201 protein-coding genes, 4 tRNA genes, 1 rRNA gene and 1 other RNA gene (1 of these 207 cut by a window edge) are annotated in these 230,686 nt (G+C 71.5%); 136 read left to right on the plus strand and 71 right to left on the minus strand.

Going from position 1 to position 230,686, the window contains the following annotated elements; genetic code table 11:
* From rrf to EDF42_RS04480, 10 genes are all read left to right on the plus strand, one after another.
* A 5S ribosomal RNA gene (gene rrf, locus EDF42_RS04440) occupies positions 1 to 87 on the plus strand; the annotation flags it as partial.
* A gap of 100 nt (positions 88 to 187) precedes the next feature.
* Positions 188 to 1,675 carry a glutamate--tRNA ligase gene (gene gltX / locus EDF42_RS04445; RefSeq protein ID WP_123671592.1) on the plus strand — a complete coding sequence of 496 codons (1,488 nt, stop codon included), beginning with the start codon at positions 188 to 190 and terminating at the stop codon, positions 1,673 to 1,675.
* A gap of 10 nt (positions 1,676 to 1,685) precedes the next feature.
* Positions 1,686 to 2,684, plus strand: a complete 999-nt coding sequence (locus tag EDF42_RS04450; protein WP_123671593.1) for an NAD(P)/FAD-dependent oxidoreductase — start codon at positions 1,686 to 1,688, stop codon at positions 2,682 to 2,684.
* 45 nt (positions 2,685 to 2,729) lie between these two features.
* Positions 2,730 to 2,801, plus strand: a tRNA-Gln gene (locus EDF42_RS04455).
* A 339-nt stretch (positions 2,802 to 3,140) separates the two neighbouring features.
* A complete protein-coding gene (locus EDF42_RS18825; RefSeq protein ID WP_185040770.1) occupies positions 3,141 to 5,942 on the plus strand; it encodes an alpha/beta fold hydrolase in 2,802 nt (933 codons plus the stop codon).
* Positions 5,943 to 6,424: 482 nt separating this feature from the next.
* Entirely contained in the window at positions 6,425 to 7,333 is a 909-nt protein-coding gene (locus EDF42_RS18830) for a glycosyltransferase family 2 protein (RefSeq protein ID WP_185040772.1), read from the plus strand.
* Positions 7,330 to 8,292, plus strand: coding sequence for a glycosyltransferase family 2 protein (locus tag EDF42_RS18835; RefSeq protein WP_185040774.1), 963 nt, complete (start codon positions 7,330 to 7,332; stop codon positions 8,290 to 8,292). The genes EDF42_RS18830 and EDF42_RS18835 overlap by 4 nt, the downstream gene beginning before the upstream one ends.
* On the plus strand, positions 8,289 to 11,840 hold the full coding sequence (locus EDF42_RS04470) for a glycosyltransferase (protein ID WP_123671595.1): 3,552 nt from the start codon (positions 8,289 to 8,291) through the stop codon (positions 11,838 to 11,840). Before EDF42_RS18835 ends, EDF42_RS04470 begins: the two co-directional genes overlap by 4 nt.
* Positions 11,827 to 13,791 (plus strand): PIG-L family deacetylase, encoded by a 1,965-nt coding sequence (locus EDF42_RS19340; RefSeq protein ID WP_123671596.1) that lies wholly within the window; start codon positions 11,827 to 11,829, stop codon positions 13,789 to 13,791. The genes EDF42_RS04470 and EDF42_RS19340 overlap by 14 nt, the downstream gene beginning before the upstream one ends.
* A complete protein-coding gene (locus EDF42_RS04480; protein ID WP_123671597.1) occupies positions 13,776 to 14,795 on the plus strand; it encodes a glycoside hydrolase family 16 protein in 1,020 nt (339 codons plus the stop codon). The genes EDF42_RS19340 and EDF42_RS04480 overlap by 16 nt, the downstream gene beginning before the upstream one ends.
* A gap of 59 nt (positions 14,796 to 14,854) precedes the next feature.
* Here the strand turns inward: EDF42_RS04480 and EDF42_RS04485 are convergent, their stop codons facing one another.
* The 4 genes from EDF42_RS04485 to EDF42_RS18840 form a co-directional block, all read right to left on the minus strand.
* Entirely contained in the window at positions 14,855 to 16,036 is a 1,182-nt protein-coding gene (locus EDF42_RS04485) for a glycosyltransferase family 4 protein (protein WP_123671598.1), read from the minus strand.
* Positions 16,033 to 17,577, minus strand: coding sequence for a lipopolysaccharide biosynthesis protein (locus EDF42_RS04490; protein ID WP_123671599.1), 1,545 nt, complete (start codon positions 17,575 to 17,577; stop codon positions 16,033 to 16,035). The genes EDF42_RS04485 and EDF42_RS04490 overlap by 4 nt, the downstream gene beginning before the upstream one ends.
* Positions 17,574 to 18,488, minus strand: coding sequence for a beta-1,6-N-acetylglucosaminyltransferase (locus tag EDF42_RS04495; RefSeq protein ID WP_185040776.1), 915 nt, complete (start codon positions 18,486 to 18,488; stop codon positions 17,574 to 17,576). Before EDF42_RS04495 ends, EDF42_RS04490 begins: the two co-directional genes overlap by 4 nt.
* 130 nt (positions 18,489 to 18,618) lie before the next feature.
* Positions 18,619 to 18,843: a hypothetical protein gene (locus tag EDF42_RS18840; protein WP_146249787.1), complete on the minus strand. Its 225-nt coding sequence runs from the start codon at positions 18,841 to 18,843 to the stop codon at positions 18,619 to 18,621.
* A gap of 182 nt (positions 18,844 to 19,025) precedes the next feature.
* Between EDF42_RS18840 and EDF42_RS04500 the strand changes: the two genes are divergently transcribed.
* Positions 19,026 to 20,318, plus strand: coding sequence for a glycosyltransferase family 2 protein (locus EDF42_RS04500; protein ID WP_123339859.1), 1,293 nt, complete (start codon positions 19,026 to 19,028; stop codon positions 20,316 to 20,318).
* 190 nt (positions 20,319 to 20,508) lie between these two features.
* Here EDF42_RS04500 and EDF42_RS04505 read toward each other — a convergent pair whose 3' ends face one another.
* Entirely contained in the window at positions 20,509 to 21,828 is a 1,320-nt protein-coding gene (locus EDF42_RS04505) for a glycosyltransferase family 2 protein (protein WP_123671601.1), read from the minus strand.
* A gap of 295 nt (positions 21,829 to 22,123) precedes the next feature.
* On the opposite strand from EDF42_RS04505, the gene EDF42_RS04510 reads away from it, so the two are divergent.
* From EDF42_RS04510 to EDF42_RS04565, 12 genes are all read left to right on the plus strand, one after another.
* Positions 22,124 to 23,407 (plus strand): ABC transporter substrate-binding protein, encoded by a 1,284-nt coding sequence (locus EDF42_RS04510; protein WP_123339857.1) that lies wholly within the window; start codon positions 22,124 to 22,126, stop codon positions 23,405 to 23,407.
* A gap of 156 nt (positions 23,408 to 23,563) precedes the next feature.
* A complete protein-coding gene (locus EDF42_RS04515; RefSeq protein WP_123339856.1) occupies positions 23,564 to 24,541 on the plus strand; it encodes a carbohydrate ABC transporter permease in 978 nt (325 codons plus the stop codon).
* Positions 24,538 to 25,449 carry a carbohydrate ABC transporter permease gene (locus EDF42_RS04520; RefSeq protein ID WP_123339855.1) on the plus strand — a complete coding sequence of 304 codons (912 nt, stop codon included), beginning with the start codon at positions 24,538 to 24,540 and terminating at the stop codon, positions 25,447 to 25,449. Before EDF42_RS04515 ends, EDF42_RS04520 begins: the two co-directional genes overlap by 4 nt.
* 5 nt (positions 25,450 to 25,454) lie before the next feature.
* A complete protein-coding gene (locus tag EDF42_RS04525) occupies positions 25,455 to 25,925 on the plus strand; it encodes a hypothetical protein (RefSeq protein WP_123671602.1) in 471 nt (156 codons plus the stop codon).
* Positions 25,926 to 25,946: 21 nt separating this feature from the next.
* Positions 25,947 to 26,987 carry a LacI family DNA-binding transcriptional regulator gene (locus EDF42_RS04530; RefSeq protein ID WP_123671603.1) on the plus strand — a complete coding sequence of 347 codons (1,041 nt, stop codon included), beginning with the start codon at positions 25,947 to 25,949 and terminating at the stop codon, positions 26,985 to 26,987.
* Positions 26,988 to 27,119: 132 nt separating this feature from the next.
* Complete coding sequence (locus EDF42_RS04535) at positions 27,120 to 27,755, plus strand: MBL fold metallo-hydrolase (protein ID WP_123339927.1); 636 nt, start codon at positions 27,120 to 27,122, stop codon at positions 27,753 to 27,755.
* A gap of 351 nt (positions 27,756 to 28,106) precedes the next feature.
* A tRNA-Glu gene (locus EDF42_RS04540) sits at positions 28,107 to 28,182 on the plus strand.
* A 33-nt stretch (positions 28,183 to 28,215) separates the two neighbouring features.
* Positions 28,216 to 28,291: transfer RNA gene (locus EDF42_RS04545), tRNA-Glu, on the plus strand.
* A 67-nt stretch (positions 28,292 to 28,358) separates the two neighbouring features.
* The gene (locus EDF42_RS04550) at positions 28,359 to 28,766 is read left to right on the plus strand and encodes a RidA family protein (protein ID WP_123339926.1); all 408 of its coding nucleotides are present in this window, start codon (positions 28,359 to 28,361) and stop codon (positions 28,764 to 28,766) included.
* A gap of 136 nt (positions 28,767 to 28,902) precedes the next feature.
* On the plus strand, positions 28,903 to 29,346 hold the full coding sequence (locus tag EDF42_RS04555) for a CrcB family protein (RefSeq protein WP_123671604.1): 444 nt from the start codon (positions 28,903 to 28,905) through the stop codon (positions 29,344 to 29,346).
* Positions 29,343 to 29,732: a fluoride efflux transporter CrcB gene (crcB, locus tag EDF42_RS04560; protein WP_123671605.1), complete on the plus strand. Its 390-nt coding sequence runs from the start codon at positions 29,343 to 29,345 to the stop codon at positions 29,730 to 29,732. Before EDF42_RS04555 ends, crcB begins: the two co-directional genes overlap by 4 nt.
* Positions 29,729 to 30,334: a histidine phosphatase family protein gene (locus tag EDF42_RS04565; RefSeq protein ID WP_123339850.1), complete on the plus strand. Its 606-nt coding sequence runs from the start codon at positions 29,729 to 29,731 to the stop codon at positions 30,332 to 30,334. Before crcB ends, EDF42_RS04565 begins: the two co-directional genes overlap by 4 nt.
* Positions 30,335 to 30,430: 96 nt before the next feature.
* Here EDF42_RS04565 and EDF42_RS04570 read toward each other — a convergent pair whose 3' ends face one another.
* Positions 30,431 to 31,498, minus strand: coding sequence for an FUSC family protein (locus EDF42_RS04570; protein ID WP_123339849.1), 1,068 nt, complete (start codon positions 31,496 to 31,498; stop codon positions 30,431 to 30,433).
* Between the two features lie 166 nt (positions 31,499 to 31,664).
* Here EDF42_RS04570 and leuC point away from each other — a divergent pair, with 166 nt between their 5' ends.
* The 6 genes from leuC to EDF42_RS04600 all read left to right on the plus strand — a co-directional run bounded on the left by leuC (position 31,665) and on the right by EDF42_RS04600 (position 38,174).
* Positions 31,665 to 33,104: a 3-isopropylmalate dehydratase large subunit gene (gene leuC, locus EDF42_RS04575; RefSeq protein ID WP_123671607.1), complete on the plus strand. Its 1,440-nt coding sequence runs from the start codon at positions 31,665 to 31,667 to the stop codon at positions 33,102 to 33,104.
* The gene (gene leuD, locus EDF42_RS04580; protein ID WP_123671608.1) at positions 33,104 to 33,700 is read left to right on the plus strand and encodes a 3-isopropylmalate dehydratase small subunit; all 597 of its coding nucleotides are present in this window, start codon (positions 33,104 to 33,106) and stop codon (positions 33,698 to 33,700) included. Before leuC ends, leuD begins: the two co-directional genes overlap by 1 nt.
* Positions 33,700 to 35,067 (plus strand): UDP-N-acetylglucosamine 1-carboxyvinyltransferase, encoded by a 1,368-nt coding sequence (gene murA, locus EDF42_RS04585; protein ID WP_123294811.1) that lies wholly within the window; start codon positions 33,700 to 33,702, stop codon positions 35,065 to 35,067. Before leuD ends, murA begins: the two co-directional genes overlap by 1 nt.
* Before the next feature lie 98 nt (positions 35,068 to 35,165).
* Entirely contained in the window at positions 35,166 to 35,939 is a 774-nt protein-coding gene (locus tag EDF42_RS04590; RefSeq protein ID WP_123294848.1) for a 1-acyl-sn-glycerol-3-phosphate acyltransferase, read from the plus strand.
* Between the two features lie 79 nt (positions 35,940 to 36,018).
* Positions 36,019 to 37,032, plus strand: coding sequence for an NAD(P)H-dependent glycerol-3-phosphate dehydrogenase (locus tag EDF42_RS04595; protein WP_123339924.1), 1,014 nt, complete (start codon positions 36,019 to 36,021; stop codon positions 37,030 to 37,032).
* Positions 37,033 to 37,064: 32 nt separating this feature from the next.
* Complete coding sequence (locus tag EDF42_RS04600; RefSeq protein WP_311316777.1) at positions 37,065 to 38,174, plus strand: D-alanine--D-alanine ligase family protein; 1,110 nt, start codon at positions 37,065 to 37,067, stop codon at positions 38,172 to 38,174.
* An 84-nt stretch (positions 38,175 to 38,258) separates the two neighbouring features.
* On the opposite strand, the gene EDF42_RS04605 is transcribed toward EDF42_RS04600, so the two are convergent.
* A complete protein-coding gene (locus EDF42_RS04605) occupies positions 38,259 to 38,744 on the minus strand; it encodes a DUF3515 family protein (protein WP_123671609.1) in 486 nt (161 codons plus the stop codon).
* 24 nt (positions 38,745 to 38,768) lie between these two features.
* Here EDF42_RS04605 and thiL point away from each other — a divergent pair, with 24 nt between their 5' ends.
* A complete protein-coding gene (gene thiL, locus EDF42_RS04610) occupies positions 38,769 to 39,764 on the plus strand; it encodes a thiamine-phosphate kinase (RefSeq protein ID WP_123671610.1) in 996 nt (331 codons plus the stop codon).
* Positions 39,765 to 39,981: 217 nt separating this feature from the next.
* On the opposite strand, the gene EDF42_RS04615 is transcribed toward thiL, so the two are convergent.
* A complete protein-coding gene (locus EDF42_RS04615; protein ID WP_123671611.1) occupies positions 39,982 to 40,545 on the minus strand; it encodes an RsmD family RNA methyltransferase in 564 nt (187 codons plus the stop codon).
* Positions 40,546 to 40,631: 86 nt separating this feature from the next.
* Between EDF42_RS04615 and EDF42_RS04620 the strand changes: the two genes are divergently transcribed.
* From EDF42_RS04620 to EDF42_RS04650, 7 genes are all read left to right on the plus strand, one after another.
* Complete coding sequence (locus EDF42_RS04620; RefSeq protein WP_123671851.1) at positions 40,632 to 42,860, plus strand: ATP-dependent DNA helicase RecG; 2,229 nt, start codon at positions 40,632 to 40,634, stop codon at positions 42,858 to 42,860.
* A 43-nt stretch (positions 42,861 to 42,903) separates the two neighbouring features.
* Positions 42,904 to 43,389 carry a pantetheine-phosphate adenylyltransferase gene (gene coaD / locus EDF42_RS04625; RefSeq protein WP_111086053.1) on the plus strand — a complete coding sequence of 162 codons (486 nt, stop codon included), beginning with the start codon at positions 42,904 to 42,906 and terminating at the stop codon, positions 43,387 to 43,389.
* 118 nt (positions 43,390 to 43,507) lie between these two features.
* Positions 43,508 to 44,089 (plus strand): DUF177 domain-containing protein, encoded by a 582-nt coding sequence (locus EDF42_RS04630; protein WP_111086054.1) that lies wholly within the window; start codon positions 43,508 to 43,510, stop codon positions 44,087 to 44,089.
* A 55-nt stretch (positions 44,090 to 44,144) separates the two neighbouring features.
* Positions 44,145 to 44,348: a 50S ribosomal protein L32 gene (rpmF, locus tag EDF42_RS04635; protein ID WP_017888273.1), complete on the plus strand. Its 204-nt coding sequence runs from the start codon at positions 44,145 to 44,147 to the stop codon at positions 44,346 to 44,348.
* A 13-nt stretch (positions 44,349 to 44,361) separates the two neighbouring features.
* Positions 44,362 to 45,087: a ribonuclease III gene (gene rnc / locus EDF42_RS04640; protein WP_228506018.1), complete on the plus strand. Its 726-nt coding sequence runs from the start codon at positions 44,362 to 44,364 to the stop codon at positions 45,085 to 45,087.
* A 4-nt stretch (positions 45,088 to 45,091) separates the two neighbouring features.
* Entirely contained in the window at positions 45,092 to 46,063 is a 972-nt protein-coding gene (gene mutM, locus EDF42_RS04645; RefSeq protein WP_123671612.1) for a bifunctional DNA-formamidopyrimidine glycosylase/DNA-(apurinic or apyrimidinic site) lyase, read from the plus strand.
* A 68-nt stretch (positions 46,064 to 46,131) separates the two neighbouring features.
* Positions 46,132 to 49,992, plus strand: a complete 3,861-nt coding sequence (locus tag EDF42_RS04650) for an AAA family ATPase (RefSeq protein WP_123671613.1) — start codon at positions 46,132 to 46,134, stop codon at positions 49,990 to 49,992.
* Between the two features lie 208 nt (positions 49,993 to 50,200).
* Here EDF42_RS04650 and EDF42_RS04655 read toward each other — a convergent pair whose 3' ends face one another.
* Positions 50,201 to 51,229, minus strand: a complete 1,029-nt coding sequence (locus EDF42_RS04655; RefSeq protein ID WP_111086101.1) for a TerC family protein — start codon at positions 51,227 to 51,229, stop codon at positions 50,201 to 50,203.
* Positions 51,230 to 51,446: 217 nt separating this feature from the next.
* On the opposite strand from EDF42_RS04655, the gene ftsY reads away from it, so the two are divergent.
* On the plus strand, positions 51,447 to 52,316 hold the full coding sequence (ftsY, locus tag EDF42_RS04660; protein WP_111086057.1) for a signal recognition particle-docking protein FtsY: 870 nt from the start codon (positions 51,447 to 51,449) through the stop codon (positions 52,314 to 52,316).
* 59 nt (positions 52,317 to 52,375) lie between these two features.
* The gene (locus EDF42_RS18635) at positions 52,376 to 52,534 is read left to right on the plus strand and encodes a DUF4175 domain-containing protein (protein ID WP_139199230.1); all 159 of its coding nucleotides are present in this window, start codon (positions 52,376 to 52,378) and stop codon (positions 52,532 to 52,534) included.
* Positions 52,535 to 52,696: 162 nt separating this feature from the next.
* On the opposite strand, the gene lipA is transcribed toward EDF42_RS18635, so the two are convergent.
* Both lipA and lipB read right to left on the minus strand, forming a co-directional pair.
* On the minus strand, positions 52,697 to 53,680 hold the full coding sequence (lipA, locus tag EDF42_RS04665; protein WP_123671614.1) for a lipoyl synthase: 984 nt from the start codon (positions 53,678 to 53,680) through the stop codon (positions 52,697 to 52,699).
* A complete protein-coding gene (gene lipB / locus EDF42_RS04670; RefSeq protein WP_123671615.1) occupies positions 53,677 to 54,447 on the minus strand; it encodes a lipoyl(octanoyl) transferase LipB in 771 nt (256 codons plus the stop codon). Before lipB ends, lipA begins: the two co-directional genes overlap by 4 nt.
* An 89-nt stretch (positions 54,448 to 54,536) precedes the next feature.
* Here lipB and EDF42_RS04675 point away from each other — a divergent pair, with 89 nt between their 5' ends.
* Both EDF42_RS04675 and ffh read left to right on the plus strand, forming a co-directional pair.
* Positions 54,537 to 55,220 carry a hypothetical protein gene (locus EDF42_RS04675; RefSeq protein ID WP_123671616.1) on the plus strand — a complete coding sequence of 228 codons (684 nt, stop codon included), beginning with the start codon at positions 54,537 to 54,539 and terminating at the stop codon, positions 55,218 to 55,220.
* Between the two features lie 43 nt (positions 55,221 to 55,263).
* Positions 55,264 to 56,817 (plus strand): signal recognition particle protein, encoded by a 1,554-nt coding sequence (gene ffh, locus EDF42_RS04680; RefSeq protein WP_123339840.1) that lies wholly within the window; start codon positions 55,264 to 55,266, stop codon positions 56,815 to 56,817.
* 365 nt (positions 56,818 to 57,182) lie between these two features.
* Here ffh and EDF42_RS04685 read toward each other — a convergent pair whose 3' ends face one another.
* Positions 57,183 to 58,322 (minus strand): glutamate--cysteine ligase, encoded by a 1,140-nt coding sequence (locus tag EDF42_RS04685; RefSeq protein ID WP_185003039.1) that lies wholly within the window; start codon positions 58,320 to 58,322, stop codon positions 57,183 to 57,185.
* 119 nt (positions 58,323 to 58,441) lie between these two features.
* Here EDF42_RS04685 and aroA (EDF42_RS04690) point away from each other — a divergent pair, with 119 nt between their 5' ends.
* The 8 genes from aroA (EDF42_RS04690) (at position 58,442) to trmD (ending at position 67,998) form a co-directional block, all read left to right on the plus strand.
* The gene (aroA, locus tag EDF42_RS04690; protein WP_123671617.1) at positions 58,442 to 61,717 is read left to right on the plus strand and encodes a 3-phosphoshikimate 1-carboxyvinyltransferase; all 3,276 of its coding nucleotides are present in this window, start codon (positions 58,442 to 58,444) and stop codon (positions 61,715 to 61,717) included.
* The gene (locus tag EDF42_RS04695) at positions 61,714 to 62,883 is read left to right on the plus strand and encodes an acyl-CoA dehydrogenase family protein (RefSeq protein ID WP_123671618.1); all 1,170 of its coding nucleotides are present in this window, start codon (positions 61,714 to 61,716) and stop codon (positions 62,881 to 62,883) included. Before aroA (EDF42_RS04690) ends, EDF42_RS04695 begins: the two co-directional genes overlap by 4 nt.
* Before the next feature lie 84 nt (positions 62,884 to 62,967).
* Complete coding sequence (locus tag EDF42_RS04700; RefSeq protein WP_123671619.1) at positions 62,968 to 63,792, plus strand: SDR family oxidoreductase; 825 nt, start codon at positions 62,968 to 62,970, stop codon at positions 63,790 to 63,792.
* A gap of 4 nt (positions 63,793 to 63,796) precedes the next feature.
* On the plus strand, positions 63,797 to 65,917 hold the full coding sequence (locus tag EDF42_RS04705) for an FAD-dependent oxidoreductase (protein WP_123671620.1): 2,121 nt from the start codon (positions 63,797 to 63,799) through the stop codon (positions 65,915 to 65,917).
* 164 nt (positions 65,918 to 66,081) lie between these two features.
* Positions 66,082 to 66,495 (plus strand): 30S ribosomal protein S16, encoded by a 414-nt coding sequence (rpsP, locus tag EDF42_RS04710; RefSeq protein ID WP_111086066.1) that lies wholly within the window; start codon positions 66,082 to 66,084, stop codon positions 66,493 to 66,495.
* 3 nt (positions 66,496 to 66,498) lie between these two features.
* Positions 66,499 to 66,735: an RNA-binding protein gene (locus tag EDF42_RS04715; RefSeq protein WP_111086067.1), complete on the plus strand. Its 237-nt coding sequence runs from the start codon at positions 66,499 to 66,501 to the stop codon at positions 66,733 to 66,735.
* A 19-nt stretch (positions 66,736 to 66,754) separates the two neighbouring features.
* On the plus strand, positions 66,755 to 67,300 hold the full coding sequence (gene rimM, locus EDF42_RS04720; protein WP_123294799.1) for a ribosome maturation factor RimM: 546 nt from the start codon (positions 66,755 to 66,757) through the stop codon (positions 67,298 to 67,300).
* A gap of 5 nt (positions 67,301 to 67,305) precedes the next feature.
* The gene (gene trmD, locus EDF42_RS04725; RefSeq protein WP_123671621.1) at positions 67,306 to 67,998 is read left to right on the plus strand and encodes a tRNA (guanosine(37)-N1)-methyltransferase TrmD; all 693 of its coding nucleotides are present in this window, start codon (positions 67,306 to 67,308) and stop codon (positions 67,996 to 67,998) included.
* Positions 67,999 to 68,192: 194 nt separating this feature from the next.
* Here trmD and map (EDF42_RS04730) read toward each other — a convergent pair whose 3' ends face one another.
* Entirely contained in the window at positions 68,193 to 68,984 is a 792-nt protein-coding gene (gene map / locus EDF42_RS04730) for a type I methionyl aminopeptidase (protein ID WP_123671622.1), read from the minus strand.
* Between the two features lie 167 nt (positions 68,985 to 69,151).
* Between map (EDF42_RS04730) and rplS the strand changes: the two genes are divergently transcribed.
* From rplS to EDF42_RS04775, 9 genes are all read left to right on the plus strand, one after another.
* Positions 69,152 to 69,508, plus strand: a complete 357-nt coding sequence (gene rplS, locus EDF42_RS04735; protein ID WP_123339832.1) for a 50S ribosomal protein L19 — start codon at positions 69,152 to 69,154, stop codon at positions 69,506 to 69,508.
* A 133-nt stretch (positions 69,509 to 69,641) separates the two neighbouring features.
* The gene (gene lepB / locus EDF42_RS04740) at positions 69,642 to 70,385 is read left to right on the plus strand and encodes a signal peptidase I (RefSeq protein WP_111086070.1); all 744 of its coding nucleotides are present in this window, start codon (positions 69,642 to 69,644) and stop codon (positions 70,383 to 70,385) included.
* Positions 70,382 to 71,080: a ribonuclease HII gene (locus EDF42_RS04745; protein ID WP_123671623.1), complete on the plus strand. Its 699-nt coding sequence runs from the start codon at positions 70,382 to 70,384 to the stop codon at positions 71,078 to 71,080. The genes lepB and EDF42_RS04745 overlap by 4 nt, the downstream gene beginning before the upstream one ends.
* 273 nt (positions 71,081 to 71,353) lie before the next feature.
* Positions 71,354 to 71,677, plus strand: a complete 324-nt coding sequence (locus tag EDF42_RS04750; protein WP_111086072.1) for a DUF2469 family protein — start codon at positions 71,354 to 71,356, stop codon at positions 71,675 to 71,677.
* Positions 71,678 to 71,782: 105 nt separating this feature from the next.
* Entirely contained in the window at positions 71,783 to 72,130 is a 348-nt protein-coding gene (locus tag EDF42_RS04755) for an Lsr2 family protein (RefSeq protein WP_111086073.1), read from the plus strand.
* A 153-nt stretch (positions 72,131 to 72,283) separates the two neighbouring features.
* Entirely contained in the window at positions 72,284 to 72,673 is a 390-nt protein-coding gene (locus EDF42_RS04760; protein WP_123294793.1) for a YraN family protein, read from the plus strand.
* Positions 72,670 to 74,193: a YifB family Mg chelatase-like AAA ATPase gene (locus tag EDF42_RS04765; protein ID WP_123339829.1), complete on the plus strand. Its 1,524-nt coding sequence runs from the start codon at positions 72,670 to 72,672 to the stop codon at positions 74,191 to 74,193. The genes EDF42_RS04760 and EDF42_RS04765 overlap by 4 nt, the downstream gene beginning before the upstream one ends.
* Positions 74,190 to 75,437, plus strand: coding sequence for a DNA-processing protein DprA (gene dprA / locus EDF42_RS04770; RefSeq protein ID WP_123671624.1), 1,248 nt, complete (start codon positions 74,190 to 74,192; stop codon positions 75,435 to 75,437). Before EDF42_RS04765 ends, dprA begins: the two co-directional genes overlap by 4 nt.
* Positions 75,438 to 75,462: 25 nt before the next feature.
* Positions 75,463 to 76,401 carry a tyrosine recombinase XerC gene (locus EDF42_RS04775; RefSeq protein ID WP_123671625.1) on the plus strand — a complete coding sequence of 313 codons (939 nt, stop codon included), beginning with the start codon at positions 75,463 to 75,465 and terminating at the stop codon, positions 76,399 to 76,401.
* Positions 76,402 to 76,620: 219 nt separating this feature from the next.
* On the opposite strand, the gene EDF42_RS18845 is transcribed toward EDF42_RS04775, so the two are convergent.
* Positions 76,621 to 77,211: a M23 family metallopeptidase gene (locus tag EDF42_RS18845; protein WP_185040780.1), complete on the minus strand. Its 591-nt coding sequence runs from the start codon at positions 77,209 to 77,211 to the stop codon at positions 76,621 to 76,623.
* Positions 77,212 to 77,593: 382 nt separating this feature from the next.
* Between EDF42_RS18845 and EDF42_RS04785 the strand changes: the two genes are divergently transcribed.
* The 10 genes from EDF42_RS04785 to EDF42_RS04830 all read left to right on the plus strand — a co-directional run bounded on the left by EDF42_RS04785 (position 77,594) and on the right by EDF42_RS04830 (position 86,390).
* On the plus strand, positions 77,594 to 79,036 hold the full coding sequence (locus tag EDF42_RS04785; protein WP_123671626.1) for a sugar porter family MFS transporter: 1,443 nt from the start codon (positions 77,594 to 77,596) through the stop codon (positions 79,034 to 79,036).
* A 312-nt stretch (positions 79,037 to 79,348) separates the two neighbouring features.
* Positions 79,349 to 80,275 carry a 30S ribosomal protein S2 gene (rpsB, locus tag EDF42_RS04790; protein WP_123671627.1) on the plus strand — a complete coding sequence of 309 codons (927 nt, stop codon included), beginning with the start codon at positions 79,349 to 79,351 and terminating at the stop codon, positions 80,273 to 80,275.
* Positions 80,276 to 80,357: 82 nt separating this feature from the next.
* Positions 80,358 to 81,185: a translation elongation factor Ts gene (gene tsf / locus EDF42_RS04795; protein WP_111086087.1), complete on the plus strand. Its 828-nt coding sequence runs from the start codon at positions 80,358 to 80,360 to the stop codon at positions 81,183 to 81,185.
* Positions 81,186 to 81,311: 126 nt separating this feature from the next.
* Positions 81,312 to 82,031: a UMP kinase gene (gene pyrH, locus EDF42_RS04800; RefSeq protein WP_123671628.1), complete on the plus strand. Its 720-nt coding sequence runs from the start codon at positions 81,312 to 81,314 to the stop codon at positions 82,029 to 82,031.
* Positions 82,032 to 82,078: 47 nt separating this feature from the next.
* Positions 82,079 to 82,633, plus strand: coding sequence for a ribosome recycling factor (gene frr / locus EDF42_RS04805; protein ID WP_111086089.1), 555 nt, complete (start codon positions 82,079 to 82,081; stop codon positions 82,631 to 82,633).
* Between the two features lie 65 nt (positions 82,634 to 82,698).
* Complete coding sequence (locus EDF42_RS04810; RefSeq protein ID WP_123671853.1) at positions 82,699 to 83,643, plus strand: phosphatidate cytidylyltransferase; 945 nt, start codon at positions 82,699 to 82,701, stop codon at positions 83,641 to 83,643.
* Positions 83,644 to 83,733: 90 nt separating this feature from the next.
* Positions 83,734 to 84,282, plus strand: coding sequence for a DivIVA domain-containing protein (locus tag EDF42_RS04815; protein WP_123671629.1), 549 nt, complete (start codon positions 83,734 to 83,736; stop codon positions 84,280 to 84,282).
* Between the two features lie 60 nt (positions 84,283 to 84,342).
* Positions 84,343 to 85,341, plus strand: coding sequence for a lytic transglycosylase domain-containing protein (locus tag EDF42_RS19195; protein WP_260235100.1), 999 nt, complete (start codon positions 84,343 to 84,345; stop codon positions 85,339 to 85,341).
* Between the two features lie 12 nt (positions 85,342 to 85,353).
* Positions 85,354 to 85,656 carry a hypothetical protein gene (locus tag EDF42_RS04825; protein ID WP_260235101.1) on the plus strand — a complete coding sequence of 101 codons (303 nt, stop codon included), beginning with the start codon at positions 85,354 to 85,356 and terminating at the stop codon, positions 85,654 to 85,656.
* A complete protein-coding gene (locus EDF42_RS04830; protein WP_123671630.1) occupies positions 85,653 to 86,390 on the plus strand; it encodes an alpha/beta hydrolase in 738 nt (245 codons plus the stop codon). The genes EDF42_RS04825 and EDF42_RS04830 overlap by 4 nt, the downstream gene beginning before the upstream one ends.
* Before the next feature lie 91 nt (positions 86,391 to 86,481).
* Here EDF42_RS04830 and EDF42_RS04835 read toward each other — a convergent pair whose 3' ends face one another.
* The gene (locus EDF42_RS04835; RefSeq protein ID WP_123671631.1) at positions 86,482 to 88,320 is read right to left on the minus strand and encodes a hypothetical protein; all 1,839 of its coding nucleotides are present in this window, start codon (positions 88,318 to 88,320) and stop codon (positions 86,482 to 86,484) included.
* Positions 88,321 to 88,504: 184 nt separating this feature from the next.
* On the opposite strand from EDF42_RS04835, the gene EDF42_RS04840 reads away from it, so the two are divergent.
* A complete protein-coding gene (locus EDF42_RS04840; RefSeq protein ID WP_148067617.1) occupies positions 88,505 to 90,247 on the plus strand; it encodes a hypothetical protein in 1,743 nt (580 codons plus the stop codon).
* A complete protein-coding gene (locus tag EDF42_RS04845; RefSeq protein ID WP_123671633.1) occupies positions 90,244 to 91,251 on the plus strand; it encodes a tetratricopeptide repeat protein in 1,008 nt (335 codons plus the stop codon). The genes EDF42_RS04840 and EDF42_RS04845 overlap by 4 nt, the downstream gene beginning before the upstream one ends.
* A gap of 208 nt (positions 91,252 to 91,459) precedes the next feature.
* On the opposite strand, the gene glgB is transcribed toward EDF42_RS04845, so the two are convergent.
* The 3 genes from glgB to EDF42_RS04860 form a co-directional block, all read right to left on the minus strand.
* On the minus strand, positions 91,460 to 94,015 hold the full coding sequence (gene glgB / locus EDF42_RS04850) for a 1,4-alpha-glucan branching protein GlgB (RefSeq protein WP_221181002.1): 2,556 nt from the start codon (positions 94,013 to 94,015) through the stop codon (positions 91,460 to 91,462).
* A complete protein-coding gene (locus EDF42_RS04855; RefSeq protein ID WP_185040781.1) occupies positions 94,012 to 96,012 on the minus strand; it encodes an alpha-1,4-glucan--maltose-1-phosphate maltosyltransferase in 2,001 nt (666 codons plus the stop codon). The genes glgB and EDF42_RS04855 overlap by 4 nt, the downstream gene beginning before the upstream one ends.
* 250 nt (positions 96,013 to 96,262) lie before the next feature.
* Positions 96,263 to 98,407, minus strand: coding sequence for a glycogen-debranching protein (locus EDF42_RS04860; protein WP_123671634.1), 2,145 nt, complete (start codon positions 98,405 to 98,407; stop codon positions 96,263 to 96,265).
* A 59-nt stretch (positions 98,408 to 98,466) separates the two neighbouring features.
* On the opposite strand from EDF42_RS04860, the gene EDF42_RS04865 reads away from it, so the two are divergent.
* The 8 genes from EDF42_RS04865 (at position 98,467) to EDF42_RS04900 (ending at position 106,353) form a co-directional block, all read left to right on the plus strand.
* A complete protein-coding gene (locus tag EDF42_RS04865; RefSeq protein WP_123671857.1) occupies positions 98,467 to 99,648 on the plus strand; it encodes a cysteine desulfurase family protein in 1,182 nt (393 codons plus the stop codon).
* Positions 99,649 to 99,708: 60 nt separating this feature from the next.
* A complete protein-coding gene (prfB, locus tag EDF42_RS04870; RefSeq protein ID WP_111086442.1) occupies positions 99,709 to 100,818 on the plus strand; it encodes a peptide chain release factor 2 in 1,110 nt (369 codons plus the stop codon).
* Positions 100,819 to 100,879: 61 nt separating this feature from the next.
* Complete coding sequence (gene ftsE / locus EDF42_RS04875; protein ID WP_111086441.1) at positions 100,880 to 101,635, plus strand: cell division ATP-binding protein FtsE; 756 nt, start codon at positions 100,880 to 100,882, stop codon at positions 101,633 to 101,635.
* Positions 101,632 to 102,546 (plus strand): permease-like cell division protein FtsX, encoded by a 915-nt coding sequence (ftsX, locus tag EDF42_RS04880; RefSeq protein ID WP_111086440.1) that lies wholly within the window; start codon positions 101,632 to 101,634, stop codon positions 102,544 to 102,546. The genes ftsE and ftsX overlap by 4 nt, the downstream gene beginning before the upstream one ends.
* An 89-nt stretch (positions 102,547 to 102,635) precedes the next feature.
* Entirely contained in the window at positions 102,636 to 103,112 is a 477-nt protein-coding gene (gene smpB, locus EDF42_RS04885) for an SsrA-binding protein SmpB (RefSeq protein ID WP_123294782.1), read from the plus strand.
* Between the two features lie 101 nt (positions 103,113 to 103,213).
* Positions 103,214 to 103,590, plus strand: a transfer-messenger RNA (tmRNA) gene (gene ssrA, locus EDF42_RS04890).
* A 156-nt stretch (positions 103,591 to 103,746) separates the two neighbouring features.
* Positions 103,747 to 104,556, plus strand: coding sequence for a hypothetical protein (locus tag EDF42_RS04895; protein ID WP_123671635.1), 810 nt, complete (start codon positions 103,747 to 103,749; stop codon positions 104,554 to 104,556).
* A 129-nt stretch (positions 104,557 to 104,685) separates the two neighbouring features.
* On the plus strand, positions 104,686 to 106,353 hold the full coding sequence (locus EDF42_RS04900) for an APC family permease (protein WP_221181003.1): 1,668 nt from the start codon (positions 104,686 to 104,688) through the stop codon (positions 106,351 to 106,353).
* Between the two features lie 19 nt (positions 106,354 to 106,372).
* Here EDF42_RS04900 and EDF42_RS04905 read toward each other — a convergent pair whose 3' ends face one another.
* Positions 106,373 to 107,680 (minus strand): LLM class flavin-dependent oxidoreductase, encoded by a 1,308-nt coding sequence (locus EDF42_RS04905; RefSeq protein WP_123671636.1) that lies wholly within the window; start codon positions 107,678 to 107,680, stop codon positions 106,373 to 106,375.
* A 3-nt stretch (positions 107,681 to 107,683) separates the two neighbouring features.
* Positions 107,684 to 109,081, minus strand: a complete 1,398-nt coding sequence (locus EDF42_RS04910) for an O-acetylhomoserine aminocarboxypropyltransferase/cysteine synthase family protein (RefSeq protein ID WP_123671637.1) — start codon at positions 109,079 to 109,081, stop codon at positions 107,684 to 107,686.
* A 135-nt stretch (positions 109,082 to 109,216) separates the two neighbouring features.
* Here EDF42_RS04910 and EDF42_RS04915 point away from each other — a divergent pair, with 135 nt between their 5' ends.
* Positions 109,217 to 110,485, plus strand: coding sequence for an amidohydrolase family protein (locus EDF42_RS04915; RefSeq protein WP_123671638.1), 1,269 nt, complete (start codon positions 109,217 to 109,219; stop codon positions 110,483 to 110,485).
* A gap of 91 nt (positions 110,486 to 110,576) precedes the next feature.
* Here the strand turns inward: EDF42_RS04915 and EDF42_RS04920 are convergent, their stop codons facing one another.
* The 5 genes from EDF42_RS04920 to EDF42_RS04935 form a co-directional block, all read right to left on the minus strand.
* Positions 110,577 to 111,110, minus strand: coding sequence for an NUDIX hydrolase (locus EDF42_RS04920; RefSeq protein WP_123339915.1), 534 nt, complete (start codon positions 111,108 to 111,110; stop codon positions 110,577 to 110,579).
* 114 nt (positions 111,111 to 111,224) lie between these two features.
* The gene (locus EDF42_RS04925; RefSeq protein ID WP_123671639.1) at positions 111,225 to 111,938 is read right to left on the minus strand and encodes a M50 family metallopeptidase; all 714 of its coding nucleotides are present in this window, start codon (positions 111,936 to 111,938) and stop codon (positions 111,225 to 111,227) included.
* A gap of 138 nt (positions 111,939 to 112,076) precedes the next feature.
* Complete coding sequence (locus EDF42_RS19200) at positions 112,077 to 112,190, minus strand: Rax2 family protein (RefSeq protein WP_240347339.1); 114 nt, start codon at positions 112,188 to 112,190, stop codon at positions 112,077 to 112,079.
* Positions 112,190 to 114,004 (minus strand): glutamine--fructose-6-phosphate transaminase (isomerizing), encoded by a 1,815-nt coding sequence (gene glmS, locus EDF42_RS04930; protein WP_123294776.1) that lies wholly within the window; start codon positions 114,002 to 114,004, stop codon positions 112,190 to 112,192. Before glmS ends, EDF42_RS19200 begins: the two co-directional genes overlap by 1 nt.
* A 426-nt stretch (positions 114,005 to 114,430) precedes the next feature.
* Entirely contained in the window at positions 114,431 to 117,127 is a 2,697-nt protein-coding gene (locus EDF42_RS04935; RefSeq protein WP_123671640.1) for a LuxR family transcriptional regulator, read from the minus strand.
* A 487-nt stretch (positions 117,128 to 117,614) separates the two neighbouring features.
* Here EDF42_RS04935 and EDF42_RS04940 point away from each other — a divergent pair, with 487 nt between their 5' ends.
* Positions 117,615 to 119,105, plus strand: a complete 1,491-nt coding sequence (locus tag EDF42_RS04940; RefSeq protein ID WP_123671641.1) for an MFS transporter — start codon at positions 117,615 to 117,617, stop codon at positions 119,103 to 119,105.
* A 59-nt stretch (positions 119,106 to 119,164) separates the two neighbouring features.
* On the opposite strand, the gene hisN is transcribed toward EDF42_RS04940, so the two are convergent.
* The 4 genes from hisN to aroA (EDF42_RS04960) all read right to left on the minus strand — a co-directional run bounded on the left by hisN (position 119,165) and on the right by aroA (EDF42_RS04960) (position 123,938).
* Positions 119,165 to 119,947 (minus strand): histidinol-phosphatase, encoded by a 783-nt coding sequence (gene hisN, locus EDF42_RS04945; RefSeq protein ID WP_123294773.1) that lies wholly within the window; start codon positions 119,945 to 119,947, stop codon positions 119,165 to 119,167.
* Positions 119,948 to 119,965: 18 nt separating this feature from the next.
* Positions 119,966 to 121,138, minus strand: a complete 1,173-nt coding sequence (locus EDF42_RS04950; protein ID WP_148053832.1) for a hypothetical protein — start codon at positions 121,136 to 121,138, stop codon at positions 119,966 to 119,968.
* A gap of 331 nt (positions 121,139 to 121,469) precedes the next feature.
* Positions 121,470 to 122,555 carry a ribosome small subunit-dependent GTPase A gene (rsgA, locus tag EDF42_RS04955; RefSeq protein WP_123671642.1) on the minus strand — a complete coding sequence of 362 codons (1,086 nt, stop codon included), beginning with the start codon at positions 122,553 to 122,555 and terminating at the stop codon, positions 121,470 to 121,472.
* A gap of 3 nt (positions 122,556 to 122,558) precedes the next feature.
* Positions 122,559 to 123,938 (minus strand): 3-phosphoshikimate 1-carboxyvinyltransferase, encoded by a 1,380-nt coding sequence (gene aroA, locus EDF42_RS04960; RefSeq protein ID WP_123671643.1) that lies wholly within the window; start codon positions 123,936 to 123,938, stop codon positions 122,559 to 122,561.
* Between the two features lie 111 nt (positions 123,939 to 124,049).
* Here aroA (EDF42_RS04960) and EDF42_RS04965 point away from each other — a divergent pair, with 111 nt between their 5' ends.
* The 3 genes from EDF42_RS04965 to EDF42_RS04975 are packed head-to-tail and all read left to right on the plus strand — an operon-like array spanning position 124,050 to position 125,542.
* The gene (locus EDF42_RS04965) at positions 124,050 to 124,811 is read left to right on the plus strand and encodes a sigma-70 family RNA polymerase sigma factor (RefSeq protein WP_111086427.1); all 762 of its coding nucleotides are present in this window, start codon (positions 124,050 to 124,052) and stop codon (positions 124,809 to 124,811) included.
* Positions 124,808 to 125,050, plus strand: a complete 243-nt coding sequence (locus EDF42_RS04970) for a zf-HC2 domain-containing protein (protein ID WP_111086426.1) — start codon at positions 124,808 to 124,810, stop codon at positions 125,048 to 125,050. Before EDF42_RS04965 ends, EDF42_RS04970 begins: the two co-directional genes overlap by 4 nt.
* A gap of 51 nt (positions 125,051 to 125,101) precedes the next feature.
* Complete coding sequence (locus tag EDF42_RS04975) at positions 125,102 to 125,542, plus strand: GNAT family N-acetyltransferase (protein WP_111086422.1); 441 nt, start codon at positions 125,102 to 125,104, stop codon at positions 125,540 to 125,542.
* A gap of 33 nt (positions 125,543 to 125,575) precedes the next feature.
* Here the strand turns inward: EDF42_RS04975 and EDF42_RS04980 are convergent, their stop codons facing one another.
* Positions 125,576 to 129,316: a multifunctional oxoglutarate decarboxylase/oxoglutarate dehydrogenase thiamine pyrophosphate-binding subunit/dihydrolipoyllysine-residue succinyltransferase subunit gene (locus EDF42_RS04980; protein ID WP_185040782.1), complete on the minus strand. Its 3,741-nt coding sequence runs from the start codon at positions 129,314 to 129,316 to the stop codon at positions 125,576 to 125,578.
* Positions 129,317 to 129,482: 166 nt separating this feature from the next.
* Here EDF42_RS04980 and EDF42_RS04985 point away from each other — a divergent pair, with 166 nt between their 5' ends.
* Positions 129,483 to 130,922: a GuaB1 family IMP dehydrogenase-related protein gene (locus EDF42_RS04985; protein WP_123671644.1), complete on the plus strand. Its 1,440-nt coding sequence runs from the start codon at positions 129,483 to 129,485 to the stop codon at positions 130,920 to 130,922.
* Positions 130,923 to 131,076: 154 nt separating this feature from the next.
* Here the strand turns inward: EDF42_RS04985 and EDF42_RS04990 are convergent, their stop codons facing one another.
* The 4 genes from EDF42_RS04990 to EDF42_RS05005 all read right to left on the minus strand — a co-directional run bounded on the left by EDF42_RS04990 (position 131,077) and on the right by EDF42_RS05005 (position 135,376).
* Entirely contained in the window at positions 131,077 to 132,114 is a 1,038-nt protein-coding gene (locus EDF42_RS04990; RefSeq protein ID WP_123294216.1) for a hemolysin family protein, read from the minus strand.
* Positions 132,111 to 133,493 (minus strand): hemolysin family protein, encoded by a 1,383-nt coding sequence (locus EDF42_RS04995; protein WP_123671645.1) that lies wholly within the window; start codon positions 133,491 to 133,493, stop codon positions 132,111 to 132,113. Before EDF42_RS04995 ends, EDF42_RS04990 begins: the two co-directional genes overlap by 4 nt.
* Before the next feature lie 157 nt (positions 133,494 to 133,650).
* The gene (locus EDF42_RS05000) at positions 133,651 to 134,733 is read right to left on the minus strand and encodes an NADH:flavin oxidoreductase/NADH oxidase (RefSeq protein WP_123671646.1); all 1,083 of its coding nucleotides are present in this window, start codon (positions 134,731 to 134,733) and stop codon (positions 133,651 to 133,653) included.
* A gap of 10 nt (positions 134,734 to 134,743) precedes the next feature.
* Positions 134,744 to 135,376 (minus strand): HAD family phosphatase, encoded by a 633-nt coding sequence (locus EDF42_RS05005; RefSeq protein WP_123671647.1) that lies wholly within the window; start codon positions 135,374 to 135,376, stop codon positions 134,744 to 134,746.
* Positions 135,377 to 135,400: 24 nt separating this feature from the next.
* Between EDF42_RS05005 and EDF42_RS05010 the strand changes: the two genes are divergently transcribed.
* A complete protein-coding gene (locus EDF42_RS05010; protein WP_123671648.1) occupies positions 135,401 to 136,261 on the plus strand; it encodes an ADP/ATP-dependent (S)-NAD(P)H-hydrate dehydratase in 861 nt (286 codons plus the stop codon).
* 442 nt (positions 136,262 to 136,703) lie between these two features.
* Here the strand turns inward: EDF42_RS05010 and EDF42_RS05015 are convergent, their stop codons facing one another.
* Positions 136,704 to 137,414 (minus strand): YceI family protein, encoded by a 711-nt coding sequence (locus EDF42_RS05015; protein WP_260235108.1) that lies wholly within the window; start codon positions 137,412 to 137,414, stop codon positions 136,704 to 136,706.
* Between the two features lie 125 nt (positions 137,415 to 137,539).
* Between EDF42_RS05015 and EDF42_RS05020 the strand changes: the two genes are divergently transcribed.
* Both EDF42_RS05020 and EDF42_RS05025 read left to right on the plus strand, forming a co-directional pair.
* Complete coding sequence (locus tag EDF42_RS05020) at positions 137,540 to 138,805, plus strand: glycosyltransferase 87 family protein (RefSeq protein ID WP_185040783.1); 1,266 nt, start codon at positions 137,540 to 137,542, stop codon at positions 138,803 to 138,805.
* Positions 138,802 to 139,110 (plus strand): thiamine-binding protein, encoded by a 309-nt coding sequence (locus tag EDF42_RS05025; RefSeq protein ID WP_123312342.1) that lies wholly within the window; start codon positions 138,802 to 138,804, stop codon positions 139,108 to 139,110. Before EDF42_RS05020 ends, EDF42_RS05025 begins: the two co-directional genes overlap by 4 nt.
* A 75-nt stretch (positions 139,111 to 139,185) precedes the next feature.
* On the opposite strand, the gene EDF42_RS05030 is transcribed toward EDF42_RS05025, so the two are convergent.
* A complete protein-coding gene (locus EDF42_RS05030) occupies positions 139,186 to 139,380 on the minus strand; it encodes a hypothetical protein (protein ID WP_123339802.1) in 195 nt (64 codons plus the stop codon).
* A 124-nt stretch (positions 139,381 to 139,504) separates the two neighbouring features.
* Here EDF42_RS05030 and EDF42_RS05035 point away from each other — a divergent pair, with 124 nt between their 5' ends.
* Both EDF42_RS05035 and EDF42_RS05040 read left to right on the plus strand, forming a co-directional pair.
* Entirely contained in the window at positions 139,505 to 139,690 is a 186-nt protein-coding gene (locus EDF42_RS05035) for a hypothetical protein (RefSeq protein ID WP_123671650.1), read from the plus strand.
* Positions 139,691 to 139,996: 306 nt separating this feature from the next.
* Entirely contained in the window at positions 139,997 to 141,262 is a 1,266-nt protein-coding gene (locus EDF42_RS05040; protein WP_123312344.1) for an MFS transporter, read from the plus strand.
* A 333-nt stretch (positions 141,263 to 141,595) separates the two neighbouring features.
* On the opposite strand, the gene EDF42_RS05045 is transcribed toward EDF42_RS05040, so the two are convergent.
* From EDF42_RS05045 to EDF42_RS05075, 6 genes are all read right to left on the minus strand, one after another.
* Positions 141,596 to 142,267 carry a response regulator transcription factor gene (locus EDF42_RS05045; protein WP_111086410.1) on the minus strand — a complete coding sequence of 224 codons (672 nt, stop codon included), beginning with the start codon at positions 142,265 to 142,267 and terminating at the stop codon, positions 141,596 to 141,598.
* Positions 142,268 to 142,354: 87 nt separating this feature from the next.
* Positions 142,355 to 143,680: a hypothetical protein gene (locus EDF42_RS05050; protein ID WP_123339799.1), complete on the minus strand. Its 1,326-nt coding sequence runs from the start codon at positions 143,678 to 143,680 to the stop codon at positions 142,355 to 142,357.
* Positions 143,677 to 144,834: a sensor histidine kinase gene (locus EDF42_RS05055; RefSeq protein ID WP_123671651.1), complete on the minus strand. Its 1,158-nt coding sequence runs from the start codon at positions 144,832 to 144,834 to the stop codon at positions 143,677 to 143,679. Before EDF42_RS05055 ends, EDF42_RS05050 begins: the two co-directional genes overlap by 4 nt.
* Positions 144,835 to 145,076: 242 nt before the next feature.
* A complete protein-coding gene (locus tag EDF42_RS05065; RefSeq protein WP_123671652.1) occupies positions 145,077 to 146,279 on the minus strand; it encodes a homoserine O-acetyltransferase in 1,203 nt (400 codons plus the stop codon).
* Positions 146,280 to 146,577: 298 nt separating this feature from the next.
* A complete protein-coding gene (locus tag EDF42_RS05070; protein WP_111086406.1) occupies positions 146,578 to 147,909 on the minus strand; it encodes a bifunctional o-acetylhomoserine/o-acetylserine sulfhydrylase in 1,332 nt (443 codons plus the stop codon).
* A gap of 347 nt (positions 147,910 to 148,256) precedes the next feature.
* Positions 148,257 to 149,348, minus strand: a complete 1,092-nt coding sequence (locus EDF42_RS05075; RefSeq protein WP_123671653.1) for an acyltransferase family protein — start codon at positions 149,346 to 149,348, stop codon at positions 148,257 to 148,259.
* Positions 149,349 to 149,468: 120 nt separating this feature from the next.
* Here EDF42_RS05075 and EDF42_RS05080 point away from each other — a divergent pair, with 120 nt between their 5' ends.
* The 5 genes from EDF42_RS05080 to EDF42_RS05100 all read left to right on the plus strand — a co-directional run bounded on the left by EDF42_RS05080 (position 149,469) and on the right by EDF42_RS05100 (position 152,862).
* Positions 149,469 to 150,242 carry an SDR family oxidoreductase gene (locus EDF42_RS05080; protein WP_111086404.1) on the plus strand — a complete coding sequence of 258 codons (774 nt, stop codon included), beginning with the start codon at positions 149,469 to 149,471 and terminating at the stop codon, positions 150,240 to 150,242.
* 69 nt (positions 150,243 to 150,311) lie between these two features.
* Positions 150,312 to 150,845, plus strand: coding sequence for a phosphoribosyltransferase (locus tag EDF42_RS05085; protein WP_173168683.1), 534 nt, complete (start codon positions 150,312 to 150,314; stop codon positions 150,843 to 150,845).
* Entirely contained in the window at positions 150,842 to 151,561 is a 720-nt protein-coding gene (locus tag EDF42_RS05090) for a Type 1 glutamine amidotransferase-like domain-containing protein (RefSeq protein ID WP_123671654.1), read from the plus strand. Before EDF42_RS05085 ends, EDF42_RS05090 begins: the two co-directional genes overlap by 4 nt.
* A 5-nt stretch (positions 151,562 to 151,566) precedes the next feature.
* Positions 151,567 to 152,250 (plus strand): uracil-DNA glycosylase, encoded by a 684-nt coding sequence (locus tag EDF42_RS05095; protein WP_123339794.1) that lies wholly within the window; start codon positions 151,567 to 151,569, stop codon positions 152,248 to 152,250.
* Positions 152,251 to 152,259: 9 nt separating this feature from the next.
* Positions 152,260 to 152,862 (plus strand): GNAT family N-acetyltransferase, encoded by a 603-nt coding sequence (locus EDF42_RS05100; protein WP_123294233.1) that lies wholly within the window; start codon positions 152,260 to 152,262, stop codon positions 152,860 to 152,862.
* A gap of 349 nt (positions 152,863 to 153,211) precedes the next feature.
* Here the strand turns inward: EDF42_RS05100 and EDF42_RS05105 are convergent, their stop codons facing one another.
* A complete protein-coding gene (locus EDF42_RS05105) occupies positions 153,212 to 153,910 on the minus strand; it encodes a FadR/GntR family transcriptional regulator (RefSeq protein WP_123339793.1) in 699 nt (232 codons plus the stop codon).
* A gap of 206 nt (positions 153,911 to 154,116) precedes the next feature.
* Here EDF42_RS05105 and EDF42_RS05110 point away from each other — a divergent pair, with 206 nt between their 5' ends.
* Entirely contained in the window at positions 154,117 to 155,667 is a 1,551-nt protein-coding gene (locus EDF42_RS05110) for a GntP family permease (RefSeq protein ID WP_123339792.1), read from the plus strand.
* Entirely contained in the window at positions 155,664 to 156,191 is a 528-nt protein-coding gene (locus tag EDF42_RS05115; protein WP_123339791.1) for a gluconokinase, read from the plus strand. The genes EDF42_RS05110 and EDF42_RS05115 overlap by 4 nt, the downstream gene beginning before the upstream one ends.
* On the opposite strand, the gene EDF42_RS05120 is transcribed toward EDF42_RS05115, so the two are convergent.
* From EDF42_RS05120 to EDF42_RS05130, 3 genes are read right to left on the minus strand one after another with little or no spacing between them, the layout of a single operon-like run.
* Positions 156,188 to 156,946 carry a 3-keto-5-aminohexanoate cleavage protein gene (locus EDF42_RS05120; RefSeq protein ID WP_123339790.1) on the minus strand — a complete coding sequence of 253 codons (759 nt, stop codon included), beginning with the start codon at positions 156,944 to 156,946 and terminating at the stop codon, positions 156,188 to 156,190. The genes EDF42_RS05115 and EDF42_RS05120 overlap by 4 nt on opposite strands.
* An 11-nt stretch (positions 156,947 to 156,957) precedes the next feature.
* Positions 156,958 to 157,866, minus strand: a complete 909-nt coding sequence (locus tag EDF42_RS05125) for a L,D-transpeptidase (protein ID WP_148053831.1) — start codon at positions 157,864 to 157,866, stop codon at positions 156,958 to 156,960.
* Positions 157,867 to 157,912: 46 nt separating this feature from the next.
* The gene (locus EDF42_RS05130; RefSeq protein WP_123339788.1) at positions 157,913 to 159,577 is read right to left on the minus strand and encodes an ABC-F family ATP-binding cassette domain-containing protein; all 1,665 of its coding nucleotides are present in this window, start codon (positions 159,575 to 159,577) and stop codon (positions 157,913 to 157,915) included.
* Between the two features lie 81 nt (positions 159,578 to 159,658).
* Between EDF42_RS05130 and EDF42_RS05135 the strand changes: the two genes are divergently transcribed.
* Both EDF42_RS05135 and EDF42_RS05140 read left to right on the plus strand, forming a co-directional pair.
* Complete coding sequence (locus tag EDF42_RS05135) at positions 159,659 to 160,075, plus strand: HIT domain-containing protein (RefSeq protein ID WP_123294238.1); 417 nt, start codon at positions 159,659 to 159,661, stop codon at positions 160,073 to 160,075.
* 85 nt (positions 160,076 to 160,160) lie between these two features.
* A complete protein-coding gene (locus EDF42_RS05140; protein ID WP_123671655.1) occupies positions 160,161 to 160,466 on the plus strand; it encodes an EthD family reductase in 306 nt (101 codons plus the stop codon).
* Between the two features lie 127 nt (positions 160,467 to 160,593).
* On the opposite strand, the gene EDF42_RS05145 is transcribed toward EDF42_RS05140, so the two are convergent.
* Positions 160,594 to 160,935 (minus strand): hypothetical protein, encoded by a 342-nt coding sequence (locus EDF42_RS05145; protein WP_123671656.1) that lies wholly within the window; start codon positions 160,933 to 160,935, stop codon positions 160,594 to 160,596.
* A 65-nt stretch (positions 160,936 to 161,000) separates the two neighbouring features.
* Here EDF42_RS05145 and EDF42_RS05150 point away from each other — a divergent pair, with 65 nt between their 5' ends.
* On the plus strand, positions 161,001 to 161,900 hold the full coding sequence (locus EDF42_RS05150; RefSeq protein ID WP_123671657.1) for an NmrA family NAD(P)-binding protein: 900 nt from the start codon (positions 161,001 to 161,003) through the stop codon (positions 161,898 to 161,900).
* A gap of 99 nt (positions 161,901 to 161,999) precedes the next feature.
* Here EDF42_RS05150 and EDF42_RS05155 read toward each other — a convergent pair whose 3' ends face one another.
* From EDF42_RS05155 to EDF42_RS05165, 3 genes are read right to left on the minus strand one after another with little or no spacing between them, the layout of a single operon-like run.
* The gene (locus EDF42_RS05155) at positions 162,000 to 162,887 is read right to left on the minus strand and encodes an alpha/beta hydrolase (protein WP_123671658.1); all 888 of its coding nucleotides are present in this window, start codon (positions 162,885 to 162,887) and stop codon (positions 162,000 to 162,002) included.
* Positions 162,884 to 163,567 carry a TetR/AcrR family transcriptional regulator gene (locus tag EDF42_RS19205; protein ID WP_123671659.1) on the minus strand — a complete coding sequence of 228 codons (684 nt, stop codon included), beginning with the start codon at positions 163,565 to 163,567 and terminating at the stop codon, positions 162,884 to 162,886. The genes EDF42_RS05155 and EDF42_RS19205 overlap by 4 nt, the downstream gene beginning before the upstream one ends.
* 9 nt (positions 163,568 to 163,576) lie before the next feature.
* Positions 163,577 to 164,341 (minus strand): acetoacetate decarboxylase, encoded by a 765-nt coding sequence (locus EDF42_RS05165; protein ID WP_123339782.1) that lies wholly within the window; start codon positions 164,339 to 164,341, stop codon positions 163,577 to 163,579.
* Positions 164,342 to 164,421: 80 nt separating this feature from the next.
* Between EDF42_RS05165 and EDF42_RS05170 the strand changes: the two genes are divergently transcribed.
* Both EDF42_RS05170 and EDF42_RS05175 read left to right on the plus strand, forming a co-directional pair.
* Positions 164,422 to 165,288 (plus strand): 3-hydroxyacyl-CoA dehydrogenase family protein, encoded by an 867-nt coding sequence (locus tag EDF42_RS05170; RefSeq protein ID WP_123339781.1) that lies wholly within the window; start codon positions 164,422 to 164,424, stop codon positions 165,286 to 165,288.
* Between the two features lie 55 nt (positions 165,289 to 165,343).
* Positions 165,344 to 166,789, plus strand: coding sequence for an amidase (locus tag EDF42_RS05175; RefSeq protein WP_123671660.1), 1,446 nt, complete (start codon positions 165,344 to 165,346; stop codon positions 166,787 to 166,789).
* 92 nt (positions 166,790 to 166,881) lie between these two features.
* On the opposite strand, the gene EDF42_RS18850 is transcribed toward EDF42_RS05175, so the two are convergent.
* From EDF42_RS18850 to EDF42_RS05190, 3 genes are read right to left on the minus strand one after another with little or no spacing between them, the layout of a single operon-like run.
* The gene (locus EDF42_RS18850; RefSeq protein ID WP_185040784.1) at positions 166,882 to 168,537 is read right to left on the minus strand and encodes an extracellular solute-binding protein; all 1,656 of its coding nucleotides are present in this window, start codon (positions 168,535 to 168,537) and stop codon (positions 166,882 to 166,884) included.
* A gap of 47 nt (positions 168,538 to 168,584) precedes the next feature.
* Positions 168,585 to 169,478 (minus strand): carbohydrate ABC transporter permease, encoded by an 894-nt coding sequence (locus EDF42_RS05185; RefSeq protein ID WP_123294247.1) that lies wholly within the window; start codon positions 169,476 to 169,478, stop codon positions 168,585 to 168,587.
* Positions 169,475 to 170,458: a sugar ABC transporter permease gene (locus EDF42_RS05190; protein WP_123671661.1), complete on the minus strand. Its 984-nt coding sequence runs from the start codon at positions 170,456 to 170,458 to the stop codon at positions 169,475 to 169,477. Before EDF42_RS05190 ends, EDF42_RS05185 begins: the two co-directional genes overlap by 4 nt.
* Positions 170,459 to 170,567: 109 nt before the next feature.
* Between EDF42_RS05190 and EDF42_RS05195 the strand changes: the two genes are divergently transcribed.
* The 4 genes from EDF42_RS05195 to EDF42_RS05210 all read left to right on the plus strand — a co-directional run bounded on the left by EDF42_RS05195 (position 170,568) and on the right by EDF42_RS05210 (position 175,549).
* Entirely contained in the window at positions 170,568 to 171,671 is a 1,104-nt protein-coding gene (locus EDF42_RS05195) for a substrate-binding domain-containing protein (RefSeq protein ID WP_123671662.1), read from the plus strand.
* 137 nt (positions 171,672 to 171,808) lie between these two features.
* Positions 171,809 to 172,909: a hydroxyacid dehydrogenase gene (locus EDF42_RS05200; protein ID WP_148067619.1), complete on the plus strand. Its 1,101-nt coding sequence runs from the start codon at positions 171,809 to 171,811 to the stop codon at positions 172,907 to 172,909.
* An 85-nt stretch (positions 172,910 to 172,994) separates the two neighbouring features.
* Positions 172,995 to 174,893 (plus strand): heparinase II/III family protein, encoded by a 1,899-nt coding sequence (locus EDF42_RS05205; RefSeq protein ID WP_123671664.1) that lies wholly within the window; start codon positions 172,995 to 172,997, stop codon positions 174,891 to 174,893.
* Positions 174,890 to 175,549 (plus strand): ThuA domain-containing protein, encoded by a 660-nt coding sequence (locus EDF42_RS05210; RefSeq protein WP_185040786.1) that lies wholly within the window; start codon positions 174,890 to 174,892, stop codon positions 175,547 to 175,549. Before EDF42_RS05205 ends, EDF42_RS05210 begins: the two co-directional genes overlap by 4 nt.
* Before the next feature lie 113 nt (positions 175,550 to 175,662).
* Here the strand turns inward: EDF42_RS05210 and EDF42_RS05215 are convergent, their stop codons facing one another.
* From EDF42_RS05215 to EDF42_RS05245, 7 genes are all read right to left on the minus strand, one after another.
* Positions 175,663 to 177,267, minus strand: coding sequence for a DUF4832 domain-containing protein (locus EDF42_RS05215; RefSeq protein ID WP_123671666.1), 1,605 nt, complete (start codon positions 177,265 to 177,267; stop codon positions 175,663 to 175,665).
* A 261-nt stretch (positions 177,268 to 177,528) separates the two neighbouring features.
* Positions 177,529 to 178,311 (minus strand): ABC transporter ATP-binding protein, encoded by a 783-nt coding sequence (locus EDF42_RS05220; protein ID WP_123671667.1) that lies wholly within the window; start codon positions 178,309 to 178,311, stop codon positions 177,529 to 177,531.
* Positions 178,308 to 179,150 (minus strand): ABC transporter ATP-binding protein, encoded by an 843-nt coding sequence (locus EDF42_RS05225; protein ID WP_260235112.1) that lies wholly within the window; start codon positions 179,148 to 179,150, stop codon positions 178,308 to 178,310. The genes EDF42_RS05220 and EDF42_RS05225 overlap by 4 nt, the downstream gene beginning before the upstream one ends.
* Positions 179,147 to 180,034 (minus strand): ABC transporter permease, encoded by an 888-nt coding sequence (locus EDF42_RS05230; protein ID WP_123671668.1) that lies wholly within the window; start codon positions 180,032 to 180,034, stop codon positions 179,147 to 179,149. The genes EDF42_RS05225 and EDF42_RS05230 overlap by 4 nt, the downstream gene beginning before the upstream one ends.
* Complete coding sequence (locus EDF42_RS05235; RefSeq protein ID WP_123671669.1) at positions 180,031 to 180,984, minus strand: ABC transporter permease; 954 nt, start codon at positions 180,982 to 180,984, stop codon at positions 180,031 to 180,033. Before EDF42_RS05235 ends, EDF42_RS05230 begins: the two co-directional genes overlap by 4 nt.
* A gap of 28 nt (positions 180,985 to 181,012) precedes the next feature.
* Positions 181,013 to 182,566 (minus strand): ABC transporter substrate-binding protein, encoded by a 1,554-nt coding sequence (locus EDF42_RS05240; RefSeq protein ID WP_123671670.1) that lies wholly within the window; start codon positions 182,564 to 182,566, stop codon positions 181,013 to 181,015.
* Between the two features lie 58 nt (positions 182,567 to 182,624).
* Positions 182,625 to 183,566, minus strand: a complete 942-nt coding sequence (locus tag EDF42_RS05245; RefSeq protein ID WP_185040788.1) for an alpha/beta fold hydrolase — start codon at positions 183,564 to 183,566, stop codon at positions 182,625 to 182,627.
* 65 nt (positions 183,567 to 183,631) lie between these two features.
* On the opposite strand from EDF42_RS05245, the gene EDF42_RS05250 reads away from it, so the two are divergent.
* Complete coding sequence (locus tag EDF42_RS05250; RefSeq protein ID WP_260235113.1) at positions 183,632 to 184,567, plus strand: siderophore-interacting protein; 936 nt, start codon at positions 183,632 to 183,634, stop codon at positions 184,565 to 184,567.
* Positions 184,568 to 184,593: 26 nt separating this feature from the next.
* On the plus strand, positions 184,594 to 185,391 hold the full coding sequence (locus EDF42_RS05255) for an ABC transporter ATP-binding protein (RefSeq protein WP_243650039.1): 798 nt from the start codon (positions 184,594 to 184,596) through the stop codon (positions 185,389 to 185,391).
* A 206-nt stretch (positions 185,392 to 185,597) separates the two neighbouring features.
* On the opposite strand, the gene EDF42_RS05260 is transcribed toward EDF42_RS05255, so the two are convergent.
* The 5 genes from EDF42_RS05260 to EDF42_RS19345 all read right to left on the minus strand — a co-directional run bounded on the left by EDF42_RS05260 (position 185,598) and on the right by EDF42_RS19345 (position 191,002).
* Positions 185,598 to 185,966 carry a Fe-S oxidoreductase gene (locus EDF42_RS05260; RefSeq protein ID WP_123294261.1) on the minus strand — a complete coding sequence of 123 codons (369 nt, stop codon included), beginning with the start codon at positions 185,964 to 185,966 and terminating at the stop codon, positions 185,598 to 185,600.
* A 2-nt stretch (positions 185,967 to 185,968) separates the two neighbouring features.
* Positions 185,969 to 187,372, minus strand: a complete 1,404-nt coding sequence (locus EDF42_RS05265) for an NAD(P)/FAD-dependent oxidoreductase (protein WP_123671673.1) — start codon at positions 187,370 to 187,372, stop codon at positions 185,969 to 185,971.
* A gap of 55 nt (positions 187,373 to 187,427) precedes the next feature.
* Complete coding sequence (locus tag EDF42_RS05270; protein WP_123671674.1) at positions 187,428 to 188,249, minus strand: arginase family protein; 822 nt, start codon at positions 188,247 to 188,249, stop codon at positions 187,428 to 187,430.
* Between the two features lie 42 nt (positions 188,250 to 188,291).
* Positions 188,292 to 189,017, minus strand: a complete 726-nt coding sequence (locus EDF42_RS05275; protein ID WP_123294264.1) for a PspA/IM30 family protein — start codon at positions 189,015 to 189,017, stop codon at positions 188,292 to 188,294.
* An 80-nt stretch (positions 189,018 to 189,097) separates the two neighbouring features.
* The gene (locus EDF42_RS19345) at positions 189,098 to 191,002 is read right to left on the minus strand and encodes a YgcG family protein (protein ID WP_311316778.1); all 1,905 of its coding nucleotides are present in this window, start codon (positions 191,000 to 191,002) and stop codon (positions 189,098 to 189,100) included.
* Between the two features lie 302 nt (positions 191,003 to 191,304).
* Between EDF42_RS19345 and EDF42_RS05285 the strand changes: the two genes are divergently transcribed.
* Positions 191,305 to 191,508: a hypothetical protein gene (locus EDF42_RS05285; RefSeq protein ID WP_071255966.1), complete on the plus strand. Its 204-nt coding sequence runs from the start codon at positions 191,305 to 191,307 to the stop codon at positions 191,506 to 191,508.
* A 46-nt stretch (positions 191,509 to 191,554) separates the two neighbouring features.
* Positions 191,555 to 192,139: a 4'-phosphopantetheinyl transferase superfamily protein gene (locus tag EDF42_RS05290; RefSeq protein WP_123671676.1), complete on the plus strand. Its 585-nt coding sequence runs from the start codon at positions 191,555 to 191,557 to the stop codon at positions 192,137 to 192,139.
* Here the strand turns inward: EDF42_RS05290 and map (EDF42_RS05295) are convergent.
* Positions 192,123 to 192,890, minus strand: a complete 768-nt coding sequence (gene map / locus EDF42_RS05295) for a type I methionyl aminopeptidase (RefSeq protein WP_123671862.1) — start codon at positions 192,888 to 192,890, stop codon at positions 192,123 to 192,125. The two genes, EDF42_RS05290 and map (EDF42_RS05295), sit on opposite strands and share 17 nt — an antisense overlap.
* A gap of 32 nt (positions 192,891 to 192,922) precedes the next feature.
* On the opposite strand from map (EDF42_RS05295), the gene EDF42_RS05300 reads away from it, so the two are divergent.
* Positions 192,923 to 193,192: a helix-turn-helix domain-containing protein gene (locus EDF42_RS05300; RefSeq protein WP_123671677.1), complete on the plus strand. Its 270-nt coding sequence runs from the start codon at positions 192,923 to 192,925 to the stop codon at positions 193,190 to 193,192.
* Here the strand turns inward: EDF42_RS05300 and EDF42_RS05305 are convergent.
* The 4 genes from EDF42_RS05305 to EDF42_RS05320 form a co-directional block, all read right to left on the minus strand.
* A complete protein-coding gene (locus tag EDF42_RS05305) occupies positions 193,189 to 194,517 on the minus strand; it encodes a M1 family metallopeptidase (RefSeq protein ID WP_260235116.1) in 1,329 nt (442 codons plus the stop codon). The genes EDF42_RS05300 and EDF42_RS05305 overlap by 4 nt on opposite strands.
* Before the next feature lie 26 nt (positions 194,518 to 194,543).
* The gene (locus tag EDF42_RS05310) at positions 194,544 to 198,428 is read right to left on the minus strand and encodes a Pls/PosA family non-ribosomal peptide synthetase (protein WP_123671678.1); all 3,885 of its coding nucleotides are present in this window, start codon (positions 198,426 to 198,428) and stop codon (positions 194,544 to 194,546) included.
* Between the two features lie 308 nt (positions 198,429 to 198,736).
* Positions 198,737 to 198,808: transfer RNA gene (locus tag EDF42_RS05315), tRNA-Arg, on the minus strand.
* 423 nt (positions 198,809 to 199,231) lie between these two features.
* On the minus strand, positions 199,232 to 199,807 hold the full coding sequence (locus tag EDF42_RS05320) for a hypothetical protein (RefSeq protein ID WP_123671679.1): 576 nt from the start codon (positions 199,805 to 199,807) through the stop codon (positions 199,232 to 199,234).
* 59 nt (positions 199,808 to 199,866) lie between these two features.
* Here EDF42_RS05320 and argS point away from each other — a divergent pair, with 59 nt between their 5' ends.
* The 9 genes from argS (at position 199,867) to prmC (ending at position 211,912) form a co-directional block, all read left to right on the plus strand.
* Entirely contained in the window at positions 199,867 to 201,537 is a 1,671-nt protein-coding gene (argS, locus tag EDF42_RS05325; RefSeq protein ID WP_123671680.1) for an arginine--tRNA ligase, read from the plus strand.
* Positions 201,538 to 201,727: 190 nt separating this feature from the next.
* Complete coding sequence (locus EDF42_RS05330; protein ID WP_123671681.1) at positions 201,728 to 202,483, plus strand: DUF2993 domain-containing protein; 756 nt, start codon at positions 201,728 to 201,730, stop codon at positions 202,481 to 202,483.
* Positions 202,484 to 202,541: 58 nt separating this feature from the next.
* Positions 202,542 to 203,969, plus strand: coding sequence for a diaminopimelate decarboxylase (gene lysA, locus EDF42_RS05335; RefSeq protein ID WP_123339755.1), 1,428 nt, complete (start codon positions 202,542 to 202,544; stop codon positions 203,967 to 203,969).
* 25 nt (positions 203,970 to 203,994) lie between these two features.
* A complete protein-coding gene (locus EDF42_RS05340; protein ID WP_123339754.1) occupies positions 203,995 to 205,302 on the plus strand; it encodes a homoserine dehydrogenase in 1,308 nt (435 codons plus the stop codon).
* A 70-nt stretch (positions 205,303 to 205,372) separates the two neighbouring features.
* On the plus strand, positions 205,373 to 206,452 hold the full coding sequence (thrC, locus tag EDF42_RS05345) for a threonine synthase (protein ID WP_123671682.1): 1,080 nt from the start codon (positions 205,373 to 205,375) through the stop codon (positions 206,450 to 206,452).
* Between the two features lie 77 nt (positions 206,453 to 206,529).
* Positions 206,530 to 207,468, plus strand: coding sequence for a homoserine kinase (gene thrB, locus EDF42_RS05350; protein ID WP_123339753.1), 939 nt, complete (start codon positions 206,530 to 206,532; stop codon positions 207,466 to 207,468).
* 182 nt (positions 207,469 to 207,650) lie between these two features.
* A complete protein-coding gene (gene rho, locus EDF42_RS05355) occupies positions 207,651 to 209,936 on the plus strand; it encodes a transcription termination factor Rho (protein ID WP_123671683.1) in 2,286 nt (761 codons plus the stop codon).
* A 3-nt stretch (positions 209,937 to 209,939) separates the two neighbouring features.
* A complete protein-coding gene (gene prfA / locus EDF42_RS05360) occupies positions 209,940 to 211,022 on the plus strand; it encodes a peptide chain release factor 1 (RefSeq protein ID WP_123339751.1) in 1,083 nt (360 codons plus the stop codon).
* 14 nt (positions 211,023 to 211,036) lie between these two features.
* Complete coding sequence (gene prmC / locus EDF42_RS05365; RefSeq protein ID WP_123671684.1) at positions 211,037 to 211,912, plus strand: peptide chain release factor N(5)-glutamine methyltransferase; 876 nt, start codon at positions 211,037 to 211,039, stop codon at positions 211,910 to 211,912.
* 325 nt (positions 211,913 to 212,237) lie between these two features.
* Here the strand turns inward: prmC and EDF42_RS05370 are convergent, their stop codons facing one another.
* On the minus strand, positions 212,238 to 212,888 hold the full coding sequence (locus EDF42_RS05370) for an HAD family phosphatase (protein ID WP_148067621.1): 651 nt from the start codon (positions 212,886 to 212,888) through the stop codon (positions 212,238 to 212,240).
* 37 nt (positions 212,889 to 212,925) lie between these two features.
* Here EDF42_RS05370 and EDF42_RS05375 point away from each other — a divergent pair, with 37 nt between their 5' ends.
* From EDF42_RS05375 to EDF42_RS05450, 17 genes are all read left to right on the plus strand, one after another.
* Positions 212,926 to 213,600 (plus strand): L-threonylcarbamoyladenylate synthase, encoded by a 675-nt coding sequence (locus EDF42_RS05375; protein ID WP_123294277.1) that lies wholly within the window; start codon positions 212,926 to 212,928, stop codon positions 213,598 to 213,600.
* Positions 213,597 to 214,823 carry an MraY family glycosyltransferase gene (locus EDF42_RS05380; protein ID WP_111083866.1) on the plus strand — a complete coding sequence of 409 codons (1,227 nt, stop codon included), beginning with the start codon at positions 213,597 to 213,599 and terminating at the stop codon, positions 214,821 to 214,823. Before EDF42_RS05375 ends, EDF42_RS05380 begins: the two co-directional genes overlap by 4 nt.
* Positions 214,820 to 215,311, plus strand: coding sequence for a hypothetical protein (locus EDF42_RS05385; protein WP_123294279.1), 492 nt, complete (start codon positions 214,820 to 214,822; stop codon positions 215,309 to 215,311). Before EDF42_RS05380 ends, EDF42_RS05385 begins: the two co-directional genes overlap by 4 nt.
* Before the next feature lie 107 nt (positions 215,312 to 215,418).
* Positions 215,419 to 216,279 (plus strand): F0F1 ATP synthase subunit A, encoded by an 861-nt coding sequence (gene atpB, locus EDF42_RS05390; protein ID WP_260235122.1) that lies wholly within the window; start codon positions 215,419 to 215,421, stop codon positions 216,277 to 216,279.
* Between the two features lie 61 nt (positions 216,280 to 216,340).
* Positions 216,341 to 216,577, plus strand: a complete 237-nt coding sequence (atpE, locus tag EDF42_RS05395; protein ID WP_027465781.1) for an ATP synthase F0 subunit C — start codon at positions 216,341 to 216,343, stop codon at positions 216,575 to 216,577.
* A 9-nt stretch (positions 216,578 to 216,586) separates the two neighbouring features.
* Positions 216,587 to 217,141, plus strand: a complete 555-nt coding sequence (locus EDF42_RS05400) for a F0F1 ATP synthase subunit B (RefSeq protein ID WP_123339747.1) — start codon at positions 216,587 to 216,589, stop codon at positions 217,139 to 217,141.
* 2 nt (positions 217,142 to 217,143) lie between these two features.
* The gene (locus tag EDF42_RS05405) at positions 217,144 to 217,938 is read left to right on the plus strand and encodes a F0F1 ATP synthase subunit delta (RefSeq protein WP_123339746.1); all 795 of its coding nucleotides are present in this window, start codon (positions 217,144 to 217,146) and stop codon (positions 217,936 to 217,938) included.
* A gap of 107 nt (positions 217,939 to 218,045) precedes the next feature.
* Complete coding sequence (gene atpA / locus EDF42_RS05410; protein WP_123339745.1) at positions 218,046 to 219,674, plus strand: F0F1 ATP synthase subunit alpha; 1,629 nt, start codon at positions 218,046 to 218,048, stop codon at positions 219,672 to 219,674.
* Entirely contained in the window at positions 219,675 to 220,577 is a 903-nt protein-coding gene (locus EDF42_RS05415; RefSeq protein ID WP_123339744.1) for a F0F1 ATP synthase subunit gamma, read from the plus strand.
* Between the two features lie 47 nt (positions 220,578 to 220,624).
* On the plus strand, positions 220,625 to 222,079 hold the full coding sequence (atpD, locus tag EDF42_RS05420; protein ID WP_065959250.1) for a F0F1 ATP synthase subunit beta: 1,455 nt from the start codon (positions 220,625 to 220,627) through the stop codon (positions 222,077 to 222,079).
* Between the two features lies 1 nt (position 222,080).
* Positions 222,081 to 222,344: a F0F1 ATP synthase subunit epsilon gene (locus tag EDF42_RS05425; protein ID WP_017885743.1), complete on the plus strand. Its 264-nt coding sequence runs from the start codon at positions 222,081 to 222,083 to the stop codon at positions 222,342 to 222,344.
* Positions 222,345 to 222,349: 5 nt separating this feature from the next.
* Positions 222,350 to 223,111: a YaaA family protein gene (locus tag EDF42_RS05430; protein WP_123339743.1), complete on the plus strand. Its 762-nt coding sequence runs from the start codon at positions 222,350 to 222,352 to the stop codon at positions 223,109 to 223,111.
* A 104-nt stretch (positions 223,112 to 223,215) separates the two neighbouring features.
* Positions 223,216 to 223,794 (plus strand): hypothetical protein, encoded by a 579-nt coding sequence (locus EDF42_RS19215; RefSeq protein WP_260235124.1) that lies wholly within the window; start codon positions 223,216 to 223,218, stop codon positions 223,792 to 223,794.
* Positions 223,795 to 223,846: 52 nt separating this feature from the next.
* The gene (locus EDF42_RS19220) at positions 223,847 to 224,596 is read left to right on the plus strand and encodes an FHA domain-containing protein (RefSeq protein ID WP_260235125.1); all 750 of its coding nucleotides are present in this window, start codon (positions 223,847 to 223,849) and stop codon (positions 224,594 to 224,596) included.
* A gap of 3 nt (positions 224,597 to 224,599) precedes the next feature.
* Positions 224,600 to 225,421 carry a PP2C family serine/threonine-protein phosphatase gene (locus EDF42_RS05440; RefSeq protein ID WP_123339741.1) on the plus strand — a complete coding sequence of 274 codons (822 nt, stop codon included), beginning with the start codon at positions 224,600 to 224,602 and terminating at the stop codon, positions 225,419 to 225,421.
* Positions 225,422 to 225,561: 140 nt separating this feature from the next.
* Positions 225,562 to 226,974 carry a serine/threonine-protein kinase gene (locus EDF42_RS05445; RefSeq protein ID WP_123671865.1) on the plus strand — a complete coding sequence of 471 codons (1,413 nt, stop codon included), beginning with the start codon at positions 225,562 to 225,564 and terminating at the stop codon, positions 226,972 to 226,974.
* Positions 226,947 to 230,686, plus strand: the 5' portion of a protein-coding gene (locus EDF42_RS05450) for an Ig-like domain-containing protein (RefSeq protein WP_123671687.1). The gene runs 2,086 nt beyond the window's last position; the window shows 3,740 of its 5,826 coding nt (coding positions 1–3,740); the start codon lies at positions 226,947 to 226,949; the stop codon falls past the right edge of the window. Before EDF42_RS05445 ends, EDF42_RS05450 begins: the two co-directional genes overlap by 28 nt.

The following is a 230,686-nucleotide window of genomic DNA, read 5'->3' on the forward strand; positions in this document are numbered from 1 at the left end:
GGTCACATTCCGAACCCGGAAGCTAAGCCTCTCAGCGCCGATGGTACTGCAAGGGGGACCTTGTGGGAGAGTAGGACGCCGCCGGACTTAACGTAGTAACACCAGGGAACCCCTGACCAGCACTGGTCAGGGGTTTTCTGCGTTCACGGGTCTGCCGAGCAGGGCGTGACGGTAGCATTGGCGGGTCATGACTGCGCCATTCACCACTGCTTCCGGATCCGAGATCCGCGTCCGTTTCTGCCCGAGCCCGACGGGGACCCCGCACGTGGGGCTCATCCGCACGGCGCTCTTCAACTGGGCGTACGCACGCCACACCGGCGGCAAGCTCGTGTTCCGCATCGAGGACACCGACGCCGCGCGGGACAGCGAAGAGTCCTACGCGCAGATCCTCGACGGGCTGCGCTGGCTCCGGCTGGACTGGGACGAGGGCGTCGACGCTGGGGGCGAGCACGGACCGTACCGGCAGTCGGAGCGCACCGCGATCTACGACGACGTCATCGCGAAGCTCAAGGCGTCCGGGCACATCTACGAGTCCTTCGTCACCCCCGAGGAGATGGAGGCGCGCAACAAGGCCGCCGGGCGCGATCCGAAGCAGGGCTACGACAACCACGAGCGGGACCTGTCCGACGACGAGCGCCAGGCGTTCCGCGACCAGGGCCGCGAGCCGGCGCTGCGACTCCGGGTCCCGGACCGTGACCTGAGCTTCGACGACCTCGTCCGTGGCGAGATCACCTTCAAGCAGGGGACGTTCCCGGACTTCGTGGTCGTCCGGCCGAACGGCAAGCCGCTGTACACGTTCACGAACCCGGTGGACGACGCCCTGATGGGCATCACGCACGTCCTCCGTGGCGAGGACCTGCTGTCGTCGACCCCGCGGCAGATCGCCCTGTACGAGGCGCTGTACGAGATCGGGCTGGCTCCGGCGATCCCGGTGTTCGGCCACCTGCCGTACGTCATGGGCGAGGGCAACAAGAAGCTCTCGAAGCGCGACCCCGAGGCGAACCTGTTCCACCACCGCGACGCCGGCATGATCCCCGAGGGGCTCGTCAACTACCTGGCCCTGCTCGGCTGGTCGATCGGTGCCGACCGAGACGTCTTCTCGATCGACGAGATGGTGGCGGCGTTCGACGTCACCGACGTCAACCCGAACCCGGCACGGTTCGACCACAAGAAGGCCGAGGCGATCAACGGCGACCACATCCGGCTGCTCGAGCCGTCGGACTTCCGCTCCCGGCTGCTGCCGTACCTGACCGACCTCGTGGCCGACCCACCGACCGCGGAGCAGACCGAGGTCCTGACGAAGGCGGCGCCGCTCGTCCAGGAGCGCATGCAGCTGCTCGGTGAGGCCCCGGCGATGCTCGGGTTCCTGTTCACCGCCGATGCCGACCTGGTGGTCGAGGACGACGCACTGGCATCGCTCAAGGGCGACACCGGCGCCGTGCTCACGGCCGGCATCGCGGCGCTCGAGCAGCTCGACGACTGGCGCACCGAGGCGATCGAGGGTGCCCTCCGCACGGCGCTCATCGACGACCTCGGGCTGAAGCCCCGTGTCGCCTTCGGTCCGCTGCGCGTGGCGGTCTCCGGGCGCCGGATCAGCCCGCCGCTCTTCGAGTCGATGGAGATCCTCGGCAAGGAGTCCACCCTGACGCGGCTCCGCGCCCTCGCGGTCCGCTGAACGGCGAACGATGAGCACCGCGGGAAGCGCTGCAGGACCCACGGACGCGCCGAGTACCCCGGTCGTCCACGACGTCGCGGTCATCGGTGCCGGACCGGCCGGCTTGAGCGCTGCGCTCAACCTGGTGCGGGCGAAGCGCACGGTGCTCCTCGTCGACGCCAACCGGCCACGCAACGCCGCGACCCTGCGGTCGCACGGCTTCCTGACGCGTGACGGGATCTCCCCGCTCGAGCTCCGGAAGCTCGGTCGCGCCGAGGTCGAGCAGTACCCCGAGGCGACGATCGTGCAGGCCGTGGTCGACCTGGTGACCCCCGACGCCGACGGCTGGCGGCTGCACGGGACCTGGCGCGGTGCCGAGGTGGACGCGCGGGCGCGGACCGTCGTCGTCGCCACGGGGCTGCGCGAGGAGTTCCCGGCACTGCCGATGCTCCGTGCGTTCTACGGCACCGCGGTGCACAGCTGCGTCGAGTGCGATGCGTACGAGAAGGCGGGGGAGCCCCTCGCGTTCATCTGCGAGACCGACGACGTCGTGGACCGGGCACTGCTCATCGCGGCCTGGGCCGACGACCTCATCGTGTACACGAACGGTGTCGCCCCGCTCGACGACGCGGGGCGAGCCCGGCTGGCACGTGCCGGCGTCGTGGTCGACGAACGGGTGATCGAGGACCTCGAGGGCGACCGGACCGGCATGACCGGGGTCCGGTTGGTCGACGGCCACGTGGAGCCGCGGACGGGCGGGTTCGTCCGACCGACGTGGCACGCCGACCTCGACTGGCTGCGCACCGACACGCCCGGCGCGCCGACGGCCCCGGAGCGCGATGCCCACGGACTCCTCGTCGTCGACCGGGTCGGCCGGACCACGGTTCCCGGGCTGTACGCCGTGGGGGACGTGACCCCTCCCGGGCCGGAGCAGCTCATCGTCGCCGCCGGGCACGGTGCCACGACGGCAGCGGCGGTGCACCGAGACCTCGTGGGTGGTCTCGTGGACCTCCGGGATGCTGTACAGTAGTTGATCGTGCCCCGGACAACGGGGACAGAAGGCCAGCAGGCCTTTTGGGGTATGGTGTAATTGGCAACACAGCGGTTTCTGGTACCGTCGTTCTTGGTTCGAGTCCAGGTACCCCAGCACTCGAAGAACAGCCCCCGGGATCCCCGGGGGCTGTTCTCGTTCCCGGACTCGTGCGCCTCCATCGCCTCGATCGGAGATCCACAGGCTCCGGACTGCGCATCCCGAGGTTGCGCGGAACCGCACGATGCTCCGCGCCCACCCGGGCCGCCCCCGGCCCTGGACCGTCCCCGTCCGGGGGCCGGGCACGCTGGCGGAGGTGCGCCGGGCCTCCCGGTCGGGTTGCGTGACCCCGCACCCCGCGCGACACGGCTCGTGGGCCGTACCGCGTCGGACGTACCGTCGCAGGACCGGCGCGAGACCCGCGGCGGCCCGCCGACGAGCATCCGAGGTGTCATCGTGACCTCCGCCGACCCGCTGACGACGACCGAGCACTGGACTCACCGCGCCGCGATCCCGCTGGCCGACGACCACTCCGTACTGGACCGCTGGGACCGTGTGGTCGCGCTCCACGGTGACGCCGCTGCGCTCGCCGGGGACGGCCGCCCCTACACGTTCACCGAGGCGGACCGGGCGGCGCGCGACCTCGCGTCGGTGCTCGGGGCCGAGCTCCGACCCGACGACCACAGTGGTGCCGGCGTCGGCGCCGTGGCCGGTGGCGCGTCGAAGCCGGTCGGCGTCATGGCCGGCCAGACCACCGAGGCCGTCGTCGCGATCCTGGCGCTCGTCCGCGCGGGGCGAACCGTGGTGGTGCTCGACGAGCACCTGCCAGCGGTCCGCCTCGGGCACGTCGCGCAGCTCGCCGGGGTCGACGAGATCGTGGCGGACGCCGCGCGCGCCGACCTGGCGGCGACCGTCGTCGCCGACCGTGACGGCCGGGTGCACGCACTCGACGAGCTGATCGAACGACGCGGCGAGACAGCGGGCAGCGAGACCGCGGGCAGCGAGACAGCGGGCAGCGAGACAACCGGCGGCGAGACCGCGGGCAGCGAAACAGAGACGGACACCGCGGCCGGCACCCGCCCGGGCGGCCACGACGCGTTCGCGATCGTGTTCACCTCCGGCTCGACGGGCATGCCGAAGGGCGTCGTCCTGACGCACCGGCAGCAGCTCGCGAACGCCGAGCAGGACGCCGTCGCCCTCGGCACCGGACCCGGCGACCGCCTCGGCGTGGTCCTGCCGCTGTCGTTCGCCGCCGGTCTGCTGTTCTCCTTCGACACGCTGCTGAGCGGTGGCAGCGTCGTGCTCCTCGAACCCCGCGAGCTCGGCGTCGAACGCCTGCTCGCACGGTTCGCCGACGGGGGCGTGAACGTCCTCGTCTGCACCCCGCACCTGCTGCGGTCGATCGTCGGCTCGCAGACGGCTCCCGGGGCGAAGGCGTCCGGGGCGGGTCCTGCGCTCGGCGGCCTCCGCTTCCTGATGACCACCGGCGAGGCGGTGACCGGCGCCGACATCGCCGCCGCCCGACCGCACCTCGACCCGACGACCCTGCTGCTGAACGCCTTCGGGTCGAGCGAGACCGGCTGCGTGGCGTACTGCCCCGTGGAGCCCGGTGCCCCGGTGCCCGAGGGCGTGGTGCCCGCTGGGTGGCCGCTGCCCGGCAAGCAGGTGCTCGTGCTGCGCGAGGACGGCAGCCCCGCCGACCCGGGGGAGACCGGCGAACTCGTCATCGTCTCCCAGGGCCTGACCGCCGGGTACTGGGGCGCCCCGGAGAAGACCGCCGAGCGCGCCGGACGCACCGACGACGGCACGCCGACCTGGCGCCAGGGCGACCTCGCCCGGATCGAGCCGGACGGCCGGCTCGTGCTGCTCGGACGCTCCGACGACGCCGTCAAGGTCCGCGGGTACCTCGTGGAACCGAGCGAGGTCGAGGCGGCGCTCCGCGCGATCCCCGAGGTGCACGACGCCGTCGTCACCGCGCAGGTCGACCCGCCCGCCGTCACCCGCCTGGTCGCGTACGTCGTCGGCCGTCCGGGCCAGCGCACGCCCGCGCCCGCGGCCCTGCGCCTGGCCCTGCGCGACCGCCTGCCGGAGTACATGGTGCCGGCGTCGATCGTGCCGATGACCGAGCTGCCGCGGAACGAACGCGGCAAGGTCGACCGGGCCGAGCTGCCTGGTGCGCCGAGCATCGAGACCGAGATGGTCGAGGGCGAGTACGACCAGTGGGAGCTCGTGGTCGGGCAGATCTGGGCCGAGGTGCTGGGCCTTCGAGGCGTCCACCTCGACGAGGACTTCTCGGCCCTCGGCGGCGACTCGTTGTCGGCGGAGGAGATGCTCGCGCTCGTGCACACCCGGCTCGGCATCGACCTGCGCTCGTCGGACGTCCTGCAGCACCCGACGCTCCGGGCGTTCGCCCGACGGGTGCGGAGCGGCACGACGGCGCTGCCGAGCCACCCCGACGTGGTCAAGGTGTCCGGCGCGCGCGAGTCCGGCCGCCCGCCGGTGTTCTGCTTCGCCGGCGGTGGTGCGCTCGCCCTGACGTTCCTGCCGTTGTCCCGCTACCTGCCCGAGCACGACGTGTACGCGTTCCAGCAGCACGGCCTCGAGCGTCGGGGCATGCCGGACTGGAGCATCCAGGCCAGCGCCCGCCGGTACGTCGCCCTGATGCGCATCGTGCAGCCGCGCGGACCGTACCTGCTGGTCGGCCACTCGCTCGGCGGGCTGATCGCGCTCGAGATCGCCCGGCTGCTCACCGAGAGCGGCGAGCAGGTCGAGCACGTCGCGCTGCTGGACACCTACCTGCCGCGGACCGGGGCCGAGGGGGTTCGGAAGCACTTCGGACGGCTCGAGCCCCGGGAACACCGCAACCCCGCCGTCCGTGCCGTCGGTCAGCGCCTCGCCGGGGCCGTCCGGCGGGTCATGCCGTCCGGCATGTCGTGGGGCGAGCACGTCGCGAAGCGCGCGCGGGCCTACAGCGCTGGTGTGCTGCGGCACGGCGGGCAGAAGGACTTCGACGCCTTCTTCGACCAGGCCGAGCTCGTCACCCGGCGGCACCACCCGACGCCGTTCCACGGACGGGCGACGTACGTGCTCGCCGATGCGAACCCGGACGCGACCGGCTGGTCTGCGCTGCTGCGCGGGCGGACCGAGACCGTGCGGATCGCGGCCGAGCACAGCTCGCTGCTGCGGGAACCGCACGTGGCCGACCTCGCGACGGCGCTGCGTGCGGCGTTCGCGACGGAGGGCGCGGCCCGGGACTGAGCCGGGTGCGCATCGAGTGAGCAGAAGACGTCGCCTCCGCGGTCCGGAGGCGACGTCTTCTGCTCACCGGGTGCGGTGGTCGCGACCAGGAAGCGGACGGGAGGCGCGGGGCCAGCTGGCACACCTCCCTCGCAGGCTCGGTCGGCGCGCCCCGCGCAACGCTTCGCGTTGCCGCTCTGCGGGGCGCGCCCGTCCGCCTGTCGGTGCGTCCACGGCACGTGGCCGCGCGGTGTTGCGGGTTTCCGTATCCGCGGCCGAGTGTCCGCAATGGACCGCACCGCGCATTGACCGCCTGCCAGCCCGCGACGATGGTTGGACACGCGGGGGAGAGTACCCACTCACCTGCGAAGCCGGCGGCGTCGTACCCGCGTCCCGCTGCTCGACCGACGACGGTCACCGTCGTCGATGCGTCATCCGAGGACGCGCCGCTCGTCACACGAGCCACAACCCGACAGCAACCCTGACCCGACAGGACCGCGCCCATGCCCGCACGTACCGTTCGCCCTGCAGACCCGAGGGTCTCCGTCGTCATCCCGGCGCGGAACGAGGCCCGAAACCTCGAGATCATCCTGCCGAAGCTCCCGCCGGTGTACGAGGTGATCCTGGTCGACGGCAACTCCGTCGACGACACCATCGCCACCGCGCAGCGCGTGATGCCCGACATCCGCGTCGTGCACCAGACCCGCAAGGGCAAGGGCAACGCCCTCGCCTGCGGGTTCGAGGCCGTCACCGGCGACGTCGTCGTCATGTTCGACGCCGACTGCTCCGCCGACCCGGACGAGATCCCGCGCTTCGTGCAGGCGCTCGTCGAGGGCGCCGACGTCGCGAAGGGCACCCGCTACTCGCTCGGCGGCGGCAGCGACGACATCACGATCGTCCGCAACCTGGGCAACCGTGGCCTGAACATGCTCTGCAACATCATCCTCGGCACCCGCTACAGCGACCTCTGCTACGGCTACAACGCCTTCTGGGCCGACGTCCTGCCGGAGATCGGCCTGCTGTCCTCCGAGCTGCCGAAGCCGTCCGACGGCTCGATGCTCTGGGGCGACGGGTTCGAGATCGAGACCGTGCTCACCTGCCGCTGGTCGGCCGCCGAGCTCGCGATCACCGAGGTCCCCAGCCACGAGAAGCTCCGCGTGCACGGCTCGAGCAACCTGAACGCCGTGACCGACGGCATCCGGGTGCTGAAGTCGATCATGCACGAGCGTCGTCGCGCAGCGATCGGCCGCTCCGAGGTCCGTCGCGCCGCGATGAGCGTCGTGCCGCCGGCCGAGCAGCTGGCCGCCGTACCGCACGCCGCCGCACCGCACGCTCCGGTCCACGCGGCCGGGCACGCCCCGCACGGCGCCCCCGTCGCCGCCGTGGCCAGCCTCGAGGAGGAAGTCGCGTGACGACCGTCGCGGTCGTCATCTGCGCCTACACCCAGCAGCGCTGGGGCGACCTGCAGGACAGCGTCGAGTCCGCCAAGCGCCAGCCCGAGGCCCCCGAGGTCGTCGTCGTGATCGACCACGAACCCGAGCTCCTCGTCCGCGCCGCGGCGCGCTGGCCCGAGCTCCGCGTCGTCCCGAACACCGAGGACCGCGGCCTGTCCGGCGCCCGCAACACGGGGGTCGCCCTCACCGACGCCGACGTCGTCGCGTTCCTGGACGACGACGCGACCGCCGACCCGGACTGGCTCGGCCACATGCTCACCGCCCTCGAGGACCCGGACGTCGTCGGCGTCGGCGGCCGGGCCACACCGTCCTGGCCCACCGCGACCGGTGCCGGCCCGTACGCCGACGAACTCCTCTGGATCGTCGGCTGCTCCTACCGTGGCCTGCCCGAGACCCCCGGCGACGTGCGCAACGTCATCGGCTCGAGCATGGCGTTCCGCCGTGACGCGATCATGCTCGCCGGCGGGTTCCGCTCCGGCATCGGCCGCGTCGGCAACCAGCCGCTCGGCTGCGAGGAGACCGAACTCTGCATCCGCATCGCCCAGGCCCGTCCGGGTGCGCGCATCCGGCACGAACCGCGCTCGAACGTCTCGCACCGGGTCTCCCCGGACCGCGTGACGATGCGCTACCTGCGCCGTCGCAGCTACTACGAGGGCATCTCGAAGGCCGTCCTGAGCCGTCGCGTCGGCACGGGTGACTCGCTCGCCAGCGAGTCGACGTACCTGACGAAGGTCATCCCCGGAGCGGTGCTGCGCGAACTGCGCCACATCGGTCGCGGCGGTGCCCTGCGTGCCTTCGCGATCGTGCTCTCCGTCGCGTCGACCGTCACGGGCTACGCCGTCGGTCGTGTCCTCGGCGGCGTCGTCGTCCGCACCCCGGCGGCCGCCCCCGTCCCCCAGCCGGTGGGGACGCGGTGACCCGCGCGACCCTGGCGATGGTCATCTCGCCGATCGTGACCGGGCCGCTGTCCCCGACGTGGGACGGCGCCCTGTGGGTCGGCGAGGTCGACCGCGCCGACGTGCACGCGTCCAGCCACCGTGACGTGGTCGCACTCGAGGGCGCCGCGGGCTACGGGCGCGCCCGACTGCTCGTCCGCGACCACGGCGAGCCGCTCGGCTTCGTCGAGGCGGACATCACCGAGCGTCGCCGCATCGGCGGGACCATCGACGTCCGCACCCTCCAGCGCGCGATCCGGCCGATGCCGGTGCCCGAGCGTCGGCCGGCAGCAGGTCTGGTGCTGCCGTCCGTCACCGTGGTGCTCTGCACGGACGGGGCCGCTGGCACCACCATGCGGTCGGTGCTCGCCAACGAGTACCCCGACTTCGACGTCGTCGTCGTCTCGCACGGCGCCGACGACAGCGGCACCGCGACGGTCGAGATCGGCGGTCGGCGCGTCACCACGATCGCCGCGCCGACCGGTGGCCTCGCCGCCGCCCGCAACGCCGGACTCCTCGCCGCGAGCGGCAAGGTCGTCGCGTTCGTCGCCGAGGGCGCCGTCGTCGACGGCGACTGGGTCGCCGCGTTGGCCACCGCCTTCGCCGCGGACCCCGACGTCGCCTGCGTCACCGGGCTCGTCCCCAGCGCCGAACTGCGCACCCCCGCGCAGCGCTGGCACGACGACCGCACCGCGGCCGGCCGCACCGTCCGCCGTCGGGTGTTCCGCCTCGACGACACCGACGACGCGCCCCCGCACCACCCCTTCGCCGCCGCTGCCTACGGCACCGGTGACAACCTCGCCGTGCACCGCGCGACCGCGCTCCGGATCGGCGGCTTCGACACCGCCTTCGGACCGGGCACCCGCGTCGGTGCCGGCGACGACCTCGACCTCTTCACACGACTGCTGTTCGCCGGATCCGCGATCGCCGTCGAACCGGCCGCCATCGCGTGGCAGCGATCGGCGGACGACGTCGCGTCGCTCCGCGCCGCTGCAGCCGCGCACGGCCACGGACTCGGAGCCTGGATGACCAAGAACGCCATCGACCGCGAGTCGCTCACCGCATCGGTGGACGCAGCGCCCGAGGCGCTCAGCGCCTTCGCACGACTCGGCCTCGAGCAGGGCGACCGTGCGACGGACATCGCCGGCGACCAGCCCGGTGACGCGGACCGCGTGCCCGACGCGGTCGACGCCGAGTTCGCCGCCACCCAGCGGCGGCTGCGCGGGGTCGAGCAGCGCTCGGTCCTGACGGCGCCGTTCCTGGCGCTCGTCGAACGCCTGCGTGGCGGCGGCACGATCGACCGGAACGCCCGTGGTCGCCACGAGCTCCGGCACGGCCTGGCCTCGGCCGGTCCCGCCCGCCCGCTCGCGGTGGACGCGATGAGCCCGATCGCACGACTCACCGCAGCGGCGATCGTCGTCCTGACGCTCCTCGTCGCCGGGGTCGCCGCGATCGCCGGACTCCCGGTACTGCGGGGGAGCGCGATCGGTGTGTACCTGTTCGCGCTGCTCGGCGTCGCACCCCTCCTGCTCGTCCGCCCGATGCCGCTGGCACGCTTCAGCGTCTTCGCGGTCACGGCGTCGCTCGTCGGCACGATCGGCATCGGCTACACGATGGCGACGTTCCAGCTCTGGAACCCGACGGCACCGTTCGTCGGGGTCGTCGTCCTCACCGCCGTCGCCCTCGCGATCGCCGTGCCGCGTGACGTCGCCGAACTGCAGCGCGCCCGCCTCGAGCCGGCCGCCGAGGGCGCCACGGCCCGTCGCTGGACCACCACCAACACCGTCACCGCCGGCTCGGTCCTCGGGCTGCTCGTCATCGTCGTCGCCGCGCTCACGCACATCGGCGACCCGGTGCCGGACGGGCTGTTCGGGTCGCTCGGTCCGGGCCTGGTCATCGGACTGGCGCTCGTCGTCGCCGCTGCCGTCGTCGCCCTGGTGCGCGGTCGCGGACTCGCGATCCCGGTCGTCGTGCTCGGCGGCTCGATCCAGCTCGCCCAGGCCATCACCTACGGCATGCCCACCGTGATGGCGGCCGCCCGCCACATCGGCGTGCTCGAGTACATCCGCCGCTGGGGCTCGACGAACCCGACCGCCGACATCTTCCAGACGTGGTCCGGCCTGTTCGCCGGCGGCGCCTGGGTCGCGGACGTCGGCGGGATCGACAACGCGATGACCATCGCCGCGTGGGTCCCCGTCCTGCTGGCCTTCAGCACGACGATCGCCGTCGGGGTCCTGGCCGCCAACTGGCTGCCGGGCAACCGTCGCCCCTGGATCGCCGCGTTCCTGACCGCGATGACCGGCTCGCTCAACACGACGTACTTCTCGCCGCAGTCGGTGGGCATCCTGATGTCCCTGGTGATCCTCGTGCTGGCCGTCGGCCCGCTGCGACGCACCGCGGCGACCGCCGCCGACGGCGTCCGCTCGACGATCCTGCGGGCCCGCCGCGTCGGCCTGTCGCGGATCATCGCGATCACCCTGATCGGCATCGTGCTGGTCGTCACCCACCAGATCTCGCCGTACCTGACGGTCGCCGCACTCGTGACGCTCATCGTGTTCCGACTGCTCCGCCCCTGGTGGCTCCCCGTCGTGGTGCTCGTCCCCGCTGTCGGCTTCGCCCTGCTGAACGACGACATCCTGGGCAAGTTCCTGTCCCTGGGGGCCGTCGGCAAGGTGCTCGACAACGTGCAGCCGCCGTCGCACGACATGACGGTCCTGCCGAAGCCGCTCGTCACACGGCTCGCGTTCGACATCCCCGCGGCGGCCCTCGTGGTCCTCGGCCTCGTCGCCGTGATCACCGTGCTGATGCGCCGCGACCGCGTGCACTGGGGACTGCTGGCCACGGCGGCGAGCCCGATCTCGCTGCTCGTCGCGACGAACTACGGCCAGGAGGGCATCTTCCGCGTCGTGCTGTTCGCGACACCGTGGATCGCGATCCTGGCGGCGGGGCTCCCGATGCCCAGCGGCCGGCTGGCTCCCGTCGGTCGACTCGTCACCCGTATGGTGCGACCCACGGCGGTCAAGGTCGTCATCGCTGCGGCCGCGGTCGCCGCGATGGTCGGGATCGGCGCGTTCGGCCAGACCGCCCTCGACTGGAACCGCGTCCCGACGCGCAGCCAGTCGGCGGCGACGCAGTTCTACGACGCGACCGCGCCGAAGGGCTCCATGATGCTGCTGACCGGTTCGGCGAACGCCGTCCCGAGCAACACCGGTGCACGCTACTTCGACGTCGGGGCGCTGTCGCGCGAGGCCCTCGGGGCGTACCCGGAGCCGGAGGGCTACGACGCCGAGGCCGACGTGTCCACGATGACCCGCCAGCTCGTCCTGGACTGGTCGGCGACGAAGTACTACGCACTGGTCGCCGAGCCCTTCGGCGCCTACGACGAGCGGTACGGGTACCAGACCGACGCCGACTACCAGGAGCTCGCGGCCGCGATGGCCGACTCGCCCTACTGGAAGCGCGTCTTCGGCTCCGGCACCACCGCCGTCTACGAACTGACCCCGGCTGGGCTGGCGCATGCGACGAACTGAGGAACGCACGGCCCGGGCCTCCCGGCGGACGTGGCGCACGCGCGCCGCGTCCGCCGCGGCGGTCCTGGGGGTCCTGGCGGTCGTCGTCGCCGTCATCGCCGGACCCGGCGGTGCGATGTCCGCCGACGCACGAGGCCGGAAGACACCGCCGCCGAGCACGCCGACCAGCACGCCGACGCCCAGCAGCACACCGACGGGTGGCACGGCCGCCGCGAACGCCGACTGCAGCGCCGGCCGGGTCCTCACGATGGTGGCGCACGCCGATGACGACCTGCTGTTCTCCGGAACCGAGCTCCGCGCGGACATCGACGCCGGCAAGTGCGTCCGTTCGGTCATCGTCACCGCCGGTGACGCCGGCAAGCCCGCCTGGTACTGGCAGTCCCGCGAGAACGGGTTGATGGCGTCGTACGCGTCGATCGCCGGCGTCTCCTCGACCTGGACCGCCGGGCAGCTCTCGGTCGCCGGCCACACGCTCCGTGCCGCGACCCTGGCGACGGCGCCACGGCTCAGCCTGGTGTTCCTCGAGCTGCCGGACGGCAACATCGACGGCTCCGGCTTCGCGGCCACGGGCAGCGAGAGCCTGGAGAAGCTCTACACGGGTCAGATCTCCACGATCCACACCGTCGCCGGGGCAGCCCAACCGACCTCCTTCTCGCTGACCGACCTGCGCGCGACGTTCTCCGGGCTCGTCACCGGGTACGCGCCGACCGAGATCCACACGCTCGACCACGGCGGCACGTACGGCGACGGCGACCACAGCGATCACCACACCGTCGCGTACCTCGCCGACCAGGCGCAGTCCGCCTACACGGCGGCGCACACGTTCACGGGCTACCTCGGGTACCCGATCGCGGACCGCCCGTCGAACCTGAGTTCCGCGCAGACGGCCGCGAAGGCCGCCGCCTTCTTCGCGTACGCCGCGTACGACGGTGAGACCTGCGGGTCCACCTCCGCCTGCGCGTCGCGCCCGGAGGGCTCCTGGCTGAGCCGGCAGTACGCCGTCGGCTCGTCGGCCCAGCCCCCGACGGACCCGCCGACCTCGCAGGGCACCGACGTCACCGCCGGCGCGACCGTCACCGCGAGCGCCGAGAACCCGGCCGACGGCCAGACCGCCGTGAAGGCCGTCGACGGCGTCGTGAGCGGCTACCCGGACGCCCCGACGGCCGAGTGGGCGGCGCCCGGTGGCCGCGCGGGCACGTGGATCCAGCTGAACTGGTCCGCCGACACGACCCTGCACGAGATCGACCTGGCCGACCGGCCGAACAGCGACGACCAGGTGACCGGCGGCACGCTGACGTTCTCCGACGGCACCAGCGTCGCCGTCCCGTCGCTCGACAACGGGGGAGCCGTGCAGCGCGTCGCGTTCAGCGCCCGCCAGGCCACCTGGGTGCGGTTCACGGTCGGTTCCGTGAGCAGCACGACCCGGAACGTCGGCCTCGCCGAGATCCGGGCGTTCCGGCCGGCGGACACCACGCCGACGCCGACCCCGACGCCCACACCCACGCCGACGCCGAACCCGACGCCGACGCTGTCGGACGTCACCGGTTCCGCCACCCCGACCGCCGCGTGGGACGACCAGTCCACCGGGCAGACCGTCGCGAAGGCCGTCGACGGCGTCGTGTCGGGCTACCCCGACAACCCGACGGCCGAGTGGGTCGCCCCGTGGGGCCGGACCGGGGTGTGGATCCAGCTGGACTGGGCCGCCTCGCAGCACCTCGGTCGGATCGTCCTGCACGACCGCCCGAACAGCGCGGACCAGGTCACCAGCGGCACCCTGACGTTCTCGGACGGCAGCCAGGTCGCGGTGGGCACCCTGCCGAACAGCGGCGACGCCCTGACGGTCGACTTCACCCCGCGTGACGTCACCTGGGTGCGGTTCACGGTGACGGGCGTCTCGAACAGCACGGGCAACGTGGGACTCTCCGAGATCCGCGCGTGGACGACCGGGTGACCGACGAGCAGGGTGACGGCCAGGAGGCCCGCCCCACCTGGTCGGAACACGTCGCCGACGACGCGGCGTCGGCCCACGGCGCCCCACCGGCACACGGTCGCGGCCTGCCCCGGCACCGACCGCCACGGCGCCCCGGCACCCGCCGGACCGCGTTCGCGGCCGGCGCCCTGCTCGTGGCTGCCGGCATCGTCGCCGGCACCACGACCGCGACCACGACGGCGAACGGTGACGACGTGACCCTCGACGACCCGAGCGGCGTCTCGATGCCGAGCTCCGAGCCCGAGGGGTGGACCCGGGTGTTCGGCGAGGACTTCGCCGACGCCGCCACGAACCGGACTTTCGAGTCCCGGTACTCGGACCGGTTCGTCGCCTACCACGGGTTCGCGGACACCGCGGGGACGGGGCGCTACCAGGCGTCGACCCTGTCGACGCACGACGGCGTGCTCGACGTGCGCCTGCGCACCACGCGCGCCGGGGTGCCGCTGGCCGGCGGTGTCGTGCCGCTCGTCGACGGCGAGTGGGGTGGGCAGACCGCCGGCCGGTACAGCATCCGGATGCGCAGCGACGAGGTCGACGGCTACGGCGTCGCCGTGCTGCTGTGGAGCGACGAGAACCTGTGGTCGGACGGAGAGATCGACTTCCCCGAGGGAGCGCTCGGCGCGCCCGCCTGGCTCAACGTGCACTGCTTGGCCGACCCCGCCGAGAAGTGCATCCACCAGCAGACCGAGGCGTCGCTGAAGGACTGGCACACGTACACGATCGAGTGGACCGCCGACCGGATGTCCTTCCTGGTCGACGACGAGGTCGTCGGCACCACGACGGAGAACATCCCGACCGCCCGGATGCACCTGGTGGTGCAGGCCGGGTCGAACGACGGGAACCCACCGGCGGACGCCGCCGGGTCGCTCCTCATCGACTGGATGACGATCGACGTGCCGGCGGACGGTGCCGAGCCGAGCGCGTCGCTGCCGGACGACACCGCGACGACGGTCCCGAACGACTGAACGGTGCCGACGTCGTCGTCGGCACCGCTCAGGTCGTCGTCGTTCGACGGTGTTCGTCTTCAGTGCTTCGCGTGCGCCTCGAGCGCCCGGAGCAGCGCCGCGACGTGGCGCTCCCGGCCGTACCGGTCCCGCACCCAGGCGCGGCACCGGTCCGCCAGACCGGGTTCCGTACCGGCCGCGTGCAGCGCCTCGAGGACCTTGTCGGCCAGCGCGGCGGTCTCGGTGGGGTCGACGGTGAACCGCGCCCACTCGCCGCTGAGGATCTCGGCGGTGCCGCCCGACGCCGCCGCGACGACGGGGCGTCCGGTGGACATCGCCTCGACGACCACGCGGCCGAACCCCTCGGGCTCGATGGAGGGAGCCACCACGACGTCGGCGGCGTGCAGCAGGGGGACGACGTCGTCGCGCTCGGGCACCACGACCACGGACCCCTCGGGCAACGCGGCGATCGCGCGGTGCACGGCGGGCGCGTCCTGCGGGTACAGCGCACCCGCCAGGACGAGCACCGGAGCCGGGGCGGGCGGTGTGCCGGGCCCGACGAGGACGCGGGCCGACGCGTGGACGCGACCCCACGCCTCCAGGAGGGCCAGGACGCCCTTCGACCGCGTGAGCCGTCCGTAGTAGAGCACCACGGGGCGGTCCTGGTCGAGGCCGAGCACAGCACGTGCTCGGCGCGTGCTCGCCGGCGTGGCAGCGGGGAACGCCGCGGTGTCGACGCCGTTCGGGACCACGTCGACGCGGTCCGGCGGCGCACCGACGGCGGTCCAGGCACGGGCCATCGCCGCCGAGACCGCGAGGTACCGGGTCCGGCCGCCGGCGAACGGGCCGAGCCGACGGTAGTTCGGGGCGTGGTGCAGGTGCACGGCCAGGGGGACGCCGGACACGAAGGACACGACGCGGCCCCACGGCAGGAACTCCGGACGGTTCAGCCACAGGACGTCCGGGCGCGAGCGGCGGAGGCGCAGGCCCTCACGGACGAAGCGGAACACGTCCGTCGGGGCGGTCCGGATGCCGAAGCGGTAGTCGCGGGCGTAGCGAAGTCGGACACCGAGCCGGTCGAACACCGCGCGGCCCTCGTCCGGGTCGCCGTCCGGACCGGCGCGGTGCCACACCTCGACGTCGTGGCCGGCCGCGACGAGCTCGCCGACGTCCTCGACGACGCAGCGTTCGACACCGCCGGTGATGGCGAGTCCGTTGGTGGCGACGACGACACGCAGCGGACGGGGGGTGGGACGGGTCATGCGGATCCTCCGCGAGCGAGTTTCAGGCGGCGGAAGAACCAGGGCAGGCACGCGGCGACGCCGACGACGCGCACGATGTTCCAGGCGAGGTCCTGCGGGGGCAGGAGCGAGGCCGCGGCGACGACGATCGCGATCGCGATGGCGAGCAGCACCCGGCGTCGAGGGCCGCGCCACTCGCGGCGGTCCGGCAGCGAGGCCTGCTGCAGTGCGGCGAGGATGCCGTAGGCGATGACCGTGGCGATGCCCGCGCCGACGATGCCGGTCAGGGGCACCAGCACCAGGTTCGCCGCGATGTTCACGACACCGGCGACGGCACCGATGACGCCGACCGTCACCCCGCGGCGCTCGACCAGCAGGAGCCGACCGGTCGCACCGCTCGCGACCACCGGGAACGCGGTCAGGGCGACCACGAAGACGACGACGGTGAGGGACTCGACCCGGTACGACGCCGGGGCCAGGATCGGCAGCGCCACCGGCGACACGAGCGTCACGGCGACGAGCACGGGGGCGAGCAGCATGTAGAGCTCGTCCCGGGCGTGCATGGCGAGCCGGCGGCGGGCCACGGCGTCGCGGAGGGCGGCGAAGTGCGGCGCCCAGGCCTGGTTCGTGAAGGTCAGCAGCAGGATCACCGCGGAGCCGACGACGTAGGCGATCTGGTAGCGGGCCACCTCGTCGGCACCGAGCAGGCGCTGCACGACGAGTCGGTCACCGGCGTTCAGGACGAAGTACGACAGGCTGCCGAGCGCGATCGGGACACCGAGCTTGAACGCCCGGATCGTGGTGCGGTGGTCGAACAGACCGCGGACGCGAGGCTTCGTGGCGATGATGCCGATGACCATCGCGGCACCCTGCGCCACGACCCCGCCCCACGCGTACGTGGTCGCGTCGGCGTGCACGGCGGCGAGGAGCCCGAGGCCGATGATCGACCCGCCGACGGACGACAGCAGGCTCGTCACGGCGAACACGCGGATGCGGTCCTGGGCGACGAGCAACGCGAGGGACAGCTGCACGATCGCGGCGGGCCCGGTCCAGAGCACGGCGACCAGCAGCAGGGGGTGCTGGTCGACGAAGCCCGCGGCGTCGCCCCAGAGCGGGATCGACACCAGGGCGAACACGGTGACGGTGACCGCGGTGACCATGCCGACGAACATCAGGCCGCGGGCACGCCGGTCGTCGCCGTCCTCGGCGCGCTGCAGCACCGACGCCTGGTCGATGCCGCAGACGGCCACGACCACCAGGGCCTGGTACAGCGCGATCGCCGAGGCCAGCACGCCGAACTCGGCCGGTGGCATCAGGTGCGCGAGCACGGGGGAGATCAGCGAGCTCACGACGAGCTGCATCGACCAGACGACCACGTAGAGCAGGCCGCGGCCGAACAGGACGGACGAGCCGCGTGCGACGGCGATCGAGTCCGTGTCGGTGGACAGCGCGCCGGGGGCCGCCGGCTGCACGGACGCCTCGAGCTCGTCGTCGTCCGGCTGTGCCGCCAGCGCAGCCGCCTCGGCCGCACGCGCCTCGCGTCGGGTCTGGGGGACGGTCACTGTGCCACCACCACCGGCTGGTCGTCGGCGGACGTGCGGAGCCCGAAGGTCGCGTCGACCACGTCGAGCAGGTCAGTGCTCCGGGACGTCGAGAACTTCCGGGCGAACACGTACGGGGTCGACTGGTCAGCCGCGGTACGACGCTCCAGCACCCGGCCGGCGTCCTCGATCCCGAGCCACGGCGGGCTCTTCTGCTTCGTGCCGTCCCACCCGATCCACCAGAGCGGCTGCACCGCGTGGGCGTCTGCGAAGTCCGGGGTGAACGCCGGGGTCAGCAGGACCGACGGCACGAAGGTCTCGTCGCCGATCCACACCCGCTCCCAGAACGCCACCAGGTCGGGGCGCCCGTCGAACACGTCGACGACCCCCTGCGCGTGGTGGCGGGCAAGGACCTTGAGCTGCGAGCCGCCGCCGAACACGACGTCCCGCGGGACCCGACGGGGGACCGGCAGGCGCAGCATGTGCTTCCGCCACGCCCAGTGCCGGAACCGCACGCGCGACCGACCGCCGTCGCGACCCCACGCGGGGTGCGGGAGCGGCTTCGCCTCGACGAACGACCGCCCGGGGTTCGCCGTCAGGAGCGCCGAGATCTCGTCGGCGTCGGCCAACGGGTAGTCGCTGCCGGTCAGCAGCGCCACGTGCGTGGCGTCGGTCTGCGCCAGGGCAGCACGGTAGCCGGCGACCTCGGCCGCGACGTTCTCCCACTTCGCCCACCCGGTGCGGATCCGCGGCAGCACGTGCACCCGTTCGGGCAGGCCGGCGGTCATCGCGTCGAAGACGTCGTCGTCGGTGCTCGCGTCGCAGTGGAGGAACACCGGGAACGGGTCGAGCGCCGCCACGAGCCGACGGACGTGCGTCGGGTCCTCGTGGGCGAGGACGATGCACGCGAGTGGCGTGGGAGTGATGGCCATGTCCGCGACGCTAAGCGGGCCCGGCAGCACCGACAAGGGAGGTCGGGACCACCTGCGGGGGAACGGCGGTTTCCCGCAGGCGCCCCCCGATCGAGGGGGGAGCGAGGGGGATCGCGCGAGGGGGATCGCGTCAGTGGGCGCGGCGGAACTTCGGGCAGTCGCAGAGCGCGCAGTCCGTGCCCGGACGGTAGTGCTCGTGCGCCGCCTGGGCGTGCCCGCACGTACCGCACGCGGCGTCGTCGGCATCGAGGTGCACCACGACGAGGTCGGACGCGTCGGGGTCCGGAACCAGGTGCAACGTCGGGCGTGGACGCCTGGTCAGGCCGAGCCGGTCCATCGTTCGGGCCAGCGGCATGCGTCCTCCTCGTGTCCGGCGGGGACCGGCGTCGCACCGGCGGGTCGACCGGCGTCTCCCGCGAGTCTAGTGGCGGCAAACCGCAGCCTCCCCGCATCCTCCGAGCATCGCGGTTGACCCCCTGTCGACGCGCGCGGAGCATTGCCACGTCCACCCGACCAGACCGGCCCGACGGGACGAACATGACCGACCACACCACCACCGCGGAACGAGCCCTCATGCTCGACCCCGCGATGCCCTCGCCCGACGCCCCCACCTGGGTCGGAGCTGCCTGGGTCGGCGCCGTCGACCGGTCCGCGGCGCTCGCCGCCGACACCGTGCACCTCGCCGGCGCCGACGGCTTCCGCCGCGCCCGCCTCATGGTGCGCGACGGCCGCGACGTCGCCGGGTTCGTCGACGTGCGCGTCGACGACCGCGGGGCGGTGGACCCGGCCGAGCTGGGACCGGCCCTGCGTCGGTTGCCGGCCCCGGGCCTCCCGGTCGACGCCCCCGCGGACGGCGCACGCGTCTCCGTCGTCATCGGCACCCGCGAGCGGCCCGTGGCGCTCGCCCGCGCCGTGCGTTCCGTCCTCGACTCCGCGTACGACGACTTCGAGCTGTTCGTCGTCGACAACGCCCCCGTCACCAGCGGCACCCGCGACGTCGTGGCCGCCGTCGACGACCCGCGCGTGCACTACGTCCTCGAGGCACGTGCCGGCGTCTCCCGGGCCCGCAACGCCGGACTCGCACTGGCCACCGGCGGCATCGTCGCGTTCATCGACGACGACGTCGTCGTCGACCGCCACTGGATGGCCGCCATCGCCGCCGCCTACGAGCGCGACGCAGACGTCTGGTGCGTCACCGGACTCGTCCCCAGCGGCGAGCTCCGCACCCCCACGCAGCGCTTCTTCGACGAGCGGGTGACCTGGGCGCGGAACCTCGAGCGCCGGGTGTACCGCACGTCCGCCCCGCCCGTCGACGAGCCCCTGTTCCCCTTCACCGTCGGCGCGTTCGGCACCGGCGCGAACATGTCCGTGCGCCGCGACGCCGTCCGCCAGCTCGGCGGCTTCGACGTCGCCCTCGGCCCCGGCACCCGTGCTCGAGCCGGTGAGGACCCGGACCTGTTCACCCGCGTCCTGCTCGCCGGTGGGGCGCTCGCCGTGGAACCCTCGGCCGTCGTCTGGCACGAGCACCGCAAGGACCGTGCCGCGTTGCGCTCGCAGGCGATCGGCTACGGCACCGGGCTCGGCGCCTGGGTGACGAAGCTCGTGCTGCGGCCTTCGACGGCGTTCGCGGTGCTCCGGCGTGCGGCCGGCGCGCTCCGGCGGCTCGGTGCGCTCGGGCAGGGTGCCGACGAGCGCCCCGTCGACGCGAGCGGCGGCTGGCCCGTCGACGCCGAGTTCACCGAGGCGACGCGCGGGCTCAAGCGCGCCGAGCTGACGGCCGCGCTGGGCGGGCCGTGGCGGTACGTGGCCGGGCGGCTGACCGCGCGCTGACGGGGTGGGGCGGTGGTCCGCCGGCTCTGTCGCTCGTTGTGTACGCAACGGTTGCGTGCGCGTGGGGGCGACATCCTCGACGTCGTACGACAACGCGAGTGTCGTACCGCGTCGTGCGGACGCGGCAACAGAACAGACGGGAGGCCCGTGGCGACACTGCCACGGGCCTCCCGTCCGTCGTGCTGCGCGACTACGGCCGGAAGCGGCCGGCCTCGACGTCGCGCCAGCGGCGTCGGCTGCGGAACCAGGCGGCCGGGCCGGCGGGGAACCCGCGCAGCTCGTGGTACGCCAGGGTCTTCGGGATGCGCGTGGTCGAGGCGTCGTTGGTGACCTCGGTCGCGGCGTCCCGGTGTCCGGCCAGGCGGGAGAGCATCTGCTTCGACTTGACCTTCGCGGCGAGCGGCATCAGGCGGGCGAGGACGGCGACGTGCCGCTTGTCCTTCGCGGCGAGCGCGAACATCAGCGCGGTGAAGCCGACGCCGTTGCCGTGCAGCTGCTTGTGCAGGTCCTCGATGGTCTGGCGGTGCCGGTGATGCACGACCGCGCGGGGCTCGAAGCCGATCTTCCCACCGCGCCACAGCGTCTCGATGAACATCGCCAGGTCCTCGCCACCACGGGCCGGGGAGCCGGCGCCGAGGGTGTGGTCGAAGCCGCCGACGGCCTCGATCAGGGTGCGACGGTAGGCCATGTTCGCGCCGGCGCCGTACGCGCCGATGCCGTAGACGGCGAAGTGCTTGAGGACCTCGCCGGACGGGGTGACCGCCGAGACGCGGGCGTGCCGCATGGTGCCCTGGACGTCGTCCGGGACGATCGTCACGGGCGAGAACGTGCGCTCGGCGCTGAACCCGCCGTAGTACGCCTCGTACCAGATCTGCGCCGGGGTGGTGAGCTCGCTCGGCAGGATGACGCCGGTGACGGCGTCCAGGCCGGGCTCGCTGACGAACCGGGACCCGATGGCGCGCAGCCACTGCGGGTCGACGCGGACGTCGTCGTCGGTGAAGGCGATGACGTCGCCGGTCGCGGCAGCGACACCGGCGTTCCGTCCGGCGGACAGACCGGGGCGGCGTTCCTCGACCAAGCGGACGTTCCGCCCGGCGAGCATCGCGGGCAGCGCGTCGCCGGCGGGGACGCGGACGCGGTTGTCGACGAGGATGACCTCGTGCCGCGGGTAGTCGAGGTGCTCGAGGACGTCGAGCAGCTTGCCGAGGTCCTCGACGCGGTCGACGACGGTGGACACGACGACCGAGATGGTCGGCAGGTCGTCGTCGGAAACCGCGGGGACGTCGGCCAGGACGGTCTCCTGCAGCGCCTCGAGGGCGCGGGCCGCGTCGGCGGGGTCGTCGGTGAGCAGCACGTCGAGGGTGCCGGTGGGGTGGCCGCCGCGGTAGCCGATCACCATGGCGGACTCGCCGGTCTCGTCGGCGACGAGACGGGGGAGCGGGGCGTCGAGGTCGACGCCGATGACACGGCGCGGTGCGGGCACGGTGTCGGCGGTGTGGAGGGTGGCCATGTCGTGGACGCTACGTGGGGCCGTGGGTGCGGACAACGGCGCGGGACCCCAGTGGCGGTGTTCATGCGGAGTTCCGCAGTGGCGCGCAGGGGTCCCTCGAACGAGGGTGAGCGCTCACCCAGGAAGTCTCCGGGACTTCCAAGGTCACGCTCAGGTCACGGAACCGATGCAACCGGTTGCGGAACCCCTGCGGCGGGCGTAGCTTCCTCCACCAGCAGGCAGCGGCGCCTGCTCCAGGGCAGTGTCGTCGAACCCGATCGATGCCCCCTGGTGATCTCAATGAGGAGACAACGCTGTGAAGACAACACGCTCCAGGGTGCGGTTCGCATCCGTTGCCGGGGTCGCCGTCATCGGCCTCGTGCTCACCGGCTGCTCGAGCGGGAGCTCCGGCGCCGGTTCGGACGACGCCAAGAGCGGCCAGGACAGCCGCGGGCCCATCACGTACGTGCAGGGCAAGGACAACTCGAACGTCGTCCGCCCGCTGATCGCGAAGTGGAACAAGGCCCACCCCGACGAGAAGGTCACCTTCAAGGAGCAGTCCGACCAGGCCGACCAGCAGCACGACGACCTCGTGCAGCACTTCCAAGCCAAGGACGCCAACTACGACGTCGTCGACGTCGACGTCGTCTGGACCGCCGAGTTCGCCGCGAAGAGCTGGCTGACGCCGCTGACCGGTGACATGAAGATCGACACCTCGAAGCTGCTGCCGGCCACGGTGAAGACCGCGACGTACAACGACACCCTCTACGCCGCCCCGCAGACGTCGGACGGCGCGCTGCTCTACTACCGCAAGGACCTCGTCAAGACGCCTCCGACCACGTGGAAGGAGATGATGGCCGACTGCCAGATCGCGAAGGACAAGGGCATCGGCTGCTACGCCGGGCAGTTCGCGAAGTACGAGGGCCTGACGGTGAACGCCTCCGAGGCGATCAACGGCTCCGGTGGTTCGGTGCTCAGCAAGAGCGGAGACCCGGACGTCGACACCTCGGACGCCAAGGCCGGCCTGCAGAACCTGGTCGACGCGTTCAAGGACGGGAACATCCCGGCCGAGGCGATCACGTACCAGGAGGAGCAGGGCCGCACCGCGTTCGAAGCCGGCAAGCTGCTGTTCCTGCGCAACTGGCCGTACGTCTACAACCTGGCGAAGACCGACGGTTCGAGCACGGTCAAGGACACGTTCGGCATCGCGCCCATCCCGGGTGCGGACGGCACCGGCGCCTCGACGCTCGGCGGCCACAACGCCGCGATCAGCGTGTACTCGAAGCACAAGGCGACGGCGCACGACTTCCTCGAGTTCCTCATCTCGAACGACACGCAGAAGTTCTTCGCGACGCAGGGGTCGCTCGCCCCGGTCGTCGGTGACCTCTACACCGACTCCGAGCTGACGGCGAAGCTGCCCTACCTGCCGACGCTGCTCAAGTCGATCGAGTCAGCGGAGCCACGCCCGGTCACGCCGTTCTACCCGGCGGTGACGAAGGCGATCCAGGACAACACCTACGCGGCGCTCAAGGGATCGAAGTCGGTCGACGAAGCCATGAAGGACATGCAGGACGCCCTCAAGTCGGCGACCAGCAGCTAGCGACACGCGGCTCACGCCGCATCGGACTGGAGGCACGGTGCCATCCCGGCACCTGCCTCCAGTCCGCCCCTACTTGCGTTCCGACACCCCCGGCAAGGAGGCCGACACGTGTCAGCAGCAACCGAGATCCCCGCAGCCATCCCCAACCCGACGGGCATGGAACCGAAGCGCCAACGGCGCAAGGGCGGACTCAACGCCGAGCACGGCCGGTGGGCCGTGTACCTCATCGGCCCGACGATCCTGCTCCTCGCGATCGTCATCGGCTACCCGGTCGTCAGCGCGATCATCCAGTCGTTCCAGCTCGACCAGGGCCTCGACAAGGCCACCGGTCTGTTCGTCCAGGGCGGGTTCGCCGGCATCACGAACTACGCGCACTGGCTCGGCCAGCAGTGCGGCAACGTCACGTGCCCGCCCGGCAGCCTCGGCTCCCAGTTCTGGGTGTCGATGGGCAACACGTTCTTCTTCACGGTCGTCACCGTGGCGTTCGAGACGGCCATCGGCGTGTGGATGGCGATCATCATGAACCGCAACTTCAAGGGCCGCGCGCTCGTCCGTGCCGCGATCCTGGTGCCGTGGGCGATCCCGACGGCCGTCACCGCGAAGCTCTGGTACTTCATCTTCGACGCGAACGGCGTCCTGAACCACGTCCTCGGGCAGCAGATCCTCTGGACGAGCGGCGAGTGGGCGTCCCGGTGGGCGGTCATCATCGCCGACACCTGGAAGACCACGCCGTTCATGGCGCTGCTCATCCTGGCGGGGCTCCAGCTGATCCCGGAGGAGGTCTACGAGGCCGGCAAGATGGACGGCGCGTCGACGTTCCAGCGCTTCGTGCTCATCACCCTGCCGCTCATCAAGCCCGCGCTGATGGTCGCGATCCTGTTCCGCGTGCTCGACGCGCTGCGCATGTACGACCTGCCCGCGATCCTCACCGGCGGTGGCGGTGGTTCCGGCAACGCCACCACGACCCTGTCGATCCTGGTCGTCGAACAGATCCGGCAGGGCTTCAACTCCGCGTCGGCCCTGTCGACCATCACCTTCCTGGTGATCTTCATCGTGGCGTTCGTCTTCGTCCGGTTCCTCGGCGCCAACGTCGTGCAGACGCAGGCCGCCCAGCAGAAGGGTGAACTCAAGTGACCCTCGCAGCAGACCGCCCCCGGTCCACCGCAGCAGCACGCGACCGCGCCGTCGACCGCGCCGACGTCCGGGTCCGCCGCGACACCGGCCCCCGCATCCGCACGGCCGTGCAGGCGATCGTCATCGCCGTGTGGTGCCTCCTGCCGTTCTACTGGATGGTGGTGACGAGCTTCCGCGACGTCGGGTTCACGTTCGACGCCACACCGTGGCCGACGCACGTCACGCTCGACAACTACGCGACCGCGTTCTCCACGTCGCTCGGCAACCACCTCGGGCGGGCGCTCGCCAACAGCCTGCTCATCGGCGGCGTCGTGACGATCATCGCCCTGCTCGTCGGCACGACGGCGGCGTACGCCCTCGCCCGCCTCGAGTTCGGCGGCAAGTCACTCATCGCCGGCGCGATCCTGGCGGCGTCGATGTTCCCGGGGGTCGCGCTCATCTCCCCGCTGTTCCAGCTCTTCACGGACATCGGGTGGATGGGGACCTACCAGGCGCTCATCCTGCCGAGCATCTCGTTCGTGCTGCCACTGACGGTCTACACGCTCGCGTCGTTCTTCCGCGAGATGCCGTGGGACCTCGAGGAAGCAGCGCGCATCGACGGCTGCACCCGCGTGCAGGCGTTCCGGCGGATCATCCTGCCGCTCGCCGCCCCCGCGGTGTTCACGACGGCGATCCTGGCGTTCATCTCCAGCTGGAACGAGTACCTGATCTCCTCGCAGCTCTCGAGTGACGCGACGCAGCCGGTGACCGTGGCGATCGCCTCGTTCGCCGGGTCGCAGCCGCACCAGGAGCCGTACACGGCGGTCATGGCCGCGGGCACGATCGTCACGATCCCGCTCGTGATCCTGGTCCTCATCTTCCAGCGACGCATCGTGGCCGGCCTCACCGCCGGTGGCGTGAAGGGCTGACGACCATGGCACAGCGCGGACCCACCCGGCCCACGGCCCGGATCGAAGAGGCGATCGGCTTCGTCGGCATGTTCGGCATCTTGTTCCTCGGCGCCACGGTGTTCTGCGAGGTCACCGGTCGCCCGGCACTCGGCTGGGCGCTCACCCTGCTGGTGTGCGTGCTCGGGGTCGTGGCGCTCGACCGGTGGCGGGTCGCGGTCCTCCGCCGCCACGCGGTCGTCGACCGGGCCACCGACGGCATCGGTGCCGCTCCTGCCGTCGCCCCCGTCCGCACCGCTCGCGGCGACGACACCCGTCGTCAGCCACGGCCCTCGGCGGACGGGCGGGTGCACCAGCACAGCGGGTGGGACGAGCTCGCACCAGCGGGTCGTCGTGCACCGCACCGAGCGCGCCGGACCGCAGCGGCCGTCGCGCAAGCCGGCCCCGGCACTGCAGCCGACTGTCCGGCGGGCGTGACGCACAGTACGGACGGCTGACGGGCCTCCCGGGTCGCATCGATGGGGATCCAGGAGATCGCGACCGTCACGGGACTGTCGAAGTCCACGGTGTCGCGAGCGCTGCGCGGCATGGAGAACGTGGCGGAGACCACGATCGACGAGGTCCGTCGGGTCGCCGACGAGCTCGGGTACGTCCCGAGCTCGGCGGCGGCCGGCCTCGCCACCGGCCGGCAGCGCGCCGTGGGCGTCGTCGTCCCGGTGATCGACCGGTGGTTCTACGTCAAGGCACTCGGCGGCGTCGACGCGGAACTCCGTCGGGCCGGGTACGACCTCGTGCTCTACAACCTGGGCGGGCCGGGCGGCGACCGCGACCGGGCGTTCCGACGCTCGATGCTGCGGCACCGTGTCGACGCCCTCGTCCTGCTGTCCCTGGTGCTCGACGCGACCGAGCGTGCCGAGCTCGAACTCACCCGGCACCCGATGATCGTCATCGGCGGACCCGCACCGGGCCTGCGGAACATCGGGGTCGACGACCGAGCCGTCACCCGGATCGCGGTCGACCACCTGTGCGGACTCGGGCACCGACGGGTTGCCTACGTCGGCGGGCAGGACGAGGCCGGCATGAACGTGGCGGTGCCGCACCTGCGGCGGGACGGGTTCGTCGACGCGATGCGGGCCGCCGGACACGCGGTGCCGGACCGGTGGCTGCTCGACGGGCGGTTCTCGTTCGCCGGCGGGCTGGCGGCGGGGAACGCGCTGTTCGGCGGGGGCGCCGGTGCCGGTGCCGGTGCTGATGCCGGCGCCGGGCCCGATCGCCCGACTGCCGTCTTGTGCGCCTCGGACGAGATGGCGCTCGGGGTGCTCCTCGCCGCCGGGCAGGCCGGGCTGTCGGTGCCGGGGGACGTCTCCGTGATCGGGATCGACGGCCACGAGTACGGCGCCACCGTGGGCCTGACGACCGTGGCGCAGGACCCGGAGGCGCAGGGCCGGGCAGCGGCGCGGGCAGTGCTCGCCGAGGTCGACGGCGGCGCTGCCGGAACGATCGTCGCGGCGCCGGCGCACCTGGTGGTGCGGGGGACGACGGGGCCGCCGCCGGGGTGAAGGTGTGTGGTGGTGCGTGGGCGGGACCGACTCGGAACGACGATCCCGATGTCGTACGACAACGAGAACGTCGTTCCGAGTCGGCGCAGCCCGAGTCGCCCCATCGCGCCCGCCGCGGGTAGCGTCGCCCGCATGGAGGTCACGAAGCTCGAACACGCCTGCCAGATCCTGTCGGACGGCGACGCCCGCCTGGTGCTCGACCCGGGCAACTTCACCCGCCCCGTCGACGCGACCGGGGTCGTCGCGGTCGTCGTCACCCACGAGCACCCCGACCACGTCACGCCCGAGCAGCTGCACCGGATCCTCGCCGCCAACCCCGACGCCTTCGTGTTCGGCCCCGAGGGCGTCCGTGCGGCGCTCGCCGAATCCGGCATCGCGGTCGAGGTCGTCACCGACGGCGACCACCGCACCGTCGGCCCGTTCGAGCTCGACTTCCACGGCAGGCGGCACCAGCTCATCCACTCTTCGGTGCCTGTCGTCGACAACACCGGCGTGCTCGTGAACCGCAGGCTCTTCCACCCCGGCGACTCGTACACCGACCCGGGCGTCCCCGTCGAGGTCCTCGCCGCACCGGTCGGTGCCCCGTGGCTCAAGGTCGCCGAGATGATGGACTACGTCGCCGCGCTCGCCCCGGCCCGCGCCTACCCGATCCACGAGGCCACGCTCTCCGACATCGGCTACGGCATGCACACCGGTCGGCTCCGCGAGGCGCTCGCGCCGAGCGGCGTGCTCGAGATCCTGCGGCCGGGGGAGTCGCTCACGATCTGACCGCGCGGGACCGCGCCGTGGGCGCTTCGTGAGCAGAAATGGTCGGGTGGACCCGACCGACGCGACCCTTCCTGCTCACGAAGCGCGGCTCCGGACGTGCGCGCGGTCGGACGGGAGGCCCGTGGCGGGCCCGCCACGCGCCTCCCGTCCGAGGGGCGGTCGCGTCCACGGCCGCGCGACCGATGCGTGTGCATGTTGCGACAGAGCGCGCGTCGTTCAACCGGTGTTCTGTCGGAATCTGCACGCGCAGCGAGCGCCGTATGCCGGGCGCGGCATGGCGGCACACCCGGGCGACACGCCTCGTTTTGGCGCGATGCGCGGCTTGTGCAATACTTGTCGAGTTGTCGGAACGGCCCCATCGTATAGCGGCCTAGTACGCTGCCCTCTCACGGCGGTAACGCGGGTTCGAATCCCGCTGGGGTCACCACAGGTGACATGCTCCGAGTCCGACAACAGCCGCGGCCCCATCGTATAGCGGCCTAGTACGCTGCCCTCTCACGGCGGTAACGCGGGTTCGAATCCCGCTGGGGTCACCAATACCACGAAACCCCCGACGAGCTCCGGCTCGCCGGGGGTTTCGTCGTCGTGTGCCAGGCTGACTCCGTGTCCAGTGCCGTCCAGCTCATCCGGTCCACAGCGCTCAGCGACGTCGCGGAGTACGCCGACGCGTCCACCGTGGCGGCCGGCACCCGGTTGGTGTTCCTGGCGGGAGCCTGTCCGCTCGACGAGCACGGCGCGACGGTCGCCGTCGGTGACGTGGCCGGGCAGGCCGCGCAGTGCATCGCGAACCTGCGGACGGCGCTCGCAGCCGCCGGCGCGGGTGTCCACGACCTCGTCCAGACGCGGGTGCTCGTCGCGACGACCGAGCAGCAGGACCTCGTCGCCGCCTGGGACGTCGTCCGCGCCGCGATGGGGGACCACGACGTGCCCAGCACACTGCTCGGCGTGACCGTCCTCGGCTACGACGACCAGCTCGTCGAGGTCGAGGCGATCGCCGCCGTCGCCGACTGAGCAGTACGCTGGACGGGTCGTCAGACCCGGCAGTGGGGCCTGCCGGACCCAACCGCGCACGAGGCGCCAACGGTCCCTATCCCGAGAACACCGCACGCGCGGAGACGATCCGGCGTGCTCGGCGATAGGAGTACCGATGACCGAAGCGCGACCGCCGCACCTCCGCTGGCGCTTCCTCACCCTCGTCGCGCTCGGAGGCGCGATCGGGACCGCGATCCGCGCACTGCTCGCCGAGGCGTTCCCCAGCCACGACGGCATCAGCTGGGTGATCCTCGCGATCAACGTCGTCGGGGCCTTCTGTCTCGGACTCCTGCTCGAGGCGCTCGCGATGCGTGGGCCCGACGTCGGAGGCCGCCGCACGATCCGCTTGCTCGTGGGCACCGGCGTGCTCGGCGGCTTCACGACGTACAGCACGCTCGCCGACGACACCGCGCAGCTGCTCGACGTCGGCCGGTGGGGTGCGGGCAGCGGGTACGCACTGCTGTCCTCGGCCCTCGGACTCGCCGCTGCCGCCCTCGGGATCTGGCTTGCCGGGCGGCTCCGACCACCGTCGACCGGCCCGGACGGAGGCGCGTCGTGAACCCGCTCGAACTGCTGCTCGTCACCGTCGGCGGGGGAGTCGGAGCTGCGCTCCGGTTCCTGCTCGACGGACTCGTCAAGACGCGCACGTCCGGCTCGCGGACTGCCGGGGTCCCGCTCGGGACCGTGCTCATCAACGTGTCCGGATCGCTCGTGCTCGGCCTGCTCACCGGCCTCGGGCAGGCCGGCACGATCCCACTCCCGGCGGTCGCGGTGCTCGGGACGGGCATGATGGGTGGGTACACGACGTTCTCGACGGCGAGCGTCGAGACCGTCCAGCTCCTCCGATCCGGCAAGCCCCGGCTCGCCGTCCTGCACGGCCTCGGGATGCTCGTCGTCTCGGTCGGCGCAGCTGCGCTCGGCCTCTGGATCGGAAGGAACTCATGACCTCGGAACGCCCCGGCGAACTCGTCCTCGTCCGTCACGGAGAGACGGAGTGGTCGAAGAGCGGGCAGCACACCGGCCGCACCGACATTCCGCTGACGGACAACGGTGTCGAGCAGGCGAAGCGCGCCGGCCGGTACCTGGCCGACCGCTCGTTCGCGCTGGCCCTGTCGAGTCCGCTGCAGCGTGCCCGCGACACCGCGCACCTGATCGGCGTCGACCCCGAGCTCGACGAGGACCTGTACGAGTGGGACTACGGCGCGTACGAGGGGCTCACCACCCCGCAGATCAAGGTGCTGCGCCACGGGCCGTGGGACCTCTGGACCGACGGAGTACCCGCCGGTGACACCCCCGGTGAGAACGCCGCCGAGGTCCGGGTCCGCGTCGAGCGGATACTGAACCGCGCTCGTCCGGTGCTCGCCGAGGGCCAGGACGCCGTGTTCATCGCGCACGGCCACGTGCTGCGTGCCCTCGGCGCCGCGTGGATCCGGCTCGCGCCGCAGGACGGTGCCGTGCTGAAGCTCGGCACCGCATCGGTCAGCGTCCTCGGGTACGAGCACGGCCGCCCGGTCATCGACGCCTGGAACATCCAGCCCCGCGACTGAGGCGCCCGTTCCTTCCCCGAACGCGCGCGATGGTGGGTGGAATCGGGCACACCTGGTCAGAAGAAACGACCAGGTGTGCCCGGAGCGACCAGGTACTCAAACGGTACGGATCGCGCTCGTGGCGCCGAGGGCACGGCCGCGCCGCCGCTCGATCGCGCGCCCCACGAACAGCAGCCCGACGCTGACGAGCGCACCGAGGGTGGTCTGCGCGACCCGGTCGAGCGCGAGGAGCTCCGGGGCCTCGGGCAGGCTCAGCCACGACACGGCGAGGGCGAGCGGCGTCAGGAACAGCAGGCAGACGGCGTAGTTCCGGGCGACGAAGATCTCCGCGAAGAACTGCCCCACGACGGCGATGACGACGATCCACCACGCCGACGGCTCGAGCAGCAGGATCCCGACGGCGATCACGGTGCCGCCGATCGTGCCGATGAAGCGCTGGAACGCCCGGATCACGGTGTGCCGCTGGCGGAGGGCCGGAAGGGTCGACACCACCGCGATGACGGCCCAGTACGGGTGCCCGAGCCAGGGGATGGTCGACGCCACCGCGCCGGCGACGAGGGACCCCACGACGTTGAGCGCCACGGTCTCCCACAGCGCGGCCGTGCGGAGGATGCCGAAGCCGCGCTCCTTGAGCGGCGCCAGCGGCCGGAACCGGTGCGGGGCGCGCGGGTGCCACACGTGCCGGATGACGAACCCGGACATCGCGACGAGCCACGCCCAGACGACCGAGCAGACGATGATCGTCGCGACGAGCGGGACGTCCGCGGGCCTGAGCGGCACGAGGGCGGAGACCACGAACGCGAACACGGGGAAGATCGGCTGCGCGGGGATCGTCCGCAGGGTCGACAGGGTGCAGACCGCGATGACGAGCACCACGACGAGTCCGGCCGCCTGCAGCCAGAGCGGGGAGCCGAGCAGGGCGACACCGATGCCCGCGAACATGCACAGGGTCTGCAGCCCACCCGCGACGCCGGTGGTGACGGCGCGCTGCCGGTAGGGCTCGGTCGCCCCGAAGATCGCGGTGAAGCCGGCGAACATCGCGAACGCGGCGTAGCCCGGCATCCCGAGGGCGATGAGCAGCGCCAGTGGTGCACCACCCGCGATCGCTGCGCGTGCCGCGCCCTCGAGGTTGATCGTCCGGGTCGAGTGCGCAGGTGTCGTCATGTCCCGACCATCTTCCCACCGCGACGGGTGTCGTCGAGTCGCCACGGGCCTCCCGGTCGACCGCCGCACCACGCGGCGAACGCGACGACGCGTTGGTATACCAATGGTAGAGTCGCTGATCGTGCCGCGGTCGCGGCGCAACGACGAGAACGAGGGAGTCGAGCTCATGGGTAGGACGCTCGCCGAGAAGGTGTGGGACGACCACGTCGTGGTCAAGGGTGAGGACGGCAACCCGGACCTCCTCTACATCGACCTCCACCTCGTGCACGAGGTCACGAGCCCGCAGGCGTTCGACGGCCTGCGCCAGGCCGGCCGCCCCGTGCGCCGGCTGGACCTGACGATCGCGACCGAGGACCACAACACCCCGACGCTCGCCATCGACCGCCCCATCGCGGACCCGACGAGTCGGATCCAGATCGAGACCCTGCGCCGCAACTGCGAGGAGTTCGGGGTCCGCCTGCACTCCCTCGGCGACAAGGAGCAGGGGATCGTGCACGTCGTCGGCCCGCAGCTCGGCCTGACGATGCCCGGCATCACCGTCGTCTGCGGCGACTCGCACACCAGCACCCACGGGGCGTTCGGCGCGATGGCGTTCGGCATCGGCACCTCCGAGGTCGAGCACGTGCTGGCGACGCAGACCCTGCCGCTGAAGCCCTTCAAGACGATGGCGATCACGGTCGAGGGCACGCTGCGTCCGGGCGTGACCGCGAAGGACATCATCCTGGCGGTCATCGCGAAGATCGGCACCGGCGGCGGACAGGGCTACGTGCTCGAGTACCGCGGTTCCGCGATCCGTGCGCTCTCGATGGAGGGCCGGATGACGATCTGCAACATGTCGATCGAGGCCGGAGCCCGCGCCGGGATGGTCGCCCCCGACCAGATCACCTACGACTACGTCCAGGGCCGCGACCACGCCCCGACCGGTTCCGACTGGGACGACGCCGTCGCGTACTGGGACACCCTGGCGACCGACGACGACGCCGTGTTCGACGCCGAGGTCTTCATCGACGCCGACGAGCTCGAGCCCTTCGTCACCTGGGGCACCAACCCCGGCCAGGGCGTCTCGCTGTCCGAGAGCGTGCCTTCGCCTCTTGACTTCGAAGACCCGAACGACCAGGCCGCTGCGCAGCGGGCCCTCGACTACATGGACATCGCCGCCGGCACCCCGATGAAGGACATCGCCGTCGACGCGGTCTTCATGGGCTCGTGCACGAACTCCCGGATCGAGGACCTGCGGGCCTTCGCGTCGATCATCCAGGGCCGCAAGAAGGCCGACGGCGTCCGGGTCATGGTCGTGCCGGGGTCCGCCCGCGTCCGGCTCGAGGCCGAGGCCGAGGGGCTCGACGTCGTCATCAAGGAGTTCGGCGCCGAGTGGCGGTTCGCCGGCTGCTCGATGTGCCTCGGCATGAACCCCGACCAGCTCGCACCGGGGGAGCGCTGCGCGAGCACCTCGAACCGCAACTTCGAGGGGCGCCAGGGCAAGGGTGGGCGCACCCACCTGGTGTCGCCGCTGGTCGCCGCCGCCACCGCGATCCGCGGCACGCTGTCCAGCCCGTGGGACCTGGAGAACTCCGAAGCGAACACCGTCCTGGAAGGGGCAGTCTGATGGACAAGATCACCACCGTCACCGGCATCGCCGCCCCGCTCAAGCGGTCGAACGTCGACACCGACCAGATCATCCCCGCGGTCTACCTCAAGCGCGTCACGAAGACCGGCTTCGAGGACGCCCTGTTCTCCGGCTGGCGCCAGGACCCGTCGTTCGTGCTGAACCAGCCCGAGTACCAGGGCGCGAAGGTGCTCGTTGCCGGTCCCGACTTCGGTACCGGTTCGTCGCGCGAGCACGCGGTGTGGGCGCTCCGCGACTTCGGCTTCGCGGTCGTGATCTCGCCCCGGTTCGCGGACATCTTCAAGGGCAACGCGGGCAAGCAGGGCCTGGTCACCGCGATCGTGACCGAATCGGAAGTCGAGCGGCTCTGGGCCGAGATCGAGCGGAACCCGGGGGTGTCGGCGACCGTGGACCTGGTGGCGCAGCGCGTGTCGCTCGGGGATGTGGACGTCCTCTTCGAGATCGACGCTTACACTCGTTGGCGGTTGATGGAAGGGCTCGACGACATCGGGCTCACCCTCCGTGACGAGACCTCGATCACGGAGTTCGAATCCCGCCGCTCCAGTTGGCGGCCGAAGACATTGCCGGTGAAGTAGTGAACTCTCTCGTACAGGACGCAGCGGCCGCAGGGGCGCGCGTGGGCCTCAAGTCGGACGAGATCGTCATCCGCGGGGGCAAGCCGCTCGTGGGGCGCATCGAGGTCCGCGGGGCGAAGAACCTCGCGACCAAGGCCATGGTGGCGTCGCTGCTCGGTGACACCCCGTCGATCCTCAAGGACGTCCCGGACATCTCCGACGTCAAGGTCGTCCGTGGGCTGCTCGAGGTGCACGGCGTGCGCATCACCGATCCTGCACGAGGCGAGCTCATCCTCGACCCGGCCAACGTCGAGTCGGCGCACTTCGCCGAGATCGACGCCCACGCCGGCTCGAGCCGCATCCCGATCCTGTTCTGCGGCCCGCTGCTGCACAAGCTCGGTGAGGCGTTCATCCCCGACCTCGGTGGCTGCCGCATCGGCGACCGCCCGATCGACTTCCACCTCGACGCGCTCCGCGCCATGGGTGCCGTCGTAGACAAGCAGGTCAACGGCATCCACCTGACGGCTCCGAACGGGCTGAAGGGCGCGTCCATCGAGCTGCCGTACCCGAGCGTCGGCGCGACCGAGCAGGTCCTGCTGTCGTCCGTCCTGGCGACCGGCGTCACGGAGCTGCGGAACGCGGCGATCGAACCCGAGATCATGGACCTCATCGCGATCCTGCAGAAGATGGGCGCGATCGTGTCCGTCGAGCCGAACCGCGTGATCTTCATCGAGGGCGTCGAGTCGCTGCGCGGCTACACGCACCGTGCGATCAACGACCGCAACGAGGCAGCCAGCTGGGCCTCCGCCGCGCTCGCCACCGACGGCGACATCTTCGTCGAGGGGGCGAACCAGCAGGAGCTCATGACGTTCCTCAACGTCTTCCGCAAGGTCGGCGGCGGCTTCGACGTGCAAGAGGACGGCATCCGCTTCTACCGCGAGCGCGACACCCTCAAGCCCGTCGTCATCGAGACCGACGTGCACCCCGGCTTCATGACCGACTGGCAGCAGCCGCTCGTCGTGGCGCTGACCCAGGCCGAGGGGCAGAGCATCGTGCACGAGACCGTGTACGAGAACCGCTTCGGCTTCACCGACGCGCTGAACGAGATGGGCGCCGACATCGTCGTCCACAAGGAAGGGCTGCCCGGGCACGACCGCCGTGTCGCCCGTCGCCCGTTCGAGCAGGCCGCGGTCATCACCGGTCCGACGACGCTGCACGCGGCGAACGTCCGGGTCCCCGACCTCCGCGGTGGCTTCAGCCACCTCATCGCGGCGCTGACCGCCGACGGCGAGTCCCACATCACCAACGTCGGCATCATCAGCCGCGGCTACGAGCACTTCATCCCGAAGCTGCGGAAGCTGGGCGCCGACTTCGACTTCGCGGGTTAGTCGCGGTGTCGGTTCCGCAGCCGGGTGACGGTCCGTCGCGTCCGGGTGACGGCCCGTCGCGCCAGGGCGATGGCCGGGAGGCCCGTGGTGCGTCCGCCGTGCAGGTCGCGACCGGCCTGCCGGTGCGTGGACGGCGTTGGAAGCGCGGGGAGCTCAACCCCGCGTTCCGCATCGTGGCGTCGATCGTCATCCCGACGTTCCGGTTCTCGTCGAACTACCACTGGTACGGCCCGAACCGCCTGCCGGCGGACGGTGCCTTCGTGCTCGCGCCGAACCACTTCACGAACATCGACCCGCTGGTCGTCGGCACCGCCGTCTACATCAGTCGGCGGGCCCCGCGGTTCCTGGCCAAGGCCTCGCTGTTCAAGGTGCCCGTCTTCGGCAAGCTCATGTCCGGCATGGGCCAGATCCCGGTCGAGCGCTCCGGCCGAACCCGGTTGAGCGACCCGCTCGGTGGCGGGCGATCGCTCATCGAGCAGGGCGGGGCGATCATCGTCTACCCCGAGGGCACGCTCACCCGCGACCCCGACCTGTGGCCGATGCGCGGCAAGACCGGAGCCGTCCGCATCGCGCTCGAGAACGACGTGCCGCTGATCCCGATGGCCCACTGGGGTACGCAGGGCATCATGGCGCGCTACTCGAACAAGCTCCGCCTGTTCCCGCGGTCGCGCGTGGACGTCATCGTCGGCGACCCCGTCGACCTGTCCGCCTACCGTGGCCGGCCGATCGACCAGCAGATGCTGACCGAGGCCACCGAGCTGCTCATGCAGCGCATCACGGAGCTGCTCGAGCAGCTCCGTGGCGAGCAGGCCCCGAAGACCCGCTGGGACCCGGCGGCGAACAACCAGAAGGAGACCGGCCGGTTTGAGTGACCTCCGCCCGCACGACGATCGTCCCGACCCCGTCGCAGCAGCGCCGGGTGCCTTCGACACCGCCGCGATCCGGGTGGTGATGCAGTCGACCGACAAGCCCCGCGTGGCGGTCATCGGTGCCGGCAGCTGGGGCACCACGTTCGCGAAGGTGCTCGCCGAGGGCGGTGCCTCCACGGTCGTGTGGGCCCGTCGTCCCGAGGTCGCCCGCGAGATCACCGAGACGAAGCGGAACTCCGACTACCTGCCCGGCATCAACCTGCCCCGCACCCTCACGGCGTCGACGTCGCTCGAGCAGGTGCTCGACGGCGCCACCCAGGTGTACGTGTCGGTACCGTCGCAGACCCTGCGCTCGAACCTCGACGCGATCCGCGAGCTCCTGCCCGCCGGTGTACCGGTCGTCAGCCTGATGAAGGGCGTCGAGAAGAGCACCGGCCTGCGGATGAGCGAGGTCCTGCTCCAAGGGCTGGGCATCGACCAGGACCGCATCGCCGTCGCCAGCGGGCCGAACCTGGCTCTCGAGATCGCGCGCCGGCAGCCGACCGCCGCCGTCGTGTCGTCGTCCTCGCTGGAGACTGCCACCGCCGTCGCCGCCGTCGCCACGAACCCGTACTTCAGGTCGTTCATCAACACCGACGTCATCGGCACCGAGTTCGGCGGCGTGCTGAAGAACCTCATCGCCGTCGCGATCGGCATCGTCGACGGCGTCGGTTACGGCGAGAACACCAAAGCGTCGATCATCACGCGCGGGCTCGCCGAGATGACCGAGTTCGCGGTGTCCCTCGGCGCGCAGCCGTCGACCCTGTCGGGGCTCGCGGGCCTCGGCGACCTCATCGCGACCTGCCAGTCGCCGCTGTCCCGGAACAACACGGCCGGGCGCCTGCTCGGGCAGGGCTACCGGTTCGACGAGGTCGTGCGGCAGATGAACCAGACCGCCGAGGGCCTGGCGTCCGTCGCACCGATCCTCGAGCTCGCCGCCGCGAACGGCGTCGACATGCCCATCGTCAGCCAGGTCGGCGAGGTCCTCGCCGGTAGGCTCGATCCGCGCAACATCGCGCCGCACCTCACCGAGACCGACGAGCCCCAGGGCGAGTGACCGGTCCCGCACCGAGTCACGAAGGGACTCCCGTGCCCACGATCCCCGAGGGAACCGACGTTCCCACGACCACCGTCGCCGTCCTGTTCGGCGGGCGCTCGAGCGAGCACGAGATCAGCTGCGTGACCGCCGGCGGCATCATGGACGTCGTCGACCGCACCGAGTACGAGATCGTCCCGATCGGCATCACGAAGGACGGCGGGTTCACGCTGCAGTCCGACGACCCCTCGCAGTGGGCGATCCGCGACGGCTCCCTGCCGACCGTGCCCGACAACGGCACGCGTGTGGCGTTCCCGACCTCGCCGGCGACGAACGAACTCGTCGTCTCGCACCCGGACGGCTCGGTCACGACCGTCGCCGTCGACGTCGTGTTCCCGATCCTGCACGGTCCGTTCGGCGAGGACGGCACGATCCAGGGCCTGCTCGAGATCGCCGGTCTGCCGTACGTCGGTGACGGCGTGCTCGCGAGTGCCCTGGCGATGGACAAGCACGTCGCGAAGGCCGTCCTCGAGCACGCCGGTCTGCGGGTCGCTCCCTGGACGACCGTGCTCCGCCGCGAGTGGGCGGCCGACCCGGTCGACGTCGCCGAGACGATCGCGGCGCACGGCTGGCCGCTGTTCGTGAAGCCGGCACGCGCCGGGTCGAGCATGGGCGTCTCGCGCGTCGACGGGCCCGACGAGCTCGGCGCCGCGATGGACCTGGCGTTCGAACACGACTCCAAGGTGATCGTCGAACCCCGCGTCGTCGGCCGCGAGGTCGAGGTCGCCGTGCTCGAGGGCCGTGACGGTGCGCCGCGCACGAGCCTGCCCGGCGAGATCGTCGTGGCCGAGGACGGTTTCTACGACTTCGCGTCGAAGTACCTCGGTGGCGACGAGTCGCTGCTGTGCCCGGCGCCGCTCACCGAGGCGCAGACCGACGAGATCCGGTCGATCGGTGCACGCGCGTTCGAGGCCATCGGTGGCTCGGGGCTGGCCCGGGTCGACTGCTTCCTGACCGACGACGGCTTCGTCGTGAACGAGGTCAACACGATGCCCGGGTTCACCCCGCTGTCGATGTACCCGCGCTGCTGGGCGGCATCCGGTGTGTCCTACGGCGAGCTGGTCACCGAGCTCATCGAGCTGGGGCGCGCCGCCGTCCGCTGACGCTGGTCGGGGTCGGGGTGTGTCAGCCCTGCACGTCAGACGGTTCCAGGCACTGCGTTGGTCGGTGCTGCTCCGTCCTTCGGCTCAGCCCTGCACGTCAGACGGTTCCAGGCACTTGTGGCCGTCCTTCGGCAGGGTCGACACCGCCGTCGCGATGTCCTGCAGCACCGCGTTGCCGGTCTTCGACGTGTCGACGACGACCTGCACCGCCGGGGACCGTCCGAACGTCGTGTAGACGATCTGCTTGCCGCGGTCGTCGCGGATCCAGTCGACCGACCCGAGCGTGAAGCACGGCAGGTCGGACACGGTCGGCACGGCCACGCCGCAGTGGTACAGCGCGGCCTCGGGGTCGCCCCAGGCCGCGGTGGACTGCGCGTTGGTGTTCCGCAGGTCGTACGTCGAGTCGACGGTCGCGGGCAACCGCACCTGTGCGGCCGCGCACGCCGCTGCGTTCGCGGAGGGTGCCGCGCTCATGCCGACGGAGTTCGTGCACCCGGTCAGCCCTGCCGCGAGGGCGATCACGACCCCCGCGATCGCGAGGGTGCGAGGGGTGCGGCGCGCGGTGTCCATCGCGGTCCAGGCTACCGTTCTCGTGTGGACGCGACGTACGACGCCTGGGCCGGACCGACCGTGGGGGAGCTCGGTGAGCTGGTCGTCCTCGACCGGATCACGAGCCGGCTGCCGGCGGGCTCACCGCTCGTGGGGCCCGGGGACGACTGCGCCGTCGTCGCCGCTCCCGACGGCCGGTTCGTCGTGACGACGGACATGATGGTGCACGGCCCGGACTTCCGGTGGGCGTGGTCATCGCCCGAGGACGTCGGCTGGAAGGCCGCCGCGACGAACCTGTCGGACGTCGCGGCGATGGGCGCGGTGCCGAGTGGCCTCGTCATTGCTCTCGCCGCACCGCAGGACACCCCCGTGGCGGTGCTCGAGGGCATCGCGAACGGGTTCCGCCTCGCCGTCGACGCCCTCGCGCCCGGATGCGGTGTGGTCGGCGGCGACCTCTCCACCTCGGCGACCTTCACGGTGGCGGTGACGGCGTTCGGCGACCTCGGTGGCCTGGCCCCGGTGCTCCGGTCAGGGGCTCGTGTGGGCGACGTCGTGGCGGTCTCCGGCGAACTCGGCCGTGCTGCCCGCGGGCTCGCACGGCTCTTCCGTGACGGCGTGGACGCGCAGGGCGAGCCGGACCGTGCAGCGACGGTGGCGAGCGGTGCGGACGCCGATCTCGACGTCGACCGCCAGCGCCGCCCCGTGCCGCCGATCACCGACGGGCCCCTCGCTGCTGTGGCCGGGGCGACGGCGATGCTCGACCTGTCCGACGGCCTGGCGATCGACGCCGGGCGGCTGGCCCGTGCGAGCCGGGTGGCGCTCGACCTCGATGCCGACGCCCCGCTCGACGAGGTCGCGCTGCACGGCGGCGAGGACCACGGCCTGCTCGCGACCTTCCCCGCCGAGGCCCCGCTGCCGGGTGGCTTCCGCCGCATCGGAGTCGTGCGCGACCGCGGCGACGCGGACCTGCTGCGCGCCGGAGCCCCGGTGCCGACGACCGGCTGGGACCCCTACGCCGACTGGGACGGCGCCGCCGGCTGACCCGCCCGGCCCGACTCCGGACGGAGGCGACGTGGCGGAGCCGAGCCGGGCCTCCCGGTCAGTGCGCGCGCATCTGTCGACGGAACACGCGTCGATCACCTGGTGTCCTGTCGGAAGTTGCGCACGCATCCGATGCATGCGCATCTTGCGACACGGCACGCGTCGATCAACTCGTGGATCGTCGCGAAACGCGCCCACCCACCGAGACCCGCGCGGCTCAGCCCTCGGCGGCCACGGCCTCCCACGCCACGGTCTCGCCGTAGCTGCGCTTGCTGAACGGCTCGAGCCCAGCGGGCCACGTCGGTTCGGCGGAGCGCTTGCTCCGCTCGACGACCACCACGGCACCGGCGGTCAACCGCGGCACCAGCGTCTCGAGCACCTCGGCGATCTCGTGCTCCGTCACGTCGTACGGCGGGTCGATGAAGACCAGGTCGAACGTGCGCACCGTCCCGCGCAGGTACCCGAGCACCGGCTGCGGCTGCACGTCGATCCGCACCCCGGGGATCCGCTGCTGCACGGCCTTCGCGTTCGCCCGGCACGCCTGCGCCGCGGCCGACGCGCGGTCGACCAACACGACCTCGACCGCACCGCGCGACGCCGCTTCGAGCCCGAGGGCACCGGTGCCGGCGTAGAGGTCCGCGACGGAGGTGTCGTCGACGAGCCCACGGGCCTCGAGCGACGAGAACAGCGCTTCGCGCACCCGGTCGCTCGTCGGCCGGGTGCCGGACTTCGGCACACGGAGCGTCGTGTTGCCGGCGGCGCCGGCGATGATGCGGGTCATACAGCCACCGTATCGGCCGGCGGCGTCGTCCACAGGCCGGACGGGAGGCACGTGGCACGTCGGTCGTGCCCGGTACCGTGGTGTCCGTGGTCACCACCGGAACCCCCGCTGCGCCGGCCGCGCCCGACCTCGGTCCGGCGCCCCTCGACGCGCGGCTCGCGAACGTGCTCGGTGGTCGGACCGCGTCCGCGATCGAGAAGGCGTTCGGCCACCGCACGGTGGGGGAGTTCCTCGAGCACGCACCCCGGCGCTACGCCGAGCGCGGTGCCCTGACGGCGCTCGACTCCCTGGCGATCGGTGAGCCGGTCACCATCGTGGCCGAGGTGGTCGACGTCCGCGAGCGCACGATGCGTGCCCGTCGCGGATCGATCCTCGAAGCGAAGATCGGCGACGGCAAGGGGCTGCTCACCCTGACGTTCTTCAACCAGGGCTGGCGCACCAAGGACCTGGTGCCCGGTGCCCGTGGCATCTTCTCCGGCAAGGTCAGCGACTACCGCGGTGCCCGCCAGCTCGCCCACCCGGACTACGAGCTCTTCGACCCCGACGACCCTCGCGCCACGGCCGACCCGGGTTCGGACGAAGCGATCCGGTGGTCGCGGCAGCCGATCCCGATCTACCCGGCGACGGCGTCGCTCACCTCGTGGCAGATCGCGAAGTCGATGGGCATCGTGCTCGACACCCTGCCGGACCTGCCCGACCCGGTACCGGCCTCGGCGCGCAGCCGGCTCGACCTCGTCCCGTTCCGTCGGGCGCTCGAGCTCCTCCACCGCCCCGAGAAGGTCGCGGACTTCAAGCGCGCACAGGACGCCCTGCGCTACCGCGAGGCATTCGTGCTGCAGACCGCCCTGGTGCAGCGCCGGATCCGCGCGCGACGCACCGCGGCGACCCCGCGGGTGGCTGCTCCCGGTGGCATCCTCGAGCGCTTCGACGCCACCCTGCCGTTCACCCTGACCGACGACCAGCGTGCCGTCGGTGCCGAGATCGACACCGACATCGCCCGCACCTGGCCGATGCACCGGCTGGTGCAGGGCGAGGTCGGCTCGGGCAAGACCCTCGTGGCCATCCGCGCCATGCTCACGGTGGCCGAGTCCGGTGGGCAGTCCGCCCTCATCGCCCCGACCGAGGTGCTGGCCGCGCAGCACCTGCGGTCCATCGTGAAGTTCCTCGGACCGGACCTCGCGGCCGAGCTCCGTCCGGTGATCCTGACCGGGTCGCAGTCCACCGACGAACGCCGACGGGCGCTGCTCGCCGCGGCGTCGGGCAGCTCGCGGCTCGTGGTCGGCACCCACGCCCTGCTCGGCGACCGCGTCGACTTCGCGGAGCTCGGGCTCGTGGTCGTCGACGAACAGCACCGCTTCGGCGTCGAGCAGCGTGAAGCGCTCCGGACCAAGGGCGCGACCCCGCCGCACGTCCTGGTGCTCACCGCCACCCCGATCCCGCGCACCGTCGCGATGACGGTGTTCGGTGACCTCGACGTCTCGACGATCACCGGGCTGCCCTCCGGTCGTGCCGGCGTCGAGACCTTCACGGTCCCGCTGGCGGAGCACCCCGGGTGGGAGTCCCGCATCTGGTCCCGGATGGCGGAGGAGCTCGACAAGGGGCGTCAGGCCTTCGTGGTCTGCCCCGCGATCGACGACGCCCACGCCGAGGACGACGGCGAACCCGCGCCCGCCGAGTCCGAGGACGACGCCCCCAAGCGCGCGCCGGCGACCGTGCTCGCCACCGCCGAGCGGATGCGCACGATGCCCGTGCTCGATGGCCGGCGGATCGCGGTGCTGCACGGCCGGATGACGGCGGAGGAGAAGGACCGCGTGATGACGTCCTTCGCCGCCGGCGACCTGGACGTCCTCGTCGCCACGACCGTGATCGAGGTCGGTGTCGACGTGCCGAACGCCGCGATGATGGCCGTGCTCGACGCCGATCGCTTCGGCGTCTCCCAGCTGCACCAGCTGCGCGGCCGCATCGGCCGTGGGCAGTGGGCGGGCGTCTGCCTGCTCGTCACCACCGCCGAGCTCGAGACCACCTCGCGGGAGCGCGTCGACGCGGTGTCGGCCTCGGACGACGGCTTCGAGCTCGCCCGGGTCGACCTCGAACTCCGGCGCGAGGGCGACGTGCTCGGCGAGCGGCAGTCGGGCGGCCGGTCGTCACTGAACCTGCTGCGCGTGGTCGAGCACGCCGACCTCATCGTGGACGCCCGTGGCGAAGCCGAGCGGGTCCTCGAACCCGATCCCGAGCTCGACGGGTCCCCGGCCCTGCGTGAGGCACTGGCACGCCGCCTCGACGAGTCCGACGCGGCGTTCCTCGGCAAGAACTGACCCGGAACCGGACGCCCCGGCACGGACCGGTATCGTCGCTGCCATGGCGCAGATCGCGGTGGTCCCCGGTTCCTTCGACCCCGTCACGCTCGGGCACCTCGACGTCATCGGTCGAGCCGCCGGGCTGTTCGACGAGGTGCATGTGCTCGTGGTGCACAACCCGGACAAGAAGCCCGCGATGTTCGAGGCGGTCGACCGCGTCCGGCTCATCGAGGAGTCCCTGGCCGAGGTCGGCACGCCGGGAACGGTCCGGGTCGGGGAGTGGACCTCCGGGCTCCTCGTCGACTACTGCCGGCAGGTCGGGGCGAAGGTGCTCGTCAAGGGCGTGCGATCGGGCGAGGACGTCGCCTACGAGACCCCGATGGCGATCATGAACCGGCACCTCGCCGACGTCGAGACCGTGTTCCTGCTGCCCGACGCCTCGCGCTCCCACGTGTCGAGCTCGCTCATCCGCCAGGTGTCGACGCTCGGCGGCGACGTCACCCCCTACGTGCCGAAGGCCGTGGCAGCAGCCCTCGCCGCACGCTGAGCCGTACGCCGAGCCGCGCGCCGAGCCGGAAGCCCGGCCGGCCGACGCGCGGACACACCCCCGCCTGCCTCGACTCTCGGCTGCGTTCACGCTAGGGTTGACGATCGTGTCTTCCCACGTGAACAGCCCCTACGCCCTGCGCGTGCGCGACCTGGCGCACCGTCCGGGCGAGATGCGCGAGCACTCGCTCGACATCGTGGTGCCGGACGCGCTGGGAGCCGGTGTGATCGCGGTGCGCGAAGGTGCTCCGCTGCGCATCGACCTGCGGCTCGAGGGCCTGCACGAGGGTGTCCTCGTGTCCGGTCACGCCTCGGCCGACGCGACGGGGGAGTGCTCGCGCTGCCTCATCGACATCAGCGAACCCGTCGAGGTCGATTTCGCCGAGCTGTTCGCGTATGATGCCTCGGAGGATTTCGACTTCTTCGTTCGCGATGACCACGTGGACTGCGAACAGGTCGTTCGAGATGCGGTGGTGCTGGCGCTGCCGTTCCAGCCGGTCTGCCGACCGGACTGCCCAGGCCTCGACCCGGTGACGGGCGAGCGACTGGCCGACCTCGATGAGCAGCCCGTTCACGAGACCCTGGACCCGCGCTGGGCAGCCCTGACCGGCATCCAGCTCGAAGCAGCCGAGCGTGCCGCCCACGGCGACACCACCGACACGAAGACCACCGAGGGCGAGGAGCGGGCCGAGGCCGAGTAGGCCCCGACACCGCCAGCCCCCGTACCGACCACCGACCAACCGAAAGAGATTCACCATGGCCGTTCCCAAGCGCAAGCAGTCCCGTGCGAACACGCACGCCCGTCGTTCGCAGTGGAAGGCCACGCCGATCCAGCTCGTCAAGACGATCGAGAACGGTCAGGTCACCTACAGCCTCCCGCACCGCGCGAAGGTCGTCGAGGACTCGGCCGGCACCCCCCTGTACATGGAGTACAAGGGCCGCAAGGTCGCCGACGTCTGATCGGACCGAACGCATGACGACGACGTCCGGCGCCACGGGGTCCCGCCCCGTGGGGCCGGACGTCGTTCGTCTGCAGGGCCAGCTCGGGGTCGACATCGACCTCGAGCTGCTCCAGCTCGCCCTGACACACCGCTCCTACGCCTACGAGCACGGGGGCATCAAGCACAACGAGCGCCTCGAGTTCCTCGGCGACTCGATCCTCGGCCAGGCCGTGACCGTGAAGCTCTACCGGTCCTTCCCAGACCTCGACGAGGGTGACCTCGCGAAGCGTCGCGCCAGCCTGGTGTCGACGGTCGCGCTGGCCGAGATCGCCCGGATGATCGGGCTCGGCCAGTACCTGCGCCTCGGCAAGGGCGAGGAACAGACCGGCGGCCGCGACAAGTCGTCGATCCTCGCCGACACCGTCGAAGCCGTCATCGGTGCCACCTACCTGTCAGCTGGCCCCGACCCCGCGACCGACCTGGTGCTCCGCCTGGTCGAACCGCTGATGATCGACCCCGACCGCTTCGGCGCCGCGATGGACCCGAAGACGAGCCTGCAGGAGCTCGCGGCGAGCCTGTCGCTCGGCAACCCGGCCTACCGCGTCACCGAGACCGGCCCGGACCACGACAAGACCTTCAGCGCGACCGTCGTCCTGCAGGGCGAGGACATCGCCGTCGGCACCGGCTCGAGCAAGAAGGCCGCCGAGATGTCCGCGGCGCTCGACGCCTGGACCCGGCTCTCCGGCCGAGCGGCCTGACCGCGTGCCCGAACTCCCCGAGGTCGAGGTCGTCCGCGCCGGCCTCGAACCCGCGGTCAGCGGCGCTCGGGTGCTGCACGTCGACGTCGTGGACGAGCGCGCGCTCACCCGGCACGACGGCCCGGCCGAGGACTTCGCCGACCGCCTGACCGGTCGCACCATCGCCGCAGCGGTCCGTCGGGGCAAGTTCCTCTGGATGCCGTTGCAGCCCGAGCACGAGGGTGACCGGCCCGAAGCGCTCGTCGCTCACCTCGGCATGAGCGGCCAGATCCTGCTCGGCCGCGATCGACCGGCGGCGAAGCACCGCCGCATCCGCATCGACGTGCAACCCGCCGGCACCGACCGCGACGGCACCGCCGAACCCGCGGTCGAGCTCGAGTTCGTCGACCAGCGCACCTTCGGCTCGATGGCGATCGACGCGATGGTGCCGACGGTCGACGGCGCCCCCGCCGGGTTCGCCGGGCACGTCGACGCATCGGACCCCGACGCCGTGTGGCGCCGGAGCGTGCCGCAGCAGGTGTCGCACATCGCCCGCGACCCGCTCGACCCCGCGTTCGACGACGACCGCTTCACCGCCATCGCCCGGAAGCGTTCGAGCGGCATCAAGCGGATCCTGCTCGACCAGGGCGTCGTGAGCGGCATCGGCAACATCTACGCCGACGAGTCCCTCTGGGCTGCGAAGCTGCACTACGACCGACCGGCCGAGCGGCTGACCCGTGCCGACCTCGCACGCCTGCTGCACGAGGTGCGCAGTGTCCTCCGGCGTGCGCTCGAGGACGGCGGGACGAGCTTCGACGCCCAGTACGTCAACGTCAACGGGCAGTCCGGGTACTTCTCGCAGCGTCTGAACGTCTACGGCCAGCAGGGGAAGCCCTGCCCCCGCTGCGGCACGACGATCGTGCGCGAGGCCTTCATGAACCGGTCCAGCCACATCTGCCCCGTGTGCCAACCGCGTCCACGCGCCCGTACGCGTTAGCCTGGCGCCCAGCAGCACAGCCCAGCAGCGGCCCCGCCGCAGCACGCGTGAGCACACCCGGAGACCGCATGTACTTGAAGAGCCTGACCATCAAGGGGTTCAAGTCCTTCGCGCAGCCGACGACGTTCGCGTTCGAGCCGGGCGTCACGTGCATCGTCGGCCCGAACGGCTCGGGCAAGTCCAACGTCGTCGACGCCCTGGCCTGGGTGATGGGGGAGCAGGGGGCGAAGACCCTGCGCGGCGGCAAGATGGAGGACGTCATCTTCGCGGGCACCTCGACCCGCGGACCGCTCGGCCGTGCCCAGGTGCTGCTGACGATCGACAACACCGACGGCCTGCTGCCGATCGACTACTCCGAGGTGACGATCGCGCGCACGCTGTTCCGCAACGGCGGCAGTGAGTACGCCATCAACGGCGAGAACTGCCGGCTGCTCGACGTGCAGGAACTCCTGAGCGACACCGGCCTCGGCCGCGAGATGCACGTCATCGTCGGGCAGGGACAGCTCGACAAGGTCCTGCACGCCACCCCGGAGGACCGCCGCGGGTTCATCGAGGAAGCCGCCGGCATCCTGAAGCACCGTCGCCGCAAGGAGAAGACCCTCCGGAAGCTCGACGCGATGCAGACGAACCTGACCCGCCTGTCCGACCTGGCGGGCGAGATCCGGCGCCAGCTGAAGCCGCTCGGCCGCCAGGCCGAGGTCGCGCGCAAGGCCCAGTCCGTCGCCGCCGTCGCGCGGGACGCCAAGGCCCGCATCCTCGCCGACGACGTCGTCCGGCTGCGCCGCGAGCTGCACGACCACCAGGAGGTCGAGGCGGGCCGCAAGTCCGAGCGCATCGTCCTGACCGAGCGACTCGACCAGACCCGGGTCCGCCAGCAGCACGTCGAGCAGAGCATGGTCGGCGACGACGTCGACCGCGCCCGGACCGTGGTGCACCGCCTGGAGAGCGTGCAGGAGCGCCTGCGCGGGCTGTCCAGCCTGGCGAACCAGCGGCTGATGTTCCTGGCGCAACAGGCCGACGCCCCGCAGCAGGGCCCCTCGACCACCCCGGAGCGGGTGGCCGGTGTCCGTGCCGAGGCCGATCGGCTCGCCGCCCGCGCCGACGAGATGCAGGGCGGCTCTGCGGAGACCGCCCGTGCGGTGCAGGCCGCACGTGACGCGCTCGACGCCCTCGACGAACGCATCGCCGCGCAGGCCGCCCGCGTCTCGCAGCACGACCTCGAGGCGCAGCGGCTGGCGAACGCCGTCGACGTGGCCCGGTCGAAGCGCGGGTCCACGGTGGCGGACCGTGAGCGTCGCGGGCGGGCCCTCGCCGAGGCGGGCGAACGCGCCGAGCGTGCGACCGCGGCCCTCGCCGAACTCGGCACCGATCCGTCCGAGGGGGTCGACGACGAGGCCCTCGCCGCCACGCTCCAGGCGGCTCGTGCGCAGCTGGAGACCGCGCAGGCCGCACGCGACGAGCGGCGCGACCGGCTGCACGCCCTCGAGCGCGAGCGGGACGCCCTCGACGCGCGGGTCGCGGCGCTCGGCATGTCGATCGACGTCCGCGACGGTTCGCAGGCGCTCATCGACGCCGGACGCGCGGGCATCGTCGGGCGTCTGGCCGACGCGCTCACGGTGGTGCCCGGGTTCGAGGGCGCCGTCGCCGTCGCGCTCGACGGGCTCGCCGACGCCGTCCTCGCCGACGACCGGTCGGTCGCGCTCGACGCCGTCGACCACGCCCGCTCCGCGGACATCGGACGCATCGACGTCGTCGTGGCGGACGCCGAGGTCCTCCCCACGGACCTGCCGGACACGCTGCCGCCCGGCGTCCGCCGCGCCCTCGACCTGGTGCAGGGCCCGCCGGCGATCGCCGCGATCCTGCGGAACACCCTGATCGCGGAGACTGCCGACGGCCAAGGCGCGACCGCCGACACACTCGACCTGGAGGCCGTGCTCGCCGCCGCCCCGCACGCGACGGTCGTCACCCGGTCCGGTGACCTCGTGCGCGCCGTCCGCGTCACCGGCGGCGGGGAACGCGTGACCTCGCGGATCGAGCTCGTCGCGGAGCGCGACGACGCCGTGACGCGACGCGACGCCATCAGGGCGGACGCCGAGGACGCAGCCACGGGCCTCCAGGCAGCACGCACCGCCGTCGAGGACGCACGCCGCCGTGCGGACGAAGCCGACGCTGCATCCCGCGCGCACGCGAAGGCGACGGCCGAGTACGACCGGGCCAGCGCCTCGACGCGGGCGAAGGCCGAGAACGCGGCGGCCGAGGTGGAGCGCCTGCGTGCCGCCCTCGCCGAGACCGACGGCGCCGTCGAGCTCGTCGACGCCGCCCAGGCAGAGGCCGAGGCGGCGCACCGCGCGTTCACCGAGCAGGAGCGGCCCGTCGTCGACGCCTCCGAGCGTCCGGGCCTGCAGGACGCACTCGAGGCCGCACGCGCCGCCGAGGTCGAGCAGCGCATCCAGGTGCAGACCGTGCGCGAGCGCGTCCGCGCCGAACGGCACCGCGCCGACCAGCTCGAACGCCAGCTCGAGGCCGAGCGCGCGGCGGCAGAGGAAGCAGCGCGTCGCGCGGTGATCCGACGCGGCCAGATCGAGACCGCCGAAGCCGTCCTCGCCGACCTGCCGGGCGTGCTGGGCGCCGTCGACCGGTCGCTGGCCGAGGCACGCGTGCAGCTCGCGACCGAGGAGTCCGAACGGTCGAAGCGCAACACCGAACTGCAGGCGATCCGGAACGAGGAGCGCGAGCTCCGCGACCGGCTGCAGACCATCACCGACGGCGTCCACTCGCTCGAGATGGAGATCTACGAGAAGAAACTGCACGTGTCGGGCGTGCTCGACCGGGCGTTGAGCGACCTCGGGTTGACCGAAGCCGTGCTCGTCACCGAGTACGGGCCGACCGTGCCGGTGCCGGTCGACGTGCTGGTGGACCCGCGGGTGCTGGCGCGGAAGCACCGCGACGCCGAGCGCGCGGCGGCTGCCGCGGCGGGCCTCGACGAGCCGGCGGACGGCGACACGGTGCCGGCGGACGGCGACACGGTGCCGGTCGACAGCGACACGGCGCCGGTCGACAGCGACACGGCGCCGGTCGACGATGCCGACACCGACATCGACCCCGACGGCGGCACGGCGGACCTCGACACCAGCCCCGGCGACGACACCGTGGCGCTCGTCGAGCTCGCGTCGACCCTGCCCGGCGGCCCCGCTCTGCCCGAGTTCGACGTCACCGACGAGGTCGACCCCGACGACGTCGAGACCGTGCCGTACGTCCGCGCGGAGCAGGAACGCCGCCTGCAGGCCGCCGAACGCGACCTCGGCCGGCTCGGCAAGGTGAACCCGCTCGCGCTCGAGGAGTTCCAGGCGCTCGAGCAGCGGCACGCGTTCCTCGCCGAGCAGCTCGAGGACCTGCAGAAGACCCGCAACGACCTGATGACGATCATCGACGAGCTCGACACGAAGATGCAGACGATCTTCGAGTCGGCGTTCAACGACACGAAGGACGCCTTCGACGTCATCTTCCCGATCCTGTTCCCGGGCGGCTCCGGCTCGATCAACCTCACCGACCCGACCGACCTGCTCGGCACCGGGATCGACGTGCAGGTGAAGCCCGCCGGCAAGAAGATCGACCGCCTGACGCTGCTGTCCGGCGGCGAGCGGTCCCTGGCCGCAGTGGCGCTGCTCGTCGCGATCTTCACCGCCAGGCCGTCGCCGTTCTACATCATGGACGAGGTCGAGGCCGCCCTCGACGACGCCAACCTCGGTCGCCTGCTGACGGTGTTCGAGCGGCTCCGCGAGTCCTCGCAGCTCATCGTCATCACGCACCAGAAGCGCACGATGGAGATCGCCGACGCCCTGTACGGGGTGTCGATGCGGCAGGACGGCGTGTCCGCCGTCGTCGGCCAGCGGGTGCAGAAGCGCGAGCCCGCCGACGCGGTCGCGTAGCCGCACTGGTCGCCTCCCGGTGCCGCGAAAGCGACAGATGTCCGCCAACAGTTCGCGGCACGCTGTCGCTTTCGCGGAGAGGATCGTGGGTCTGCGACGAGATCTGTCGCTTTCGCGGCTCTGGTCGCGACCACGGACAGACGGGAGGCACGGTGCCAGCTGGCACCGTGCCTCCCGTCTGCGTTGCCGCCCGTCCAGGGCGTGACGCTTACTCCGCGTCGGCCGCGACCGACTCCTTCGGCTCGCCCGTGGGGGTGAGCCCGCGCTCCTGGCGCTTCTTCGAGACGACCAGCGAGGCGGTCGTCGCGACCGCGATGGTCAGCAGGATGAAGCCCAGCGAGAACCAGATCGGGATCTCCGGCGCCCACTCGATGTGCTCGCCACCGTTGATGAACGGCAGCTCGTTGACGTGCATGGCGTGGAAGACGAGCTTCACACCGATGAAGCCGAGGATGACCGCGAGGCCCTGACCCAGGTAGATCAGACGCTCGAGCAGCCCGGCGATCAGGAAGTACAGCTGCCGCAGGCCGAGCAGTGAGAACGCGTTCGCGGTGAACACGATGAAGGCGTCCTGGGTCAGCCCGAAGATCGCGGGGATCGAGTCGAGCGCGAACAGCACGTCGGTCAGACCGATCGCGACCATGACGAGGAGCATCGGGGTGAACAGGCGCTTGCCGTCGACCTTGGTGGTCAGGCGGTCGCCGTCGTAGTGGTCCGAGGTCGGGATGATGCGCTTCAGGATGCGGATCAGGCGGGAGTCGCCCTCGTCACCACCGTGGTCGTTGCCGCTGCGGGCCTGCGACCACGCGAGCCAGAACAGGAGCGCGCCGAACAGGTAGAACACCCACGAGAAGTTCTCGATGATCGTGACGCCGAGGGCGATGAAGATGCCTCGGGCGACGAGGGCGATCGCGACGCCGACCAGCAGGACCTTCTGCTGGAACTCCTTCGGCACGGCGAAGCTCGTCATGATGATGAGGAAGACGAACAGGTTGTCGACCGACAACGCCTTCTCGGTGAGCCACCCGGCGAAGTACTCACCGCCGGCCTGTCCGCCGCCGAATACCAGGATGCCGAAGCCGAACAGGATCGCGAGTCCGATGTAGAACACGGACCAGAACGCGGATTCGCGGATGTGCGGCACGTGCGGGGTGCGCACGTGCGAGTAGAAGTCGAACACCAGCAGGGCGAGGATGCCTGCGATGGTGAGGAGCCAGACGAAGAGTGGGACGTCCACGGTTTCCTTCAGGTAGGGCGCGCCGCTGATGTGCGGGTACGCCGAGGCCTGAAGGTCTCTTCCGCCGTGTCGCACCGGAACCGGTGCTGCACGACCGGCGCCCCGGGTCCGGATCGTTCCGGGCCGTACTGACGGGGTCACCGAGAGGGAATACTCCCCTTCGTGAGACCGAGCATACCGGGCACAGCGGACATGCGCCGCGCTCTAAGCTGGGAGCATGGCGAGTTCCTGGTCACTGTCCTCACGGCTGCGCGGCCTCTTCCAGCGCAAGACGATCGACGAGACCACGTGGGAGGACCTCGAGACCGCGCTGATCGGCGCCGACTTCGGTCCGGACATCTCCGAGGCGATCATCGAGGACCTGCACGCGCGCGTCGACCGCTACGGCACGACCGACCCGGCCGACCTGCAACGCATGCTGCGTGAGGTGCTCGAGGAGCGGCTGTCGAAGCTCGACACCACGCTCAAGCTCAGCGCACGGCCCGCCGTCGTGCTCGTCGTCGGGGTGAACGGCGTCGGCAAGACCACGACGATCGGCAAGTTCGCCAAGTTCCTGAAGACCTACGACCGCACGGTCCTCGTCGGTGCGGCCGACACCTTCCGTGCTGCCGCGGTCGAGCAGGTCGCGACCTGGGCCGAGCGCGCCGGCGTCGACGTCGTCCGCCCGTCGCAGCCCGGGCAGGACCCGGCCTCGGTGGCGTACCAGACCGTCGAGAAGGCGATCCGCGACAACACCGAGATCGTCGTCATCGACACCGCCGGCCGCCTGCACACGAAGGCGGGCCTGATGGACGAGCTGACGAAGATCAAGCGCGTCGTCGAGAAGCAGACCGAGATCAGCGAGGTGCTGCTCGTCCTCGACGCGACCACCGGGCAGAACGGCCTGGCCCAGGCGCAGGCGTTCATCGAGGGTGCCGGGGTCACCGGCCTCGTCATCACCAAGCTCGACGGCTCCGCGAAGGCCGGCTTCGTGCTCAGCGTGCAGGAGAAGACGGGCATCCCGATCAAGCTCATCGGGCAGGGCGAGGGCATCAACGACCTGACCGGTTTCACCCCGCACGTGTTCGTGCAGAACCTCGTGGGCTGATTCCGGGTACTGTCTCCGCAGTACAGGGATCGTCCAGGTACACCGGAAGGAGCCCTTCAATGCCAGCACTCCTGATCATCGCGATCATCGTCGGCCTCGTCCTGCTCTTCAGCGGCATCTTCGTCGGTGCGCTGAAGTTCCTGCTGTGGGTCGGGATCGTCCTCATCATCCTGGCCGTCATCGGCTGGCTCCTCAGGAGCATCCGCGGTCGCGCATAGCGCTCGCGTCGCCCTGAACGGGCGGATGGACGAATGGGAGGCACGGTGCCAGCTGGCACCGTGCCTCCCGTCCGTCCGTGGTCGCGACCAGTGCCGCCACAGCGACAGACTGCCGCGAACTGTCGGCGGAGATCTGTCGCTTTCGCGGACGGGTGGACGGCTTCAGACGGCCTGGCGACCCGGTGTCGCGTCGAGCAGGTGCGAGAGGTGCTCGGGAACCGAGCCGCCACGCGCGACCGTGGCGCGTGCCCACAGGCGTCCGGCGCGGTACGACGACCGGACGAGCGGGCCGGCGAGGACCCCTGCGAAGCCCATCTCCTCGGCGACCTCACGCAGCGCCACGAACTCCTCCGGCTTGACCCAGCGCGCCACGGGCAGGTGCCGCGGTGAGGGGCGGAGGTACTGCGTCAACGTGATGATGTCCGTGCCGGCGTCGAACAAGCGCTGCAGGGCGTCCTCGATCTCGATGCGCTCCTCGCCCATGCCGAGGATCAGGTTCGACTTCGTGACGAGCCCGGCGTCGCGGCCCTGCGTGATGACGTCGAGGGAGCGCTCGAACGTGAACGCCGGTCGGATCCGCTTGAAGATCCGCGGCACGGTCTCGACGTTGTGGGCGAAGACCTCGGGGCGGGCGTCGAACACCTGGCCGAGCTGGTCCGGGCGGCCGTTGAAGTCCGGCACCAGGATCTCGACGCCGGTGCCGGGGGAGTGCTCGTGGATCTGGCGGATGGTCTCGGCGTAGAGCCAGGACCCGCCGTCGGGCAGGTCGTCGCGGGCGACTCCGGTCACGGTGGCGTACTTCAGGCCCATCGACACGACCGAGTCGGCGACCCGGCGGGGCTCGTCGCGGTCGAGCGGCTCGGGCTTGCCGGTGTCGATCTGGCAGAAGTCGCACCGGCGGGTGCACTGCGAGCCGCCGATCAGGAACGTGGCCTCGCGGTCCTCCCAGCACTCGAAGATGTTCGGGCAGCCGGCCTCCTGGCAGACGGTGTGCAACTGCTTGTCCTTGACCAGCGCGGACAGCTCGCGGAACTCGGGGCCCTGGGTGGCACGGGTCTTGATCCACCCGGGCTTCGTCTCGATCGGGGTCTCGGCGTTGCGGGCCTCGACGCGGAGCATCCGGCGGCCTTCGGGGGCGAGGGTCATACGAGGGTCTCCTGTCGAGCGGGCAGAGTGCTGGTGGATGCGGTGCTGGTGGGTGCGGTGCTGGTGGCTGCGCTGCTGATGCTCGCGGCGCTGCGTGCCGCGCGACTGATCCGGTCGCCGTTGTGCATGCCGTGCTCGGCGGCACGGATGCGGTCGACCACGACGTCGGCGAGGTCGGCGACCGTGACGGGACGCCCGGCGGCGGCGCTCAGCGTCGTCACGCCGGCGTCGGCGATGCCGCACGGCACGATCGCGGCGTAGGCGTCGAGTGCGTTGTCGCAGTTGATCGCGATGCCGTGGGTCGTCACGCCCTCGGCGACGTGCAGCCCGATGGCGCCGGCCTTGGCGGGCGGCGCACCGGTCGTCGGCGCGGACCCGGTCGTCCACGCGCCGCTCCGGCCGTCGATGCGCCGCGCGTCCACCCCGACGGTCGCCGCCGCGTCGATGATGACCTGCTCGAGGTCGCGCACCCACGCCACGACGTCGAACGGAACGGCCAGTCGGACGATCGGGTAGGCCACGAGCTGTCCGGGGCCGTGCCAGGTGATGCGTCCGCCGCGGTCCACGTCGACCACCGGGGCGCCGTTCGTCGGCAGGTCGGACGGCTCGGTGCGTCGGCCGGCGGTGTACACGGACGGGTGCTCGCACAGCACGAGGGCCCCGGGGGAGCGGCCGGCGACGACGGCGGCGTGGAGGTCCCGCTGCAGCGCGAGGCCCTCGGCGTAGTCGAGCAGCCCGGCAGGCCGCACGATCTCGAGTTCCGGCATGCGAGCGAGCCTACGATGGTTTCTGGACGGAGTACAACAACAGGGGCGACCTTGACCTGAACCGTGGTTGAGGGCTTCGGATGGCGGACATGGACATCCGCCAGGCACAGCTCGCCACCCGCTCGCTCGACGCCACCGCCCGGTTCTGGGAACGGCTCGGCTGCCCGGTCGACCGCGCCGACGGAGTGGTCGAGGTAGCGGTGGGGTCCACGCGCCTCCTGTTCCGGGAACTGCCGTGGATGACCGGTGCGCTGCACCTCGCGATCACGATCCCGGCGGGCACGTTCGACGTGGCTGCCGAGTGGATCGCCGGGATCGCGACGGTGCTGGTCGACGCCGACGGGCGTGACGAGTTCGAGGGCCCGCCGAACTGGAACTCGCGATCGGTGTACTTCGACGGACCGGACCAGCAGCTGCTCGAGCTCATCGAACGGCGGGACCTCGCCGCGGCCGCACTCGCACCGGCGCCCGTCGCACCCGTGTCGGGGCCAGCTTCCGCCGTTCCGCTCCTGTCCGTCAGCGAGGTCGGCATCGCCGTGCCCGACGTCCTCGGTGCCGTCGGGACGCTGCGCCGCGCCGGACTCGAGCCCTACGCCAACCCGGCAGGCGAGGGCTTCGCCGCGGTCGGTGACGTCGACGGTCTCGTCATCCTGGTGGCGCCGGACCGGCGCTGGTTCCCCACCGGTGACCGCCTGCCGTCGACCGCGCCGGTGGTCCTCGACGTCGGGCTGGACACCCCGGTCGAGCTCACGCCCGGCGTGCTGCTGCGCTGACCGACCGGGACCCGCGCTCCGAGCCTTGTAGAATCGACGGATCATGGCGCAATTCGGTTCACTCTCCGATCGGCTGACCGAGACCTTCCGCAATCTGCGGAGCAAGGGTCGGCTGACTCCGTCCGACGTCGACGGCACCGTCCGCGAGATCCGGCGGGCGCTCCTCGACGCCGACGTCGCGCTCGAGGTCGTCAAGGCGTTCACCGCTTCCGTGCGCGAGCGTGCCCTCTCCGACGAGGTCAACCGCGCGCTGAACCCGGCGCAGCAGGTCGTCCAGATCGTCAACGAGGAACTCGTCGGCATCCTGGGCGGGCAGCAGCGTCGCCTCGAGTTCGCGAAGAAGCCGCCGACGGTCATCATGCTCGCGGGTCTGCAGGGTGCCGGTAAGACCACCCTCGCCGGCAAGCTCGGCAAGTGGCTCAAGAAGGACGGCCACACTCCGATGCTCGTAGCGGCGGACCTCCAGCGTCCGAACGCCGTGCAGCAGCTGCAGGTCGTCGGCGAGCAGGCCGGCGTCCACGTCTTCGCGCCGGAGCCCGGCAACGGCGTCGGTGACCCGGTCAAGGTCGCCAAGAACGCCATCAAGGCCGCGGTCGACCAGCAGTACGACACCGTCATCGTGGACACCGCCGGTCGTCTCGGTGTCGATGCCGAGCTGATGAAGCAGGCCGCGAACATCCGCAAGGCCGTCGACCCCGACGAGGTCCTGTTCGTCATCGACGCGATGATCGGTCAGGACGCCGTCGTCACGGCCCGCGCGTTCCAGGAAGGCGTCGACTTCACCGGAGTCGTGCTGTCGAAGCTCGACGGCGACGCCCGCGGTGGTGCGGCACTCTCGGTGGCCAGCGTCACCGGCCGCCCGATCATGTTCGCCTCCACGGGCGAGGGCCTCGACGACTTCGAGCCGTTCCACCCGGACCGCATGGCGAGCCGCATCCTCGACCTCGGCGACATCATGTCGCTCATCGAGCAGGCCCAGTCGGCCTTCGACGAGGACGAAGCCCGCGCGGTCGCCGAGAAGATCGCGTCCGACTCGTTCACGCTGAACGACTTCCTGCAGCAGATGCAGCAGCTCCGCAAGGCCGGCTCGATCAAGGGCATGCTCGGCATGCTCCCGGGCGCCAAGGGCATGCGCGAGGCACTCGACAACTTCGACGAGCGCGAGATCGTGCGCACCGAGGCGATCATCCAGTCGATGACGCCGAAGGAGCGCGAACTCCCGAAGCTCCTCAACGGCTCGCGCCGACTCCGCATCGCCAGGGGTGCCGGCTCCACGGTCACCGAGGTCAACGCCCTCGTGAACCGGTTCGAGCAGGCCGCGAAGATGATGAAGACCGTCGCCCGTGGTGGCGTGCCGCAGATGCCGGGCATGGGTCCGATCCCGGGCATGCACGGCGGCAAGAAGCAGCAGCAGGGCGGCAAGAAGAAGTCGAAGGTCGGCAACCCGGCCAAGCGTGCGGCGATCGCCGCCGGTACGGCTGCCGCTCCGCAGCAGGCGCCGAAGGGCTCCGGCCTCGGCCTCGGCGGTGCCGCCAAGGGCGGCAAGGCGCCGACCGAGGAAGAGCTCGCGAGCCTGCAGAAGTTCCTGGGTCGCTAGTCGCGACCCCCTGACGGACGGGAGGCCCGTGGCGGATCCGCCACGGGCCTCCCGTCCGTCTATGCGCACGTCGTGACGTTCCTTCCCAGAACGGGCGCGATGGAAAGCTGAATCGGGCGTACCTGGTCGGAAGAAACGACCAGGTACGCCCGGATCGACCAGGTACGCCCGGATCGACCAGGTACGCCCGGATCGACCAGGTACGCCCGGATCGACCAGGTGGGTGGGCGCGGACTGGAGGCGCGGGGCGGGCTCACGACGTTCTTTCCCAGAACGGGCGCGATGGGAAGCCGAATCGGGCGTACCTGGTCGAAAGAAACGACCAGGTACGCCCGATCCGACCAGCTACGCGGAATGGCCCGGGGTCACAGGGACTCGCGGAACTCCGTGACCAGGTGGCGGACGACCTCGCGCAGGTCACCGCCGTGCTCCTGCGCGACCCGGAGCTGCCGCTGGTACGACGCCCCGTTCGCGATCATCGTGTCCAGGTGGTGCAACTCCTGCTGGCAGCCGAGCCGCTCGGCCACCGGGTCGAGCCGCTGCACCAGGTCGTGCACCTCGTCGGTCACGAGCCGCTCGTCGCCGGCGGCGTTCGTGATGATCTCGGCCTCCATGCCGTAGCGGGCGGCGCGCCACTTGTTCTCGCGGATGAACCACGGCTGCATCGTCGGCAGGGTCTCGCCGGCGTCGAGCCGGTCGGACATCGCGGTGACCAGGCACTGCACGAGGGCGGTGACGGCGCCGACCTCGTGCAGGGTCGAGATGCCGTCGGACACCCGGTTCTCGAGCGTGCCCCACTTCGGCGACGGGCGGATGTCCCACCGCAGGTCCTTCACGCTGTCGATGACGCCCGTGTGCGTGAGGTCGCTCACGACCTCTTCGAAGTTCGCCCAGGCACCGAGTGCCGGCGGCAGGCCTCCGGTGGGGAGCTGCTGGAACATGAGGGCCCGGTTCGAGGCGTACCCGGTGTCGATGCCGGCCCAGAAGGGGCTCGAAGCGGTGAAGGCCTGCAGGTGCGGGACGTACGCGAGCATCGCGCCGAGGATCGGTAGGGCCTTGTCGCGGTCGTCGATGCCGACGTGCACGTGCACACCCCAGATGAGCATCTGCCGACCCCACCAGCGCGTCCGGTCGATCAGGGTCGTGTAGTGCTCGCTGTCCGGGGTGATCTCCTGCTGGTCCCAGACGGCGAACGGATGCGTGCCGGAGCACATGACCTGGGCGTCGAGCGGCTCGGCGGCGTCGATGACCTCGCCGATGATGCCGGACAGCTCGCTCGTGGCGTCGCCGACCCGAGCGTGCACGCTGGAGACGACCTCGACGGTGTTGGTCAGGAGTTCCTCGGTCACCCGCTCGCGATCGCCGAGTCGTTCGTGCACGGCCGCGATGACGGCAGGGGCACGGGGCGCGAGGTCGCCGGTCGACAGATCGACCAGCGGGAGCTCCCACTCGACGCCGATGGTCGACGGAGGGGACTCGGTGAAGCGGATGTCCATGCTGTACATCCTGCCCGGAAGGTTGTCGGACACGCACAACGACGGCGGCTTCTGGTCGTGCGGATCCGATTCACAGTAGTTCCACACCGGGCGTACCGTTGATATGTACAGAGCAGGAAGAGGTACGCATGCAGTTGGTCGTGCGCGGCACGTCCGCACCACTCGTCGGTGAACTCGACGTCCCGGTCTCGAAGTACCACGCGCACCGCGCGCTGGTGCTCGCATCGCTGGCGAAGGGGACGAGCATCGTCTCTGGCATCAGCGCCACCCGCCAGGTCGAGTGGACCGTCGGCACGCTCCGCGCCCTCGGCGTCGACGTGCGGCGTCGCGGGGACGAGTACCACGTCACCGGGCTGGGCGGCCGGTACGAGGCCACCGACGTCGTCGACCACGGGTCCCGTGGCGCCGACGGCATCCTGAACATGGGGTCCTCCGGCACCACGCTCTACTTCATGACCGGGCTGGCGTCGCTCGCCGACGAGCCGATGACGCTCGTCGGCATGAAGTACTTCCAGCGCCGGCCCATCAAGGCGCTGCTCACCTCGCTGACCCAGATGGGCATCGAGCTCGAGGCGACGAACGACTGCCCGCCCGTCACCGTCCAGCCGAAGCGCCCCCGCGGCGGCGACGTCACGATCGCCGGCACCCTGTCGCAGTGGGTCTCCGGCCTGCTCCTCGTGGCCCCGTTCGCCGAGCAGGAGACCCGGATCCACATCACCGGCGACCGGCTCAACGAGCAGCCCTACGTCGAACTGACCGTCCGGATGATGCGACAGTTCGGCCTGACGGTCGAGGTCTCCGACGACTGGCTCGAGTACCGGATCCCGGCGAACCAGCAGGCCACCCCGCACGACTACGTCATCCCGCCGGACATCGGCTCCGCCGCGTTCGGCATCGCCGCGGCCGGCATCCGCGAGTCGAACCTGCTCCTGCGCGGCATGACGGCCTTCACCACCGCCGAGACCGACCACCCGGAGAGCGAGTTCCTCGACCTCGCGACGGCGATGGGCGTCCCGATGCGGATCGACGAGGAGACCGGGTTCGTGCGCATCGAGCACGACGGTTCCCCGCTGCGACCGCTCGACATCGACTGCCAGCCGATCCCCGACCTGCTGCCGGTCCTGTCGACCATGGCCACCTTCGCCGAGGGCACCACCCGGCTCTGGAACGTCGCCCACATCCGGTTGAAGGAGTCCGACCGCGTCGCCGCGATGCTGCAGCTCAACCGCATGGGTGGTCGGGCCGAGCAGGGCGCCGACGAGCTCCGCGTCACCGGGGTCGGGGCCGAGGGACTCCACGGCGCGCAGATGTCGTCGTTCAACGACCACCGGGTCCTGATGTCGCTCGCCGTCGCCGCCTCGAAGGCGCGCGGCACCTCGGGGCTGACCTACCCGCGGGCCTACCGGATCTCGTACCCGACGTTCCTCGAGGCGATGAACTCCGTCGGCCTCGACATGGAGGTCGGCGACGCCCTCGCCGCGCAGATCGCCCGCGACGACCGGGCCGACGCGGCCGAGGCCGCCGCGATCGCCGACGCGCGCACCGACCTCGGCGAGCGCACCGATGGCGAGCGGGCCGACGGTGAGCGGGCCGACGGTGAGCGGGCCGACGGTGAGCGCGCCGATGGTGAGCGCACCGACGGCGAGCAGCAGCCGGTCGCTCCCACGACCCCGGAGCCGCTCGCGCTCGCCGGTGTCGACGCCGACCCCCTCGTGCTGAGCGAGAAGGTCCGCACGCTCGCGACGACCGATCCCGACGGCCTCGCGGTCATCGAGGTCGGCGGCGCAGCACCCGTGCACACCACGTGGCGGGAACTGCAGGACGAGGCCGACAAGGTCTCCGCGCTCCTGCTCGAGCTCGGGGTCCGCACGGGCGAGTCGGTCGCCATGCAGCTGCCGAACTGGCGCGAGTTCGTCTCCATCACCCTCGGGGCGATCCAGATCGGTGCGGTCGCGACGCCGATCATGCCGGTGTTCGGTCCGCGCGAGACGACGATGACGCTCGCCCGGTCCCGCGCCCGTGTGGTGTTCCTGCCGAACGTGTTCCGCAAGCGCCGGCCCGCGCTCGAGCTCCTCGACGTCATCGACGAGGCGAAGGCCCAGCAGCGCCGGCTGTCGGTCGAGCACGTCATCGTGCTCCGGTCCGAGGCGCGCGGCCAGGTCGACGCCCCGACGAACCAGCCGCCGCTGCCGGCCGACGCCCTGGACCGGGTGGCCACGAGCGACTGGCACTGGCGGTACTTCGACAACGCCCTCGACGCCGTGCACGTGGACGTCGACGAGATCACCTCGCGCGCGCCGGGCCCCGACGACGTCTGCCAGCTGCTGTTCACGAGCGGCACGACGGGTGAGCCGAAGGGCGTGCAGCACCCGCACCGCACCCTCGGGCTGGCCACGGCCATGCACGTCGCGCAGTCGGGCTTGACGAGCGCGGACCGGATCTACATCCCGTCGCCGCTCGCGCACCAGACCGGCTTCCTGTACGGCATGCTGTTGGCGTTCCGGCTCGGTGCGCCGCAGGTCATCCAGCCGGTGTGGGACGGCGCCGTCGCGCTCGAGCAGGCGTTCGGCGTCGCGAAGGCGTCGTTCGTGCAGTGCGCGACCCCGTTCCTGACCGACCTCGTCGACCTGGTCGAAGCCGGTGCCGCCCAGCCCGAGTCGCTGCGGATCTTCGTGCCGACCGGTGCCGCGGTGCCCCGGGCCCTCGCCCAGCGGGCCGCGACGGTGCTCGGTACGGCCATCCTCGGCGCGTTCGGCACGAGCGAGACCTGCCTCGGCGCGCTGTCCAGCCCGAGCGACGACCCGGCGGCAGCGTACGGGCACGACGGTCGCGCGCTGCCGGGCATCCGGATCCGGATCGTCGACGACGAGGGCCACGAGCTCCCCGCCGACACCGAGGGCAACTTCGAGCTGCACTCGCCGACGATGTTCGACGGGTACCTCGACCGCCAGGACCTGACCGACGACGTCTTCACCGAGGACGGCTGGTACCGGACCGGCGACCTGGCGAAGGTCGACGCGAACGGCTTCCTGTCGATCACCGGCCGGATCAAGGACGTCATCAACCGCGGGGGCGAGAAGATTCCGGTCGTTGAGATCGAGAACCTGCTCTACCAGCACCCCCTGGTCACCGACGTGGCGATCGTCGCGATGCCGGACGCCCGACTCGGTGAGCGTGCCTGCGCGTTCGTCGTGCCGGCTGCCGGTGCCGAGCGGCTCGACTTCGCGGCGATGCAGCAGGCGCTCGACAAGGCGGGCGTGAGCAAGTACTACTGGCCAGAGCGGCTCGAGTCCATCGACGAACTGCCGCGCAACGCCGTCGGCAAGGTCCAGAAGAACGTCCTGCGTGAGCAGGCAGCCGCGCTCGTCGCCGCGAGCACCACGAAGGAGAACGAGACACGATGACGCTGGTCATGGAAACCGCCACCGAATCCGCCTTCCAGCAGCTCAAGGCCGAGGTCACCGAGTGGGTCCGCGGCCGCGGTGAGGAGTGGGCGGACGAGATCGAGCGCACCGGCCGGGTCGCCCCGGAGCTGTTCCAGGAGCTCAAGGACAACGGGTGGCTCAGCCTCGCCGCCCCGACCGAGCTCGGCGGACGGGCCATCCCGTTCTCGCGCTACCTCGAGATCATGGAGATCGTCTCGCGTTCGCACGCGTCGATCCGGATGCTCGTGCACGTCATCAACGGCACCTGGCGCGCGATGGCCCCCTACGCGACGCCGGAGCAGATCGAGCAGGTCGTCAAGCCGAGCGTCGCGGGCGACAAGCTCGTCGCGTTCACCCTGACCGAGGCCACGGCCGGCACCGGCGCGGACATCCGCACCACCGTCCGCCGCGAGGGCGACACCTACGTCATGAACGGTGAGAAGCACCTCATCACGTTCGGTGTCAAAGCCGACTACTGGCTCATCGCCGCGCGGCTCGAGGGCACCAGCGGTCAGGACGGCACGGTCGCGTTCCTCATGCCGAACAGCGGGCTGCCGGGTGCCGAGGTGATCGACGACTCCGACACCATGGGCATCCGCGGTACCGACCACGCGATCCTGCGCTTCACCGACGTGCCCGTGCCGGCCAGTGCGCTGCTCGGCGCCGAGGGGCAGGGGCTCGAGGTCGCGCTCGGCGGCTTCCTGCTGCCGAGTCGCGTGTCCGTCGCCATGAGCGCCGTCGGCCTCGCCGAGCGTGCGAACGAGCTCGCGGTCGAGTACGCGAACAAGCGCGAGACGTTCGGCAAGCAGTTGTCCAGCCGCCAGGCGATCCAGTTCTACCTGGCCGAGAACTACGCCGACATCGCCGCCGCCCGCGCCCTGGTGCTCGAGGCCGCGCGCGCGTACGAGGAGGACCGCCCGGACGCCGGCACGCTCTCCAGTGCCTCGAAGATGGTCGCGGTCGACATGCTCGCCCGCGTCACCGACAAGGCCCTGCAGGTGCACGGCGGCCAGGGCTACTGGAAGCGCAACGCGATCGAACGCGTCTACCGCGACGCGCGCGCGCAGCGCTTCGAAGAGGGCACCAACGAGATCCAGAAGCTGGTCGTCGGTCGTGCCGTCGTCACCGGCAAGGCCGGGTTCTAGACCGCAACCCAGTACCGGACGGGAGGCGCGGTGCGGGCCCGCCCCGCGCCTCCCGTCCGTCACCCACCCACCTGAAGGACCGAAGTGACCCACAGCACCAACGCACCCATCGCACTCATCACGGGCGCTTCGCGCGGCATCGGCCGCCTGCTCGCGCAGAAGCTCGGCCAGCGCGGCGTCACCGTCGTGGTGACGTACAAGGGCAACGCCGACCTGGCCGAGGAGTCCCTGGCCGACGTCAGGGCGGCCGGCGGCGACGGCGTCACGGCGCAGGTCGACATCGAGCAGCCGGAGTCGATCGACGCCCTGTTCGACCTGGTGCGCGACACCTACGGACGCCTCGACATGTTCGTCGCGAACGCCGCGGCCAGCGCGTTCAAGCCCGTCGCCGACCTCAAGCTGCACCACCTCGACCGCAGCTACGCCACGAACGCCCGCTCGTTCGTGCTCGGCGCCCAGCGCGCGGCGGAACTGATGGACCGGGGTGGCCGCATCGTCGTCGTGACGTCGTACGGATCGCTCCGGGCGTTCCCGACCTACGCCGCACTCGGTGCCGCCAAGGCCATGAGCGAGGCGTACATGAAGTACATGGCGGTGGAGTTCGGTCCGCGCCAGATCACCGTCAACGCGGTGAACGGCGGCCTCATCGACACCGACTCGCTCGAGTACTTCTACACGAAGGTCCCCGGCCAGGCGCCGATGGACACCGTCCTCGAGAAGCTCCCGCTGCAGCGCCCCGGGACGGCCGACGACATGGCCGACGCCGTCGACTTCCTGCTGTCGGACAAGGCCGGGTACATCACCGGGCAGGTGCTCTCGGTGGACGGCGGTCTGACCGTGATCGCCCCGCCGTTCTGGGCGGACACGACGTCGCCGCTGCGCGACGCAGTGCTCCCTCCGGCAGAGTAGGGGCATGAGCACCGTCGCCCTGCCCGAGCTCGCCGTCGTCTCCTCGCCGTGGACACTCGGCCCCCTGACCCTGCCCAACCGGGTGGTCATGGGGTCGATGCACACCGGACTCGAGGTGCACGACGACGGTGGGGCCGGCATGGCGGCGTTCTACCGCGAACGTGCTGCCGGCGGTGCCGCGTGCATCATCACCGGCGGCATCGCGGTGAACGACGAGGCCCGTGGTGGCCCCGACTTCGCCGTGTTCGGTGTCGGGGGAGCGGACGAGCGGTTCCGCACGGCGGTCGACGCCGTGCACGAGGAGGGCTCCACGATCCTCGCGCAGCTGTTCCACGCCGGGCGGTACGCGCTCGCCGCGGGGATGGTCGACCGGCACGGGGACCCTCAGCGCGTGGTGGCACCGTCGGCCCTGCCCTGGGCGGCCGCCCGTGGCGTGGTGCCGACCGAGCTGACGCCGGCCGAGATCGAGCGCACCATCGAGGACTTCGCCGCCGCGGCCCGGTCCGCGCGCGACATCGGGTTCGACGGTGTCGAGATCATGGCGTCCGAGGGCTACCTCATCAACCAGTTCCAGTCGCCGCTGACGAACCTGCGTGACGACGAGTGGGGCGGTTCGCCGGAGCGTCGACGGCGCTTCACGGTGTCGGTCGTCGAGGCCGTCCGTGCGGCGGTGCCCGACCTGGCCGTGACGATCCGGCTCTCCGGCGCCGACCTGATGCCCGGTTCGTCGACCGAGGACGACGTCGACGCCCTGGTGCACGACCTGCTGCCGCTCGGGCTCGACGGCATCTCGGTGGGGATCGGCTGGCACGAGTCCCGCACCCCGACCGTGCAGGCCGCCGTGCCGCACGGTGCCTGGCTCGCCTACGCCGCGCGCATCGCCGGGGTCGTGCGCGCCTCGTCGTACCCCGACGTCCGGGTGATCGCGTCGAACCGGATGACCGACCTGCGCGACGGTGAGACCGTCCTCGCCGACGGGACCATCGACGCCGTCGCGCTCGCCCGACCGTTCCTCGCCGACTCCTCGCTCGTGAACCGGTCGCTCGCGGGCCGGTTCGCGCTGGTGAACACCTGCATCGGCTGCAACCAGGCCTGCCTCGACCGCTCGATCATCGGTGCGCCGGTGTCCTGCCTGGTGAACCCGCGCGCCGCCCGCGAGGTCGCGTTCCCCGCGCGTCCGACCACCGACCCGAAGCGCGTCGACGTCGTCGGCGGGGGACCGGCGGGTCTCGCCGCAGCCGTCGATGCCGCCCGACGCGGGCACCGCGTCACCGTGTGGGAAGCCGCCGACCGGCTCGGCGGCCAGTTCGGCCTCGCCGCGCTCGTGCCCGGCAAGGAGGACTACGCCGCCACCGTGCGGGCTGCCCGCGCCGAGCTCGACGAACGAGGAGCCACGGTGCACCTCGGGCGCCCGGCCACGACTGCGGACCTGGCCGACAGTGACGCCGTGGTGCTCGCCGCCGGGGTGGTCCCGCGCGACGTGGACGTCCCCGGTGCACACCTGCCGCACGTCCTGTCGTACGAGCGGGCACTGCGCGAGGGCGTGCCGGCCGGCACCGTCGCGATCATCGGCGGCGGCGGCATCGGCGTCGACACCGCAGCGTTCCTGACCGAGTCGCCGGACGAGTCGGTCCGCGCCACCGAGTTCGCGGCGCGCTGGGACCTCGACGTCTCCGAGGAGCTCGTCGGCGACGTCCCCCAGCGGCTGCCCGCTGCGTCGCGCACGATCCGGCCGGGCTCCGACGTCACCGTGCTCCGCCGATCGGGCAAGTTCGGGCAGGGCGTCGGGATCACCTCGCGCTGGGTCGCCATCGGTCGCCTCCGTGACGCGGGGGTGCGCATGGTCGGTGGCGTGCAGGAGTACCTGCGCATCGAGCCCGGTGCCCTCTGGATCCGCGACGAGCACGGCGAGGAGCGTGCGATCCCGGCGGACAACGTCGTGGTCTGCGCCGGGCAGGAACGCGCGATCGACACCGAGGGTGACGTGCGTGACGGACTCGTGACGGGCCTCCAAGCCGCCGGTGTGCCGTTCGCCGTCGTCGGTGGCGCACGCGACGCACGGAGCGTGGATGCGGTCCGCGCGACGTCCGAGGCCCTCGAAGCGGTCCGGCGACTCGCGCCGTAGCGCGTCGGCTCGCATCGCGGCCCGGAATCTGTAAGAATGAACGGTCGAATCGCCGCAGCTCGACCCTCTATCCAGCTGTGAGCGATCTCTCTCGAGCTTTCACCGTGTGTGCCCCCACGCCCGCGGTTCCAGTTCAACCACAACGTAAGCAAACAGGAGCAATTGTGGCTGTCAAGATCCGTCTGAAGCGTCTCGGTAAGATCCGTGCGCCCTACTACCGCATCGTCGTCGCCGACTCGCGCACCAAGCGCGATGGTCGTGTCCTCGAGGAGATCGGTCAGTACCACCCGACCGAGGAGCCCTCGGTCATCAAGATCGAGTCCGAGCGTGCGCTCTACTGGCTCGGCGTCGGCGCGCAGCCGACCGAGCAGGTCGCGGCCCTCCTCAAGCTGACCGGCGACTGGGCCAAGTTCAAGGGCGAGAAGGACACCGCGTCCAAGGTCAAGGTCGCCGAGCCGAAGCAGGCCTTCCAGGTCGACTCCTCGAAGAAGGCCGTCCTCAAGCCGAAGTCGGAGAAGACGGCTCCCGCCGCCAAGACCGACGACGCCGAGACCGCCGACGAGACGACCGAGGCGTAGTCCTTGCTCGAATCCGCGCTGACGCACCTCGTCAAGGGGATCGTCGATCACCCTGACGACGTGCGCGTCGCCAGCTCCACCTCCCCGCGGGGCGAGGTCCTCGAGGTGCGCGTGCACCCCGAGGACCTCGGCCGCGTGATCGGTCGTGCCGGGCGGACCGCCAAGGCACTCCGCACCCTCGTCTCGGCCCTGGCCGACGGCAAGCGTGTGCGGGTCGACGTGGTCGACACCGATTCCTAGGGAGACGACCCAGCTCCGGGTGGGTCGAATCACGAAGGCACACGGGCTCAAGGGCGGCATCAAGCTCGAGCTCTACACCGACGACCCGGATCGTCGGTTCACCCCCGGTGCCACGTTCACGCTCCAGGTCCCCGATGACTCACCGTGGTCGGGCAAGACCCTCGAGCTGGACGAGCTCCGCTGGTACAACGGTCACCCCGTCGCGTTCTTCGCCGGGATCGACGACCGCACCGGCGCCGAGTCGCTCGCCCGGATCATCCTCTGGGTCGAGCAGGACGCCGACGCCGAGACCGGCGAGGACGACGCCTGGTACGACCACCAGCTGGTCGGGCTGAAGGTGCTGCGCGACGGCGTCGAGGTCGGCACCGTCGCCCGGGTCGACCACATGCCGGCGCAGGACCTGCTCGCGATCGACACCCCGTCGCGCGGCGAGGTCCTCGTGCCGTTCGTCGCGGCGATCGTGCCCGCTGTCGACATCGCGTCCGGCACCGTCACGGTCACGCCGCCGCAGGGTCTGTTCGAGGACCCCGAGGACACCTCCCGGCCCGAGACGGTCACGGACTAGCTGCCGTGCGGATCGACATCGTCACGATCTTCCCGGAGTTCTTCTCCGTGCTGGACGTGTCCCTGCTCGGCAAGGCCCGCTCCGGTGGGCTGCTCGACCTGCACGTGCACGACCTGCGCTCCTGGACGACCGACCGGCACCGCACCGTCGACGACACCCCGTACGGCGGCGGCGCCGGCATGGTGATGAAGCCGGAACCGTGGGCGCAGGCGCTGGACGCCCTGCTGCGGCCGGACGGCTCGTCGACCCTCGTGGTCCCGACGCCCGCCGGCACGCCGTTCAAGCAGTCCATCGCGCGCTCGCTCGCGTCGACCTCCGACCACCTCGTGTTCGCCTGCGGGCGGTACGAGGGCATCGACGCCCGCGTCTTCGAATGGGCGGCGTCACGCTGCTCGGTCGTCGAACTCTCGCTCGGCGACTACGTGCTGAACGGCGGCGAGGTCGCGGCGATGGCCATGATGGAGGCCGTCGGGCGACTCGTCCCCGGCGTCGTCGGCAACCCCGAGTCCCTGGTCGAGGAGTCCCACGAGGACGGCCTGCTCGAGTACCCCTCGTACACGAAGCCCGCGTCCTGGCGCGACCACGACGTGCCCGAGGTGCTGCTCAGCGGCCACCACGGCAAGGTCGCTGCGTGGCGACACGAGCAGCAGGTGGAGCGGACGCGGCGCGTCCGGCCGGACCTGCTGCCGCCTGCCTGACGGGCGTGCGTTGGTGGTCGGTTGTTGCTTGTCGTTTTCGCGAAAGCGACAGTCTGCCGCGGAACATCCGCGGCCAACTGTCGCTGTCGCGCACATGACGGCGGCCACAGCCGAGTTCTGTCGCTTTGGGGCACTGGTCGAGACCCGTGACGGACGGGAGGCGCGGGGCGGGACCGCACCGCGCCTCCAGTCCCTCAGGCGGTCGGGTCGGCGCGCTGGGCGCGACGCAGGGTCAGGACCTCGGGTCCGGCCTCGGTGACCGCCACCGTGTGCTCGACGTGCGCAGCACGTGAGCCGTCGACGCTCCGGAGCGTCCAGCCGTCGTCGTCCTGGTACAGCTCGTCGGTGCCCTGCATGAGCCACGGCTCGATCGCGACCACCAGCCCCGGCCGGAGCTTCAGACCGCGACCGGGTCGCCCGTCGTTCGGCACGTGCGGGTCGCCGTGCATCGTGTGACCGACACCGTGCCCGCCGAACTGCAGGTTGACGCTGTAGCCCGCCTCCTTCGCCACGTGCCCGATCGCGTGCGAGACGTCGCCGAGCTTGTTGCCCGGCGCAGCCTGCGCGATGCCAGCGGCCAGGGCGCGCTCGACGGTCGAGATGAGCGTCTGGTCCTCGTCGCGGGGCGTCCCGACCTGCACCGACACGGCGGAGTCCGCCACCCAGCCGTCGACGCTCGCGGCGAAGTCGAGGCTGACGAGGTCGCCGTCCTGCAGCACGTGGTCGAACGGCAGACCGTGCAGCGCGGCGTCGTTCACCGAGGTGCACAGGTTCTTGCCGAACGGCGACTTGCCGAATGACGGGTGGTAGTCGACGTAGCAGCTCTCGGCACCCCGGTCGGCGATCATCCGCGCGGCGACGCGGTCGAGCTCGAGCAGGTTCACGCCGACGTCGACGGTGTCGAGCAGTTCGTCGAGGACATCGGCCACGAACCGACCGGCGACGCGCAGGCCGTCGAGTTCCGTGGGGGTTCGCAGTTCGATCATGGGTCCATCCTCGCTGTTTTGCCCGCGGCGTTCCGTGTGGCAGTATGGACCGCTGTGCCCTGGCTGGACTCTGCCACGGGGGAGTCGCCGACACCGGGCACGCACCACCACTTCATCAGACATCGATCCGCGGCGACCCGTGTGCGTCCGCAGAGAGTAGAACAGCCATGAGCCAGCTCCTCGACAACGTCGACGCAGCATCGCTGCGGACCGACGTCCCGGACTTCCGCGCCGGTGACACCATCAAGGTGCACGTGAACATCGTCGAAGGCACGCGCTCGCGTATCCAGGTCTTCCAGGGTGTCGTCATCGGCCGCCAGGGCCACGGCATCGGCGAGACCTTCAAGGTCCGCAAGGTGAGCTTCCAGGTCGGCGTCGAGCGCTGGTTCCCGGTGCACTCGCCGATCATCGACCACATCGAGATCGTCACCAAGGGTGACGTTCGTCGCGCGAAGCTCTACTACCTGCGCGAACTGCGCGGCAAGGCGGCCCGCCGCAAGATCAAGGAGAAGCGCGACGCCTGATCGCCTTCACAGTGAGCGCCCGCGAGCCGGACGCCGCTGCTGGCCCCTCGCCGATGTACGGTTGTGCATCGACGGGGGGCTTTCCCTTTGCGCCCGCTGAACCCGGGCGGGCACGGTGTGAACGAGAGCGGAAATGACGGACACGACTGAGGAATCCGGGCGCAGGCCCCGGCCCGAGAAGCAGCGCAACGGGATCCTCACATTCCTCCGCGACCTCGTCATCATCTTCATCGCGGCGCTGCTCGTGTCGTTCTTGGTCAAGACGTTCCTGATCCGCTCGTTCTACATCCCGTCGGCGTCGATGGAGAACACGCTGCAGATCAACGACCGCGTGATCGTCAACGAACTCGTCCCGGGTGTCGTGGCACTGAAACGCGGCGACGTCGTCGTGTTCAAGGACCCGGGTGGATGGCTCGCCGGGTCCGAGGTGCCGAGCGTCACGCCGGACACCCAGCCCGCCAAGGCGATCGACTGGGTCCTGACGCAGATCGGCCTCGGGACGGGCGACAGCGACGACCACCTCATCAAGCGCGTGATCGGTCTGCCGGGGGACAAGGTCTCCTGCTGCAACGACCTCGGGCAGATGTCCGTGAACGGCGTCCCGATCAAGGAGCCGTACCTCAAGCTGCCGGCCGGCGCTCCCGCGTCGGCGACCGACTTCTCCGTCACCGTGCCGAAGGGCACCATCTGGGTGATGGGCGACAACCGGAACGACTCCAAGGACTCCCGCTACAACGGGGACACACCGTCGAAGGGGTTCGTGCCGTTGTCCGACGTGACCGGCCGCGCCTTCGTGATCTCCTGGCCGACGAGCCGCTGGACGTGGCTCGACGACCACCCCGAGGTGTTCGCCGGGGTGGAGGAGCGCGACCAGTGACCCCCGTCCGCCCGTCCCTCCGCGTCGAGAAGCGACTGCTGGCCGAAGGCCGTGTCACGGTCATCGGGATGGACGAGGTCGGACGCGGTGCGATCGCCGGTCCCGTCGGCGTCGGCGTCGCGGCCGTGACGATCGACGTCGGGCGGGTCCCGCAGGGTCTGGCCGACTCGAAGCTGCTGTCCGCCACCCGCCGCACGGACCTGGTCCCCGTCGTCACCCGCTGGGCGCGCACCGCCGTCGGCATGGCGTCCGCCGAGTACGTCGACCGGCAGGGGATCGTCCCGGCGCTCGGAGCCGCAGGGGCGCAGGCGCTCGAGTCGCTGGTCGCCGGTGGCCTGTCGCTCGACGGCGCCGTCGTCGTGCTGGACGGGTCCTTCGACTGGCTGACCCGTGCCGTCCCCGTTTCGCTCCGTCCGACGACGGACCCGCTCGAGGTCGTCGTGCAGGTCAAGGCCGACCGGGACTGCGCCTCGGTCGCCGCGGCGTCGATCGTGGCGAAGGTCGCGCGGGACGCCCTGATGATCGCTGCCCACGACGAGGCACCGCACTACGCCTGGGCGTCGAACAAGGGCTACGGCTCGACCGCGCACTACGACGCCATCCGCGCGGTCGGGGCGCACGCGCTGCACCGCAAGTCGTGGTTGCACCAGGCGTCGAGCGTGTCACTCGAGGGCTTCGACGCGCTCGTCAGCTGACCCGGCGCCGTCGCCCCGGGCTGCCGTGCCTGTGGCCCTCGCGCCCTGCCCCGGCGCCGGCTGGTGAGGTTCCGAAATCTCGGCATCTCGGCGCATGCCCGGTGCCGCCGCGGAACCTCGGCGGAGCGCACACGGCGTGTTGTGGAACCTCGGTGGGCTCCTTGGGGAGCAGCCGGCCTCGGGGTCGTTCGACCTTCACGTTCGCGGCGCTGAGGCACATCGCTGAGGGGGTGTCGCGCACTGGTGCGACTGCCGCCGTAGACTGTGGGCGCAATGGATGAGGACGAATTCGACGACTACGACCGCGAGGTCGAGCTGGCCCTGTACCGCGAGTACCGCGACGTCGTGTCGCAGTTCCGCTACGTGGTCGAGACCGAGCGGCGTTTCTACCTGGCGAACGAGGTCGAACTCGTGCGCCGGGACACCGAACACGATTTCTACTTCGAACTGACGATGAACGACGTCTGGGTGTGGGACGTCTACCGTTCCGACCGGTTCGTCAAGGGCGTCCGCGTCCTCACGTTCAAGGACGTGAATGTCGAAGAACTGACATCGCGAGAACTCGAACTGCCGAAGGAACTGGCACTCGACGAGTGATCGTCAATTCCGGTGCATTCGGTGAATCGCCGGTGACTGGTGACGTGCCGGAATTCCACGCGCTATTCTGGTCGGGATTTCCCGTCCAATGAACAGGAGCCGCGCATGGCACAGAAGGTCACCGTCCAGCTCGTCGACGACCTCGACGATTCCCCCATCACCACCGGTGAAGGTCGCACGGTCGAATTCGGTTTCGACGGCTCGTCGTACGAGATCGACCTGACGAACGACAACGTCGACAAGTTCCGCGAAGCGATCTCCGACTACATCGCCGCCGCGCGCAAGGTCTCCGGTCGTCGCACCGGCAGCACGGCGCCGAAGTCGGCCCCGAAGCGTGGCAACTCCGAAGAGCTCGGCAAGATCCGCGAGTGGGCGAAGGAGAACGGCTACGAGGTCTCGACCCGTGGTCGGATCTCGACCCAGGTGCAGGAAGCGTACGCAGCCGCACACTGAGCCGCTGTCGACGAAGGACCCGGGTGATCGCGATCACCCGGGTCCTTCGTCATTCCTCCCCAAGGGGGATCGTCGTCGTCTCATTCCACAGAGTCTTCATCGGCGCCCATCCGCGCTGTCCGTTCCCGCGATCGTTGCCGTGGAGGCAATGACATGGAACAGAAGCTGCACGATCGCCCCGGACGAACACTCCGGAACGGCCGCCTGGGGCGATTCGGCGAGGACCAGGCCGTGGCGTGGTTGCACGAACGGGGATTCCGGGTCCTCGAGCGGAATTGGCGGTGTGCCCGGGGCGAGATCGACATCGTCGCGTGGGATTCCTGCACACTCGCGTTCATCGAGGTGAAGACGCGATCCGGTACGACGACGGGGCATCCGTTCGAGGCGATCACGGCGACGAAGCTCACGCGGATGCGACGACTCGTGGCCGAGTGGTTCGACGCCCATCCGGAGGTGTCGGCACGCGCGATCCGCATCGACGTCGTCGCGGTTCACGTCGACGGCCCCCGGACGGCCGTGCAACACGTGGCGGGTGTGCTGTGACGGGCATCGGCCGTGCTGCGGCCGTTGCCCTGCTCGGCGTGACCGGGCGCCGGATCGAGGTTGAGGCCCACCTGACCAGTCAGCTGCCCGCCTTCAGCATCATCGGACTGCCGGACACCTCGCTCGGCGAGGCGCGCGAGCGAGTCCGTGCCGCCGCTGCGAATGCCGGGTGTCCGTTGCCGGCTCGTCGGATCACGGTGAACCTCACGCCCGCGGCGATCCCGAAACGGGGTTCAGGGTTCGACCTGGCGATCGCGATGGCCGTGCTCGCCGGCGCCGGACTCGCACCCGACGTCAGTGAGCGGATCGTCTACATCGGGGAGCTCGGTCTGGACGGTCGGGTCCGACCGGTCGCCGGCGTCATCCCGATGCTGCTCGCCGCCCGCGACGCCGGGGCCGACCGAGTCGTGCTGCCGATCGGCAACCTACCCGAGGCCCGCGTGGTCGACGGCGTGCGCACCACCGGGGTCGACTCACTCCGTGCGGCTGCGATCGACGCCGGCGCGCTCCTACCGCCGGTCGAGGTCGACGCCGTGCTGCCGGTGCCGGCGCCCTCGGTCCAACGCCCGGTGGCCGAACTGTCGGACGTCGTCGGGAACCCCATCGGGGTGCGCGCCCTCGTCGCCGCGGCGGCCGGTGGGCACCATGCGCTCCTGCTCGGTCCACCCGGTGCCGGCAAGACGATGCTCGCGGAGCGCCTGCCCGGACTCCTGCCCGACCTCGACGACGCGACCGCGCTCGAGGTCGCCGCCGTCCGGTCCGTCGCCGGACTCGGACCGGCGTCGTGGAGCACGAAGCCCCCGTGGGAGGCCCCGCACCACTCGGCGTCGGCGATCTCCCTGATCGGCGGCGGCTCAGGTGTGCTGCGACCCGGGGCAGTGTCGCGTGCGACCGGCGGCATCCTGTTCCTCGACGAAGCACCGGAGTTCCCCCGAGCGGTGCTCGACGCGCTCCGCCAGCCGCTCGAGTCCGGTCGGATCACCATCCACCGGGCTGCGGGCGCCGCGGAGTTCCCGGCGCGGTGCCAGGTCGTGCTCGCTGCCAACCCCTGCCCGTGCGGCAACGCCGGCGGAGCGCACGGTCAACCGTGTGAGTGTCCGCCGAGTGCAGTCCGGCGCTACCTCGGGCGGATGTCCGGACCGCTGCTCGACCGGATGGACATCCGGGTGCTCGTGCCCCGGGTGACGACCGGGAAGATGCGTGGAGCCGACGGGAGCACGCCGACGACGGCCGAGGCCCGCGCCGGGGTCGCCGAGGCCCGCGCTCGGATGGCCGAACGCCTCCGGGACACCGGGTGGACGAAGAACGCCGAGGTCACCGGAGCCTGGCTGCGGGCGGACGGTCGGATCGAACCGGGTTCGACGACCGAGCTCGACCGGGCGCTCGACCTCGGCACCCTGACCATGCGGGGGTGGGACCGGGTGATGCGGCTCGCGTGGACGCTCGCAGACCTCGAAGCGGTCGACCGTCCGAGCAGAGCACACGTCCGGGGTGCCCTCGCCCTTCGGAGCGCGCTGTGAGCGGCGTGGGGCCCGGCCACGCCAGCGAACTGCTGGCCGCGATCCGACGGGTCCTCGGGGCCGACGGAGTGTCGGACCCGGTCGAGACCGCTGCCCGCGTGGCGTGGTCCGTGATCGTGGAGCCGGGGGACTCTGTCGCCGGTGAGCTCATGGCGGCCCTCGGGCCGGAGCGCGCCCTCGGCACGGTCCTGCTGGCAGCCGACGGTGCGTTCGACGAGCTGCTCGACGGGTGCGTGGAGGCCGGCGTGCCCGGTGCGGAGGACCCCGATGCGTTCGCCGGCGTCCTGCACACGGCCATCGACCGGTGGCGACCGCGCTTGGTCCGGTCCGACGTGGCCGACGTCGTCGCCTCGGCCGAAGCCGTCGGGGCACGACTGCTCGTGCCCGGGTCCGCTGGGTGGCCGACGGCGATCGACGACCTCGGCCCCTACGCACCGCTCGTGCTCTGGACGCGCAGCGCCACGGCGGGTGTCGGCGACGGGGCACCCGCCCTGGCCGTGGTCGGGTCGCGGGCGAACACCATCGCCGGGGCTGAAGCAGCCGCCGAGATCACCTCGGCCGCCGCGGACGCCGGCTGCACGATCGTCAGCGGCGGCGCCTACGGGATCGACGCGGTCGCACACCGGGTGGCGATCGCCGCAGGGGCCCCGACGATCGCGGTCCTGGCCGGGGGGATCGACCAGCTCTACCCCGCCGGCAACGTCCAGCTGCTCCACAACGTCGCTCGGCAGGGCGTCCTGGTGGCGGAGTCGGCGCCGGGGACCCGCCCGACCCGGTGGCGTTTCCTGGCCCGGAACCGGTTGATCGCCGCCCTCGCCGACGCCGCAGTCGTCGTCGAGGCCGGTGCGCGGTCCGGTGCGCTCAACACCGCGCACCACGCCGGGCAGCTCGGTCGCCCGGTGTTCGCCGTGCCGGGAGCGTTCGCGTCCTCGGCGTCGGTCGGATGTCACCGACTCGTGGCACAGGGCCGGGCGCAGCTCGTCGTGCACCCGGGGGACCCGGTCGCCGCGATGCGTCCCGTGGCCGCTTCCGGTGCGACCGCGGCGGCGGACGAACCCCTCGTGTCGGTCCAGCGCGATCCCGAGGTCGTCCGGGTCCTCGACGCGCTCGGCCGTCGTGCCCTGCCAGAGGCCGAGATCGCTCGACGGTCCGGGCTGTCCGGAGCGGCGGTGGCGGACGCCCTTGCGCTCGCGCAGTTGCAGGGGCTCGTGGCGCACAGCAGCGGCGGGTGGGGCCGCGCATGACGTCGGCCAGCCGTACGCTGACGACGTGGCGGACCAAGCAGAGCAGCAGGGAGAGCGACTCGTGGCAGCGGTCGACTCGTTCCTCGGGCACGCTCGACACGCCAGGGGGCTCAGCGAGCAGACGCTCCGCGCCTACGCGAACGACCTCGACCAGTTCGTCGAGTTCGCCGCGCGACGCAGCGTCGTCGGCATCGACGGGGTCGACCTCGAACTGCTCCGTGACTGGTTGTGGGAAGCCGACCAGCGGGGGCTCGCACGGTCCACGATCGCCCGCCGGTCGTCGTCGGTGCGGGCGTTCACGCGGTGGGCGAGCGAGACCGGGGTGACCGCGACGGACGCCGGCGTGCGGCTCCGTGCACCGAAGGGCGGCTCGCACCTGCCGCGGGTGGTGTCGGCCGACCAGGTCCGTGGGCTGCTCGACGGCCTCGCGGCCCGCGCAGCGACCGACGATCCCGGTGCGCTGCGGGACCTCGCGCTCGTGGAGCTGCTGTACGCCGCGGCCATCCGGGTGAGCGAGCTCGTCGGCATCGACGTCGCCGACGTCGATCGCGGGCGGCTCACGGTCCGCGTGCTCGGGAAGGGCGGGAAGGAGCGGGTCGTGCCGTTCGGCGTCCCGGCCCGTGATGCACTCGAGGCGTGGACGTCGCGGGGGCGTCCGACCCTCGCGGCGCGGGCCGATGTACCGAGCACGGCACTGTTCCTCGGCGACCAGGGTGGCCGGCTCGGGGTGCGCAGTGCGTACCGCGTGGTGGCTCGGCTGCTTGGGGACCTTCCCGGCGAAGGGCCGAGCGGACCGCACACCTTCCGGCACACCGCGGCGACGCACCTGCTCGACGGGGGAGCGGACCTGCGCGCGGTCCAGGAACTGCTCGGGCACGCGAGCCTCGGGACGACGCAGATCTACACGCACGTGTCCTCGGCACGGCTGCGCGAGGTCTACCGGACGGCCCACCCGCGCGCCTGACGGCGCGACCGCCGGACCGCCACCGTGCCCCGCGAGCGACCGTCGGACCGGCGCCGAGCGACCGCCGGGCCGGCACCGCGCACTCGTGCGGCTGCGCGGCGCCGGAACGTTGGAACGGGGCGATCGTGTGACGTCGCACGTCGCACGTCGCACGTCGCACGTCGCACGTCGAAGTTGCACGTCGCCCGTCGCCCGTCGCCCACCGCTCGTCGCCGTCGCTCACCCCGGCCAAGCGGACTCCGGCAACAGGACGGGCCACTCGGCCGCGGGAAGGTACGACGTCGGGTCCACGTAGCGGCCGTCGACCCGCGCGCCGAGGTGCAGACACGGTGCCGAGGCCGGGCAGTGCCCCACGGACACCCGGCCGACCGGATCACCCTGTCGCACGTCGTCCCCAGCAGCGACGAGTGGCTGCACTGAGTCGAAGGTGCTGACGAGCCCGCCGCCGTGGTCGACCGTCACGACGCTCCTGCCGCCCACCGGTCCGGCGAACGCCACCGTGCCGTCGTCGACCGCCGCCGCAGTCGTGCCGAGCGGCGCCGGGATGTCGATCCCGCGGTGACCGGCGGCGTAGTCGTCGGACGGCGGTTCCCACCCGCGCTCGACCACCTGCGTGCCGGTCGGCCAGACCCACGGCTCATCAGCACGAGTCGCCGCCGTGCGATCCCGGTGGTCGCGCACGTCCTCCGGCGCGGGCCCAGGTGCGGGCAACGACGCGGTGGCCGCCCCGAACGCCCCGAGCATCCCGAGCACCACCACCATCGCGACGGCCGGGGGGAGCCGACTGCCGGAGCCGGGGAACAGGACCATGCCGCCACCCTGTCCGCCGCGGACCGGCCACACGACCCAGGTGAGGCGGTCCGTGGAGGGCAGGGCGGGCCTCCCGGCCTGTGGAGGGACGACGCGACCGCAACGAACGACGTCCTCGATGTCGCACGACATCGACGGTGTCGTTCCGAGTCGAGGCGACACCCCAACCCGCCCTAACCCGACCACCACGACCCGACCACCCCGACCGCCCCGACCCGAACGACCGCCCCACGCCGACACCCGCACCCGGTTATGACCACATCCGCCACGAGGAGTACAGTCGGGGCCGCTCCGGACCACGCAACGCCGCACGGACGGCGAACGAGCCGACCGCCGGGGCACCGTGCCCACAGCAGCACGGCCGGCAGAACCCAGGAGCATCGTGTCCAACACAGCCACCGGGCACGGCGAGGACCGTGCGTTCAAGGGGAAGGTCACCGCGTTCGCCATCGCAGCAGCGGTGGGCGGTTTCCTCTTCGGCTTCGACTCGTCGGTCATCAACGGCGCCGTCGAGGCCATCAAGGGCGAGTTCGGCCTGTCCGAGGCGGCGAGCGGCTTCGCCGTCGCGTCCGCCCTCATCGGCTGTGCGTTCGGCGCCTACTTCGCCGGTCGACTCGCTGACCGCTGGGGCCGCACCCGGGTGATGTTCTGGGCCGCAGTGCTGTTCCTGGTGAGCTCGATCGGCTCCGGCTTCGCGTTCGCCACGTGGGACTTCGTCCTGTGGCGCCTCGTTGGCGGCCTCGGCATCGGTACGGCCTCGGTGATCGCGCCGGCGTACATCTCCGAGGTGTCGCCGAAGGCGATCCGCGGGCGCCTGGCCTCGTTCCAGCAGCTCGCCATCACGCTCGGTATCTTCGCCGCGCTGCTCTCCGACCAGTTCTTCGCCGTCACCGCCGGTGGCGCCTCCGAGGTCGTCCTCGGCCTGCCGGCCTGGCGCTGGATGTTCCTGGTCGGCGTGATCCCGTCGGTGGTCTACGGCATCCTGGCGATCACGCTGCCGGAGTCGCCGCGGTACCTGCTCGCCAAGGGTCGGACGGAGGACGCCCGCGCGGTCATGACGAAGATCGTCCCGCGCGACACGGTGAACACGAGCCTGGAGGAGATCCAGGACGGCATCAAGAAGGAAGCCAACGAGAAGAAGGGCTCCATCCGGGGCAACCGCTTCGGCCTGCAGCCCATCGTCTGGGTCGGCATCATCCTGGCCGTGCTGCAGCAGTTCGTCGGCATCAACGTGATCTTCTACTACTCGACGACGCTGTGGCAGGCGGTCGGGTTCAAGGAGAGCGACTCGTTCCTCATCTCGACGATCACGTCGGTGGTCAACGTCGCCGTGACCTTCATCGCGATCTTCCTGGTCGACAAGGTCGGTCGGAAGCCGCTGCTCGTCACCGGTTCCGCCGGCATGTTCGTGTCGCTGGCGATGGTCGCGATCGCGTTCTCGCAGTCGACGATCGTGGACGGCAACCCGAGCCTGCCCGGCTCGTGGGGCGTCATCGCCCTCATCTTCGCGAACCTGTTCGTCGTGTCGTTCGGCGCGACGTGGGGTCCGCTCATGTGGGTGCTGCTCGGCGAGATGTTCCCGAACCGCATCCGCGCCACGGCGCTCGGCATCGGCTCGGCCGCCAACTGGGTCGCGAACTTCATCGTCACGATCACCTTCCCGGTGCTGTCCGGCTTCAACCTGACGGTCACGTACGGCATCTACGCGCTGTTCGCGCTCATCTCGTTCTTCTTCGTCATCGCGAAGATCCCTGAGACCAAGGGCCGCTCGCTCGAGGAGATGGGCATCTCCGCCGAGGGCGACACGGTGGACGCGAAGGCGTGATCAGACGCGCCTGACACACCCAGAACACCGGACAGGAGGCCCGGATCACGTCAGCCGGTCGGCGCGCGTGATCCGGGCCTCCTGTCTGCTAGCATTTCTCCAGCAGTGCGCTGATGCGCGCTGACTTCGCGTGTCCACAGGGTCGTCAACGGTTCGCCGTCTCCGACCCGGCACCCGACCACCGGTCCTGCTCTCACGAGCGGGCGGTCGCGTGCCAGGACACCAGGGATCACGACCTCCGGTCGTGCTCGACACAACCGCAACAGGGGCACAGCACAGCTGCGCTCCGAGAACACAGAAGGAGGACGGCACATGGCCGTCGTCACCATCCGCCAGCTGCTCGACAGCGGCGTCCACTTCGGACACCAGACCCGTCGGTGGAACCCGAAGGTGAAGCGCTTCATCCTCGCCGAGCGCTCGGGCATCCACATCATCGACCTGCAGCAGTCGCTGGCCTTCATCGACCGCGCGTACGACTTCGTCAAGGAGACGGTCGCGCACGGTGGCACGATCCTCTTCGTGGGCACCAAGAAGCAGGCGCAGGGCTCCATCGCCGAGCAGGCGACCCGCGTCGGCCAGCCGTACGTCAACCAGCGTTGGCTCGGCGGTCTGCTCACGAACTTCCAGACGGTCTCCAAGCGCCTCGCGCGCATGAAGGAGCTCGAGGAGATCGACTTCGACGACACGACGAAGGGCTTCACCAAGAAGGAGCTCCTCATCAAGAAGCGCGAGCTGGACAAGCTCCACAAGACCCTCGGTGGTATCCGCAACCTCACGCGGACCCCGAGCGCGCTCTGGATCGTCGACACCAAGAAGGAGCACCTCGCCGTCGACGAGGCGCAGAAGCTCGGTATCCCGATCATCGGCATCCTCGACACCAACTGCGACCCCGATGAGATCACGTACCCGATCCCGGGCAACGACGACGCGATCCGCTCCGTCGGTCTCCTCACCCGCATCGTCGCCGACGCCGCGGCCGAGGGCCTGAAGACCCGCCACAACGGTGGCGACGACGACGAGGCCGCAGAGCCCCTCGCCGAGTGGGAGCAGGAGCTCCTCGGTGGCGACGCCGCGACGCCGTCCGCCGACGCCGCTCCCGAGGGCGCGACCGTCGAGGAGAACAACGCTGACGCGCAGGTCGCCGCGAAGGAGATCGGCGAGCCGATCGCCGACGACGCGAAGAACGCGGAGCCGACGGCCGAGGCCGAGGCAGCCGCGGAGACCACCCCCGCCGAGTGACCTGTCGCAGGCGCCGGACCCGATCGGATCCGGCGCCTGCTTCACCACTCTCCACACACGTACCGTCCAGAAAGGACAGTCAATGGCAAACTTCACCGCTGCTGACGTGAAGAAGCTCCGCGAGGACCTCGGCGCCGGCATGATGGACGCGAAGAACGCGCTCGTCGAGGCCGACGGCGACTACGACAAGGCCGTCGAGCTGCTCCGCATCAAGGGTGCGAAGGCCGTCGCCAAGCGCGACGACCGTGCCACCTCCGAGGGCGTCGTCGTCGCGAGCTCCGAGAACGGCGCCGCCACGGTCGTCGAGCTCGCGAGCGAGACCGACTTCGTCGCGAAGAACGAGAAGTTCACGACGCTGGCCGACAAGGTGCTCGGGGCCGTCGCGGCCGCCGGTGCAGCTGACGTCGCCGCCGCGAACGCCGCCCCCGTCGACGGCAAGACCGTCCTCGAGGTCGTCAACGAGTCGGCCGCCGCACTGGGCGAGAAGCTCGAGGTCCGCACGGTCCGCCGTGTCGAGGGCTCGGCCTTCGAGATCTACCTGCACAAGACCAGCCAGGACCTGCCGCCGCAGATCGCCGTCGTCATCGCGTACGAGGGTGACAACGCTGCCGAGGCCCGCTCGATCGCCCAGCACGTCGCGTTCGCGAACCCGACGTACCTGACCCGCGACGAGGTGCCCGCCGACGAGATCGCCAAGGAGCGTGCGACCGTCGAGGCGATCACGCGCGAGGAGGGCAAGCCCGAGGCTGCGCTCCCGAAGATCGTCGAGGGTCGGGTGAACGCCTACATCAAGCAGGTGTCGCTCCTCGACCAGGACTACGCGAAGGACAACAAGATCTCTGTCGCGAAGGCCGCCGAGAACGCCGGCATCACGATCCAGGGCTTCGCCCGCGTCAAGGTCGGCGCGTAACGAACCCGTGACGGGGTCAGGAACCAACCAGGTTCCTGGCCCCGTTTTTCGCGCCTCCGGGCGCGACACACACGCGACACATCCGCGAGTACATTTCCACGAGACCACGACGAAGGGTGCGATCAGATGACCGACGAGAAGACCGGACGACGCCGCGTACTGCTGAAGCTGTCGGGGGAGGCCTTCGGGGCCGGATCGCTCGGCGTGAACCCTGACGTGATCGGGGCCATCGCCAAGGAGATCGCCGTCGCAGCGCGCGAGGTCGAGATCGCGATCGTCGTCGGCGGGGGCAACTTCTTCCGCGGCGCCGAGCTCTCGCAGCGCGGGATGGACCGCGGCCGTGCCGACTACATGGGCATGCTCGGCACCGTGATGAACGCGCTCGCGCTGCAGGACTTCCTCGAGCAGGCCGGGGCCGCCACGCGCGTGCAGTCGGCCATCGCGATGACCCAGGTCGCCGAACCGTACATCCCGCGGCGCGCCGAGCGGCACCTCGAGAAGGGCCGCGTCGTCATCTTCAGCGCCGGCGCCGGCCTGCCGTACTTCTCGACCGACACGGTGGCCGCGCAGCGAGCACTCGAGATCAAGGCCGACGAGGTCCTCGTCGCCAAGAACGGTGTCGATGGCGTGTACACGGCGGACCCGAAGAAGGACGCCACGGCCGAGAAGCTGCACCACGTGACCTACCAGGACGCGCTCCTGAAGGGCCTGAAGGTCGTCGACGCCACCGCGTTCTCGCTCTGCATGGACAACGGCATGCCGATGCACGTCTTCGGGATGGAGGGCGAGGGCAACGTCCAGGCCGCCATCCGTGGGGAGCGCATCGGCACGGTGGTCAGCAACTGACCCGCACCGCTGACTAGACTCGACGCCAGTACCGAAGGAGTAACACCGTGATCAGTGATGTCCTGACCGAAGCCACCGAGAAGATGGCGAAGGCTGTCGAGGTCGCCAAGGACGACTTCTCGACCGTCCGCACCGGCCGCATCAACGCGGCGCTCTTCCAGAAGATCCCGGTCGAGTACTACGGCACGCCGACGCCGCTCGCGCAGCTCGCGTCGCTGCAGACGCCCGAGGCCCGCACGCTCATCGTGACGCCGTACGACAAGACGGCGCTCAAGGAGATCGAGCGCGCCATCGCGACCTTCCCGAACCTCGGCGCCAGCCCGACGAACGACGGTGACATCGTCCGCGTGACGATCCCGGAGCTCACCAAGGACCGCCGCAAGGAGTTCGTCAAGCTCGTGCGGACGAAGGGTGAGGACCACAAGGTCGTCATCCGGAACATCCGCCGCAAGGCCAAGGACGACCTCGACGCACTCAAGGGTGAGATCTCGGACGACGAGATCTCGCGCGGCGACAAGGACCTCGAGGCCCTGACGAAGAAGCACGTCGACCAGATCGACGAGTCGCTGAAGAAGAAGGAAGCCGAACTCCTCGAGGTCTGATGCGCCGCCCGGACCAGGGCGGTGAACGCCCCACAGCAGAGCACGGACCCGACCAGACCGGGCCCGTGAAGAAGGGGCTCCGCCAGGACTTCGATGCGCGTGCCCGAGCGGCCCGCACCGACTTCGAGGCGCAGCTCCGGCAGCGCAAGGCCGACTTCGGTGCGCGCAACGAGGCCCTGACGGCGCGGACCGGGCGCAACCTGCCGGCGGCGATCGGCATCGCGCTCGCGTTCGCCGTGGTCATGCTCGGCACGCTCCTCATCTGGCCGCCGTCGTTCATGGTCGTGGCGGCGTTCCTGCTCGGCGTGGGCGTCTACGAGCTGACGAGCGCCATGCGCTTCGCCGGCCGTGACGTCCCGCGGATCCCGAGCGTCGCCGTCGCGATCGCGATCGTGCCGGCGGCGTTCCTGCTCGGGCAGGTCGCGGCACTCTTCACGCTGCTCGGTGGCATCGTCCTGATCAGCCTCTGGCGTCTGGTCGAGGTCGCGCTCTCGCGGCAGAAGCCGTCCGCCGGCGACGTGTTCCGCGACGTCACGAACGGCTTGTTCGTGCAGGCGTACATCTCGTTGCTCGGCGCCTGTGTCGTCCTGCTCTCCGCGCAGTCGCAGGGCAACCTCTGGGTGATCGGTTTCATCCTCGTCGTCGTCGCTGTCGACACCGGTGCCTACGCCACCGGGTTGAACCTCGGCAAGCACCCGATGGCGCCGCGGATCAGCCCGAAGAAGACGTGGGAGGGCTTCGCCGGATCGGTCGCAGCGAGCATCATCGTCGGCGTCCTGGTCGCCTGGCTCATGCTCGGTCTGCCGTGGTGGACCGGCGTCGTGCTCGGCGTGCTGATCTCCGGGTCGGCGACCCTGGGCGACCTCACCGAGTCGATGATCAAGCGCGACCTCGGCATCAAGGACATCTCGTCCTTCCTGCCCGGGCACGGCGGACTGCTCGACCGCATCGACAGCATCCTGCCGTCGGCCGCCGTCGCCTACGTGCTGTACCTGATCGTCAACCACTGACCGACCTTGACCGACTTCGTCGGCCCAGCCTGAGCGCCGCCCTCAGCGCGTCCAGGTTGTGCCACGGGTCGGGACTGGCAGAATGACGCCGTGGCCACCACCTTCCCGACCGCAGCTCGCTCCGCCCTCGGATACGACGTCGACGAAGTCGAGCGTTTCCTCGAGGACGCCCGTCGTGCGTACTCCGCAGACGACAGCGCCCCCGGCATCGAGGCTGCGAAGATCCGCGCCACCGCATTCTCGATGCGCAAGGGCGGCTACTCCACCTCGCACGTCGACGCAGCGCTGGAGCGCCTCGAGGACGCCTTCGCGGCCCGGGAGCGTGAGCGGGAGATCGGCGACGCCGGGCAGAAGGCCTGGTACGCCGAGGCCCGCACGAAGGCCTCCGACGTCGTGGCCCGCCTCGAGCGCCCGAACGGTCAGCGGTTCAGTCGGGTCAGCGTGCTCGGTACGGGCTACCACCCGAAGGACGTCGACGCGTTCGCGGCCCGCCTCGGCGGCTACTTCCGCGAGGGCAAACCGCTGAGCCTCACCGAGGTGCGGTCCATCGTGTTCCGCCCGAAGCACGGGGGCTACCGCGAGGGCCAGGTCGACGCGCTGCTCGACGCCGTCGTCGAGGTCATGCTCGCCGTCCGCTGACGACGCGCTGCACCCAGGTGCTTCGCTTTCCGTGATCGTTCCGTTACCCTGGTCCTACTCATGGGCAGGCACACGGCAGACCACAGCTCCGACCGCGATCTCCGCGAGCACCTGAGCCTCCAGGCTTCGGGTGAGCGCCGCGCGGCACTGAACCGAACCCGTACGGCAGACACCTCGGTGCTCCAGGCGAACCCGCAGGTCCTGCCGGAGACCGGTCCGGTCGCGACGCCGAAGTCCGTCGCAGCGAACCGCGTGTCCGACGAACGCATCGCCGCGTTCGCGCACGAGGCCCCCGCGGCCCGGGTCGACCCGCGCGCCGCGAAGCAGCAGAACGCGACGGCTATCCAGCGCGCCGCGACGGCGCAGCAGCCGACCCGTGGCGCAGCCGCCGCGGTCAACGCCTTCGCACGGAAGCGTTCCTCGGTCCCGGCGTTCTCGTTCGTCGGGGTCTTCCTCTTCGTCGGGGCGTCGCTCTTCAATCCGCTCCAGGCCGACGTCGCGCAGGCCGCGGTCGACACCCCGGTGCTCGTGAAGACACCGCAGGCCCCACAGCAGTACACCGCGCACGGCACCTACGGCGACGCCGCTGCCGACCGTGACGGCTACGGCGTGACCGTGCCAGCGCCCAAGGTCGTCAAGCCCGTCGTCGAGGAAGAAGCCGACGACGCCACCACCGACGAGACGACCGACGCCTCCGCGGCCGAGACCGACAGCGTCTCTGCCGCGAACACGCTGGCCGCCGTGGCCGCGACCCCCGACGCGGGCAGCGCACAGGCCATCGCCCTGCAGCTCGTCACGGCCCGGGGCTGGGGCACCGACCAGTACAACTGCCTCGTCTCGCTGTGGAACAAGGAGTCCGGCTGGCGGGTGAACGCCTACAACCCCAGCGGTGCGTACGGCATCCCGCAGGCGCTCCCGGGCAGCAAGATGGCGACCGCCGGTGCCGACTGGCAGACGAACCCCGCGACGCAGATCACGTGGGGTCTCAACTACATCGCCGGTGTCTACGGCACGCCCTGCGGCGCCTGGGGCCACAGCCAGGCGAACAACTGGTACTGATCGGCAGTTGGGGTGCCGCGCAGCAACCGGCCGCGGCGTCCCCGTGGTCGCGACGTCGAGCCTGACGAGGACACCGGCCTCGATCGGCTGATGAGCTCGTGGAAGCGCACCGAGGTGCGTCGCGGGCGGGAGTACCTCGTCCAGCCCGTCTCCGCGGCGTCGGCGCAGAAGGAGTACGTCTGCCCCGGTTGCGGCGGCGCGGTCCTGCCCGGCACCGCACACGTGGTGGTCTGGCGCTCGGACGGGGTCCTCGGCGACGCTGCCGACCTGGCATCACGCCGACACTGGCACAACCACTGCTGGAGCATCGCATGACCGACGACGACGGCGAGATCCGTTCCGCCACGCAGCTGCCCGCCCGCCGCACCGACGTCGAGCTCGTCACCGACGACCACCTCACCCTGGTCGGGGAGCTCGCCGAACCGGAATCCCGCCCGGCACGGGGAACCGTCGTGACGCTGCACCCGCTGCCGACCGCGCACGGCTTCATGGACTCGCACGTGCTCAAGAAGGCCGCCGCGCGGCTGCCGGCCCTGGCGGACATCGCGGTCCTGCGCTTCAACTTCCGGTCGGTGACGTCGCCACGTGGCACGTCCGAGGGCGTGTTCGGCGAGGGCGTCTCCGAGGGCTTCGACCTGCGAGCCGCCGTCGCCGAGGTCGTGGACCGTGGCCTCCCGACGCCGTGGTTGGTCGGATGGTCCTTCGGCACCGAGGTGATCCTCAAGCACGCGCTGGAACACGTCGAGGCCGGCACCGTGGCGGGCGTGGTCCTGCTCTCGCCGCCGCTGCACCGCACCACGGAGGACGAGCTCGCGCGCTGGGCAGCCGTGGACGTCCCGGTGGTGGCCCTTGTGCCCGAGCACGACGACTTCCTGCAGCCCGACGAAGCGATCGCCCGGTTCGCCGTCGCCCCGAACGTCCGGGTCGTCCCGATCGAGGGCGCGAAGCACCTGTGGGTGGGGGAGCGGTACGTCCGGATCGTCCTCGACGCCGTCGCCGACCTCGTCGTGCCGGGCAGCGCGCCGCTGCCGACGCACTGGCCGGTCTGACGGCACTCGCCGGTCCGACGCACGGTGCGTGCCCACCTCGGTGCGGTGGGCCGACCGGGAGGCGCGACCCGCGCCTCCTGGTCGGCTCGCGTCAGCGTTCGGTCGCGTCCACTGCGTCGTCGCCTGCTCCGGGAGCGGTGCCGGGTGCGGTCCCCAGCAGGCCGGTCGCGTGCGTGAGCACGCCGCGCAGGTTCTCCAGGTAGCCCGCAACGGCCTCGCGCTCGGTGCGGATCGCCGACAGCCGGTCCTCGGCCTCGGCGGTGATGGCAGCCGTGCGCTCCTCGGCATCGGAGACCATGCGGTGCACACGGTCCTGGGCGTCCGCGACGATGGTGCGGGCGTGCTCCTGCGCGTCGGCGGTGCTGGTGCGCTCGAGGTCGTCGGCTTCCTGCTGGAGCCGTTCGGCGCGCTCACGGGCCTCGGTGGCACGGCGCGTGGCCTCGGCGAGCTGCAGGTTCGCCTCGTCGAGGTACTTCTGCGTCTCGGTGACGGTCTCGTGGTGCTTCTGCAGGTAGTCCTGCTCGGCGTCGTCCCGGCGTGAGGCGAGCTCGGACTCGAGCGTCGTGCGGGCCTCGTCGCGCTCGCGGGCGACCTCGGCTCGGGCCTCGTCACGTTCCTTGGCCAGGTCGGCGCGGGCCGTGTCGATCTCCTGACGGAGGGCGGTGCGCTCGGACTCGAGCGTGTCGAGCTCGGCGGAGCGGCGGTCGGCGATCTCGGTGTCGACCTCGGCGTGCTCGCGTTCGCGGCGGGCGGCGAGGGCGTTCTCGTGCTCGCGGTCCGCGCGTTCGGCGGCGGCATCGGCCTCGGCGCGCTCCCGCTCGATGCGGGTGTCGTGCTCCTCGAGCTCGCGTGCGATGCGGTCGGCGGTCTCCTGCACGAGCCGCTCGTTCTCGACGCGCGTCTGTTCCTCGTCGACGCGCAGCTGCGCACGCAACGCCTCGGCCTCCTGTGCCAGGGCGGTGCGCGCCGAGGCGAGCTCCCGGTCCCACTCGGCACGGGCAGCGGCGAGTTCCTCGTCCACGACACGGCGGCGGTCGGCGAACTCGCCGTCGATCTCGGCGCGGCGTCGGTCGACCTCGGCCTGCAGCTCGGCGCGGCCGGTCTCGATCGCCAGGGCGTGCGCCTGCTGCTGCTCGTCGCGCTCCCGGTGCCACGCAGCACGCCCCTCGGCGACCTCGCGCTCGAGTGCCTGACGGCGGGTGGACTCCTCGTGGTCGAGGTCCTCGACCCGGCGGGCGTGGTCGGCCTCGAACACCGAGCGGCGGTGCTCGGTCTCGCGGTCGAGGTCGGCCGCGGCGGTGCGGGAGTCGGCCGACTCCCGCTGGGCGACCTCGCGCAGCTCGGCGACCTCGTGCTCGACCTGGGCGCGCAGGGCGTTCGTCTCACGGATGGCGACGGAGCGGACCTCGGCGGCCTCGGTCACCGCGGCACCCCGGATGGCCGCGGCCTCGTTGCGGGCGTCCTGGGTCAGCAGGCCGGCTTCGGCGCGGGCACGCTCGACGGTGTCGGCGGCCTCGGCACGAGCACGGGTGAGTTCGTTGGTGGAGCGGGTGCGGGCGTCCTCGAGGGTGTCGCGTGCTTCTTCCTGTGCCTCGCGCACGGTGCGGTCGGCCTCGGCCCGGCTCGACGCCCGCAGGCGCTGTGCGTCGATGTCCGCCTGGCTGATGAGGCGGGTGGACTGCTCCTCCGCCACGCGCAGGGTGGACTCGAGTCGCGTACCCAGGCCGCTGTAGGTGGGGGTACCGGCCTCGTCGAGCTCGCCCTGGAGCTCGGACACGCGGGACTGCAGGAGACGGATCTCCTTCGCGGCGTCGGCACGGTCGGTGTTCGACTTGATGAGCTCGCGGCGCAGGTCGTTCAGCGAACGGTCGACGTCGTCGCGGCGGTACCCGCGCAGCTCGGTCCCGAACTCGGCCTCGTCGTTCGCCACGTGTCGCTCCCAGGTGCTCGGCGGAGGGCCCGATCCGGCCCGCGGTCGAGTGTAGTGGTGGCCCGACGGGGTCGTCTGAGACCGGCGTCAGCGCGGATGGATGCGCTGTTCAGCCATGCTCGCTATCCTGAGTCGCTGATTCGCGCGCCGACATCCCCACCCCGGCGCGGTAGGGAGAGTGTTCGTGCGATTCGTCCTGGCGATCGTCAGTTTCGTCATCGGCCTGCTGCTCGTCGCGACGGCGGTCGGACAGCGGACCGTGTTCGCGCCGCCGTCCTCGCTCGTCGCGGACAGCACCACCAAGAGCTCTGCCCCCGTCACCGTGATCCCCGGGTCGACGCTCAACGCGAACCCCGGCTACCAGCGGATCAACGTCTCCGGCTCCGGCAAGGTCTTCGCCGCGTACGGCAAGACGGCCGACGTCGACGCGTGGGTCGGTGACGCCGAGCACACCACGCTCCGGTTCGACGCCGAGAGCGCGAAGCTGGTGGGCAAGACCACCGGCTCCGAGGCGTCCGTCCCGTCGCCCAAGGGCAGCGACCTCTGGTACCAGGAGTACGACGGCTCCGGGCAGTTCACGGTCCGCCTGCCGCAGGACGTCTCGGTCCTCATCGTCGGCGACGGCAAGGCCGCCGCGCCGAGCGACGTCTCGGTGACGTGGCCGAAGGACACCGCAACGCCGTCCGTCGGGCCCCTGCTCGTCGCCGGTGGCGTCTTCGCACTCGGCGGCATCGTGCTGCTGGTCCTGGCGTTCCTGCACCAGCGCCGCGGTCGTGGGCCGCGTCGTCGCAGCGGCGGCACCCGACCGCCGCGCGTGCGGGCCTCGCGTCGCGCCGCCGCCGCCGGTGCCCAGGTCCCGACCAGGGGCCGCCGCGGATCGCGCGCGTTCATCGCGGTCCCTGTGGTCCTCGTCGGCACGCTCGCCCTGGCCGGCTGCTCGTCCGACTACTGGCCGCAGGGCGGGGACCCCTCGCTCGCGACCCCGACCCCCACGGCCAGCGCGACCGGAGCGGCGGAGACCACCGAGCCCACGGCGGCGACCAAGCAGCAGATCACCCGCGTGGTCGAGCGGATCGCGGCGGTCGCCGACAAGGCCGACAGCGCCCGCGACACCGACCTGGCGACGACCCGGTTCACCGGTGCCGCGCTCGACCTGCGGACGGCGAACTACGCCATCCGCGGCAAGGACTCCGAGGTCAAGGCACCGCCGGCGATCTCCGCCGGTCAGGTGTGCGTCGCGCTGCCACAGCAGACCGACACGTGGCCGCGCACGGTCTTCGTGATCGTCGCCGAGGACTGCGACGCCAAGTCGGCACCGCAGGCCCTGACGCTCGTGCAGGACACCGCGCGCGACCCGTACAAGGTCGCCTACGACGTCTCGCTCGAGGCCGACGCCAAGATCCCGAGCCTCGCGCCGACGTCGATCGGCGCGGCGCTCCTGGCCCCGCAGTCGAAGCTCCTCGCGATCGCCCCCGACCAGGTCGCGACCGCCTACGGCGACATCCTGTCCAAGGACTCGAAGAGCGAGTACGCCGACCTGTTCGCCACCGAGGGTGACGGCCTCCGCACCACCATCGGCAAGGCCTACAAGGACAAGAAGGCGCAGTCCCTGCCGGACACGGCGAAGATCGAGTACTCGTCCGAGGCCCCGGAGGACTCCGCCGTCGCCATCGCGACCGACGACGCCGGCGCGCTCGTCTCCGCCGACCTCAACGAGATCGAGAAGGTGACCCCGACCGCCTCCGGCGCCGAGGTCAACACCGAGGGTGCCGTCAAGGCACTGTCCGGGGTCGACACGAGCAAGAAGGGCATCAGCGCCACGTACGGCGTCCAGCTGCTCTTCTACGTGCCGCCGGTCGCCTCGGATGACAAAGTGGTCCTGCTCGGGTTCACGCAGGGCCTGACCGCAGCGAGTGAGGTGCAATGAGCAACATCCCCCCGACCCCGTCCGGGCTCCGCGGAGCCGTGGACCTGTCGTCCCTCGTCGACCGCGCACAGCGGCCGCCCCAGCCGCCCGCCGGTGCTCCGGCGCAGGCGGGAAGCCCGACCGGTGCACCAGCGCCGGGCGCCGAGACCGGCGGTGACCTGACCGTCCCGTCGCTCGTGCTCGACGTCACCGACGACACGTTCCAGGACGTCCTGGAGCTGTCGTCCGTGGTGCCGGTCATCGTCGACATCTGGGCCGAGTGGTGCGGGCCGTGCAAGCAGCTCTCGCCGATCCTCGAGCAGCTGACCGCCGGGTACGGCGGGCGCGTGCTGCTCGCCAAGGTGGACGCCGACACCAACCCGCAGCTCGTGCAGGCGTTCCAAGCGCAGTCGATCCCGACCGTGGCCGCGCTGATCGGCGGACGCCCGCTCGGGCTCTTCGTCGGTGCGCTGCCCGAGGCGCAGGTCCGCGACGTCTACGAGCAGGTGCTCCAGGCAGCCGAGCAGAACGGCGTCTCCGGTCGCGTCACCGTGGACGGTGCTGCTCCGCCCGAGGACACCGCCGAGCAGGGCGAGCCGGAGCCGGAAGCGCTGCCGCCGCACCACCAGGCCGCGTACGACGCGATCGAGCAGGGCGACTACGCCACGGCCATCTCCGAGTACAAGACCGCGATCCTGCAGGACCCGCACGACCAGATGGCCGTCGCGGGGCTCGCGCAGGTGTCGCTCCTGGACCGGCTGAACGGCCACACCGCCGACGACATCCGTGCCGCCGCCGGTGCGGGTCCGAAGGACGTCCAGGCGCAGCTCGCGGTCGCCGACCTCGACATCTCCGGTGGCCACGTCGAGGATGCCTTCGGGCGCCTGCTCGACCTGGTGCCGACGGTGTTCGGCGAGGACCGTGAGGCCCTGCGCGTCCGCCTGGTCGAGTACTTCGAGCTCATCGGCACCGACGACCCGCGCGTGGTCGCGGCCCGCCGTCGCCTGGCGAGCGCTCTGTACTAGTCTCAGGCCGGCTCGAGACCGGCCCAGACGCCGTCGTGTCAGCGAGACGCCGCCGAATCCGGCGGCGTCTCGCTGCGTCCGGGGCGTCGCGGCGACACGACGGCGTCTCGCGGGTTCCAGACACGTCGCCCGACGGACGGGAGGCCCGGTGCCAGCTGGCACCGGGCCTCCCGTCCGGATGTCGGTCGCGTCCAGGACGCGGATGACGCTAGCGCGCGAGCTTGAGCCAGACGGCGCCGAGCGGCGGCACCACGAGGTGCGCCGACGCGGGGCGGCCGGCCCACGGGGTGTCCTCGGCGGTGACGACGCCGAGGTTGCCGACACCGGAGCCGCCGTACTCCGCGGCGTCGGTGTTGAGCACCTCGTGCCACTCGCCGGCGCTCGGCAGGCCGAACCGGCGCTCCACGGGCACGCCCGAGAAGTTCACGAACACCGCCAGCCGGTCGTCGCCGTCCTTGCGCAGGAACCCGAGCGTCGAGTGGGGGGCGTCGCCGCCCTCGATCCACTCGAAGCCGTCGGCCGTGCTGTCGTGCGTCCAGAGCGCGGGCGTGTCCTTGTAGACCCGGTTCAGGGCGGCGACGAGGTCCTGCACACCGCGGTGCCCGGGCTGGTCGAGGAGCCACCAGTCGAGTCCCTTCGCCTCGGACCACTCTGCGGGCTGGGCGAACTCCTGCCCCATGAAGAGCAGCTGCTTGCCGGGGTGCGCCCACATGAACGCCAGGTAGGCCCGGACGTTCGCGAGCTTCTGCCACTCGTCGCCGGGCATCTTGCCGTAGAGGGAACCCTTGCCGTGCACGACCTCGTCGTGGCTGATCGGCAGGGTGAACTGCTCACTGAAGGCGTAGACGAGCGAGAACGTGATCTCGTCGTGGTGGTAGCTGCGGTACGCGGGGTCGCGCTGCACGTACTCGAGCGAGTCGTGCATCCAGCCCATGTTCCACTTCTGGCCGAACCCGAGCCCACCGGCGCTCGTCGGCTGGGTCACGCCGGGCCACGAGGTGCTCTCCTCGGCGATCATCACGATGCCCGGGTAGCGCTTGTACGCGGTGGCGTTCGTCTCCTGCAGGAACGCGACGGCGTCCAGGTTCTCGCGGCCGCCGTGGATGTTCGGCAGCCAGTCGGTGCGGGAGTAGTCGAGGTACAGGATCGAGGCGACGGCGTCGACGCGCAGGCCGTCGATGTGGAACTCCTCGAGCCAGTACAGGGCGTTGGCGACCAGGAAGTTCCGGACCTGCGGCTGCCCGAAGTCGAACACGTACGTGCCCCAGTCGAGCTGCTCGCCGCGGCGGGGGTCCGGGTGCTCGAACAATGCGTGGCCGTCGAAGCGTCCGAGTGCCCACTCGTCCTTCGGGAAGTGTCCGGGGACCCAGTCCATGATCACGCCGATGCCGGCGGAGTGCAGGCGGTCGATCAGGTACCGCAGGTCGTCGGGGGAGCCGTAGCGTGCGGTCGGGGCGTAGTACCCGGTGACCTGGTAGCCCCACGAACCGCCGAACGGGTGCTCGGCGAGCGGCAGGAACTCCACGTGCGTGAAGCCCGTGTACTGCACGTGCCCGATGAGCTGGTCGGCGACCTCGCGGTACGACAGCCCGGGGCGCCACGAGCCGAGGTGGACCTCGTAGACGCTCATCGGCGCATCGTGCGTGGTCGTCTCCGCGCGGCGTTCCATCCAGGCGCGGTCGCCCTCGGACCACGTGTAGCTCGACTCGGTGATGACCGAGGCGGTGGCCGGGGCGATCTCGGCCTCGCGGGCGAACGGGTCGGCGCGCTCGACCCAGCCGGAGTCGGTGAGGATCTGGAACTTGTACCGCTGTCCGGCGACGGCTCCGGGCCAGAACAGCTCCCAGACGCCGAGGTCGCTCAGGCGGCGCATCGCGGTCGTGCGGCCTTCCCAGCCCTCGAAGTCGCCGATCACGCGCACGGCGGTGGCTCGGGGTGCCCACACGGAGAACGCGACGCCGTCGACGCCGTCGATCGTGCGGACGTGCGCGCCGAGGTGGTGCCAGAGCTGCTCGTCGCGGCCCTCACCGAACAGGTGCAGGTCGAGCTCGCCGAGCGTCGGGGCGAACCGGTACGCGTCGTCGGTCGTCCAGGTGGCGTCGTCCTCTTCCGAGGACTCGTCGAAGTCGTAGTCGGCCTCGACCCGGTAGCGCCCGAGCTCCTCGGCGGTGGCGCCGGCCCAGAGACCGTCGCCCTCGTGGGTCAGCTCGACGTCGTCGCCGTCGAGCCGGACGAGCCGGACCGCCTGCGCCAGGTGGCGCACCACGCGGACGCTCGTGCCACCGTCGACGGCGTGCGGGCCGAGGACGTCGTGGGGCTGGGACCAACGGCCCTCGGCGACCTGTTGGCGCAGCCACTGCTCGACCGGAGCCGGGCGCGGGCCCGTGCTGTCGGCGGTGGCGGGCTCGGGAGCCGGCGGCGTCGGGAGGGCGGTCGACGGCGCAACGGTGGACGGGCCTCCGGTCGGAGCGCCCGACGACGCGACGGCGTCGACGGACGGTACGCGCGGGTGCGTCGCGTCGGCGGGGTGCCCCGCCAGCGTGGCGGACTCGGCGACCCCGCGGTCGGGCGCCTCGCGCGGTGCAGCGGGAGCGCCTGGCAGGTCCTCGTCGGGGGCGGAGACCCGCGGCTCGTAGCGCGGCTCCGGCTTCGCGTCGGACGGTGTCCGCGCGGGCACGGGCGGCGGCGGGGGCGGGACCGGCGGCACGGCGGGGCCGCGGCGCGACGGCGGGGTCGGCTGGGGTGCGGTCGGGTCGTTCGTCATCGGTGCAGTCCTTCCACGACGAGCAGGTGCACGGGTTCCTGGAACGCGTCCAGGCGGACGTAGTTCGACGCGCCCCAGACCCAGCGCTGCCCGGTCACGACGTCACGGACGTCGAACCGGCTGTCGGCCGGCAGGCCGAGCGCAGCGAGGTCCAGGTGCACGGTGGTCTCACGCGCCGAGTGCGGGTCGACGTTCGCGACGACGATCACGGTGTCGGCGTGCCCGGAGCGGATGAACTCGCCGGACAGGTGCTTCGAGTACACGACGGTCGCCGGGTCGTCGGCGGCGTGCACGTGCAGGTTCCGCAGCTGGCGGAGGGCGGGGTGCGCGGCACGGAGCCGGTTGAGCATCGTCACGTACGGGGCGAGCGACGCGCCCTCGGCCTCGGCCAGGGCGAAGTCACGCGGCTTGTACTCGTACTTCTCGTTGTCGATGTTCTCTTCCGAGCCCGGTCGGGCGACGTCCTCGAACAGCTCGTACCCGGAGTACATGCCCCACGTCGGGGCGCCCGTCGCAGCGAGCGCGGCACGCACCTTGTAGCCGGCACGACCACCGAACTGCAGGTACTCCGTGAGGATGTCCGGCGTGTTCACGAACAGGTTCGGGCGCAGGTAGTCGCTCGTCTCGTGCGACAGCTCCTCGAAGTAGGACTCGATCTCTTCCTTCGTGTTCCGCCACGTGAAGTACGAGTACGACTGCTGGAACCCGACCTCTGCCAGTGCGCGCATCATCGCCGGACGGGTGAACGCCTCGGCCAGGAACACGGTGTCCGGGTGCTCGTCGCGGACTTCGCGGATGACGCGCTCCCAGAACCAGAGCGGCTTGGTGTGCGGGTTGTCGACCCGGAAGATCCGGATGCCGAAGTCGATCCAGTGCCGCAGGACGCGCAGGACCTCGGCGACCAGGCCCTCGGGGTCGGAGTCGAACTGGATCGGGTAGATGTCCTGGTAGCGCTTCGGCGGGTTCTCGGCCGTGGCGATCGAGCCGTCGGCGCGCTGCGTGAACCAGTTCGGGTGCTCGGTGACCCAGGGGTGGTCGGGGGAGCACTGGAGCGCGAAGTCGAGTGCCACTTCCATGCCGGTGTTCTTCGCGGTCTCGACGAAGTCGCGGAAGTCGTCTTCCGACCCGAGGTCGGGGTGGATGGCGTCGTGCCCGCCCTCGGGGGAGCCGATCGCCCAGGGGCTGCCGGGGTCGTGCGGCCCCGGGGTGAGCGTGTTGTTCGGGCCCTTGCGCGCGGTCGTGCCGATCGGGTGGATCGGCGGCAGGTAGACGACGTCGAAGCCCATCCGGGCGACGGCGGGCAGACGGCGGGCCGAGGTGCGGAAGTCGCCGCTCTTCCACGAGCCGTCCGGGTTCTTCTTCGCGCCTTCGCTGCGGGGGAAGAACTCGTACCAGGCGCCGACGCCGGCGCGGGTGCGCTCGACGTCGAGCAGCTGCGTCGGGGAGTGCGTCCGGAGCGAGGTGAGCGGGGCTTCCTCGACCTCGGCCACGATGCGCGGGTCGTCGACGGCGGCCAGGCGCTCGGCCGGGTCGAGGTCGGTGTCGCGCACCTTCGCTGCGGCGCGGGTGGCGGCGGGGGAGTCGGTCTCGTCGGCGAGCCGGTCGAGCAGCAGGGCGCCGTCGAGGAGCGTCGCCTCGGTGTCCACCCCGGCCGAGATCTTCAGCCGTGCGGCGTGCAGCCACGTTGCCCAGTCGTCGGAGTAGGACTCGACGTGCCAGGTCCAGACGCCGACGTGGTCGACCTGGACGGTCGCCTCGTACCGGTCGGTCCCGGGCGCGCCGAGGGCCAGGGGGACGGTCCTGGTGCCCCCGTCCGGGCGTTCGAGGACGAGGTCGGCGCCGATGATGCCGTGTCCTTCTCGGAAGACGGTCGCACCGAACGTGATCACCTCGCCGTCGAACGCCTTGCCGGGGAACCCGTTCGGCGTCCTCGGGGCGAGCTCGGTGATCGGGATGCGCCCGATCTTCGGTCGGCGGGGTCGGTCTGCGGTGGCCACGGAGCCGACGCTACCCGGAAGCCGCCCGGACGTTCCCCGGAACGCGTGTCGTGTGGACAGCTCGTCGGTCGCTCGTGCCGGTGGAGGGACGGACGGGAGGCGCGGGACGGGGCCGCCACGGGCCTCCCGTCCGACCGCCGATTGGGACCACGTTGCGCCCCGCCGTGGTCATCGCGCCCCGACTCTCCGGGGCGCGATGACGTTGACGGGGCGCAGCGGGCGCAGCGCGCGAGCGCCCGAACGCCCGGCGCTACGCCGGCTCGAACAGGTGGATGCCGGGGCCGTAGGCGGTGAACACCTGACCGGCGGGGCGGAGCCGCTCGTGGTCACGGTGCTTCTCGCTCGACCACGCGAGGCGGTAGCCGAGCACGTCCTCGCGCACCGGCAGCGTCAGGTCACGTGTGCGCCCGCTGCCGTGCACCACGACCAGCACGCGGTCGTACGGCTCGTGCTCGGGCGTCGACTCGGCGAAGTACTGCAGGACGCGGTGCACCGGCTGGTCCCAGCCCTCGATGGTCATCGGGTGCCCGTCCGGCCCGTACCAGGACATCCGCGAGGCACCCGGGGTCTCCTGCCCCTCGACGCCGAAGCGCGTCGGCCGGAGTGCGGGGTGCGCCTGCCGGAACCGGGCGAGTGCGGCGACGGCCTCGGTCATCGACTCGGCGTCCTCGTCATCGGACCAGTCCACCGGGGTGAGGTCGTCGGACACGACGTACGCGTTGTTGTTGCCGTGCTGCGTGCGGCTCCGCTCGTCGCCCGCGGTGAGCATCGGCACCCCGGCGGAGAGCAGCAGCGTCGCCGCGAGGTTCCGCATCGACCGGCCGCGCGCTGCCCGGACGCCGCGGTCGGCGGTGTCGCCCTCGATGCCGTGGTTGAACGAGCGGTTGTCGTTCGAACCGTCGCGGTTCTCCTCGCCGTTCGCCGCGTTGTGCTTGCCGTCGTACGACACCAGGTCGAGCAGCGTGAAGCCGTCGTGGGCGGTGACGAAGTTGACGCTCGCGAGCGGACCGCGGTCGGCGCCGAAGACGTGGCGCGAGCCGGTCAGTGCTCCGGCGAGGGCGCCGATGCCGGTGCGGGGCATGCCGTTGCGGCGTTCCTCGGCGATGTCCGTCAGCCAGAACTGGCGGACCGTGTTGCGGAAGCCGTCGTTCCACTCACTGGTCCGGTCGCCGGCCGCGCCGAACGAACCGGTCTTCCAACCGTCGGGTCCGACGTCCCACGGCTCGGCGATGACCAGGGTGTCCTGCAGGTCGGGGTGGTTCCGGATCCGCTCGAGCAGCGGGTGCTGCGGATCGAAGACGTGGTGGGCGTTGCGGGCGAGCGCGGCCATCAGGTCGAAGCGGAAGCCGTCGACCTGCACCTCGCGGGCCCAGTAGACCAGGCTGTCGACGATCAGGTCCGCCGTGGACTCCACCGAGGTGTCCAGGGTGTTCCCGCAGCCGGTGGTGTCGTAGTAGGTGTCCCGGAACGGCGGCGCGGCCTCGGTCCACCGGTACCGCTCCGCGCCGTCGATGCCGCGCAGGCTCGTGGTGGGTCCGCCGAGGCCCTCTTCCGCCGTGTGGTTGTAGACGACGTCGAGCACCACCTGGATGCCCGCTTCGTGCAGCAGCCGGACCATGCCCTTGAACTCGCGCAGGACCGCGGACGCGCCCTCCGACCGTGCGGGAGCCGAGGCGTGCGCGGCGTGCGGCGCGAAGAACCCGAGCGTGTTGTAGCCCCAGGCGTTCTCGCACCCGGCGTCCCGCAACCAGTTCTCGGTGTCGAACGCGTGCACCGGCAGGAGCTCGAGCGTCGTGACACCGATCCGGTGCAGGTGGGCGATGGTGCTCTCGTGCGCCACTCCGGCGTACGTGCCGCGCAGGTGCTCCGGCAGGTGCGGGTTGGCGGCGGTCAGGGTGCGGACGTTCGCCTCGTAGACCACGGCGCGGTCGAGCGGGACCGTGGGCTTGACGACGCCGCCCCAGTCGAAGGCGTCGTCCACGACGACGCTCGTCCAGCGGGGCGCGCCGGCCCCGGTGTCGGGTCCGGCCCCGGTGTCGGGTCCGGCCCCGGTGTCGGTTCCGGCCCCGGTGTCGGGTGCGCTCTCGGGCACGCCGGTCGGGGCGATGCCTCGGGAGTAGGGGTCGAGCAGGGGCCGGGTCGGGTCGAACTCGTTCCGCGGTCCGACGGGCCCGTCGACGAGCAGGTGGTACCGGTCGCCCGGGGCGACGCCTGGGGTCTCGGCCGTCCACAGGTCGGTCGCCGGCAGCCGCTCGAGCGGGTACCGGACCGGCTGCCCGCCCGCTCGCTCGACGACCACGACGACGGCCGTGGCGGTGGCGGACCGCAGGGAGAACCGCGGGACGTCGGCCCCGAGGTCGAACCCCGGGGTGTGGTCGATCGCTGTCTCGTGCACCCGACAAGGGTACGAGGACCGGCGCGTATCCTGGACACCGCTCGTTCCAGGGGGTGCAGATGCCGGTCTACCTCGACCACGCCGCGACGACGCCGATCCTGCCGGAGGCGCTCGCCGCGTTCACCGACGCGCTCGGAACCGTCGGCAACCCGTCCTCGATCCACAGCGCCGGGCAGCGCGCCAAGATGCTGCTCGAGGACGGCCGCGCCGCGGTCGCCCGGTCGCTCGACGCCGACACGGTCGAGGTCGTGTTCACCTCCGGCGGCACCGAGAGCATCAACCTCGCCGTGAAGGGCCTGTTCTGGGCTCGTCAACGCGACCGTGCCCGCCCCCGCATCGTCGTCCCCGGCGGCGAGCACCACGCCACCGTCGACACCCTGACCTGGTTGGAGACGCACGAGGGGGCCGTCATCGACGTGGTCCCGTTGGACGCGCAGGGTCGCGTCGACCTCGTCGGACTGGAGGCACGACTCACCTCCGCCGACGACGTCGCCCTGGTCACGTTCCTGTGGGCGAACAACGAGGTGGGCACCATCCAGCCCGTGTCACGGATCGTGGAGCTCGCGCACGCCGCCGGCGTGCCCGTGCACAGCGACGCCGTCGCCGCCTACGGCCAGGTGCCGGTGTCGTTCGCCGCGTCCGGCCTCGACGCCCTGAGCGTCTCCGCCCACAAGGTCGGCGGACCGGTAGGCATCGGTGCGCTGGTGCTCGGGCGGAAGGCCACCGTCGAGCCCCTCATCCACGGCGGCGGGCAGCAGCGCCAGGTGCGGAGCGGCACGCAGGACGCCCCCGCTGCGGCCTCGTTCGGCGTCGCGGCCACGATGGTCGCCGCCGAGCCGATGCCGCACCCGTCGCTCGTCGCCCTGCGTGACCGGCTCGTCGCCGGTGTCCGTGCCGCTGTGCCGTCCGCCGTGCTGATGGGCGACCCCGACGACCGGCTGCCCGGCAACGCGCACTTCACGTTCCCGGGCTGCGAGGGCGACTCGCTGCTGTTCCTGCTCGACGCGGCCGGGGTCGCCGTGTCGACCGGGTCGGCGTGCCAGGCCGGCGTACCCGAGGCGTCGCACGTGCTGCTCGCGATGGGCCTGTCGGAGCAGGACGCCCGCGGCGCGCTCCGGATCACGCTCGGGCACACCTCGACCGATGCGGACGTCGACGCCTTCCTGGCCGCGCTGCCGGACGCGGTCGCGCGGGCCGGGGCTGCCGGCATGGCGTCGCGGGAGCCGCTGCTCGGGCGCTAGAGCGCCCTCCGGCGGGGGTGCGACGCCGACCGGCCTGCCGCGCCGGTAGGATCGGTGACCATGGTCGAACTGGACTTCACCGAGCAGCTCTCCGCCCTCCGAGAGACCTTCGGCAACATCCGCTCGGTGGTCGACGTCGACCGCCTGCAGCGTGAGATCGCCGACCTCAGCGAGCAGGCGGGCGCCCAGGACCTCTGGGACGACGTCGAGCACGCGCAGCAGGTGACGAGCGCGCTCTCGCACCGGCAGTCGGAGCTCAAGAAGATCACCGACACCGAGCGTCGCATCGACGACCTCGAGGTGCTCGTCGAGATGGCGAACGAGGGCGACGACCAGGACTCGGCCGACGAAGCCGTCGCCGAGCTCAAGGCGATCCAGAAGACCATGGGCGACCTCGAGGTGCAGACGCTCCTCGACGGCGAGTACGACGACCGCCCCGCCGTGATCACCATCCGTGCCGGGGCCGGTGGCGTCGACGCCGCGGACTTCGCCGAGATGCTCATGCGCATGTACCTGCGGTACGCCGAGCAGCACGGCTTCAAGACCACCGTGATGGAGACGTCCTACGCCGAAGAAGCGGGCATCAAGTCCGCCACGTTCGAGGTCGACGCCCCCCACGCCTTCGGCACCCTGTCGATCGAGGCCGGCACCCACCGCCTCGTCCGCATGTCGCCGTTCGGTGCAGCGGGCAAGCGGCAGACCTCGTTCGCCGCGGTCGAGGTCATCCCGCTGATGCCGGAGACGATGGTCATCGACATCCCCGAGAACGACATCCGCGTCGACGTCTTCCGCTCGTCGGGCCCCGGCGGGCAGTCCGTCAACACGACCGACTCCGCGGTGCGCCTGACGCACATCCCGACGGGCACCGTCGTCTCGATGCAGAACGAGAAGTCGCAGATCCAGAACCGTGCGGCCGCCATGCGCGTGCTGCAGTCGCGCCTGCTCCTCCTGAAGAAGGAAGAGGAGAACGCGAAGAAGAAGGAGCTCGCCGGCAACATCACGGCGAGCTGGGGCGACCAGATCCGGTCCTACGTGCTGGCGCCGTACCAGATGGTCAAGGACCTGCGGAGCGAGCACGAGGTGAACAACCCCTCAGCCGTGTTCGACGGCGACCTGGACGGCTTCATCAACGCCGGCATCCGCTGGCGCAAGCAATCCGTCGACGCGTAGGGGTTCGTGAGCCGCGCGCCTCGCTTGCTTTCCAAGCGGGGCGACCTACCCTGATCCGGTCATGATCAAATTCGACCAGGTCACCAAGGTCTACTCGGGCAACCCGAGTCCGGCGCTCGACAACCTCACCCTCGAGATCCTCAAGGGCGAGTTCGTGTTCCTCGTGGGCGCCTCGGGTTCCGGCAAGTCCAGCTTCCTGCGCCTCGTGCTCAAGGAGGAGAAGCCCTCCCGTGGCCAGATCCACGTGCTCGGGCAGCGCCTCGGGTCCCTGGCGTCGCGGAAGGTCCCGTACTTCCGGCGCAACCTCGGCGTCGTCTTCCAGGACTTCCGACTCCTGCCCAACAAGAACGTCTTCGACAACGTCGCGTTCTCGCTGCAGGTGATCGGCAAGAGCAAGGGCTTCATCAGCGAGGCCGTCACCGACGTGCTGAAGCTCGTCGGGCTCGCGGGCAAGGCGACCCGCATGCCGCACGAGCTCTCCGGTGGTGAGCAGCAGCGCGTGGCGATCGCCCGCGCCGTCGTCAACAAGCCGGCGATCCTGCTGGCCGACGAGCCCACCGGCAACCTGGACCCCACCACGTCCGCCGGCATCATGGCGCTCCTCGAACGCATCAACCAAGGAGGCACCACCGTGCTCATGGCGACCCACGACGCGAGCATCGTGAACCAGATGCAGCGTCGGGTCATCGAGCTGTCGAACGGCACGGTCCTCCGTGACGAGCAGTCCGGCGGCTACCAGACCCAGGCGGTCCCGATCCAGCGCGGCACCGTGTCGAACACGACCGGCATCCAGACCATCCCGGGGCTCATCCGATGAGGCTCGGGCTCGTCATGTCCGAGGTCGGCTCGGGCCTGCGGCGCAACGCGTCGATGGTCGTCTCCGTCGTCCTCGTGACCTTCATCTCGCTCACCTTCGTCGGGACCGCGATCCTGCTCCAGATGCAGATCAACCAGATGAAGGGGTACTGGTACGACCGGGCGCAGGTCGCCGTCTACCTGTGCACCGACACCGACACCACCGGCAACTGCACGGGTGCCAAGGCCACCGAGGACCAGCGGAAGCAGGTCCAGGCCCAGCTCGAGTCGTCCACCCTCAAGCCGTACATCGAGAAGACGTACTACGAGGACCAGGACCAGGCGTTCACCCGCTTCAAGGAGCAGTTCAAGGACTCCGCGGCGACCGAGTTCGTCAAGCCCGAGTACCTCAACGAGACCTTCTGGGTGAACCTGAAGAACCCGTCGCAGGCCGACGTCCTCGTCGAGAGCCTGTCGAAGGTCGCCGGTGTGCAGAGCGTCGTCGACCAACGCGGCTACCTGCAACCGATCTTCAACCTGCTCAACGCGTCGTCGTACACGGCGATCGGCATCGCGGCGCTCATGCTCGTCGCCGCCGTGCTCCTCATCGCGACCACGATCCGGTTGTCCGCCTTCAGTCGCCGGCGAGAGCTCGGCATCATGCGGCTGGTCGGTGCGTCGAACCGGTTCATCCAGACGCCGTTCGTGCTCGAGGGGGTGATCGCCGCCGCCATCGGAGCCGTCCTGGCGGGTGGTGCCATCACCGCGGTGGTGTGGTTCTTCGTCCGGAACTTCCTGGCCGAGCGCTTCACCGGCACGGCGTTCATCGGCATGGGGGATGCGGCCATCGTGGTGCCGTCGGTGATCGTCATCGGGGTGTTGCTCGCCGCGGTGTCGGCGTCGATCGCCATCCGCCGCTACCTCAAGGTCTGATCCGCCGCGCCGGGAAGGTGCGTGGGGCGCCCGCTGTTGGGTAGTCTGTAGGGCTGCGCAGCGCAGTGCCCGGAACGAGAGGAGTCGTCATGGCGAAGGAACGCGGTGAGAAGATCGTCGCGACGAACCGTCGCGCCCGACACGACTACCTCATCGAGGACACCTACGAGGCCGGCATGGTCCTGTCCGGCACCGAGGTGAAGTCCCTGCGCATGGGTCGTGCCTCGCTGGTCGACGGGTACGCCTACATCGACCGGGGCGAAGCCTGGATCGATGCGGTGCACATCCCCGAGTACACCGAGGGCACGTGGAACAACCACGCACCTCGGCGCAAGCGCAAGCTGCTCCTCCACAAGCAGCAGATCGTGAAGATCTCGCACAAGACGGCTCAGGGCGGCTACACGCTGGTGCCGTTGCAGATCTACTTCCACGACGGCCGAGCGAAGATCGAGATCGCCGTCGCGAAGGGCAAGCGCGAGTTCGACAAGCGTCAGGCCATGCGGGAGAAGACCGACAAGCGTGAGGCCGAGCGGGCCATGCGCACGAAGAACCGCGTCGGCGAGTAGCGGCCTCGCACCTCGGTCGGCTAGACTGAGGGACTGCTCCGATCGGAGCAGTCGCAACACAACTCAACAGCGTGACAGCGGCTCGCACGTCCGGCCCGCATGGGGATGATCGGTTTCGACATTGCCTGTGTGCCGACGGGAAGCGGGCCGAGGACCCACGGTTATCTCGTGAACGATCCGTGGAAAACAACAAGTGCCAATTCCAAGCGCACTGACTTCGCTCTCGCTGCGTAAGCAGCCCAGCACATGAAGTCCGTCGGCCAGGTGACCGTCCCCTAACCTGATCCCGGCGTCATCCAGAGGACTTGCTGCACGGTTGCGCCTCAGGGCCGTGCGGGACTTGCACTGAGACTGGGCCCGTCGTCCTAGAAGCCGGTAGCAAAGGACGGGGCCGAGCAGAACGAACTATCCGGATACGCCCGTAGAAGACGTCGAATTGCAGCGATGGACGGGGGTTCGATTCCCCCCATCTCCACCATTCGCCGGTCGTCGAGCCGCTGTCACCGTTGACCGAACGCCCCGTCACCGTCCCTGGACGATGCCGGGGCGTTCGCTGTTCGGCCACTTCGCAGGACTACGATCCGTTGCAGGCGCCGGGACACGCCCGTGCCGACCCCGAACGGAAGGCCCCCACGTGGTGCAGGAGATCGCGATCCGAGTCCGTCTGCGCGAGCAGGAGCGAGTGGTGCTCGCCGACTACGAGCGGATCGTCGGGTCCGTCGCGACGGTCGCAGCCCTCGCTGCCTGGCTGCCCACGCCAGACGCTCGCCTGGTCGTCCGCGGCCGGGGTGCCGAGCCCGTGCGCCTCGAGACCGTCACCTACGGTTCGGTCGTCGAGATGCTCGTCGTGCTCGACCAGCGCTCGGCTGCCGTTGAGCGGGGTGCTGCAGCGATCGCGGCACTGATCGAGTCGGTGCGGCACGAGCACGTCGCCGACGACGTGGCCGGGGTCGCCGGTGAGCTGGACCGCCTGGACCGCGCTGCGCCGCGTGGGCGGTCGGTCGTCGAGCGGACGCTCCGCACGTTCCTCGAGGGTGCGCGGGCCGACGTCCTGGCACGCAGGACCACGACCCGTGTGCGGACCGCGCAGGCGCTGTTGCGTCTCGCCGAAGACGACGCGGTGCTCACCGTCGAGCGGGTCACCGACGCGCTCGCGCCCGTACTCGAGGAGCGCGCGGTCGATGTCGCGCTGGACACGGGTTCCGCCGTGGTCGTCGAGCCGATCGACGGGGTCGAGTCGCCGGAGCAGGCGACGGTCCTGCCCTTGCCCTCGGCGCAAGCGAAGCAGGAGAAGTCGGAGAAGAAGCCGTCCAAGAAGCAGGACGACGGCAAGAAGAAGTCGGACGAGAAGAAGTCCGACAAGAAGAAATCCGACAAGAAGAAGTCCGACAAGAAGGACGACGGCAAGAAGGACGACGGCAAGAAGAAGAAGTCCAAGAAGTAGCAGCCTGAGTGCTTATACAGCACAATTGTTTCCGGCGTGTTACAAAATCCGGCCAAGCCGCGGCCACGGTGCCAGAGTCGATGAGCGCGACCCCCGTTCGTGGGGCCCGCTCACTCGACGGGAGCAGCAGTGGCTACAACGACGACGCCGGCGTTGCCGGACTCCGGCCTCAAGCGGAACGTGGGCTTCATCGGGCTCATCTGGGCCTCGACGGGGTCGATCATCGGCTCCGGTTGGCTCTTCGGGTCGCAGGAGGCCCTGAAGACCGCCGGCCCGGCCGCGATCATCTCGTGGCTCATCGGCGGTGTGGCGATCCTCGTCCTCGCCCTCGTGCACGCCGAACTCGGCGGCATGTTCCCGATCGCGGGTGGAACGGCCAGGTTCCCGCACATCGCGTTCGGGGGCATCGCCGGTGCGTCGTTCGGCTGGTTCTCCTGGTTGCAGTCCGTGACCGTCGCTCCGATCGAGGTCGAGGCGATGATCAAGTACGCGCAGCACTGGCAGTTCGCGAACCCGTGGCTGCACACCACGACGGTGGACGGGGAGACGCAGCAGCTGCTCACCGGCGCGGGCATCGCGGTCGCCGTCGTCCTCATGGCGGTGGTCACCGTGATCAACCTGCTCAGCGTCCGGATCCTCGCGAACACGAACTCGGCGGCGACGTGGTGGAAGGTCGCCATCCCGCTGCTGGTCATCATCGTGCTGGCGTTCAGCGGGTTCCACGGCTCGAACTTCACGGCGGCCGACGGCTTCATGCCCGAGGGCGCCAAGGGGGTCCTGGCGGCGGTGTCCACGTCCGGCATCATCTTCGCCTTCCTGGGCTTCGAGCAGGCCGACCAGCTCGCGGGTGAAGCGAAGAACCCGCGGCGGGACATCCCGCGTGCCGTCATCGGCTCGGTGCTCATCGGGCTGGTGATCTACCTGCTGCTGCAGGTCGTGTTCCTCGGGGTGCTCCGGTCGGATGCGATCCAGGGGTCCTGGGCCACCGCGGACTTCACGAAGTACACCGGTCCGTTCGCCGACATCGCGATGGCTGCGGGCATCACGTGGCTCGCGGTGGTCATCTTCATCGACGCGATCATCTCGCCAGCGGGCACCGGCCTGATCTACGTGACCGCGACGAGCCGCATCTCCTACGGACTCAGTCGCAACGGGTACTTCCCGAAGGCGTTCGAGTGGACGACGAAGCAGGGTGTGCCGTGGGTCGGGCTCGTCACGGCGTTCGTCGTCGGCTGCGCGTGCTTCGCACCGTTCCCCTCGTGGCAGGGGCTGGTGAGCCTCATCACGAGCGCGTCGGTCCTGATGTACGCCGGTGCCCCGTTGGCGCTCGGTGCGTTCCGGAAACGGATCCCGGAGATCGAGCGCCCCTACCGGATGCCCGCCGCTGCGGTGCTGTCGCCGATCGCGTTCATCGTCGCGAACCTCATCATCCTGTGGACCGGGTGGGACACCGACTGGAAGCTCGGCGTCGCGATCCTCATCGGTGCCGTGGTGATCATCCTGAACAACGTGTTCCGCGGTGCCTCCAGCGTCCGGCCGCGCTGGGACTGGAAGGCGGCGCAGTGGCTGCTGCCCTACCTGATCGGCATGGGGCTCATCGTGTTCCTCAGTGACTTCGGTCCGCTGACGCACCCGGTGTTCCCGCTGTGGATCGACATCGTCGTGGTCGCGGTGTTCTCGTTGGTGATCTACTACTGGGCGATCAACTCCGCCTCGGACCGTGCGGAGATCCTCCGCACGGCCGACGACGTGCGTGACGTCGAGGAATCAGGCGTGGTCGAGCCGGTGCACCACTAGAAGTCGAACAAGTTCACCCCTAAAAGTCGAACAGGTTCGCCCGGATGCCCCCGGCGCCGTACTCCCGCCGCAGGAGCCCACGGCGCCGGAGCACCGGCACCAGGTCGCCGAACATCCGGTGGATCTGCGCCGGGTGCAGGTCGCCCGAGAAGATGATGCCGTCGTTGTCGGCGTCCGACCCGAGCTCCTCGATGAAGTCGGCGAACTCGTCGGCGGTCCCCACGAAGCCCTCGCGCGAGGACACCCGCCCCTTGCGGGCCTTGCGTTCCAGGAGCGCGCGCAGCGGGGCGTCCGGGGTGTCGCCGAGCAGCCCGCGGATCGTGCCGGCGGAGACGTGGTCACCGAAGGTCCCGTCGGGCACGGGAGCATCGAGGTCGAGCGTGAGCAGGTCCGTCTCGGAGTCGCTCGACCACGCGATCGCCGCGGTCCGCAGGTCGTCGTCGGACGGGTGCCTCGAAGCGGACACGATCCGGTCGGCTTCCTCGGGGGACGACACGATCTCGGGCTTCAGGACGAACAGGATCCGCAGGGAGTCCGCGGAACGCCCGGCGACGGCGGCCGCGGAGACCACCCGAGCGCGGTAGTCCCGCACAGCCGACGCCGACAACGGCGCGAGCGCGAGTTGCACGTCCGAGTGGGTGCCGGCGAACGCGAGGCCCCGACCGGAGCCACCGGGGGAGACGACCACCGGGTCCGAGTCGAGGGGCAGCGCGTTGAGCGGGCCGTCGGCGGTGAAGTACGCGCCCTCGTGGTGGAACGCGTCGAGGGCGTCGCCGTCGGCGAAGCGCCAGTCGGAGGGATCCCCGACGTACCCGGACGATCCCCACGAGTGCCAGAGCCGGCGGAGCAGCGTGATCCACTCCTCGGCACGGTCGTACGCCTGGTCGTGCGGCAGCGGTGGCAGACCGGCGTGCCGGGCACTGCCGACGTCGGTCACGACGTTGATGCCGAGTCGCTCGGAGGACAGGTGTGCCAGCGTGGCGAACTGTCGCGCGGCCAGGTACGGCGGCGTGAACCCGGCGTTCACGGTCGGCGCGATGCCGATGTGCGAGGTCGCCGCGAACAGGTACGGCGCGAGCAGCAGGGGGTCGTGCTTCGGGCCGCCGTACGCCTGGCGGATGCGCAGGTCGAGCGTCGACGGGTTGCCGAGCGAGATGGCGTCCTCGGCGATCACCAGGTCCATGCCGGCCTGCTCGAGCGTGCGGACGGACTGCTGGTACAGGTCGGGCTTGGTCCAGTCGTGGCCCCAGTCCCAGTCCGAGCGCCCCCACGCCTGCGGGCCGAACCCGCGTGAGAAGAAGTACCCGAAGTGTTGCGGTCGTGCCATCGTCTAGAGCTCCTCCGAGATCACGTGCGTGCCCGGGACCGAGTGTTCCAGGGACGCGCGCTCCGCGTCGGACGCGCCACGGGCCTCCCGGTCATCATCGCCGTCTGCAGAACGCAACGCGGCGAACCCGCGTTCCAGGTCGCGGAGCAGGTCCGCGACGTCCTCGATGCCGACCGACAGTCGGATCAGGCCGTCGTCGATGCCCTGGTCGGCGCGCTCCGCGGCGGTCTTGCCGGCGTGCGTCGTCGTCGCGGGGTGCAGGATCAGCGAGCGGACGTCGCCCAGGTGGGTCATCCGGCTGAACAGCTGGACGCTGTCGATGAAGGTGTGCGCGGCGGCTTCGCCGCCCGCCAGCGTGAACGCGAAGACGGAGCCGGCGCCACGCGGCAGGTAGCGCTGGGCGAGGTCGTGGAACGGACTGGAGGCCAGACCCGCGTGGTCGACGCTCGTCACCTCCGGCTGTGCTTCCAACCACTGCGCCACCGCCAGCGCGTTCGCGCTGTGGCGTTCCACGCGCAGGCTCAGCGTCTCGATGCCCTGACGGATCAGGAACGCGTTGAACGGCGACGGGGTCGGGCCGATGCGCGAGGCGACGACGTCACGAGCGAAGACGACGAAGGCCCGGTTGCCGTAGCGCTCGACGTAGCTGTCGCTGCCGAGCGATCGCTCCGGGCTGGTGAGGTGCTGCCAGCGCTCGGGGGAGGCGGACCAGTCGAACGTGCCGCCGTCGACGACGACGCCTCCGAGGCCCGCGCCGTGGCCGGACAGGAACTTCGATGCCGAGTGGATGACGATGTCGGCGCCGTGCTCGACCGGGCGGACCAGGTACGGCGTCGCCAGGGTGTTGTCCACGATCAGCGGGACCCCGGCACGGTGCGCGGTGTCGGCGACGCCGGTGATGTCGAGGACGTCGTTCTTCGGGTTCGGGATCGTCTCGGCGAAGAACGCCTTCGTGTTCGGGCGGACGAGCCGTGCCCACTCGTCGAGGTCGCGCTGGTCGGCGACGAAGTCGACCTCGATGCCGAGGCGGCCGAGGTTCTGCACGAGCAGCCCCTTGGTGCCCTCGTAGATGCTGCGGGCGGCGACGACGTGGTCGCCGGCCTGCAGGAGGCCGAGGAACGTGATGGTGGCCGCCGCCTGGCCGCTGCCGACGAGGATCGCCTCGACGCCCCGCTCGAGCAGGGCGACGCGGCGCTCGACGTCGGCGTTCGTCGGGTTGCCGAGGCGGGTGTAGGTGTAGCCGTCCTCGGTGCCGGCGAAGCGATCGCGCGCCTGGTCGAAGTCGTCGAAGAGGAAGCCGGAGGACATGTGGATGGCCGGGATCCGTGCGCCGTGCCCTGCGTCGGGCACGAAGCCGCCGTGCACCTGTTCGGTCGAGAAACCGTGATCGTCGTTCGCCATGGGACACCTCCGGGAGTCGTCTGGCGGTAGCCTCGCAGCCTTCGCTGCGTGGACAGGCGATTGCGGCGTTCCGTTACGCGGAACCGGGGTGCGGCGGGGTCGCGGCGGAGCCCTGGCGGCTGCCACGATGGGGGCATGGCGACCGACGAAGCGACCCTGATCATCCGCGATGTCCGTCCGTGGGGTGGTGCACGGTCGGACATCCGGGTGGCAGACGGCCGCATCGTCTCGGTCACCGCGACCGGAGCGGGCGACGGCGTCGCGAGCGGTGCCAGTGCCAGTGCCAATTCCGATGCCGATGCCGATGCCGATGACGGTCCGCGGGTCGTCGACGGGCGCGGCCAGCTCGCGCTGCCTGGGTTCGTCAACACGCACGCCCACGTCGACAAGAGCTGGTGGGGGCACGAGTGGGAGTCGTACGGCGGCGAGCCCGGCACGCAGGGGCGCATCGCGCACGAACGAGCTCGGCGTGACGCCCTCGGGATCCCGAGCGAACCCGTCGCCACCCGGGTCCTGCGCGAGGGGCTGCGCACCGGCACCACCCGGGTCCGCACGCACGTCGACGTCGACCTCGGCGTCGGGCTGCGGGGGATCGAGGCCGTTCGTGCGGCGGCCGACGCGCTCGACGGTGCGGTCGAGGTGTCGATCGTCGCGTTCCCGCAGGATGGCGTGCTGCGACGGCCCGGTGTGCTCGACCTGCTGCGGCAGGCGGCGACGGCCGGAGCCGACCACATCGGTGGGCTCGACCCGTCGCTGATCGACCGCGACCCGGTCGGGCAGCTCGACGGCCTGTTCGCCATCGCCGCCGACACCGGGTGCGGCATCGACATCCACCTGCACGAGCCCGCCGAGCTCGGTGCGTTCGCGTTCGACCTGGTGCTCGACCGGGTGGAGCAGCTCGGCATCGCACCGGGCAGGGTGAACATCGCCCACGGATTCGCGATCGTCGACGTCGATCCCGTGCGTCGCCGCGACCTGCTCGCCCGGATGGCGTCGCTCGGCGTCACGATGACCACGGTCGCCCCGGTACGGATGCGACAGCTTCCCCTGCACGAGTTCGACGACGCCGGCGTGCGGTTCGGCTTCGGCACCGACGGCATCCGCGATCTGTGGAGCCCCTACGGCGACGGCGACCTGCTCGGCATCGCGTGGCAGTACGCGCGGGCCGGCGGTGTTGTGCGGGACGCGGACCTGACCCGCGTGGTGGAGCTCGCCACGCGCGACGGTGCCCGGTTCGTCACCGACGAGGCGCACGACCTCGTGGCGGGGGCGCGTGCCGACGTGGTGCTGCTCGACGCCGAGAACCCGATGGACGCCCTGGTGCGACGGGTGCCGCGGTCGCTCGTGGTCTCCGGTGGCCGGGTGTTCGACCCCGCAGAGCTCGCGCAACGCCCCTGGGAGTAGGCGCAGGGCTGCGCACCCGTTCTGCGACATTGCACGAGTCGATCACCGCGTGGATCGTCGCGGACGTGGTGCGAGCACGACGAGCGAGGCGTCAGCCGCGGTAACCGACCGATGCGACGGCCGCCGACAGCCGGCCGGGCAGCCCCGGCGGGATCTCGGCCGGCAGGGCGTCGAGCACGAACCAGCGGACGTCGTCGCTCTCATCGCTGACCGCCGTCACCACCGACGGGTCGGCGAGGGCGACGAAGCCGACGTCCCAGTGCGCCGCGCAGGCGAACCCGCCGCCGAGCTCGTGCCGGTCCAGGTCCGCGATGCGGTCGTCGACGAGCTCGAGGTCGGTGATGCCGGACTCCTCGCGGGCCTCGCGACGAGCGGCGCCGGCCAACGAGACATCCGACGGCTCGAGGTGCCCGCCGAACTGCACCCAGAAGCCGCCCTTGCGGTGCAGGCAGAGCAGCACCCGGGCCAGGTCGGGTGAGAACACGAAGCACGACGCGGTGAGGTGGTCCGGGCCGCCGTCACGCCACAGGGAGGCATCCCCTCGGGCGGCGACGAACGCGGCGAACGCATCGCGGTGCCGATCGTCAGCGGTGGCGAGGGCGGTGGTGGCGGTGTCGAGCAGCACCGCACCATCCTCCCAGGTGGTGAGGGGGACGCGGTGGGTGGCGGCGACGCGGAACGACGAGGTCGACGTCGTACGACATCGAGGGCGTCGTTCCGCGTCGACCACGGCAGGCCGTCAGAAGAGTGCGCGCACGCCCGCAACCACGGTGTCCCAGACCTCGAGCAGCGGGACCCGTGCGAGCCACACCGCGAGGCCGTTCACCAGCACGAACAGCACGAACCAGACCCCCGCCGGCACCCGCATCTCGGCTGCGGCGATGTGGAAGTCCGTCTGCACGCGGGCGCCGGTGAGCAGCCACCGTGCGACCTGCACGACCGAGCGCAGTCCGTCGACGACGAAGAACGCCCCGACGGCGGCGACCACGAGCACCGTGACCTCGGACGGACGCAGCGCCACCCACAGCGCCAGGACGTCGAAGCCGAGCACGACGAGCAGCCCGAACCAGTTCCGCACGAACACCAGCGCCACGAGCCCGATCACACCGAGCACCGCGACGGGCAGCCATCGCGAGCCGTGCAGCACCCCGGTCACCAGGAGCACCCCGGCCCAGAGCGGCGCGCTGTACCCGGCGTAGAGGTTGAGGATCCGGACGAGCCAGCGGATGCCGCCGGGGACCCGGCCGAGCTGGACCCAGGCCTCGCCGGAGCCGTCCGGGTGCAGGTCGATGCGTTGGATGCGGCCGCCGAACGGGACGACGACGATGCAGTGCCCGACCTCGTGCGCGATGGTCGCGGCGATCCGCGCGACGCGTCCGCCGAGCGGCAGGAACGGCAGGAGCGCGCCGACGACGAGCGCGACGAACACGAGGGGCGGGGCTGCGGTGGTCAAGGGACCAGCATCGCAGCCGTGTCCCGCGAACTGCCCGAGACCCGGCGGCGACGACGATGTGGAACGACATCCTCGACGTCGTACGACATCGAGAACGTCGTTCCGAGTCGCCGCCCGGCCGGCCCGCGCGCGCCGGGGTCAGCCCAGGACGGTCGGCCCGGCCACCACGACGACGAGCACCGTCGTCATGGCGATCGCGAACGCCGTGAGCACGACCAGGAACGTCGTCAGGTGGTTCATCCGACCGCGCATCACTCGACCGTCACCGACTTCGCCAGGTTGCGCGGCTTGTCGACGTCGCAGCCGAGCTGCAGCGCGAGTTCGCGTGCGAGCATCTGCAGCGGCACGACGGCCTCGAGCGGACCCCACGGCGCCGCCATGGCGCCCCAGGCGAGTCCGCCGGTGCCGCGGCTGCCGAGCGCCGGGATGTCGGAGCCTTCGCCGCCGATGGTGATGACGAACCCGCCGCGGGCCCGGACCTCGGCGATCGCCGACTGGATCTTCGGCTCGCCGTGGTCGATCACGACGACGGGGGTGCCCTCGTCGACGAGGGCGAGCGGACCGTGCTTCAGCTCGCCCGCGGGGTACGCCTCGGCCCAGCGGTAGCTGAGCTCCTTGAGCTTGAGTGCGCCCTCGGCGGCGTACGGCAGGCCGGCACCGCGGCCGAGGAACAGGAAGCCGGTGGCCTCCTTCACGCTCGACACCAGGAGCGGCATCCGGTCGGCGGACACCTGCGTGGCGTGCTCGATGCGTGCCGGCAGGTCGAGCAGTTCGTCGACGAGCGCGTGGGCACGTGCGACCTCGATGCGGCCGGACGCCACGAGCGCGGAGATCACCGCGGCGACGCCGACGACGACCTGCGCGGTGAACGTCTTCGTCGCGGCGACGCCGATCTCCGGACCGGCGTGGCAGTCGAGCACGGCGTCGGCGCGACGGGCGAGCGAGGAGTGCATGTTGTTCGTGAGCGCGAGCACCGGGTGGCGGTCCTCGAAGCGGTCGAGCGCGCGGAGGACGTCGGCGGTCTCGCCGGACTGGCTGATCGCGACGACCAGGGTGTCGGGGCCGAGGACGGCCTGGTCGGCCTCGCTGGCGACGACGATGTCGGTGGGGACGCCGCCGATGCCGCGCAGCGCGGTGGCGATCACCTGGCCGGCGTTGAGCGAGGTGCCGCAGGCGACGATCGCCAGGCGCTGGAAGGCGGGCAGCCCGAGGCCGACCCACATGCTGCCGTCCGCGGTGCGGCGGGCGATGCGGTCCAGGATCGTGCTGACGACGTCGGCCTGCTCGCCGATCTCCTTCGCCATGTGGTCGGGGTGGTCGCCGAGGTCCAGCGCGGTGGCGGCGAACGGTGACGGGGTGGGGAACGGCACGGGGACGGTGATCCCGTTCGACGACCAGGTCCAGGCCTCGCCGAGCTCGACGACGTCACCGTCGCGGAGCGCCACGAAGGTCTCGCACCACTCGGCGATCGCACCGATGTCGCTCGCCACGAAGTCGCCGCGGGCGGACCGGGCGACGACGAGCGGGGAACGGTCCGCGGCCACGACCATCCGGCCGTCGCGGGCGTCGAGGACGACGATCGCCCACGACCCCTCGAGCTGCGCGGTCGCGATCTGCACGGCGAGCATCAGGTCCGGGTCGACGGCCAGGGCGCGCTCGACGAGGTGCGCGATGACCTCGGAGTCGACCTCGGAGCGGAACCGGTGACCCTGCGCTGTGAGCATGTCACGCAGGCGGTCGGCGTTCTCGATGATGCCGTTGTGCACGATGCTGATCCGGCGCGAGCAGTCGGCGTGCGGGTGGGCGTTCGCCTCGCGCACGGCACCGTGCGTGGCCCAGCGGGTGTGGCCGATGCCGACGCCGGTCAGGGCGTCGCCGGACCGGGCGGCGACGAGCGTGCGCAGGTCCCCGACGCGGGAGACCGAGCGGATCGTCTCGGTGCGTCCGGCGGCGGTCCGGACGGCGATGCCGGCGGAGTCGTAGCCGCGGTACTCGAGTCGTTCGAGTCCGTCGAGCAGGTAGGGCGTCGCGTCGTCAGACACGCGGGCCGCGATGATGCCGCACATCGGCTGTCCCTTCGGGGGAACGGGGTGGGGGAGTGGAGCGGGGGTTCGGCACCGACCGCCGTCGGGTCTGCCGCGCGTCCGGGCCCTCGCGGTCCTGACCGGCGCCCGTCCTCGGATCAGGCGAGGACGGACGACGGAGTGGGTGGGCCACGAGGTTCGGGTACCGGACGGGGTACCGCGGTCTGGCCCCTCGGGAGGGGCACGGCGGTCGGTGCATGAGAAGCCTCACCCGGCGACGCCGCCACGGCAACAGTCGTCGACTGCTCTTGCGGTTCCCCGCGTGCGGGGGACGCCGCGGTGCGGTCGCGTGCGGACTCCCGCAACGCACGCGCGCGACGCACACCGCGTCCTGGAAAGGGAAAAGGCGGACGGGAGGCCCGGTACCAGCTGGTACCGGGCCTCCCGTCCGCCTCGTGCTCGCGTCGACTACGTGAGCAGCGCGACCAGGTGGGAGCGCGACCGCGCGCCCACCTTGCGGTAGATCTGCGTGAGCCGCAGCTCCACCGTGCGCTGCGACATGAACAGCGACGACGCGATCTCGCGGTTGCGGTAGCCCTCCGTCACCTTCTGCACCACGGCGCGCTCCTCGGCCGTGAGCGAGGTGAGCACCGCGGAGGCGTCCGGAGCGCTCCGGGGCGTCCCCGGCATCGACGCGGACAGCACCGGTGCGGACCGGAGCGACGGACCCGTGCCGAACGGCGGCATGGCCGCTGCCGGTGCAGGGGTGACGAGGGGACGGCGCATGCCGGCCGCCTCGTACGCCGCTGCTGCTGCCGCACCGAGACGCGGACGCTCGGCGGGGTTGCCGACCGTCGCGAGGGCCGCGAACGTCCGTGCCCGCTCGAACTGCGAGTCGTGCGGCTGGAACAGCTCCAACGCGCGGCGACGGGCGGTGTCCCGGGTGGTGTCGTCGGCGACGAGCGCGAGGCTCCTCGCCAGCACGAGCGCACCCCAGCGACCCGGTCGGGCGTGGTGGTCCGCAGCGAGCCGCGCGGTGATGGTGCGGGCGTCGTCGATCCGTCCGAGGCGTGCGTACGCCTCGACCAGGTCGCCGAGGTGCCGGAGCACCGCGGGGTTCCGCAGGGACCGGCCGATGGCGTCCGCCGCTTCGAGTGCGGCGGCTGCCTCCTCCAGTCGGCCATCGAGCAGCAGGACCCGACCGCGGAGCGCGTGCAGCTTCGCCGTCGCGCCCCACAGGCGGCTCGTCGAACGGTGCTCGAGGCACCGGTCCACGACCGCCAGGGCATCGGCGGAGCGCCCCTCGGCGAAGTGCCGCCAGGCGATCGCGATGGCCCGCGACGGCTCACGGAGCCGTTCGACCACCGAGGAACCGGCCTCCCAGACGTCGATCGCACGGAGCGCCTGCCGGAAGTTCCCGGAGCGCACCTCGTTCTCGGCGGTCAGGTAGCGGGCTGCCTCGGTCCACACCGGCGCCGTCTGCGGGCCACGGGCGAGGACGAGTGCGAACACCCGACGCGCGCTCCGGTACCGCTCGGCGATGCTCAGCGCGTGGGCGAGGAGCAGCAGGGCCGGGTCGGACATCGCCAGCAGCACCGACGTCGCGAGTCCGTCGTGCAGGTCGGTGTCCGAGGGCAGGGTGCCGTCGATCGCGGCGATGAGCTCCCGCGCGGTCGTCGTGATCTCCAACGTGTGCGGAGACGCCGACGCCTCGAGGGGCTCGACGCGATGCAGCAGGTCCTTCGCCTGGTCGAGCTCCCACGCCTCGGCACGGAAGCACGCCACCATGGCCATCAGCCCGGCGACCGCGTCCACGTCGGCCGGCTCGGTCGCGTCCACCGACACGAGGAGTTCGTCCGCGTGCACGGCGTCGCCACTGAGGTACTGCGCCGAGTACTGCAGGCGCAGCCGGCGGACCTCGTGCGCCGTCGTCCGGAACGGACGGAGCGCGGCGAGGTAACGCGCGGCGAAGCCGAGCAGCCGGTTGCCGAGCAGGGCCTCAGCGACCCCGAGCAGCGCGACGAGCTCGTCCTCGGTGCCACCACCGACGTGCAGGGCACGCTCGGTGAGGGCGATCGCGGCGTGCACGTTGCCGTCCACCACGTAGGACCGTGCGGCGCTGAGCAACGCGACCACGTCGGGGACGTCGTCGACGAAGCTCCGGTGCCACGCGGCTGCCCGCGGGTCGGACTCGGCGCTCGCCGTGGCCAGCGCGGCGTGCGCCGCGCGGCGGTCACGGGCGGGCATCCGCCAGTACAGCGCGGACCGGACCAGGGGGTCGCGGACCGTCACGCTCTGGCCCCGCACGGTGGCGAGGCCTGCTCCGACCAGGTCGTCCAACTCGTCGCGGTCCCAGGCCGTGGTCTTCGCGACCGGCACCAGGGCGAGTTTCGCGAGGACGTCCAGATCTCGTCCCGCGGCGGACCCGAGTGCGAGGGCTGCGAGGGCCTCGGTCGTCGGAGTGGGTCGGAGCGGGAGCACGATCGGCTCCGCGCCGGTGAGCTGCTCGCGGCTGAGCACCGCGAGTTGTTCGCGGAGCGCGCCGGGGTTGCCACCGGTCTCCGCGGCGAGGACGGCGAGGACGCCGTCGTTCGCTTCTTCCGGTGCCATGGTCCGGGCGAGGATGAGTGCCTCGTCGGACGGCAGCGGCTCGATGCGGAGCGCCGGCAGGGCCGCGAGCGGACCGTCCGACGGCACCGAACGGACCGTCGCCACGACGCGCAGGGCGGTGCCTGCGAGTCGGCCGGCGAGGAACGCGATGAGCTCCTGGCTCTCGACGTCCATGCGGTCGAGGTCGTCGATCAGCACGAGCGTCGGCGGCAGGGTGAGGGCGTGCACGGCGTCGAGGAAGTCGTGCGCCGCCGCCAGTCCGGCGGTCACGGGGACCGCCGTCTCACCCGTCTGCAGGAGATGGGCGATGTGGGCCGTCGCACGAGGGTCGTCGAGCGCGGTGAACAAGGAGGTCACGCCGGCCAGCGGCCAACGGGATTCACTCCCGTTGACACCGACCCGCACGACGGGGAGGGAAACGCGGTTCGAGACCGCGTCGAGGACGCTGCTGCGTCCGGAACCAGGGTCGCCGACCACGACCATCGCGGACTCCCGAGGGAGTACAGCGAGGGTCGCGATCCGGTCGACCTCGAGACGTCGACCGGTGAGTGCCATGACTCACCGGCCTCCGGGCCCGGAAGCGGATCCTGCGGAGAGGTCGTCGGCGAACGCTGCGAGCGCTGCGACGGGGCGCCGTGAGGCGGACCGGACTGCTGCACGGTGGGTGGCCGTGTCGGAGTGCGGACGGATGGCGGCGACTGCGCGCGCGCCGGAGCTGTCGTGGATTGAATGCGGTCGACGAGTGAGGGTGCACTCGGTTCCGCTCGGGAACGATGATGTCATCGTCTGTATCACCCCTCGGGTTAGGGTCTTCGGACGAACACGGGAGGCCGTGCACGTGCACTCGGATCTAGGGAACCCAGGTGCTTGCGTGACCTTCCGTACGAGCACGATAACTCAGGTCCTGACCATCTGAGCCGCCCCGCGCACCGCGTATCCGGCAACGGTGCCCCCAGTCCGGGGGGCCACGACGAGGGGGTGTCACCCACCCGGGGGGTGGGTCTCGCCCGCCCGGAGGCCGGTCGGTGTACGAACGATGGTGATGTCCAGCGCTCACCCGACCGACGCCCGCCTCGACGACCGCACGCGTTGGAGGGCCTTCGCCGTGTGCGTCGCGGTGGCCGCCCTGACGATCCTCGACCTGTCGAAGGTCAACGTCGGGCTGCCGTCGATCGAGAAGTCCCTCGGCGCCACCAGCTCGTCGCTGCAGCTCATCGTGGCGGGGTACGCGCTGGCGTTCGGCCTCGCCCTCGTGCCCGCCGGCCGGCTCGGCGACCTGAAGAGCCGCCGAGCCCTGTTCATCATCGGACTCGTGGCGTTCACCGTGTCGAGCCTGCTCTGCGCCGTGGCGCCGACCATCGAGGTGCTCATGGTCACGCGGATCCTGCAGGGCTTCGCCGCCGGCACCCAGATGCCGCAGGTGATCGGGCTCGTGCAGCAGTTGTTCCGGGGGCCGGAGCGCGGACGGGCCTTCGGGCTGTTCGGCGCCATGATCGGCATCTCGACGGCGCTCGGCCCGACGATCGGCGGTGGCCTCATCGCGATCGGCGGTGAGGAGAACGGGTGGCGGCTGTTGTTCTGGATGAACGTGCCGCTCGGACTCGTCGCACTGTTCTTCGCGATGCGGCTGCTGCCCAAGGGGGCGCAGGGACAGGCGAAGGACCGCGAGCTGGACATCGTCGGCATCCTGCTGCTCGGCGCCGCCATCATCACGCTGATGCTGCCGTTCGTGCTCACCACGGGTGCCGGCGATTCCGGTGCCCGGTGGCTCTGGCTGATCGCCTTCGTCGTGTTCCTCGGCCTGTTCGTGCTCTGGGAGGTCCGGTACAAGCAGCAGGGCAAGTCGCCGGTGGTGCACTTCGAGCTGTTCCGGCTGTCGTCGTACCGCAACGGGCTGTCGATCGTGGCCGTCTACTTCGCGGCGATCCCGGCATCCTTCCTGATGGTGACGCTGTTCCTGCAGGAGGGGCTCGGGCTGTCACCGCTGTTCGCCGGCATGGTGAGCATCCCGTTCGCGGCCACGAGCGCCGTGGGGTCCTACATCGGCGGACGGATCGTCGACCGGGTCGGACGGGCCCTGGTGGTCTTCGGGCTCTTCATGGTCGTCGTCGGCTTCCTGCTCCTCATGCTCGCCGCGGTGCTGACCCCGCCGGAGGTCACGCCGTGGGCGATGGCCGGGGCGTTCCTGGTCGGCGGGCTCGGCGGCGGGTTCGTCGTGTCGCCGAACCAGACGCTCACCCTGGCGGAGATCCCCGTGGAGCAGTCCGGGGTCGCCGGGTCGATGCAGCAGCTCGGGCAGCGCGTCGGGACCGCGATCGGGACCGCGGTGGCGACGAGCATCTTCTACGGGATCGTGCGGGGTGCCGCTGCCGGGGGCTCCGGCGGGAGTCGGCTCGACGCGTACCACGACGCGTTCCGGAGCGGCACGACGTTCACGGTGTCGCTGATGGCCCTCGCGCTCGTGCTGGCGGTCGGGGACCTGGTGGTGCGGCGGCGTGCTGCCCGGCGTGAGGCGGCGGCTGCGGCGGCCTGATCGACTCGGAACGACACCCTCGACGTCGTCCGACGTCGAGCGTGTCGTTCGGGGTCGTGCTAGCGGCGGATGACCTCGACGACGGCGTCGTGCACCAGGCCGTTCGTCGCGAGTGCACTGCCGTGCCAGGCCCCGGGGTCGCCGTCGAGTGAACTGAAGCGGCCGCCGGCTTCTTCCACGATGGGCACGAGGGCCGCGATGTCCCACGGCTTCAGGTCGGGTTCGCCCGCGATGTCGATGACCCCCTCGGCCACCAGCATGTACGACCACATGTCGCCGTAGGCGCGCGTCCGCCAGACCTTGCGGGACAGGTCGACGAGGGACTCGAGCCGGTCGTCGTCGTCCCACTGCTGGATGCTGTTGTAGCTCAGGCTCGCGTCGGACAGGTCCGCGACACCGGAGACGCGGAGGTCGCCGTCGAACGAGTGCGCGCCGAGGCCCTCGGCCGCCCACCAGCGCTTGCCGAGCGCGGGGGCGCTCACGACGCCGAGCACGGGTCGGCCGTCGACCGCCAGGGCGATGAGCGTCGCCCACACCGGCACGCCGCGCAGGTAGTTCGCGGTGCCGTCGATCGGGTCGATGACCCACTGACGGTGGCCCTCGCTCGTCGCTTCGGCGCCGGTGTCCGCCGTGGTCTCCTCGCCGAGGAACGCGTCATCGGGGCGCTCGGTCGCGATCCGCTCGCGCAGGGCGTGTTCGACGGCCTGGTCGGCGTCGGTCACGTGCGTGCTGTCGGCCTTCTTCGACACGTGCAGGTCGGCGGCGCGGAACCGCTCGAGGCTGATCGTGTCGGCGATGTCGGCGAGCGAGCGGGCGAAGTCCAGGTCGGCGCTGAGGTCCACGGGTCGAGCGTAGCGGGGCTACGCGGCGACGACCTCTTCCTCTTCGAGCCGGGTGACCTCTCGCTCGCGGGCGATGCGGGTGCGGCGGGCGACGAGGCCATGCACGACCACGCAGAGCAGGACGGCCGCGGCGAGCCAGAGGGCGAGCACCAGGGACGACCGGCCGAGCGAGGCGTCCGGGAAGTACTGCAGGTCCTGTGCCGCCTGCAGCCACGCGGCGCCGCTCCAGAAGGAGTGGAGCGCGGAGAAGAACCCGGGCACGAACGACGCCTGGAAGATGCCGCCGGACGACGTGAAGTTGAGCATCACGAACAGCATGGTGAGCACGGGTGTCGTCCACCGCCCGAGGACCGGGTGCAGGCCGACGCCGATCGCGACGATGATCGCGTCGTACAGCCAAGCGAACAGGAACACCTGCCAGTGGTGCGTGGTGATGACGCCGTAGATCGGTCCGGCGACGATGATCCCGATGCCGGCGACGACCCCGGCGGTGGCGAGGCCGACCACCGCGGTCCACACCGCGCGGAGCTTCGTCGCGACGGACGCCACGGCGATGGCCGATGCGTAGCCGCCGACGCTCAGGGCGACGAGCAGGAAGAACAGCCCCTGCCCGGTGCTGTCCTGCTCGCCCGTGGGGACGACGTCGACGACCCGGAACGGCACGTGCTGCTCGTAGGCGATCGGCAGGAAGACCTTCTGCGCGGCGCTCGCGGTCGTCTCCGATGCCGCGGTCGACACGTAGAGCGTCGCGCCCGTGGTGGTCGGGGCGTACACGGCGGCCAGGTCGCGGTCGCGGATCTGCCGCTCGGCGTCCTTGGTCGACGCGACGACGTGGGCGACGAGGGCACCGTCGGACTCGTCGGTCACGGTCTGGGCGAACACCTGGGTGGCGGCGGCCTGCCCGACGATGCCGACCGGCAGTTCCTTCGGCGCGGGGGCGTGGAAGGCACCGAGGTACGCCAGGCCCATCCCGGCGGCGAGGAACAGCGGCACGAGGATGTGCGTGGCGAAGGTCAGGAGCACCCGTCCGAGGCCGGCCGGGCGCAGGACGCTGTCGGTGCGCTGCGGTCGGGGTGCTCGGGAGGACTTGTGGGTGGGGGAGTGGTGCGCGTGCGACGTCGTTGTCGTGCTCGAGGACGGGGCGTCGACGGCGGGGGTCGGCGCAAAGTTGTACTTTGCAACTTCAGACACGAGGGTCCACTGTACAACACCGCTGCACACTTGTCGACGTGTGCTGGGTGGGGACGGAGGGCGCTCGGGCACGGTTGGACGAGGTGCCGCGCCCGAGCGCCCTCCGCCGAGGTTCCGCAACATGCCGTGCGCGGTGCGCCGAGGTTCCACGATCGGCCCGAACCGACGAGGTGCCGCGCCCGAGCGCCCTCCGCCGAGGTTCCGCAACATGCCGTGCGCGGTCCGCCGAGGTTCCACGAACGGCCCGAACGGCGGCCGAGATGTGCAGATTTCGGAACCTCGACGGGCGCAACGGGTCCGACGGGGCACGGACGCGGGAGCGCGCCGCGGGCTACTCGAGGCCGGGGTCGGAGGCGCCCATGCCCGTCAGGAGCGCGCGGAACGAGTCGAGCCGTTCGACGCCGGTGATGCCGAGCTCGCCGTCCTGCACTCGGTCGACGATCTCCCAGTCGTGCGCCTGCGCCAGGGGGATGCCGTCCCGCGCAGGGCGAACCGGGATCGCGTGCGAGGCGAACGCGCGGAACACGTTCGCGGGGTCGACGTGCCCGAGGCCGAACGACCGCACGCCCGGGGTGTCGATGATCCACCCGCCGTCACGGACCCGCAGCGCGATCGACGACGACGAGGTGTGCCGCCCACGACCAGTCACCGAGTTGACGACGCCGATCGCCCGCGTCGACCCGGTCAGGGCGTTCACGAGCGTCGACTTGCCGACCCCGGAGTGCCCCACGGTCACGGTCACCTTGTCGTCGAGCAGGTCGTGCAGGGCCTCGAACGGGACGTCGTCGGACCGGCTCGTCACGATCCGGAGGTCGAGGCACGCGAAGTGCGCCAGGAACGGTGCCGGGTCGGCGAGGTCGGTCTTCGTGATGCAGAGGATCGGGTCGAGCCCGGCGTCGAACGCGGCGACCAGGTACCGGTCGATGAGCCGGGTGCGGGGCTCGGGGTCGGCGGCCGCCACGACGATGAGCATCTGGTCGGCGTTCGCCACGATGACCCGCTCGACCTCGTCGGAGTCGTCGGCGCTGCGGCGGAGCAGCGTGGTGCGCTCGGCGACCTTCACGATGCGCGCCAGCGATCCGGGGTCACCCGAGACGTCGCCGACGAGCGAAACGTGGTCGCCGGTGACGACCGACTTCTTGCCGAGCTCGCGGGCCTTCGTCGCCGTGATGACGTGCTCGGCATCGGCATCGGAATCGGGATCGGAGCCGGAACCCGTCCCCACCAGCACGCCGAACCGCCCACGGTCGACGTTCGTGACCCACCCCACGGGCGCGTCGTCGTACGTCGGCCGGGTCTTCGTGCGGGGCCGGTTGCCCTTCGGGTTCGGACGCACCCGCACGCTCGACTCGTCGTACTGTCCGTACGGCTCGTCCGCGTCGGAGTCGTCACCGTCGACGTCGTCCCACCAGCTCATGCGTCAGGCCCCCGCGTCCCCGGTCGAGACAAGCGCCGCCCACAGCTCGGGGAACTGCGGCAGCGTCTTGGCCGTACACCCGATGTCGTCGACGGCGACGCCGTCGACGACGAGGCCCACGACGGCGCCGGCCGTCGCCATACGGTGGTCGTCGTACGCGGCCCAGTCGCCGCCGTGGAGCGCGGCAGGTTCGATGCGCAGGCCGTCGTCGAGTTCGTGCGCCGAGCCTCCCGACCGGTTCACGTCCGCCGCGAGCGCGGCGAGACGATCCGTCTCGTGCCCACGCAGGTGGCCGATCCCGGTGATCTCGGTCGGCCCGCCGGCCAGCGCGGCCAGCGCGACGAGCGCCGGTGCGAGTTCGCCGCCGCGGCTGAGGTCCAGGTCGAGACCCGGCAAGGAGGCCCCGCCCCGGATCCCGACGCCGCCGTCGACGACCAGGTCGTCGCCGTCTCGGGCCACGGTCGCGCCCCACAGGGGCAGGAGCGTCTCGAGGTCGGCGCCGACCTGCGTGGTCTCGCGCGGCCAGGTGCGGATGCGGACGGTGCCGCCAGCGACGAGCGCGGCGACCGCGAACGGCGCGGCGTTCGACAGGTCGGGCTCGATGGTGACGTCGCGCGCGGCGATCGGACCGGGGTGGACGACCCACTCGCCGACCGCGGGTTCGTCGACGGTCACGCCGCGGGCACGGAGCGCGGCGACGGTCATCTCGATGTGCGGCAGGCTCGGCAGGCGCTCCCCGACGTGGGTGAGGTGCAGGCCCTCGTCGAAGCGGGGCGCCGAGAGCAGCAGGCCCGACACGAACTGCGACGACGCCGACGCGTCGATCGACAGGGCGCCACCGCGCACCGACCCGGTGCCGGTGAACGCGAACGGCATCGAGCCGTCGCCGTCGTCGGTGACGTCGACGCCCAGGTCGACGAGCGCCCCGATGATCGCGTGCATCGGACGCTTGCGGGCGTAGGGGTCGCCGTCGACGACGACCGGGCCGACCGCCAGGGCGGCCAGCGGCGGCAGGAACCGCATCACGGTGCCGGCGAGGCCGCAGTCGACGCGAACACCGCCGTGCATCGGTGCCGGGGTGATCCGGAGGTCCGGGCCGTAGGGGTTCGGCTGTGCACCAGGTGCCGGCTCGACCTCGTCGATCCCGACGCCGAGCTGCCGGAGCGCCGCGATCATGAGCGCCGAGTCGCGCGAGTGCAGCGGCAGGCGGATGACGGAGGGGCCGTCGGCGAGGGCGGCGAGCACGAGCTCGCGGTTCGTCAGCGACTTCGAGCCGGGCAGCGCGACGTCGCCGCGCAGGGGACCGCGCGCGAGCGGGGCGATCCAGGGGGCCGGGTCCGCGGCGGCCTGTGCACCGCTCTGGGAATGCGTCGTGTCTGCCATCGGTTCACAAGACTACTGAAACGATCGGGAGGACCCTTGGCGACAGCACTCGCACCCTCGCGGACGCGCCTGCCCGGCGTGTCCACGTCGCTCGCTCTAGACTGGCCCGCGATGACGACCGACGAGCCGCAGGCAGCACCGCACGACCTGGTCGAGGAGACCGAGGAGCAGCTCGACGCGGTCGAGGCGGAGGAAGAAGCGTCGTTCGTCGACGCGAAGACCGTGCCGGCCGACGAACTCCGGGCCCTCTTCGAGACCCAGGCACTGCCCTTCATGGACCAACTGTACGGCGCGGCGATGCGGATGACCCGCAACCCGGCCGATGCGTCGGACCTGGTGCAGGAGACCTTCGTCAAGGCGTTCGCCGCGTTCCGCCAGTTCAAGCAGGGCACGAACCTGAAGGCCTGGCTGTACCGGATCCTGACGAACACGTTCATCAACACGTACCGCAAGAACCAGCGGAACCCGTACCAGGGCACCATCGACGAGCTCGAGGACTGGCAGCTCGGCGGCGCTGAGAGCGTCACCCAGTCGATCTCCGCACGGTCCGCCGAGGCCGACGCGATCGACCACCTGCCGTCGTCTGCCGTCAAGGACGCCCTGCAGGCCATCCCCGAGGACTTCCGGATGGCCGTGTACTTCGCCGATGTCGAGGGCTTCTCGTACCAGGAGATCGCCGACATCATGAAGACCCCCGTGGGGACGGTCATGAGCCGTCTGCACCGTGGTCGCCGGCTCCTCCGGGGGCTCCTGGCGGACCACGCCCGTGAGACCGGCATCGTCCCGGACGCAGCGTCGACGGCGACGATGCGCGGACGAGGCCGGAAGACTGCCGCGACCGAGGGTCGCGTCGATGGGAAGGAAGCACGATGAGCGGCTGCGACTGCTCCAAGGCGAAGGCCGAGCTCGAGGAATTCCTGCACGGGGAGCTCTGCCGCGAGGACGCGGCGGACATCCGTGAGCACATGGACGACTGCGAGGACTGCACGACCGAACACCGCGTCGGCGTCGTCCTGATCGAGACCGTGCGCCGCGCGTGCAAGGAGACCGCTCCGGAAGAACTGCGTGGCGAGATCCTCGCGCGCATCCGGCTGGAGCAGTCGACCCACTGAGGTCCTCCGCTCCGTCGTCACACGGCGGGTCGGGTCGGTAGTGTCACGGACATGACCCTCCTCGTCGAGTCGATCACCACCTGGTCCGACACGGACGTCTCTGACGTCGCTGCCCTCGTCCGCCTGCTCGGCCACGAGGTCGACGACGCGGCGATGCGCGCTCGCCTCGAACGGCTCACGCCGGAGGCCGGACACCGCACCTGGGTGGTGCGTGGGGACGACGGACGGCCGGTCGCCGTCGCGGGCGCGCAGGTCACCTGGGCGTACGCGAGCGACGAGCCGACGGCGCAGCTCCTGCTGCTGGTGGTCGATGACACGGCCAGGAGGCTCGGCACCGGTTCCGCGCTCATCGGCACCTTCGAAGCATGGGCCGTCGAGCAGGGCGCTCGTCGCCTGAGCGCCGTCAGCGCGGCTGCCACGGACAGCGCGCACCGGTTCTACCAGAAGCGCGGGTACCACGACGCGGGTGTGCGCTACACGAAGATCGCGTAGCGCACACCCGCGTCGGGGGTCCGGGCCGAGTGCCTAGCCGAGGGCTCTTTCGATGACCTCGGTGGCTTCCTGTGCGGAACGCTTCGACGAACCGGTGGCCGGCGCGGCGCTCGCGGCACGGGCGGCGACCGACAGTGGCCGACCGTCGAGGTGCGGCGACAGGTTCATGCAGACGAACGGCCAGGCGCCCTGGTTCTCCGGCTCCTCCTGCGCCCACACGACGTCGGCGTCCGGGTAGCCTGCGAGCACCTCGAGGATGCGCTCGCGGGGGAGCGGGGCGAGCTGCTCGAGCCGGACGAGGGCGACGTCGGTCACCCCGCGCTTGTCCACCTCGGCGCGCAGGTCGTGGTGCACCTTGCCGGAGTGCAGCACCACGCGACGGACCGCCGCCTTGTCAGCCACGCGTTCGTCGTCGATCACTTCCTCGAACGTGCCGTTCGTGAAGGCCTCGACCGCGCTCGTCGCCTGGCGCAGGCGGAGCATCGCCTTCGGGGAGAACACGATCAACGGCTTCTGCGGACGCTCCCACGCCTGACGACGCAGCAGGTGGAAGTACGACGCCGGGGTCGACGGACGGGCGACGACCATGTTGTCCTCGGCGCACAGCTGCAGGTAGCGCTCGATGCGGGCGGACGAGTGATCGGGTCCCTGGCCCTCGTAGCCGTGCGGCAGCAGCAGGACGAGGCCGGAGCGTTGCCCCCACTTCTGCTCGGCGGACGAGATGAACTCGTCGATGACGGTCTGGGCGCCGTTCGCGAAGTCGCCGAACTGCGCCTCCCACAGCACGAGTGCCTCGGGCCGCTCGACCGAGTAGCCGTACTCGAACGCCATCGCCGCGTACTCGCTGAGCAGCGAGTCGTAGATGGTGAACCGGGCCTGGTCCTCGGTGAGGTTCGACAGCGGCAGCCACTCCTGGCCGTTCGACCGGTCGTGGAACACCGCCTGGCGCTGGACGAAGGTGCCGCGGCGGGCATCCTGGCCGGCGAACCGGACGGGCTTGCCCTCCACCAGCAGCGAACCGATCGCCATGAGCTCGGCCATCGCCCAGTCCACACCGCCGTTGCGCGTCATGTCGGTGCGCTTCGACAGCAACTGCTGCAGCTTCGGGTGGATCGAGAAGCCGGCGGGCGGGTTGCTGTGCGCGTCACCGATGGAGCGGACGAGCTCTTCGGACACTGCGGTCTCGCGGACCTCGACCTCGGAGTCGTCCTGCTGCGCCGCCGGGCGTTCGAGCCCCTGCACGGCGCCGTCGTCGTCGACCTGGATCACCGGGATGGTGCCGGTCTGCGCCTCGTGCGTCTCGGCGAAGGCACGCTCCAGGCGGTCCTGGAAGTCGCGGTGCGCCTCGTCGTACTCTTCCTGCGTGATGTCACCGCGACCGACGAGGGCCTCGGTGTACAGCGTGCGGACGGACCGCTTCGCCTCGATCAGGTTGTACATGAGCGGCTGGGTCATCGAGGGGTCGTCGCCCTCGTTGTGCCCGCGGCGGCGGTAGCAGATGAGGTCGATGACGACGTCACGGTGGAACGCCTCGCGGTACGCGAACGCCAGGTCGGCGACGCGTGCGACGGCCTCGGGGTCGTCGCCGTTCACGTGGAAGATCGGCGCCTGGATCGTCTTCGCGACGTCGGTGGAGTACACCGAGCTGCGCGCCGACTCGGGCGGGGTGGTGAACCCGACCTGGTTGTTGATGACCAGGTGCACGGTGCCGCCCGTGCGGTAGCCACGGAGCTGCGACATCTGCAGCGTCTCGACGACCACGCCCTGGCCGGCCATCGCCGCGTCGCCGTGCACGAGCACCGGCAGGACGTTCGTCGAACCGGGGCCCTGCTTGTCCTGCTTGGCGCGGACGATGCCCTCGAGCACGCCGTCGACGGCCTCGAGGTGGGACGGGTTGGCAGCGATCGTCACGGGGATGCTCGAGCCGTCCGACGTGCGGAACAGCCCCTCGGTGCCGACGTGGTACTTGACGTCGCCGGAGCCCTGACCGGACACCGAGCCCGGCAGGGACGAGCCCTCGAACTCACGGAAGATCTGGCCGTAGGTCTTGCCGGCGATGTTCGTCAGGACGTTCAGACGACCGCGGTGGGCCATGCCGATCGCGACCTCGGCCAGGCCGACACCGGCGGCGTGCTGGATGAGCGTGTCGAGGAAGGCGATGGTGGACTCGCCGCCCTCGAGCGAGAAGCGCTTCTGCCCGACGTACTTGGTCTGCAGGAAGGTCTCGAAGGCCTCGGCCTCGTTGAGCTTGCCGAGGACGCGGAGCTGCTCGTCCTTCGACGGCTTCGAGTACGGGACCTCGATGCGTTCCTGCACCCAGCGGCGCTGCTCCGGGTCCTGGATGTGCATGTACTCGATGCCGACGGTGCGGCAGTAGGCGTCGCGCAGGATCCCGAGGACGTCGCGCAGCGGAGCACTCGTCGTGCCGGCCAGCCCGCCGGTGACGAACTCGCGGTCGAGGTCCCAGAACGTCAGTCCGTGGCTCTCGATCTCGAGGTCGGGGTGCGTGCGCTGGCGGTACTCGAGCGGGTCGATGTCGGCCATCAGGTGCCCGCGGACGCGGTAGCTGTTGATGAGCTCCTGCACGCGAGCCGTCTTGTTGACGCGGTGCGCCAGGTCGACGTTGATGTCGTTCGCCCACTGGATCGGCTTGTACGGGATCCGGAGCGCCGCGAAGATGCCGTCGTAGAAGCCGTGCTCGCCGATGAGGCGTTCGTGCACGTGCTTGAGGTACTCGCCCGAACCGGCGCCCTGGATCACCCGGTGGTCGTAGGTGCTCGTGAGGGTGATGGTCTTGCCGATGCCGAGCTCGACCAGGGTCTTCGACGCCGAGCCCTGGAACTGCGCCGGGTACTCGAGGGCTCCGGCGCCGATGATCGCGCCCTGCCCCTTGGTCAGGCGGGGGACCGAGTGCACGGTGCCGATGCCGCCCGGGTTCGTGAGCGAGATCGTGGTGCCCTGGAAGTCGGCCGGCGTCAGCTTGTTGTCGCGGGCCCGCTTGACCAGGTCTTCGTAGGCCGACAGGAACTGGCCGAAGGTCAGGGTCTCCGCACGCTTGATGCTCGGCACGAGGAGCGACCGGGTGCCGTCCTTCTTCGGGACGTCGATCGCGATGCCGAGGCCCACGTGCGCCGGGGCGACGACGAACGGCTTGCCGTCGCGCTCCTCGTAGAACACGTTCTGGCTCGGGAAGTCCTTGAGCGCCTGCACCATCGCCCACCCGATGAGGTGGGTGAAGGAGATCTTGCCGCCGCGGGCACGGCGCAGGTGGTTGTTGATGACGATCCGGTTGTCGATCATCAGCTTCGCCGGGATCGTCCGGACGCTCGTGGCCGTCGGGACGGTCAGCGAGGCGTCCATGTTCGACGCCAGGGTCTTCGCCATGCCCCGGAGCGGGGTCGCCACGTCCTCGTGGGTCTCCTCGTGGTCGTCGGCGGCGTCGTTGGCCTCGGCCGGGATCGGCGGCGGGGTCGGCTGGCGCGACGTGGTCTTCGCCTGGATCGGACCACCCTGCGCTGCCGCCTGCTGCTGCTGGGCCGGCGCGTCACCGGTCGCGGGCTGCTGCGTGGTCGACTGCGCAGGCGTCGAGGACTGCTGGTCAGCTGCCGGAGCGCCGCCGACCTGCGTGCGGTGGTAGCTCTCGAGGACCGGCCACCAGGACTTGTCGACCGACTCCTTGTCCGCGACGAACTGCTCGTAGAGCTCGTCGACGAGCCACTCGTTCGCCCCGAATTCGCCCGCGGTCTCGTCCGTTCCGGTCAGATGGCTCGACACAGCCGATCGCCCACTCTCCGTCGATAGATGCTCGTGTGTGTCGTGCGGTGCAACCCTGCCCCGCACAGGTGCCAAGCCTAGCCGCTCGCACATGTCCGTTCGGTGTCAGCCGCGGCGCGAGTCGGGGCCCGGTCCGGCCTCCGGGCGGAGCCGTACAGTGGGGCCCATGAGGTTCTACGAGACGCGGCCGACACACGACCTGACCTACTCCGACGTCTTCCTCGTCCCGAGCCGATCCGGCGTGACGAGCCGCTTCGACGTCGACCTCGCGTCGAACGACGGCAGCGGTGCGACGATCCCGATCGTGAGCGCCAACATGAACTCGGTCACGGGTCCGCGCCTCGCCGCGACCCTGGCCCGGCGTGGGGGCCTCGGCGTCCTGCCGCAGGACATGCACCTGCAGGACCTCGACGCCGCGATCCGCTGGGTGAAGGACCAGCCGGTCGACTACGACACCGCTTACGACATGGGCTCGTCCACCACCGTCGCCGAGGCGCTCGAGCAGCTGCTGCCCGTCGCCGGTCGGGGCGTGGTGGTCCGCGACGCCGCCGGGGAGTACCTCGGGTGCGTCCCCGCCAGCCGGCTCGGCGACGCCGGTCCCGACGCGACGCTCGGCGACCTGCTGCACGGCGCCTCGACCGCGATCGACGCCGAGGACGCCGGCACGCCCCGCCACGTCTACGACGTGCTGAGCGGCGCCGAGGTCGACTTCGCGCCCGTCGTGCGGCACGGCAAGGTCGTCGGCACCACGAGCCGGACCAGCGCCATCCGCTCGGACATCTACACGCCGGCCGTCGACGTCTCGGGTCGTCTGCGCGTCGCGGCTGCGATCGGCATCAACGGCGACGTCGCCGCCAAGGCGCAGGCCCTCGCCGCCGCCGGGGTCGACGTCCTCGTGCTCGACACGGCGCACGGCCACCAGGAGAGCATGCTCCGCGCGCTCCGCACCGTCGCGGGGCTCCGGCTCGGCATCCCGCTCGTCGCCGGCAACGTCGTCACCGCCGACGCCGTGGCCCACCTCGTCGACGCGGGCGCGGACATCATCAAGGTCGGTGTCGGACCCGGCGCCATGTGCACCACGCGCATGATGACCGCCGTCGGTCGGCCGCAGTTCTCCGCCGTCCTCGAGACCGCGGCGGCGGCGCGGTCCCTCGGCGCGCACGTCTGGGCCGACGGCGGGGTCCGGTATCCGCGCGATGTCGCCCTCGCCCTGGCGGCCGGTGCCTCGGCCGTGATGATCGGCTCGTGGTTCGCGGGCACCCTCGAAGCGCCGGGCGTGCTCCGTCGCGACGCCGCCGGCAAGGCCTACAAGGAGAGCTGGGGGATGGCGTCCGCCAAGGCCGTCCGCGAGCGCTTCGAGCGGCTCGACCCGTACGAGCGGGCCCGCAAGGAGCTCTTCGCCGAGGGGATCTCGTCGTCGACGATCTACCTCGACCCGGAGCGGCCGAGCGTCGAGGACCTGCTCGACATGATCACGACGGGCGTCCGGAGCTCCGCCACGTACGCTGGCGCGTCGTCGCTCGCCGAGTTCTCGGAGCGCGCGTTGGTCGGCATCCAGTCCGCCGCCGGCTACGAAGAGGGCAAGCCGCTCCCCGTCAGCTGGTAGCGCGCGCAGGCGGGTGCGGCCCTGGTCGCGACCACGAACGGACGGGAGGCCCGTGGCGGCGTTGCCACGGGCCTCCCGTCCGCCATCGCGAAAGCGACAGATCCCTGCGGAACGTTCGCGGGAATCTGTCGCTTTGGCGGAACTGGCGGTGCGGCTACCGGCGTCGGGTCGCGTCCTCGACCTCGCCGACGAGCTCCTCGAGGATGTCCTCGAGGAAGAGCACGCCGAGGGTCCGGCCGTCGGCGTCGAACGCCCGCGCGACGTGGCGGCCCGCGGCGCGCATGGTGGCCAGGGCGTCCTCCAGGTCCATCTCCGTGTAGAGCGAGATGAGCTGGCGGATGCGCTTCGGCGGCACCGGGTCGTCGAACTCGTCCGGCCGCAGGTCGATGACGTCCTTCACGTGCACGTAGCCCGTGGGGGAGCCGTCCTCGCCGACGAGCACGTACCGCGAGAACCCGCGCTGCGCCACCGCACGCTCGACGTCCGCCGGGGTGGCGTCCTCGGGCAGGGTGACGAGCTCGGCCATCGGCACGGCGACGTCGCGGACCTTCTTCTCGGTGAACTCGAACGCCAGGGCGAGCTTGCCGTCGTCGGTCAGGGTGCCCTCGCGGCGGGACTGCTCCACGATGGTCTGCACCTCTTCCACCGTGAAGGCGCTGACGGCTTCGTCCTTGGGCTCGACGCGGAACAGACGCAGCACGGCGTTCGCGACCTCGTTCAGGCCGACGATGACCCAGTGCAGGCCGTGGCCGATGTACCAGAGCGTCGGCACGAGCAGCAGCGCTGCGCGGTCCGGCATCGAGAACGAGATGTTCTTCGGGACCATCTCGCCGAACACCACGTGCAGGAACGAGACGAGCAGCAGCGTGACCACGAACGCCACGGTGCCGATGACCTCGACGCTCCAGCCCGTCAGGTGCAGCGGGACCTCGAGCAGGTGGTGGATCGCCGGCTCGGAGACGTTCAGGATGAGCAGCGAGCAGACCGTGATGCCGAGCTGCGTGGTCGCGAGCATGCGGGTGGCGTGCTCCATGGCCCACAGGGTCATCTGCGCGGCCTTGGAGCCTTCTTCTGCGCGCGGTTCGATCTGGGAGCGGCGGGCGGAGATGACGGCGAACTCGGCGGCGACGAAGTACGCGTTGCCGAGCAGCAGCACGAAGAGCCAGAAGATGCCCCACCAGTCGGAGCTCATCGGGTACTGCCCTTCGTGGCGGTCTTGGTGCCGGTCTTCGTGGCGGGGATGATGATGGCGGTCGCCGCGGTGTCCGTCGGTGGGGGCGTCGGGGTCCAGCGGATGCGGTCGATCCGACGGCCGTCCAGGCGTTCGACCCGGAACACGCCACCGTCGAGCGGGACCTCGTCACCGACCACGGGCAGGCGGCCGAGCGTCGACATGAGGAAGCCGCCGACGGTCTCGTACGGGCCGTCCTCCGGCACCTTCACGCCGGCGCGGTCCTCGAGCTCGTCGGGGCGCAGCAGACCGGGGAAGGTCAGCCAGTCGCGGGAGCGGACCACGTCGATGCGCGCGCGGTCGTGCTCGTCGGAGACCTCGCCGACGATCTCCTCGATGAGGTCCTCGAGCGTGACGACCCCGGCGGTGCCGCCGTACTCGTCGACCACGATGACCATCTGGTAGCCGCGGCCGCGGACCTCGGCGAGCAGAGTGTCGCCCGGCATCGTCTCGGGCACGCGTTCGGCGTCGGTCATGAGTGCCCCGACGGGGACCTCCGGGCGCTTCTCGCGGGGGACGGCGACGGCCTGCTTGACGTGCACGATGCCGACGACGTCGTCCGCGTCCTCCTCGATGACGGGGAAGCGGCTGAAGCCGGTCTTGCGGGCGAGGGCGATGACGTCCTGCGCGGACTCGGACACCCGGATGGTGGAGAGCCGCGGGCGCGGCGTCATCACGTCGCTGGCGCTGAGCTCCGAGAACGAGATCGTCCGCTGGAGGAGCGTCGCGGTGTCCTGCTCGAGCGACCCCTCGGACGCCGAACGGCGGAGCAGCGAGGTGAGCTCCTCGGCGCTGCGAGCACCGGAGAGTTCCTCTTGCGGCTCGATGCCGATCGACCGCAGCACGGCGTTCGCGGTGCCGTTGAGCACCGCGACCGCCGGCTTGAACACGGTCGTGAAGGCGATCTGCAACGGCACGACGAGCTTCGCGGTCTGCAGCGGCAGCGCGAGCGCGAAGTTCTTCGGCACGAGTTCGCCGAGGATCATCGACAGCAGGGTCGCGATGACGAGCGCGATGATCGATCCGACGGTCTCGACGATGCCCTCGGGCAGGTTCATCGCCAGGAACGGCGCCTCGAGCAGCTTCGCGATGGACGGCTCGAGCAGGTAGCCGGTGAGCAGCGTGGTCAGCGTGATGCCGAGCTGCGCACTGGACAGGTGCGTCGAGGTGACCTTCAGCGCCCCGATGACGGGTGCGAGGCCCGGCTCACCGCGGTCGCGACGGGCTTCGACGTCGGCGCGGTCGAGGTTGACCAACGCGAACTCGGACGCGACGAAGACGCCGGTGCCGAGTGTCAGCAGGATGCCGCCGACGAGCATGACGATGTCGATCGGACTCATGATTCACCCCCGTCCGCGCACGGGGATGACGTGCAGCTCACCGAGTGAGCGGCGGATGAGTGAGGCGAAGAACTATTCGGGGGATCGTCCACAGTGCTGCCAATCGTACTGCCTGCCCGAGGGGCCGACCGAGAATCCGTTCAGGAAGGCCGCGCGTCTACGCCGTGACCCGCGCGCGGTGGTACTGCTGCGGCTCGTAGTCGACGGTCACGCCGAGCTCGACGGCCACACGCAGCGGGAAGCCCGGGTCGCGCAGGAACTCGCGGCCCACCATCACCACGTCGGCCTGTCCGGTCGCGACGATCTGCTCGGCCTGGAAGCCCTCGGAGATCATGCCGACCGCGATGGTGCCGATGCCGGCGTCGCGCTTGATCGCCGCGGCGTGCGGCACCTGGTAGCCGGGGCCGACCGGGATCGGCGCGCTCGCGACGTTGCCGCCGGTCGAGACGTCGGCCAGGTCCGCGCCGTGCTCCGCAGCCCACCGGGCGACCTGCGTGGTCTCGTCGAGCGTGAGCCCGCCGTCCACCCAGTCGGTCGCCGAGAACCGCACGACGATCGGGAAGCCCTCGCCGACCTCGGCACGGACGGCGTCGAGGACCTCGAGCAGTGCCCGGGCGCGGTTCTCGAGCGACCCGCCGTACTGGTCGGTGCGGTGGTTGCTCAGCGGCGAGAGGAACTGGTGCAGCAGGTACCCGTGGGCGGCGTGGATCTCGACCAGGTCGAACCCGGCCTCGACGGCGCGGCGAGCGGACTGCGCGAACGCCAGTGCGACGACCCGGATGTCCTCGGTCTCCAGCTCTCGCGGGACGGCGTAGCCGTCGAAGGCCACGGCGGACGGGGCGACGGTGGACCAGCCGCCCTGGTCGGCGGGGACCGAACCGTGCTCGGACTCCCACGGGCGGAACGTCGACGCCTTGCGGCCGGCGTGTGCGAGCTGGACACCGGCGGCAGCACCCTGCGCGTGCAGGAAGTCGACGATCGGCTTGAAGGCGTCGCGCTGCTGGTCGTTCCAGAGCCCGAGGTCCTGCGGGCTGATCCGGCCCTCCGGCACCACGCCGGTGGCCTCGACGACCACCGCACCGGCGCCGCCCTTGGCGAAGCCGCCCAGGTGGACGAGGTGCCACGGGGTCGGCACGCCGTCCTGCTCCTCGGCCGAGTACTGGCACATCGGGGAGACCCAGATGCGGTTGCGGACCGTCAGGTCGCGGATGGTGATCGGCTCGAACAGGGCGTGCGTCACGCGGGACTCCTCAGGGGACGGGCGCCGGCTCGGCCGCGAGTTCCGTCAGGAACGACCGCAGTGACGCCGACGACGTGTAGTGGTGGCCGACCGCCCCGATCGCTTTCGCGCCGGTGGCGTTCTCGGCCCTGTTGTCCACGAACACCATCTGCTGCGGCTCGATTCCCAGACGCGCGCACGTGTCGCGGTAGATGGATGCGTCGGGCTTCAGGACGTGCTCCTCGGCGCTCACCACCACCGTCTGGAACAGCGAGCCCATCGGGGAGCGTCGGTACGGGTCACCGAAGTCGAATCCGGCATTGGACAGCAGCGCCACCCGGGTCCCCGCGTCGTGCAGCTCCTCGACGATCGCCAGGGTCTCCGGCTCGACCTCGAACCACCCGGTGAAGTCGACGGCCCAGAACCGGTGGATGTCCGTGATGCTCCAGGTCCGCCCGACGCGCTCGCCGATCGCCCGCCAGTACGCCACGACGGACAGGTCGCCGCGGTCGAGGTCGTGGCGGAGCTCCTGGTAGACGGGGAACAGCTCGTCGGCCGGCACCCCGGTCAGCTCGACGAGGGCATCGCGTGATGCGTGCGGCGTCCGGCTGATCACCTCGCCGTAGTCGAAGACCACCACGCGACCAGGCAGGAACAGGCTCATGCGCTCCACCGTAACGTGGGGCCGGTGAACGACTTCGTGCCCGTCCGACCGTCCGATGCCGCCGCGTGGGTCACCGCGCCGACGGGGGAGTCCACCAAGTACCGCCGTGGGGTGCTCGGCATCGCGACCGGCTCGGACCAGTACCCGGGTGCCGCGGTGCTCGGGGTCGACGCCGCGGTGCACACCGGTGTCGGCATGGTCCGGTACGTCGGGCCGTCGCGGGCGTCGGACCACGTCCTGGCGCGTCGCCCCGAGTCCGTCGCCGGCGTCGGTCGGGTCCAGGCCTGGCTCGTCGGCTCGGGCATCTCGGCGTCGTCGCTCGGTGATCTGGACGCCACGACCGCCTCGGCCTTCACGCACGCTTCGGACGACGGCGTCCCGGTCGTGGTCGACGCGGGCGCGATCCCGCTCGTCGACCTCGGCCCGCTCGCCGTCCTGACCCCGCACGCGGGCGAGCTCGCGTCGTTGCTCGGCGTCTCCCGCGAGTCGATCGAGCAGGATCCCGCCGCCGCGGCGCTCCGTGCGGCCGAGCAGACCGGCAGCGTCGTGCTGCTCAAGGGCGAGCGCACGCACGTGGTCACGCCCGACGGGTCGGTCCGGTTGGTGGCGTCGTCGGCGACGCCGTGGCTCGCCGCCGCCGGTGCCGGGGACGTGGTCGGCGGGGTGCTCGGCGCGCTCGTGGCGTCGCGGCAGGGCTCCGTCGAGGCGGCTGGTTCGTCGCTGACGCCGTCGGACCTCGCGCACCTGGCCGCGTCGGCCGCGGTGGTGCACGGGCTCGCGGCGCGGCGGGCGTCCGGCGGCGGGCCGTTCCCGATGACCGGGCTCATCGGCGAGCTGCCCGGGGTCGTGCGGGACCTGGTCGTGGACGGCGACGCGCGCGGGTAGCGGTCGGTGCGCGGCGACGCAGCACGACAGCGTCGACGTCGTACGACATCAGTGATGTCGCCTGTTGCGGACGCCGCGTGACGACTTCCTCGTTGTCGTGCGACGACGAGGAAGTCGTTTTTTGCGTGCGCCGGTGGTTGCACACGCGCGGTGACGACAGCATCGACGTCGTACGACATCGAGTTCGTCCTTCCTTGCGTGCGCCGGTGGTTGCGGGCGCGGGGTGACGACAGCATCGACGTCGTACGACATCGAGTTCGTCGTTCCTTGCCCACGCGCATGGTTGCGGGCGCGGGCTGACGACATGGTCGACGTCGTACGACATCGATCGTGTCGCCTGTTGCAGACGCGAGCGGGGACGGACGGGAGGCCCGGTGCCAGCTGGCACCGGGCCTCCCGTCCGCTCGTGCGCACGTCACGGGCGTGACGCGCGTCGCGGACGTCAGCTCGCGGGGGTCGCGTGCACCAGGAACTCGACCGTGCCGGAGTCGTCGACCTTCACGAAGCCGAGGCTCGGCGCCTGCACGCCGTAGTCCGAGAACGTGACCGGGATCGAGCCGGAGATGTCGACGCCGTCGCCGTTCAGGCCGACCTGCAGGTCGGCGGTGACGTCCTTCGTGACGCCGTGCAGCGTGAGCTTGCCGGCAGCGGTGACCTTCGTCGTGTCCGAGCCGCTCGGGACCGCGTCGGCGATCGGCTCGGAGAGTTCGAACGTGGCCTCGGGGAAGGCGGCGGTGTCCATCGCGGAGTCGCGGAAGTAGGAGTCGCGCTGGTCGGAGTCGGTGGCGATGTCGGCGACCTGCACCGTGATCGTCGCCTTCGTGATGCTCGTGCCGTCGACGGTGGCGGTGCCGGAGACGCTGTCGGTGCGGCCGGTGACGGTGACGTCGGAGCCGTTGAGGACCTCGTGCAGGCGGTAGCCGGCCTCGGAGTCGCCGCCGACCGTCCAGTCGCCGGACAGGTCGGAGTCGTCGAGGGTGGAGGCCTCGCGGCTGGCGGCCACGGACGGTGCCGCCGAGGCCTTCGCGCTCTCGTTGCTCGTGTAGACGTTCGTCGCGACGATCGCCCCGATGACGCCGAGCACGACGACTGCGGCGATGACGGAGATCCAGATGACGGCCTTGCGGCGCTTGCGCGGGGTTTCGGTGGTCACGAGCAAGACGGTGACACGTCATGGTTGGGGGAGCCTGGGACTCTCTGCCGGTTCGGGTCCGCTCGCCGCCGGTTCGGGAGCGCTCGCTGCCGGTTCGGGTGCACTGCTGCCGGTACGCTCGTCCGGTGCGCAGGACCGGGAACCCGTGGATCGAACGCGTCGGGTTCGTCCTGGCGTTCGCCGCCGTGCACGCGGCGCTGTGGTGGCTGACCGCGATCTCGGCGAACCTGCCCCTCGGCGACGTCACCATCACCTACAGCCGGTGGATCGAGACCGGGCGGAGCGCGGACTTCTGGGTCGGGATCGACGGCGAGTGGGTCTACCCGATCCTGGCGATCGTGCCGATGGCCGCCGCAGCACTCGGTGGGATCGCGTCGATCGGCTCCGGGTGGCTGCTGCTGATGGTGCTGCTCGACGCCGTCGCGTGTGCCTTCCTGTGGCGGTTCCGGGCGCGTGGCGCGTTCGGCTCGCGTGCGGACGGCTCGTCGGCGCGCGGCGTGCGCGTCGTGTGGTGGTGGCTCGCCTTCCTGCTCGCACTCGGGCCGATCGCGCTCGGTCGCATCGACACGGTGGCGACGGTGTTCGCGTTGGTCGGGGTGGCCTTCGTCGCCTCGCGGCCGGCGGTCGCCTCGGCGCTGTTCACCGCCGGTGCGTGGACGAAGGTCTGGCCGGCCGCCCTCGTCGCCGTGCTGCTGCTCCTGCGCAAGGGGCACCGCCGCGGTGTGCTGGCCGGTGCCCTCGTGCTCAGCGCGCTCATCGTGCTCGTCGACGTGCTCTGGGGCGGAGCGCCGTACCTGCTGTCGTTCATCGGCGAGCAGACCGGCCGAGCGCTGCAGATCGAGTCGCCGCTCGCGACGCCGTTCATGTGGGCGGCGGCGTTCGGGGCTCCTGGTGCGGCCGTCTTCTACAACCAGCAGATCCTGACGTTCGAGGTCTCCGGTGCCGGCACGCACGCCGCTGCCGCGGTCTCGACGCCGCTGATGGCCATCGTGGTCGTCGCCGGTGTCGTCCTCGCGCTGTGGGCCGCACGCCGTGGCGCCCGTCGGGCCGAGCTCGCTCCCGTGCTCGCGCTGCTGTTCGTCGCCACGCTCATCGCCACCAACAAGGTCGGGTCGCCGCAGTACATCGGGTGGCTCGCCGTGCCGATCCTGTGGGGACTGGCCGCCGGGACGCCGAGTGTGCGCCGGTTCGCGCCGATCGCGATCGCCGCGCTCCCCACCGCCGTGTTGACGCAGCTGATCTACCCGGCCTACTACGACCAGGTGCTCACGCTGCAGCCGTGGATGCTCGTGGTGCTGACGCTGCGGAACGTGCTCGAGGTGGCGATCCTGGCGTGGACCGTGGTCGAGCTGGTGCGGATGGGCCGGGGCGCGGGCAGGATGGACGCATGATCGTCGCCTTCTCCGTTGCTCCGTCCGGTGGTCCCTCCGAACAGGCGGACGGCTCCGTACACGACGCCGTCGCCGCAGCCGTGCGGGTGGTCCGCGAGAGCGGCCTGCCGAACCGCACGTCGTCGATGTTCACCGAGCTCGAGGGGGAGTGGGACGAGGTCATGGACGTCGTCAAGCGCGCCACCGAGGCCGTCGGCGCCTACGGCACGCGGGTGTCGCTCGTGCTCAAGGCCGACATCCGACCTGGCCACACCGGCGAGATCGACGGCAAGCTCGAGCGGCTCGAGGCTGCGCTCGGCGAGTAGCGCTCAGCGGCCGGCGCTGTCGCTCGGCGCTGTCGCTCGGCGCTCGCGTTCGGCGCTGTCGCTCGGCGCTCGCGCTCAGCGCTTGTCGCGCCGCCGTGCCCGGGTGCGCCGGCGGGGGTCCGGCCCGAGCACCACGAACACCGTCAGCAGCGCGATGCCGGCGAGCGCCGCGATGAGCACGACGACCATGCCCATCGGGTCGGTGGCGTCCTCGCAGTTCGCGGGCGCACCGGCGACGCAGGAGGCGATCACGGTGGCAGCGAGGGTCACGTGCTCATTGAACAACGAGGGCCCGCACGACACGCCGATACCCTCCCGCGGATGTCGGTGGTCGGGTGTCTCATGGCCCCTGTCGAGCCACATCCGGTGGCCCCGAGACGACGAGGAGCGCGTGATGACCCACGACGGCTGGTGCCCCGACTGCGACCTGCGAACGGTCGTCATCGACACGGACGAACAGGGCGAGAACGCCTGGGCCACGTGCGCCGAGTGCGGCGCCGGCTGGACGCACCGCGACGAGCTGCCCGAACTCGCCCCTGCGTCGACGCGTCCCGCCCACACGGAGCGTCAGGCGGCCTGACCCGATCCTCCTCGGGTACGGCCGGGCCAGCTCGGTGCGACCCGTGCCGGCCGCTCACGGCGACTTCCGTTCGGCCTTTGGAGCGGTCTACACTGCTGGGACCGGATGGTCGTCGCCACCCGGACCGTCCCGTTCGCTGCTGAACCCGGACCGGCACCCCGTTCGGGCGTGGCCGCGCTGCCGATCGGCACGTGCGCCGCGACGACCACGGGACGCCTCCGTCACCACCGTCGCCCAGGCGACACCGTCCAGCCGACACCCCGATCCGACGCCGCCCGTGCAGGACGTCGTCCGAGAACAGGCCCCATGTCACAGCTCACGCCTGCGCGTCGCACCGCCGCGCTCATCTCGCTCGCCCTCGGCGGCTTCGCCATCGGGTCGACCGAGTTCGTCGCGATGGGCCTGCTGCCGAACATCGCGCAGGCACTGCTGCCGCAGCAGTACGGCCTCGACCCGGATGCCGGCATCGCGCACGCGGGCTGGCTCGTCAGTGCCTACGCCCTCGGTGTCGTCGTCGGTGCTCCCACCATCGCGGCGATGTCGGCGAAGTTCCCGCGCAAGGGCCTGATCCTCGTGCTGCTCGTCGGGTTCGTCCTCGCGACGATCGCGAGCGCGCTGCTGCCGTCGTTCGGCCTGGTGCTCGTCGCCCGGTTCGTGGCGGGTCTGCCGCACGGCGCCTACTTCGGCATCGCCTCGATCGTCGCGGGCGACATGATGGGCCCGGGCAAGCGCGGCAAGGGCATCGCGATGGTGCTGCTCGGCCTGTCGGTCGCGAACGTCGTCGGTGTCCCGGCGATCACCTGGGTCGGCCAGCTCGCCGGCTGGCGGATCGCCTACGGCGTCGTCGCAGCACTGTTCGCGCTCACGTTCCTCGCCGTCGCGGCCTTCGTGCCGAAGAGCGCCCGAGACGAGCACGCAACGATCGGCCGGGAGCTCCGCGCCTTCCGCGTGCCGCAGGTCTGGATCGTGATGGGCCTCGGCGCCGTCGGGTTCGGTGGGTTCTTCGCCGTCTACTCGTACATCTCGCCGCTCGTGCAGCACGTCACCGGCATGCCGGAGTCGTTCGTGCCGATCGTCCTGGTGGTCGTGGGCATCGGCATGGTCGTCGGCGGTGTGCTCGGCGGTCACCTCGCTGACCACAGCGTGAAGCGCACGATCTACTTCGGCATGTTCTCGCTCATCGGAGCGCTGCTGCTCACGGTGCTGACCGCGCAGTGGCTCTGGGGCATGCTGCTCGGCGCCTTCCTGCTCGGTGCGACCTCGTCGGCGATCCCGCCGGCGGTGCAGTCCCGCCTGATGGACGTCGCCGGCGACGCCCGGACGATCGCCGCGGCGCTCAACCACTCGGCGTTCAACATCGGCAACTCGCTCGGCGCGGCACTCGGCGGTGCGGTCATCGCTGCCGGCTTCGGGTTCGTCGCACCGGGTTGGCTCGGCATCGTCCTCGCGCTGCTCGGCGTCCTCGTCACGATGTTCAGCTACTCGGTCGAGCGTCGCACCACGCGCCGTGCCGCGCTTCGCTCGCCGTCGCCGAGCACCGGCCCGATCACCGCGCCGGTCCCCATCCACTGACCGCGCGCGGGCGCCGCCAGCGCAGTTCGCGAAAGCGACAGTCTGCCGCGAACTGTTCGCGGCAGACTGTCGCCTTCGTGGAACGGACCGCCGGCATCCGCGCCACAGTGTCGCTGTGGCGGGACAGACCGCAGGCCGGTCCCGATCCACTGACCGCGCGCAGTGGGCGCGCCCACGCATCGGACGGGAGGCCCGTGGCGACGCCGCCACGGGCCTCCCGTCCGACGTGGTGTTGCGGCAGACCGCCCATGGTGAGCAGAAATGGTCGGTTCCCGTGATGGGACCCGACCATTTCTGCTCACGAAACGGGCAAGCGCCCACGTGCGCCGCGCGCTACAGGCCCAGCGGGCCGCCGTCCTGCACGATGATGCCGTCGGTGATCGCCCGCTTCCGGAGCGCGACCTTCGTGCCCACGTCGAAGCCTGCCACGCGGTACTTCTCGCGGATGCGCTTGAGGTAGCTCTTCGCGGTCTCCTCGGAGATGCCGAGCTGGTACGCGACGCTCTTCACGGGCTCGCCGCCGCCGTACAGGGCCATGACGCGACGCTCCTGGGCGCTGAGCTTCGGGACGCCACCGACGTCGCCGCTGTTGATGGCCAGGTCGAGCTCGGCGGAGACGTACTGCTCGCCGCGCTGGGCGGAGCGGATCGCCTCGACGATCATGTCGGCGTCCTCGCTCTTCACCAGGTAGCCGAGGGCACCGGCCGCCAGGGCCTCGCGCACGACGTTCGGCTCCGAGTAGGTGCTCATCACGACGGTCTTCACACCGGCGGTCTTGAGCGTCGAGATCTTCAGCGACACCGGGATGGAGTCCTTGAGGTCCAGGTCGAGCAGCACCACGTCCACCGGGAACGCCGGGCTCGTCAGGAGCTCGGGCCAGGTCGTGACCGCGGCCACCAGCGTGATGTCGTCGGCGGCGCTCCGGATCCACTCCGTGAGCGCGCCGAGGAGCATCCTGTGGTCGTCGACCAGTGCGAGTCGGATGGGTTCCTCTGGAGTCGCCATGCGGGCGTCCTTTCTCGGGGGCAGTTCGTGCCCGATCCTAGGAGGGAGGGGCACGTGGCACGGGCAGGCTGTCCGGGTGTCCGGCAGCTACATCGACGGATGTCGGTCCACGACGCAGTGGGCGACGATGTGGAGCGCGCCGTCGCGGACGGTCTCGGTGTACGGACCGATGCGTTGCAGGGCGCTCCAGGCGGTGGGGCCGAGGCGCCGGCGCTGGACGCCGCGCGACTCGATCACGACCGGCACGTCCATCCGCTCGTCGGTGACGGGGTGGCCGTCGGACCCGACCGGGCCGAGCGTGACCGAGACGACCGGCAGGCCTGGGGTGGCGGTGCGGCCGTCGCCGACCATCTGCCACAGGGCCTGCAGCAGCCCGTCGCGCTGGGCGGGCGAGAGGTGTCCGGCGAGGGCGCCCGGGTCGGCGACGCTCACCGAACGGCCGAGGTGGTCGGACTCCGTGATCGCGTGGTACAACCAGGTCTCGCGTCGGCCCTCGATGAGGTGCAGGCGGAGCTCGGTCGCGAGCGAGGCCGCGACGGAGCTCGAGGCGTCCGACAGCGGCAGGGGATCGGTGCCGTTCGCGACGGCGTCGAGCAGCTTCTCGGCGGCCAGGTCGAGTCGGGCGAGCTCGTCCGAGGCGAGCATGCCGACCGCGAACTGCGGCGCCTGCACGTTGCTCTGCACGAGCACCCGGTCGAGTTCCCGCTGCACGAGCTGCCGGAACCGCTGCACGACGTACAGAGCGATCGACGGCGGCACGACGACCAGGGCGAGCAGGGACACGATGCCCGGCAGCGTGTCGTTGGTGATCGGGGTCGAGGCGACGCTCATGCCGACGAACGCCAGGCCGAGCACCGCGATGGCGGCGGCGACCTCGCGGGCGGGTCGGAGCGTGGCGATCGGCAGGAGCGCGAAGCCCGCGGCGATCGACGCCGATGCCGTGTGGGCGATGTCGTGCTCGGGCCAGATGCCGATGAAGTCGAGGGTCACGACGCACGCCAGCACGACGCAGATCAGCACGAAGGCCAGCCCGGTCAACCGCTCGCCGTAGGTCAGCACGCTCAGGCCGACACCGACCGCGGCGACGATGTAGAGCATCCAGGCGGCTGCCGGCAGCCACGGGTCGGAGAAGTCGGACCAGCGGACCAGGAAGTACACGATGCCGGAGACGGCCTCGATGGCGGTGAGCACCGCGGCGCCGAGGCCGAGGTACCCGGCTCCGAGCGAGGCGCCGGGCTTGGCGGCCTGGCGGAGCGACCGTGCGCCGGTCGAGGTGGAGGGGAGCCCGCGGGCCTGCCGACGCTCGCTGGTGCGGTAGCGCTCGCGCGCCTCGCGACGGGTGCGGGGCGGCTGCTGGCCGGTGGACTCGCCGGGCAGGCCGCGGCTGATGGTGTCCTCGGGGACCCGGGTCATCGCGGTGCCTCCAGGACGACGGTGGTGCCGGAGCCCGGCGCGGAGAAGAGCTTGGCGTCGCCGCCGACCTCGCGCAGCCGGCTCACGACGCTCTCCTTGAAGCCGAGTCGTTCGGCGCTGACGGTGGTCAGGTCGAACCCGACGCCCGAGTCCGTGACCATGGCGCGCACCATGTCGTTGTCGTGCACGATCGTGACGTGCGCCTCACCGACACCGGCGTGCCGGCGGACGTTCTCGAGGCACTCGCCGAGCGCGAGCAGGAAGGCGTCGAGCACGTGCGACGGCAGCAGCACCTGGCCAGTGCCGTGCCAGCTGACCTCGAGGCCCATCCGCCCGAAGCGCTGCTTCACCGACTCGAGGGTCTGGCCGAGCGGCGACTCCTCTTCGCGGGTGAGCGAGTAGTCGCCGGACTGCGACGGCTGCGGGGTCGCGCCGAGTCGCAGGTGGCGGAGGAGTCTGGCGTCCTCGGCGGCCTGCTCGCGCATGGCCTGCTCGGAGACCCCGACGCCGGAGTGGGCGAGGAGCGTGAGCGTCGCGAGGACCGTGTCGTGCAGCAGCCGCGCCCCCTGCCGCCGCTGTGCCTCGGTCTCGCTGGCCTGGCGTTCGGCGCGGTGCGCGGTGCCGATGCTGTAGATCCGTCGGGCGACGCGGGGGATGCTGCGCGAGATCCACACGGCCACGACCGCGATGAGCACCCAGCCGAGCAGGGCGCCGCTGACGGGCGTCGACAGGAGCCCGCCGGTGGCCCACACCATCACGACGACGACGATCGCGCCGGTGCCGATCGTGAGTCCGAGGCCGAACGGCTGGCCGCGCTGCGCCATCAGCGGGGCGGACAGCGAGCCGCCCGCGAGCGGCATGACGGCGCTGGCGACGAGCGGGCGGACCGACTCGTCCACGCCGGAGAACAGCAGCGCGAGCGAGGCGAGCCCCGTGACGAGGATCGCGGCGGTCCACCACACGGTGCCACTGCGCCCGAAGAACACGAACGCGGCGACCATCGCGGCGATGCACAGCAGGGCGCCCACGAGCGGCAGGGCGGAGACCGCGGCGGCGGAGACCACGCTGACGACGCTGATGAGCGCGCAGACGATGCCCACGACACGGGTCGTCGCCCGCAGCAAGCGGTCGCGTTCCTGTGCGATGAATTCCATCGATGTCCTGGTTGGTGACGAGCTGGTGTGACGGGTCGTGCGGGGAAACCGAGCCTCGTTCAGTCCGGGCTCGCAGCCATCCAACCACGGGCGACACCCGTTGGGGGGTGTTCGGCGCGCCGTGCCGCGCGTGCCGTCACACACCGGTGCGTGCCGCCGCGGGTGCCGTGCGTGCCGCCGCCGCCCCGGTGCGTGCCGCGGCCCCTGTGCGTGCCGCCGCCCCGCCGCGTGCCGTGTCGCGCTCAGCCGTCGAGCAACCGCCGCAGGTGCGCGCCGACCTGCTCGTGCTCGATGAGGAACCCGTCGTGCCCGAACTCACTCTCGATCACCGCGGCCGTGTCACCGTCGAGCGTGTCCGGCACCCCCGCGGCGATCCGGTGCTGGTCCTCGATCGGGAACAGCCGGTCACTCGAGATCCCCACGACGAGCGTGCGGGCCGTCACGAGTTCGAGCGCGGCAGCGACACCGCCCCGCCCGGCCCCGACGTCGTGGGAGTCCATCGCGTGCGTGAGGGTGATGTACGACGACGCGTCGAAGCGCCGGGTGAACTTGTTGCCGTGGAAGTCGAGGTAGCTCTCGACCGAGAACCGCCCGTCGTCGCCGAGCGGGGACACGTCGCTCTGCCACGACCGGGCGAACCGGCCGTTCAGCTCGTCGGACGCCCGGTAGGTCATCAACGCCATCCGCCGCGCGAGCGCCAACCCGCGGTGCGGGCCCTCGCCGGCATCGGCCTCGTAGTAGTCGCCGCCCGCGAACGCCGGGTCCATCTGGATCGCCGAGCGCTGCAGGGAGTTCGCCGCGATCTGGTCCGCCGTCGTCTGGGCCGTCGATGCCAGCACCGCCAGCCGCTGGACGCGTGCGGGGTGCGACACCGCGAACTCGAGGGCGTGCATCCCGCCCATCGACCCGCCGACGACGGCCGCGAACACGTCGATGCCGATCCGGTCGGCGAGCTGGCGCTGCACCTCGACCTGGTCGCGCACGGTGACGAACGGGAACCGCGAGCCCCACTCGACCCCGGTGGGTGCCACCGACGACGGCCCGGTGGTGCCCTGGCAGCCGCCGAGCATGTTGGGTGCGATCACGAACCAGCGGTCGGTGTCGATCGCCAGGCCGGGTCCGACGACGTCGCCCCACCAGCCGGCGGTGCGGTGCCCCGGACCGGGTGCGCCCGCGACGTGCGAATCCCCGGTCAGCGCGTGGAAGAGCAGGACGGCGTTGTCGCGCGCCGCGTTGAGCGTGCCCCACGACTCGTACGCCACCCGCACGGCCGGCAGCCGCCCGCCGCGCACCCACTGCTCGCCGAGGGATGCGAAGTGGCGGGCACCCGGGTGGTCGCCGGGGCGCCAGGCGCCGGTGACCGGCGGCTTGCCGATGGTGCCGAGTTCGGCACCGGGCACCAGGGTGGACGGCACGGAGTCCTCGGGGGTCGTCTGCCAGTCCATGGTGCGTCCAGTCTGCCGGGAGGCGCGGGTCGCCGCCGCCGTGTTACGTCACGCCCGCCCCGTGGCCGGGTCGCAGGCCGCGCTCGCGTCGTCCTGGTCCGGGCGTCTGCGGGCGGGTGCGCGGGCGGGTGCGTCTGCGGGTGGGTGCGCGGGCGGGTGCGACAACGTCGACGTCGTACGACATCGAGGAAGTCGCACGGCCGCGTCGGCAACTGTTGCACAGGCGGGGAGACGACAAGGTCGACGTCGTGCGACGTCGACCTTGTCGTTCCGAGTCGGTGCCCGGGCGGGAGGAACGCTAGGCGCGCTGCCCCTCCTGCGAGACCGCACGGGCCGCGGCGAGCCCGGCCTCGAGGTCGGCCTTCAGGTCCTCGATGTTCTCGATGCCGACGGACAGGCGCACCAGGCCCGGCGTGACCCCGGTGGTGAGCTGCTGCTCGGGCGTGAGCTGCGAGTGCGTGGTCGACGCCGGGTGGATCACGAGCGAGCGCACGTCGCCGATGTTCGCCAGGTGCGAGAACAGCTGCAGGTTGTCGACGAACGCCTTCCCCGCGGGCACCCCGCCCTTGAGCTCGAACGACAGCACGGCGCCGACGCCCTTCGGCGCGTACCGGTTCGCCGCGGCGTACCACGGCGACGTCGGCAGGCCGGCGTACGCGACGGTCGCGACGTCCGGGTGCTGGTCGAGCCACTCGGCGATCTCCTGCGCGTTCGACACGTGGCGCTCGATGCGGAGCGACAGGGTCTCGATGCCCTGCAGGAGTGCGAACGCAGTGTCCGCCGAGTTCGACGCCCCGAGGTCGCGGAGCAGCTGCACGCGGGCCTTCACGATGTAGGCGAGCTCGTTGCCGACGGCCTCGGCGAAGACCGCGCCGTGGTACGACGGGTCGGGCGTGTTGAACTCGGGGAACTTGTCCGGGTGCTGCGACCAGGCGAACTTCCCGCCGTCGACGATGATGCCGCCGATGACGGTGCCGTGGCCGCCGAGGAACTTCGTCGCCGAGTGCACGACGATGTCGGCCCCGTGCTCGAACGGACGGATCAGGTACGGCGTCGCGATCGTGTTGTCGACGATCAGCGGGACGCCGGACTCGTGCGCGACGTCGCTGACGCCGGTGATGTCGAGGACGTTGATCCGCGGGTTGCCGATGGTCTCGGCGAAGAAGAGCTTCGTGTTCGGGCGGACGGCGCGGCGCCACTCCTCGAGGTCGTCCTGGTCCTCGACGAACGTGGTCTCGATGCCGAGCTTCGCCAGCGTGTACTTGAACAGGTTGTACGTGCCGCCGTAGATCGACGACGACGACACGATGTGGTCGCCCGCACCCGCGATGTTCAGCACGGCGTACGTCTCCGCCGCCTGGCCGGACGCCACGAGGAGTGCGCCGCTGCCGCCCTCGAGTGCCGCGATGCGCTGCTCCACGACGTCGTTCGTCGGGTTCATGATGCGGGAGTAGATGTTGCCCGGCTTGGCGAGGGCGAACAGGTCGCGGGCCTCGTCCGAGTTCGCGAAGACGTACGAGGTCGTCTTGTAGATCGGGGTGGCGCGGGCGCCCGTGGTCGGGTCCGGCTGTGCGCCGGCGTGGACCTGCGTGGTCTCGAACCGCCACTGCGCGGCGTCGTGCTCGGTCATCTTGGTGCTCCTGTCCGGTGCGGCTGGGTGATGGGTTCGGGTGAGCTCGAGGGGCCACGCCGGCCGGTCCCGAGCAGACGCGCCAGCGGCTGGTCGGCCGTGCCCGGTGGGGATGCTGCTTTGCGTCGGGTGTCACGGTACGCAGGTGGCCGGGCCCGCACCACCGCATCCGCCTTCGGACGTAACGCGCGCGCCCGACGCGCCACGGGCCTCCCGTCCGTCCGTCCGCACCGTGCTGTCACTGTCGGACGGTGCGAGGTCGGTGGTGCGGTGCGGCGCTGCCGCGCCGCACCGAACGGGCAAGCTCGCACCGGCCGGAGGAACGCGCACGGTGCGAGGGGGCACCGCTACGCCGCGTCGCGACGGAACAGCCAAGCGACGTTCGGTTCGAGCAGCCAGCGCATCCCGCGCCGCACGAAGGGCTGCGCCAGGAAGAGGCTGACCGCGCAGGCGATCGCGACCATCAGGAGCACGAACGGCCACGCGGAGTGCAGGCCGGCGAGCACGCCGGACTCGCGGATCGGGTAGAGCACGAAGGTGTGCAGCAGGTAGACGTACATCGTCGCCGCACCGAACTGCGTGAGCCAGATGTTCCGGCGGGGGATGAGCACCAGGAACGAGGCGGTCAGCAGCGTCGCGAGCAGCATCAGGCCGAAGCGCACGGCACCCGCCCACCAGGCGTCCTCGCCGAGACCCGAGTACGAGTCGTCGTAGAAGAACCAGTGGTGCAGGTCGAACTCCTTGAACTGCGGGATCCACACCGCGCAGGACACGGCCCACGCGGCGAACACCACGCCGGCGGCGACGCGCACCCGCACCACGGTGCGACGCGAGGCCTCGTACCAGCGGTCGAAGAGCCCCCACTGCTTGACCTGCCACCCGAGCAGGAAGAACGGCAGCAGGCTGATCGCGCGGGACAACGAGAGCGTGGAGTCGACGTTGTCGAAGTAGCCGACGCCGATGCTGAACACGACGGCCCAGAACAACGGCCACCGCAGCTGCGCCAGGTACGGCAGGATCAGCTTGAAGATGCCGAGGGCCAGCAGGAACCACAGGGTCCAGGTCGGCTGCGTCGGGTTGAAGTCCTTGCCGCCCTCGACGATGCCCTGCACCACCGTCCAGATCGTCTGCATGATGATGTACGGCACGACGATGTCGGTGATCGTCCGGCGCATGCGCTTCGCCGTCGGGGTGTCGGCCGACGAGAAGTAGCCGCTGATCACACCGAACGCGGGCATGTGGAACGCGTAGATGAACGTGTAGAGCGCCAGGGCGTGCTCGCTCGCCGTCGTCTGGCGCTGGATCGCGTGGCCGATCACCACGAGGGTCACCGCGACGAACCGCGCGGTGTCCCACATCGGGATACGGCGCGGTGCCCGGCCGGGTTCGAGCTGCGTCGCCGGGGCCGAGGGTGCGGGAGGGGCGGCATCCGTCGTCATCGTCGGTCACGTTACCGGATCGTGACCTGGGAGGGTCGGTACGGTTGGGGTCCGGAGCGAGCAGTCGCCCCGACACCGGGGCGATCCGTTGCCCCGACACCGACGCAGGAGGCAGATCACATGGCAGCACGGCGCGCAGTCGTCACCGGAGCGAGCTCGGGCATCGGGGCGGCCACCGTCCGGCTGTTCCGATCGCGAGGCTGGGACGTGCTCGCCGTCGCACGCCGGGCGTCCAAGCTCGAGGCGCTCGCCGCGGAGACCGGGGCCGAGGTCCTGGTGGCGGACATCACGAGTGCTGCCGACGTCGAGGCGCTCGCCGCCCGCGTCGCCGAGCTCGGCGGCGCCGACGTCCTCGTGAACAACGCCGGCGGCGCGTTCGGCTCGGCCAGCGTCGAGGAGTCCGACGTCGACGACTGGCGGGCCATGTTCGAGGTGAACGTGATCGGCACGAAGCGCGTCGTCGCCGCGCTGCTGCCGCACCTGCGGGACCGTGCGCGCGACACCGGGGGAGCGGACATCGTCACGGTGACGAGCACGGCCGGCTTCGTGGCGTACGAGAACGGCGGTGGCTACAACGCCGCGAAGTTCGCCGAGCACGCCCTGGTCGGGGCGCTCCGGCTCGAGCTGAACGGCGAGCCGATCCGCGTCGTCGAGATCGCCCCAGGCCTGGTGAAGACCGACGAGTTCGCGCTCACCCGCTTCCGCGGCGATGAGCAGAAGGCCGCCGCGGTCTACGACGACGTGCCGGACCCGCTCGTCGCCGACGACGTCGCCGAGGCGATCGTGCACGCGGTGGAACTGCCGCCGCACGTGAACCTCGACCTCGTCACGATCCGACCGGTCGCGCAGTCGGCGCAGCACAAGCTCGCGCGCGGGACGCTCACGCCGCGCTGATCGCCTGCGCAGCGCCCGGGCGGTGGCCACGGGTCGCGGGCGCGGGGTCCCTGCCGGTACCGTGGACGGATGCCGATCAGCAGCGAACCCGAGCCCACGGCCCCGGCTCAGTCGACCGTGACCGTGACGAGCGGGCCCGAGGTGCTCGGATGGCTGGAGTTCGGTGACGCCGCACGCCTGCTCGCGAAGGACGTGCTGTCCTCCGGCTTCGAGCCCGAGGTCGTCGTCGCCGTGGCCCGCGGCGGGCTGATCATCGCCGGTGCCGTGGCCTACGCGCTCGGCACCAAGGAGTGCGGCTCGATCAACGTCGAGTTCTACACCGACGTCGAGCAGCGCCTGGACGAGCCCGTCGTGCTCGCACCCGCGCTCGACGCCCCGAGCCTCGCCGGCAAGCGCGTGCTCGTCGTCGACGACGTGTCGGACTCCGGTCGGACCCTGCGCCTGGTGGTCGACATCATCCGGAACGCCGGTGCCGACGTCCGCAGCGCCTGCCTGTACTCGAAGCCCGGCACCGTGCTCGAGCCCGACCACGTGTGGCGCCGGGTCGACGGCTGGATCACGTTCCCGTGGAGCGCCCTCGCACCGGTGACGGCCGAGTCGTGAGCATCCACCTCGTCGGCGGCGGACTCTTCGCCGCCTCGGACGCCGCAGCGCCCTTCCTCGCCGAGGCCACCGCGCGCTCGGCCGCCGTCGGCCGGACGGTCCCGCGCATCGCCCTGCTCTCCGTCGCCGGCCCGGACGGCGGCAGTCCGTCGTCGACCGCCGACATCGCCGAGGCGCTCGGCGGTGCCCGCGCGGCCGAGGTCGTCGTCACCGAGGTCGCGGCCGGCCAGGTGTTCGACACGACCGTCCTGAGCGACGTCGACGCGCTCGTCGTCGGTGGCGGCGTCACCCCCGACTACCTGGGCGCGATCGCCCCACTCGTCGACCAGATCCGGTTGCTCGTCGCCGACGGCCTGCCCTACCTGGGCTACTCGGCCGGTGCGATGATCGCCGCCGACCGCGCGCTCGTGGGTGGCTGGCGCATCGGCGGCGTCGAGATCTGCCCCGAGGGGGCGTCCGAGGGCCTCGACGAGGTCGAGCTCCGCGAAGGGCTCGGCCTGGTCGACCTGACCATCGACGTCCACGCGGTACAGGCCGGCACCCTCGCCCGCCTGATCGCGAGCGCCGAGGCGGAGTTCGTCACCGCCGGCCTGGCGATCGACGAGGACACCGCCCTCGTCGTCGGCGAGGGCGCGCTCGAGGTCCGGGGCACCGGCAGCGTCTGGCGGGTCATGGCCGGCGAGGAGTCGGTGGCCGTCGCCACGATGGGCGCGTAGCCGTCGTGGAACCACGACCGCTCGCCGACCTGGTCGACCCGGGCTGGGCGTCGGCGCTCGCTCCGGTGGAGGCCGACGTGCACCGCATGGGGGCCTGGCTCCGTGACGAGACAGCGGCTGGCCGCACCTACCTGCCGGCCGGCGCCGACGTGCTCCGGGCCTTCACCACGCCGTTCGACGCCGTGAAGGTGCTCGTGGTGGGGCAGGACCCCTACCCGACGCCGGGCAACCCGATCGGACTGTCGTTCGCCGTCGACCCGGCAGTTCGTCCGGTGCCGCGCAGCCTGGCGAACATCTACAAGGAGCTCAGTGCCGACGTCGGCGTGACCCCGCCGGCGCACGGTGACCTGCGCGCGTGGTCGGACCAGGGCGTGCTGCTGCTCAACCGTGTGCTCACGGTCCGTGCGGGCGACGCCGGCAGTCACCGCGGCAAGGGCTGGGAAGCCGTCACCGACCAGGCCGTCCGCGCACTCGTCGCCCGGGGGACCCCGCTCGTCGCCGTGCTCTGGGGCGCGCAGGCCGCGTCCGTCCGGCCGCTGCTCGGCGACACCCCGGTGGTGGCTTCGGCGCACCCGAGCCCGTTGAGCGCGTCGCGGGGCTTCTTCGGCAGCCGGCCGTTCTCGCAGGTCAACGCGCTGCTGCAGGAACAGGGCGCGGCGCCGGTCGACTGGTCGCTGCCCGCTCAGTAGGCTCGGCACGTGCTCGAGGAGGAATACCAGCGACGGCGGGTCCTGCCGCGACACCTGCGTGCCCGGCCGGCGAGCGAGACCGCGTTCGAGTACCGGATCCGTGCCGCCGAGGCGAGCGACCTGCCCGACGTCCGTGAGATCCACACGCACTACGTCCGCAACTCGTCGGTGACCTTCGACCCGTCGGCGTTCACCTTCGCCCGGTGGAAGCAGCGCTACGACGACATCCGGAAGCGCAAGCTGCCCTTCCTGGTGGCCGAGAACCCCGCCGGACAGATCCTCGGCTACGCGCTCGTGGACGCCTGGAACCCGCGCGACCGGTCGAACCGGGTCGTCGAGGACTCGATCTACCTCGGAGCGGCCTCGGGTGGCAAGGGGCTCGGCCGTGCACTCATGGAGGCCCTGCTCGACGAGTGCCGGTCCGCCGGGGTCCGCGAGGTCGTCGCCGTGATCGCCGACCGGCAGGCCGAGGCCTCGATCCGCCTGCACGAGCGGCTCGGCTTCGAGGAGGTCGGCCGGATGGGCAAGGTCGGCTACAAGTACGACCGGTGGCTCGGCACGGTGACGATGCGCCTGCGGTTGCGCGGACCCCGCCTCTTCGCGCGCAAGTAGTCGGTCCGTCGTCCGTCGTCGTTCGGTCGCGGTGGGCCTCGCCGAGGTTCCGAGATCTGCGCATCTCGGCGTGCGATCGCGCGCGTTGTGGAACCTCGACGACCAGCGCACGGCGTGTTGTGGAACCCGGGTGGCTGTCGGACGGGAGGCCCGTGGGCGCGTCGCCACGGGCCTCCCGTCCGTCGTTCGGTCGCGGTGGGCCTCGCCGAGGTTCCGAGATCTGCGCATCTCGGCGTGCGATCGCGCGCGTTGTGGAACCTCGACGACCAGCGCACGGCGTGTTGTGGAACCTCGGCGGTCAGCGCCCGGCGTGCCGGCCCTCGCCCGCCCCCGCACCCCGCACACCCCGTCAGGGCCGCGGGGCCTCCGCGATGAACTCGTCGCGCGTGACGCCGACGAGCGCCGTCGTCGCGGCCGCCGCGGCGGCCCCGTCACCCGTGACGAGGGCGTGCCCGACGGCCTCGTGGCGGAGCGCTGCCTCGCGCGTCCAGCGCGTGATGGTGTCGCGCGACTCCGACGTGCGGGTGCGCAGCAGCGCCTCGACGGTGCCGGCGAAGTGCGCGAAGACGGCGTTGCCGGAGCCGGTGAGCAGGGCGCGGTGGAAGCGGACGTCGGCCTCGAGGTACGCGCGGCTGTCCTCGCGCGCGCAGGCGGCGAGCATGTCCTGCGCGGCGTCGAGGACGGCGGACGCCCCGGAGCCGCCTGCGGTGAGCGACGCCGCGACGGGTTCGACGCCGAGCCGCAGTTCGAGCAACTCCCGCTGCTGCACGAAGTAGGCGGGCGAGGCGCCACGCCACCGGATGACCGTCGGGGCGAGCAGCTCCCACGACCCGATGCCGAGCACCTGCGTCCCGACGCGCTGCCGGGGTTCGACCAGTCCGAGCGACTGCAGGACGCGGAGCGCCTCGCGCACGACCGACCGGGATACACCGAACTCATCTGCCACGAGCTCGGGGCGGACCACCGTGCCGGGGTCGAGCGCACCGTCGACGATGCGCTGCCCGAGGGTGTCGAGCACGTGGGCGTGGAGTCCGCGGGCTGGGGGCATCGTTCCTCCGTGCAGTACGGGTCGCGCGGTCGGCGTGACGTCGGTCCCATCGAAACGGCAGACTGCGTCCGAGGGCGGATGGCGCGCGGCGGATCGTCGTATAGTCTGATTAATCAGATTATTGAGGGTCGGCGCGCGCAGCACCAGCCGCCCCTCGACACGAAGGCGACGGAGCCGCGCGGCAGCGGCTCCAGGAAGGGGCACCGATGCCTCACGCTCCAGTCCACCTGCTCGCCCACCCCGTGGGCACGGTCCTCGCGGCCGATGGCGGCGGTACCGAGACCGTCGACCCGTCCGGGCCGATCCCGCAACTGATCATCGCGGCCCTGGTCGGCATCGTCGTGATCATCGCGCTCATCACCTGGCTCAAGGTCCACCCGTTCATCGCGCTCGTGATCGGTGCCCTGGGCGTCGGCATCGGTGCGGGGCTCGCGCCGGACAAGGCCGTCGTGAGCTTCGGCAACGGCTTCGGAGCGACGATGACGAGCGTCGGCATCCTGGTCGGCCTCGGGTCGATGTTCGGCAAGATGCTCGTCGACTCCGGCGCCGCCGACCGCGTGGTCGACACCCTGGTGCGCAGGTCGTCGAAGGCCGCGCTGCCGTGGACGATGGCCCTGATCGGTGCGCTGATCGGCCTGCCGATGTTCTTCGAGGTCGGCCTCGTGCTCCTCATCCCGATCATCGTGCTCGTCGCGAAGCGCAGCTCCGTGCCGATCATGAAGATCGCCGTGCCCGCCCTGGTCGGCCTGTCGACGATGCACGCGTTCGTCCCGCCGCACCCCGGCCCGCTCGTCGCGATCTCGACCGTCGGCGCGAACCTCGGCACCACGCTCGCCTTCGGCATCGTGCTGGCGATCCCGGTCATCATCCTGGCCGGGCCGGTGTTCGCCCAGTTCGCGGCCCGCTGGGTCGACATCCCCGCGCCCGACATGTTCGGGTCGCGTGGGTCGGACTCCAGGTCGGCGTCCGGTCCGCAGGACCCCGCCTCGGGCGGACGGGAGGCCCGGCGCGGCCCCGCCACGCAGGACACCGCGTCCCTTCCGGGCGGCAAGAGCGACTTCACGCGCGTCATCAGCGAGCCCCGCAGCCCGTCGTTCACCGTCGCGCTCATCGGCATCCTGCTGCCCGTCGTCCTCATGCTCGCCCAGGCCGTCCGCGAGGCGACCATGCCCGACGCCGCTGGCTCGTGGGTGAGCCTGCTCGACTTCCTCGGGTCGCCGATGATCGCGATCGGCATCGCCGCGATCTACGCGATGGTCTTCTTCGCGATCGGCGGCGGCATGGACCGGTCCGCCGTGGCGAAGTCGCTCGAGAGCGCGCTGCCCCCGGTCGCCGGGGTGCTGCTCATCGTCGGTGCCGGCGGTGGGTTCAAGCAGGTGCTCATCGACACCGGCATCGGCGGCGTGATCGCCGACGCCGTGAAGGACTCCGGCGTCTCGGTGCTCCTCGTCGCCTGGGTCGTGTCCGCCCTGGTGCGTGTCGCCACCGGGTCGGCCACGGTCGCCACCGTGACCGCGGCGGGCATCATGGCCCCGATCGCCGCCGACCTGTCCACGCCGATGACCTCGCTGCTCGTACTGGCGATCGGTGCGGGCTCGGTGTTCCTGTCGCACGTCAACGACGCCGGGTTCTGGCTCGTCAAGGGCTACCTCAACACCACCGTGGGACAGACCTTCAAGACGTGGACGGTGCTCGAGTGCCTCATCTCGGTGCTCGGTCTGCTCGGTGTGCTGCTGGCCGGGGTGTTCATCCGATGAGCGGCGACTCCGCTCTCGACGCTTGCGTGCTGGTCGTCATGGGGGTCTCCGGTTCCGGCAAGTCGACCGTCGCCGCGATGGTCGCCGAGCAGCTCGGGTGGGACTTCGCCGAGGGCGACGCCATGCACCCGCAGGCGAACGTCGACAAGATGCACGCCGGCACGCCACTGACCGACGAGGACCGCTGGCCGTGGCTCGACGTCGTCGCCGGCTGGATCCGCGGGCACCTCGACGCCGGCACGCACGGTGTCGTGACCTGCTCGGCGCTGAAGCGGTCGTACCGCGACGTGCTGCGGGCGCCCGGCGTGGTGTTCGTGCACGTCGCCGGTGACGGCGCGTTGATCGAACAGCGCATGTCGCAGCGGTCTGGCCACTTCATGCCGACGTCGCTGCTGCAGTCCCAGCTCGCGACGCTCGAGCCGCCGCAGGACGACGAGGCGCACCTGACGATCGCGGCCGACCGCACTCCGGAGGAGGAGAGCGCCGAGGTCGTGGAGCGGCTCGGGCTCGGCGACGGCCGCTAGCTGCTGTCGGAGTCCGAGCCGGATCCGGTGTCGGCGCGGCTGGCTTCGGACACCAGGTGCGCTGCAGCGGCGGCGAGCTGTGTGTTCGACGTCACCGCTGTGCCGTCCTCGAGCACGCTCGTGTCCTCGAGCCCGGTGCGGATCGCGTGGCCCCGGGAGAGCGCCCGTCGGCTCACCTGCCACGAGGCGGCGCCGATGCCGTGGTGCAGTTGGGGGAGTCGGACCCCCGCGGCCCGGACGATCGACTCCATCTCGGCGTCGAGCGCGAGCGCGTCGTCGGCGTCGTGCTCGAGGGGCTCCACCACGAGTCGGACGAACCGGTCGTGTCCACCCTTCCGGACGAACCGCTCCACGTCGGCAGTGCTGAGGACGCAGGCCTCGACGCCGACGCCGCGTCGCGCGAGGAGATCGGTGACGTCGTCGATCCCGTCCTCGCCCTGGTTCGCGGCGATCAGGTCGGGCAGCTCCGTCCACGAGGAAACGAGGTCGAGGCGTTCGCGGGGGTCGGGCACGATCGCTGCGAAGGTCGTGACGTTGAGCGGGATCCCCGGGCACGCCGCCCGCACGGCGCGGAGCATCCGGCCGACCGGTCCGGCGGCGAGCGACTCGGCGCCGTCGTCGTCGAAGGCGTGCAGGTGGAGGAGCGTCGCGCCCGCCGCCACACACGCTGCCGCGTCGCGGGCGATCTCCTCCGGTGTGCGCGGCATCGCCGGGTGGGTGGTGTCGCCGTTCAGGGCGAGTTGCAGGTCGGGCACGTGGTCGCTCCTCAGCTGAACCGGATCGGGGTGCCGACGGGCAGGGCGGCGAGGGTGCGGGTCATCTCCGCCGAGATCCGCACGCACCCGTGCGAACTGCCGGTCGGGTCGGGGTAGTAGTGCAGCGCGGTCAGTGCCGCGTTGCCGCCGTACGACGGGATCCGCGACGAGTGCGCCCCGGTCAGGATGATCGGGTTGCCCTGCGTGTACGTCACGCGGGTGTCCACGTACGCCGCCTCGACGTAGGTGGCGGTGTCGGACGGCGTGGGGTCCTCGGGGGTGCCGAGCCGGGCCGCCTCGGTCGCGGCGACATGGCCGCTCCGGGTGACGACCGAGACCGTGCTCCGGGCGACGTCGACACGGATCGTCCGGTCGGTGTCCGTGACCGTGAAGTCGGCTGCCCGTGCCCAGGCGAACGTGGCGCTCGGCGCGTCCGGGTCGCCGCCGTCACCCGGGGTGCGGTTCCGTGCCGGGGTCGAGACGAGGAGCATGCCGCCGTCGACTCCGGGCGACCGGCCCCAGACGGCGGTGGCGGCGGGCAGGTCGATCGTCGACACCCGGTGCGACAGCGTGGCCACCGGGCGGGCGTGGCTGGACGGGCTGGCGTACAGGGCCACGAGGTCGTTCCGAGGGGTGGCGATCTGCCAGGTGTCCGCGGGACGGACGTCCCCGCCGTCGAGCAGTTCGGGGACGACGCCGTCGTGGAACGCCAGCGGCAGGGCGGCGAGGGTGGCGGCCGACGGCGCGCGGGGGACGGCCGCGAGCGTCGGGGTGGGGGTCGGCGTCGCGGTCGCGGTGGCCCGTGCGGTGTGGGTCGGGTCGGCGCCCGGACGGTCGGCGGTCACCCCGACGACGACGGCGGCCGCGACGGCGAGCGCAGCCGCACCCCCGACCACGGCGATCCAGCCCCTGCGTCGCATCGGCATCCCCCTGTGCTCCTGGTGTCGGTCAGCGTTCGTGACCCGGTCAGCGTTCGGTGACCCGGCCGGCGTCGACGTGCCACTGCCGGTCGAGGCGGACGGTCTCCAGCATGCGCCGGTCGTGCGTGACGAGCAGCAGCGTGCCGTCGTACGACTCCAGTGCCTGCTCCAACTGCTCGATGGCCACCAGGTCGAGGTGGTTCGTCGGCTCGTCGAGCACGAGCACGTTCACCCCGCGGGCCTGCAGCAGCGCGAGGCCGGCGCGGGTCCGTTCGCCCGGGGAGAGCGCCGACGCGGGCCGTCCGACGTGGTCGGCCTTCAGCCCGAACTTCGCAAGCAGTGTCCGGACGTCGGCGGTCGTGTACTCGGGCACGATCGCCTCGAACGCCGCGGCGAGTGACTGGTCGCCGGTGAAGGCCGCACGGGCCTGGTCGACCTCGCCGACGGCGACGCTCGACCCGAGCGAGGCGGTGCCGGTCGTCGGCACCTGCTTGCCGAGCAGTGCCCGGAGCAGCGTGGACTTGCCGGCGCCGTTCGGTCCGGTGATGCCGATGCGGTCGCCACCGTCGACCTGCAGCGACACCGGGCCGAGCGTGAAGTCGCCCTGCGTGAAGGTGGCGTCGGACAGGGTGGCCACGACGGCCGAGGACCGGGGCGCGCTGCCGATCGTGAACTCGAGCTGCCACTCCTTTCGGGGCTCCTCGACCTCGTCGAGCCGCGCGATGCGGGACTCCATCTGGCGGACCTTCTGCGCCTGCTTCTCGCTCGACTCCGAGGCGGCCTTGCGCCGGATCTTGTCGTTGTCCGGGGCCTTCTTCATGGCGTTGCGCACGCCCTGGCTCGACCACTCGCGCTGTGTGCGGGCGCGGGAGACCAGGTCGGCCTTGGTGGAGGCGTAGTCCTCGTACGCGTCGCGCTTGTGCTGCCGGGCGATCTCGCGCTCCTCGAGGAACGAGTCGTACCCGCCGCCGAACAGCCGGTTGGACGACTGCGCCAGGTCGAGCTCGAGGACGCTCGTCACCGACCGTGCCAGGAACTCCCGATCGTGGCTGACGAGCACGACCCCGCCGCGCAGGCCCCGGACGAACCCCTCGAGCCGGTCCAGGCCGTCGAGGTCGAGGTCGTTGGTGGGCTCGTCGAGCAGGACGATGTCGAACCGTGACAGCAGCAGCGCCGCCAGCCCGACCCGAGCGGCCTGCCCACCGGACAGCGCGGTCATGAGCGAGTCCGGTCCGACGCCGTCGTCACCGGCTCCGGTCTCGAGGCCGAGGTCGGCCAGGACGGCGGGGATGCGGTCTTCCAGATCGGCGGCGCCCGCGGCGAGCCAGCGGTCGAGCGCCGTCGAGTAGCGGTCAGCGGCAGCGTCGCCGGCGTCGGGGTCGCCGAGCGCGGCGGCCGCGGCGTCCATGGCCTCGGTCGCCTCGGCCGAGCCGGTCCGTCGGGCGATGTACGCGGCGACGGTCTCGCCCGCGATCCGCTCGTGCTCCTGGGGGAGCCAGCCGACGAACGCGTCGGTCGGTGCGAGCGACACCGTGCCCGCCAGGGGCTCGTCGACACCCGCCAGCAGTCGGAGCAGGGTGGACTTGCCGGCACCGTTCACGCCGACGACGCCGATCACGTCGCCCGGTGCCACCGTGAGGTCGAGGGAGTCGAACAGCGTGCGAGCGGCGTACCCGCCGGACAGGCCCTTGGCGACGAGCGTGGCGGTCATGCGCCAATCGTCCCACGCGGCGGCGCACGCACGGCACCGCCCCCGGAGCGCCAGGTGCTCCGGGTGCAGCACACTGGACGGATGGCATCCTGCGTCTTCTGCGCGATCATCGCCGGCGACGAACCGGCCGTGTGGGTCGAGCGCGAGGACCACGCCGTCGCGTTCGCGCCGCTGCCCGGGTCCGCGCTCGCACCCGGGCACACGCTCGTCGTACCGGTCGAGCACGCCGACGACCTGCTCGGTGCCGCCCCGGTGGCGCTGGCCGCGACCGTCGCGCTCGCGCAACGTGTCGCCCGGGCGATGCGGGGCGCACTCGGCGCCACCGGCACCGTCGTGCTGCAGGCCTCCGGCGCCGATGCCGGGCAGAGCGTGCGGCACCTGCACTTCCACGTCGTGCCGTGCTGGCCGGACGACGGCACGACGCACTGGCCGGAGCCGCCCTCGGCACACGTCGTCGACGGTGACCCGCACGCACTCCTCGCCGAGATGTTCGAGTAGCCGATCCCGGGCAGCGGTGCGCGGAACGGAGTGGAGTGGGCGCTGCACCCGTCACCCGTCCCACCGACACCCGCAGGAGCACACCATGACCACGAAGATCACCCTGATCATCGACAACCCGGCCGACCCGTCGGCGTTCGAGCAGTCCTACGTGGAACTCGAGGCACTCGCCGCGAAGCTGCCCGGCCTGCAGCGGCTCGAGGCGGCGAAGGTCTGGCCGAAGGAGGACGGCACCCCCACACCGGCGCACCGCACCCTCGACCTGTACTTCGCCTCGTACGGGGACGCCTCCGACGCGGTGGCGACCGCCGAGGCCGGCGCGTTCTTCGAGCGGCTCGGCGGCACCGGCGCCACGTTCACCGGCCGGTTCTCCGACATCGAGCACGAGTAGCACCGGGCCAGGCCAGGCCAGGCCAGGCCGGGCGCCGGGCGCCGGGCGCCGGGCGCCGGGCCCGTGCCCGTGCCCGGGTCTCGGGCTCAGCGACACTCCTCGGGTCCCGCGCCGCGTGGAGAGTCGCTCAGCGCGAACCTCGGCCCGGCAGGCCCGGCACGCCCGGCAGGCCCGGCACCGGCGCCAACCGGCCCGCGCCGACGGGCAGCACACCCGCGCGGTACTCGAGCACCTCGGCATCGCCGACGGTCACCGTCGCCGCACCGAAGCGCCATGCCCGGTTGAACAGGTACACCCCGATCACGGTCCGGCCGTCGTCGGCGACCGCCCACGTGCCGGTGCCCCACTGCGCCGGGTGCCCGACCCCGTCGATCGTGACGGTCGGGCGGGCGAACCAGGTGAGCAGGGGGCGAGCGAGCCGGAGCTCGATCCGGCGCTTCGTCGTGCCGGAGGGGAGAGTCGTGTCCACCTCCGCAGGATACGTGGACTCCGCACCTGTGCCCGCCGCACCCCCGCACCCGTAGCGTGGCGGCCATGACCACCACCGTCCTCGTCGCCGGCGCCACCGGAGACCTCGGCGGACGCATCGTCCGCGAGCTCCTGCAGCACGACACCCGCGTCCGCGTCCTCACCCGCCCGTCGAGCACCGGCGCCCAGCGGCAGTTCGCCGACGACGACCGCATCGACGTCGTCATCGCGGACTACACGGACGCACCGGCGCTGGTCACGGCGCTCGCCGGGGTCGACGTCGTCGTCTCCACGGTCAGCGGTACCCGCGCCGTGATCGTGGACGCCCAGCGTGCCCTGCTCGAGGCCGCGGTCCAGGCCGGCGTCCCGCGGTTCATCCCCTCGGACTACGCCGCCGACTACCGCTCGATCACGCCCGGCTCGAACCGCAACTTCGAGCTCCGCCGCGAGTTCGCCGCCGCCCTCGACGCTGCACCGATCCGTGCGACCTCGGTGCTGAACGGGGCGTTCACGGACATGCTCACCGGTCAGGCGCCGCTGATCCTGTTCGACCGCCAGCGGGTGCTCTACTGGTCGTCGGCCGACCAGGTCCTCGACTTCACCACGAAGGACGACGTCGCGCGCGTGACGGCGCTCGTTGCACTCGACGCGGACGCACCCCGTGTGGTCGAGGTCGCCGGTGACCGCGTGACGGCACGGTCGATCGCCGACACGATGTCCCGACTGACCGGCACCCCGTTCCGGCTGCAGTGGGCGGGGACGACCGGCACGCTGTCGGCGATGGCACGGATCGGCCGTCGGCTGTCGAAGGACGACGCCGAACCGTTCCCGGCCTGGCAGGGCATGCAGTACTTCGTGAGCATGTTCAGCGGCGAGGCCGAGCTCCACCACGTCGACGCCGACCGCTCCGGTCCGCACGGGTGGACGAGCGTCCGCGACGTGCTCGCCGCCCACCTGGGCGTCTGACGGTCCGACGGGGAGGCCCGCCCCGCGTCGCGCAGGACGGCCGGCGGTCCGCCGCCGTGGCCGTCACGGGCACGCGCCGGCCGGGTCCTGCGCTGACGGTCAGGCGCCGCGGACGGCCCTGACGATCTCCTGCCGTGCTGCTCGTCCGCTGCGCGTCGGCAGCAGGGGGAACACGTGCAGCGCGCCGGGGCGCTCGCGCAGCGTGACGTCCACGCCAGCGGACCGGGCGGCCGCGACGAGCAGGTGCGCGTCGGGGTTCAGCACGTCGTGGGTCCCGGTGTGGACGAGCATCGGGCCGAGGCCGTGGAACGAACCGGTCAGGGGACTGACGACCGGGTCGTCGATCGACAGGCCGTCGGCCCACAGGTGACCGAGGACGCGGCCCCCGTCGCGACCGAGCCACGGGTCGCTCGGTTGCACCTCGGGGATGCGCGGGTTCGAGAAGCCGAGGTCGAGCGCCGGTGACACCAGGACGGTCCGGAGCGACGGTACGCCCTCGTCGCGCAGGGTCTGGGCGACCGACAGCGCGATCTGCCCGCCGGCGGAGTCGCCGGCGAGCTGCACCCGTCCGCGCTGGTCGATGACGCGGCGTGCGACGTCGCGGACCAGGTCGTGTGCCTGCCGGGCGCTGCCGTCCGGCAGGAGCCGGTAGATCGGGACGGTCACGGTGGCGCGCGCCTCGGCGGCGAGCTGGGCGATGAGCGCCCAGTGCTGCGGGGCGATCTCGTGGACCCACCCGCCGCCGTGCACGTAGACGACGTCGCGGAGCGGTGGCTGGCGGCTCGGCGTCACGGTGTACACCGGGGCGCCGCCCTGCCGGTGGACGTCGACGCGCACGTCGGGCCGGAGGCGCTTCGGTGGTCCGAACGGCTCGGGGCGGAGGGCCTGTCTGCGGACGGCTCGGTGCGCTCCCGCTTCGGTGACGAACGGCGCGTTCGCGTGCGTGACCCGCAGGAACAGCGGGACCGCGGCTTCGGGGACGATCACGCTGTACCTCCGGTGTCGTCGAGGTCGTCGGCACCGTCGGGCTCGCGCGCCGGCTCGCTGAGTCCGAGGAGTGCACCCCGCACCGCGGCGACGCGGATGGTCGCGGCGTCGTCGTAGAGCACCGTCTGGCTGACCGCGCCGACGTGCGCGGCGACGACCGCCCGGGTGAAGACGTCCGGTGCGACGGTCAGTCGCCGGCCCTGTGCTGTGACCGACTCGACGAGCAGCGGTTCGAGTGCCGCGTGGAAGGCGTCGGTGTGCGCTCGGAGCAGTGCCCGGAGCTCGGGTTCGTGTCGCGCCCGGGACAGCAGGACCGAGCGGATCGCGTACCACTTGCCCTCGGGTGGCAGGCCGCCGAGGACCCCGGACACGATCGCGTCGGCGGACTGCGGGTCGGTCGTGCCGAGCGCGGCCCGGAAGCCGTCCTCGAGCCGCTCGACGACCACGGCCTCCTGCGCTTCGTACACCGCGAAGAAGAGCTCGTCGGTCGTCGCGAAGTTCGAGTAGAAGGCTCCGCGCGTGAACCCCGCACGCGTGACGATCGCCTCGACGCTGGCCGAGGCCGAGCCGGTCTCGTCGAACAGCGCCTCGGCCGCGCGGACGAGCTCCGCGCGGGTGCTGCTGCGCCGCCGAGTGGGGCGGGCGGGTGCGGCGGTGTCGTCGCTCACTCGTGGGGACATCGGCTCATCCTAGGAGGCGTCGTCCGACCGGCGCGGGTCGGCCAGGTAGTCGTGCACGGACCGCACCGGCGCGAGCGTCAGGTCGGTCAGGACGTGCGAGGCGCTGATGACCTCGAGCACCGGCAGGTCGGCCATCGGCGCGAGGGCGTGCTCGAACAGCTGCAGGCGGGCTGGCCCGGTCCAGGCCCCCTTCACGACGATGTCGGTGATCTCGGTCCGCACGAGGTCGGCGGCGCGCAGCCCCAGGGTCGTCACGTCGGGGACGAGCTTCACCATCCAGGTCGGCACCGTGATCTGCGCCGCGGCCTCGACCGGGTCCATCGGCTCCCACTGGTACGCCATGGTCGCCGTCGCCACACGCTCGGCACCGCGGTCGAGCGTGCCGACGAGGGCGCCCTGGTCGACGCGCAACCCCGGGGTCCCGAGCACCTTCGGGTAGGCGCTCAGTTCGCGACCGGCGAGCGTCGCCGCGGAGTTGTCGAGGTACATGGCGTGCAGGTACTCGCCGACCTCGCCGTCGTGGGTGACCTGGATCGCCTGACCGGACTCGACGTAGGGGCCGTAGCCGTCGACGTCGCCCATCTTCATGACCTCGAACCGGACCAGCGGCGCGTCGACCCGCAGCGGCTCCGGCACGACGGCGCGGAGGGCGTCGGGGTCGGTCCGGTACACGACGTTGAAGTACTCGCGATCGGTGAAGCGCGTCGGGCGCAGCGGGTAGACCGGCGCGGTGAGGGGTGTGGTGGCGTGGCGGAGGACGTCCGAGGCCTGCATGGGAACTCCTTGTCGAGTTGCGATACGTTCCGTACTGAGTACGTTGTGTATCGAACCTACACCCGAGAGCGAAGGACACCATGGGCTTCTCCCTGCCGACCGACATCCGCAACCGACCCGTCACCGTGATCGGCGGTGGGACCCTCGGCCGTCGCATCGCCCTGGTGTTCGCCAGCGCCGGCGGCGAGTCCCGCGTGTACGACCTCGCCGAGCCGGTCCGCACGGCCGCCGTCGAGTACGTCGAGCGCGAGCTCCCGGCGCTCGCCGCGGCGCGGGACGGGGGCGCGGTCGGCACCGTCCGCGCGTTCGACGACCTGGACGAGGCCGTCGCCGGTTCTTGGCTCGTCGTCGAGGCGATCCCGGAGCGCCTCGACCTCAAGACGACGGTGTTCGGGCAGCTCGACCGCGCCGTCGGGGCGGACACGATCCTGGCGAGCAACTCGTCGTCGTACGCGAGCCGACTCGTGATCGACGAGGTCGAGCACCCCGAGCGCGTGCTGAACATGCACTTCTACATGCCGCCGGCGCAGAACGCCGTCGACCTGATGAGCGACGGGGAGACCGACCCCGCGGTCATCGACCTGTTGCTCGAGGTCCTGCCGACCTACGGCGTCCGGCCGTTCGTCGCCCGCAAGGAGTCGACCGGGTTCATCTTCAACCGCATCTGGGCGGCCATCAAGCGCGAGTCCCTGGCCGTCGTCGCCGACGGGGTCTCCACGCCGGAGGACGTCGACGCCATGTTCGCGGTGAACACCGGTTCGCCCGCGGGGCCGTTCCGGATGATGGACCAGGTGGGGCTCGACGTCGTCCTGGACATCGAGGAGCACTACGCGGCGGAGGACCCGCACCTTCCCGAGGGTCCGCGGCAGCTGCTCCGGCAGTACGTCGACGCGGGGCACCTGGGCGTGAAGACCGGCCGCGGCTTCTACGCGTACGACCAGCACTGAAGGACGACCGGCACCGTCGGACGACCAGCACCGTCGCCGCCTAGGCTCGGGAACCGTGTTCGAACTCCACCACCTCGCCGCGCAGGAACTCTGGGACTGGATCCGCCGGGGGGAGGCGACCGCGCTCGAGGTGACGGAGCACTACCTCGCCCGCATCGAGCGCCTCGACCCGGCCCTCGGCGCGTTCGTGACGGTCACGGCGGACGCCGCGCGCTCGAGAGCCGACCGTCTCGGACACCTGGTGCCGACGTCCAGACCGTTGTGGGGCCTCCCGTCCGCCGACAAGGACCTGTACGACCGCGCCGGGGTCCCCACGCGCTCCGGCACCGCGAGCCTGCCGGAGCGCCCTGCCGGGGCCGACCACCCGCTCGTCGCGGCGCTCGACGCCGCCGGCACGGTGAGCCTCGGCAAGACGGCGTCACCGGAGTTCGGGATGTCCTCGTCGTCGGAGACCCGGTTCGGCGTGACGCGGAACCCGTACGACACGACCCGCGCGCCCGGGGGATCGTCGAGCGGAGCGGCGGTCGCCGTGGCGGCCGGGCTGCTGCCCGCGGCCGTCGGGTCCGACGGCGGGGGATCGGTCCGGATCCCGGCCGCAGCGACCGGACTCGTCGGTCTGAAGCCGAGCCGCGGGCGGGTGCCGTCGATGCCCGGCCGCTCCGGCGTCGGCGGGCTCTCCGTCGCCGGCCCGCTGACCCGGTCCGTCGCGGACGCGGGGATGCTGCTCGACGCGCTCGTCGCGCCGACCGGGTTGCCGGAACCGTCGCCGTACGCACTGGTCACGCCGTCCCGCGGTGACGGCCCGTTCACCGCGGCGGCCGTCCGCGGTGAGGGCCGCTTCGTCGTCGGGCTGCTCGACGGCTCACCGTGGGACGACACCGTCGACGTCGTGGTCGACCCCGCAGCGCGCGCCGCCGTCGAGGCCGCGGTGCGGGTGCTCGGCGAACTGGGGCACGGCGTCGAGGACGTCCGGATGCCGCGGGCGCCGTACGCCGACGCGTTCCGGGTGGCGTGGGAGAGCTCCGCGGCGCGGCTGCCGATGGTCCCCGGCATCGACCTGACGGCGCTCACGCCGCTGGTGGCGTGGCTCGTGGAGCGAGGACGGCGGCTCACCGGTACGCAGGTGCTCGACGCGATGACGGCGCTCGACACGTTCTCGGCGACGCTGATCGGAGCGTTCGACCGGTTCGACGCGGTCCTGTCACCGACCCTCGCACTGACCCCGCGGCCGCTCGGCTGGTACGGCGACGACCCGGACGAGGACTTCCGCCGCCAGTGCGCGTACTCGCCGTGGACCTCGATGGCGAACGTGGCCGGGCTCCCCGCGATCACCCTGCCCGTCGGGGTCACCGCCGCCGACCACCCGGACGGCGGTGGCCTGCCGATGGGCGTCCAGTTGATCGGGCGTCCCGGGGGCGAGCGGGTGCTGCTCGCGATCGGGGCCCAGCTCGAGCGGCGGCTGCGCTGGCAGCGGCGGCACCCGGCTGCCTGGACCGCCTGACCGCCTGGGGAGATCGATGCGGAACGACATCATCGTCGTCGTACGACGTCGATGATGTCGATCCGAGTCGGCCAGACCCGCCGCCGCCCGGGCTAGCTCTGCTTCTCGATCGCCTCGGAGTACTCGCGGCGCATCTTGTCCCCGGCGGCCGACACCCACGTCGCCCGTGCGGCCTTCACCTTCGCCAGGTTCGTCCGCCCGAGCACGTAGTCGTTGCACACGCTGTTGAACGCGGTGCTCGCCGACGCCGTCGCCGCGGCCGAGGGGGAGTAGAAGCCGTCCACCGGGTTCTTCACGAGCATGTCCTGGGTCTTGGTCTGGTACTGGTGCGACTGCCGCAGCTGCTCGTCGATGCGGACCGCGGTGTTCAGCACCTGCGGGCCGGCGCCGAGTCGGTACAGCGCGCTGGCGTTGATGGTCTGCTCGCCGGCCTTCGTCAGCGTCGCGTCCGGGCCGCTGCCGGTGTGGTGGACGCCCTTCTCGCCGTGGGTCAGCGTGAACGCCTCCTTCGACCCGAACGGTGCGGAGAGGTAGTCGATGAGCCGGAGCTGGGCCTTGATGCGTTCGGGTGTCGTCTTCTTCAGGGCGGCGAACGAGAAGCTCGACGTGCCCTGGTAGTTCGCACCGGGGCCGCCCGTCGCACCGAAGGGCACGATGCCGCCCGTGACGATCCCCTTCGGCATCGACACGTCGAGCAGGGCGGAGATGCCGTCGAGGTGCATGAGCACGGTGCCGTTGTTGATGTACGTCTTCGCCTTCGCGCTCTCGAGGCTGGGGGTGTCCGGGTGGAAGACGCCGAGGTTCCAGAGCTTCTTGACGTAGCTGAGGGTCTCGAGCCACGCGTCGGTCTCGTTCTTGTGGGTGAGTTCGCCGCCCTTCGACATCGCCCACTGGTTCGGCACGCCGAAGGTGGCGCCGATGAAGTCGTACGCCCAGTCGACACCGCTCGCCCCGCCCTGGCCGGCGATCGCGTACCGGCCGGCCTTGGCGTCGGTGACGGCCGTGCACAGCTCGGTGAACTCGTCCTTGTCCTTCGGGGCCGGTGCTGCACCCGTCAGCTGCTCGATGAGGTCGGGGCGGCAGATCATCACCGACCCGAACGGCGGCCGGTGCTCGGGGACGCCGTAGATCTTCCCGTTGATGCGGGCGCTCCGCCACGACGCGGTGGGGATGTTCGCCAGGTTCGGGTAGTCCTTGACGGCGTCGCCGGAGAGGTACTCCGACAGGTCCGCGAACCTCGCGTCGAGCAGCTGCGGGAACCGGGGCGGCATCGCGAACGTCAGGAACTCGACGATGCCCGGGATGTCGTTGCCGGCGGTCATCGTCGCGAACTTCGCGGCGAACGAGTCGCCGGGCACGAACGTCAGGTCGTACTCGGTGTCCGTCAGGCCGCCGACGTAGTCGAGGAACGAGTTCTGCGCCGGCGGCGGCGCCGCGTAGGTGACGACGAACCCGGTGGTCTTCTCACCGTCGCCGACCTTGCCGGTGACCGAGGTGAAGAGCTCGCTGTCCTGCGGGTACGAGTAGTACACGGGCTGGACGACGCCGTTGCCGGGTAGGTCGGGCTTCGGCCCCTTGGTGATGGGGACGTAGGTCGGCAGCGCGGCCACCTGGTCCGAGATGGTCGCGGCGTTGCCGCCGGTGGAGCACCCGGTCAGGCTGCCGGCGGCGCCGAGGGCGACGAGGCCGAAGGCGGCGCCGGAGATGAGGGTCCGGCGGCTGAGGCCGCCGGTGGTGGTGTCGGTCATGGTTTCTCCCGTGAAGCGTCGGGTGGCAGTGGGGTGGTGGGGCCGTGTCAGCCCTTGACGGCGCCCGTCAGGACGCCTTTGGTGAGGTGGCGCTGCACCAGGGGGTAGGCGGCGAGGATGGGGATGATCGCGATCATCACGACGGCCATCTGGATCGACTCCGCCGGCGGCTGCATCGAGGCGTCGGACCCGGCGCCGGACACCAGGCTGGAGCCCTGCAGGACGTAGGTGCGCAGTACCAGCTGCAGCGTCCACTTCGTCGAGTCCGACAGGTAGAGCAGCGCGTTGAAGAACGCGTTCCAGTAGCCGACGGCGTAGAACAGGCCGACGACGGCGATGACCGCGCGGGACAGCGGCAGGACGAGCTGCCACAGGATGCGGAACTCGCCGGCGCCGTCGATCTTCGCGCTGTCGATGAGCTCCTGCGGGATGCTCATCATGAAGCCGCGGACGACCACCATGTTGAACACGCTGAACGCGCTCGGCAGGATCAGCGCCCAGTAGTTGTCGAGGAGTCCGAGCTGCTTCACCATCAGGTACAGCGGGATCATCCCCGGCGCGAACAGGAACGTGATGAGCACGAAGGTCAGCAGCGGCCGTTGGAACAGCGATCCCTGTCGGCTGAGCGCCCACGCGGCGAGCACCGTCGACGCCAGGCTGATGACGGTCCCGACGACCGTGACGAGCAACGTGACCACCACGGCGCGGGTGACGACCCCGCCGGACAGGATCTGCACGTACGCGGACAAGTCGAACGACCGCGGCCACACGACGTAGCCGCCGGCTGCGGTGACGTCCGCCTGGCTCGACACGCTCGTCGAGAAGACGATGAGGAACGGGAACAGCACGACGGCGAGGATCAGGACGATCGCGACGGCCTTGAGTGCGAGGACGACGGGTGTGGGTTTTCCGGCCCAGACCGGACGGGCGATGGTGCTCATGACCGTGAATACACTCCCTGCTCACCGAGCATGTGGGCGGCCTTGTTCGCCGCCATGATGAGGACGAACCCGACCAGGCCCTTGACCAGACCGACCGCGATGCCCGTGGACCAGTTCCCGTCGACGACGCCGTGGTAGTAGACGTAGGTGTCGAGGACCTCGGCGGCATCGGCCCCCACGGCGTTCCGTTGCAGGATGATCTGCTCGAACCCGACGGACAGAGCCTCGCCGAGCCGCAGGATCAGCAGGAGCACGATGATGGGACGGATGCCCGGCAGCGTGACGTGCCAGAACCGGCTCCACGCTCCCGACCCGTCGATCGCGGCCGCCTCGTACAGGTTGTCGTCGATCGCCGCGAGCGCCGCCAGGAAGATGATCGTGCCCCAACCGGCGTCCTTCCAGATCACCTGGGACGTCAGCAGCAGCTTGAACGTCTCCGGGTCGCTCATGATCCCGATGGTCCCCGTGTCGAGCTGCCGCAGCGTGTGGTTGACCACACCGCCGGACCCGAGCGACTGCTGGAAGAAGCCCACGACGATCACCCACGACAGGAAGTGCGGCAGGTAGAGCACCGACTGCACGGTCGCCCGGAGCCACGGCCACACCAGCGAGTGGATGAGGATGGCCAACGCGATCGGCACCGGGAAGAACAGGATGAGCTGCAGGAACGTGATCTCCAGCGTGTTCACCGTCGCCCGCCAGAACTCCGGGTCGGCGAACATCAGCTGGAAGTTCGTGAACCCGACCCACGGGCTCTGGGCGATCGGGATGTACGGCTGGTAGTCCATGAACGCGATGACGTTGCCGATCATCGGCACGTACACGAACAGCAGCAGCAGGACCACCGCCGGCGCCACCATGAGCAGCAGCGGGTAGTCGCGTCGCAGCCGAGCGAGGAACGGGACCTTCCGCGGGGCCGGGGCACCACCGGACCGGGTGGTCCGGGGCTCGGTGGTCGGATCGACCAGCGTCGCGCTCATGTGGCTCCTTTGCTCACGTGGCTGGGGGTTTCGTCATCCTGTGGCGTCCGTATGATGACGGTCAAGCCGCGGTATTCACCCGCACACGAATCGAACACTGGGAGCGACGATGCACCCGACCAGACGCCACGAACGGATCCTCGCCGAGCTCCGCGTGCACGGGACCCTGTCCGCCTCGGACTTCGCCGAGCGCGAGGGGATCTCGGCCATGACGGTCCGCCGCGACCTGTCCGAACTCGCCGACCGCGGCGTGCTCCGGCGCGTGCACGGCGGCGCCGTCTCCGTCGAGACCCTGCCCACCGCCGGCGCACCGCACCGACCCGCACCCCGCCCCGACCGGGACACCGCCGACGGCAGCGGCGCGCTCTTCACCCTCGGGCTCGTCGTCCCCGACCCCGGCTACTACTTCCCGAAGATCGTCGCCGGCGTCGCCGAACGCACCGAGGCCCTGGGCGGCCGCGTCGTGCTCGGCGTCTCCCGCTACGAACCCGCCCGCGAACGCCAGCAGGTCGAACGCCTCATCGCCGCCGGCGTCGACGGGCTGCTCGTGACCACCACCGTCGCCGACGCCTTCACCACCCTCGAGCTCCTCGACCACGCACCGATGCCCGTCGTCGTGGTCGAACGCTCCGTGGTCGAGGCCCCCGTCGGCTCCGCCCTCGAGTCCGTCCGCAGCGACCACGAGTCCGGCGCCGGCATCGCGGTCCGCCACCTCGCCGAACTCGGGCACCGCCGCATCGGCATGGCCGTGTTCGACACACCGACCACCCCGCAGCTCCGCACCGGCTACGACCGCGCCGTCCGGCAACTCGGCCTCGACCCCGACGCCCCGGTCCAGGTCATCCCGGACGACCAGGGTGTGGGCGCCACGACCAGGGCCTTCATCGAGCGCTGCCTCGCCACCGGCACCACCGCCGTCTTCGTGCACTCCGACCAGTACGCCGTCGAGTTCGTCGAGACCGTCACCGAGATGGGCCTGTCGATCCCGGACGACCTGTCCGTGGTCGCCTACGACGACGAGGTCGCGGCGCTCGCCGGGGTGCCGCTCACAGCGGTCGCGCCCCCGAAGAACGACGTCGGCCGGTTCGCGGCGACGATGTGCTTCGAGCGGATCTCGGCGACGGCGCAGGTCGGCTTCGCCCGTCGGCACATGACCCTGGCGCCGACGTTGAGCGTACGGGCGTCGACCGCGGCGGTCATCCCCGGTCCGTGAGCGGCCGGCACACGATCCGTGCGATCCGCGCGCCCGTCGTGTGCACTTCGTGAGCGTTTGCGCCCCGCGGCTTGACTCCGCACACCGCCGAACGCTGGCATGGGGATGCCGTACCCCCGGAGAGGAACCGTCCGACGATGACGTCACGCCCCGTCACGCCCCGAGCGCAGCCTGCGCCCCCGGCGATGCCCGTGCCCCCCGCCCCACGCGGCCACGCGCACCGCTCGCCCGTCCCCGTCCCCGTCGCCTTCGTGATGCCCGAGGCGACCTTCACCCGGGTGTTCGACCCCGGCGACCTCGCCGCTCTGCACGCTTCCGAGGCCGTCCGGCTGGTCGCCGACCGTCCGCTCGACCCGGACGACCCGTGCGACCTCCCGCTGCTCGCCGACGCCGAGGTGCTCGTCACCGGGTGGGGCAGCCCCGTGCTGTCCGCGGACCGTCTGGACCGGATGCCTCGGCTCCGCGCCGTCGTGCACTCCGCCGGGTCGGTCAAGCCCGTCGTCGACACCGACGTGTGGGAGCGACGGATCGCCGTGGCGTCGAGCGCCGCCGCGAACGCCGTCCCGGTCGCCGAGTTCACGGTCGCGGTGATCGTGCTCGCCGCCAAGCGGGCCTTCGCCAGCGCTGCCGCGCTGCGTTCGGGCGAGACCCCGGTCGACGTCGAGGGCTCGTGGCCGGTCGTCGGCATGCACGGCGTGACCGTCGGTGTCGTCGGCGCCTCGCGCGTCGGGCGGGCCGTCATCGAACGGCTCCGCGACTACGACGTCCGCGTGCTCGTGAGCGACCCGTACCTCGACGACGACGAGGCCGCGCTGCTCGGCGTCACCGCCGTCGACCTCGGCACCCTCGCCGCCTCGAGCGACGTCGTCACCCTGCACGCGCCGCTGCTGCCGTCGACGCGGGGGCTCGTCGACCGTGCCGTGATCGGGCGGATGCGGCCGGGTACCACGCTCGTGAACACCGCGCGCGGGGCGATCGTCGACCAGGACGCCCTCGCCGACCGCCTGGACCGCGGCGACCTGGCCGCCGTCCTCGACGTCACCGAGCCGGAACGCCTGCCACCGGACGCCCGACTGCGGTCGACGCCGAACACCTTCATCACGCCGCACATCGCCGGGTCCCTGGGCAACGAGCTGCGTCGGCTCGCCGACAACGCGGTGCGCGAGACCATCGCGTTCGCGGCCACCGGCGCGTTCACCGACCCCATCGTCCCCGACGGCTTCGCCGTCCAGGCCTGAGGCGACCCACCAGCCGCCACCACCGGCCGCTGCCCACCAGCTGCCACCACCCGTCCACCACCGTCACTGCCCGGAGACCCACCCCATGACCGTCACCGTCGACGCCCCGTCCTTCACCGACCGGTTCACCCCGGCAGCGCGCGCGGCGCTCCGTCCGCGCACGTGGCGACCCGCGCCTCCCGTCAGCGACCGCCCGGCGTGGGCGCACGTCGCGGACGCCGACCGGGAGGCCCTGCTCGCGGTCGCGCACGACCGTCGCGCCGCCGCGGCGGTCACCTTCCCGACCCTCGCCCTGTGGGCGACGTACAGTCGCGACGGGAACCGCCAGCCGTACGAGCGGGCACAGCGGAACCTGCTCGAGTCCGCCGCGACCGCGGCCCTGGCACTCGGCGTGACCGGCGACGCCGAGTGGGCGGACGTGCTCGGCGACCAGGTCTGGCGGATCCTGGAGCTGCGCGCCTGGTGCCTGCCGTCGCACTACGCGCTGCCCGAGGACGGCAGTCGGCCGTTCCTGCCCGTGCCCGGTCGGGACGTGCTCGACCTGTCGGACGCCTACGTCGGCGGCATGCTCGCGGCGATCGACGCGATCGCGGGGGAGCGACTCGAGCAGGACCGCCCCGGCATCCGCGCGCACGTCCACCACGAGATCCGCCGCCGCGTGCTCGACCCGTGGGAGCAGGAGGTGTACTCCTGGCACGGGGTCGACGGGCCGCCGAACAACTGGGCGCCGTGGATCGTGTCGAACGTGCTCGTGTGCGCCGCCGTGGTCGAGCCCGACCGCGATCGCCTCGCCGCGACGATCGACCGTGCGCTCGTGATCCTCGACCGGTTCCGCGCCGGCTACGACGCCGACGGCAGCTGCGACGAGGGTGCCACGTACTGGTGGTGGGCCGGCGCGACCCTGTTCGAGGCCCTGGACCTGGTCGAGGAGCTCACCGGCGGCGCGTTCGACGGCTTCTCGGTCGAGCCGGTCGCCGCGATGGCCCGGTTCCCGATGGGCATGCAGATCGGTGCCGCGACGCAGGTCAACCACTCCGACGGCTCCCCGGCGCTGGCCGAGAACGCGAACTGGAACCTGCTCGCCCGCTTCGGGGAGCGCGTCGACGACGACCGGGTCGTGCGGCACGCCCGGTGGATGGGCCGGCAGCACGCCCTGCGGTTCGACGGACAGCTCGCCGCACTGTTCCGTCGGACGCTCGCCGAACTGCGGGACCCCTCGTGGACCGACGGCCCGGCCGAGCCCGGGATGCCCGCGTCGCTGTGGCTGCCCGGCACCGAGGTCGCCGTCGCCCGTGCCCACGACGGCGCGACCGACGGGTTCGTCCTCGCGGTGAAGGGCGGGCACAACGACGTCAGCCACAACCACAACGACGCCGGCGGGGTGATCGTCTCGCTCGACGGCGAACCGGTGCTCATCGACGTCGGGGTGGGCGTGTACCGCCGCGAGACGTTCATGCCGGAGCACCGCTACGGCATCTGGACGATGCGGAGTGCCTGGCACACCGTCCCGCTGCCGAACGGCGTCGAACAGCACGAGGGCGCCGCGTTCCGCGCGACCGGCACGGAGTTCGAGGACGACGGCGACGTCGCGTCGTGGTCCGCCGACCTGACCGCCGCGTACCCGACGACCGGCGGACTGCGATCGCTCCACCGCACCGCGACGCTCGACCGGGCGGTGTCCCGTGACCGCGCCACCGCACGCGTGGTCGTCCGCGACACCTGGACGTTCGCGGAGCCCGGCACGATGACCCTGGTGCTCATGACCCGCGACGAACCCGTGCCCGTCGACGGCGGGCTGCGCGTCGGCCCCGCCCACCTGTCCGTCGACACCGAGCGGTTCGCGGTGCACGTCGAGCGGCGGGACGTCGACGACGCGAAGCTCGAGCGGGTCTGGGGCCCGGCGGTGCACCGTGTGCGGCTCGTCGCGCGGCAGGCGTCCACCGACGGCGAGCACGCGCTCACCGTGACCCGGGCGACCCCGTGAGCGCGGTCCTGCTCGGCGGCTCCGGACGCTGGACCGACCCGTGGCACCCCTTCGCCGAGACGAACGCCGCGGTCACGGCGCTCGCTGCGTCGGCCGGCGTCGTCCTCGAGCAACCGGAGGATGTCGACACCGCCCTGGCCGCCTTCGCGACCGGACCCCTGCCGTCGCTCGTCGTCGTCGACGTCGGGCTGCCCCGGGACGAGCGCCCCGTCCCGCTCGCCGACGCCCGGGCCGGCTTCCACCACCTGCTCGCGAGCGACGTGCCGCTGCTCGTGCTGCACGTCGCCGCGACGTCGTTCGCCGACGACCCGCACTGGGAACGTGCCCTCGGCGGGGCGTGGGAGCGCGGCACGACGATGCACCCGCCGTTCGGGCCCGCGACCGTCCGGGTGGTCGACGCGGCGCACCCGATCACCGCCGGCCTGCCGGACTTCACCCTGGAGGACGAGCGCTACACGCACCTGCGGGTCTCGCCTTCGGTGCGGGTCCTGCTCGACCACGAGCACGAGGGGGAGCGGCACCCGCTCGCCTGGGTGCACGAACGACCCGGCGGCGGCACCACCGTCTACGACGCGCTCGGCCACTCCGCCGTGTCGTTCGCGTCGCCGGAGCACCGCGCGTTCCTGACGCGCGCCGTGACGTTCCTCGCGCGCTGACGTTCCTCTTGCGCTGACGTTCCTCTTGCGCTGACGGGACGGGGTGGGGGTGACCGCCTGGAGGCCCGGCACCGGTCTCGTGGACCGGCACCGGGCCTCCAGGCAGTCGCGTCTCAGGCGATGGTGACGTCGCCGACGACCAGCCAGCCCGCCTGCTGCGCGCCCTGCGCACCGAGCTCGATGCCGGGGGCGTTGCCCGCGGTGGTGTCGACGATCGCGATGCCCCACCGGTACGCACTCGCCGCGACGCCGGCCAGCGACGGACGGAACGCGTACGACGTCGGCGACCCCTTCAACCACGTCGACGGGTCGGACGCGGTGTCCACGAACGTCCCCGCCACGCTGCCGTCCGCACGGAGCAACGCGACCGCCGCCTTGTACTTGCCGTTCCACACCGGCAGGTTGTCGGGCAGGTACCCCCAACCGGTGTTCGTCCACTCGTGCGTGACGTCCACCGTCGCGCCGGCGGACGCCGAACCGGGCACGACCACGCGCGACGGGTGCAGGCGGTAGCCGCCCTCGGCGTCGAACCGCTGCGTCAACGGGAAGGTCTGCGCCGCGAACCACGACAGGGCCTCGCCGTTCCGCAGGTCCATCATGTTCACGTGCGCCTCGACCGAGTCGTCGAACTCGCCCTGACGGACGTCGGCGGTCGTCACGTACCCGCGCGGGTCCTGCGTGACGTCGTGCTGGGCGGTGACCCACCCGCCCTCCATGATGATCGGCCGCCTGTACCGCCACTTCGCGGCCATCGACTTCTCCCAGTCCGCGTAGTACGTGGTCATGCCGAAGGCGTCGTGGCGCAGGACGTAGCCCTTCTCGTACGCACCGTCGAGCATCCGCTCACTCTCGGGGTCCGGGGTGCCCCAGTCCTTCGGACCCCCGATCATCCGGTGGTAGTTCAACGCCAGCGGCACCCGGGTGAAGTGCTCCTGGTACAGGTCGATGATCCAGTCGAACACCGGCTCGCGGTTCGCGGCGTCCTGGTACAGCATCGAGTGGCCCTCACCCCACTTGCCGAGCCCGTACCCGTCGATGAAGTCCGTCGTGGCCGGGTCGTCGTACTGCTTGCCGAAGGCCGCGACGAACGCGGCGTACTTCGCCTGGAACACCGGGTCGTCCGGGTACGGACTCCACACGGTCTTGCTGCCGGTCTGCGTCTCGTACCCGGCGGCCCCGGCGGCACGCACCCACGCGGGCGTGAAGTCCGACGACTTGTCGCGACTGTCCACCACGACGCGGAAGGCCAGCCGCAGCCCACGGCGACGGGCCTCGGCGAGGATGCCCGCGAACGCCGCGTTCGTGTCCCAGCCGTACACGCCCTCGGACGGCTCGAGGATCGTCCACGAGACCCGCATGTACATGACCGAGGCGTGGTCGGACACCGTGACCGTGGTGCCGTCGGGCAGCGGGACGTCGTCGTACTGCGTCCAGTAGTTCGCGGGCGGTGCCGACGAGCCGTACAGCGCCCAGCCGTTCAGCGGGTTCCGCAGGACCGTGGTGGTGTCGGCGGCGAACTCCCGCTCGACCGCTGCGGCGAGGTGCGGGCGACCGGGGTGGCCGGGGCCGGGGCCGGCGGGGCCTGCGCCTGCGCCGGGGTGGGCGCGGCCGTGGGCGCTCGCCGGCGTGCTGCCGAGCACCCCGCTCGCTGCCGATGCGGTGGCGACGATGCCGAGTCCGAGTGCCGTGCGCCGGGTGATGTCGTGCGACTTGCTCATGCGTTCTCCCCTTCGAGAAGCGATCGGTGCAGGTCGATCGTCCCGGCGTCCCGCTCAGTGGGCAAGGAGTCCCGCCCAGTCGAACAGGAGTCGCACACCCCTGGCGACGCGGAACGACACTCCCGATGTCGTACGACGTCGATGTTGTCGTCGTCGCGCGCGCACAACTGTTGCGGGCGACCTGGAACGACACACTCGATGTCGTACGACGTCGATGTTGTCGTTCCGAGTCAGAGCCCGCCCCGCCCCGCCCCAGCGCCCCTACGGCAGCGTCGGCGCAGCCTCCACCAGCGCCCGCGTCACCGGGTGCACCGGCGCGTCGAGCAACGACACCGGCCCGTGCTCCACGATGCGCCCGGCCGACATCACCGCGACGGTGTCGCACAGCCGCTGGACCACACCGATGTCGTGCGACACCAGCACCAGGGTCAGCCCGAGGTCGTCGGCGAGCGAGCGGAACAGCTCGATGACCCGTGCCCGCACCACCACGTCGAGGGCGCTCATCGGCTCGTCGCCGAACAGGATCCGCGGCCCGTGCACCACAGCCCGGGCGATCGCGATGCGCTGCCGCTGCCCACCGGAGAACTCGTGCGGGTACCGGTCGACCACGTCCGCCGGCAGGTCGACCCGTTCCAGCACGTCGCGCACCAGCGCCCGGTGGTCCCCGTCGATCCGCAGTGCCCGCAGCGGTTCGCCGACGATCGCGCCGACGCGCATCCGCGGGTCGAGGGACGCGTACGGGTCCTGGAACACCACCCCGGTCTCGCGACGGAACCAGCGCATCGCGGCCGCGGAACCGGACGCCACCACCGGACGACCGGAGGCGGTCACGGAACCGGCGGAAGGTGCCTCCAGGCCGGCGAGCAGCCGCACCAGGGTGGACTTGCCGGACCCCGATTCGCCGACGATCCCGAGCCGCTGGCCGGGGGCGACCGTCAGGTCGACGCCGTCGACGGCGGTGCGGACGGGGCCCGGTTCGAAGGGCCCGCGGCGGGGGAGCCGGTAGGTGCGGTGCAGCCCGACCCCCTCGAGGATGGCGGTCATGCGGAGCCTCCGGACGGACGGGCACGACGGGCGGTGGCGCGCGCGGCATCGACGAGCGCGACGGTCGCGGGGTGCTGCGGCGCGGCGAGCAGGGACGCGACCGAGCCCTGCTCGACGACCCGTCCGCCGTCGAGCACGACGGCGGTGTCGGCGATCCGCGCGAGCACGGCGAGGTCGTGCGTGACGAAGACCATGCCGGCCGGCAGCCCTTCGAAGAGGTCGAGGATCCGCGCCTCGGTCGTGACGTCGAGCGCCGTGGTCGGCTCGTCGGCCACGAGGTACGCGGGCTGCCCGGCCATCGCCATCGCGATGCAGATCCGCTGACGCTGCCCGCCGGACAGCTGGTGCGGGTACTGCCGGAGCAGCGACTCCGGGTCCGGCAGCCCGACGTCCGCCGCCAGGGTGGTCGCCGCGGCGCGTGCCGCCCGCCGGTCGAGTCCGCGGTGCAGGCGCAGCGGCTCCGCGATCTGCGCGCCGACGCGGCGCAGCGGGTCGAGGGCGGTGCCGGGCTCCTGGAAGACCATGCCGATGCCGGAGCCGCGGTGCTTCGCCCGCTCCCGGTCGGGCAGGCCGACGAGTTCGGTGCCGTCCAGGCGGATGCTGCCGGTGACGGTCGCGCCGGCGGGCTCCAGGCCCATCAGGGCGAGCGAGGTCATGGACTTGCCGGATCCGGATGCGCCGATCACGCCCACGCGTTCGCCGGGAGGCACGGTGAACGTCACGTCGTCCAGGATCGTCCGCCCCGCGATGCGGACGGAGAGCCCCACCACCGCGAGCCCGCGGGTGTCGGTGTCGCTGTGGCTGCCGGTGTCGATGTCGCTGTGGCTGCGGTCGGTCATGCGGTCACCCCCGGGGTGGTCGTGGCCGGGTCGCTGCGGGGGTCGCCGCCCGCTGCGCGGTCGTTCGTCGTCAGCCGTGGGTCGGTGGCGTCGCGGATCGCGTCACCGAGCAAGGAGAGCGCGGCGACGACCAGCGCGATCGCGGCCCCCGGCCAGGTGGCGCTCCACGGGTGCACGCCGATGTAGGTCTGCAGGTCGGAGAGCAGGTTGCCCCACGACGCCGTGTCCGACCCGGCGCCGTAGCCCAGGTACGACAGACCGGCCTCGGCGAGGACCGCGGTGGCCATCGCGAGCGAGAGCTGCACGGTGAACAGCGGCGCGGCGTTCGGCACCAGGTGGCGGAACAGCACCCCGACACCACCGACACCCGAGGCCCGGGCGGCGGTGACGTAGTCGCTGCGGGCGATGCGCCGGATCTCGCCGCGGGCGACCCGGGCGATCGTGACGCCGAAGGACAGGCCGACGCTCACGATGACGACCCCGAGCGACCCGCCGAACACCGCGGTCAGCAGCATCGCGGTCAGCAGGGTCGGGAACGCCACCAGGATGTCGAGCAGGACGGCCGTGCCCTCGCGCACCCAGCGTGCGGTGAGCGACCCGATCGCGGTCAGGACGATGCCGACGACGCTCGCGATCACCCCGGCCCCGACGGCGACGAGCACGGTGGTGCGGGTGCCGGCGAGCAGGTAGCTCGCGATGTCGCGGCCGGCGGCGTCGGTGCCGAACCAGTGCGCGGCGCTCGGGCCCTCCCACTGGTGGAACGGATCGGCGCGGAACGGGTCCTGCGGCGTCCACACGAGCGACACCGCGGCGAGCACCACGAGCAGGCCGAGCACGACGACGGCGAAGACCCCGGTGGGCCGGGAGAGCAGGCGGCGGATCATCCGGACACCTCGCGTTGGCGTGGGTCGAGGGCGCGGTGCACGACGTCGACGGCGAAGCCGACCAGCAGCACGAGCCCGGTGAGCACGAGCAGCTCGGACTGCACCTTGGTGACGTCGCGGCGCCCGACGTCGGTCACGAGCATGCGCCCGACCCCGGGCAGCGAGAACAGCTGCTCGACGACGACGGCCCCGACCAGCAGCCCGGCGATCTGCACCCCGAGCACGGCGAGCACGGTGAGCGCGACCGAGGGCAGTCCGTGCCGGAGCAACGCCTGCGTGCGCGTCAGCCCGATCGCGGCCGCGGTGCGGACGTGGTCGGCGTCGAGCACCGACAGCGTCGCGGACCGGGTGAAGCGCAGGATGACGGCACCCTCGACCGCGCCGATGGTCAGGGCGGGCAGCACGAGCGACGCGAACGCACGCCCCGGCTCGGACCAGCCGTCGAGCGGGAAGCCCTGCGTCGGCAGCCAGTGCAGCGTGACGGCGAACAGCGCGACGAGCAGCATGCCGGCCCAGACGACCGGGATCGCGGCGACGGCCTGCGCCACGAACCCGATGACGGCGCCGCCAGTTCGACGGCGGAGCACCGCGGCGACGACCCCGAGGGGGACGCCGATCACGAGTGCGGTGACGAGTGACATGCCCGCGAGCGGCAGCGTGATCGCCAGCTTCTGCGCGATCTCCGGCGCGACCTGCCCGTTGGTCACCAGGGACCGGCCGAGGTCGCCGCGGAACACCCCGCCGATCCAGTCGAGGTACTGCACCACGACGGGCCGGTCGAGGCCGAGCTGCTGTCGGAGCTGCTCGACCTGCGCCGGCGTCGACTGGGTGCCGGCGACGACCTGTGCGACGTCGCCGGGGAGCACCCGCAGGGTCGCGAAGATGATGACGCTCGCGACGAGCAGCCCGACGACGAACAGCAGCAGCCTGCCGACCAGGAACCGGGTCACGTGCTCGGAGCTCCGGGCGCGGGTCGTCTCACTTGACAGCGAGCTTCGACAGGTCGAGTCGCGAGTTGCCGCCGTCGACCGGGAAGCCCGTCACGCCGGAGCGCACGGCGGTGATCTCGGTGGCCGTGTAGAGCCACTCGCCGGCGGCGTCCTCGCTCACGATCTTCGCTGCCTTCCGCAGGGCGTCGACCTTGGCGTCCTCGTCGGTGGCCGCGATCGACTGGGCGTACAGCGACTGCACCTCGGCGTTGTCGTAGCCGAAGTAGTAGTCGGGGTTCGCCCAGTTGCCGAAGTCGCGGGCCTCGACGTGGTCCACCATCGACAGGTCGAAGTCGCGCTCACCCGACTTCGGCGCCTGGAACACCGTCGACAGCCAGGTCGCGAAGTCGACGCGCTTGACGGTCAGGGTGATCCCGACGTCGGCGAGCTGCGACTTGAGCACGTCGCCGATGGTCGCCGGGTAGATGTTCGCGTACGTCAGTGTGAGCTTCAGGTTCTCCTGACCAGCGGCGGCGAGGAGCTGCTTCGCGTTGTCGGGGTCGTACGCGTCGATGTCGGTCAGGTCCTGGTACCCGGGGTCGAGCTCCGGGATCGGGCCGCCCTGCTCGACGCCCGTGCCGCCGATGGCCTTGATGAGGGCCTTCGGGTCGATCGCCTGCCGGATCGCCTGGCGCACCTTCTTGTCGGTGAACGGCGCCTTCTGGTCGTTGAACGCGAGCGTGTACTTGTCGGTCGTCTTGCCGGAGTGCAGCGCGATGTCCGAGTTGCCGTCGAGCTGGCTCTTGAGTGTTCCGTCGACCGGGTTGAGGACGTCGAGGTCGCCGTTCGCCATGGCGTTGACGGCCGTCGACGGGTCGGTGATGTACCGGAAGACGATCTTCGCGACCTTCGCCTTCGTGCCCCAGTAGTCGTCGTTGCGGTCGAAGGTGAGCGAGTCGCCCTGCTTCCAGCTCGCGACCTCGTACGGGCCGGTGCCGTTCGCGGTGTCCGACAGGTCGTTCGTCGCGGCCTTCTCGAGCACCAGGCCGGAGCGGCCGGTCAGGTTCCAGAGCAGGTCCGAGTCGGGCTTCGCCAGCTTGAGCTCGACCACACCGGTCGACGGGGACGTGATCGAGGTGACGCCGGCGAGCTTGGCGGAGTCGACGTAGGTCTCGTTCGACTTGACCTGCTCGAGCGACCAGACGACGTCGGCCGCGGTGACGTCTTTGCCGTCCTGGAACGTGATGCCGTCGCGCAACGTGAACGTGTAGGTCAGCCCGTCGTCGGAGACCTCGTGCTCGGAGGCCAGCACGTCGCGGATGTCGCCGTCGGCGGTCCGGCCGACGAGCCCCTGGTACACGTTGTCGATGAGCACCTGGTCGAGCGCTGCACCGGACTGCGTGCGGATGTCGAGGCTGGTCGGTTCGAGCACCAGGCCGACGCGGACGGTGGCGTCGGCGCCGCCGTCCTCGTTCGACGAGCCGGAGCAGCCGGTCAGCGCGAGGGCGGAGACGACGGCGACCGCGGTGGCGGCGAGGGCAGCACGTCCGAGGCGCGTGGTGCGCGCAGCCCGGGCGGTGCGGCGGGACAGGAGCGGACTCATGGGGTGTGGGTTCCTTCCGGACGCGAGGGCGATGGTCACAGCTCGCGCTCGCACGAGGTTACCGGGGGCCGGTACGGTCCCGCGACGGTTCATCGATCCGGTGCAACAATCCGTGACGTGCGGCCCATGCCCGGATCGCCGAAGCCAGTTCGAGGGGCGCTTGGTTCTGCACCGCGTGCCGTGCGGTGACCGTCACGATCTCGGCCTCCGGCAGGCGCTCGGCGAACGCGGCGTGCAGCTTCGGCGAGACGTACCCGCGGTCGCCGCGGACGAGCAGGATCGGCACGCGCAGGGCCTCGAGGTCGGGCCAGGCGTCGGCGAAGCGCCCCACCGAGGACGTGCGGCCGGCGGGCAGGTGCGGGAAGTGGTGGCGCCGCACGAGCGCTCCGTCGTCACCGAGCCGCGTGGTGTGGCGCGCCTCGCGCAGCAGCACGTGCCGGTCGTCGCCGACGCGTGCCTCGATCGCCCGGTCGACGACCTGGTCCAGGGTGGCGAACGGCTCCTCGGCCTCGAGCGCGCGGGCGATCCGGTCGACCGCCCGCTGCGCGAAGTCCGGCGACATGTCGACGAGGACGAGCCCGGTCACCCGCTCTGGTGCCGTGGCCGCGAGTCGTGCCGACAGGATCGCGCCGAGGGAGTGCCCGACGACGATCCCCGGCGGGACCTCGAGCGCGTCGAGCGCCGCGAGCACGGTCGGCGCCGTCACGGACGCCCCGTAGTCCGCGTCGTCCCGCCACGACGACCGGCCGTGGCCGGGCAGGTCGAGGGCGACCGCCGGCTCGCCGACGGCGAGCGCAGTCTGGTCGAAACTGTGGGCGTCGATGCCGAGCCCGTGCAGGTAGGTGATCCGGGCCTCCCGGTCGCCCCACCGGATGGCGGACGTCTCCTGCCCGTCATCGGTGCGGACCACCTGCCTGGAGGCGCGGAGCGGCGCCGTCACGCCGCTCGCGCGGGCGAGGGCGGCCAGGTCTGCGAATTCGTCGTCGGGGGCATCGGACACGAAGCGATCTTCGCACCGTCTGCGGGGTCTGGAGACCTTAGGTAAGGCATGCCATACTCGGATCCGTGGCAACCCGGTACCGCGTCTTCTCTGTCCGTGTGGCAGCGGTCACGTCGCTCACCCCGCACTTCGTCCGGGTGACGTTGACGGGCGATGCGCTGGCGGACTTCTCCTCGGTCGGGCTCGACCAACGGATCAAGGTCGTGCTCCCGCTCGACGGCGTGGGCTTCTCCGAACTGCCCGAGGACGAGGACTGGTACGCCGCCTGGCGTGCGCTGCCGGACGCGGAACGCAACCCGCTGCGCACCTACACCGTCCGCTCGTTCCGGCCAGACGCCCGTGAGCTTGACATCGACTTCGTCGCACACGGCGACGCCGGACCCGCATCGCGGTGGGTGTCGTCCTGCCGTGTCGGCGACGAACTCCGGATCGTCGGTCCCCGCGTGCCGGAGTCGCCCGAGGACCTGCCGACCGGTGCCGCCGAGTTCGCACCCGGGCACGCGAACCGCATCTTGCTCGCCGGGGACGAGACCGCCGCCCCTGCGATCTGCGCCATCCTCGAGGCGCTCGACGTCTCGACCGTCGGCCACGTCTTCATCGAGGTGCCGACCGACGCCGACCGGCTGCCCGTGTCCGCGCCCGCCGGGGTCGAGGTCCGCTGGATCGCCCGGAACGGTGCGACCCACGGCGTCCGCATGACCGACCAGGTGCACGCGTGGGCGTCGACGGTCGTCGCCGGGGCTGCGTCGGTCGCCGGTTCTCCGTCGGTCGCCGCGGGTCCCGCCTGTGGTGACGGCGTCGAGCTGGCGGACGTCGACGTCGACGAGCAGGTCCTGTGGGACGTGCCGGCCACCGAGGAGTCGCGCCCCGTCTACGCCTGGATCGCGGGCGAGGCCGGCTGCGTCAAGGAGCTCCGACGGCACCTGGTGCGTGGGGTCGGCATCGACCGCAAGCAGGTCGCGTTCATGGGGTACTGGCGGCACGGCAAGGCCGAGAACTGAGCGCCGCAGCCGGACTGCCGACCAGCGTGGTCGGGGTCCCGACGACCGCGCTCGGCGTGCGTGGGCTGACGCTCGCGTACGACGACCGCATCGTGGTGGACGGGCTCGACGTGGACGTCCCCGACGGTGAACTGACCGTCATCGTCGGTCCGAACGCGTGCGGCAAGTCGACGCTGCTGAAGTCGTTCGCGCGCACCCTCAAGCCCCGAGCCGGCACGGTGTACCTCGACGGGGCGCCGATCGACTCCTACCGTCCGAAGGCCGTGGCCCGGCGGGTCGGCATGCTGCCGCAGACGCCGATCGCCCCGGACGGCATCACCGTGCGCGACCTGGTGTCCCGCGGGCGGTTCCCGCACCAGGACCTGCTGCACCCGTCGTCCGGGTCCGACCGGCGTGCCGTGCAGGCCGCCCTCGAGCAGACGTCGACGGTGGAGCTGGCGGACCGGAGCGTCGACGAGCTCTCCGGCGGGCAGCGGCAGCGGGTGTGGATCGCGATGGTCCTGGCGCAGGAGACCGACATCGTGCTGCTCGACGAGCCGACGACGTTCCTCGACATCGCGCACCAGTACGACGTGCTCGAGCTGGCCTCCGCACTGCACGCCGCGGGGCGGACGGTCGTCGCGGTGCTGCACGACCTGAACCAGGCGGCGCGGTACGCCACCCACGTCATCGCGATGCGCCAGGGGTCGATCGTCGCTGCCGGACCCCCGGCCGCGGTGCTGACGGCCGACCTCGTCGAGGACGTCTTCGGCCTGCCGTGCGTGGTCGTCCCCGACCCCGAGACCGGCACGCCCCTCATCGTCCCCCGTCGTCCCGCCGCCTGACCCGCGCCCGCCCCTCATCGTCCCCCGTCGTCCCGCCGCCTGACCCGCCCGCCCGCCCCCGCCCCGAGGTTCCGAAATCTCGGCATCTCACCGCGCATCCGGGCCACCCGTGGAACCTCGGCGCAACGCACGCGGCATGTCGTGGAACCTCGGCGCAAGGGCGACAGGGGCATCGCAGAAGGGGGAGCGCCGCGCACGGGCACCCGTCAGCGGTAGCCGCCGTCCTCCAGCCCCGCCTCGACCTCGAAGCGGTTGCGGAGCGGGTCTCGGCCGGCGACGGCGTACAGCACGGGCATGAGCATGCCGTACCGCCGCCACTGCTCGACGTGCACCCGCTCGTGCCGCAGCACCCGAGGACCGTCGTTGTCCCGGGTCAGGTACACCGAACCGACGCAGGTGCCACCACGACGGAACACCCACCGCGGCAGCCCCGAGCAGACGACGAGCCCGTCGACCACGCGGACGCGACCGGTCGACAGCGGCACGCCGATCGCCAGGCCCACCGCCGTGGCGAACAGCCACCCCACCCGCGACACGGGGGAGTCGAGCAGCGCCCGGCGTGCCAGTCCGCGCATGCTCAGGCCGGGCGACCGTAGGTCTCGAGCAGACGGAGCCAGATCTCGTTCATCGTCGGGTAGGCCGGGACCGCGTGCCAGAGGCGGTCGACCGGTACCTCGCCGACGACGGCGATCGTCGCCGCGTGCAGCATCTCGGCGACGTCCTGGCCGACGAAGGTGACGCCCACGACGACCCCGCGGTCCTCGTCGACGACCATCTTGGCGCGGCCGGTGTAGCCGTCGGCCTGCAGCGCGGAACCCGCGACGCCGCCGAGGTCGTACTCCACGGCACGGACGTTCAACCCCTGCTCGCGCGCGGCCTTCTCGGTCAGGCCGACGCTCGCGACCTCAGGATCGGTGAAGGTGACCTGCGGGACCGCGGCGTGGTCGGCGGTCGCGACGTGCGCGCCCCACGGTTCGGTGTGCAGCGGCGTGCCCTGGTGCCGGGCGGCGATCGCCTCGCCGGCAGCGCGGGCCTGGTACTTGCCCTGGTGGGTGAGGAGGGCGCGGTGGTTGGCGTCGCCGACGGCGTAGAGCCAGTCGGTGCCGTGCACGAGCATCGTGTCGTCGACCTCGAGCCAGTCGCCGGCGGTGAGCCCGACGGACTCGAGCCCGAGGTCGGCGGTGTGCGGGGTGCGGCCGGTGGCGGCCAGCACCTCGCTCGTGATGACGGTCGTGTCGTCGTCGAGCGTGGTGGTGACCAGCCCGTGCTCGTCGCGGTCGACCCGCACGGGGTTCACCCCGGTGCGGACGTCGACGCCGAGCTCGCGGAGGGCATCGGTGACGAGTTCGCCGGCGAACGGCTCCATGCCGCCGAGCAGTCCGTGCCGGGCGACGAGGGTGACCTTCGCGCCGAGCGATGCCCAGGCGGTGGCGAGCTCGGAGCCGGCGACACCGCCGCCGATCACGAGCAGGCTCTCCGGCACCTGCTGGGCGCTGGTGCCCTCGCGGGTGCCCCACGGCTTCGCCTCGGCGAGTCCCGGCACGTCGGGCAGCGCGTGCAGCGATCCGGTCACGACGGCGACGGCGGCACGGGCGGTGTGCGTCTCGCCGCCGACCTCGATGGTCTTCTCGCCGGTGATGCGGGCGTGGCCGCGGATCAGGGCGATGTCGGCGGACTCGAGCCAGGACACCTGACCGTCGTCCTTCCAGTCCGAGGTGAACGAGTTGCGGCGCGCGAGCACGTGGGCGGCGTCGAGTTCGCCGGTGACGGCCTGCTTCGCGCCGTCGAGCCGCTTCGCCGCTGCCAGGGCGTGGCCGCTGCGCAGCAGTGCCTTCGACGGCATGCACGCCCAGTAGGAGCACTCGCCGCCGACCAGTTCGGACTCCACGATCGCGACCGCCAGGCCGCGCTTGTGGGCGTAGTCCGCCACGTTCTCGCCGACTGCGCCGGCGCCGATCACGATGAGGTCGTAGTCCGTCATGAGGCCGAGCGTACGCGGACCGGCATGGGGTGCGCCCGGCGCGCCGGGTCGCTTCTCAGGCCACCCGGGAGGCGCTGGTCAACGCTCCGACGACGCGCAGGATCACGCCGAGGTCGTCCACTGCCCGCTCCGGGTCCACGGGAGCGAACCCGGTGAGCGCGGCGCCGGCCAGGCGGCGGCCGCGGGTCGCGGCCTGGATCCGCTCGACCAGTCCCGCGCCGTCGAGTCCGAACGGCACCGGCTCGAGCAGGCCGTCGACCTCGGATGGGTCGAGGACGTCGAGGTCGACGTGCACGAACACCGAGGTCGCTCCGGTGGCGTCGACGGCGGCGGCGAGGGCGTCCGGGGTCGCGGCGTCGACGTCCAGCCGGGTGATCCCGGCACGGTCGAGGGCGGCGTCCTCGGCGTCGTCGAGCCCGCGGACGCCCGCGACCACGACCGACGAGGCGGGGAGCACCGGCAGCGCGGGGAACAGCTCGTCGGCGCGGTCGACCAGGATCCGGAGTGCCGCGGTCTCGGCGGCGACGGGCTGGGCGCGGTTGAGCGCGCGGTACCCGCTGGACCCGGCGATGCGGACGAACGCGGTGTCCGGTCCGAGGCCGACGGTCGCGCCGAGGACGCTCGCGCCGTCCCCGCCGACGACGAGGACCGGTTCGCTCGAGACGCCGGTCTCCTCGGCCACGCGGTCGGCGACGGCGAGCACGGAGGTGTAGCGGGCGACGGCCGTCTCGAGCCGGTCACCCGCGCCGGCGGGGACGTCGACCACGGTGGTGGACGCACGGGGGAGGTCGGCCGCGATCGCGGTCGCTCCGTCCCCGAGGCGCATCGCGCGCGACGACGCCGAACCCTGCCACTGACCGACCACGAGGAACTGCATCGTCTCAGTCTGTCAGCTGGGGTCCGGCGTCGTCCGGGAAGGTCAGAGGCTCGACGAGCCGCCGGACTTCAGCGCGGCGAGTCGCGCCTCGACCTCGGCGTCCTTGCCGACGTCCTCGAGGCTCTCGAACTGGGCGTCGAGGCTCGACGACTGCAGCTCCTGCTGCCCGAGGACCTTGGCCTCTTCGCGACGGACCTTCTCCTCGAAGCGACCGAGGTCGCTCGTCGGGTCGAGCACGTCGATGTTGCCGAGGGCGTCGTTGACCTTGGACTGTGCCTCAGCCGTCTTCGAGCGGGCGACGAGGTTGTCGCGCTTCGCACGGAGCTCCTCGAGCTTCTGCTCCATGCCGGCGAGCCCGGTCTTGAGCTTCTCGACCGCTTCGTTCTGCGAGGCGAGGTTCGGCTCGGCGTCCTTGACCTCCTGCTCGGCCGCGATCTGCTTGCCGATCGCGATCTTGGCGAGGTTGTCGAACTTGTCCGCCTCGGCCGTCTTGCCCTCGGCGCGGTACTTGTCCGCGGCGGTGGAGGCGTTGGCGGCCTTCTGGCCCCACTCGGACGAGGCGCGCTTGTCCTCTTCGTGGTCCTGCTCGAGCAGCCGCACGTTGCCGATCGTCTGCGCGATCGCCGTCTTCGCGTCGGCGATGTTGTTCGTGTAGTCACGCACGAGCTGGTCCAGCATCTTCTGCGGGTCCTCGGCGTTGTCGATGAGCTGGTTGATGTTCGCCCGCACGAGGGTGGAGATGCGGCCGAAGATCGTCTGCTTTGCCATTGCTGTTCCCTTTCCTGGAAGGTCTGACGTGGTGTGTCTGGTCTGTCGGGTGTGTGGTCTGGTCGTCGGGTGGGTCGGGGTCAGAAGCGGCCGCCGCCAGAGAATCCGCCGCCGCCGCCTCCTCCGCCACCACCGAAACCGCCCCCGCCGCCGAAGCCGCCTCCGCTACCCCCGAAGGAGCCGCCGCCGAAGCTGCCGCCGCGACCGCCGAGCAGGCCGCCGAGCACGATGCCGGTGACGAGGCCGCCGAGCTGGGCGCCGTTGCCGCCGCCACCGCCGAAGCCGCCACCGCCGCCGCCCCAGCCGCCCATGTCGTCGTTCGCCGAGTCCATCGCCGCGGCGGCGTACTGCTCGGCCGCCCGTGCAGCCTGCAGCGCCTGTCCGGGGTCGGTGGTGGCGAGCTGCACGGCATCGTCGAGGGCGCGTTCGGCCTCGGACAGGCGGGTGCGGGCGGTCGGTCCGATGCCGCCACGGTGCAGCGAGATGTACTCGCGCGCCTGGCTGATCCGGTTCCGGGCGTCGCGCAGGGCGTCGTCGAGGGCGCGGGACGCCCGGCGCTGCTGCTCTTCGGCACCCCGGGCGGCCGCGATGGCCTGGTCGATCTCGGTGTTCGCCTTCGTGAGGGCGTCGACCGCGGTGATCGGGTCCTTCGGGTCGAACCCCTGCCGCAGCACGGTCTGCGCCCTGGTCACGGCCGCGGCGAGGTCGGGCCCGCCCACGGTGAGGGTCCGGGCCGCGGCGACGTCGCCCTCGATGTCGATGCGCATCGCCTCGGCGCGTGCGGTGGCCTCGGTGAAGGTGCCCTCGGCCGCGACCGCGCTGTTCGTGAGTTGCTGCACCTGGGCCAGGGCGTGCTGGGCGTCGCGCACGGCGACCACCGCTTCACCCTTGTCGCCGGCCGCGATCGCCGCGGTGGCCGCGTTCGAGCGCTCGGTGGCGTAGGCGAGCACCTGGTGTGCCTGGTCGACGTTGTCGGCGACGGTCGCGAGGGTGCGGCCGGTGTAGTCCGCTCGGACGCGGTCGAGCGCGGCTGCCGCTGCGCCGACCGACGCCGGTGCTTCCGCGACGGCCTGGGCCAGTGCGGCGGCTGCTTCCTCGACGCCGTCCTCGAGCGACCGGAGCTTGTCGAACGACTCGGTCTGTTCCTCGATCGAGGCGTGCGCCTGCTGGCAGATCGCGATGATCTGGTTCGCCCAGTCGGCACGCTGCTGGGGGGAGTCCGGGATCTCGTCGTCGAGCTGCTGCCGGAACGTGAAGGCCTTGCGCACGGCCTGCTGCGCAGCGGCGACGGCGTCGGCGAAGGGCTTCGCGGCGTCGGGACCGAACTGGGCAGTGGCGAACCCGACCTCTTGCTCGGCGGTGCGGAGCTCGTCGTCGATCGTCACGAGCGCGCCGCCGGCGGTGCGTTCGAGGTCGGCGAGGGACTCCTGCTGCGCGTGGGCGGCCGCGGCGGTCTTCCGCTTGTTGCGGGTGCGGATGACGAGCACGACGACGATCAAGCCGACGACGATGACGAGCAACAGGATCCAGAGCCAGGTCAGGTTCGGCGGCGCCTGGGTGTCCGTCAGCCCGTTCGCGAACGCGACGGCCGCGCCGGACCAGTCGCCCTGCTTCAGCGCGGGGAGCAACGAGTCGTTCACGGCGTTCTGCACGTCGGACTCGGAGATGGCGGTCTCGTTCGTCTGCTGCACGTCGTAGTTGCGGTCGTCGACCGCGACCGACAGCAGGATGCCGTCGGTGTCGATCTGGTTCTGCTTCATGACCGCAGAGCCCCACGCGGTGTGGTCCGTCGGATCGGTGAACGTCGGCACGAACACGACGTACAGCTGCGTCTGGGTCTCGGCGTACAGGTCCTGCACCGCCTGTTCGACCTGCGCCTGCTGTGAGGAGCTGAGGGCGTCGGCTTCGTCGAGGACGTACGCCCCGCCCAGGTCGACCGGTGCCGTGGCCTGCGCGGTCGCCGCCGGAGCCAGGACGATCAGCATCGCCACGACTGCTGTCGTGACACGACCCCAGAGCCGCGCTGTCCCCCGTTCCGTCCTCGACCCGCCTGTGCCCGATCCACGCTGGACCGTTCGCATCCGTCCTCCGTCCGTCACCGGTCGGCGCCGTCGACGCCGTCCCGAACGGCGCCCTGAGAGCGCCGTCGCCCGGAGTCTATCCACGGCGCGCAAGCGACGGACAGACTCCCGGTGAACCCTGTGGACAAGCCGATCCATGGGTGTCTTGTCCCCCGGACCGGGGTATGCTGGCGCCACTGTTCGACGACGAACGGAAGGGAACAGCAATGGAGCGAACCACGAGTACCGAGGTCGTCCCGCTCGAGGACGGCTACCACCGCGTCTCGACGCCGGCGACCGGCGTGATCGGCTTCGTGCGCGAGCACGACGGCCGCTACGAAGTGCTGCGCGGACGCGTCCGCCAGGCGACCCGATCCGAGGGTCTCTACAGCACGATGAACGTCGCACTGATCGCACTCACGCACGCGTAGCGACCACGGCCCTGGGCCGGCCATCCGCGCACCGTAGGCTGCATGCGTGGGTGAGTCGGGCCTCCAGGCCGTCGTGGTGACGCTGTGCGCGCCGGGTCCGGACCGCGCGGCCGACCGGGAGGCCCTGGTCGCCGCCGTCGCGGCGGCTGCGGCAGTCGAGACGGCCGCCGTGCGCGCGGGGCGCGTCTGCCCACACTGTGCCGGGACCGACCACGGTCGTCCCTGGGCCACGGTGCACGGCACCGCGTTCGGCGTCAGTCTGTCGCGCACGTCCGGCGTGGTCGCGCTCGCGGTCGCGCCGGGCCCGGTCGGCGTCGACCTCGAGCGGGTGTCCCGCGTCGGCGCAGCGCCCCTCGACGTCTTCACGCCCGGCGAACGCGAGCGCTCGGCCGGTGATGCCGGCTTGCTCGCGGCCTGCTGGGCGGCGAAGGAGGCCGTACTGAAGCGCGACGGTCGGGGGTTGCGCGTCGATCCACTGTCGGTCGACGTGGACGTCGCTGCCGGCACCGCGCGGTTCGAGGGGCGAGACCACCCGGTGTCGGTCCACCGTCCGGCACCCGATCTGCTGCTCGTCGTCGCGGCCGGCGGGCTGCCCGTCGTGGTCGAGGGGTCGCTCAGCGGGGGAGTGTGAGCACCTCGGCGCCGTCCTCGGTGATCGCGATGGTGTGCTCGGTGTGGGCCGTCCGGGCTCCCGTGGCGCTGCGGAGCGTCCAGCCGTCGGCATCGGTGACGAGCACGTCGGTGTCCGCCATCACCCACGGCTCGAGTGCGAGCAGGAGGCCGGGTCGGAGCGTGTAGCCGCGGCCCGCGCGGCCCGTGTTCGACACGTGCGGGTCCTGGTGCATGGTCGAGCCGATGCCGTGGCCGCCGAACTCGACGTTGACCGGGTAGCCCGCACCCTCGAGCACGGTCCCGATGGCGTGCGACAGATCGCCGATGCGGGCCCCGGGGCCGGCGGCGGCGATCCCGGCGGCCAGGGCGCGCTCGGTCGCGTCGATGAGCGCGAGGTCCTCGTCGCGCGGGGTGCCGACGACGAAGCTCACGGCGGCGTCCGCGGCGATGCCGTCCAACGACACCGCGAGGTCGAGGGTGAGCAGGTCGCCGTCCGCCAGCGCCCGGTCGTGCGGCAGCCCGTGCAGCACGGCGTCGTTCACGGCGGTGCAGATGTGGTGGCCGAACGGACCGCGGCCGAACGACGGTGCGTAGTCGACGTAGCAGGAGTCCGCGCCGGCGTCCTCGATCATCTGCTTCGCCCACCGGTCGATCTCGAGCAGGTTGGTGCCCACGCGGGTGCGTTCGCGCAGGGTCTGCAGGATGGTGCCGACGAGGGCTCCGGTGGCACGGGCCTTGTCGACCTCGGCGGGCGTCAGGATCTCGATCACGCGGATGATCATACCGGTATTACTATGTGGGGATGGTCCGTCTCCCGCTCCGCCCCGACGAGGTCGCGCGCGGCCGCCGTCTCGGTGCCCTGCTCCGCCGCGCACGTGGCCCACGGTCGATCGTCGACACCGCCCTCGCGGCCGGGATCTCGCCCGAGACGCTCCGCAAGATCGAGACCGGGCGGATCGCGACGCCGGCGTTCTCGACCATCGCGTCCGTCGCCGGCGTGGTCGGGCTGTCGCTCGACGCGGTGTGGTCCGAGGTCAGCTGCGACCCGGCGGACGACGAGCTGGCTGGCTAGTCGACGCGCGGCGCGGGCAGCGCCGGTACCGACGCCTCGTCGATCCAGGGCCCGGTCACCGCTTGCACGTCCGCGACGGAACGGCCGGCGGCGTCCGCGAAGGCCTCGAGCACGTCGGGCACCGTCACCGAACCGTGCCGGTGCCGTTCGGTGATGCTGCGCAGCCCGGCGGAGAACGCGTCGTCGCCGAACGTGCGGCGGACGGCGTGCAGGGCGAGGGCCCCGCGCTTGTAGACCCGGTCGTCGAACATGTCCTTCGCGCCGGGGTCACCGACGACGAGGTCCTCGGGCTGGTCGAGGAGCCCCTGCCGGTACTGCGCCGCGAGCACGTCGGCGGTGTCGCCGCCGTGGTGCTCGGACCACAACCACTCGGCGTAGCAGGCGAACCCCTCGTGCAGCCAGATGTCCTGCCAGCGGGTGACCGTCACCGAGTTGCCGAACCACTGGTGCGCGAGCTCGTGCGCGATGAGCCGGTCGGTGCCGTGCTCGCCGTCGACGTGGTTCCGGCCGAACACCGCCAGCCCGTGGGCCTCGAGGGGGATCTCGAGCTCGTCGTCGGTGACCACGACGCCGTACGCCGCGAACGGGTACGGGCCGAAGCGGTCCGAGAACAGCGCGAGCATCTCCGGCACCTGCCCGAAGTCGGTCTTCGCGGCGGCCGCCAGGTCGGCGGGGTGGTGCAGGGTCACGGGGACGACGGCGCCGCGGAGCCTCGTCGTGCGGTACCGCCCGATCTGCACCGTCGCCAGGTACGTCGCCATCGGCTCGGTGGTGGCGTACGTCCACCTGGTGCCGATGCGGTCGCGTTCCTTGCCGAGCAGTTCACCGTTCGCCAGGACGTCGTACGCGGCCTCGGCGGCGATCTCGAACCGGTAGGTCGCCTTGTCGTCCGGTCGGTCGTTGCACGGGAACCACGAGGGTGCCCCCGTCGGCTGGGCCGCGACGATGACGCCGTCGGTGAGTTCCTCCCACCCGACCTGGCCCCAGGCGCTGCGGACGGGGCGCGGGTTGCCGCGGTACCGCAGGTGCACGGTGAACGTGGTGTCGGCCGCGATCGGCGACGCCGGGGTCACGGTGACCTTGTGCACCGCCTTCGAGACCTTCTTCGCGCGGGTGCCGTCGACGTCGGCCCGCTCGACGCTCAGGCCGTGCAGGTCGATGACGATCCGGTCGAGGGGTTCGTGGGCACGGGCGGTGATCGTCGCCGTGCCGTCGAGGCGGTTTGTCGCGACGCGGTAGTCGAGGCGGAGGTCGTAGTGCTCGGCGCTCCAGCGTCGGTCGCCGCTGTGCGGGGTGTACGGGTCGGCAGCGGGGGTGTTCGGCACGGTCCCAGTCAACCCCATGGCGCCGGTCAGTCCGCCACGGTGGCCGGTTCGGCTGTCCACGGAGCGATGGGGTTGCCGGACCAGCGGGACCCGGTGGGCACCTGCTCACCGCGCATCACGAGCGAGGTCGGGCCCACCGTGGCGCCCGTGCCGATGCCGGCGGCGGGCAGGACGACGCTGTGCGGCCCGAGGGTCGCACCGGCGTCGAGCCGCACGGTGTCGAGCTGCATCACCCGGTCGTGGAACAGGTGGGTCTGCACGACGGTCCCGCGCGCCACCGAGGCGCCGGCCCCGATCGTGACGAGGTCGGCCTCGGGCAGCCAGTACGTCTCGAGCCAGGTACCGCGGCCGATCGTCGCGCCGAGGCTCCGCAGCCACGCCGCCAGGGCCGGGGTGCCGGTGGCCTGCTCCGCGAACCAGGGCCGGGCGACCGTCTCGACGAAGGTGTCCTGCACCTCGTTGCGCCACACGAACGACGACCACAGCGGGTGCTCCCGAGCGGTGATCCGGCCGACGAACGCCCACTTCGCGATCGTCGACACCACGGCGGCGACGGCCCCGGCGACGATGAGCACCGGTCCGGCGAGCAACACCGTCCACCCGACGCCGACCGCCGACCACAGGGCGAGCAGGGTGCCCGCCACCCCGAGGGCGATCGCAGCGGACACCATCGGGGCGACCAGCCGCAGCAGCTCCCAGCAACCGCGGGCGACCTTGAGACGGGTGGGCGGACGGAAGGTGCGCTCCTCGTCGAACTGCGTCGCCGCACGGCGTAGCCGCACCGGGGGCGAGCCGAGCCACGACGACCCGCGCTTGGCCTTCTTCGGCACGGCGGACAGCACCGCCACCAGCGCCTCGCGCGGGACGGAGCGTCCGGCGCCCGTCATCCCGCTGTTGCCGAGGAACGCCCGCCGCCCGACCTTCGACCGGCCGATCCGCACCCGGCCGCCACCGAGCTCGTACGTCGCGACCATGGTGTCGTCGGCCAGGAAGGCGCCGGACGCGATCTGCGTCAGCGCGGGGATGAGCAGGACCGTGGAGATCTCCGTGTTCCGGCCCACCTTCGCCCCGAGCAGCCGCAACCACACGGGGGTCACGAGCGAGGCGTACAGCGGGAACAGCAGCGTGCGCGCCGCGTCCAGCACCCGCTCCGTCGACCACGCCTGCCACCCGATCCGCGAACGCACGGGGTGCCGGCCCTCGTGCAGCCCGATGCCGAGCAACCGCACCGACACCACCACGAACAGGGCGTACACGGCCCCGGCGACGACGGTGGCGAGCGGCACCGTGGCGAGGGCGCGCAGCAGCGCGTCGCCGAGTGTTGACGCGCGCCCGACCAGGGCGACCGCGACCAGCAGCCCGACCGCGACACCGATCACCGGCAACCCGGCCACGGCCACGGAGCCGGCCCCGTATGCCAGCAGCCAGCGTCGACGCGAGGGGGGACGGGCCTCCCGGCCGTGCCTGGCCGACCCGACGCGTTCGGCGGGCGAACCCGCCCAGCGCTGACCGGCGGGCACTCGGCCGGCGACGGCCGAGCCGGCCTCGACCTCGGCGCCCGCGCCCACGTGCGCACCGGGAAGCAGCGTGGTGCGACTGTGCACGACGGCGTCCTCGTCCACACGGACCCGGCCGAGCCGGAACACGTCACCGTCCACCCAGTGCCCCGCGAGGTCCACCTCGGGCTCGATCGACGCACGCTTGCCGATCGTGAGCATCCCGGTGACCGGCGGGAGCGTGTGCAGGTCGACGTCCGTGCCGATCCGCGCCCCGAGCGCACGGGCGTAGTAGCTGATCCACGGGGCCCCGGCGGTCGAGGGACCGTCGACCGCCTCGGCGATCCGCTCCGCCAGCCAGACCCGCAGGTGCACCGAGCCGCCCCGGGGGTGGTCGCCCGGCCGGACCCCGACGAGCAGCAGCCGGGCCAGCACGACCGTGAGCGCCATCTTGCCGATCGGTGTCACGAACACCAGCAGCGCGACGACGAGCGCCGGCCAGGGGAGCACCGGCAGGAACGGCAGCGTCGTCGCGTGCAGTACCGCGGCGACCAGCGCCGTCCAGGTCAGGACCCGCAACCCGCGCAGCACCTGCACCGGCAAGCCCAGCAGTGTCATCGCGAGCCCCGTCGTCGGCGGGACCGGCGTCACGTCGCGCGATGCGGCCGCCACCGGACCGGCCTCGTCCAACGCGGCCGCCAGCGCGCCGATACGCGGGTGGTCGTAGACGTCGGCGACGGTCGTCGTCGGGAACCGCTCCCGGATCGCCGACACCAGCTGCGCCGCCGTCAGCGACCCGCCACCGTGCGCGAAGAAGTCGTCGTCGACGCTCGACACCGGCACCCCGAGGATCGCCGCCCAGCGCTCCGCGATCCACGCCACCGTGTCCGGCAGCATCGCGGCGTCGGTCGCCCCGGGCAACGGCCACGGCAGCGCGGCACGGTCGACCTTGCCCGACGTCCGCGTCGGCAACGAGTCCACCACGGCGACGAGCGGGACGAGCGCAGCGGGCAGCTCCTGCCGCAACCGGGCGTTCGCAGCCGCGACGTCCACCGTGGCACCCGCCACCGGCGCCACGTACCCCACCAGCACCTGGTTGCCCGCCGGGGTCCGCTGCACCACGGCCGCACCACCGGCCACGTCGTCGAGCGCCTGCAGGGCCGCGTCGATCTCCCCGAGCTCGATGCGCCGGCCACCGAGCTTCACCTGGTCGTCCGCACGCCCCTGGAACACGAGCCCCTCAGGGTCGTACCGCACCAGGTCACCACTCCGGTACGCCCGCTCCCACCCGAGCTCCGGGAACGGGGCGTACTTCTCCGCGTCCTTCGCCGGGTCCAGGTACCGCCCCAACCCGACACCACCGATCACGAGCTCACCGACCCCGCCCGGCTCCACCCGCTGCCCGGCACCGTCCACGACCGCCAGGTCCCACCCGTCCAGCGGCAGCCCGATCCGGATCGGCTGCCCGCCGTCGAGCAGCGACCCGCACGCCACCACCGTCGCCTCCGTCGGACCGTACGTGTTCCACACCTCACGATCGCGACTGGCGATGCGCGCGGCGAGTTCCGGCGGGCAGGCCTCGCCGCCGAAGATGACCAGCCGCACCTGCTCCAACGCATCGTCCGGCCACAGCGCCGCGAGCGTCGGCACCGTCGACACCACCGTGATCGTGTGCGCGATCAACCACGGCCCGAGGTCCACCCCCGTCCGCACCAACGAGCGCGGAGCCGGCGCCAACGCAGCACCGTGCCCCCACGCCAGCCACATCTCTTCGCACGACGCATCGAACGCCACACTCAGCCCCGCCAGCACCCGGTCACCGGGACCGATCGGCGCCGCCTGCAGGAACATCCGCGCCTCGGCGTCCACGAACGCCGCAGCACTGCGGTGCGTCACGGCCACGCCCTTCGGCACCCCCGTCGACCCCGAGGTGAAGATGATCCACGCGTCGTCGTCCAGGCCGGGGAGTTCGGCGCTCGCCGCGGGGTCCGTGACGGGCCGCTCGCCGCCGTCACGGTCGCGCAGGACGCCGCCGGCCCCGATGACGCCGACGACGCCGGCCTCGCCGAACACGAGGGTCGCGCGTTCCTCGGGGTCGTCGGCGTCGACGGGCACGTAGGCGGCTCCGGCGGCGAGGACCGCGAGGATCGACAGGTACAGGTCACGCCCGCCGGAGGGGATCCGCACCCCGACCCGGTCGCCCCGGCGGACGCCGCGACGGGCGAGGTCGTCGGCCTGCGCGCGCACCAGGTCGAGCAGGGCGGCGTAGTCGACGGTGCCCGCGGGGTCCTCGAGTGCGGTGGCGGTGGGGTGGGTGGCCGCCGTCGCCGCGAGGACGTCGAACAGGGTCCGTGGTGCGGGGGCGTGCCCGCTCCGTGCGAGTTCGAGCTGCGCGTTCCCGGTGCCGGTGGTCATCGGTTCCCTCTTCCCGGTCGCGTGCGGGACGACCGGCCCGTGATCCTAGGGGGTGCGCGTGACGCGCAGGGAAACACGGGGGAGTGCGGTGCGCGCGGGCTCTTCGTGAGCAGAAACTGTCGAGTCGCTTCCCCCGAGCCGACCATTCCTGCTCAGCATCCGTCTCATCATCCGCGCGAACGTCGACATCCGCCACGACACTGGCGACGGACCCGGAGAAGTCTCAACGGGGGAAGGTCGCCGCAGGCGACGTCGCGCGCAGCTGGCTGAGCGAAGCGAAGACAACTGCTTGCGCGGGAATGTCACAGTGCCCCCAGGAGGATTCGAACCTCCGCCCCTGCCTCCGGAGGGCAGTGCTCTATCCCCTGAGCTATGGGGGCCAAGGGGTGCAACAACCGTAGCAGGTCCGGCGCGCGCTCCCGGACAGCGCGTGTCGTGCACGAGACGCGGCTGCAGGGCGGACGGGAGGCGCGGTGCGGGCCCGCCACGGGCCTCCCGTCGGCACCGTGCGCGCGTCTCGGCACCGTGCGCGCGTCTCGGGCCCGTGCAGCGTTGCGCGCTCCGTGCGGCGCTGCAGGCGCGCACCAGCCGTGCAACCTCGCACCGGGCGGCGGACCCGGCACTGTGCGTGGTCGCCGTCGGACGGGAGGCGCGGTGCGGGCCCGCCACGGGCCTCCCGTCCGCACCGTGCGGACTTCGCGGGCCCGTGCGGGGTTGCGCGCTCCGTGCGGCGCTGCAAGCGCGCACCAGGCGTGCAACCTCGCACCGGGCGGCGGACCCCGCACCGTGCCGGCGCGGGCGCGTCAGCCCGCGGGCGTCGCCGACGCCGACGCCGATGGCTGCAGCGCGGCGCGCACCGCGTCGACGACGGGCTGTGCGCCGCCGGGCTCCGTGAACAGCGTCGACTGCGTGGTGATCCAGTACGGGTCGGCGAAGGCGTCCGCGCGGCCGATGCCGTCGTTCAGCGCGAAGTAGCCCTCGACGCGGTAGGTGGGGACCGATCCGCCCCGGTCGTACAGGGCGTCCTTCAGGTTCGTGAGCGACTTCTCAGGCAGGTCGGCAACGGCCAGGGTGATCGTCTCGGTGTCGTCGTCGGTGGCGACGAACTGGCAGACGCGGCCCCGCTGCTTCGCGATGGTGGCGGCGGGGGAGCCCTTCGCCGGTGTGAAGGAGTCGTCGAGCGCGAAGGTCGTCCCGTACACGGACAGGGCCGCGGTCGGCAGGAGCTCGGCGCAGGTCTGCGACACCGTCTTGCCGACCGGGGTCGGGCTGGGCGTCGGGTCGCTGTCCCCGCCGCCCGAGCAAGCCGACAGGGCGAGTGCTGCTGCGGCGGTGACGACGGCGACGGAGCACGCCCGGGCACGGCTTCGGGTGGTCATCCCGACATGATGGCCCATCGTCCGGCGTGCAACTGGGTGTCCCGGTAGACTCGTCCGCCGTGACTCCTGCCGAACTCTCCGCCGCGTACCTGTCGATCCTGACCGGGATCGTCGAGCGACGAGGCGCGTCCGAGACCGTGACGATCGGGGACTCCCACGTGGTGCTCGAGCGTCCGAAGAACCGTGCGCACGGCGACTGGGCCTCGAACGCCGCCATGCAGCTCGCGAAGCGCATCGGCACGAACCCGCGCGAGCTCGCGACGGAGATCGCCGGCGAGCTGACCGAGCTCGACGGCGTGGCCTCGGTCGACGTCGCCGGCCCGGGGTTCATCAACATCACGCTCGAGGCCGCTGCAGCCGGTGAGATCGCCCGCACGATCGTCGAGGGCGGCGACGCCTTCGGGCACGGCGACCTGTACGACGGCGTCCGGATCAACCTGGAGTTCGTGTCGGCGAACCCGACCGGCCCGATCCACATGGGCGGCGTGCGCTGGGCGGCGGTCGGCGACAGCCTGGCCCGCGTGTTCCAGGCGCAGGGCGGCCTCGTCACCCGCGAGTACTACTTCAACGACCACGGCGCGCAGATCGACCGCTTCGCCCGGTCGCTCGTCGCGTCGGCGCTCGGTGAGCCCACGCCGGAGGACGGCTACGGCGGTGCGTACATCGCCGAGATCGCGGCCCGCGTCATCGCGACGCTCGACCCTTCGGTCGACGTGAAGGACCTGCCGCGCGACGAGGCGCAGGAACTCTTCCGGCGCGAGGGCGTCGACTTCATGTTCGCGGACATCAAGTCGTCGCTGCACGACTTCGGTGTGGACTTCGACGTCTACTTCCACGAGAACGCCCTGCACGAGTCGAAGGCCGTCGAGCGCGCCATCGCCCGGCTGCGCTCGGCGGGCGTGATGTACGAGGCCGAGGGTGCCGAGTGGCTCCGCACGACCGACTTCGGTGACGACCGCGACCGCGTGGTCATCAAGTCCGACGGCGAGCCCGCGTACATCGCCGGCGACCTGGCGTACTACCTCGACAAGCGCGAGCGCGGCTTCGAGCGCAACCTGATCATGCTCGGTGCGGACCACCACGGCTACGTCGGCCGGATGATGGCGATGTGCGCCGCGTTCGGCGACGAGCCGGGCACGAACCTCGAGATCCTGATCGGGCAGATGGTCAACCTGCTCAAGGACGGCGAGCCGATGCGGATGTCCAAGCGCAACGGCACCATCGTCACGATGGAGGACCTCGTCGACGCCGTCGGGGTCGACGCCGGCCGGTACTCGCTCGTCCGGTTCGCCAGCGACACCGCGATCGACATCGACCTCGACCTGCTCGTCAAGCGCACCAACGACAACCCGGTGTTCTACGTGCAGTACGCCCACGCGCGCACCCAGTCGGTGGCCCGCAACGCCGAGGCCGCCGGGGTCGACCGCTCCGTGTTCGACGCCTCGCTGTTGACGCACGACTCCGAGGGTGCGCTGCTCGGCGCCCTCGCCGAGTACCCGCGCGTCGTGCGCCACGCCGCGGAGCTCCGCGAGCCGCACCGCATCGCCCGGTACATCGAGCAGCTCGCCGGCCTGTACCACCGCTGGTACGACGCCTGCCGCGTGACCCCGCTCGGCGACGAGCCGGTCACCGACCTGCACCGCACGCGCCTGTGGCTGAACGACGCCACCGGCCAGGTCGTCCGCAACGGCCTCGGCCTGCTCGGTGTGAGCGCTCCGTCCCGCATGTAGCGGAGCGGCGGCGCGAGCAGACGGCTGAGCCGTTGTCGAGACGCGCCCCCTGACGGTCATCGCGCCCCGGTGTGCGCGGGCGCGATGACCCTGGCGGGGCGCGATCGAGTGCGGCCCGCGCCCCGCGCCCCGCGCCCCGCACCCCGCGCCTCCAGGCAGGCTGACGGGACCACCTGGCAGGGTGGGACGCATGTCCGCCGCCACCGAACGCCCCCGCAAGCGCCGCCGCTGGCCCGTCGTCCTGCTCGTGGTCGTCGTCCTGCTCGCCGCCCTCGTCGTGATCGCCGAGTTCGTGCTCCGCGGGGTCGTCGACCGCATCATCGCCCAGCAGGTCGAGCAGTCGCTGCCCGACGGCACCACGGGCCAGGTCGAGGCGCACGCCGACGGCATCGTCATCCCGCAGCTGATCAGCGGCACCCTCGACCAGGTCGAGATCACGTCCGAGAAGCTCACCGTCGACGGCATCCCACTCGCCGCCGACGTCACCGCGAAGGACGTCCCCGTGGACGGCAAGGGCGACGTGCACGACGTCGACGGCACGGTCACGCTGGCGTCGACGAGCGTGAAGGACCTGTCGAAGTACAGCCCGCTGTTCGACCGGTTGTCCCTGGTGGACGGCGGCGTCGAGCTGTCCGGTTCCACGGCGGTGCTCGGCTACGACATCACCTACGCGGCGAAGGGTGACGTGGTCGCGCAGGACGACGGCCGCGGCATCACGATCACCCCGAAGAGCGTGCGGATCACGAACTCCGACCTCGGTCTCAAGGTGGACTCGATCCCCGGCGTGACGAACGTGCCGGTGCAGGTCTGCACGGCGCAGTTCCTGCCCGAGGCGCTCCGCGTGCGCTCGCTCGACGTCTCGAAGGCCGACGCGACGGTCCGCGTCACCGCGGACGCGCTGCCGCTCAACGAGCAGGGCCTGCAGACGGTCGGCAGCTGCGGCTGACCCCGTGGCTGCGTAACGCGGCCGGGAGGCCCGCCCCGCGTCGGTAGGATCGGGTCCCGTGAGCGAGAATCCCCTTGCACCGCCGCGACTGCGGTTCCCGACGGACGCCTCCGAGCTGGTGGACCGGATCTGGCCCGCGTCCGCGACGCGGACCGATGACGGCGACCTGGCGGTCGGCGGTGTCACCGCGACGGACCTCGTCCGGCAGTACGGCACCCCGCTGTACGTCGTCGACGAGCGTGACGTGCAGTCCCGTGCGGTCCGGGTGCGGAACGCGTTCACCGAGGCGTTCGAGGGCATCGGCACCCGGGCGCACGTCTACTACGCCGGCAAGGCGTTCCTGACGACGCAGGTCGTGGCGTGGATGGCCGAGGCCGACCTGCGCGTGGATGTCTGCACCGGCGGGGAGCTCGCGGTCGCCCTGGCCGCGGGTATCGACCCGGCGATGCTCGGCTTCCACGGCAACGACAAGTCCGACGCCGAGATCGCCCGCGCGGTCGAGGTCGGCGTGGGCACGATCGTGCTCGACAGCCACGAGGAGGTCCAGCGCGTCGCCCGTGCCGCTGCCCACGCCGGGGTCGTGCAGCGCGTCCGCATCCGCATCAACAGCGGTGTGCACGCATCGACCCACGAGTACCTCGCCACCGCGCGCGAGGACCAGAAGTTCGGCATCCCGCTCACCGAGGCCGTCGCTGCGGCCGAGGCGGTGCGCGCCGAGTCGTCGCTCGTGTTCGTCGGGCTGCACTCGCACATCGGTTCGCAGATCTTCGACGAATCCGGGTTCCGCGAAGCCGCCCGACGCCTGATGGACGTGCACGCCACCCTCGTCGAGACCGGTCCGGTGCCCGAGCTGAACCTCGGCGGCGGCTGGGGCATCGACTACACCGAGGCCGACTCCGCCTTCGCGCCCGAGGACGTCGCCGACGCCCTCGCCGCGATCATCGCCGACGCCTGTGCCGAGCGGGACATCCCGGTGCCCGAGGTCGCCGTCGAGCCCGGTCGCTACATCGTCGGGCCGGCGGGCATCACGCTCTACCGCGTCGGCACGATCAAGCCCGTCACCCTCGAGACCGGCGACGCGGACACCGGCCACGCCACCCGCACCTACGTCTCCGTCGACGGCGGGATGAGCGACAACGCCCGTCCTGCCCTGTACGGCGCCGACTACACCGCTCGCCTCGCCCGGACGTCCGAGGCACCCGCCGTGCTCACCCGCGTCGTCGGGAAGCACTGCGAGAGCGGGGACATCGTCGTCAACGACGAGTACCTGCCGGGTGACGTCCAGCGGGGGGACCTGCTCGCCGTCGCAGCCACCGGGGCGTACTGCTGGGCGCTGTCGAGCAACTACAACCACGTGGGCCGCCCGCCGGTCGTCGCCGTGGCGGACGGCACAACCCGTATCCTCGTGCGGGGCGAGTCGATCGACGACCTCCTCGCCCGCGACACCGGGGTCCGCCCCGTGCCCCACGCCGGCACCGGTCGCTGACCCGACGAACAGGAACCAACTCCAGATGATCGAATACCGCAACGTCCGCGTCGCGCTGCTCGGGGCCGGCTCGGTCGGGTCCCAGGTCGCGCGGCTCCTGCTCGAGCACGCCGACGAACTCGCCTCGCGCGCCGGTGCCGGCCTCGAACTCGTCGGGATCGCCGTGCGCGACGTCGATGCCGCGCGTGACGTCGACCTGCCGAAGGACCTCTACACGACCGACGCAGAGTCGCTCATCCTCGGTGCCGACATCGTCGTCGAGCTGATCGGCGGCATCGAGCCCGCGCGCACGCTCGTGCTGCAGGCGCTGCAGTCCGGCGCGGACGTCGTGACGGGCAACAAGGCGCTCCTCGCGACCCACGGTCCGGAGCTCTTCGCGGTGGCCGAGCAGGTCGGCGCGCAGCTGTACTACGAGGCCGCCGTCGCCGGTGCGATCCCGATCATCCGACCGCTGCACGACTCGCTCGCGGGTGACCGCATCGAGCGGATCATGGGCATCGTCAACGGCACCACGAACTTCATCCTCGACCTGATGGACCGCGAGGGCGCCACGTTCGAGGACGCCCTGGCCACCGCGACCGAGCTCGGGTACGCCGAGGCCGACCCGACCGCCGACATCGAGGGCTACGACGCCGCGCAGAAGGCCGCGATCCTGGCCTCGCTGGCGTTCCACACCTCGGTGCCGCTCGCCGCCGTGCACCGCGAGGGCATCACCTCGGTCACCATCGAGCAGGTCCGCGCCGCGCGCAAGGCCGGCTACGTCGTGAAGATCCTGGCGACCGCCGAGCGACTGACCGACGAGGACGGCCGCGAGGGCGTCAGCGCCCGCGTGTACCCGGCCCTCGTGCCGGAGTCGCACCCCCTGGCGAGCGTGCACGGCGCGAAGAACGCCGTGTTCGTCGAGGCCGAGGCCGCCGGCGACCTCATGTTCTACGGCGCCGGTGCCGGTGGCGTCGAGACCGCGTCTGCCGTCCTCGGCGACCTGGTGTCCGCCGCACGTCGGCATGTCATCGGCGGCCCGGGCGTCGCGGAGTCGACCCAGTCGGACCTGCCCGTCTTCCCGATCGGCACCGTCCGCACGCGCTACCAGATCACCCTGCACGTCACGGACGCCCCCGGCGTGCTGTCGACGGTCGCCGGCGTGCTCGCGAAGCACGGCGTGAGCGTCGAGACCGTCGAGCAGACCACCACGGGTGCCTCCGAGGGGACGGCAGCGCTCGTCATCGGCACGCACCTGGCGCGCGAAGCCGACCTGGCGGACACCGTCCGCACGCTCCGCGGCGAAGACGTGGTCCTGGACGTGACCAGCGTCCTGCGCTTCGTCGGCGCCTGACGCACCACGGGCCTCCAGGCCGACCGCGAACCACCACCAGACCGACCCACCGGACAGAGAGAGAAGCCTGATGGCCCACCAGTGGCAGGGAGTCCTGCGCGAGTACGCCGACCGACTCGACGTGACCGAGGCGACGCCGATCGTCACGCTCGGCGAGGGCGGCACGCCCCTCATCCCGGCTCGTCGGCTCTCCGAGCGCACCGGCGCCGAGGTCTACGTCAAGTTCGAGGGCATGAACCCGACCGGGTCCTTCAAGGACCGCGGCATGACGATGGCGATCTCGAAGGCCGTCGAGCACGGCGCGAAGGCCGTCATCTGCGCCTCGACCGGCAACACCAGCGCCTCGGCCGCCGCGTACGCCACGCACGCCGGCATCACCGCCGCGGTGCTCGTGCCCGAGGGCAAGATCGCCATGGGCAAGCTCAGCCAGGCCGTCGCCCACGCCGCCCAGCTGCTGCAGGTCCAGGGCAACTTCGACGACTGCCTCGACATCGCCCGCGACCTGGCGGCGAACTACCCGGTGCACCTCGTCAACTCGGTCAACAACGACCGCATCGAGGGCCAGAAGACCGCCGCGTTCGAGGTCGTGGACGTCCTCGGTGACGCCCCGGACTTCCACTTCCTGCCGGTCGGCAACGCGGGCAACTACACCGCGTACTCCCGCGGCTACCGCGAGGACGTCGCCGCCGGTCGCACGACGAAGCTCCCGCGCATGTTCGGGTTCCAGGCCGCCGGTTCCGCACCGATCGTGCGCGGCGAGGTCGTCAAGAACCCCGACACCATCGCCTCCGCGATCCGCATCGGCAACCCGGCCTCGTGGCAGTTCGCCCTCGAGGCCCGCGACGAGACCGACGGCTACTTCGGCGCCATCTCGGACGAGGCCATCCTCGCCGCGCACCACATCCTGTCGGCCGAGGTCGGCGTCTTCGTCGAGCCCGCGTCGGCCATCGGTGTCGCCGGGCTGCTCGAGCGTGCCGACGCCGGCATCGTGCCGAAGGGCGCGAAGGTCGTCATCACCGTCACCGGCCACGGCCTGAAGGACCCGCAGTGGGCCCTGCGCACCGAGGACGGCAGCGAGGTCACCCCGACGAGCGTGCCGGTCGACACCAAGTCGATCGCGGACGTGCTCGGACTGGTCGCGGCGCAGTGAGCCCCGACCGCTCGTCCGGACCGGGGGAGGGCGTCACCGCCCACAGTGCTGTACCGGCCGGACGGGCGGTCCACGCTGTGCCCGCCGGACGGGTCGTGCGCGTCCGCGTGCCGGCGACGTCCGCCAACCTCGGGCCGGGGTTCGACTCGCTCGGTCTCGCGCTCTCGCTGTACGACGAGGTCGTCGTCCGGGTCCGCCCGGAAGCCGGCGCCACCGTCACGGTGCAGGGCGTCGGTGCCGGCGAGGTCGCCACCGACGACACGAACCTGGTCGTGCGTGCCGTCCGCCGCGGCCTCGAGCACGCCGGCGTCGACCAGCCCGGCCTCGAGCTGCACGCCACGAACGCGATCCCGCACGGCCGCGGGCTCGGTTCCTCGGCGGCCGCGATCGTCGCCGGCCTGATGGCGGCCCGCGGGCTGCTCGAGGGCATCGTCGACCTGGACGCCTCGACCCTGCTCAGCCTGGCCACCGAGATGGAGGGGCACCCGGACAACGTCGCCCCCGCACTCTTCGGTGGGCTCACCATCGCGTGGATGACGGCCGAGGGACCCGCGTACAAGCGCCTCCTGGTGCACCGCGGCGTCGCGCCGGTCGTGTTCGTGCCGACGTCCACGCTGTCGACGAAGCTCGCCCGTTCCCTGCAGCCCGAGAACGTCCCGCACGCCGACGCCGCGTTCAACGTCTCCCGCTCCGCGCTCCTCGTCGCCGCGCTCATCCAGAGCCCCGAGCTCCTGCTCGCCGCGACCGAGGACCGCCTGCACCAGGCGTACCGGGCCAGCGCGATGCCGGAGACCGACGCACTGATCGGCCTGCTCCGGCAGCACGGCCTCGCGGCCGTCGTGTCGGGGGCGGGACCGAGCCTGCTCGTGCTCGGCAGCGACCCGGCACAACGGCTCACGGCCGCGGATCTCGTCGCCCGACACGGGGAATCCGACTGGCGCGCGCTCATGCTGGCCGTCGATCTCGGTGGTGCTACAGTGGTGGCGCACTCGGCGCTCGAAGCCGAACCCGCGTAACCGCACGGTATGCCCGTCCCCAAGGACAGCGCCTGCGACGTCGCAGGGTCCGGCGCGCGGGTGTGCATCTCTTTCTGATCACCGAATCCCGGTCCGTCGTCTGAACGGCGGTCGATGCATACCCGTGCATCCGGGACGGTGGAAACTCTCCGCGTTCTGCGGTTCGAAAGGAAACACCGACCTTGACCGACAACAACTCCACCCCGGTGGAGATCCCCAGCGACCTGCGCGCCCTCCGCCTGCCGGAACTCCAGCGCATCGCCTCCTCGCTCGGCATCACCGGGCTCTCGAAGCTCCGCAAGGGCGACCTCATCGCCTCCATCGAGGACAAGCGCCCCGTCACGGACGACGTCCCGGCCGCGACAGCGCCCGCCACGACCCCCGCCGCGGCCCCGGTGACCGAGCAGCCCACGCTGCCGGAGCCCGCAGCCGAGGCACCGACCGCTCCGGTCGCCGACCCCGAGGCACCCGCCGTCGAGTCCGAGCCGGCCGCGCCGTCGCGTGTCCGCCGTTCGCGCCGCGCGTCGTCCGGTGGCACCGTGAACGCCGGCCCGACCTCGGCTGCCGAGCACACGAACGCCGGGCACACCGGTACCGAGGACCTGCTCGCGGGCCTCGACCAGGTGCGTGCCGAGAAGGACGCCCAGGAAGCCGCCCAGACGCAGACCGGTGGGCAGCGTCGCGGCCGCGTCCAGCGCGGCGCCGACCAGCAGGCCCAGCAGCCGAACGAGCCGGCCGAGCAGCAGACGCCGACCTCGGCACCTGCCCGGACCGAGCAGCCGGCCCGCACCGAGCAGCCGGCGCGCACCGAGCAGCAGAGCACCGAACAGCAGAGCACCGAGGGCGAGTCGCAGGACCAGTCCGGTGCCGCCGACTCCGGCGACCAGAACGACCAGAACGGTGAGGGCGGTTCGCGTCGCGGCCGTCGCAGCCGTGGTCGTGGTCGTGGCCGTGGGCAGAACGCCGAGAACGGCGAGCAGAACGGCGAGCAGCAGGACGGCCAGCAGCACCAGCAGGGCGGCCGGCAGAAGCAGAACGGTGGCGACCAGCAGAAGCAGGCCGACGCCAAGCAGGGCGACCCGAAGCAGGGCGACGCCAAGCAGCGCGACGCGAAGCAGGACGACCGCGCCGAGCAGAAGCCGCAGGCGGCGAACCAGCAGAAGCAGAACGGTCAGCAGAAGCAGGGCCAGCAGGCCCAGCAGAACGCCGACGACACCGAGGGCGGCCGCAGCCGTCGCCAGCGTGACCGCAAGCGCGGCCGTGGCGGCCAGAACGACGACTTCGAGCCCGAGGTCACCGAGGACGACGTCCTGATCCCGATCGCGGGCATCCTCGACGTCCTCGACAACTACGCGTTCGTCCGCACCACCGGCTACCTGCCCGGACCGAACGACGTCTACGTCTCCCTCGGCCAGGTGAAGAAGTACCACCTGCGCAAGGGCGACGCCGTCGTCGGTTCGATCAAGCAGCCCCGTGACAACGAGCAGCAGAGCCGTCAGAAGTACAACGCGCTCGTGACCGTCGACTCGGTCAACGGCCAGACCGCCGAAGAAGCAGCGGCCCGTGTCGAGTTCTCGGACCTCACCCCGCTGTACCCGAACGAGCGCCTGCGCCTCGAGACGGAGCCGGGCAAGCTGAGCACCCGCATCATCGACCTCGTGTCGCCGATCGGCAAGGGCCAGCGCGGCCTCATCGTCTCGCCGCCCAAGGCCGGCAAGACCGTCGTGCTGCAGGCCATCGCCAACGCCGTCGCGAAGAACAACCCCGAGGCGCACCTCATGGTCGTCCTCGTCGACGAGCGGCCCGAAGAGGTCACCGACATGCAGCGCACGGTGAAGGGCGAGGTCATCGCCTCGACCTTCGACCGTCCGGCCGAGGACCACACCACGGTCGCCGAGCTCGCCATCGAGCGTGCGAAGCGCCTGGTGGAACTGGGCCACGACGTCGTGCTCCTGCTCGACTCGATCACCCGTCTGGGCCGTGCCTACAACCTGTCGACCCCGGCGTCGGGCCGCGTGCTCTCCGGTGGCGTCGACTCGGCGGCGCTCTACCCGCCGAAGCGCTTCTTCGGTGCGGCGCGCAACATCGAGGACGGCGGCTCGCTGACCATCCTCGCCACCGCGCTCGTCGAGACCGGTTCCAAGATGGACGAGGTCATCTTCGAGGAGTTCAAGGGCACCGGCAACATGGAGCTCCGCCTGAACCGTCACCTGGCGGACAAGCGGATCTTCCCGGCCGTCGACGTCAACGCCTCCGGTACCCGTCGCGAGGAGCAGCTGCTCTCCGCCGACGAGGTCAAGATCACCTGGCGTCTGCGCCGAGCCCTCGCCGGGCTCGACCCGCAGCAGGCCCTCGAGATCGTGCTGCGGAACCTCAAGGAGACGCAGTCGAACGTCGAGTTCCTGGTGCAGGTGCAGAAGTCGGTCCCGACGACCGGCGGCGCTCACCACAACGGTCACCAGGAGTAACGCGTGTTCGAGTCGGTGGCAGGGCTGCTGGCGGAACACGAGGACCTGACGCAGCAGCTGTCGGACCCCGCGCTCCACGCCGATGCGGCCCGGGCGAAGAAGGTGAACCGGCGGTACGCCGAGCTCAACCAGATCAAGTCCGCGTACGAGGCCTGGAAGGCGGCTGGGGACGACCTCGCCGCCGCCCAGGAGCTCGCGCGCGAGGACGAGGCGTTCGCGGACGAGGTCCCGACGCTCGAGGAGCAGCTGTCGGAGCGCCAGGAGCGTCTCCGGCGGCTGCTCATCCCGCGCGACCCCGACGACGGGCGCGACGTGATCATGGAGATCAAGGGCGGCGAGGGCGGCGAGGAATCGGCGCTGTTCGCGGCCGACCTCCTGCGCATGTACTCGCACTACGCCGAGACCAAGGGCTGGAAGGTCGAGCTCCTCGAGCGCACCGAGTCCGACCTGGGTGGCTACAAGGACGTCCAGGTCGCGATCAAGTCGAACACGACCGACCCGTCGCAGGGCGTCTGGGCGCACCTGAAGTACGAGGGCGGCGTGCACCGTGTGCAGCGCGTGCCGCAGACCGAGTCGCAGGGGCGCATCCACACCTCGACGACCGGCGTGCTGGTGTTCCCCGAGGTCGACGAGCCCGAAGAGGTCGCGATCAACCAGAACGACCTGAAGATCGACGTGTACCGGTCGTCCGGCCCCGGCGGGCAGTCCGTCAACACGACGGACTCCGCGGTCCGCATCACCCACCTGCCCACGGGCATCACGGTGGCGATGCAGAACGAGAAGTCGCAGCTGCAGAACCGTGAGGCCGGCATGCGCGTGCTCCGCGCACGCATCCTCGCGCGGCAGCAGGAGGAGCTCGACGCGATCGCCTCGGATGCGCGCAAGTCGCAGATCCGCGGGATGGACCGCTCGGAGCGCATCCGGACGTACAACTTCCCGGAGAACCGGATCGCGGACCACCGCACCGGCTACAAGGCGTACGACCTGGACCGCGTCATGAACGGTGCACTCGAGCCCGTCGTCCAGTCCGCCATCCAGGCGGACGAAGAGGCACGTCTGGCCGCCATCGGCGACCAGGACGCGTAGCCCTGGAGGCACGGATCACCTCCGACACGCCCCGCACGTTCGCCGCGGATCGCCTGCTCGAGCAGGCGGCCGCGGCGCTCGTCGCATCCGGCGTCCCGACACCCCAGGTCGACGCCGAGCTGCTGCTCGCGTGGGCGACCGACACCTCGCGCGGTGCCGTGCAGGCCCGCGCGATGACCGGCGGCGCGATCGCTCCGGAGCACGTCGAGCGCTTCCGGCACGCGATCGCGCGGCGGAGAACCCGCGAGCCGCTGCAGCACATCACCGGGCAGGCGTACTTCCGTGCACTGACCCTGGCGGTCGGACCCGGCGTGTTCGTGCCCCGTCCCGAGACCGAGGGCGTCGTGCAGTTCGGCATCGACGCGCTGCGGGCCGTGGCCGTCCCGGAGCCGATCGCGGTCGACCTCGGGTCCGGCAGCGGTGCGATCGCGATCGCCATGGACACCGAGGTGCCGAACGCCGTCGTGTACGCCGTCGAACGATCGCCCGAGGCCCTGCCCTGGACCCGCCGGAACATCGACGCCCACGGCGGCACGGTGCGACTCGTCGACGGCGACCTCGCCGATGCGCTGCCCGAACTCGACGGCACCGTCTCGGTCGTCGTGTCGAACCCGCCCTACGTACCGGACGACGCGACCCCGATCGACCCCGAGGTCCGCGACCACGACCCCGCGATGGCGCTGTACGGCGGACCGGACGGCCTCGACGCCGTGCGCGCGCTGGCCGAGACGGCGTGGCGGCTGCTCGTGCCCGGCGGGGTGCTCGTCATCGAGCACGCCGAGCCGCAGGGCGCTGGCGTGCGCGAGGTCCTTGCGCGCCGGGGGTTCCGGACCCCGGAGACGCACGTCGACCTGACGGGTCGCGACCGCACGACCACCGCGACCCGGTAGTCGGAGCCGAGCCGCGCCTCCCGTCGCTCGGCCGTGCGTGCGTGTGCCGAGCGGATCCGGGCGTACCGGGTGGGATCGGGCATACCGGGTCGTTCGGAATGACCAGGTATGCCCGTTCCTGCTTTCCAGCGCGACCGTGATGGGAAGGAACGGGCGTGGCGGGCGCGGGGCGGGCCTCCCGTCCCTCACTCGTGCGTGCGTGCGTGTGCCGAGCGGATCCGGGCGTACCGGGTGGGATCGGGCGTACCGGGTCGTTCGGGATGACCAGGTATGCCCGTTCCTGCTTTCCAGCGCGACCGTGATGGGATGGAACGGGCGTGGCGGGCTACGCGACGGGGGAGGCCTCGCGCTGCTGCGCGACGAAGGCGCGGACGTGCTCGCGCAGGTCGGTTTCGCGCTCGACCAGGACCGCGTGGATGCCGACGCTCCGGGCACCCGCGATGTTCTCCGGCATGTCGTCGGCGAAGAACGTGCGCTCGGCGGGCACGCCGTGGTGCTCCATCGCGCGGAGGAAGACCTCGGGCTCGGGCTTGCGGGCGCCGAAGTTGCTCGACGTGTCCAGGTGTTCGCCGAACAGCCCCGGCAGTGACGGTGCCCACTGGTGGATCCACCGACCCGCGAGCGGCCCGTTGTTGGTGAGCAGGCCGACACGCCCGTGCTCGCTCGCGATCCGGACGGCCTCGATGCGCTCCGGCAGCTCGGTCATCGCGGACCCGCGGATGCGCGCCCACTCGGCCTCGGGGACGTCGCACTCCATGGCCCGCTCGAACGCGGCGAGGTACTCGTCGCCGTCGGCGAAGTCGCCGGCCTCGGCACGCATCTCGTGGCCGCAGTCCCACCAGCGGCGACGGAGCTCCTCGGTCTCGTGTCCGGTGAACTCGGAGAGTGCGGCCATCCGCACCTGCCAGTCGTACCGGACCAGGACGTCGTCCATGTCGAAGAGGAACAGGAGGTGGGGCGCAGGGGTCTCGTTCACGATGTCCTCCATTGTGTCGCACTATCATCGTCGAGTCATGGCATCCCGATACGACTGCACCGACTCCGACGGGCTCCTGACCGGGATGCGGCTCGCACGTGCCGCCCTCGGGCGCGGAGACCTCGTCGTCGTCCCCACCGACACCGTCTACGGCCTCGCCGCGGACGCCTTCAACGCGGCCGCCGTCCAGCGGCTGCTCGACGCGAAGGGCCGGACGCGGCAGTCGCCGCCGCCGGTGTTGATCCCCGGCCCGCCGACGCTCGACGCGCTCGCGAGCGACGTGCCGCAGCAGGTGCGCGACCTCGTCGCCGAGTTCTGGCCCGGCGGCCTCACTGTGATCCTGCGTGCGCAGCCGTCGCTCGACTGGGACCTCGGCGAGACGCGGGGCACGGTCGCCCTGCGGATGCCGGACTCGCGGATCGCGCTCGAGCTCCTGCAAGAGGTCGGTCCGCTCGCGGTCTCGTCCGCGAACTCGACCGGCGACCCGGCCGCGATGGACGTCGACGCCGCTGAGCGGATGCTCGGCGACAGCGTCGCCGTGTACCTGGACGGCGGCGCGATCGGGGAGCACGAGGGCTTCGAGGCCTCCACCGGGTCGACGATCGTCGACGCGACGGGGCTGTCGGACGGCGGGAAGCTCCGCATCGTCCGGCACGGGGTGATCTCCGACGACGAGATCATCCGGGTCGTCGGAGCCGACCTCGTCGGATGAAGTACTACCTGCTGGCGGGGGCGATCGCCGCGGTCGTGAGCTTCCTGGTCAGCGTGCTGGTGTGGAAGCTCGGGCTCAAGTACAAGTGGTACCCCCAGGTCCGCGAGCGTGACGTGCACCGCACGCCCACGCCGCGCCTCGGCGGGATCGCGATGTACATCGGCGTCATCGTGTCGCTGTTGGCGGCGTGGTTCCTGTTCCCGTCGATCGCGGGGACCGACTACTTCCGGCTCGTGTTCTCCGAACCCGGCCGCGTGCTGGCGGTGCTCGGGGGAGCGACGATCATCGTGGTCCTGGGCGTCGCGGACGACATCTGGGACCTCGACTGGATGACGAAGCTCGCGGGGCAGATCATCGCCGCGGGCATCCTCGCCTGGCAGGGCGTCGCGATCGTGTCGCTGCCGATCGGCAACACGCTGGGGGTCGGCTCGTCCTACATGAGCCTGATCTTCACGGTGCTGGCGGTGGTGCTCGTGATGAACGCGGTGAACTTCATCGACGGACTCGACGGCCTGGTCGCCGGGGTCGCGATCATCGCCGGCGGGGTGTTCTTCCTCTACACGTTCTTCATCAACCGCGTGGTCGTGCAGACCGAGTTCTTCTTCAACCTGCCGTCACTGCTGACCGCGGTGCTCGTCGGCTCCTGCTTCGGGTTCCTCATCCTGAACTGGCACCCCGCGAAGCTCTTCATGGGCGACGCCGGAGCGCTCCTCGTCGGCTTCCTGATGGCCACCAGCGCCGTGTCGGTCACGGGCAACATCGATCCCGCAGCGGTGCAGACACGCCAGGCGCTGCTGCCGGCGTTCATCCCGATCCTGCTGCCCTTCGCGATCCTGATCGTCCCGATCCTGGACTTCGGCCTGGCGGTCACCCGGCGGCTCAGCGCCGGCAAGTCACCGTTCTCGGCCGACCGCAAGCACCTGCACCACCGCCTGCTCGACATGGGGCACTCGCACTTCCACGCCGTGCTGATCTTCTACGCGTGGACCGCCACCGTCGCGGTCGGGTGCCTGCTGTTCCTGTTCGTGGACTGGTACTGGGTGGTCGCCTTCGTCGCGGTCGGCTTCACCGTGTGCGCCGTCGCCACGTTCGCGCCGCTCGGCCGGAAGCGCACCGAGATCGCCGCCCAGACCGCCAACCGCTCCGCCGCCGTGGTGGACGCCAGCCTCGACCCGCTCGACCGGGCCGCCAACGACCGCACGATCCCAGGAGACATCACGTGACCGCACCGAACGCGCTCGACCACGTCCGGCCGGTGTTCCGCCGCATCATCACGTGGGGCGCCGTGCTCGCGGTCGCCCTGGCGATCGTCGGGGGAGTCGTGGGGCTGCTCGTCGCCGACACTCCCGGGCTCGTCGGGGGCCTGCTCGGAGCCGTGCTCAGCGTGGTGTTCCTCGGCCTCACCGCGGTCAGTGTCCTCGTCGCGCTGCGCGTGTCCAAGGGGCAGATGATCTCCGGGGCCTTCTTCGGCATCGTGATGGGCACCTGGCTGCTCAAGTTCATCGTGTTCATCGTGCTGCTCGTGGCACTGAAGGACCGTACCTGGGTGGACTTCCCGGTGCTCGCGATCGTGATCATCGCGGGGGTCGTCGGGTCCCTGGTCATCGACGTCGTCGCGGTGGCGAAGGCCCGCATCCCGATCGGCGTGCAGCTGCCCGGCGACGGGTCCGGTGGCTCCGCGGACGCTGAGAACCCGACCCCCCGCAACTGAGAAGCCGGGAAGCCTCTCGCACCTGATAGGCTTCTCGGAGTCCGCCACCGGAGCCTTTCGCTCGGAGCGGGCAAGCCTCCACAACGTCCACCATCGCGTGCCATGATGTGCGCGCGCCGACACAGGAGACAGCGCTGCTATCCCACGCTCTTCCCCTGTCCCTCTCTGCTGCGGTTGACACCGTTGCGGCGGGGAGCAGCAAGGCCGCCGAGTTCCATGGTCCGTCGATCAACGAGTTCTTCCCGGATGCGATCTTCTTCGCAGGGACGCCGTTCGAGATCGATCGGGTCGTCCTCATCCGCTTCTTCGCCGTCGCCGTGCTCCTGGTGTTCGCCTTCGTGGGAACCCGCGCGCTGAAGCTCGTCCCGAACCGCGGTCAGGCGTTCATCGAGTACGCGTTCGACGTCGTTCGTCGCAACACCTTCGACAACCTCGGAGAGGAGGACGGCAAGCGATTCCTGCCGCTCCTGGCGACGATCTTCTTCGGCGTGCTGTTCATGAACCTGACCGGTCTGATCCCGGGCATGAACCTCGCCGGCACCAGTCGCATCGCGATGCCGATGATCCTCGCGATCGTCGCCTACGTCGCGTTCATCTACGCCGGCCTCCGCAAGCACCCGGGCACGTTCCTCCGGAACTCGCTCTTCCCGCCCGGGGTGCCGTGGTTCCTCTACATCATCGTGACGCCGATCGAGCTCGTCTCGACCTTCGTGCTCCGTCCGGTGACGCTCACCCTGCGACTCCTGATGAACATGGTCGTCGGGCACCTGCTGCTCGTCCTGTTCTTCTCGGCCACGCAGTTCTTCTTCTTCGACGCTTCGCTCGGCTTCAAGGCCTTCGGCGTCGGGACCCTCGCGTTCGGCATCGCGTTCAGCTTCTTCGAGATCCTCGTCGCGCTGCTGCAGGCCTACGTCTTCATGCTCCTCACCGCCGTCTACATCCAGCTGGCGCTGGCTGACGAGCACTGATTCCTCACTGACCCCCTACGGGACCGGCAACCGTCGGACCCGCACCTCGAAAGGAAAACACGTGGACGCAACGACCGTTCTCGCGGAGATCAACGGCAACATCGCGACGGTTGGCTACGGCCTCGCTGCGATCGGCCCGGCCATCGGTGTCGGCATCGTCGTCGGCAAGACGATCGAGTCCGTCGCCCGCCAGCCCGAGCTCCAGGGCCGCCTGACGACCCTCATGTACATCGGTATCGCCTTCACCGAGGCCCTGGCCTTCATCGGCATCGCCACGTACTTCATCTTCACGAACTAAGGTTCCTCGATGCACAACGCACTCATCATCGCGGCGGAGGAGACGCACAACCCCCTCGTTCCGCCGCTGTACGACATCGTGTGGTCCGCGGTGGCCTTCGTCATCATCTTCCTGGTGATGTGGCGTGTCGTCACGCCGCGCATCACGAAGATGCTCGATGAGCGCACTGAGGCCATCGAGGGTGGCATCAAGAAGGCAGAGGCTGCTCAGGAGCAGGCCGCTGCTGCGCTCGACGAGTACAACAAGCAGCTCGCCGACGCCCGCTCCGAGGCGTCCCGCATCCGTGAGCAGGCCCGCGCCGACGCCACGGCGATCGGCAATGAGGTCCGCGAGCAGGCAGCGGCCGATGCAGCACGCATCACGGCCAACGCCCAGGCGCAGATCGAAGCCGAGCGTCAGAGCGCCGTCCAGTCCCTCCGGTCCGAGGTGGGCACCCTTGCCCTCGACCTCGCGTCCGGTGTGATCGGCGAATCGCTCAAGGACGACGCCAAGTCGTCGGCAGTCGTCGACCGCTTCCTCGCCGATCTCGAGGCCTCGCAGGCCACGAAGACGGGGGAGCACTGAGCATGCGCAGCGCTACCAGAGAAGCACTCGCGTCCACCAGGGCGGTGCTCTCGGACCTCGGTTCGAGCGCCGACCTGGCCGTGGGTGCTGAGATCCTCGCCTCCGGGCGTGCGATCGCCGGTGCGCCGCAGCTGCTCGGGCTGCTGTCCGACCCGACGGCCGACCCGGCCGGCAAGAAGGTCCTCATCGACCGCGTCTTCGCCGGTCAGTCGCACGCGACTCGTGCGGTCCTGACCGCGGTGGCCGGCTCGCGCTGGTCCTCGCACCAGGACCTGCTCGCCGGCATCGAGGACGCGGGCATCCGCGCCGTCGCTGCCACCGCGGGTTCCGACTCGCCGATCGAGTCCGAGCTGTTCGCCTTCGAGACCGCCGTCCGTTCGGACGCCGGCCTCGAGCTGGCACTCGGCACGAAGCTCGGCAGCCCGGCGCAGAAGGGCGCGCTCGTCGAGCGGCTCCTCGGCCCCAAGGCGTCGCAGCAGACCGTGACGATCGTCTCCGCGCTCGTGCAGCAGCCTCGCGGCCGCCGCATCGGTGAACTCGTCCGCGATGCCTCGCGCATCGTGGCCGAGCAGGACGGCAAGCTCGTCGCGACCGTGGTCACCGCCACGGCACTCACGACCGCCCAGTCGGCACGCGTTGCACGCGGGCTGGCCGAGCGCTACGGCAAGGACATCAGCATCAACCAGGTCGTCGACCCCACGGTCGTCGGCGGGGTCCGGGTGCAGATCGGCGGCGACGTCATCGACGGCACCGTGTCCACGCGGCTCTCGGAGCTCCGGCTCCAGCTCGCCGGCTAGGCGTACGGTCGAAGCCGCTCCTCCCAAGTCCACAACGGGAACTGCCGAGTCCGGCAGCGTCACCCTCTCGGAGCCGAAGGGCCCCGGAAAACCACAAGGAAAATCCCATGGCAGACATCACCATCAGCCCCGATGAGATCCGTGATGCCCTGAAGGACTTCGTCTCGAACTACGAGCCGACGAAGGCCTCCACGGCCGAGGTCGGGCACGTCACCGACGCCGGCGACGGCATCGCGCACGTCGAGGGCCTCCCCGGCGTTATGGCCAACGAGCTCATCCGCTTCGCGGACGGCACGCTCGGCCTCGCGCAGAACCTCGATGAAGACTCGATCGGCGCCATCGTGCTCGGCGAGTTCGCCGGCATCGAAGAGGGCATGGAGGTCACCCGCACGGGTGAGGTCCTCTCCGCCCCCGTCGGCGACGCCTTCCTCGGTCGCGTCGTCGACCCGCTCGGCGCCCCGATCGACGGTCTCGGCGAGATCGCTGCCGAGGGCCGTCGCGCCCTCGAGCTGCAGGCTCCCGGCGTCATGGCCCGCAAGTCGGTCCACCAGCCGCTGCAGACCGGCATCAAGGCCATCGACGCGATGATCCCCGTCGGCCGTGGTCAGCGACAGCTGATCATCGGCGACCGCCAGACCGGCAAGACGGCCATCGCGATCGACACGATCATCAACCAGAAGGCCAACTGGGAGTCCGGCGACGAGGACAAGCAGGTCCGCTGTATCTACGTCGCCATCGGTCAGAAGGGTTCCACGATCGCCTCCGTCAAGGGTGCGCTCGAGGACGCCGGCGCGATGGAGTACACCACCATCGTCGCCGCCCCCGCGTCCGACCCGGCCGGCTTCAAGTACCTCGCCCCGTACACCGGCTCGGCCATCGGCCAGCACTGGATGTACTCCGGCAAGCACGTCCTGATCATCTTCGACGACCTGTCGAAGCAGGCCGAGGCCTACCGCGCCGTGTCGCTCCTCCTGCGTCGTCCGCCGGGGCGCGAGGCGTACCCGGGTGACGTCTTCTACCTGCACTCCCGTCTGCTGGAGCGTTGCGCGAAGCTGTCCGACGAGCTCGGCGCCGGATCGATGACGGGTCTCCCGATCATCGAGACCAAGGCGAACGACGTCTCGGCGTACATCCCGACCAACGTCATCTCCATCACCGACGGCCAGATCTTCCTGCAGTCGGACCTCTTCAACGCGAACCAGCGTCCGGCCGTCGACGTGGGCATCTCGGTGTCCCGCGTCGGTGGTGACGCCCAGGTGAAGTCGATCAAGAAGGTCTCCGGCACGCTGAAGCTCGAGCTGGCGCAGTACCGCTCCCTCGAGGCGTTCGCGATGTTCGCGTCCGACCTCGACCAGGCGTCGCGTCGTCAGCTGGACCGCGGTGCCCGCCTGACCGAGCTCCTCAAGCAGCCGCAGTACTCGCCGTACCCGGTCGAGGAGCAGGTCGTCTCGATCTGGGCCGGCACCAACGGCAAGCTCGACACCGTCCCGGTGCCGGACGTGCTGCGCTTCGAGTCCGAACTGCTCGACCACCTGCGTCGCAACTCCGAGGTCCTCACGACCCTGCGCGAGACGAACCAGCTCAGCGACGAGACCGTCGCCGAGATGTCGAAGCAGATCGACGAGTTCACGAAGAGCTTCCAGACGAGCGACGGCAAGACCCTCGGCTCCGAGCAGTTCGACGCGGCAGACTCCGAGGACGTCGACCAGGAGCAGATCGTCAAGGGTCGTCGCTAGATGGCAGCGCAGGTCCGGGTCTACCGACAGCGAATCAAGTCCGCGAAGACCACGAAGAAGGTCACTCGCGCGATGGAACTGATCTCGGCGTCGCGGATCCAGAAGGCGCAGGCCCGCATGGCTGCGTCCGGCCCGTACTCGCGAGCCGTGACGCGTGCGGTGTCGGCCGTGGCGACGTTCTCGAACGTCGACCACGTGCTGACCACCGAGCCGGAGTCCTCGACCCGTGCGGCCGTGGTGCTCTTCACCTCGGACCGCGGCCTGAACGGCGCGTTCAGCACGAACGTCCTCAAGCAGGGCGAGGAGCTCGCCTCCCTGCTCCGCAGCGAGGGCAAGGACGTCGTCTACTACCTGGTCGGCCGCAAGTCCGTCGGGTACTTCGCGTTCCGTGAGCGCGCGTCGGAGCAGCAGTGGGTCGGGAACACCGACCAGCCCGAGTTCTCGACGGCCAAGGAGATCGGCGACGCCGTCGTGGCGAAGTTCCTCCAGGACACCGCAGAGGGCGGCGTGGACGAGATCCACATCGTGTTCAACCGGTTCCTCAGCATGGCGACGCAGGAGCCGCAGGTCGTTCGCCTGCTGCCCCTCGAGGTCGTCGAAGGGGTCGAGGAGCCCGAGGGCAACGAGCCCCTGCCGCTCTACGAGTTCGAGCCGGACGCCGATGCGGTGCTCGACTCGCTGCTCCCGGTCTACATCGAGAGCCGCATCTTCAACGCCATGCTGCAGTCGGCTGCTTCCGAGCACGCCGCCCGTCAGAAGGCGATGAAGGCGGCCAGCGACAACGCGGACTCGCTGATCCGTGACTTCACCCGACTCGCGAACAACGCGCGTCAGGCGGAGATCACGCAGCAGATCTCCGAGATCGTCGGCGGCGCCGACGCCCTCTCGTCGAAGAAGAAGTAGTCCGCGTCGTTCGCGGACAGATACCCACCCTCAGGAAGGCACCAGCCATGACCGACACCGCAACCACCGCGGTCGAGACGTCGTCGGCGCCCGGTGTCGGCCGGATCGCCCGTGTCACGGGTCCCGTCGTCGACATCGAGTTCCCCCACGACGCAATCCCGGAGATGTACAACCTCCTGTTCACGACCATCACCATCGGTGACTCGTCGCAGGAGATCGGCCTCGAGGTCGCCCAGCACCTGGGCGACGACCTGGTCCGTGCCATCTCCCTGAAGCCGACCGACGGCCTGGTCCGTGGCCAGGAGGTCCGTGACTCGGGCGCTCCGATCTCGGTCCCCGTCGGCGACGTCACCAAGGGCAAGGTCTTCGATGTCCTCGGGAACGTGCTCAACACGGACGAGAAGCTCGAGATCACCGAGCGCTGGCCGATCCACCGCAAGGCCCCGGCCTTCGACCAGCTCGAGTCGAAGACCTCGATGTTCGAGACCGGCATCAAGTCCATCGACCTCCTCACCCCGTACGTGCAGGGTGGCAAGATCGGCCTCTTCGGTGGTGCGGGCGTCGGCAAGACGGTCCTCATCCAGGAGATGATCCAGCGCGTCGCGCAGGACCACGGCGGTGTGTCGGTGTTCGCCGGAGTCGGTGAGCGCACCCGTGAGGGCAACGACCTCATCGGTGAGATGGAAGAGGCGGGGGTCTTCGACAAGACGGCCCTCGTGTTCGGCCAGATGGACGAGCCGCCGGGAACGCGTCTCCGCGTGGCCCTGTCGGCGCTGACGATGGCGGAGTACTTCCGCGATGTCCAGAAGCAGGACGTGCTCCTCTTCATCGACAACATCTTCCGCTTCACGCAGGCCGGATCCGAGGTCTCGACGCTGCTCGGTCGCATGCCGTCCGCCGTGGGCTACCAGCCCAACCTCGCCGACGAGATGGGTGTGCTGCAGGAGCGCATCACCTCGACGCGTGGTCACTCGATCACCTCGCTGCAGGCGATCTACGTGCCGGCTGACGACTACACCGACCCGGCTCCGGCCACCACGTTCGCGCACCTCGACGCGACCACCGAGCTCTCGCGTGAGATCGCGTCGCAGGGTCTGTACCCCGCGATCGACCCGCTGACCTCGACGTCGCGGATCATGGACCCGCGGTACCTGGGCGCCGACCACTACGAGACGGCCACGCGCGTCAAGCAGATCCTCCAGAAGAACAAGGAACTGCAGGAGATCATCGCCATCCTCGGTGTCGACGAGCTCTCCGAAGAGGACAAGATCACGGTCGAGCGCGCTCGTCGTATCCAGCAGTTCCTCTCGCAGAACACGTACATGGCGAAGAAGTTCACGGGCGTCGAGGGCTCCACGGTGCCGCTCAAGGACACCATCGAGTCCTTCCGCGCCATCGCCGACGGCGAGTTCGACCACGTTGCGACGCAGGCGTTCTTCAACGTCGGTGGCATCAACGACGTGGAAGAGAAGTGGGCACAGATCCAGAAGGAGAACCGCTGACATGGCGGGTCTCAACGTGAGCGTTGTCTCGGCCGACCGTGAGGTCTGGTCGGGCGACACCACCATGGTCGTGGCACGCACGACAGAGGGCCAGATCGGCATCCTCGCGGGGCACGAGCCGATGCTCGCGATCCTTGCGCAGGGTCAGGTCCGCATCACGCGGGCCGATGGGTCGACCGTCGCGGTCGACGCCGAAGACGGCTTCCTGTCGGTGGAGCACGACACGGTGACGATCGTCGCGCGGCAGGCCGCGCTGGCGTCCTGACCGGACTGACCGTCCTCCTCCCGCCTTCGGAGACGAAGCGAGAGGGCGGGGACACGAGCCGCACGCTCGATCTGCGTGCACTCTCGTTCCCGGAACTGGCCGAAGAGCGGGCCGCGGTGATCACCGCGGCCCGCTCTGTCAGTTCCGAGGAGTCCTCGGCCAGGACGGCTCTGAAGCTCGGCCCGAAGTCGATCGCCGAACGATTCCGCAACCTCGAGCTCGACACGTCGGGCACGATGCCAGCGATCGAGCGCTACACGGGGGTGCTCTACGACCCCCTGGGCGCGCAGACCGCCGACGCGTCGACGCGGCTGTGGTGGCACGACCACGTGGTCGTGCAGTCGGCCATGTTCGGACCGATCGGTGCTGGCGACCCGATCCCGGCGTACCGTCTGTCGCACGACTCCCGGCTCGGGTCGCTCCGGCTGGCGTCGCACTGGCCCGCGGCCTCGTCCCGGGTCTTGGCCGATCGGGCAGACGGCCTGGTCCTCGACCTCCGGTCCGAGGGCTACCGGCAGCTCGGTCCCGTCCTGGACGCGGTCGCCCCGCGCGTCGTGAGCATCGACGGTTCCGGTCGCCGGCGGGCGTTGAACCACTGGAACAAGACGGCGAAGGGCCGACTCGTCGCGCTGCTCGCGCGCACCGGAGCGGTCGTCGCGTCCATGGACGACCTGGTCGACTGGGCCGCCGCGAACGGCGTCGTGGTCGAACGGAGCGACTCCGGCTGGGACCTGGTCGCCGAGAGCCTGGAACCCGTCACCGTCTGATCATCGCCCCGGTCCGTCCTCCACAGGTCGGGCCGGGGCGCTGCTGTCCACAGGTGGTCGGTTCGTGCCTCACTGGAGGCCCGGATCACGCTTCGATGGCGTGCATGATCCCCTTGACGGCACACACCCCCGACCACACCGCAGTCCGGTTCCCTCGCGAGATCGCGGCGGCGGTCACCCTCCCGGCAGCGGCCGCAGCGCTGGTCACGTCCGGCGTCGGCGCTGGCTCCCGCGTCGGCGCGATCGCGATCGTCACCGCCTGCGGTGCGTTGTCGACCCGCATGGCGCTCATCCCGTTCCTCGCCGCCCGAGACCAGCCGGACCCGCGGGCCATCCGGGGGTTCGACCCGTTCGACGATCCGACGCCGCCGGCGTTGCACGGCCTCGGACCGGAACCGGACCGTGCTCGGCTGCGCACGGCCGGCGACCGGTGTGCCGAGGCCTGGCGGGTCTGGCGCGCCGAGGGTGGTCAGGTGGACAGTACGGCCGGAGCCGCCGGTGCGCTCGCACTCGGGGCCTGGTGTGCGTGGGCGCTCGGGTCGTCGGCCCGCGCCGAGACACGGGCGCGCTACGCCCTCGAAACCCGTGCCGACGACCCGCTCGCCGGGCTGGTCCTGCGGTCGGTCCTGGCCGGCAGTGCGCCGATGTGGGCCGGGCCCCGTCGAGACCGGCACCGATCGTGACCGGTGCGGACGTCCGTCGGTGCGGTGTGACGGGTCGACCGGATCGTCTACGGTGGAGGACACCACATCCGAAGGGCTCCGGTTGCGCGACGACGACATCGAGGACACCGTCATCCGGCGACCCCGCGGTGCGGGTGACGGCGATCGCTTCGACGACGTGCTCGGTGACACCGTCATCCGGCCGCGCACGGAGCCGTCCGGACCGGTCGGTGACCGTGCCGTCGACGGAGCCGACGACCCTGCCGACGACGGAGCCGACCCGGAGGACACGGTCGTCCGCGCCCGTGTCCGGAGCGCCGCCGGACCGAGCGTGCCCGCCGGAGCCGCCACGGGCCTCCCGTCCGTCCCTGCCGCGCCCGCGGCGCGTGTGCCGTCGATCCGCATCGGTGACCGCACCTTCCGCCTGGACCACCCGGTCGTCATCGGGCGGCGTCCGTCGCTGCCGCGGATCACCAGCGGCCCCGAACCGGAACTCGTGACGGTGCGCTCCGCCAACGGGCAGGTGTCGTCCTCGCACGTCCGCATCCACGCCGAGGGCGAAGCCGTGGTGGTGCAGGACCTGCGGTCCACGAACGGCACCGTCATCCGACCGGCCGGCGCGCCGGTGTACCGCATGGCATCGGGTGCGTCGATCGTCGCGCTGACGGGTACGGTAGTCGAGGTCGGTGACGGCAACGCCATCGAGGTCCTCTCGCCGTACCTCCGGGTCGCACCGACGGCGGACGGGTTCCCACCGGTTCCCCCGTGGCCCACCGACCAGACAGCACACGGCACGCCCCGAACCCCCAGAGAGCGATCCTGAAACGTGACCGAACTCGGCCGAGCAGCGACTGCGCACGCCATCGACGTCCCCGGTGCCGACGGCGCCACCCTGACGCTCTCGTGGGGAGCCGCGACCGACGTCGGTCGTCGCCGTGACCACAACGAGGACAGCTACATCGTCGGGGCGCCGTTCTTCGTCGTCGCCGACGGCATGGGCGGACACCTCGCCGGCGACCGCGCGAGCGACGCCGTCGTGCGTCGACTCGGGCAGGTGACGCAGGAGCCCTTCACGACCCGGCAGGGCATCCAGCGGGCGCTGCTGCTCGCCACGGCCGACATCGAGCGCGCAGCCGGCGGCAACGCGATCGGAGCGGGCACGACGGTCACCGGCATCGCCCTGGTCGCGTCACTCGGCCAGCCGGCGGCCCTCGTCTTCAACGTCGGCGACTCCCGGACCTACCGGATCGAGGACGGCGTGCTGCGCCGCGTCACCGTGGACCACTCCGTGGTGCAGGAGATGGTCGACGCCGGGTTGCTGCGGGCCGAGGACGCCGAACAGCACCCGGACAGCAACGTCATCACCCGCGCGGTCGGGTTCGGCGAACCGCCGGCGCCCGACTGGTGGACCCTGCCGCTCCGCGCGGGCGACCGGTACATCGTCTGCTCCGACGGCCTGACGAAGGAGCTCGGCGACGCCGGCATCGCGCGCATCGCGGCACGGGAAGCCGGTGCGCAGGGACTCGCCGAACGACTCGTCGGCGACGCGGTCGTCGCCGGGGGCCGCGACAACGTCACCGTCGTGGTGCTCCAGGTCGACGCCGCCCCGGACGACGGCGACCTCGAGGACACCCTGCCGCGGCACTGACCGCCGGCACGGGACCCCCCGAACTGGGGGAGTGCGCCCGTCCACAGGTGGTCGGTGTGCGGATCGACGGTCACCGGCGCTTCGTACAATGACTGTGCCACGACGAGAGAGTTGGCCGCTCGGCCGGGGAGGAGATGTCGATGGCGCGTCGCCTGCCGTCCAACCCGCCCGTGATCGGCGGCTTCAGCCCCGTGCACGTCCTCGGTTCCGGTGGCTTCGCCGACGTCTTCCTGTACGAACAGGACATGCCGCGTCGTCAGGTCGCGGTGAAGGTGCTGCTTGACGAGGTCGTCGACGACCGCGTCCGGCAGATGTTCCAGGCCGAGGCCAACCTGATGGCGCGGCTCAGCACCCACCCGTCGATCCTGACGGTGTTCCAGGCGAGTGTCGCGGCCGACGGACGTCCGTACCTGGTGATGGAGCTGTGCTCCTCATCGCTCAGCGAGCGGTACCGGCGGGAGCCGATCCCGGTGTCCGAGGTGCTCTCGATCGGTGTCCGGATCGGGTCCGCCCTCGAGACCGCGCACCGCGAAGGCGTGCTCCACCGTGACATCAAGCCGTCGAACATCCTGCTCACGGCGTACGGCAACCCCGTGCTGTCCGACTTCGGCATCGCGGCCACCATCGGCGGGACCGACCCGGACGAGCCCATCGGCATGTCGATCCCGTGGTCGGCGCCCGAGGTCCTGATCGACGAGTCCCGGGGCACGATCCAGTCCGAGGTGTACTCCCTCGCCGCCACCGTGTACTCCCTGCTCGCCGGCCGCAGCCCGTTCGAGGTCCGGGGCGGCAAGAACGGTGCGAGCGACCTGATGAGCCGGATCGACAAGGGGGGCGTCAAGCCCACCGGTCGGACCGACGTCCCACCGTCGCTCGAGCGCCTGCTCGCCACCGCGCTGTCCCGCAAGGTGCCGTCGCGCCCGACGACCGTGCTCGAACTCGTGCGCGGGTTCCAGCAGGTCGAGGCCGAGCTCGGGATCCCGCAGACCGCGGCCGACGTCGCGGTCGAGGCATGGGCCATCGCGACCCCGACCCCGGAGGGCGACCGGACCATGATCCGCGAGCTCCAGCCGCCGTCGCGGGTAGGCGCCCGTCGCCGCACCCGCCGCGCGGTCCAGGGCGGCGTCGTCGCCGGCGGTTCGCAGAGCGTCGGCACCGTCCACCGCACCGGATCGGTCACACGTGCTCGTCGACGCACCCGGTCGACGCTCGTCTGGGCGACGTCCCTCGCCGTCGTCGTGGTCGCCGCCCTCGCCATCGCGACCGTGGTCGTCGTCGGGCGGCTCGGCGCCGGGGCGATCCCCGTGGTGGCGGACGTCCGCGCACAGCCCTCGGCGCAGGCGGTGTCGTTCTCGTGGGCGGACCCGGGTCTGCAGAGCGGCGACACCTACGTCATCTCGTCGAACGGCGCGTCCAGCCAGCAGACCGGCACCACGTTCGTCGTCTCCGGGCAGCGCGGCGACGAGGAGTGCATCGCGGTCGCCGTCAACCGCGACGGCAAGACCGGTGCAGCGAGCGCGCAGAAGTGCGCGACCGTCGGGAGCACCGGGTGATCCGCGCGCTCGTCGCGAAGCACCGATCCGCCGCCGTCACCACCGGGGTCTCCGTCCTGGTCGCCGCGGTCGTCGCGACGACCGCGATCGTCTCGACCGGGTACCACACGCAACGAGTCGACCTCGGGGACGGCACCGTCTGGGTGCCCTCCGCCGAGTACGGAGCGGTCGGCCGGGCCAACACCGGGGTCCTCCAGCTGAACACCGCCGTCGAGACCGCGAGCGACGACCTGGCCGTGCTGCAGCGCGGGTCCATGGTCTACAGCATCGACCAGACCAAGGGGACCGTGGCCAAGGTCGACGTCGCCGACGCCACCGTCGGCGACGCCGTGACCCTGCCCGCGGGGACACCCCAGGTCTTCTTCGCGGGGGACACCGCGGTGATCGGCAACCAGGACACCGGCGAGCTGTGGGCGACGCCCGCGGCCGACCTCGCCGAGTTCGATGCCTCGACCAAGGCCGACCTGACGCTCGGGGCGGACACCGTCTTCGACGCCTCGGACGGACACGTCGCGGTGTACTCGGCGAAGACCGGCACGGCATCGCTCGTCGACGTCGGGTCGACGTTGTCCGTCGACCAACGGTGGAAGGTCGACATGGACCGCACCGACGACTTCCAGGTCGCGACCTTCGACGGCCACCTGGCCGTGCTCGACCGCACCAGCGGCGCACTGTCGATCGACGGCCGCACCGTGGAGCTCGGCGATCGGGTCGGCGCGTCACCCGCGCTCCAGCGATCGTCGGACACCTCGTCCGACGTCACCGTCGCGGGCACCGCCGGACTCGTCCGGGTCAGCGCCTCGGGGTCCGTCGACGCCACCGCGCTCCAGGTGTCCGGGCGCGCGGCGCGCCCCTACGTCGACGGGTCCTGCACCTACGCGGCGTGGGCCGGTGGCCAGGCGATGGACACCTGCGACGGCAACGCCCTCCAGCGGCTCGCGAGCACCGGCGGGACCAGCACGATGCAGATCCTGCACAACGGGCAGACCGTCGTCGCCAACGACCCGTCGAGCGGTCGTTCCTGGGCGATCGACCGCAGCGGCCAGCTCATCGACAACTGGGCCGACCTCATCAAGCAGGACGACGAGCAGCAGCAGGAGCAGGTCTCCGACGACGACCCCGAGGTCGACAAGGACCAGAAGCCGCCGGTGGCGGTGGACGACGACCTGGGCGCTCGTCCGGGACGCACCACGAGCCTCCCGGTCCTGCTCAACGACTACGACCCGAACGGTGACCCGATCATCGTGAGCGAGGTCGGGTCCATCTCGGAGTCCGCCGGCCGCGTCGCCATCGTCGCCGACGGCCAACGGCTGCAGGTCACGCTGTCGTCGCGCGCGACCGGCACCGTGACCTTCCCGTACACGATCACCGACGGCAACGGGGGGTCGGACACGGCGACCGTCCGCGTCACGGTGCGGCCGGAGTCGCAGAACGAGGCCCCGCGGCAGGTGCGCGACACCTCGGCGGACGTGGTGCAGAACGGACACGTCGTCAGCAGCGTGCTCGGCGACTGGGTCGACCCCGACGGCGACCCGGTGTACCTGAAGTCCGCGACCGCCTCGGACGGCGACCGGGTGTCGACCACCCCGGACGGCCTGCTCGACTTCCGTGCGGACAGCGGCCGGACGGGTGACCGTGCCGTGCAACTCGTCGTGAGCGACGGACGCGCGGACGGCCGTGGCTCGGTGACCGTGCGCGTGGCGAAGCAGGGGAGTGTGCCGCTGCGTGCCGACCCGTTCCCGGTGCAGGGCTACGCCGGCAAGGCCTTCACGGTGGAGCCGCTCGACCACGTCCGCGGCGGCAACGGCACCGTGACCCTCACGAGTGTGTCGTCGTCGGCGGGGCTGACGGTCACCCCGAGCTACGACGCGGGCACGTTCCGGGTGCAGGGGGCGAGTGCCGGCGACCACCAGCTCGAGTACACCGTGACCGACGGTGTGAAGACGTCGAGCGGCATCGTCCGGGTCACGATCCTCGCGCCGCCGGACGCCTCGACCGCGCCCATCACGACCCCGAAGACGGTCTTCGTCAACACGCTGTCGAGCAAGGACACCGACGTCACCGCGACCGACATCGACCCGGCGGGCGGGGTGCTGCTCGTCACCGCCCTCGACGGACCGGTGCGGGGCAGCGGGGTCCAGGCGAGCATCCTCGACCAGCACACCGTGCGCGTCACGCTGACCGCACCGCTCGACGGGCCGGTGTCGTTCGGGTACACCGAGACGAACGGCCTGGCGTCGTCCACCGGCACGATCACCGTCGTCGAGATCCCCAAGCCCGACCGGATCCAGCCGCCCGTCGCCCAGCCCGACAGCGCGACCGTCCGGGTCGGCGACGTCGCGAACATCGACGTGCTCGACAACGACACCCAGCCCGAGGGCGAGCCCCTGACCCTCGAGCCCGAGCTCGTGCAGAACGTGCCCGGTGACGGCGGTCTGTTGTTCGCCTCGGGCGACCACCTGCGCTACCTCGCGCCGAAGACCCCCGGCAACTACACCGCCGTCTACCGGGTCGCCGGTCCGGACGGCCAGTACGCCGACGCCGCCGTCTCGATCTCGGTGCGCGAACGGGACGCGGCGACGAACAACCCGCCGGTCCCGCAGACCGTGACCGCCCGGGTCGTGGCGGGTTCGTCGGTGCGGATCTCGGTGCCGCTGAACGGGATCGACCCGGACGGCGACTCGGTGCAGCTCGTCGGCGTCGGGTCGAACCCCGACAAGGGCTCCGTCACCGACGTCGCGTCCGACGCGCTGACCTACGAGGCCGGCGACTACTCGGCCGGCACCGACGAGTTCACCTACACGGTGGTCGACGCCCTGGGCGCGCGTGCCACCGGTACCGTCCGCGTGGGCATCGCCCCCCGGGCCGAACAGGCGTCGAACCCCGTCGCCGAGGCCGACCACGTGACCATCCGCCCCGGCGGGTCGGTGACCGTGCGGGTGCTGCAGAACGACTCCGACCCCGAGGGGGGTCAGCTCACCGTGGCGGCGGCCGAGCCCACCGCGGACGACGTGTCGGCGAAGATCCTGCGGAAGCAGCAGATCCGGGTCACACCCCCGAAGACCGCGAAGTCGGGCGACTACGCCGTGCTCTACACGGTGGCGAACGCCAGCGGGGGATCGAGCACCGCGTTCCTCACCGTCACGGTCGACCCGGACGCGCAGCCCCTCCGCCCCGAGGTCGACGACACCACCCTGGACCTGCAGGACATCCTGCGGCGCGAGAGCGTGACCGTCGACGTGCTCGAGAACGTCTTCTTCGCCGAGGGCACCGCTGCCGACCTGCGGGTCGGGATCGTGGACGGCTACGGCGACACCGCGCGGCTCACCGACGACGGACGGATCACGGTCCGGCTCACCGACGAGTCCCAGGTCATCCCGTTCTCGGTCGCACGGGTCGACCACCCCGACATCGTGTCCTACGGCTTCATCAACGTCCCCGGGTTCGACGACGCCCTGCCGCAGATCAACCGCTCGGCCGGTGCCGTCACCGTGAAGAGCGAGGCCACGGTCCGCATCCCGCTCGAGGACTACGTCGTGACCGCGAACGGTCAGACGGCGAAGATCACGGACCGCGGGACGGTGAAGGCGACGCACGCGAACGGCCAGAGCCTGGTCGTGGACTCGTCGACGCTGCAGTTCACCTCGTCGAAGCTGTACTACGGCAACGCGTCCATCTCGTTCGAGGTCACCGACGGTTCCGCGGCCAACGG

It is taken from the genome of Curtobacterium sp. PhB172, assembly GCF_003752545.1.
Classification (GTDB): Bacteria; Actinomycetota; Actinomycetes; order Actinomycetales; family Microbacteriaceae; genus Curtobacterium.

What these genes read in the sequence shown, in the direction of transcription:
- EDF42_RS05135 (WP_123294238.1), top strand. Translation starts at nt 159,659, where the DNA reads ATGGCATCCTGCGTCTTCTGCGCGATCATCGCCGGCGACGAACCGGCC.
- EDF42_RS04595 (WP_123339924.1), top strand. Translation starts at nt 36,019, where the DNA reads ATGCAGTCGACCGACAAGCCCCGCGTGGCGGTCATCGGTGCCGGCAGC.
- lipA (WP_123671614.1), bottom strand. Translation starts at nt 53,680, where the DNA reads ATGACCCTCGCCCCCGAAGGCCGCCGGATGCTCCGCGTCGAGGCCCGC.
- EDF42_RS05140 (WP_123671655.1), top strand. Translation starts at nt 160,161, where the DNA reads ATGACCACGAAGATCACCCTGATCATCGACAACCCGGCCGACCCGTCG.
- EDF42_RS05165 (WP_123339782.1), bottom strand. Translation starts at nt 164,341, where the DNA reads ATGCAGGCCTCGGACGTCCTCCGCCACGCCACCACACCCCTCACCGCG.
- EDF42_RS05215 (WP_123671666.1), bottom strand. Translation starts at nt 177,267, where the DNA reads ATGAGCAAGTCGCACGACATCACCCGGCGCACGGCACTCGGACTCGGC.
- EDF42_RS05445 (WP_123671865.1), top strand. Translation starts at nt 225,562, where the DNA reads ATGGCGCGTCGCCTGCCGTCCAACCCGCCCGTGATCGGCGGCTTCAGC.
- rplS (WP_123339832.1), top strand. Translation starts at nt 69,152, where the DNA reads ATGAGCCAGCTCCTCGACAACGTCGACGCAGCATCGCTGCGGACCGAC.
- EDF42_RS04970 (WP_111086426.1), top strand. Translation starts at nt 124,808, where the DNA reads ATGAGCGGCTGCGACTGCTCCAAGGCGAAGGCCGAGCTCGAGGAATTC.
- aroA (WP_123671617.1), top strand. Translation starts at nt 58,442, where the DNA reads ATGCAGTTGGTCGTGCGCGGCACGTCCGCACCACTCGTCGGTGAACTC.
- EDF42_RS04975 (WP_111086422.1), top strand. Translation starts at nt 125,102, where the DNA reads ATGACCCTCCTCGTCGAGTCGATCACCACCTGGTCCGACACGGACGTC.
- EDF42_RS05195 (WP_123671662.1), top strand. Translation starts at nt 170,568, where the DNA reads ATGCACCCGACCAGACGCCACGAACGGATCCTCGCCGAGCTCCGCGTG.
- EDF42_RS05080 (WP_111086404.1), top strand. Translation starts at nt 149,469, where the DNA reads ATGGCAGCACGGCGCGCAGTCGTCACCGGAGCGAGCTCGGGCATCGGG.
- glmS (WP_123294776.1), bottom strand. Translation starts at nt 114,004, where the DNA reads ATGTGCGGCATCATCGCGGCCCGCGTGTCTGACGACGCGACGCCCTAC.
- EDF42_RS05025 (WP_123312342.1), top strand. Translation starts at nt 138,802, where the DNA reads ATGATCGTCGCCTTCTCCGTTGCTCCGTCCGGTGGTCCCTCCGAACAG.
- EDF42_RS05380 (WP_111083866.1), top strand. Translation starts at nt 213,597, where the DNA reads ATGAAGTACTACCTGCTGGCGGGGGCGATCGCCGCGGTCGTGAGCTTC.
- rsgA (WP_123671642.1), bottom strand. Translation starts at nt 122,555, where the DNA reads ATGAGCTGGTGGGACGACGTCGACGGTGACGACTCCGACGCGGACGAG.
- aroA (WP_123671643.1), bottom strand. Translation starts at nt 123,938, where the DNA reads ATGGCAGACACGACGCATTCCCAGAGCGGTGCACAGGCCGCCGCGGAC.
- EDF42_RS05040 (WP_123312344.1), top strand. Translation starts at nt 139,997, where the DNA reads ATGTCACAGCTCACGCCTGCGCGTCGCACCGCCGCGCTCATCTCGCTC.
- EDF42_RS05075 (WP_123671653.1), bottom strand. Translation starts at nt 149,348, where the DNA reads ATGACGACGGATGCCGCCCCTCCCGCACCCTCGGCCCCGGCGACGCAG.
- EDF42_RS05285 (WP_071255966.1), top strand. Translation starts at nt 191,305, where the DNA reads ATGGAGCGAACCACGAGTACCGAGGTCGTCCCGCTCGAGGACGGCTAC.
- EDF42_RS04755 (WP_111086073.1), top strand. Translation starts at nt 71,783, where the DNA reads ATGGCACAGAAGGTCACCGTCCAGCTCGTCGACGACCTCGACGATTCC.
- ftsX (WP_111086440.1), top strand. Translation starts at nt 101,632, where the DNA reads ATGAGGCTCGGGCTCGTCATGTCCGAGGTCGGCTCGGGCCTGCGGCGC.
- EDF42_RS05300 (WP_123671677.1), top strand. Translation starts at nt 192,923, where the DNA reads ATGGTCCGTCTCCCGCTCCGCCCCGACGAGGTCGCGCGCGGCCGCCGT.
- EDF42_RS04555 (WP_123671604.1), top strand. Translation starts at nt 28,903, where the DNA reads ATGACCGAAGCGCGACCGCCGCACCTCCGCTGGCGCTTCCTCACCCTC.
- EDF42_RS04695 (WP_123671618.1), top strand. Translation starts at nt 61,714, where the DNA reads ATGACGCTGGTCATGGAAACCGCCACCGAATCCGCCTTCCAGCAGCTC.
- rpmF (WP_017888273.1), top strand. Translation starts at nt 44,145, where the DNA reads ATGGCCGTTCCCAAGCGCAAGCAGTCCCGTGCGAACACGCACGCCCGT.
- EDF42_RS18840 (WP_146249787.1), bottom strand. Translation starts at nt 18,843, where the DNA reads ATGCCGCTGGCCCGAACGATGGACCGGCTCGGCCTGACCAGGCGTCCA.
- EDF42_RS04570 (WP_123339849.1), bottom strand. Translation starts at nt 31,498, where the DNA reads ATGACGACACCTGCGCACTCGACCCGGACGATCAACCTCGAGGGCGCG.
- EDF42_RS05045 (WP_111086410.1), bottom strand. Translation starts at nt 142,267, where the DNA reads ATGGCGACTCCAGAGGAACCCATCCGACTCGCACTGGTCGACGACCAC.
- EDF42_RS18845 (WP_185040780.1), bottom strand. Translation starts at nt 77,211, where the DNA reads ATGGTCCTGTTCCCCGGCTCCGGCAGTCGGCTCCCCCCGGCCGTCGCG.
- EDF42_RS04905 (WP_123671636.1), bottom strand. Translation starts at nt 107,680, where the DNA reads ATGGCACGACCGCAACACTTCGGGTACTTCTTCTCACGCGGGTTCGGC.
- EDF42_RS05400 (WP_123339747.1), top strand. Translation starts at nt 216,587, where the DNA reads ATGCACAACGCACTCATCATCGCGGCGGAGGAGACGCACAACCCCCTC.
- EDF42_RS04935 (WP_123671640.1), bottom strand. Translation starts at nt 117,127, where the DNA reads ATGGCACTCACCGGTCGACGTCTCGAGGTCGACCGGATCGCGACCCTC.
- EDF42_RS04615 (WP_123671611.1), bottom strand. Translation starts at nt 40,545, where the DNA reads ATGACCCGCATCATCGCCGGCGCCGCCGGCAACACGACGCTCCGTGTG.
- tsf (WP_111086087.1), top strand. Translation starts at nt 80,358, where the DNA reads ATGGCAAACTTCACCGCTGCTGACGTGAAGAAGCTCCGCGAGGACCTC.
- leuD (WP_123671608.1), top strand. Translation starts at nt 33,104, where the DNA reads ATGGACAAGATCACCACCGTCACCGGCATCGCCGCCCCGCTCAAGCGG.
- EDF42_RS04605 (WP_123671609.1), bottom strand. Translation starts at nt 38,744, where the DNA reads ATGGACACCGCGCGCCGCACCCCTCGCACCCTCGCGATCGCGGGGGTC.
- EDF42_RS04515 (WP_123339856.1), top strand. Translation starts at nt 23,564, where the DNA reads ATGGAACCGAAGCGCCAACGGCGCAAGGGCGGACTCAACGCCGAGCAC.
- leuC (WP_123671607.1), top strand. Translation starts at nt 31,665, where the DNA reads ATGGGTAGGACGCTCGCCGAGAAGGTGTGGGACGACCACGTCGTGGTC.
- rnc (WP_228506018.1), top strand. Translation starts at nt 44,362, where the DNA reads ATGACGACGACGTCCGGCGCCACGGGGTCCCGCCCCGTGGGGCCGGAC.
- EDF42_RS05200 (WP_148067619.1), top strand. Translation starts at nt 171,809, where the DNA reads ATGACGTCACGCCCCGTCACGCCCCGAGCGCAGCCTGCGCCCCCGGCG.
- atpA (WP_123339745.1), top strand. Translation starts at nt 218,046, where the DNA reads ATGGCAGACATCACCATCAGCCCCGATGAGATCCGTGATGCCCTGAAG.
- EDF42_RS05055 (WP_123671651.1), bottom strand. Translation starts at nt 144,834, where the DNA reads ATGGAATTCATCGCACAGGAACGCGACCGCTTGCTGCGGGCGACGACC.
- map (WP_123671622.1), bottom strand. Translation starts at nt 68,984, where the DNA reads ATGATCGAACTGCGAACCCCCACGGAACTCGACGGCCTGCGCGTCGCC.
- EDF42_RS04760 (WP_123294793.1), top strand. Translation starts at nt 72,284, where the DNA reads ATGGAACAGAAGCTGCACGATCGCCCCGGACGAACACTCCGGAACGGC.
- EDF42_RS04505 (WP_123671601.1), bottom strand. Translation starts at nt 21,828, where the DNA reads ATGGCCACCCTCCACACCGCCGACACCGTGCCCGCACCGCGCCGTGTC.
- EDF42_RS05225 (WP_260235112.1), bottom strand. Translation starts at nt 179,150, where the DNA reads ATGACCGACCGCAGCCACAGCGACATCGACACCGGCAGCCACAGCGAC.
- EDF42_RS04685 (WP_185003039.1), bottom strand. Translation starts at nt 58,322, where the DNA reads ATGTACAGCATGGACATCCGCTTCACCGAGTCCCCTCCGTCGACCATC.
- EDF42_RS05310 (WP_123671678.1), bottom strand. Translation starts at nt 198,428, where the DNA reads ATGACCACCGGCACCGGGAACGCGCAGCTCGAACTCGCACGGAGCGGG.
- EDF42_RS04705 (WP_123671620.1), top strand. Translation starts at nt 63,797, where the DNA reads ATGAGCACCGTCGCCCTGCCCGAGCTCGCCGTCGTCTCCTCGCCGTGG.
- EDF42_RS04530 (WP_123671603.1), top strand. Translation starts at nt 25,947, where the DNA reads ATGGGGATCCAGGAGATCGCGACCGTCACGGGACTGTCGAAGTCCACG.
- EDF42_RS05240 (WP_123671670.1), bottom strand. Translation starts at nt 182,566, where the DNA reads ATGAGTCCGCTCCTGTCCCGCCGCACCGCCCGGGCTGCGCGCACCACG.
- EDF42_RS18850 (WP_185040784.1), bottom strand. Translation starts at nt 168,537, where the DNA reads ATGACCGACACCACCACCGGCGGCCTCAGCCGCCGGACCCTCATCTCC.
- EDF42_RS04450 (WP_123671593.1), top strand. Translation starts at nt 1,686, where the DNA reads ATGAGCACCGCGGGAAGCGCTGCAGGACCCACGGACGCGCCGAGTACC.
- atpD (WP_065959250.1), top strand. Translation starts at nt 220,625, where the DNA reads ATGACCGACACCGCAACCACCGCGGTCGAGACGTCGTCGGCGCCCGGT.
- EDF42_RS05425 (WP_017885743.1), top strand. Translation starts at nt 222,081, where the DNA reads ATGGCGGGTCTCAACGTGAGCGTTGTCTCGGCCGACCGTGAGGTCTGG.
- EDF42_RS19205 (WP_123671659.1), bottom strand. Translation starts at nt 163,567, where the DNA reads ATGTCCCCACGAGTGAGCGACGACACCGCCGCACCCGCCCGCCCCACT.
- EDF42_RS19195 (WP_260235100.1), top strand. Translation starts at nt 84,343, where the DNA reads ATGGGCAGGCACACGGCAGACCACAGCTCCGACCGCGATCTCCGCGAG.
- EDF42_RS05405 (WP_123339746.1), top strand. Translation starts at nt 217,144, where the DNA reads ATGCGCAGCGCTACCAGAGAAGCACTCGCGTCCACCAGGGCGGTGCTC.
- EDF42_RS04915 (WP_123671638.1), top strand. Translation starts at nt 109,217, where the DNA reads ATGGCGACCGACGAAGCGACCCTGATCATCCGCGATGTCCGTCCGTGG.
- EDF42_RS05085 (WP_173168683.1), top strand. Translation starts at nt 150,312, where the DNA reads ATGCCGATCAGCAGCGAACCCGAGCCCACGGCCCCGGCTCAGTCGACC.
- EDF42_RS04525 (WP_123671602.1), top strand. Translation starts at nt 25,455, where the DNA reads ATGGCACAGCGCGGACCCACCCGGCCCACGGCCCGGATCGAAGAGGCG.
- EDF42_RS05070 (WP_111086406.1), bottom strand. Translation starts at nt 147,909, where the DNA reads ATGACCGAGCACGACGCCGCGCAGTGGCGGTTCGAGACCACGCAGGTC.
- thrC (WP_123671682.1), top strand. Translation starts at nt 205,373, where the DNA reads ATGGCCCACCAGTGGCAGGGAGTCCTGCGCGAGTACGCCGACCGACTC.
- EDF42_RS05130 (WP_123339788.1), bottom strand. Translation starts at nt 159,577, where the DNA reads ATGACCGCCACGCTCGTCGCCAAGGGCCTGTCCGGCGGGTACGCCGCT.
- EDF42_RS04995 (WP_123671645.1), bottom strand. Translation starts at nt 133,493, where the DNA reads ATGAGTCCGATCGACATCGTCATGCTCGTCGGCGGCATCCTGCTGACA.
- EDF42_RS04965 (WP_111086427.1), top strand. Translation starts at nt 124,050, where the DNA reads ATGACGACCGACGAGCCGCAGGCAGCACCGCACGACCTGGTCGAGGAG.
- EDF42_RS18635 (WP_139199230.1), top strand. Translation starts at nt 52,376, where the DNA reads ATGCCAGCACTCCTGATCATCGCGATCATCGTCGGCCTCGTCCTGCTC.
- EDF42_RS05275 (WP_123294264.1), bottom strand. Translation starts at nt 189,017, where the DNA reads ATGGCAAAGCAGACGATCTTCGGCCGCATCTCCACCCTCGTGCGGGCG.
- EDF42_RS05035 (WP_123671650.1), top strand. Translation starts at nt 139,505, where the DNA reads ATGACCCACGACGGCTGGTGCCCCGACTGCGACCTGCGAACGGTCGTC.
- EDF42_RS04485 (WP_123671598.1), bottom strand. Translation starts at nt 16,036, where the DNA reads ATGACCCGTCCCACCCCCCGTCCGCTGCGTGTCGTCGTCGCCACCAAC.
- EDF42_RS19200 (WP_240347339.1), bottom strand. Translation starts at nt 112,190, where the DNA reads ATGCGCGGTCGGATGAACCACCTGACGACGTTCCTGGTCGTGCTCACG.
- smpB (WP_123294782.1), top strand. Translation starts at nt 102,636, where the DNA reads ATGGCGAAGGAACGCGGTGAGAAGATCGTCGCGACGAACCGTCGCGCC.
- EDF42_RS04650 (WP_123671613.1), top strand. Translation starts at nt 46,132, where the DNA reads ATGTACTTGAAGAGCCTGACCATCAAGGGGTTCAAGTCCTTCGCGCAG.
- EDF42_RS05105 (WP_123339793.1), bottom strand. Translation starts at nt 153,910, where the DNA reads ATGCCCCCAGCCCGCGGACTCCACGCCCACGTGCTCGACACCCTCGGG.
- EDF42_RS04535 (WP_123339927.1), top strand. Translation starts at nt 27,120, where the DNA reads ATGGAGGTCACGAAGCTCGAACACGCCTGCCAGATCCTGTCGGACGGC.
- EDF42_RS05115 (WP_123339791.1), top strand. Translation starts at nt 155,664, where the DNA reads ATGAGCGGCGACTCCGCTCTCGACGCTTGCGTGCTGGTCGTCATGGGG.
- EDF42_RS04565 (WP_123339850.1), top strand. Translation starts at nt 29,729, where the DNA reads ATGACCTCGGAACGCCCCGGCGAACTCGTCCTCGTCCGTCACGGAGAG.
- rpsB (WP_123671627.1), top strand. Translation starts at nt 79,349, where the DNA reads ATGGCCGTCGTCACCATCCGCCAGCTGCTCGACAGCGGCGTCCACTTC.
- lipB (WP_123671615.1), bottom strand. Translation starts at nt 54,447, where the DNA reads ATGCCGGAACTCGAGATCGTGCGGCCTGCCGGGCTGCTCGACTACGCC.
- EDF42_RS04495 (WP_185040776.1), bottom strand. Translation starts at nt 18,488, where the DNA reads ATGGCCATCACTCCCACGCCACTCGCGTGCATCGTCCTCGCCCACGAG.
- EDF42_RS05415 (WP_123339744.1), top strand. Translation starts at nt 219,675, where the DNA reads ATGGCAGCGCAGGTCCGGGTCTACCGACAGCGAATCAAGTCCGCGAAG.
- EDF42_RS05050 (WP_123339799.1), bottom strand. Translation starts at nt 143,680, where the DNA reads ATGACCCGGGTCCCCGAGGACACCATCAGCCGCGGCCTGCCCGGCGAG.
- EDF42_RS05125 (WP_148053831.1), bottom strand. Translation starts at nt 157,866, where the DNA reads ATGCGACGCAGGGGCTGGATCGCCGTGGTCGGGGGTGCGGCTGCGCTC.
- EDF42_RS05065 (WP_123671652.1), bottom strand. Translation starts at nt 146,279, where the DNA reads ATGGACTGGCAGACGACCCCCGAGGACTCCGTGCCGTCCACCCTGGTG.
- EDF42_RS05005 (WP_123671647.1), bottom strand. Translation starts at nt 135,376, where the DNA reads ATGAGCCTGTTCCTGCCTGGTCGCGTGGTGGTCTTCGACTACGGCGAG.
- EDF42_RS05330 (WP_123671681.1), top strand. Translation starts at nt 201,728, where the DNA reads ATGTCCGCCGCCACCGAACGCCCCCGCAAGCGCCGCCGCTGGCCCGTC.
- EDF42_RS04985 (WP_123671644.1), top strand. Translation starts at nt 129,483, where the DNA reads ATGAGGTTCTACGAGACGCGGCCGACACACGACCTGACCTACTCCGAC.
- EDF42_RS04845 (WP_123671633.1), top strand. Translation starts at nt 90,244, where the DNA reads ATGAGCAACATCCCCCCGACCCCGTCCGGGCTCCGCGGAGCCGTGGAC.
- EDF42_RS05230 (WP_123671668.1), bottom strand. Translation starts at nt 180,034, where the DNA reads ATGATCCGCCGCCTGCTCTCCCGGCCCACCGGGGTCTTCGCCGTCGTC.
- EDF42_RS19215 (WP_260235124.1), top strand. Translation starts at nt 223,216, where the DNA reads ATGATCCCCTTGACGGCACACACCCCCGACCACACCGCAGTCCGGTTC.
- EDF42_RS05320 (WP_123671679.1), bottom strand. Translation starts at nt 199,807, where the DNA reads ATGACCACCCGAAGCCGTGCCCGGGCGTGCTCCGTCGCCGTCGTCACC.
- EDF42_RS18830 (WP_185040772.1), top strand. Translation starts at nt 6,425, where the DNA reads ATGCCCGCACGTACCGTTCGCCCTGCAGACCCGAGGGTCTCCGTCGTC.
- EDF42_RS05150 (WP_123671657.1), top strand. Translation starts at nt 161,001, where the DNA reads ATGACCACCACCGTCCTCGTCGCCGGCGCCACCGGAGACCTCGGCGGA.
- EDF42_RS04830 (WP_123671630.1), top strand. Translation starts at nt 85,653, where the DNA reads ATGACCGACGACGACGGCGAGATCCGTTCCGCCACGCAGCTGCCCGCC.
- EDF42_RS05220 (WP_123671667.1), bottom strand. Translation starts at nt 178,311, where the DNA reads ATGACCGCCATCCTCGAGGGGGTCGGGCTGCACCGCACCTACCGGCTC.
- gltX (WP_123671592.1), top strand. Translation starts at nt 188, where the DNA reads ATGACTGCGCCATTCACCACTGCTTCCGGATCCGAGATCCGCGTCCGT.
- EDF42_RS05190 (WP_123671661.1), bottom strand. Translation starts at nt 170,458, where the DNA reads ATGAGCGCGACGCTGGTCGATCCGACCACCGAGCCCCGGACCACCCGG.
- EDF42_RS05185 (WP_123294247.1), bottom strand. Translation starts at nt 169,478, where the DNA reads ATGAGCACCATCGCCCGTCCGGTCTGGGCCGGAAAACCCACACCCGTC.
- coaD (WP_111086053.1), top strand. Translation starts at nt 42,904, where the DNA reads ATGGCGCAGATCGCGGTGGTCCCCGGTTCCTTCGACCCCGTCACGCTC.
- EDF42_RS05205 (WP_123671664.1), top strand. Translation starts at nt 172,995, where the DNA reads ATGACCGTCACCGTCGACGCCCCGTCCTTCACCGACCGGTTCACCCCG.
- ftsY (WP_111086057.1), top strand. Translation starts at nt 51,447, where the DNA reads ATGGCGAGTTCCTGGTCACTGTCCTCACGGCTGCGCGGCCTCTTCCAG.
- EDF42_RS05340 (WP_123339754.1), top strand. Translation starts at nt 203,995, where the DNA reads ATGATCGAATACCGCAACGTCCGCGTCGCGCTGCTCGGGGCCGGCTCG.
- EDF42_RS05265 (WP_123671673.1), bottom strand. Translation starts at nt 187,372, where the DNA reads ATGACGGACTACGACCTCATCGTGATCGGCGCCGGCGCAGTCGGCGAG.
- EDF42_RS05375 (WP_123294277.1), top strand. Translation starts at nt 212,926, where the DNA reads ATGGCATCCCGATACGACTGCACCGACTCCGACGGGCTCCTGACCGGG.
- EDF42_RS05270 (WP_123671674.1), bottom strand. Translation starts at nt 188,249, where the DNA reads ATGCAGTTCCTCGTGGTCGGTCAGTGGCAGGGTTCGGCGTCGTCGCGC.
- EDF42_RS04500 (WP_123339859.1), top strand. Translation starts at nt 19,026, where the DNA reads ATGACCGACCACACCACCACCGCGGAACGAGCCCTCATGCTCGACCCC.
- ffh (WP_123339840.1), top strand. Translation starts at nt 55,264, where the DNA reads ATGGCGCAATTCGGTTCACTCTCCGATCGGCTGACCGAGACCTTCCGC.
- EDF42_RS04865 (WP_123671857.1), top strand. Translation starts at nt 98,467, where the DNA reads ATGCCGGTCTACCTCGACCACGCCGCGACGACGCCGATCCTGCCGGAG.
- EDF42_RS19345 (WP_311316778.1), bottom strand. Translation starts at nt 191,002, where the DNA reads ATGCTGATCGTCCTGGCTCCGGCGGCGACCGCGCAGGCCACGGCACCG.
- EDF42_RS04675 (WP_123671616.1), top strand. Translation starts at nt 54,537, where the DNA reads ATGGACATCCGCCAGGCACAGCTCGCCACCCGCTCGCTCGACGCCACC.
- prfB (WP_111086442.1), top strand. Translation starts at nt 99,709, where the DNA reads ATGGTCGAACTGGACTTCACCGAGCAGCTCTCCGCCCTCCGAGAGACC.
- ftsE (WP_111086441.1), top strand. Translation starts at nt 100,880, where the DNA reads ATGATCAAATTCGACCAGGTCACCAAGGTCTACTCGGGCAACCCGAGT.
- EDF42_RS05170 (WP_123339781.1), top strand. Translation starts at nt 164,422, where the DNA reads ATGGGCTTCTCCCTGCCGACCGACATCCGCAACCGACCCGTCACCGTG.
- EDF42_RS05110 (WP_123339792.1), top strand. Translation starts at nt 154,117, where the DNA reads ATGCCTCACGCTCCAGTCCACCTGCTCGCCCACCCCGTGGGCACGGTC.
- lepB (WP_111086070.1), top strand. Translation starts at nt 69,642, where the DNA reads ATGACGGACACGACTGAGGAATCCGGGCGCAGGCCCCGGCCCGAGAAG.
- glgB (WP_221181002.1), bottom strand. Translation starts at nt 94,015, where the DNA reads ATGACGAACGACCCGACCGCACCCCAGCCGACCCCGCCGTCGCGCCGC.
- EDF42_RS04940 (WP_123671641.1), top strand. Translation starts at nt 117,615, where the DNA reads ATGTCCAGCGCTCACCCGACCGACGCCCGCCTCGACGACCGCACGCGT.
- EDF42_RS04910 (WP_123671637.1), bottom strand. Translation starts at nt 109,081, where the DNA reads ATGGCGAACGACGATCACGGTTTCTCGACCGAACAGGTGCACGGCGGC.
- EDF42_RS19340 (WP_123671596.1), top strand. Translation starts at nt 11,827, where the DNA reads ATGCGACGAACTGAGGAACGCACGGCCCGGGCCTCCCGGCGGACGTGG.
- pyrH (WP_123671628.1), top strand. Translation starts at nt 81,312, where the DNA reads ATGACCGACGAGAAGACCGGACGACGCCGCGTACTGCTGAAGCTGTCG.
- EDF42_RS04990 (WP_123294216.1), bottom strand. Translation starts at nt 132,114, where the DNA reads ATGAGCTCCGACTGGTGGGGCATCTTCTGGCTCTTCGTGCTGCTGCTC.
- EDF42_RS04750 (WP_111086072.1), top strand. Translation starts at nt 71,354, where the DNA reads ATGGATGAGGACGAATTCGACGACTACGACCGCGAGGTCGAGCTGGCC.
- EDF42_RS05260 (WP_123294261.1), bottom strand. Translation starts at nt 185,966, where the DNA reads ATGCGCGGACTGGCACGCCGGGCGCTGCTCGACTCCCCCGTGTCGCGG.